Annotated in this window: 178 protein-coding genes, 1 tRNA gene, 2 pseudogenes and 1 riboswitch (1 of these 182 only partly in view); of the genes and pseudogenes, 118 read left to right on the top strand and 63 right to left on the bottom strand. The window is 67.9% G+C overall.

Annotated elements, in window-relative coordinates; all coding sequences use genetic code 11:
* Nucleotides 1-119 precede the first annotated feature (119 nt).
* From ACZ7KI_RS17155 to ACZ7KI_RS17115, 9 genes are all read right to left on the bottom strand, one after another.
* Nucleotides 120-506 carry a PPOX class F420-dependent oxidoreductase gene (locus tag ACZ7KI_RS17155; protein WP_470274077.1) on the bottom strand — a complete coding sequence of 129 codons (387 nt, stop codon included), beginning with the start codon at nt 504-506 and terminating at the stop codon, nt 120-122.
* A 9-nt stretch (nt 507-515) separates the two neighbouring features.
* Nucleotides 516-1,250 (bottom strand): ABC transporter permease, encoded by a 735-nt coding sequence (locus ACZ7KI_RS17150; protein WP_470274076.1) that lies wholly within the window; start codon nt 1,248-1,250, stop codon nt 516-518.
* Entirely contained in the window at nt 1,247-1,981 is a 735-nt protein-coding gene (locus ACZ7KI_RS17145; protein WP_470274075.1) for an ABC transporter ATP-binding protein, read from the bottom strand. Before ACZ7KI_RS17145 ends, ACZ7KI_RS17150 begins: the two co-directional genes overlap by 4 nt.
* 49 nt (nt 1,982-2,030) lie before the next feature.
* A complete protein-coding gene (locus ACZ7KI_RS17140; protein WP_470274074.1) occupies nt 2,031-2,474 on the bottom strand; it encodes a putative glycolipid-binding domain-containing protein in 444 nt (147 codons plus the stop codon).
* Nucleotides 2,471-3,394 (bottom strand): NADP-dependent oxidoreductase, encoded by a 924-nt coding sequence (locus tag ACZ7KI_RS17135; RefSeq protein ID WP_470274073.1) that lies wholly within the window; start codon nt 3,392-3,394, stop codon nt 2,471-2,473. The genes ACZ7KI_RS17140 and ACZ7KI_RS17135 overlap by 4 nt, the downstream gene beginning before the upstream one ends.
* 28 nt (nt 3,395-3,422) lie before the next feature.
* Nucleotides 3,423-4,421 (bottom strand): hypothetical protein, encoded by a 999-nt coding sequence (locus ACZ7KI_RS17130; protein ID WP_470274072.1) that lies wholly within the window; start codon nt 4,419-4,421, stop codon nt 3,423-3,425.
* Nucleotides 4,418-4,927, bottom strand: coding sequence for an RNA polymerase sigma factor (locus ACZ7KI_RS17125; RefSeq protein WP_470274071.1), 510 nt, complete (start codon nt 4,925-4,927; stop codon nt 4,418-4,420). The genes ACZ7KI_RS17130 and ACZ7KI_RS17125 overlap by 4 nt, the downstream gene beginning before the upstream one ends.
* 91 nt (nt 4,928-5,018) lie before the next feature.
* Nucleotides 5,019-6,116 (bottom strand): phytase, encoded by a 1,098-nt coding sequence (locus ACZ7KI_RS17120; RefSeq protein ID WP_470274085.1) that lies wholly within the window; start codon nt 6,114-6,116, stop codon nt 5,019-5,021.
* Nucleotides 6,117-6,149: 33 nt separating this feature from the next.
* Complete coding sequence (locus tag ACZ7KI_RS17115) at nt 6,150-6,752, bottom strand: TetR/AcrR family transcriptional regulator (RefSeq protein WP_470274070.1); 603 nt, start codon at nt 6,750-6,752, stop codon at nt 6,150-6,152.
* 38 nt (nt 6,753-6,790) lie between these two features.
* On the opposite strand from ACZ7KI_RS17115, the gene hisF reads away from it, so the two are divergent.
* From hisF to ACZ7KI_RS17090, 5 genes are all read left to right on the top strand, one after another.
* A complete protein-coding gene (gene hisF / locus ACZ7KI_RS17110) occupies nt 6,791-7,564 on the top strand; it encodes an imidazole glycerol phosphate synthase subunit HisF (protein WP_470274069.1) in 774 nt (257 codons plus the stop codon).
* On the top strand, nt 7,561-7,950 hold the full coding sequence (locus ACZ7KI_RS17105; RefSeq protein WP_470274068.1) for a hypothetical protein: 390 nt from the start codon (nt 7,561-7,563) through the stop codon (nt 7,948-7,950). The genes hisF and ACZ7KI_RS17105 overlap by 4 nt, the downstream gene beginning before the upstream one ends.
* Nucleotides 7,940-8,296, top strand: a complete 357-nt coding sequence (hisI, locus tag ACZ7KI_RS17100) for a phosphoribosyl-AMP cyclohydrolase (protein WP_378368912.1) — start codon at nt 7,940-7,942, stop codon at nt 8,294-8,296. Before ACZ7KI_RS17105 ends, hisI begins: the two co-directional genes overlap by 11 nt.
* 5 nt (nt 8,297-8,301) lie before the next feature.
* Nucleotides 8,302-8,664, top strand: a complete 363-nt coding sequence (locus ACZ7KI_RS17095) for a DUF1304 domain-containing protein (RefSeq protein WP_470274067.1) — start codon at nt 8,302-8,304, stop codon at nt 8,662-8,664.
* A 222-nt stretch (nt 8,665-8,886) separates the two neighbouring features.
* Nucleotides 8,887-9,363: a hypothetical protein gene (locus ACZ7KI_RS17090; RefSeq protein WP_470274066.1), complete on the top strand. Its 477-nt coding sequence runs from the start codon at nt 8,887-8,889 to the stop codon at nt 9,361-9,363.
* Between the two features lie 250 nt (nt 9,364-9,613).
* On the opposite strand, the gene ACZ7KI_RS17085 is transcribed toward ACZ7KI_RS17090, so the two are convergent.
* Nucleotides 9,614-10,219, bottom strand: coding sequence for a TetR/AcrR family transcriptional regulator (locus ACZ7KI_RS17085; RefSeq protein ID WP_470274065.1), 606 nt, complete (start codon nt 10,217-10,219; stop codon nt 9,614-9,616).
* Nucleotides 10,220-10,314: 95 nt separating this feature from the next.
* Here ACZ7KI_RS17085 and ACZ7KI_RS17080 point away from each other — a divergent pair, with 95 nt between their 5' ends.
* The 8 genes from ACZ7KI_RS17080 (at nt 10,315) to lgt (ending at nt 19,274) form a co-directional block, all read left to right on the top strand.
* Entirely contained in the window at nt 10,315-11,877 is a 1,563-nt protein-coding gene (locus ACZ7KI_RS17080) for an anthranilate synthase component I (RefSeq protein ID WP_470274064.1), read from the top strand.
* Nucleotides 11,870-12,445 (top strand): Trp biosynthesis-associated membrane protein, encoded by a 576-nt coding sequence (locus ACZ7KI_RS17075; RefSeq protein ID WP_470274063.1) that lies wholly within the window; start codon nt 11,870-11,872, stop codon nt 12,443-12,445. Before ACZ7KI_RS17080 ends, ACZ7KI_RS17075 begins: the two co-directional genes overlap by 8 nt.
* Before the next feature lie 192 nt (nt 12,446-12,637).
* On the top strand, nt 12,638-13,447 hold the full coding sequence (trpC, locus tag ACZ7KI_RS17070) for an indole-3-glycerol phosphate synthase TrpC (protein ID WP_005155232.1): 810 nt from the start codon (nt 12,638-12,640) through the stop codon (nt 13,445-13,447).
* Nucleotides 13,444-14,673: a tryptophan synthase subunit beta gene (gene trpB / locus ACZ7KI_RS17065; protein WP_470274062.1), complete on the top strand. Its 1,230-nt coding sequence runs from the start codon at nt 13,444-13,446 to the stop codon at nt 14,671-14,673. The genes trpC and trpB overlap by 4 nt, the downstream gene beginning before the upstream one ends.
* Complete coding sequence (gene trpA, locus ACZ7KI_RS17060) at nt 14,670-15,461, top strand: tryptophan synthase subunit alpha (RefSeq protein ID WP_470274061.1); 792 nt, start codon at nt 14,670-14,672, stop codon at nt 15,459-15,461. Before trpB ends, trpA begins: the two co-directional genes overlap by 4 nt.
* A gap of 410 nt (nt 15,462-15,871) precedes the next feature.
* Nucleotides 15,872-17,014 (top strand): amidohydrolase family protein, encoded by a 1,143-nt coding sequence (locus ACZ7KI_RS17055; protein ID WP_470274084.1) that lies wholly within the window; start codon nt 15,872-15,874, stop codon nt 17,012-17,014.
* Nucleotides 17,011-18,180 carry a M20 metallopeptidase family protein gene (locus ACZ7KI_RS17050; protein WP_470274060.1) on the top strand — a complete coding sequence of 390 codons (1,170 nt, stop codon included), beginning with the start codon at nt 17,011-17,013 and terminating at the stop codon, nt 18,178-18,180. Before ACZ7KI_RS17055 ends, ACZ7KI_RS17050 begins: the two co-directional genes overlap by 4 nt.
* 29 nt (nt 18,181-18,209) lie before the next feature.
* Nucleotides 18,210-19,274, top strand: a complete 1,065-nt coding sequence (gene lgt / locus ACZ7KI_RS17045; protein WP_470274059.1) for a prolipoprotein diacylglyceryl transferase — start codon at nt 18,210-18,212, stop codon at nt 19,272-19,274.
* A 419-nt stretch (nt 19,275-19,693) separates the two neighbouring features.
* On the opposite strand, the gene ACZ7KI_RS17040 is transcribed toward lgt, so the two are convergent.
* Both ACZ7KI_RS17040 and ACZ7KI_RS17035 read right to left on the bottom strand, forming a co-directional pair.
* On the bottom strand, nt 19,694-20,758 hold the full coding sequence (locus ACZ7KI_RS17040; RefSeq protein WP_470274058.1) for an NAD(P)H-dependent amine dehydrogenase family protein: 1,065 nt from the start codon (nt 20,756-20,758) through the stop codon (nt 19,694-19,696).
* A 10-nt stretch (nt 20,759-20,768) separates the two neighbouring features.
* A complete protein-coding gene (locus ACZ7KI_RS17035; RefSeq protein WP_470274057.1) occupies nt 20,769-21,554 on the bottom strand; it encodes an SDR family oxidoreductase in 786 nt (261 codons plus the stop codon).
* A 325-nt stretch (nt 21,555-21,879) separates the two neighbouring features.
* Here ACZ7KI_RS17035 and gltB point away from each other — a divergent pair, with 325 nt between their 5' ends.
* From gltB to ACZ7KI_RS17020, 3 genes are all read left to right on the top strand, one after another.
* The gene (gene gltB, locus ACZ7KI_RS17030) at nt 21,880-26,448 is read left to right on the top strand and encodes a glutamate synthase large subunit (RefSeq protein WP_470274056.1); all 4,569 of its coding nucleotides are present in this window, start codon (nt 21,880-21,882) and stop codon (nt 26,446-26,448) included.
* A complete protein-coding gene (locus tag ACZ7KI_RS17025; protein ID WP_470274055.1) occupies nt 26,441-27,949 on the top strand; it encodes a glutamate synthase subunit beta in 1,509 nt (502 codons plus the stop codon). Before gltB ends, ACZ7KI_RS17025 begins: the two co-directional genes overlap by 8 nt.
* A gap of 93 nt (nt 27,950-28,042) precedes the next feature.
* Nucleotides 28,043-29,440: an alpha/beta hydrolase gene (locus ACZ7KI_RS17020; RefSeq protein ID WP_470274054.1), complete on the top strand. Its 1,398-nt coding sequence runs from the start codon at nt 28,043-28,045 to the stop codon at nt 29,438-29,440.
* On the opposite strand, the gene ACZ7KI_RS17015 is transcribed toward ACZ7KI_RS17020, so the two are convergent.
* On the bottom strand, nt 29,441-29,845 hold the full coding sequence (locus ACZ7KI_RS17015; protein WP_470274053.1) for a hypothetical protein: 405 nt from the start codon (nt 29,843-29,845) through the stop codon (nt 29,441-29,443).
* Nucleotides 29,846-30,924: 1,079 nt separating this feature from the next.
* On the opposite strand from ACZ7KI_RS17015, the gene ACZ7KI_RS17010 reads away from it, so the two are divergent.
* Nucleotides 30,925-31,866, top strand: a complete 942-nt coding sequence (locus tag ACZ7KI_RS17010; RefSeq protein WP_470274052.1) for a trypsin-like serine peptidase — start codon at nt 30,925-30,927, stop codon at nt 31,864-31,866.
* A gap of 80 nt (nt 31,867-31,946) precedes the next feature.
* Nucleotides 31,947-33,338, top strand: a complete 1,392-nt coding sequence (locus tag ACZ7KI_RS17005; protein WP_470274051.1) for a class II 3-deoxy-7-phosphoheptulonate synthase — start codon at nt 31,947-31,949, stop codon at nt 33,336-33,338.
* Between the two features lie 72 nt (nt 33,339-33,410).
* Here ACZ7KI_RS17005 and ACZ7KI_RS17000 read toward each other — a convergent pair whose 3' ends face one another.
* Nucleotides 33,411-34,727, bottom strand: a complete 1,317-nt coding sequence (locus ACZ7KI_RS17000; RefSeq protein WP_470274050.1) for a wax ester/triacylglycerol synthase family O-acyltransferase — start codon at nt 34,725-34,727, stop codon at nt 33,411-33,413.
* A gap of 223 nt (nt 34,728-34,950) precedes the next feature.
* On the opposite strand from ACZ7KI_RS17000, the gene ACZ7KI_RS16995 reads away from it, so the two are divergent.
* Complete coding sequence (locus ACZ7KI_RS16995) at nt 34,951-35,460, top strand: DinB family protein (RefSeq protein WP_470274049.1); 510 nt, start codon at nt 34,951-34,953, stop codon at nt 35,458-35,460.
* Here the strand turns inward: ACZ7KI_RS16995 and ACZ7KI_RS16990 are convergent.
* Both ACZ7KI_RS16990 and ACZ7KI_RS16985 read right to left on the bottom strand, forming a co-directional pair.
* On the bottom strand, nt 35,447-36,232 hold the full coding sequence (locus ACZ7KI_RS16990) for a DUF1295 domain-containing protein (protein ID WP_470274048.1): 786 nt from the start codon (nt 36,230-36,232) through the stop codon (nt 35,447-35,449). The two genes, ACZ7KI_RS16995 and ACZ7KI_RS16990, sit on opposite strands and share 14 nt — an antisense overlap.
* Nucleotides 36,232-37,503: a class I SAM-dependent methyltransferase gene (locus ACZ7KI_RS16985; RefSeq protein ID WP_470274047.1), complete on the bottom strand. Its 1,272-nt coding sequence runs from the start codon at nt 37,501-37,503 to the stop codon at nt 36,232-36,234. The genes ACZ7KI_RS16990 and ACZ7KI_RS16985 overlap by 1 nt, the downstream gene beginning before the upstream one ends.
* Before the next feature lie 30 nt (nt 37,504-37,533).
* On the opposite strand from ACZ7KI_RS16985, the gene ACZ7KI_RS16980 reads away from it, so the two are divergent.
* The 11 genes from ACZ7KI_RS16980 (at nt 37,534) to ACZ7KI_RS16930 (ending at nt 46,811) form a co-directional block, all read left to right on the top strand.
* The gene (locus tag ACZ7KI_RS16980) at nt 37,534-38,859 is read left to right on the top strand and encodes an NAD(P)/FAD-dependent oxidoreductase (protein WP_470274046.1); all 1,326 of its coding nucleotides are present in this window, start codon (nt 37,534-37,536) and stop codon (nt 38,857-38,859) included.
* Between the two features lie 5 nt (nt 38,860-38,864).
* Nucleotides 38,865-39,593, top strand: a complete 729-nt coding sequence (locus ACZ7KI_RS16975; RefSeq protein ID WP_470274083.1) for a DUF1365 domain-containing protein — start codon at nt 38,865-38,867, stop codon at nt 39,591-39,593.
* Complete coding sequence (gene sigK / locus ACZ7KI_RS16970) at nt 39,586-40,197, top strand: ECF RNA polymerase sigma factor SigK (protein ID WP_470274045.1); 612 nt, start codon at nt 39,586-39,588, stop codon at nt 40,195-40,197. Before ACZ7KI_RS16975 ends, sigK (ACZ7KI_RS16970) begins: the two co-directional genes overlap by 8 nt.
* Nucleotides 40,194-40,964, top strand: a complete 771-nt coding sequence (locus ACZ7KI_RS16965; RefSeq protein WP_470274044.1) for an anti-sigma factor — start codon at nt 40,194-40,196, stop codon at nt 40,962-40,964. The genes sigK (ACZ7KI_RS16970) and ACZ7KI_RS16965 overlap by 4 nt, the downstream gene beginning before the upstream one ends.
* A gap of 254 nt (nt 40,965-41,218) precedes the next feature.
* Nucleotides 41,219-42,541: a cell division protein FtsZ gene (ftsZ, locus tag ACZ7KI_RS16960; protein WP_470274043.1), complete on the top strand. Its 1,323-nt coding sequence runs from the start codon at nt 41,219-41,221 to the stop codon at nt 42,539-42,541.
* Between the two features lie 173 nt (nt 42,542-42,714).
* A complete protein-coding gene (pgeF, locus tag ACZ7KI_RS16955) occupies nt 42,715-43,422 on the top strand; it encodes a peptidoglycan editing factor PgeF (RefSeq protein WP_470274042.1) in 708 nt (235 codons plus the stop codon).
* Nucleotides 43,419-44,150 carry a YggS family pyridoxal phosphate-dependent enzyme gene (locus tag ACZ7KI_RS16950; protein ID WP_470274041.1) on the top strand — a complete coding sequence of 244 codons (732 nt, stop codon included), beginning with the start codon at nt 43,419-43,421 and terminating at the stop codon, nt 44,148-44,150. Before pgeF ends, ACZ7KI_RS16950 begins: the two co-directional genes overlap by 4 nt.
* A gap of 82 nt (nt 44,151-44,232) precedes the next feature.
* The gene (locus ACZ7KI_RS16945) at nt 44,233-44,847 is read left to right on the top strand and encodes a cell division protein SepF (RefSeq protein WP_470274040.1); all 615 of its coding nucleotides are present in this window, start codon (nt 44,233-44,235) and stop codon (nt 44,845-44,847) included.
* Nucleotides 44,848-44,961: 114 nt separating this feature from the next.
* Nucleotides 44,962-45,237 carry a YggT family protein gene (locus tag ACZ7KI_RS16940; RefSeq protein ID WP_061983245.1) on the top strand — a complete coding sequence of 92 codons (276 nt, stop codon included), beginning with the start codon at nt 44,962-44,964 and terminating at the stop codon, nt 45,235-45,237.
* Between the two features lie 54 nt (nt 45,238-45,291).
* The gene (wag31, locus tag ACZ7KI_RS16935) at nt 45,292-46,155 is read left to right on the top strand and encodes a DivIVA-like cell division protein Wag31 (RefSeq protein WP_470274039.1); all 864 of its coding nucleotides are present in this window, start codon (nt 45,292-45,294) and stop codon (nt 46,153-46,155) included.
* An 86-nt stretch (nt 46,156-46,241) separates the two neighbouring features.
* A complete protein-coding gene (locus ACZ7KI_RS16930; protein WP_470274038.1) occupies nt 46,242-46,811 on the top strand; it encodes a hypothetical protein in 570 nt (189 codons plus the stop codon).
* Here the strand turns inward: ACZ7KI_RS16930 and ACZ7KI_RS16925 are convergent.
* A complete protein-coding gene (locus tag ACZ7KI_RS16925) occupies nt 46,808-48,625 on the bottom strand; it encodes an FUSC family protein (protein WP_470274037.1) in 1,818 nt (605 codons plus the stop codon). The two genes, ACZ7KI_RS16930 and ACZ7KI_RS16925, sit on opposite strands and share 4 nt — an antisense overlap.
* A 355-nt stretch (nt 48,626-48,980) precedes the next feature.
* On the opposite strand from ACZ7KI_RS16925, the gene ACZ7KI_RS16920 reads away from it, so the two are divergent.
* The 11 genes from ACZ7KI_RS16920 to ACZ7KI_RS16870 all read left to right on the top strand — a co-directional run bounded on the left by ACZ7KI_RS16920 (nt 48,981) and on the right by ACZ7KI_RS16870 (nt 63,604).
* Nucleotides 48,981-50,237 (top strand): HNH endonuclease signature motif containing protein, encoded by a 1,257-nt coding sequence (locus ACZ7KI_RS16920; RefSeq protein WP_470274036.1) that lies wholly within the window; start codon nt 48,981-48,983, stop codon nt 50,235-50,237.
* Between the two features lie 632 nt (nt 50,238-50,869).
* Complete coding sequence (locus ACZ7KI_RS16915; RefSeq protein WP_470274035.1) at nt 50,870-51,424, top strand: Imm21 family immunity protein; 555 nt, start codon at nt 50,870-50,872, stop codon at nt 51,422-51,424.
* A gap of 286 nt (nt 51,425-51,710) precedes the next feature.
* A complete protein-coding gene (gene ileS, locus ACZ7KI_RS16910; protein WP_470274034.1) occupies nt 51,711-54,881 on the top strand; it encodes an isoleucine--tRNA ligase in 3,171 nt (1,056 codons plus the stop codon).
* Between the two features lie 208 nt (nt 54,882-55,089).
* Complete coding sequence (locus ACZ7KI_RS16905) at nt 55,090-56,694, top strand: penicillin-binding transpeptidase domain-containing protein (RefSeq protein WP_470274033.1); 1,605 nt, start codon at nt 55,090-55,092, stop codon at nt 56,692-56,694.
* 43 nt (nt 56,695-56,737) lie between these two features.
* A complete protein-coding gene (locus ACZ7KI_RS16900; RefSeq protein ID WP_470274032.1) occupies nt 56,738-57,421 on the top strand; it encodes an ArsR/SmtB family transcription factor in 684 nt (227 codons plus the stop codon).
* Between the two features lie 113 nt (nt 57,422-57,534).
* Nucleotides 57,535-59,013: a potassium/proton antiporter gene (locus tag ACZ7KI_RS16895; RefSeq protein WP_470274031.1), complete on the top strand. Its 1,479-nt coding sequence runs from the start codon at nt 57,535-57,537 to the stop codon at nt 59,011-59,013.
* Nucleotides 59,014-59,155: 142 nt separating this feature from the next.
* Nucleotides 59,156-59,836 (top strand): M23 family metallopeptidase, encoded by a 681-nt coding sequence (locus ACZ7KI_RS16890; RefSeq protein ID WP_470274030.1) that lies wholly within the window; start codon nt 59,156-59,158, stop codon nt 59,834-59,836.
* Nucleotides 59,837-59,941: 105 nt separating this feature from the next.
* Nucleotides 59,942-60,056: riboswitch (SAM riboswitch) on the top strand.
* A 32-nt stretch (nt 60,057-60,088) separates the two neighbouring features.
* Nucleotides 60,089-61,453 carry an aminotransferase class V-fold PLP-dependent enzyme gene (locus ACZ7KI_RS16885; RefSeq protein WP_470274029.1) on the top strand — a complete coding sequence of 455 codons (1,365 nt, stop codon included), beginning with the start codon at nt 60,089-60,091 and terminating at the stop codon, nt 61,451-61,453.
* A 19-nt stretch (nt 61,454-61,472) separates the two neighbouring features.
* Nucleotides 61,473-62,093 (top strand): hypothetical protein, encoded by a 621-nt coding sequence (locus ACZ7KI_RS16880; RefSeq protein ID WP_470274028.1) that lies wholly within the window; start codon nt 61,473-61,475, stop codon nt 62,091-62,093.
* Nucleotides 62,094-62,117: 24 nt separating this feature from the next.
* Nucleotides 62,118-62,681, top strand: coding sequence for a signal peptidase II (gene lspA / locus ACZ7KI_RS16875; RefSeq protein WP_470274027.1), 564 nt, complete (start codon nt 62,118-62,120; stop codon nt 62,679-62,681).
* A complete protein-coding gene (locus ACZ7KI_RS16870) occupies nt 62,678-63,604 on the top strand; it encodes an RluA family pseudouridine synthase (protein WP_470274026.1) in 927 nt (308 codons plus the stop codon). Before lspA ends, ACZ7KI_RS16870 begins: the two co-directional genes overlap by 4 nt.
* Before the next feature lie 40 nt (nt 63,605-63,644).
* Here the strand turns inward: ACZ7KI_RS16870 and ACZ7KI_RS16865 are convergent, their stop codons facing one another.
* Nucleotides 63,645-64,649 carry an AsnC family protein gene (locus ACZ7KI_RS16865; RefSeq protein WP_470274025.1) on the bottom strand — a complete coding sequence of 335 codons (1,005 nt, stop codon included), beginning with the start codon at nt 64,647-64,649 and terminating at the stop codon, nt 63,645-63,647.
* Nucleotides 64,650-64,782: 133 nt separating this feature from the next.
* On the opposite strand from ACZ7KI_RS16865, the gene ACZ7KI_RS16860 reads away from it, so the two are divergent.
* The 4 genes from ACZ7KI_RS16860 to ACZ7KI_RS16845 all read left to right on the top strand — a co-directional run bounded on the left by ACZ7KI_RS16860 (nt 64,783) and on the right by ACZ7KI_RS16845 (nt 70,581).
* Entirely contained in the window at nt 64,783-68,106 is a 3,324-nt protein-coding gene (locus tag ACZ7KI_RS16860) for a DUF885 domain-containing protein (RefSeq protein ID WP_470274024.1), read from the top strand.
* A gap of 36 nt (nt 68,107-68,142) precedes the next feature.
* Nucleotides 68,143-69,183: an LLM class F420-dependent oxidoreductase gene (locus ACZ7KI_RS16855; RefSeq protein WP_470274023.1), complete on the top strand. Its 1,041-nt coding sequence runs from the start codon at nt 68,143-68,145 to the stop codon at nt 69,181-69,183.
* Nucleotides 69,184-69,405: 222 nt separating this feature from the next.
* Nucleotides 69,406-70,362, top strand: a complete 957-nt coding sequence (locus ACZ7KI_RS16850; RefSeq protein WP_465505389.1) for a Ppx/GppA phosphatase family protein — start codon at nt 69,406-69,408, stop codon at nt 70,360-70,362.
* Nucleotides 70,363-70,401: 39 nt separating this feature from the next.
* On the top strand, nt 70,402-70,581 hold the full coding sequence (locus ACZ7KI_RS16845) for a hypothetical protein (RefSeq protein ID WP_470274022.1): 180 nt from the start codon (nt 70,402-70,404) through the stop codon (nt 70,579-70,581).
* 4 nt (nt 70,582-70,585) lie between these two features.
* Here ACZ7KI_RS16845 and ACZ7KI_RS16840 read toward each other — a convergent pair whose 3' ends face one another.
* Genes ACZ7KI_RS16840 through ACZ7KI_RS16830 form a run of 3 tightly spaced genes read right to left on the bottom strand, consistent with a single transcriptional unit; the run spans nt 70,586 to nt 74,289 of the window.
* On the bottom strand, nt 70,586-72,886 hold the full coding sequence (locus tag ACZ7KI_RS16840) for a glycoside hydrolase family 65 protein (RefSeq protein WP_470274082.1): 2,301 nt from the start codon (nt 72,884-72,886) through the stop codon (nt 70,586-70,588).
* A 56-nt stretch (nt 72,887-72,942) separates the two neighbouring features.
* Nucleotides 72,943-73,677, bottom strand: a complete 735-nt coding sequence (locus ACZ7KI_RS16835) for an HAD family hydrolase (RefSeq protein WP_470274021.1) — start codon at nt 73,675-73,677, stop codon at nt 72,943-72,945.
* Nucleotides 73,678-73,719: 42 nt separating this feature from the next.
* Nucleotides 73,720-74,289, bottom strand: coding sequence for a TetR/AcrR family transcriptional regulator (locus ACZ7KI_RS16830; RefSeq protein ID WP_470274020.1), 570 nt, complete (start codon nt 74,287-74,289; stop codon nt 73,720-73,722).
* A gap of 72 nt (nt 74,290-74,361) precedes the next feature.
* On the opposite strand from ACZ7KI_RS16830, the gene ACZ7KI_RS16825 reads away from it, so the two are divergent.
* Nucleotides 74,362-74,868, top strand: coding sequence for a PaaI family thioesterase (locus ACZ7KI_RS16825; RefSeq protein WP_470274019.1), 507 nt, complete (start codon nt 74,362-74,364; stop codon nt 74,866-74,868).
* Here ACZ7KI_RS16825 and ACZ7KI_RS16820 read toward each other — a convergent pair.
* Nucleotides 74,865-75,230: a nuclear transport factor 2 family protein gene (locus tag ACZ7KI_RS16820; RefSeq protein ID WP_470274018.1), complete on the bottom strand. Its 366-nt coding sequence runs from the start codon at nt 75,228-75,230 to the stop codon at nt 74,865-74,867. The genes ACZ7KI_RS16825 and ACZ7KI_RS16820 overlap by 4 nt on opposite strands.
* Nucleotides 75,231-75,284: 54 nt before the next feature.
* On the bottom strand, nt 75,285-75,767 hold the full coding sequence (locus ACZ7KI_RS16815; RefSeq protein WP_470274017.1) for a MarR family winged helix-turn-helix transcriptional regulator: 483 nt from the start codon (nt 75,765-75,767) through the stop codon (nt 75,285-75,287).
* Between ACZ7KI_RS16815 and ACZ7KI_RS16810 the strand changes: the two genes are divergently transcribed.
* Entirely contained in the window at nt 75,766-76,239 is a 474-nt protein-coding gene (locus ACZ7KI_RS16810) for a pyridoxamine 5'-phosphate oxidase family protein (protein WP_470274016.1), read from the top strand. The genes ACZ7KI_RS16815 and ACZ7KI_RS16810 overlap by 2 nt on opposite strands.
* Here the strand turns inward: ACZ7KI_RS16810 and ACZ7KI_RS16805 are convergent.
* Together ACZ7KI_RS16805 and ACZ7KI_RS16800 are read right to left on the bottom strand one after the other, a co-directional pair.
* Nucleotides 76,236-77,438 (bottom strand): ROK family transcriptional regulator, encoded by a 1,203-nt coding sequence (locus ACZ7KI_RS16805; RefSeq protein WP_470274015.1) that lies wholly within the window; start codon nt 77,436-77,438, stop codon nt 76,236-76,238. The two genes, ACZ7KI_RS16810 and ACZ7KI_RS16805, sit on opposite strands and share 4 nt — an antisense overlap.
* 219 nt (nt 77,439-77,657) lie before the next feature.
* Nucleotides 77,658-78,386 (bottom strand): zf-HC2 domain-containing protein, encoded by a 729-nt coding sequence (locus tag ACZ7KI_RS16800; RefSeq protein ID WP_470274014.1) that lies wholly within the window; start codon nt 78,384-78,386, stop codon nt 77,658-77,660.
* Nucleotides 78,387-78,444: 58 nt separating this feature from the next.
* On the opposite strand from ACZ7KI_RS16800, the gene sigC reads away from it, so the two are divergent.
* From sigC to ACZ7KI_RS16775, 5 genes are all read left to right on the top strand, one after another.
* The gene (gene sigC / locus ACZ7KI_RS16795) at nt 78,445-79,014 is read left to right on the top strand and encodes an RNA polymerase sigma factor SigC (protein WP_037321621.1); all 570 of its coding nucleotides are present in this window, start codon (nt 78,445-78,447) and stop codon (nt 79,012-79,014) included.
* A 179-nt stretch (nt 79,015-79,193) separates the two neighbouring features.
* Nucleotides 79,194-81,440, top strand: coding sequence for a xanthine dehydrogenase family protein molybdopterin-binding subunit (locus tag ACZ7KI_RS16790; RefSeq protein WP_470274013.1), 2,247 nt, complete (start codon nt 79,194-79,196; stop codon nt 81,438-81,440).
* Nucleotides 81,441-81,466: 26 nt separating this feature from the next.
* Entirely contained in the window at nt 81,467-81,922 is a 456-nt protein-coding gene (locus ACZ7KI_RS16785) for a (2Fe-2S)-binding protein (RefSeq protein WP_470274012.1), read from the top strand.
* 139 nt (nt 81,923-82,061) lie between these two features.
* Entirely contained in the window at nt 82,062-83,303 is a 1,242-nt protein-coding gene (locus ACZ7KI_RS16780) for a PucR family transcriptional regulator (protein ID WP_470274011.1), read from the top strand.
* A 9-nt stretch (nt 83,304-83,312) separates the two neighbouring features.
* A complete protein-coding gene (locus tag ACZ7KI_RS16775; protein WP_470274010.1) occupies nt 83,313-84,125 on the top strand; it encodes an aldo/keto reductase in 813 nt (270 codons plus the stop codon).
* Here ACZ7KI_RS16775 and ACZ7KI_RS16770 read toward each other — a convergent pair.
* The 4 genes from ACZ7KI_RS16770 to ACZ7KI_RS16755 form a co-directional block, all read right to left on the bottom strand.
* Nucleotides 84,085-85,263, bottom strand: coding sequence for an MFS transporter (locus ACZ7KI_RS16770; protein WP_470274009.1), 1,179 nt, complete (start codon nt 85,261-85,263; stop codon nt 84,085-84,087). The two genes, ACZ7KI_RS16775 and ACZ7KI_RS16770, sit on opposite strands and share 41 nt — an antisense overlap.
* Before the next feature lie 53 nt (nt 85,264-85,316).
* Nucleotides 85,317-86,075, bottom strand: coding sequence for a class I SAM-dependent methyltransferase (locus tag ACZ7KI_RS16765; protein ID WP_470274008.1), 759 nt, complete (start codon nt 86,073-86,075; stop codon nt 85,317-85,319).
* 308 nt (nt 86,076-86,383) lie between these two features.
* Nucleotides 86,384-87,415: an L-glyceraldehyde 3-phosphate reductase gene (gene mgrA, locus ACZ7KI_RS16760; RefSeq protein ID WP_061983279.1), complete on the bottom strand. Its 1,032-nt coding sequence runs from the start codon at nt 87,413-87,415 to the stop codon at nt 86,384-86,386.
* Nucleotides 87,412-88,383 carry a helix-turn-helix transcriptional regulator gene (locus ACZ7KI_RS16755; protein ID WP_470274007.1) on the bottom strand — a complete coding sequence of 324 codons (972 nt, stop codon included), beginning with the start codon at nt 88,381-88,383 and terminating at the stop codon, nt 87,412-87,414. The genes mgrA and ACZ7KI_RS16755 overlap by 4 nt, the downstream gene beginning before the upstream one ends.
* Before the next feature lie 62 nt (nt 88,384-88,445).
* On the opposite strand from ACZ7KI_RS16755, the gene ACZ7KI_RS16750 reads away from it, so the two are divergent.
* The 3 genes from ACZ7KI_RS16750 to ACZ7KI_RS16740 are packed head-to-tail and all read left to right on the top strand — an operon-like array spanning nt 88,446 to nt 92,143.
* Complete coding sequence (locus tag ACZ7KI_RS16750) at nt 88,446-89,891, top strand: MFS transporter (RefSeq protein WP_470274006.1); 1,446 nt, start codon at nt 88,446-88,448, stop codon at nt 89,889-89,891.
* 21 nt (nt 89,892-89,912) lie between these two features.
* Nucleotides 89,913-90,794, top strand: a complete 882-nt coding sequence (locus ACZ7KI_RS16745; protein ID WP_465507261.1) for an AAA family ATPase — start codon at nt 89,913-89,915, stop codon at nt 90,792-90,794.
* Entirely contained in the window at nt 90,791-92,143 is a 1,353-nt protein-coding gene (locus ACZ7KI_RS16740; RefSeq protein WP_470274005.1) for a vWA domain-containing protein, read from the top strand. The genes ACZ7KI_RS16745 and ACZ7KI_RS16740 overlap by 4 nt, the downstream gene beginning before the upstream one ends.
* On the opposite strand, the gene ACZ7KI_RS16735 is transcribed toward ACZ7KI_RS16740, so the two are convergent.
* Nucleotides 92,140-92,961 (bottom strand): lytic transglycosylase domain-containing protein, encoded by an 822-nt coding sequence (locus tag ACZ7KI_RS16735; protein WP_465507263.1) that lies wholly within the window; start codon nt 92,959-92,961, stop codon nt 92,140-92,142. The genes ACZ7KI_RS16740 and ACZ7KI_RS16735 overlap by 4 nt on opposite strands.
* Before the next feature lie 48 nt (nt 92,962-93,009).
* Complete coding sequence (add, locus tag ACZ7KI_RS16730) at nt 93,010-93,984, bottom strand: adenosine deaminase (protein WP_470274004.1); 975 nt, start codon at nt 93,982-93,984, stop codon at nt 93,010-93,012.
* A 163-nt stretch (nt 93,985-94,147) separates the two neighbouring features.
* Between add and ACZ7KI_RS16725 the strand changes: the two genes are divergently transcribed.
* Nucleotides 94,148-94,366 (top strand): antitoxin, encoded by a 219-nt coding sequence (locus ACZ7KI_RS16725; RefSeq protein WP_470274003.1) that lies wholly within the window; start codon nt 94,148-94,150, stop codon nt 94,364-94,366.
* Here ACZ7KI_RS16725 and recQ read toward each other — a convergent pair.
* The 3 genes from recQ to ACZ7KI_RS16710 all read right to left on the bottom strand — a co-directional run bounded on the left by recQ (nt 94,363) and on the right by ACZ7KI_RS16710 (nt 97,598).
* Nucleotides 94,363-96,198: a DNA helicase RecQ gene (gene recQ / locus ACZ7KI_RS16720; RefSeq protein WP_470274002.1), complete on the bottom strand. Its 1,836-nt coding sequence runs from the start codon at nt 96,196-96,198 to the stop codon at nt 94,363-94,365. The genes ACZ7KI_RS16725 and recQ overlap by 4 nt on opposite strands.
* A 48-nt stretch (nt 96,199-96,246) precedes the next feature.
* The gene (locus tag ACZ7KI_RS16715; RefSeq protein WP_470274001.1) at nt 96,247-97,077 is read right to left on the bottom strand and encodes an SMI1/KNR4 family protein; all 831 of its coding nucleotides are present in this window, start codon (nt 97,075-97,077) and stop codon (nt 96,247-96,249) included.
* Between the two features lie 173 nt (nt 97,078-97,250).
* Nucleotides 97,251-97,598, bottom strand: a complete 348-nt coding sequence (locus ACZ7KI_RS16710; protein WP_470274000.1) for an ArsR/SmtB family transcription factor — start codon at nt 97,596-97,598, stop codon at nt 97,251-97,253.
* A 99-nt stretch (nt 97,599-97,697) separates the two neighbouring features.
* Between ACZ7KI_RS16710 and ACZ7KI_RS16705 the strand changes: the two genes are divergently transcribed.
* Entirely contained in the window at nt 97,698-98,210 is a 513-nt protein-coding gene (locus ACZ7KI_RS16705; protein ID WP_470273999.1) for a mycothiol transferase, read from the top strand.
* Between the two features lie 57 nt (nt 98,211-98,267).
* Complete coding sequence (locus ACZ7KI_RS16700; RefSeq protein WP_470273998.1) at nt 98,268-98,834, top strand: hypothetical protein; 567 nt, start codon at nt 98,268-98,270, stop codon at nt 98,832-98,834.
* Between the two features lie 11 nt (nt 98,835-98,845).
* Here the strand turns inward: ACZ7KI_RS16700 and ACZ7KI_RS16695 are convergent, their stop codons facing one another.
* The 3 genes from ACZ7KI_RS16695 to ACZ7KI_RS16685 are packed head-to-tail and all read right to left on the bottom strand — an operon-like array spanning nt 98,846 to nt 101,829.
* A complete protein-coding gene (locus ACZ7KI_RS16695; RefSeq protein ID WP_470273997.1) occupies nt 98,846-99,727 on the bottom strand; it encodes a hypothetical protein in 882 nt (293 codons plus the stop codon).
* Nucleotides 99,728-99,749: 22 nt separating this feature from the next.
* The gene (locus tag ACZ7KI_RS16690; RefSeq protein WP_470273996.1) at nt 99,750-100,346 is read right to left on the bottom strand and encodes a GTP cyclohydrolase II; all 597 of its coding nucleotides are present in this window, start codon (nt 100,344-100,346) and stop codon (nt 99,750-99,752) included.
* Entirely contained in the window at nt 100,339-101,829 is a 1,491-nt protein-coding gene (locus ACZ7KI_RS16685; RefSeq protein WP_470273995.1) for a PfkB family carbohydrate kinase, read from the bottom strand. The genes ACZ7KI_RS16690 and ACZ7KI_RS16685 overlap by 8 nt, the downstream gene beginning before the upstream one ends.
* Nucleotides 101,830-102,120: 291 nt before the next feature.
* On the opposite strand from ACZ7KI_RS16685, the gene ACZ7KI_RS16680 reads away from it, so the two are divergent.
* The 3 genes from ACZ7KI_RS16680 to ACZ7KI_RS16670 all read left to right on the top strand — a co-directional run bounded on the left by ACZ7KI_RS16680 (nt 102,121) and on the right by ACZ7KI_RS16670 (nt 105,343).
* Nucleotides 102,121-103,308: an OmpA family protein gene (locus ACZ7KI_RS16680; protein WP_470273994.1), complete on the top strand. Its 1,188-nt coding sequence runs from the start codon at nt 102,121-102,123 to the stop codon at nt 103,306-103,308.
* Between the two features lie 20 nt (nt 103,309-103,328).
* On the top strand, nt 103,329-104,198 hold the full coding sequence (locus tag ACZ7KI_RS16675) for a hypothetical protein (protein ID WP_470273993.1): 870 nt from the start codon (nt 103,329-103,331) through the stop codon (nt 104,196-104,198).
* A gap of 194 nt (nt 104,199-104,392) precedes the next feature.
* The gene (locus ACZ7KI_RS16670; protein ID WP_470273992.1) at nt 104,393-105,343 is read left to right on the top strand and encodes a hypothetical protein; all 951 of its coding nucleotides are present in this window, start codon (nt 104,393-104,395) and stop codon (nt 105,341-105,343) included.
* Here ACZ7KI_RS16670 and ACZ7KI_RS16665 read toward each other — a convergent pair.
* From ACZ7KI_RS16665 to pdxR, 4 genes are all read right to left on the bottom strand, one after another.
* Entirely contained in the window at nt 105,333-105,959 is a 627-nt protein-coding gene (locus ACZ7KI_RS16665; RefSeq protein WP_470273991.1) for a TetR/AcrR family transcriptional regulator, read from the bottom strand. The genes ACZ7KI_RS16670 and ACZ7KI_RS16665 overlap by 11 nt on opposite strands.
* Nucleotides 105,960-106,051: 92 nt before the next feature.
* Nucleotides 106,052-106,360: a cupin domain-containing protein gene (locus ACZ7KI_RS16660; protein ID WP_470273990.1), complete on the bottom strand. Its 309-nt coding sequence runs from the start codon at nt 106,358-106,360 to the stop codon at nt 106,052-106,054.
* 27 nt (nt 106,361-106,387) lie between these two features.
* Nucleotides 106,388-106,831: a single-stranded DNA-binding protein gene (locus ACZ7KI_RS16655; protein WP_465507276.1), complete on the bottom strand. Its 444-nt coding sequence runs from the start codon at nt 106,829-106,831 to the stop codon at nt 106,388-106,390.
* A gap of 155 nt (nt 106,832-106,986) precedes the next feature.
* Complete coding sequence (gene pdxR, locus ACZ7KI_RS16650) at nt 106,987-108,414, bottom strand: MocR-like pyridoxine biosynthesis transcription factor PdxR (RefSeq protein WP_470273989.1); 1,428 nt, start codon at nt 108,412-108,414, stop codon at nt 106,987-106,989.
* A gap of 80 nt (nt 108,415-108,494) precedes the next feature.
* On the opposite strand from pdxR, the gene ACZ7KI_RS16645 reads away from it, so the two are divergent.
* Nucleotides 108,495-109,703 carry an MFS transporter gene (locus ACZ7KI_RS16645; RefSeq protein ID WP_470273988.1) on the top strand — a complete coding sequence of 403 codons (1,209 nt, stop codon included), beginning with the start codon at nt 108,495-108,497 and terminating at the stop codon, nt 109,701-109,703.
* A 5-nt stretch (nt 109,704-109,708) separates the two neighbouring features.
* Here the strand turns inward: ACZ7KI_RS16645 and ACZ7KI_RS16640 are convergent, their stop codons facing one another.
* The gene (locus ACZ7KI_RS16640) at nt 109,709-110,101 is read right to left on the bottom strand and encodes an NUDIX hydrolase (protein ID WP_470273987.1); all 393 of its coding nucleotides are present in this window, start codon (nt 110,099-110,101) and stop codon (nt 109,709-109,711) included.
* Nucleotides 110,102-110,168: 67 nt separating this feature from the next.
* On the opposite strand from ACZ7KI_RS16640, the gene ACZ7KI_RS16635 reads away from it, so the two are divergent.
* Nucleotides 110,169-111,326, top strand: coding sequence for an epoxide hydrolase family protein (locus ACZ7KI_RS16635; RefSeq protein ID WP_470273986.1), 1,158 nt, complete (start codon nt 110,169-110,171; stop codon nt 111,324-111,326).
* Here ACZ7KI_RS16635 and ACZ7KI_RS16630 read toward each other — a convergent pair.
* Nucleotides 111,319-112,365, bottom strand: coding sequence for a winged helix DNA-binding domain-containing protein (locus ACZ7KI_RS16630; protein WP_470273985.1), 1,047 nt, complete (start codon nt 112,363-112,365; stop codon nt 111,319-111,321). The two genes, ACZ7KI_RS16635 and ACZ7KI_RS16630, sit on opposite strands and share 8 nt — an antisense overlap.
* On the bottom strand, nt 112,362-113,360 hold the full coding sequence (locus tag ACZ7KI_RS16625) for a cation diffusion facilitator family transporter (protein ID WP_470273984.1): 999 nt from the start codon (nt 113,358-113,360) through the stop codon (nt 112,362-112,364). The genes ACZ7KI_RS16630 and ACZ7KI_RS16625 overlap by 4 nt, the downstream gene beginning before the upstream one ends.
* A gap of 75 nt (nt 113,361-113,435) precedes the next feature.
* Between ACZ7KI_RS16625 and ACZ7KI_RS16620 the strand changes: the two genes are divergently transcribed.
* The 5 genes and pseudogenes from ACZ7KI_RS16620 (at nt 113,436) to ACZ7KI_RS16600 (ending at nt 116,675) form a co-directional block, all read left to right on the top strand.
* Entirely contained in the window at nt 113,436-113,807 is a 372-nt protein-coding gene (locus ACZ7KI_RS16620; RefSeq protein WP_465507283.1) for an ArsR/SmtB family transcription factor, read from the top strand.
* Between the two features lie 19 nt (nt 113,808-113,826).
* Entirely contained in the window at nt 113,827-114,213 is a 387-nt protein-coding gene (locus ACZ7KI_RS16615; RefSeq protein WP_470273983.1) for a DUF6153 family protein, read from the top strand.
* A gap of 46 nt (nt 114,214-114,259) precedes the next feature.
* Nucleotides 114,260-114,847: a DUF305 domain-containing protein gene (locus ACZ7KI_RS16610; RefSeq protein ID WP_470273982.1), complete on the top strand. Its 588-nt coding sequence runs from the start codon at nt 114,260-114,262 to the stop codon at nt 114,845-114,847.
* A 330-nt stretch (nt 114,848-115,177) separates the two neighbouring features.
* Nucleotides 115,178-115,591: pseudogene (locus ACZ7KI_RS16605) on the top strand (HNH endonuclease signature motif containing protein); the annotation flags it as partial.
* A 250-nt stretch (nt 115,592-115,841) separates the two neighbouring features.
* Nucleotides 115,842-116,675 (top strand): hypothetical protein, encoded by an 834-nt coding sequence (locus tag ACZ7KI_RS16600; RefSeq protein ID WP_470273981.1) that lies wholly within the window; start codon nt 115,842-115,844, stop codon nt 116,673-116,675.
* A gap of 63 nt (nt 116,676-116,738) precedes the next feature.
* On the opposite strand, the gene ACZ7KI_RS16595 is transcribed toward ACZ7KI_RS16600, so the two are convergent.
* The 3 genes from ACZ7KI_RS16595 to ACZ7KI_RS16585 form a co-directional block, all read right to left on the bottom strand.
* Nucleotides 116,739-117,812, bottom strand: a complete 1,074-nt coding sequence (locus ACZ7KI_RS16595; protein WP_470273980.1) for a SagB/ThcOx family dehydrogenase — start codon at nt 117,810-117,812, stop codon at nt 116,739-116,741.
* 59 nt (nt 117,813-117,871) lie between these two features.
* A complete protein-coding gene (locus tag ACZ7KI_RS16590) occupies nt 117,872-117,994 on the bottom strand; it encodes a hypothetical protein (RefSeq protein ID WP_465462692.1) in 123 nt (40 codons plus the stop codon).
* A gap of 80 nt (nt 117,995-118,074) precedes the next feature.
* Complete coding sequence (locus ACZ7KI_RS16585; RefSeq protein WP_470273979.1) at nt 118,075-121,008, bottom strand: AfsR/SARP family transcriptional regulator; 2,934 nt, start codon at nt 121,006-121,008, stop codon at nt 118,075-118,077.
* Between the two features lie 432 nt (nt 121,009-121,440).
* Here ACZ7KI_RS16585 and ACZ7KI_RS16580 point away from each other — a divergent pair, with 432 nt between their 5' ends.
* Both ACZ7KI_RS16580 and ku read left to right on the top strand, forming a co-directional pair.
* Nucleotides 121,441-121,719 carry a YggT family protein gene (locus tag ACZ7KI_RS16580; RefSeq protein ID WP_470273978.1) on the top strand — a complete coding sequence of 93 codons (279 nt, stop codon included), beginning with the start codon at nt 121,441-121,443 and terminating at the stop codon, nt 121,717-121,719.
* Nucleotides 121,720-121,781: 62 nt separating this feature from the next.
* Complete coding sequence (gene ku / locus ACZ7KI_RS16575; RefSeq protein ID WP_470273977.1) at nt 121,782-122,759, top strand: non-homologous end joining protein Ku; 978 nt, start codon at nt 121,782-121,784, stop codon at nt 122,757-122,759.
* Here the strand turns inward: ku and ACZ7KI_RS16570 are convergent.
* Both ACZ7KI_RS16570 and ACZ7KI_RS16565 read right to left on the bottom strand, forming a co-directional pair.
* A complete protein-coding gene (locus ACZ7KI_RS16570) occupies nt 122,746-123,396 on the bottom strand; it encodes a B3/B4 domain-containing protein (protein ID WP_470273976.1) in 651 nt (216 codons plus the stop codon). The two genes, ku and ACZ7KI_RS16570, sit on opposite strands and share 14 nt — an antisense overlap.
* Nucleotides 123,397-123,407: 11 nt before the next feature.
* Nucleotides 123,408-124,019 (bottom strand): LysE family translocator, encoded by a 612-nt coding sequence (locus ACZ7KI_RS16565; RefSeq protein WP_465507293.1) that lies wholly within the window; start codon nt 124,017-124,019, stop codon nt 123,408-123,410.
* A gap of 184 nt (nt 124,020-124,203) precedes the next feature.
* On the opposite strand from ACZ7KI_RS16565, the gene ACZ7KI_RS16560 reads away from it, so the two are divergent.
* From ACZ7KI_RS16560 to ACZ7KI_RS16545, 4 genes are all read left to right on the top strand, one after another.
* A complete protein-coding gene (locus ACZ7KI_RS16560; protein WP_465507311.1) occupies nt 124,204-124,704 on the top strand; it encodes an ATP-binding protein in 501 nt (166 codons plus the stop codon).
* A gap of 21 nt (nt 124,705-124,725) precedes the next feature.
* Nucleotides 124,726-125,415: an alpha/beta fold hydrolase gene (locus tag ACZ7KI_RS16555; RefSeq protein ID WP_470273975.1), complete on the top strand. Its 690-nt coding sequence runs from the start codon at nt 124,726-124,728 to the stop codon at nt 125,413-125,415.
* 36 nt (nt 125,416-125,451) lie between these two features.
* The gene (locus ACZ7KI_RS16550; RefSeq protein WP_470273974.1) at nt 125,452-125,868 is read left to right on the top strand and encodes a VOC family protein; all 417 of its coding nucleotides are present in this window, start codon (nt 125,452-125,454) and stop codon (nt 125,866-125,868) included.
* Between the two features lie 98 nt (nt 125,869-125,966).
* Complete coding sequence (locus ACZ7KI_RS16545) at nt 125,967-126,173, top strand: CsbD family protein (RefSeq protein ID WP_470273973.1); 207 nt, start codon at nt 125,967-125,969, stop codon at nt 126,171-126,173.
* A 60-nt stretch (nt 126,174-126,233) separates the two neighbouring features.
* Here ACZ7KI_RS16545 and ACZ7KI_RS16540 read toward each other — a convergent pair whose 3' ends face one another.
* On the bottom strand, nt 126,234-127,352 hold the full coding sequence (locus ACZ7KI_RS16540; RefSeq protein ID WP_470273972.1) for a cytochrome P450 family protein: 1,119 nt from the start codon (nt 127,350-127,352) through the stop codon (nt 126,234-126,236).
* Between the two features lie 96 nt (nt 127,353-127,448).
* Between ACZ7KI_RS16540 and ACZ7KI_RS16535 the strand changes: the two genes are divergently transcribed.
* The 3 genes from ACZ7KI_RS16535 to ACZ7KI_RS16525 all read left to right on the top strand — a co-directional run bounded on the left by ACZ7KI_RS16535 (nt 127,449) and on the right by ACZ7KI_RS16525 (nt 129,407).
* Complete coding sequence (locus tag ACZ7KI_RS16535) at nt 127,449-127,916, top strand: MarR family winged helix-turn-helix transcriptional regulator (protein WP_470273971.1); 468 nt, start codon at nt 127,449-127,451, stop codon at nt 127,914-127,916.
* A gap of 172 nt (nt 127,917-128,088) precedes the next feature.
* On the top strand, nt 128,089-128,685 hold the full coding sequence (gene sigK / locus ACZ7KI_RS16530; protein WP_470274081.1) for an ECF RNA polymerase sigma factor SigK: 597 nt from the start codon (nt 128,089-128,091) through the stop codon (nt 128,683-128,685).
* Nucleotides 128,682-129,407 carry an anti-sigma factor gene (locus ACZ7KI_RS16525; protein ID WP_470273970.1) on the top strand — a complete coding sequence of 242 codons (726 nt, stop codon included), beginning with the start codon at nt 128,682-128,684 and terminating at the stop codon, nt 129,405-129,407. The genes sigK (ACZ7KI_RS16530) and ACZ7KI_RS16525 overlap by 4 nt, the downstream gene beginning before the upstream one ends.
* Here ACZ7KI_RS16525 and ACZ7KI_RS16520 read toward each other — a convergent pair.
* From ACZ7KI_RS16520 to ACZ7KI_RS16495, 6 genes are all read right to left on the bottom strand, one after another.
* The gene (locus ACZ7KI_RS16520) at nt 129,404-130,339 is read right to left on the bottom strand and encodes an SDR family NAD(P)-dependent oxidoreductase (protein ID WP_470273969.1); all 936 of its coding nucleotides are present in this window, start codon (nt 130,337-130,339) and stop codon (nt 129,404-129,406) included. The two genes, ACZ7KI_RS16525 and ACZ7KI_RS16520, sit on opposite strands and share 4 nt — an antisense overlap.
* A 69-nt stretch (nt 130,340-130,408) precedes the next feature.
* A complete protein-coding gene (locus ACZ7KI_RS16515; protein ID WP_470273968.1) occupies nt 130,409-130,975 on the bottom strand; it encodes an Asp23/Gls24 family envelope stress response protein in 567 nt (188 codons plus the stop codon).
* Nucleotides 130,972-131,499, bottom strand: coding sequence for a DUF6286 domain-containing protein (locus ACZ7KI_RS16510; protein ID WP_470273967.1), 528 nt, complete (start codon nt 131,497-131,499; stop codon nt 130,972-130,974). Before ACZ7KI_RS16510 ends, ACZ7KI_RS16515 begins: the two co-directional genes overlap by 4 nt.
* Nucleotides 131,496-131,882: an Asp23/Gls24 family envelope stress response protein gene (locus ACZ7KI_RS16505; RefSeq protein ID WP_470273966.1), complete on the bottom strand. Its 387-nt coding sequence runs from the start codon at nt 131,880-131,882 to the stop codon at nt 131,496-131,498. Before ACZ7KI_RS16505 ends, ACZ7KI_RS16510 begins: the two co-directional genes overlap by 4 nt.
* Before the next feature lie 5 nt (nt 131,883-131,887).
* The gene (locus ACZ7KI_RS16500; RefSeq protein WP_465507300.1) at nt 131,888-132,064 is read right to left on the bottom strand and encodes a hypothetical protein; all 177 of its coding nucleotides are present in this window, start codon (nt 132,062-132,064) and stop codon (nt 131,888-131,890) included.
* 41 nt (nt 132,065-132,105) lie between these two features.
* Entirely contained in the window at nt 132,106-132,579 is a 474-nt protein-coding gene (locus tag ACZ7KI_RS16495; RefSeq protein WP_470273965.1) for an Asp23/Gls24 family envelope stress response protein, read from the bottom strand.
* A 239-nt stretch (nt 132,580-132,818) separates the two neighbouring features.
* On the opposite strand from ACZ7KI_RS16495, the gene ACZ7KI_RS16490 reads away from it, so the two are divergent.
* Nucleotides 132,819-134,045, top strand: coding sequence for an alkaline phosphatase (locus ACZ7KI_RS16490; RefSeq protein ID WP_470273964.1), 1,227 nt, complete (start codon nt 132,819-132,821; stop codon nt 134,043-134,045).
* Nucleotides 134,046-134,099: 54 nt separating this feature from the next.
* On the opposite strand, the gene ACZ7KI_RS16485 is transcribed toward ACZ7KI_RS16490, so the two are convergent.
* A complete protein-coding gene (locus ACZ7KI_RS16485) occupies nt 134,100-134,711 on the bottom strand; it encodes an ANTAR domain-containing response regulator (protein ID WP_005157321.1) in 612 nt (203 codons plus the stop codon).
* Nucleotides 134,712-134,882: 171 nt separating this feature from the next.
* On the opposite strand from ACZ7KI_RS16485, the gene ACZ7KI_RS16480 reads away from it, so the two are divergent.
* A tRNA-Leu gene (locus ACZ7KI_RS16480) sits at nt 134,883-134,956 on the top strand.
* Between the two features lie 133 nt (nt 134,957-135,089).
* Nucleotides 135,090-135,434, top strand: a complete 345-nt coding sequence (locus ACZ7KI_RS16475) for a hypothetical protein (protein ID WP_470273963.1) — start codon at nt 135,090-135,092, stop codon at nt 135,432-135,434.
* 408 nt (nt 135,435-135,842) lie between these two features.
* Here ACZ7KI_RS16475 and ACZ7KI_RS16470 read toward each other — a convergent pair.
* Nucleotides 135,843-136,229, bottom strand: a pseudogene (locus tag ACZ7KI_RS16470) (recombinase family protein); the annotation flags it as partial.
* On the opposite strand from ACZ7KI_RS16470, the gene ACZ7KI_RS16465 reads away from it, so the two are divergent.
* The 18 genes from ACZ7KI_RS16465 (at nt 136,167) to ACZ7KI_RS16380 (ending at nt 156,252) form a co-directional block, all read left to right on the top strand.
* Nucleotides 136,167-136,586, top strand: a complete 420-nt coding sequence (locus ACZ7KI_RS16465; protein ID WP_470273962.1) for a hypothetical protein — start codon at nt 136,167-136,169, stop codon at nt 136,584-136,586. The pseudogene ACZ7KI_RS16470 and the gene ACZ7KI_RS16465 sit on opposite strands and share 63 nt — an antisense overlap.
* Before the next feature lie 1,186 nt (nt 136,587-137,772).
* Nucleotides 137,773-138,621: a helix-turn-helix domain-containing protein gene (locus tag ACZ7KI_RS16460; RefSeq protein WP_470273961.1), complete on the top strand. Its 849-nt coding sequence runs from the start codon at nt 137,773-137,775 to the stop codon at nt 138,619-138,621.
* 147 nt (nt 138,622-138,768) lie between these two features.
* Nucleotides 138,769-139,194 carry a DUF4231 domain-containing protein gene (locus tag ACZ7KI_RS16455; RefSeq protein ID WP_470273960.1) on the top strand — a complete coding sequence of 142 codons (426 nt, stop codon included), beginning with the start codon at nt 138,769-138,771 and terminating at the stop codon, nt 139,192-139,194.
* 86 nt (nt 139,195-139,280) lie between these two features.
* Nucleotides 139,281-139,526: a hypothetical protein gene (locus tag ACZ7KI_RS16450; RefSeq protein ID WP_470273959.1), complete on the top strand. Its 246-nt coding sequence runs from the start codon at nt 139,281-139,283 to the stop codon at nt 139,524-139,526.
* Nucleotides 139,526-140,470, top strand: a complete 945-nt coding sequence (locus ACZ7KI_RS16445; RefSeq protein WP_470273958.1) for a conjugal transfer protein — start codon at nt 139,526-139,528, stop codon at nt 140,468-140,470. Before ACZ7KI_RS16450 ends, ACZ7KI_RS16445 begins: the two co-directional genes overlap by 1 nt.
* Nucleotides 140,471-140,478: 8 nt before the next feature.
* Nucleotides 140,479-140,724, top strand: a complete 246-nt coding sequence (locus ACZ7KI_RS16440; RefSeq protein WP_470273957.1) for a hypothetical protein — start codon at nt 140,479-140,481, stop codon at nt 140,722-140,724.
* An 80-nt stretch (nt 140,725-140,804) separates the two neighbouring features.
* The gene (locus tag ACZ7KI_RS16435) at nt 140,805-141,188 is read left to right on the top strand and encodes a hypothetical protein (protein WP_470273956.1); all 384 of its coding nucleotides are present in this window, start codon (nt 140,805-140,807) and stop codon (nt 141,186-141,188) included.
* Nucleotides 141,188-143,752, top strand: a complete 2,565-nt coding sequence (locus ACZ7KI_RS16430; RefSeq protein WP_470273955.1) for an ATP-binding protein — start codon at nt 141,188-141,190, stop codon at nt 143,750-143,752. The genes ACZ7KI_RS16435 and ACZ7KI_RS16430 overlap by 1 nt, the downstream gene beginning before the upstream one ends.
* Before the next feature lie 61 nt (nt 143,753-143,813).
* Nucleotides 143,814-145,841, top strand: coding sequence for a hypothetical protein (locus ACZ7KI_RS16425; protein WP_470273954.1), 2,028 nt, complete (start codon nt 143,814-143,816; stop codon nt 145,839-145,841).
* Nucleotides 145,838-146,986 carry a C40 family peptidase gene (locus tag ACZ7KI_RS16420; RefSeq protein WP_470273953.1) on the top strand — a complete coding sequence of 383 codons (1,149 nt, stop codon included), beginning with the start codon at nt 145,838-145,840 and terminating at the stop codon, nt 146,984-146,986. Before ACZ7KI_RS16425 ends, ACZ7KI_RS16420 begins: the two co-directional genes overlap by 4 nt.
* Nucleotides 146,987-147,011: 25 nt before the next feature.
* Nucleotides 147,012-147,881: a hypothetical protein gene (locus ACZ7KI_RS16415; protein ID WP_470273952.1), complete on the top strand. Its 870-nt coding sequence runs from the start codon at nt 147,012-147,014 to the stop codon at nt 147,879-147,881.
* A gap of 187 nt (nt 147,882-148,068) precedes the next feature.
* Nucleotides 148,069-148,566 carry a hypothetical protein gene (locus tag ACZ7KI_RS16410; protein WP_470273951.1) on the top strand — a complete coding sequence of 166 codons (498 nt, stop codon included), beginning with the start codon at nt 148,069-148,071 and terminating at the stop codon, nt 148,564-148,566.
* A 53-nt stretch (nt 148,567-148,619) separates the two neighbouring features.
* The gene (locus ACZ7KI_RS16405; RefSeq protein WP_470273950.1) at nt 148,620-150,752 is read left to right on the top strand and encodes a type IV secretory system conjugative DNA transfer family protein; all 2,133 of its coding nucleotides are present in this window, start codon (nt 148,620-148,622) and stop codon (nt 150,750-150,752) included.
* A 3-nt stretch (nt 150,753-150,755) separates the two neighbouring features.
* On the top strand, nt 150,756-151,640 hold the full coding sequence (locus tag ACZ7KI_RS16400) for a replication-relaxation family protein (RefSeq protein ID WP_470273949.1): 885 nt from the start codon (nt 150,756-150,758) through the stop codon (nt 151,638-151,640).
* Entirely contained in the window at nt 151,637-152,737 is a 1,101-nt protein-coding gene (locus ACZ7KI_RS16395; RefSeq protein WP_470273948.1) for a ParB/RepB/Spo0J family partition protein, read from the top strand. The genes ACZ7KI_RS16400 and ACZ7KI_RS16395 overlap by 4 nt, the downstream gene beginning before the upstream one ends.
* A 245-nt stretch (nt 152,738-152,982) precedes the next feature.
* Complete coding sequence (locus ACZ7KI_RS16390; protein WP_470273947.1) at nt 152,983-153,849, top strand: DUF4417 domain-containing protein; 867 nt, start codon at nt 152,983-152,985, stop codon at nt 153,847-153,849.
* Nucleotides 153,849-154,172 carry a hypothetical protein gene (locus ACZ7KI_RS16385; RefSeq protein WP_470273946.1) on the top strand — a complete coding sequence of 108 codons (324 nt, stop codon included), beginning with the start codon at nt 153,849-153,851 and terminating at the stop codon, nt 154,170-154,172. Before ACZ7KI_RS16390 ends, ACZ7KI_RS16385 begins: the two co-directional genes overlap by 1 nt.
* Nucleotides 154,173-154,182: 10 nt before the next feature.
* On the top strand, nt 154,183-156,252 hold the full coding sequence (locus tag ACZ7KI_RS16380; protein WP_470273945.1) for a hypothetical protein: 2,070 nt from the start codon (nt 154,183-154,185) through the stop codon (nt 156,250-156,252).
* Here the strand turns inward: ACZ7KI_RS16380 and ACZ7KI_RS16375 are convergent.
* The 3 genes from ACZ7KI_RS16375 to ACZ7KI_RS16365 form a co-directional block, all read right to left on the bottom strand.
* The gene (locus ACZ7KI_RS16375; RefSeq protein ID WP_470273944.1) at nt 156,189-156,605 is read right to left on the bottom strand and encodes a hypothetical protein; all 417 of its coding nucleotides are present in this window, start codon (nt 156,603-156,605) and stop codon (nt 156,189-156,191) included. The two genes, ACZ7KI_RS16380 and ACZ7KI_RS16375, sit on opposite strands and share 64 nt — an antisense overlap.
* Nucleotides 156,606-157,570: 965 nt before the next feature.
* On the bottom strand, nt 157,571-161,545 hold the full coding sequence (locus ACZ7KI_RS16370; protein ID WP_470273943.1) for a hypothetical protein: 3,975 nt from the start codon (nt 161,543-161,545) through the stop codon (nt 157,571-157,573).
* On the bottom strand, nt 161,542-161,853 hold the full coding sequence (locus tag ACZ7KI_RS16365; protein WP_470273942.1) for a hypothetical protein: 312 nt from the start codon (nt 161,851-161,853) through the stop codon (nt 161,542-161,544). The genes ACZ7KI_RS16370 and ACZ7KI_RS16365 overlap by 4 nt, the downstream gene beginning before the upstream one ends.
* 369 nt (nt 161,854-162,222) lie before the next feature.
* On the opposite strand from ACZ7KI_RS16365, the gene ACZ7KI_RS16360 reads away from it, so the two are divergent.
* Both ACZ7KI_RS16360 and ACZ7KI_RS16355 read left to right on the top strand, forming a co-directional pair.
* Nucleotides 162,223-163,050, top strand: a complete 828-nt coding sequence (locus tag ACZ7KI_RS16360; RefSeq protein ID WP_470273941.1) for an IS630 family transposase — start codon at nt 162,223-162,225, stop codon at nt 163,048-163,050.
* Nucleotides 162,954-163,343 carry a transposase gene (locus tag ACZ7KI_RS16355; RefSeq protein WP_470274080.1) on the top strand — a complete coding sequence of 130 codons (390 nt, stop codon included), beginning with the start codon at nt 162,954-162,956 and terminating at the stop codon, nt 163,341-163,343. The genes ACZ7KI_RS16360 and ACZ7KI_RS16355 overlap by 97 nt, the downstream gene beginning before the upstream one ends.
* A gap of 284 nt (nt 163,344-163,627) precedes the next feature.
* Here ACZ7KI_RS16355 and ACZ7KI_RS16350 read toward each other — a convergent pair whose 3' ends face one another.
* On the bottom strand, nt 163,628-164,500 hold the full coding sequence (locus ACZ7KI_RS16350; RefSeq protein WP_470273940.1) for a helix-turn-helix domain-containing protein: 873 nt from the start codon (nt 164,498-164,500) through the stop codon (nt 163,628-163,630).
* A gap of 1,085 nt (nt 164,501-165,585) precedes the next feature.
* Between ACZ7KI_RS16350 and ACZ7KI_RS16345 the strand changes: the two genes are divergently transcribed.
* The 4 genes from ACZ7KI_RS16345 (at nt 165,586) to ACZ7KI_RS16330 (ending at nt 170,649) form a co-directional block, all read left to right on the top strand.
* Nucleotides 165,586-165,927: a helix-turn-helix transcriptional regulator gene (locus tag ACZ7KI_RS16345; protein WP_470273939.1), complete on the top strand. Its 342-nt coding sequence runs from the start codon at nt 165,586-165,588 to the stop codon at nt 165,925-165,927.
* A 42-nt stretch (nt 165,928-165,969) separates the two neighbouring features.
* Complete coding sequence (locus ACZ7KI_RS16340) at nt 165,970-166,944, top strand: hypothetical protein (protein WP_470273938.1); 975 nt, start codon at nt 165,970-165,972, stop codon at nt 166,942-166,944.
* A 17-nt stretch (nt 166,945-166,961) separates the two neighbouring features.
* Nucleotides 166,962-167,759 (top strand): class I SAM-dependent methyltransferase, encoded by a 798-nt coding sequence (locus tag ACZ7KI_RS16335; RefSeq protein WP_470273937.1) that lies wholly within the window; start codon nt 166,962-166,964, stop codon nt 167,757-167,759.
* A gap of 208 nt (nt 167,760-167,967) precedes the next feature.
* Nucleotides 167,968-170,649 (top strand): MFS transporter, encoded by a 2,682-nt coding sequence (locus ACZ7KI_RS16330; RefSeq protein WP_470273936.1) that lies wholly within the window; start codon nt 167,968-167,970, stop codon nt 170,647-170,649.
* Between the two features lie 21 nt (nt 170,650-170,670).
* Here ACZ7KI_RS16330 and ACZ7KI_RS16325 read toward each other — a convergent pair whose 3' ends face one another.
* On the bottom strand, nt 170,671-171,030 hold the full coding sequence (locus tag ACZ7KI_RS16325) for a winged helix-turn-helix transcriptional regulator (RefSeq protein ID WP_470273935.1): 360 nt from the start codon (nt 171,028-171,030) through the stop codon (nt 170,671-170,673).
* 286 nt (nt 171,031-171,316) lie between these two features.
* Here ACZ7KI_RS16325 and ACZ7KI_RS16320 point away from each other — a divergent pair, with 286 nt between their 5' ends.
* The 14 genes from ACZ7KI_RS16320 to ACZ7KI_RS16255 all read left to right on the top strand — a co-directional run.
* Nucleotides 171,317-171,484 (top strand): hypothetical protein, encoded by a 168-nt coding sequence (locus ACZ7KI_RS16320; RefSeq protein ID WP_470273934.1) that lies wholly within the window; start codon nt 171,317-171,319, stop codon nt 171,482-171,484.
* On the top strand, nt 171,481-172,140 hold the full coding sequence (locus ACZ7KI_RS16315; RefSeq protein ID WP_470273933.1) for a hypothetical protein: 660 nt from the start codon (nt 171,481-171,483) through the stop codon (nt 172,138-172,140). Before ACZ7KI_RS16320 ends, ACZ7KI_RS16315 begins: the two co-directional genes overlap by 4 nt.
* Nucleotide 172,141: 1 nt before the next feature.
* Nucleotides 172,142-172,714, top strand: coding sequence for a hypothetical protein (locus tag ACZ7KI_RS16310; RefSeq protein WP_470273932.1), 573 nt, complete (start codon nt 172,142-172,144; stop codon nt 172,712-172,714).
* Between the two features lie 584 nt (nt 172,715-173,298).
* Nucleotides 173,299-173,601, top strand: a complete 303-nt coding sequence (locus ACZ7KI_RS16305) for a hypothetical protein (RefSeq protein WP_470273931.1) — start codon at nt 173,299-173,301, stop codon at nt 173,599-173,601.
* 83 nt (nt 173,602-173,684) lie between these two features.
* Nucleotides 173,685-174,239: an SAF domain-containing protein gene (locus tag ACZ7KI_RS16300; protein WP_470273930.1), complete on the top strand. Its 555-nt coding sequence runs from the start codon at nt 173,685-173,687 to the stop codon at nt 174,237-174,239.
* Nucleotides 174,240-174,246: 7 nt separating this feature from the next.
* Nucleotides 174,247-175,152, top strand: a complete 906-nt coding sequence (locus ACZ7KI_RS16295; RefSeq protein ID WP_470273929.1) for a hypothetical protein — start codon at nt 174,247-174,249, stop codon at nt 175,150-175,152.
* On the top strand, nt 175,142-176,482 hold the full coding sequence (locus tag ACZ7KI_RS16290; protein ID WP_470273928.1) for a CpaF family protein: 1,341 nt from the start codon (nt 175,142-175,144) through the stop codon (nt 176,480-176,482). The genes ACZ7KI_RS16295 and ACZ7KI_RS16290 overlap by 11 nt, the downstream gene beginning before the upstream one ends.
* Entirely contained in the window at nt 176,475-177,338 is an 864-nt protein-coding gene (locus ACZ7KI_RS16285; RefSeq protein ID WP_470273927.1) for a type II secretion system F family protein, read from the top strand. The genes ACZ7KI_RS16290 and ACZ7KI_RS16285 overlap by 8 nt, the downstream gene beginning before the upstream one ends.
* Nucleotides 177,335-178,201 (top strand): type II secretion system protein, encoded by an 867-nt coding sequence (locus ACZ7KI_RS16280; RefSeq protein ID WP_470273926.1) that lies wholly within the window; start codon nt 177,335-177,337, stop codon nt 178,199-178,201. Before ACZ7KI_RS16285 ends, ACZ7KI_RS16280 begins: the two co-directional genes overlap by 4 nt.
* 16 nt (nt 178,202-178,217) lie before the next feature.
* On the top strand, nt 178,218-178,436 hold the full coding sequence (locus tag ACZ7KI_RS16275; RefSeq protein WP_470273925.1) for a hypothetical protein: 219 nt from the start codon (nt 178,218-178,220) through the stop codon (nt 178,434-178,436).
* The gene (locus ACZ7KI_RS16270; protein WP_470273924.1) at nt 178,433-178,828 is read left to right on the top strand and encodes a hypothetical protein; all 396 of its coding nucleotides are present in this window, start codon (nt 178,433-178,435) and stop codon (nt 178,826-178,828) included. Before ACZ7KI_RS16275 ends, ACZ7KI_RS16270 begins: the two co-directional genes overlap by 4 nt.
* 35 nt (nt 178,829-178,863) lie before the next feature.
* Nucleotides 178,864-179,238: a hypothetical protein gene (locus tag ACZ7KI_RS16265; protein ID WP_470273923.1), complete on the top strand. Its 375-nt coding sequence runs from the start codon at nt 178,864-178,866 to the stop codon at nt 179,236-179,238.
* On the top strand, nt 179,235-179,639 hold the full coding sequence (locus tag ACZ7KI_RS16260) for a pilus assembly protein TadG-related protein (RefSeq protein ID WP_470273922.1): 405 nt from the start codon (nt 179,235-179,237) through the stop codon (nt 179,637-179,639). The genes ACZ7KI_RS16265 and ACZ7KI_RS16260 overlap by 4 nt, the downstream gene beginning before the upstream one ends.
* A gap of 10 nt (nt 179,640-179,649) precedes the next feature.
* A protein-coding gene (locus ACZ7KI_RS16255) for a LysM peptidoglycan-binding domain-containing protein (protein ID WP_470273921.1) crosses the window boundary here: on the top strand, nt 179,650-181,540 show its 5' portion. Its footprint extends 932 nt past the window's final position; the window shows 1,891 of its 2,823 coding nt (coding positions 1-1,891); its start codon is at nt 179,650-179,652; its stop codon lies off the right edge, out of view.

Genomic DNA, 181,540 nt, shown 5'->3' with positions numbered 1-181,540 from the left:
CCGCCCGCGCCAACAACAATCCACCCGACATCACAAACTCCCAGCTCACAGAGGGTGTTGCGACGACCGAGTGAATTCGCCTGGCTTTCGCGACATAACCGCTCACGAGGCTGGTGGGTCTACTCCGCCAGCTTGACCGCGATCCCCACCGTCCGGTCCTTCGGGCCCCGCAGCTTGCTGAAGAACATCGTGACCTGCCCGACGATCCCGTACTTCCGCGCGATCACCTTGCGCACGCGTTCGGTTTCGCCGAGGTCCAGCAGCCGGGCCTCGCCCGCGACGACGGCGCCATGGGTCTTGGTGCCGCGGAGGTCGCAGGCCTGGACCTCGACGCGGCCGCTATTGCGGATGCGCTTGATCTTGCCCGCCTTCCGCTCGGACCAGAACACCAGTTCGCCGCCGTCGCCCGCCAGCCAGATCGGCGTCGGCACCGGCGTGCCGTTCTTGCGGAAGGTGGTCAGGACGACATACTTCTCGGCGGCGAGCCGCTCGAACTCCGATCCCATGTGGAGAGTCTAGGGCGTGCGGCGGCGCAGCGTCGCCGCGCCGAGTATCAACGCGACGAGGGCGCTCGCGCCGACGATGATCAGGTTCCGGATCAGCGTCGTGTCCACGGTCCCCGAAGTGGTGACGCGGGTGAGCGCCTCGACGGCGTACGAAAGCGGCATCACGTCCGAAAGCCGGTTCAGCAACCAGCCCATCTGGTCGCGCGGCACGAACAATCCGCACAGCAGGATCTGCGGCAGCACGAACAGCGGCATGAACTGCACCGCCTGGAACTCCGTCCGCGCGAACGCGCTCACGAACAGGCCGAGCGCCATCCCGAGCAGGGCGTCGAGGACGGCGATGAGCAGCAGCATCCCGATCGACCCCGCGATGTCGAGGCCCAGCCAGGCGAGCGAGATCCCGGCCGCGACGCCGACCTGCACGACCGCGATCGAGCCGAACGCGATCGCGTAGCCGAAGAGCAGGTCCAGTCTGCCGATCGGCAGAGTCATCAGGCGTTCCAGCGTCGCCGTGGTGCGTTCGCGCAGCGTGGTGATCGAGGTGATCAGGAACATGATCGTGAACGGGAAGACGCCGAGCAGCGCCGGAGCGACGTGGCTGAAGACCGGTTCGGAGTTGAAGACGAAACGCAGCAGCACCATCAACAGCGACGGGACGGCGATCAGCATCACGACGGTGCGGGGGTCGTGCCGTAGCTGAAGGAGGATGCGACGCGCCGTGGCCAGCGTCAGCGCGGGATTCACGACGGGGTCACCGCCGAATTCGACGTCGCGCGGACCAGGCGCAGGAACGCCTGCTCCAGATCGGTTGTGCCGGTGCGCTCGCGCAGCTGGGCCGGGGTGTCGTCGGCGAGGATCCGGCCCTCGCGCATGAGCAGCAGGCGGTCGCATCGCGCGGCCTCGTCCATGACGTGGCTGGACACGAGCAGTGTCGCCCCGCCGTCGGCGAGGCGGCGGAACAGTGCCCAGAGTTCGTCGCGGAGCACGAGATCGAGACCCACGGTCGGTTCGTCGAGGACGAGCAGTCCGGGTTTCCCGAGCAGCGCGACGGCGAGGTTGGCGCGGCTGTGCTGGCCGCCCGACAGTGCGCCGACCAGTTTGCCCGCATGGTCGGCGAGCCCGACCTCGCCGATCACCCTGTCCACATCGGACACCGGCGCGCGGAGGACGGAAGCGAAGTAGCGCAAGGCTTCCGTGATGGTGAGATCGGCGTAGACGGCCGGGTTCTGGGTGGCGTAGCCGATCAGCCGCCGCAGCGGCGGGCTGCCTGCCGGATGGCCGAGCACGGTGACCTCGCCGCCCGCGACGATCTGCACGCCGACGATCGCGCGCATCAGCGTCGTCTTGCCGCAGCCGCTCGGGCCGAGCAGGCCGGTGATCCGGCCGCGCGGCGTCTCGAATCCGATGTTCCTGATGACCTCGCGCCCGCCGCGGACGACTCGCAGGCCGGTCACGGAGATCGCGGAATTAGTCATGCGTTTAATTCTGCGCCCGTTGAGAACCCCGAGTCAAGAGGGGTGTGGTTCAGGGCAGCCGGACCGCGATACCCGGGTAGTCGACCACCAGCAGCTGCTCGTCGTAGCGCAGGACGCAGGAGAAAGCGAAAACCGGTGCCGTATAAGCGAAATCGTGGTCACCGATCCGCTCGTAGCGCTGCTCCAGCCGCTCCACGGCGAGGTCGCCCGCACGGACGTACGCGGCGGGCGCTTCCGCGGCCGCGCCCACCGCGAGGCCGAGCCGGTGCACCGGCAGGGTGTTCGTCATCGACGACGACTCGAGGTCCACGTCGAAGCAGCCGTCGAGGCGCGGATCGGGCACACCGTCCACGCGCCATCGCCCCTCGCCGTCCTCGACGGCCGTCGTGGCGCCGTTGATCCGCCAGCCGCCGTCGTGCCCGGTGAAGAACGCGACTTCGAGGCCGGTTCTGGAATCCTGATGCCGCCAGCTCGCCGCCGCGGGGAGGCTCACGGCACCAGGACGAGCTTGCCCCGGACGTGGCCCGCTTCGCTCTCGTCCTGGGCCGCGCCCGCTTCGGCGAGCGGGTAGACCCGGGCGATCGGCAGGTCGAGCTTGCCTTCGGCGGCGAGCGCGGCACCTTCGGCCAGTGCGCCGGGGACCTGCTCGGCCGGGCCGCCCGACGTGAAGTGGACGCCGTGGTCGGCCGCGTCCGGCGCGGCGATGGTGACGACGCGCTTCGGACCACCGGTCAGCTCGACCAGGGCGGCCAGCGAGCCCCGGCCGGAGGTGTCGAAGGACGCGTCGATGCCCTGCGGCGCGACAGCGCGTACGCGCTCTTCCAGCCCTTCGCCGTACTTCACCGGGATGGCGCCCAACGACCGCAAGTATTCGTGGTTCGCTTCGCTCGCGGTGCCGACGACGGTGAGCCCGCGCGCGACGGCGAGCTGGACGGCGATCGTCCCGACACCGCCCGCCGCGCCATCGATGAGCAGCGTCTCGCCCTCAGCGAGGTCCAGCAGGTTGAGCGCGCGATAGGCGGTGGTGACGACGACGGGCAACGCGGCGGCCAGCTCCCAGGACAGCGCCTCCGGCTTGCGGGTCAGGCCGGCCGGATCCGCGAGCACGAACTCCGCGTACCCGCCGATCCCCCTGCCGAGGACCTCGTCGCCGACGGCGAACCCGGACACGCCTTCGCCGACGGCGTCCACCACGCCGGCGACGTCCCCACCCGGGACCGCGGGGAAGGTGGTCGGATACACCTCGGCCATCAGCCCGGCCCGGATCTTCCAGTCGATCGGGTTCACGCCCGCGGCGCGGACGGCGATCCTGACCTGGCCGGGGCCGGGCTCGGGAAGCTCCCGCTCGACGACGCGAAGAACGCCGGAGTCGCCGTATTCGGTGAACGCGATGGAGCGGTAGGTGTCCGTCATGCCGTCGACAACCCGTGCCCGCCCGCCGCTATTCCGGCACCTTCCCGAACCAGCCGTAGTCGCCGGGGATCAGCTGAACGCCGTTCGCGATGTCGAGCAGGGTGGCCCGGTCCCGTTTCCCCGACACGATGAGCCACCGCCCGCCTTCCACCTGGACGGCGACCGTTTCGTCCTGGTGCCCGAGCCTGCCTTCCCTCGGCGGCAGGGCGAAACCGTCGAGGCCCCGGACCCTGAGCGGCACGGGCGTGGCGTCGCCGTTGTCCGGCCGTTCGGCTCGGAGCGACGCCGTGACGACCGCCGCCGCCGTGGGCTGCCCGGCACGGGTGGCTTCGAGATCGGTCGCACCCCCGCCGACCGTCATGAACGTGCTGACCCCGGACAACTCCAGGTCGTCGGGCAGCTTGCCGAACCGCAATTCGCCAGACACCCGGGCACGGTCGTCCTTGACCATCTCGTCGGCGACCCGCTGGCCGACCGCGCGCGGGTCCTTGACGTTGAGCAACCTCAAGTTCAACAGGTAGACGTCGTCGGGCGACCAGGTCAGCAGCAGCCCCTGGCCGTAGACCTCCGCCGCCATGCCGACCCGGCCGTGCACGATGATCTGGTTGGGCGCGGGCGCGATCGTCCACGGCCCGCCGCCCTTGGCCAGCGGGGTGCTGGTCAGCTGGATCTGACCCTGTTCGCCGGCGCTCCACTCCCGCGTCTGCGGCGCGGGGTGCGGCTTCGCGGCCCGCAGGGTCTCCTTGAAACCGTCGGGCAGCCACCCCGGCTTATAGGGCAGCACCGCCCAGTCGGCGTTCACCTGCGAAGCCGGGGGGACGGCGGTGTAGGCCCGCAGCCCCAGCGGCACCCCGAGCGCGATGATCGCGACCGCCGCCGCGACCAGTGCCAAGGCCATCTTCGGACGGCTTCGCGAGCGCTGGTTCAGCGCGTCACGGATCTCGGACCCGTCGGGTGCCCGCGTCGCCAGGCGTTCGAGGCTCTCCCGGATGAGGTCCTCGGTGTTTTCTTCACTCAGTCGGGTCATTTGCGCGCTCCCGTGGGCTGAACAGGTGTGGCCGGGCCGGTTTCCCGCAGCGCGGCGAGCGCGCGCGAGATCTGGCTGCGCACGGTCGACGTCGCGCAGCGGAGTACCGCGCCGATCTCCTCGTCGGAGTAGTTCTCGTAGTAGCGGAGCACGATCGCGGCACGTTGTTTGCGCGGGAGCTTCGCGAGCCTGTCCAGCATCGCGTCGCGTTCGTCGTACTCGATGGCGTGATCGGAGACCGGCGGGCTCACCAGATCGAGGACTTCCGGCGAAGACGGCACCACGCGGCGGACCGCGAGGCGCCGACGCCACGACAGGTACTCGTTGGTCACCATCCGGCGGACGTACGTCGGCGGCGAGTCGATCTTCGGCCAGCGTTGCTGAGCCCGCAGCAGTACCTCCTGCACGATGTCCTGCGCCAGATACGGATCGTCGGTCAGGACGGTCGCGTAGCGCAGGAGCCCGTCCAGGCGATCCGCGACGAACTCGTCGAAGGTCGCAGGCACGTGTTCCCCCTCAGCCGGTGGTCTCGACCCTAATGACGCGCGAGACCACCTGGCTGATGCATCGGGAGCGGAACTTTCTCGGTGAACGCGGTCACCGCAGGGCGGTCTCCAGCCGGACGAAGGCGAAACCGGTCGTCGCCAGTTCCTCGCCGGAGGGGCCGGTGGCCGCCGGACGGCGTTCGCCGTCGTGCACCACCAGCAGGCCGTGCGGGAACAGCGGGCCCAGCGGCCGGGTGGTGATCGCGGCACCGTCGGAGTGCTCGACCGAGTCGGTACCGCGCCCGGCGACGATCCGGAAATCGCGGCGCGGGGTGTTGCGGCCGGCGCGGTCGTAGATCACGAACCGCGAGTCGCCCTGGCTCGACGCGAGCAGTTTGCCGTCGGCCAGCGTCAGCCCCTCCGCGTCGGCCGTCAGCCACTTGCCGCCGAAACCGGGATCGGGCCCGTCGGCGACGCATTCCTCGGTGGCTTCGTCGAAGCGCTGCGGCACCCCGAACGAACGGACCTTGTCGATCAGCTCGGGACGGCCGAAACCGTTGCCGCTCACGGGGATCCGCCAGATACCGACGTCCTCCTGCGCGGTGTAGAGCACGCGGTGTTCGACGTCGAGGACCGAACCTTCCAGCTGCGGGCGCTCGTCCGGTTCGCCGCATGGCGACCAGGTCTTCCCGGTCGGCAGCCGGAACTCCGACGGCAGGTCGATCGTGCCGATCGGCGCCGTCCGCTGTTCGTCCACTTCGGACTCCGACGCGGAGAAGACCGGTGCGGCGGAAGGATCCGTGACGTCCCGGAGTACCCGCGATCCGGCCGCCGCGCCGGCGGGGTCGATCCGGTAGACGCGGACGCGGTCCCGGCCGCGGTCGCTCACCACGGCGAGATCGCCGACGACGTCGACGTTGTTGAACCGGCTGGGCGCCGCGTCCTCGGTGGGCGCCTTCGCGACCGGGAGCAGCTGGAGTTGCCTCGCCCTCAGATCGAACGCGGCCAGCCCGCCTTCCTTGAGCGTGCCGAGGACGACGCTCCGCTCCGGATCGGTGGGGTGGACCCAGATCGCCGGGTCGTCGGCGTCGGCGTTCGCCGGGTCCGCGCCCGCGTCGTCGACGAACGCCCTGGTCTGTGCCACCGGCGAAGGGTCGGGACTCGCTTCGGCCGGGGAACCGGCGAGGAGGGAGGCCGCCAGCAGTGGCAAGGGGAGGAGAGCAGCGATGCGCACGCGGGGAAGTTAGCCGCGCCGGGTGTCCGGCCGGTGAACGCCGTCGGTCAGGTAGTACTGCGCGACCGGCGCCAGCATCGCGACGACCTCGTCCTCCGACGCGTTGACCAGTGGCGGGAGCCCGATGACGTAGCGAAGCAGCGCGAACCCGATCATCTGCGCGGCGACTCCGGCCACCCGGACCTTCGGTATCCCGCGCGCCTCGGCGACCTTCGCCAGCACCGCCCGTTCCAGGAACTGCCGCATCATGGTCGCGACCTGGTCGTTGGTGGTCGCGGACCGGATCATCGCCAGGAACGGCGCGCGGCCGTCCGGAGCCTGCCAGAGACCGAGGAACGCGCGGACGAGCCGTTCGCCGATCTCGTCCTCGGGGCCGTCGAGGATGCGGGGGACCAGTTCGCCGGGGTCGACCGGCAGGTTCATCGACGCGGCGAAGAGCCGTTGCTTGGTGCCGAAGAAGTGGTGCAGCAGCGCGGCGTTGACCCCGGCGTCGGCCGCGATGGCGCGGACGGTCGCCCCGTCGTACCCCTGTTCGGCGAACCTGCGCCGCGCCGCGTCGAGGATGACCTCCCGCGTCTCGGTCTGCCCCGGCCGCCGCCCCGCCTGTGCCATTCCGCGAGCTTAGAACGCCCTTGACTACGCTTGTCCCCATGTCTGTCGCAGTCAGGGTCATCCCGTGTCTCGACGTCGACGCGGGCCGAGTGGTGAAGGGCGTCAACTTCGCCGACCTGCGCGACGCCGGCGACCCCGTCGAGCTCGCCCGCCTGTACGACGCCGAGGGCGCCGACGAGCTCACGTTCCTCGACGTCACGGCCTCCTCCGGGGACCGCGAGACCACCTTCGACGTCGTCCGCCGGACCGCCGAGCAGGTGTTCATCCCGCTCACCGTCGGTGGCGGCGTGCGCACGAACGACGACGTCAACCGGCTGCTGCGCACGGGCGCGGACAAGGTGAGCATCAACACCGCGGCCATCGCGCGGCCGGAGTTCCTGCGTGAGGCGTCCCGCCGGTTCGGCGCGCAGTGCGTCGTCCTGTCGGTGGACGCCCGCCGTGTTCCCGAGGGGACCGAGCCGACGCCGTCCGGATTCGACGTGACCACGCACGGCGGTCGCCGCGGCACCGGCATCGACGCCGTCGAATGGGCCGCGCGCGGCGAAGAACTCGGCGTCGGCGAGATCCTGCTCAACTCGATGGACGCCGACGGCACCAAGAACGGCTTCGATCTCGAACTGCTGACCCAGGTGCGCCGGGCGGTCCGCGTCCCGGTGATCGCCAGCGGCGGCGCCGGCGCGCTCGAACACTTCCTGCCCGCCGTCGAGGCAGGCGCGGACGCGGTGCTCGCCGCCAGCGTGTTCCACTTCGGACAGTTGAAGATCGGCGAGGTCAAGGGCGCGCTGCGCGCAGGGGGAGTCGTGGTCCGGTGATCTTGAACAAGTGGAAGGTCGCCACCGAGGTCAAGGTCGTCTGCGCGCTGCTGCTCGGACTGGGCCTGGGGTACGTGGCGATGGCCGGGATCCTCATGTTCGCGCCGTACTCCTCCGCGCGGACGTTCCTGCTGCCGGGGACGGCGCTGCTCCTCGGCGGGCTCGTCGTGGCCGGACTGGTGCTGCGGATGGCGTCGGCGCGGTTCGCCGGTTTCGGCGTCAGTTTCCTGTTCGCGTTGCTGCACGCGCTGTCCATGCTGGCGGCGGAACTCTTCTGGGTGAAAATCGTCTCCGGGATCCTCTTCGCCGGGTACATCTACGCCGCGGTCCTGCTCAACTCGATGCCGGTGAAACGGTACCTGCTCGGAGCCACGAATGACGCTTGATCCCGCCCTCTCGGACCGCTTGAAACGCAACGCCGACGGGCTGATCGCCGCCGTCGTCGTCGAACACTCCACATCGGACGTCCTGATGATGGCGTGGATGAACGACGAGGCGCTGGAGCGCACCCTCACCACGCGGCGCGGGACCTACTATTCGCGCAGCCGCGAGGAACTGTGGGTCAAGGGCGAGACCTCAGGCCACGTCCAGCACGTGCGCGAGGTGCGGATCGACTGCGATGGCGATACCGTCCTGCTGCGCGTCGACCAGACCGGCCCGGCCTGCCACACCGGCACGCACACCTGTTTCGACACCGACGAACGGCTGCTGCTGGCCGACGAGAGCGAGTAGAACCTGTGAACGTCGTCGCCAACGTGCTGGTCGGCATCGTCGCCCTGATCCACCTGTACATCGTCGTGCTCGAGATGTTCCTGTGGACCACGCCGCGCGCCCGCGCTTCCTTCGGCACCACCGAGGAGTTCGCGAAGGAGACTTCGACGCTCGCGGCGAATCAGGGGCTGTACAACGGTTTCCTCGCCGCGGCGCTCATCTGGGGGCTGATCGCGACCGGGAGCACGGCGTGGCAGTTCAAGATCTTCGGTCTCGCCTGCGTGATCGTGGCCGGGCTCTACGGGACGGTGACGGCGAGCAAGAAGATCTTCTTCGTGCAGGTGGTTCCCGGCACGCTGGCGCTGATCGCGGTCCTGATCGCGGGCTGAGGCGCCTGCTCACTTGCACGCTCGCCGGGCGCGTCCGGTTGCCCTGGAGCGAGAGGGAACTCGTTGTCCGGAAAAGCCGCGGTTCCCGATTAACCTCAGCGCATGAAACCGGGAAGAAGATCGGCCGATCGCGACCGTCCGAGACGGCGTCCGCGCGTCGCCGGTCGGCCTCGGTCCGATTCAGGAACCGAAGACTTTGACACGTCGGAGCTACACGATGACGTGGCCATCCCGCTGATCGAAAAACTGTCGCTCTTCGAACAACGGGCAACGGCTTTTGCGGTGTTCTGGACCGCTTACTTCGTTGTGTGTCAAATTGTTTCGGAAGATCGCCGATTCGAGGTGCTGGTCCCGCTGTCTTTGGCGGCCATCTACGGTATTCCGGCGTGCCTGTACGCCGCCTGGCTCTGGAAGAGCCGCCGTCGGTCCGCCGAGAAGACCGGCCTGCGCGAGGCGACGGCGACCGTGCGGCCCGGCTGGTTGTTCCCCAGGGTCGACGTCTATCTCGGGCGCGATTACAAGCTGCTCCAAACACGACGGTCGCTGCGGATCGCTCCTCGTTTCGCGGGGCTCGAGAAAGTTCCCGTTTTCATCGGCGGCGAGGAAACGGACATGATCGTGATCTTCCCGCGCGGCCGTTTCTTCAAGGACCGGCTCCACACCGTTCCCGTCAAAGAAATCGAACCGGACACGGACTGACGATTGCCGAGGTAGGGCTCTCTGTGCGTGACCTGCGTGAAGGTGACGGTTCAGCGGATGCCGGGATCGACGACGGAGGATTGGGGGGCGTTGAGTGTCCCTGTTTCCACACACCCTCTTCGGGTCTGGTCGTCACAGGGACTGTCGTGCGGGACTGTGTGGATTTCGGGTCATCTGTCGCACCAAAATCCACACAGTGAGGGCACACTGTCCGCCGAGGCCCCGGGCTCGCCCAGCGCGCCCGACTGAGTCAGTCGATGTTCCCCGTCAGGTACCGCTGCACGGTCGGCGCGATTGCGGTCACCAGCGGCTCGATCTCGCTCGTCGCCATGGGCTCGAACTTCGCGACGTACCGCACCAGCCCCATCCCGACGAGCTGCGAGGCGCAGAGCGAAGTCCGCAGCTCGACACGGTCCGAGCCGATGCCGCCGATCACCTTCGTGAAGAAGTTCTGGAAGAACCCGCGCAGCACGGCCGCGGCCTGTTCGTGTCCGGCGACGCTGCGGACGAGCGCTTGGAACACGTCACCGCCCGCACCGTCCCATCGGGTGAGGAAGGTGCGTACGATCCGCTCGCCGAACTCCTCGTCCGGCCCGTCTTGCAGGTCCGCGAGCAGTGCGTGCGGGTCGAACGGCAGTTTCAGCACGGCTTGGGCGAACAGCCCTTCCTTGCTGCCGAACCAGTGGTTGACCATCGCCGCGTCGACCCCGGCGCGGGTCGCGATCGCCCGCACGGTCGCGCCGTCGAAGCCGCTCTCGCCGAACACCGCGCGCGCCGCTTCGATCAGCGCGGTGCGGGTGTCCTGTCCGCCCGGCCGCCGTCCCCGACGCCGGACGGTAGTGTCCTCAGCAGCCATGGCGCCATCATGAACGGAGCCGCCGCAAAATTCAACAATACTTGAATTTTGCCCCCGGTCCCGGCGCCGTCCGCCGTTGCAGCACAATGAGCGACATGGTCAGCGCCGCACACGCCAGCCCATCGGGGCTCGGCTCGGTCAGCCCCTCGCGCGACGAGTTCCGCGCGCTCGCCGAGGGCCGTCGCGTCATCCCAGTCGTCCGTCGCGTGCTCGCCGACGGTGAGACCCCCATCGGGGTCTACCGCAAGCTCGCCGCCGACCGGCCGGGAACGTTCCTCTTCGAATCGGCGGAGAACGGCGCTTCCTGGAGCCGATGGTCGTTCATCGGCGTCGACAGCCCCGCCGCGCTGACCGTGCGTGACGGTAAAGCCGTCTGGACGGGCACCCCTCCGGTCGGCCTGCCCGCCGAGGGCGATCCGCTCACCGTGCTGCGCGAGACCGTCGCCGCGCTCCACACCGAGCAGCTGCCCGGCATGCCACCGCTCACCGGCGGGATGGTCGGCTACATCGGCTACGACGCCGTCCGCTGGCTCGAACGGCTCCCCGAACTCGCCGAGCGCGACCTCGACATCCCCGAGCTCACCATGCTCCTGGCGACCGACCTCGCCGCCTTCGATCACCACGAGGGCACGGTCACGCTGATCGCCAACGCGGTCAACTGGGACGACTCGCCCGAGCGGGTCGACGCGGCGTACGACGACGCCGTCGCGCGCCTCAACGCGATGACCAAGCAACTGCACGTCGCCGCCCCGGCCACGGCGGCCGTCTTCGACCGCCCCGCGCCCGAATTCACGCGCCGCCGGTCCAAGCCGGACTTCCACGCGGCCGTCGAAAAGGCCGTCGAGGCGATCAAGGCGGGTGAAGCGTTCCAAATCGTGCCGTCGCAACGGTTCGAGATCGAGACCGAGGCCGACGCGCTCGACGTCTACCGGGTGCTGCGCACGTCCAACCCGAGCCCGTACATGTACCTGCTGCGCCTGGAGGGCTTCGACATCGTCGGCTCCAGCCCGGAGTCGCTGGTCACCGTCCGGGACGGCCGCGCGACCACCCATCCGATCGCGGGCACCCGCTGGCGCGGCGCCGACCCGGAAGAGGACGCGCAGCTGGCCAAGGACCTGCTCGCGGACGAGAAGGAACGCGCCGAGCACCTGATGCTCGTCGACCTCGGCCGCAACGACCTCGGCAAGGTCTGCAAGCCCGGCACCGTGCGCGTCGTCGACTTCTTCGACGTCGAGCGCTACAGCCACGTCATGCACATCGTCTCGACGGTCACCGGCGAACTCCTCGACGACAAGACGGCCTTCGACGCGGTCGCCGCCTGTTTCCCGGCCGGGACGCTCTCTGGCGCGCCGAAGGTCCGCGCGATGCAGCTGATCGAGGAGCTGGAGCCGACCCGCAGGGCGCTCTACGGCGGCGTCGTGGGCTACCTCGACTTCGCCGGGGACGCCGACACCGCGATCGCGATCCGCACCGCACTGATGAAGGACGGTGTCGCGTACGTCCAGGCGGGTGGCGGCGTGGTCGCCGACTCGGTGGCCGACTACGAGGACAACGAGTCGCTCAACAAGGCCCGCACCGTGCTGTCCGCCGTCGCGGCGGCGCAGACGATGATCGCGGCTGACGAACTCGACCCGGAGGGTGACCGCACTCGTGTCTGAGGCCCCGGAAGGCGCCGCACCTCGGGCGAAGCAGGCCAAACGTCCACTGTGGATCGCCGTGGCCGGCCTGCTGCTCGGCGCGGTCGCGCTGTGGGGATCCTCTCGGCTGGTGTGGTTCGCGGAGTTCCGCGACGGCGGCGTGCGCGGCACGGTGCTGTACACCGAAACCGGGTCACAGCGCGCGGTTGCGTTGATTCCGCTCGCCCTGCTGGCGCTGGCGGGTACGGCGGGACTGATCGCCACCGGCGGCTGGCCACGCCGGGTGCTCGGCGTGGTACTCGCGGTGGCGGGCGTGGCGGCGGTGTGGATCGGCGTGGTCGGTGGCGCGTTCACCGGATTCGCCGACGGTCTGCCCGTCGTCCAGATGGTGGGAGCGAGGGGACTGGCGATCCTCGGGGGAATTCTCGTGACCGCCGGCGGGTTGGCAGCCATCAAGGGCGCGGGCCGGATGCCGCGCCTCGGCGCGAAGTATTCGGCGCCGGGGGCGAAGAAGCGGGCCTCGAAGGATCCGGAGACCGAACTGTGGGAGGCGCTGTCCGAAGGCGAAGATCCCACGGCGACCCGGTGACGACAGCGGAATTCGCGGGTTTCGGAGATCTTTCCCGGCAAAGATGACACGGTGGGCATTCGGAGTAACGGACATACCCGGAACCAGGCCGTATTCGTGCGGGGGTTAGCATCGTTTCGGCGGGAAGGGGAAGGTTTTTGTGAGCGACCTTGCGAAGGAATCCGTGAGTACGACAGCCGGTGAGGTCCGCCGGTGAGCGTGCTCGAAGACATCGTCGCCGGCGTCCGTGCCGATCTCGCCGAGCGCGAGGCGGCTCTGCCGTTCGACGAACTGAAGAAGCGCGCGACCCAGGTCGCGCCCCCACGTGACGTGCTCGCGGCCCTGCGGGAGTCCGGCATCGGCGTCATCGCCGAGGTGAAGCGGCGCAGCCCGTCCAAGGGCGATCTGGCCGAGATCCCGGACCCGGCCGCGCTGGCGAAGGACTACGCCGACGGCGGAGCCCGGGTGATCAGCGTGCTGACCGAGCAGCGACGGTTCGGCGGTTCGCTCGCCGACCTCGACGCGGTCCGCGCGGCGGTCGACATCCCGGTGCTGCGCAAGGACTTCATCGTCAGCCCGTACCAGGTCCACGAGGCGCGGCTGCACGGCGCGGACATGGTCCTGCTGATCGTGGCGGCACTGGAGCAGAACGCCCTGATCGCGTTGCTGGACCGGGTCGAATCCCTCGGGATGACCGCGCTGGTCGAGATCCACAACGCCGAAGAGGCCGACAAGGCCCTCGAAGCCGGCGCGAAGGTGATCGGCGTCAACGCCCGCAACCTGCACACCCTCGAGGTCGACAGGGACGTCTTCTCGCGGCTGGCCCCGGGCCTGCCGATGGACGTCTTCAAGATCGCCGAGTCCGGTGTCCGCGGCCCCGGTGACCTGATGTCCTACGCGGGTCACGGCGCCGACGCCGTCCTCGTGGGCGAAGGGCTCGTCGCGTCCGGCGACCCGAAGGGCGCGCTGGTCAAGCTCGTGACCGCCGGTTCGCACCCCGCTTGCCCGAGGCCTTCTCGATGAGCGTGGAGTACACCGAAACGCCGCACGGCGAGCACGACCCGGACGGCCGGGGCTACTACGGCCCGTACGGCGGCCGGTTCATGCCCGAGGCGCTGATCGGAGTCATCGACGAGGTCGCGGCGGAATACGACAAGGCGAGGACCGACCCGGACTTCGTCAACGAGTTCCGGCGCCTGCTGCGTGACTACGCCGGCCGCCCGTCCCTGCTCACCGAGGCCAAGCGCTTCGGTGAGCACGCCGGTGGCGCCCGGGTCTTCCTCAAGCGCGAGGATCTGAACCACACCGGTTCGCACAAGATCAACAACGTGCTCGGCCAGGCGTTGCTCACCAAACGGATGGGCAAGAAGCGGGTCATCGCCGAGACCGGGGCCGGGCAGCACGGTGTGGCCACCGCCACCGCCTGCGCGCTGCTGGACCTGGAATGCCTCGTCTACATGGGCGAGGTCGACACCGAGCGGCAGGCGCTGAACGTCGCCCGTATGAAGCTGCTCGGCGCCGAGGTCGTCCCGGTGAAGACCGGTTCGCGCACGCTCAAGGACGCGATCAACGAGGCGCTGCGGGACTGGGTCGCCAACGCCGACACCACGCACTACCTGTTCGGCACGGCGGCGGGCCCGTACCCGTTCCCGATGATGGTGCGGAACTTCCACAAGATCATCGGCGAGGAGGCCCGCGCCCAGATCCTGGAGCAGGCCGGACGCCTGCCGGACGCCGTCGCGGCCTGCGTCGGCGGCGGATCGAACGCGATCGGCATCTTCCACGGCTTCATCGACGACCCGGAGGTCCGCCTCGTCGGCCTCGAGCCGGGCGGCGAAGGCATCGAGGGCAACCGCCACGGCGCCACGCTGACCAAGGGCACCCCGGGCAGCCTGCACGGCGCGATGACGTACCTGCTGCAGGACGAGGACGGCCAGACCGTCGAGTCGCACTCGATCTCCGCGGGCCTCGACTACCCGGGCGTCGGCCCCGAGCACTCGTGGCTCAAGGACAGCGGCCGCGCCGAGTACCGGCCGGTGACCGACGCCGAGGCGATGGACGCGTTCAAGCTGCTTTCACGCACCGAGGGCATCATCCCGGCGATCGAATCGGCGCACGCGCTGGCCGGTGCGCTGGTGCTGGGTCGCGAACTCGGCCCGGAGGGGCTGATCATCGTGAACCTGTCCGGTCGTGGCGACAAGGACATGGACACCGCCGCGAAGTACTTCGGCCTGGTGGAGAACGCATGAGCGGCTTGAAAGAGCTCTTCGCGGCGACGCGCGCGGAGGGTCGCGGAGCGCTGATCGGGTACCTCCCGGCGGGCTTCCCGACGGTCGACGGGTCGAAGGACCTGCTCGCCGCGGTGATCGACGGCGGCGCCGACCTGGTCGAGGTGGGCGTGCCCTACTCCGACCCGGTGATGGACGGCCCGACCATCCAGGCCGCGTCGGTGAGCGCGCTCTCCAGTGGTTTCAAGCTCAAGCATCTGTTCGAGGTCGTCGAGTCGGTGTCGTCGCGCGGCGGCAAAGCCGTCGTGATGACGTACTGGAACCCGGTGCACCGCTACGGCGTCGACCGCTTCGCGCGGGACCTCGCCGCCGCGGGCGGGCTCGGGATGATCACCCCGGACCTGATCCCGGACGAGGCCGACGAGTGGATGGCCGCCTCCGAGCAGCACGGTCTGGACCGGATCTTCCTGGTCGCGCCGTCTTCCTCGGAGGAGCGGATCGCGAAGACCGTCGAGGCGGCTTCGGGTTTCGTGTACGCCACCGCGGTGATGGGTGTGACCGGCGCCCGTGACCAGGTCGGCGTGCACGCCGAGGACCTGGTCGCGCGGACCCGGGCGCATACGGACCTGCCGATCGGTGTCGGGCTCGGCGTCCGTTCCGGCGAGCAGGCGGCCCAGGTCGCCGGCTTCGCCGACGGCGTCATCGTCGGCTCGGCGCTGGTGACAGCGGCCGCGAGCGGCCTGGACGCGGTTCGGGAGCTTTCGGCCGAACTGTCCGCGGGTGTGCGGAAGACCGTCGCCCCCGCTTGATCTGACGTGAGCCGAAAGGGCCCTTCACCGCATCTCTCGCGATGAAGGGCCCTTTCGCTCTGTCTGGCGACTTCGGTTCAGCACTCGGTGATGGACAGCGGCGACGAGGAGAAGCTGGTGTACCAGGTGAATCCGGCGACGCTGTGGGCGGAGTCGAGGTCCGGTCTGAAATGCACCCAGGCTTCGCGGTGGTCGGGCTCAGCCCGGTCCAGGTGCCGACAGCGGCACTGGCCAGCGGGGCGGTCGAGACCAACCCGGTCAGCACGAGTGCGGCCGTCACGAGGACGGCCTTCAGTTTCTTCATCCGGTCGGTGCCGCGCCTGTTCGTCCAAAGTGGACGGTCACCCTTGCCATGCCGGATTCCATCCCTAGGGTGGGGCGCACTCGTCGATCACGAGAAGGGACGCGTCATGCCGGGACCTGGGATTCTGCCGTTCGTGGCCGAGACGCGGCTGGTGGACCACCACTGCCACGGCGTCGTCACCGGAGACATCGGCCGGATCGAGTTCGAACAGCTGCTCACCGAGGCCGACACCGTCTCCTCGCTGGGCACCACCCTGTTCGACTCGCTGATCGGGCTCGCGGTCCGCGCCCGCTGCGCGCCGGTGCTCGGCCTGCCGCCGCATGTCCCGGCCGATGCCTATCTGGCCCGCCGCGCCGAATTGGGCGCCGCCGAGGTCAACGCGCGGTTCCTGCGCGCCACCGGCACGACGGAGTTCCTGCTCGACGGCGGTTTCCTGCCGGACACGCTGACCACGACCGAGCAGTTCGCGGCGCTGTCCGGGGCGCGTGCGCGCGACATCGTCCGGCTCGAACAGGTCGCCGAAGCCGTCGTGGAGTCCACCACCGCCGCCTCGTTCGCCTCGGTGTTCACCGGGGAACTGGCGAAACGCGCGACGACGGCGGTGGGGTTCAAGTCCATCGCCGCCTACCGGGTCGGCCTGGACCTGGCGGGGGACCGGCCGACGGACACCGAGGTCGCCGACGCGGCGGGCCGCTGGCTCGCCCGGATCGAGGCCGGTGAACCGGTCCGGCTCGCGGACGAGGTACTGCACCGGTTCCTCGTCTGGACCGGGATCGACCTGGCCCTGCCGATCCAGTTCCACGTCGGTTTCGGCGACTCCGACGTGGACCTGCACCGCTGCGATCCGCTGCTGCTCACCGGGCTGTTGCGGGCGACGCGCTCACGCGGGGTGCCGATCATGCTGCTGCACAATTACCCCTTCCACCGGAACGCCGCGTATCTGGCGCAGGTCTTCGAGCACGTGTTCATCGACGTGGGACTCGCGACGCACAACGCCGGTCACCGTGCGCCCGCGATCATCGCGGAGACAATGGAGCTGGTGCCGTTCGGGAAACTGCTGTTCTCCACGGACGCGTTCGGGCTCGCCGAGCTGTACCACCTCGGCACCGGACTGTTCCGGGCAGGACTGTCGGATTTCCTGTACGCGGGCCTCACCTCGGACGTACTGTCCGAAGTGGACGCACGACGGATCACCGCGCTCGTGTGCCACCGCAACGCGGAGCGGGTGTACGGGCTGGAGGGGACATGACGGAACTGGACGAACTGCAGGACCGGTGGGAGTCAGCTGTCGAGGCGGAGCTGCCGTCCGCGATCGAACTGCGGCACCGGGTGCACGCCGATCCCCGCGCGTCGGGGGACGAAGAGGACACCACCAGGGTCCTCGTCGAGGCGCTGGGCGGTGACGAGGGCGTCCGGGTCGCCAAGACCGGCCGCGCCGTGCTGTTCCCCGGCACCGGCGCGGGACCGGCCGTGGCGCTCCGCACCGAACTGGACGCGTTGCCCGTCGTCGAGCGCACCAGGGTCCCATGGGCTTCGGAGACGTCGCTGATGCACGCGTGCGGGCACGACGTGCACATGGCCGCGCTCGTCGCCACCTGCCGTGCCGCGGCCGTCGTGGGCGTGCCACGGCCGCTCGTCGCCCTCCTGCAGCCGCGTGAGGAGACCTCGCCGTCCGGCGCGCTGGACATCGTCGAATCCGGCGTGCTCCACGAGTACGGCGTCGACACGGTGATCGGCGCGCACGTCCAGCCGCGGCTCGCGGCGGGTGTGGTCTCGGCGGTACCGGGGCCGGTCAACGCCTCCACCGACGAGTTCGAAGTGACCGTTCGCGGCCAGGGCGGGCACGCCGGCTACCCGCATTTGCTGCGGGATCCGATCCTCACGCTCAGCCAGATCGTGGTGAGCCTGCAGCAGCTCGCGAGCCGCCGGGTCGATCCGGTGTTCGGGGCGGTCTGCTCGGTGGGCCGGATCGAAGCGGGGAGGACGGCGAACGTCGTGCCGAACGAGGCCCGCCTGTCGGGCTCGTTGCGGCTGATGCGCGCCGAGGACCGCGACCTCGCTCTCGAGGGCCTCGCCGAGGTCGTCCACGGCACCGCGAAGGCGCACGGCTGCCGCGCGGAACTGGAGATCAACCCGTGCGAACCCGTGCTGCACAACGACGCCGGGCTCACCCAGCGCGCGCACCGGCGGCTCGTCCGGGCCGGGTCGGGCGTCGACACCGACTTCCGGTCCTTCGGCGCCGACGATTTCGCGCACTACTGCGGGATGACGCGCGGGCTGATGATGTTCGTCGGCCTCGGTGACACCGCTGGCGCGCCGAGCCTGCACGACGAGGTGTTCCTGCCGCCGGACACCGCCGTCGGGCAGGTCGCGTCCGCGCTGATCGCGGGCTATCTGGCCGCCGTCGAGGGCTGACGCTCCCAAGACACGGCGGAGGCGCTACGGTGGCCGACGTGAATACCGCCTCGGCAGCGTTCCTCGCGACCATCCCCAGTCCCGACCAGGGCGTCTGGCATATCGGGCCGGTCCCGATCCGGGCATACGCGCTGTGCATCATCGCCGGCATCATCGCGGCGATCTGGCTGGGCGAGCGGCGGTGGATCGCCCGAGGCGGCACGAAGGGCACCGTCATCGACGTCGCCGTCTTCGCCGTGCCGTTCGGCCTGATCGGTGGTCGGCTGTACCACGTCATCACCGACAACCAGCTGTACTTCGGACCGGGCAAGAACCCGCTGAACGCGCTGAAGATCTGGGACGGCGGGCTCGGCATCTGGGGCGCCATCGCGCTGGGCGCGGTCGGCGCGCTGATCGCCTGCCGCCGCCGGGGCATCCCGCTGCCCGCGATGGCCGACGCGCTCGCGCCCGGCATCGTGCTGGCGCAGGCCATCGGCCGGGTCGGCAACTACTTCAACCAGGAGCTCTACGGCGCGCACACGGACCTGCCGTGGGGCCTGGAGATCTACCAGCGCTACAACCCGACCAACCCGGACGACTTCCTGAACGGCGTCGCGATCGGGCACGTCCCGCTGCCGGACAGCCCCGTGCATCCGACGTTCCTCTACGAGCTGCTCTGGAACGTCGGGGTGGCGCTGCTGGTCATCTGGGCGGACAAGAAGTTCCGCCTCGGCCACGGCCGCGCGTTCGCGCTGTACGTCGCCGGATACACCGCCGGCCGGTTCTGGATCGAGCTGATGCGCACCGACAGCGCGAACCACATCCTCGGCCTGCGGGTCAACGTGTGGACTGCGATCCTGTTGTTCGTCGCGGCGATCGTCTACTTCGTGCTGGCCGCCAAGCGCGGGCCGCGGGAGGCTCCGGAAACGCTGTGGAGCAAGGACGTGCCGCGGGAGGACGCTTCCGCCTCTGACTCTGACGGCGAGGGCGCCTCTGTGGCCGCTTCGGGGCCCGAGGGCGAGGCGCACGCGGACGTCGCGGCGGCCCCGGACACCGTGCGCGACTCCGCCGCCGACAAGGCGACCGAGGACCCGAAGCCCGAGGCCGAGAAGTAGGCCGCTTCACCCTTCGCGCGCGCTATGAAAGGTCCTTTCTTTGCAAAATTTGCAGGGGCCCGGCAAAGTCGGGATCGTGCAGGTCGGGGACCTCTTGGTCATGGCGCAGGCAGACGTCTATGAAGGAATTGGGACGTTGAGTGTCCCAATTCCTTCATAGACACGGGGTCGTACCCGGTTGCGAAGCTTGGTCAACAGAGGTTCAGGGGGCATGGCCCTGAACCCGGTGTACCTCGAGTGTGGAGGATTTGGGACGTTCACCGTCCCAAATCCTCCACACTCGGACCCCGCGGGCATCAGCGATGCCACATCCGGACCATCGAGAACAGTGCCGACCAGCAGCTATGCGACTTTGCCGGGACCCTTGCAAAATTTGCTATGAAAGGACCTTTCATGGCATCCGGTGGCACCTCCCGTGGTCAGGGAGCGACCAGTCCCCGCCCCGTCACCAACGGTAGGTCCAGCGCCGTCAGCAGCCCAGGCGGAGCCGCCGCCACCGCCGGGATCGCGTTGACCAGCCGCATCGCGGTCGCCTTCAGCCCGGCCGTGTTGTGGTCGCCGTCGGTGCCGAGCAGCCGCAGGTCGAGCACGTATTCGGGTTCGCCGGTCACCTGCACCCGGTAGCAGCCCTGCCCGGACGGCTGCGGCCAGTCCGGGCCGAGGTCGGACCGCAGCCGCGTGACGTGCTCCAGCACGCACACCGGCCGCCCGCCACGCATTCCGCGCACCTCGAACCGCAGCGCCGCCGCCGTGCCCTCCTTGATCGTCCCCGAGGCGATCTCGAATGTCTCAGGCGCGGGTAGCCGTTCGTAGACCTCCTCGACGGTGTCGAGCTCGACGTCCAGCCCCGCCGCGAGCTGCCGCACGACGCTGCCCCAGGCCAGCGACAGGACGCCGGGCTGCAGCAACAGCGGCAGGTCGTCCATCTCGCGGCCGAAGCCCATGATTTCGAACAGGACCTTGCCGTTGTCGTAGGTGGAGTAGTCGAGGATCTCCAGGCAGCGCACCTCGTCGATCCGTTCGCACACGCCGGTGAGCACCAGCGGCAGCCAGTCGTTGGCGAAACCGGGGTCGACGCCGTTGACCCACAGCGACGCGCCGCCTTCGCGGGCCGCCTCGCGGATCGGTTCGATCATCTCCGGCGGGACGACACCTTCGGGGTACTGGAGGAACACCGGGCTGCTCGACACCACGTTGATCCCGGCGCGCAGGAAGCGCTTCAGGTCCTCGACGGCCTCGACGAGCCGGTCATCCGCCATCGCCGTGTAGACGACACAGTCCGGCTTCAGCGCGATGAGCGCGTCCGCGTCGGTCGTCGCGGTGACCCCGAGCGGGCGCCCGAGCCCGGCCAGTTCCCCGGCGTCCACGCCCGCTTTGGCCTCGCTCGAAACCCAGACCCCGGCGAGTTCGAGATCGGGACGGGCGTCGATCCCGGCCAGCGCGTGGCGGCCGACGTTCCCGGTACTCCACTGGACCACGCGCATGCGTTGTCTCCTACAGATCGGGCAGGCCCAGTTCCAGATTCGGGGCCTGCAGTCCACCGTCGACTTCGAGGATCTTGCCGGTGACGTACCGGCCCGCCCGCGACGCCAGGAACACGACCGTGGCCGCGATGTCCTCGGCCTCGCCGATCCGGCGCAGGGGAGTGGCGGCCTCCATCCGGCCGCGCAGTTCGTCGTTGCCCACCACCACTTCGAGCGCCGAGGTCGCGACGGAGCCGACCGAGATCGCGTTCACCCGCACCTTCGGCGCGAGGTCGGCCGCGGCGAGCCGGGTGTAATGCGCCAGCGCGGCTTTCGCCGTCCCGTACGCGGCGAAGCCCCGGCCGCTCACGCGACCCATGACCGACGAGATGTTGACGACCGACCCGCCGGTCTCCAGTAGCGCGGGTGCCGCCGCCGTGGTCAGCGCATGCGCGGTGGAAACGTTGAAGCGGAAGGCTTCTTCGAGAAAATCGGTGGTGGTTTCCAGCAGCGGGCGGGGATAGGTCCCACCGACGTTGTTGACCACCAGGTCCAGCCGCCCGAATTCCGCGGTCGCGATCGCCGCGAGCTCGGCGGCGGCCGCCGGGTCGCTCAGGTCGGCAGGCACCACGCGGGCTCGCCTGTCGGTGGCGGCGACCAGGGCCGCGACGTCGTCGAGCTGGCTTTCGGTACGGGACGAGATCACCACGTCGGCGCCGGCCTCGGCGAGAGCGACGGCCGTCGCCGCGCCGATCCCGCGCCCGGCGCCGGTGACGACGGCGACCTGGTCGGTGAGCCGGAAACGGTCCAGGATCATGCGCGGAACTGTAACACGTTCTAGTAATGCCGCCCCAGGATGCGGAGAACGCGCGAAGTGACTAGGGTCGCCTCACCGCGACTCTTGACTTCCCGGAACAGGACATATACTTAGCGGTACGAACTACCGTGACCACATCAGGAACTGTGTCGTTCCGGTCATCCAGATTGTTACCCATCAGCTAGGTTTCCGGCCCGCTGAATTGGTGCCGACGTGTTTCCTAGGTGTTAAAGTCGCGTCAACGAACGGGCCATCGTCGTCCCGTGCGCATTCCCCCGGCCGGCCTGTCCGGTCGCTGAGCACAGACGACGAAGGAGGTCCCTTCATGATCTTCTCCGCCATTCCCGGCAAACAAGGTCTCTACGACCCCGAAACCGAACAGGATTCCTGCGGTGTGGCCATGGTGGCCGACGTCCGCGGGCGCCGCTCGCACGGCATCGTCACCGACGGCCTGTCCGCGCTGACGAACCTCGACCACCGGGGCGCCGCGGGCGCGGAACCGACCAGTGGTGACGGCGCGGGCATCCTGTTGCAGCTGCCTGACGAGCTGCTGCGTGCGGAAACGGGCTTCACCCTGCCCGAGGCGGACGCCGACGGTCACCAGACCTACGCGACCGGGATCGGTTTCCTGCCCTCGGATCTCGAGGAGCGCGGCAAGGCCGTCGCCCTGATCGAGCGGATCGCCACCGAAGAGGGCCTCGACGTCCTCGGCTGGCGTGAGGTCCCGGTCGACGCCGACCGCGCCGACATCGGCCCGACGGCGCGTTCGGTGATGCCGCATTTCGCGATGCTGTTCGTCGCGGCCCACGAGACCGGCGGACGGCGTCCGAGCGGGCTCGAACTGGACCGGCTGGCCTTCTGCCTGCGCAAGCGCGTCGAGAACGAAAGCGTGACCGCGGGCTGCGGCACCTACTTCCCGTCGCTGTCCTCGCGCACGATCGTCTACAAGGGAATGCTGACCCCCGCGCAGCTCCCGCTCTTCTTCACCGATCTGACCGACACCCGGCTCACCAGCGCCATCGCGCTCGTGCACTCCCGGTTCTCCACCAACACCTTCCCGTCGTGGCCGCTGGCGCACCCGTTCCGGTTCGTCGCGCACAACGGCGAGATCAACACCATCCGCGGCAACCGCAACCGCATGCGCGCCCGTGAGGCGCTGCTCGAATCGGACCTCATCCCCGGCGACCTCACCCGGTTGTACCCGATCTGCTCGGCCGACGCGTCGGACTCCGCCTCCTTCGACGAGGTGCTGGAGCTGCTGCACCTCGGCGGGCGGTCGCTGCCGCACGCGGTGCTGATGATGATCCCCGAGGCGTGGGAGAACCACACCGGGATGAACGCACAGCGTCGTGCGTTCTACCGGTTCCACGCCAGCCTGATGGAGCCGTGGGACGGCCCCGCCTGTGTCACCTTCACCGACGGCACGCTCGTCGGCGCGGTGCTCGACCGCAACGGCCTGCGCCCGGCTCGCTGGTGGCGCACCGCCGACGACCGCGTCGTGCTGGCCAGTGAGGCGGGCGTCCTCGACGTCGCCCCCGAGGACGTCGTGGCCAAGGGCCGCCTCAAGCCCGGCCGCATGTTCCTGGTGGACACCGAGGCGGGCCGGATCGTCGACGACGAAGAGGTCAAGTCGGAGCTGGCCAAGGAACTCCCGTACGAGGGCTGGCTGCACGCCGGTCTCCTGCAGATCGCCGACCTCCCGGACCGCGATCACATCGTGCAGAGCCACGATTCGGTGCTGCGGCGCCAGCTTTCCTTCGGCTACACCGAAGAAGAGCTGAAGATCCTGCTCGCGCCGATGGCGGTCAAGGCGGCCGAGCCGATCGGTTCGATGGGTTCCGATACCCCGCCCGCGGTGCTGTCACAGCGTTCCCGGCTGCTCTACGACTACTTCAAGCAGAACTTCGCGCAGGTCACCAATCCGCCGCTGGACGCGATCCGCGAAGAGCTCGTCACCTCGATGAGCCGGATCATGGGCCCCGAGCGGAACCTGCTCGCTCCCGGACCGGCGTCCTGTCGTCACGTGCAGCTGCCGTATCCGGTGATCGACAACGACGAACTCGCCAAGCTGATCCACATCAACGACGACGGCGACCTGCCCGGCTTCGCCTGCAGTGTCCTTTCCGGACTGTACGAAGTGGACGGTGGGGCCGACGCGCTGGCGTCGGCGATCGAGCGGGTCCGGCGCGAGGCCTCCGAGGCGATCGCCGCGGGCGCGCGCACGCTCGTGCTGTCCGACCGCGACTCCGACCACCGCATGGCGCCGATCCCGTCGCTGCTGCTGGTCTCCTCGGTGCACCACCATCTGGTGCGCACCAAGGAAAGGCTCCGCGTCGCGCTGGTCGTCGAGACCGGGGACGCCCGCGAGGTCCACCACATCGCGCTGCTGCTCGGCTACGGTGCCGCGGCGGTGAACCCGTACCTGGCCTTCGAGACCATCGAAGACATGATCTCGACCGGTGCCATCACCGGGATCGAGCCGGCCAAGGCGATCCGCAACTACGTCAAGGCGCTCGTGAAGGGCGTTCTGAAGATCATGTCCAAGATGGGCATCTCGACCGTCGGCGCCTACACCGCGGCCCAGGTCTTCGAATCCTTCGGTCTCGCACAGGACCTGCTCGACGAGTACTTCACCGGCACGTCGTCGAAGCTCGGCGGTGTCGGCCTGAGCGTGCTCGCCGAAGAGGTCGCCGTACGCCATCGCCGCGCGTACCCGGACAACCCGACCGACCGGGTCCACCGTGGACTCGAGACCGGCGGCGAGTACGCGTACCGCCGTGAGGGCGAACTGCACCTGTTCACCCCGGAGACCGTCTTCCTGTTGCAGCACGCGACGAAGACCGGCCGGGAAGAGGTGTACAAGAAGTACTCCGACGAGGTGCACCGCCTCTACCGCGAGGGCGGCGCGCTGCGCGGGCTGTTCTCCTTCCGCGCGGGTACCCGCGAACCCGTCCCGCTGGACGAGGTCGAGCCCGTCGAGGCGATCTTCAAGCGCTTCAACACCGGCGCGATGTCCTACGGCTCGATTTCGGCCGAGGCACACGAAACCCTCGCCATCGCGATGAACCGCATCGGCGGCCGCTCCAACACCGGTGAGGGCGGGGAGGACCCCGAGCGCCTCTACGACCCGGAGCGGCGCAGCGCGATCAAACAGGTCGCGAGCGGCCGGTTCGGCGTCACCAGTGAGTACCTGGTCAACGCCGACGACATCCAGATCAAGATGGCTCAGGGTGCGAAGCCGGGCGAGGGCGGGCAGCTGCCGCCGAACAAGGTCTACCCGTGGATCGCCCGCACGCGGCATTCGACGCCGGGCGTCGGGCTGATCTCGCCGCCGCCGCACCACGACATCTATTCGATCGAGGATCTCGCCCAGCTGATCCACGACCTCAAGAACGCCAACGAGAACGCCCGCATCCACGTGAAGCTGGTGTCCTCGCTCGGCGTCGGCACGGTCGCGGCCGGCGTGTCCAAGGCACACGCCGACGTCGTGCTGATCTCCGGCCACGACGGCGGCACCGGCGCCTCCCCGATGAACTCGCTGAAGCACGCGGGCACGCCGTGGGAGATCGGCCTCGCCGAGACGCAGCAGACGTTGCTGCTCAACGGTTTGCGTGACCGGATCACCGTGCAGGTCGACGGCGCGATGAAGACCGGCCGCGACGTCGTCATCGCCGCGCTGCTCGGCGCGGAGGAATACGGCTTCGCGACGGCGCCGCTGATCGTCGAAGGCTGCGTCATGATGCGCGTCTGCCACCTCGACACCTGCCCGGTCGGCGTCGCGACGCAGAGCCCGGAGTTGCGCAAGCGGTACACCGGGCAGGCCGACCACGTCGTCAACTACTTCCGGTTCGTCGCCGAAGAGGTCCGGGAAACGTTGGCGGCACTCGGTTTCCGCACCCTCGACGAGGCGATCGGGCACGCCGAGGTGCTCGACACCGACGAGGCGATCGAGCACTGGAAGGCCTCCGGGCTCGACCTCGCGCCGATCTTCGAGATGCCGTCCGAGACCCCGTACGGCGGCGCGAAGCGGCGCACGCGGACGCAGGACCACGGCCTGGACCACGCACTCGACCGGACCCTGATCCAGCTCGCCGAGGCGGCGCTGGAGGACGCGCATCCGGTACGGCTGGAGCTGCCGGTGCGGAACGTGAACCGGACCGTCGGCACGCTGCTCGGTTCCGAGATCACCCGCCGCTACGGCGGCGAGGGCCTGCCCGAAGACACGATCCATGTGCTGCTGACCGGTTCCGCCGGGCAGTCGCTCGGCGCGTTCCTGCCGCGCGGCATCACGCTCGACATGGTCGGCGACGCGAACGACTACGTCGGCAAGGGTCTTTCGGGCGGCCGGATCATCGTGCGCCCGCATCCGGACGCGAAGTTCGCCGCCGAGCGGCAGACCATCGCCGGGAACACGCTCTCCTACGGGGCCACCAGCGGGGAGATGTTCCTGCGCGGCCAGGTCGGCGAACGGTTCTGCGTACGCAACTCCGGTGCGGTGGTCGTCGCCGAGGGCGTCGGTGACCACGCCTTCGAGTACATGACCGGCGGACAGGCCGTCGTGCTCGGCCCGACCGGGCGCAACCTCGCGGCCGGCATGTCCGGCGGCGAGGCCTACGTGCTCGACCTCGACCGCGGCCGGGTCAACGAGGAGATGGTGAACCTCCTGACCCCGACGTCCGAGGACCTCGCCTGGCTCAAGAAGACCGTGCAGAAGCACTACGACCTCACACGTTCGGCCGTGGCCGCGTCGCTGCTCGGCGACTGGCCGCGTCGCTCGGCGGCGTTCACCAAGGTGATGCCCCGCGACTACCAGCGTGTCCTTGACGCGGCGAAGGCGGCGCGTGCCGCGGGCCGCGACGTCGACGAAGCGATCATGGAGGCCGCTCGTGGCTGATCCGACGGGTTTCCTGAAATACGAACGCGAAGAGCCGAAGAAGAAGTCCAAAGAGGAACGTCTCGCCACCTGGGGCGAGGTGTACGCCGACGTGGAAGCGGGCGAGCGCAACGAAAACGTGCGCAAGCAGGCTTCGCGGTGCATGGACTGCGGCATCCCGTTCTGTCACTCCAGTGGTTCCGGCTGCCCGCTGGGCAACCTGATCCCGGAGTGGAACGACCTGGTGCGCCGTGGCGACTGGGCCGCGGCGAGCGACCGGCTCCACGCGACCAACAACTTCCCCGAGTTCACCGGGAAGCTGTGTCCCGCGCCGTGCGAGGCGGGCTGTGTCCTGTCGGTTTCGCCGCTGTCCGGCGGCCCGGTGGCGATCAAACGCGTCGAGCAGACGATCGCCGACCAGTCGTGGGAAGCGGGCTACGTGCAGCCGCAGATCTCGGAGGTCTCCTCGGGCCAGCGGGTCGCGGTCGTCGGTTCCGGTCCGGCCGGGCTCGCCGCGGCGCAGCAGCTGACCCGCGCCGGGCACGAGGTGACCGTCTACGAACGGGACGACCGGCTCGGCGGCCTGCTGCGGTACGGCATCCCCGAGTTCAAGATGGAGAAGAAGGTCCTCGACCGGCGGCTCGCGCAACTCCGCAAGGAGGGCACGAAGTTCGTCACCGGCTGCGAGGTCGGCGTCGACCTGACCGTCGAGGAACTCCGGGCGGGTTACGACGCCGTCGTGCTCGCGGTGGGCGCGCTGCGCGGCCGCGACGACACCACGACGCCGGGGCGCGAGCTGTCCGGGATCCATTTGGCGATGGAGCATCTCGTCCCGGCCAACAAGTACGTCGAAGGCGACGGCCCGTCGGCGGTCGACGCGGCAGGCAAGCACGTCGTGATCATCGGCGGTGGCGACACCGGGGCCGACTCGTACGGCACCGCCACCCGGCAGGGCGCGCTTTCGGTGACCCAGCTGGACCAGTACCCGACACCACCGTCCACAAGGGACGACGAGCGTTCGCCGTGGCCGACCTGGCCGTACATCCTGCGCACCTATCCGGCGCACGAGGAAGCGGGCGAGCGCAAGTTCGCCGTCGCGGTCACCCGGTTCCTCGGTGACGACGACGGCAACGTGCGCGCGGTCGAGCTCCGGCAGGTCCGCGTGGTCAAGGACCCCGAGACCGGCAAGCGCATGGTGACCCCGGTCAACGACGAGGTCGAGGAACTGCCTGCCGACCTGGTGCTGCTCGCGATCGGCTTCGAGGGTGTCGAGCACATGCCGCTGCTGGACGGGCTCGGGTTGTCGCTGACGAAGCGCGGCACGCTCTCGTGCGGTGCGGACTGGCAGACCTCCTCGCCCGGCGTGTTCGTCTGCGGGGACGCGCATCGCGGTGCTTCGCTGGTGGTGTGGGCGATCGCGGAGGGCCGGTCGGTGGCGAGCGCCGTCGACGCGTACCTCACCGGCGCGTCCGACCTCCCGGCCCCGGTGCACCCGACGGCGCTACCGCTCGCGGTGGTCTGACGAACGGCGGTCCCGGCTCCCACCCAAGGTGGAGGGCCGGGACCAGCCTCGGGTACGACGCGGTAGGGCCGTCGCGCACGCGACGATCCCGGCATGAAGAAAGCACTGGCCCTACTGGCCTTCCTCCCGCTCATGGCCGCGGTCCCGGTGACCGCGGAAGCGGCTCCGGCACTGCATTGGACGTCTCCGTGCCCGGATTACGGGATGAGGCCGTCGCCCACCGCCGGGCTCGAATGCGCGAAGCTCGAGGTGCCACTGGACTACGCCGACCCCGGCGGGCGGAGCATCGAACTCACCCTTTCCCGTAAGGCGAGCACCTCGCCGAAGCGGCGTGGCGTGCTGCTGATGAATCCCGGCGGCCCCGGGAGCCCCGGTCTGGCGATGCCCGCGCAACTCGCGCAACGGCAGGGACACAGCGGCCTGCTCGACAGCTACGACGTCATCGGGTTCGACCCGCGCGGGACCACCTACAGCACGCCGGTGACCTGCGACCTGACCGAGGAGCAGCGCTTCATCCTCGTCGGCCCGTACGCGGACGGCCCGCGTGACATCGCCGAGAAGGCGGCGAAATCCCGCGTGGTGGCCAGGCAATGCGCCGAATCGGCGACCGCGGATCTCCTGCCGCAGATGACCACCGCCAACACCGCGCGCGACCTGGACCGGATCCGCGAGGCGCTGGGGGAGCGGAAGATCTCGTTCTACGGCGTCTCGTACGGGAGCTATCTCGGTGCCGCGTACTCGTCGATGTTCCCCGCGCGCACGGATCGGATCGTGCTGGACAGCCTTCTCGGGCCGAAGGGACTGGATGTCCAAGCGCACCAACGGTTCGCGGACGGCTTCGACGATCGCTTCCCCGATTTCGCGGCCTGGGCGGCGGCGCGTGACGACGTCTACCACCTCGGGCGCACACCCGCCCAGGTGACCGCGAAGTTCTTCGAACTGGCCGGGAAACGTGGCTCCGGGTTTCGCGGCGGGACCTGGGACGCCCTCTACGACGACGCGAATTTCCCAGCGCTGGCAAAGGATTGGGCCGGTGCCCCAGCGGCGGCCCAGAGTGGTCCGCTTGACGGCGACAACCACGCGGCACTCCAGCTCCAGGTGCTGTGCAACGACTCCGACTGGCCCGAAAGCGTGCGCTACTATCAAAAAGCGGTCGAACAGGCCCGCGTGACGCACCCGATGTTCGGCCCGGCCGCCGCGAACATCACGCCCTGCGCGTTCTGGCCGGTGGAGCGCCGCGAACCGCCAGTGCGGATCCACGACCGGGGTCCGTCGAACATCTTGCTGGTGCAGAACCTCCGTGATCCGGCGACACCGCTTGTCGGCGCCCGCGAAATGCGGTCGGCGCTGGGCGGCCGGGCGAAGTTCGTCACCGTCGACGCGGGCGGGCACGGCGTCTTCACCAAGGAGAACGCCTGCGGCAACGACGCCGTCGTCCGATACCTGCGGGACGGCGTCCTGCCGGGCGCGGACTCGCACTGCCCGGCTTGATCAGGAGAACAAGAAGAAGATCAAACCGATCCAGCCGAGGCCGCCGACCAGGATCCCAGTCAGGACTCCAGCGGCGGCTTCGGTGAAGGTGTCTTCGCCTAGCCTGACACGCGCCCAGCACAGCCAGGCCACGAGCAGGCCGCCGGCGAGCATCACCGGCCCGATGGTGAACGCCAGCACGGTGATCGCGGCGGATTCAGGCGACGTGTACGGCGAGATCCTGAAGCCGAATCCGTGCTCGGTCACCCAGCCCACGGCCAGAGTCACGAGGGCCGATCCGGCGAGCGTCAGAAGCAAAGGCCAGAGCAGGCCACTGGTATCGCCGAGGAGGACCACGATCGGTGCCAGTAGTGCCCAGGCGGCCGGAGCCACGACGTACGCGCCAATCCGGGCCAAGCCGTTCACGGATATCCCCACCCGGCATCTTAACAAGGGGTGGGCCAAGGATGTCGTGTCCGCGGGGTGGTCGTGAGTGGCGATTCGTGTTCTCTTGAGGGGTAAGGCGAACATGGCGTGCCCCGGCGCGGGACCGGGCTGACTGACGGAAGCCGGGCCGCGCCCCAGCGTCCACAAGGGACACTTTTCTGAAGAAGACTGTCCGACTTGGGCGGTTTGTGCGGTTTCGGGCGGGGGGTCGTGAGTGTTAATGAGGGTTATTTGAGAGGTAACCCAAACGTGGCGTGCCCCGGCGTGGGTCCGGACCGGCTGACGGCAGCGGGGACGGCGCCTGGTCTGTCCACAAAGGACCCTATTTGCACGGGTAAGTGTCCAACTTGGGTGGTATGCGTGGTTTCGCGAGCGGGTCGTGAGTGCGAAGTAGGGTTCTATTGAGGGGTAAGGCAAAGGTGGCGTGGTGGGTGGTAAGTCCGTGAAGGCCTCCTTGAGGGACTCTGGGTCCCTCAAGGAGGCCTTCACGGACTTCAAGACGGGACGTTGATGTCACAGCCGTCCCACTGTCGCCAGGGATCACGCCTGACGGTAGTGAAGGGCTCCTTCACTACCGTCAGCGTAGGCAAGGAAGCCTTCACCACCAGGGAAACGCGTAGGCAGCAGCGACCACAGCCCGCGACACGACACGTTTGACTTACCCCTCAATAACCCTATTTGCCACTCACGACCCCCACGCGGAACCGTGCATAGTGTCATCAATCGGACACCGAGTCCCCGAAAGGTGTCCCTTGTGGACAGTCGTGCGACGCGCCCCGCCTCAGCGGGGAGCTCCTCGCCTGCCGCCAGACAGCGAGCCGATCACGCCAGGTTTGCCTTACCTCTCAATAACCCGAATCGTCACTCACGACGTTTCCGAACACGGCGGCCGAGAATTCATGTTCTCGGCCGCCGCGTTCGTTTTGGTGAGCCGAATGGCTCATCCGCGAGGACGGATGCGGCCGAACGGCCGCTTGTACGCACGGTAGCGGGGCAAATACGTTCAGAAAGTCGTGCAGGTCATACGGCAATTCACCGGTGGCGAAAGGTGGTATGCCATGAAGAGGACGGCTTCCCGGACGGGGATCCTGGCGGCGCTCGTGGGGTTGGCGGTGACAGCGCTGACCGCGGTCGCGAGCCCGGCACAGGCCGCGCCGGTCCAGCACCGGAGCGCGGATACCGCGGCCGAGGCGCGGGCGGTGGCGGCCTATTGGACGCCCGAGCGAATGCGGTCGGCGGTCCCGATCGAACAGCTGGTCAAGGCTCCGGACCTTTCGCTCAAGGACGTCGCGAAGGGGGAGAGCACGATCATCCAGAGCATCCCCAACGGCGGCGGCGCGTGGACCGGGGCGGGCAAGGTCGTGCAGACGGCGGGCCGCGTGTTCTTCACCATGGGCGGGCGGAACGCGTCGTGTTCCGGTGACGCAGTCACCAGCGCGAACGGCAGCGTCGTCATCACGGCCGGGCACTGTGTGAAGTACCAGGGCGCGTGGCACACCAACTGGACCTTCGTCCCCGGCTACAACAACGGCAACGCGCCCTACGGCACCTGGACCGCGAAGAGCACGCTGACCACTCCGCAGTGGGAAGCGAGCGAGGACATGAACTACGACGTCGGCGCGGCCGTGGTCAACCCGCTCAACGGGCAGAAGCTGACCGACGTCGTCGGCGCCCAGGGCATCGCGTTCAACCAGGCGCGCAACCAGTCGATGTACACCTTCGGGTACCCGGCGGCGGCGCCGTACGACGGCACGAAGCTGGTCTACTGCAGCGGGAGCACGTTCACCGACTTCCTGCTGACCAAGGACCACGGCATGAACTGCAACATGACCGGTGGTTCGAGCGGCGGTCCGTGGTTCCTCAACTTCAGTGAGGCGACCGGGGCGGGTGTCCAGGCGTCGGTGAACAGTTTCGGCTACACCTTCCTGCCGGGATACATGTTCGGTCCGTACTTCGGCACGGACGCGCAGAACCTCTACAACAAGGCGCAGGCCGCCTGAGCACGTGGAGCCGCCCGTCCACCTTTTGGGACTTTTGTCCCGGTGGGCGGGCGGCTTCCGGTGCGGCATATCCTGGGCCGGTGAACTGGACAGTGGACGTTCCCGTCGACACGCTCCCCGAACTGCCTCCTCTGCCGCCCGAGCTGCGCACGCGGCTCGACGACGCGCTTTCCCGGCCCGCGGCGCAGCAGCCCGAATGGCCGGACCCCGAGCTGACGAAACGTGTACGCGGTGTGCTGGAGAGCGTGCCGCCGATCACCGTCCCCGCCGAGATCGACCGGCTCTCCGACCGGCTGGCCATGGTCGCCCGCGGTGAGGCGTTCCTGCTGCAGGGCGGTGACTGCGCGGAGACGTTCGAGTCGAACACCGAACCGCATATCCGCGCCAACCTGCGCACCCTGCTGCAGATGGCCGTCGTCCTCACCTACGGCGCGAGCCTGCCGGTGGTGAAGGTCGGCCGGATCGCCGGGCAGTACGCGAAGCCTCGTTCGGCCTCCACCGACGCGCTCGGCCTGCCGGTGTACCGCGGCGACATCATCAACTCGCTCGTCGCCAAGCCCGAACTCCGCGTGCCGGATCCCGGCCGGATGATCCGGGCCTACGCCAACGCGGGCGCCGCGATGAACCTCGTCCGCGCGCTCACCGGCGCCGGTATGGCGGATCTGCACCAGGTGCACGACTGGAACAAGGACTTCGTGAAGTCCTCGCCCGCCAGCGAGCGCTACGAAGCGCTGGCCGCGGAGATCGACCGCGGCCTGCGGTTCATGTCGGCCTGCGGCGTCACCGACACCTCGCTGCAGTCGACCGAGATCTTCGCCAGCCACGAGGCGCTGCTGCTGGACTACGAGCGCTCCATGCTGCGGATGGACCGCGCCGACGCGACGAACCCCAAGCTGTACAACCTGTCCTCGCACTTCCTGTGGGTGGGCGAGCGGACCCGGCAGCTCGACGGTGCGCACATCGCCTTCGCCGAACTCCTCGCCAACCCGATCGGCCTCAAGATCGGCCCGACGACCACGCCCGAGCAGGCCGTGGAGTACGTCCGGCGGCTCGACCCGCGCAACGAACCGGGCAGGCTGACGCTGATCGCCCGGATGGGTAACGGCAAGGTGCGTGAGGTGCTGCCCGCGATCGTCGAGAAGGTCGAGGCGTCCGGGCACAAGGTCATCTGGCAGTGCGACCCGATGCACGGCAACACCCACGAGTCGTCGACCGGGTACAAGACCCGCCACTTCGACCGCATCGTGGACGAGGTCCAGGGCTTCTTCGAGGTGCACCGCAAACTCGGCACCTACCCCGGCGGCATTCACGTCGAACTGACCGGCGAGGACGTCACCGAATGCCTCGGCGGCGCGCAGGACATCTCCGACCTGGACCTGTCGGGCCGGTACGAGACCGCTTGCGACCCCCGTCTGAACACGCAGCAGTCACTGGAACTGGCCTTCCTGGTCGCGGAGATGCTCCGCGGCTGACCGGTCCCGTACGTGCCATGAAAGGTCCTTTCCTTGCAAAATTTGCAAGGAAAGGACCTTTCATGGCACGCGCTAGGCAGTGTCGAGCAACCTCGCGGCCGACTTGAGGACCCCGTCCCGCAACGATCCCACGTCGGAGACCGCGGCCCCGTTCGCCTGCAATCCGATGTGGACGGAGTCGCGATAGGTCGCCACCGCGATCCCGATCGCCTGCCGCGGCGCCAGCGGCACGAACGGGTACACCCCTTCGAGCCGCGTCCCGTCGAGGGAAAGCCGGTTGGGCGGCACCGGCACCGTGGTCACCACGAGGTCGAACAGCATCGGCGCGGCGAGCCCGGCGGCCTTGCTGCCGAGGCGGTGCAGCATCGGTGGCACCCGGTCCGCGAGCAGCGGGAACGCCCCGGCGCCCCGGGCCGGGCCCGCGGCCTTGTTCCGGCTCATCTCGCGCTGGACGGCCAGCAGCCGTGCCACCGGGTCGTCGAGGCCCACCGGCAGGTCACAGAGGTATCCGGACAGTTTGTTGCCGCCCAGTTGCTCGGCGGACCGGCCGCGCACGCTGACCGGGATGAGCGCCCGCAGGGTCCGGTCGTCGGCGCGCTGGCCGCGGTTGATCATCCATTCGCGCAGTGCGCCGGAGAGGACGGCCAGCACGACGTCGTTGGCGGTACCGCCGTGGGATCGGCGGATCCGCCGGATGTCGCCGGTGTCGAGCCGGACCAGGCCGAGCCGTCGCTCGGTCGACGGTGGCGCGCTGATCGGGGACAGCGGGGAGCGGGTCGCGCGGACGACCGACGAGGCGATCCCGGCGGACTCCCCGGCCTGGGCCAGGGTGGAGCCGAGGGCTTCCTTGACCGCGTCCACAGGGGAGCGAGGCGCGGGCGGTTCGGCGCCGCTGTGCGCGCGCCTGACAGGGCGGGGGAGGGCGTCCAGCAGGCCCGCGGCGACGGCGTACGCGCCGGCTCCGTCGGTGAGCGCGTGGTGCAGTTTCAGCAGCAACGCGAACTCACCGTCCGGCAGGCCGGTGACGAGATGCAAGTCCCACAAGGGTTTTCCGGTGTCGAGCGGTTGTCCCATCCAGCGCGACGCGTAGGCGGACAGCGGGTCCGGTTCGTACAGGGAGCTGAGGTGGTGATGTGAAATATGTTCACTGGCAACGAAATCCGGGTCCTCGGCCCAGACGGCGGCGCCGGGCGGGAACAGTGCGGTGCGGGGGCGTTGGCGCAGCTTCGGGATACGCGCGGCCCGCTCGGCGAGCAACGCGGTCAGCTTACGCGCGTGCACCTGCCCGTGCGGGCGGAAGGTGACCACCGCTCCCATGTGCATGGGCGTCGTTTCGCTTTCCAGACAAAGGAAAGCGACATCGAGTGCGCTCAGCTGACGGCCAGCCATCAGTTACCTTTCCGTGGGTGCTCCGGCTATGGACACAACTGCACCAGCCTGACATGACGGGCGGGTGGTCGTCATGTTTCGCGGGCGCTAACTACCGCCGGTTTCACTCGAACGATGGGATCGCGTTCGGACATGGACCACGGCCTTGCGGCAGATGGTGGACAGTGCGTCCCGGGGTAACTCGTTAGCGGATCATCGGAGGAAACCGGCAGACTGCACCACCATGACCGACGAACCGAAGCGTCCCGAACCGCCGCTCACCGGGGACGAGCGCACCCAGCTGAACGGCTTCCTCGACTTCCTTCGCGCCACCGTGGTGTGGAAATGCTCCGGACTCACCGACGAGCAGGCCCGGCGGCCGCTCGTGCCCAGTGAACTCACCACCATCGCGGGTCTGCTCGGGCATCTGACCCTGGTCGAGCAGTACTGGTTCACCGTGGTGCTCGACGGACAGGAGGACGTCTGGAAGGAGGCGCTCGAAGTCGATCCCGACGCCGAGTTCCGCGTCGCCATGCAGACCCCGATCGAGCAGTTGATCGCCGCCTACGAGGCCGAGTGCGAGCGAAGCCGCAAGGTCGTCGCCCGGATGGGGCTCGACGACAAGGTCCCGTTCCGCGGCGACCGCGAGGTCAACCTGCGGTTCGTGGTCACGCACATGATCGAGGAGACCGGCAGGCACGCCGGCCACCTCGACCTGCTTCGCGAACTGACCGACGGACTCACCGGGGAGTGATGCGGCGCGGGGGGAGCGGGAAGAACCCGCTGGTCCGCTCGACGTAGGTCGCGTATCCCGGCCGGGAGCGCCGCAATCCCTTCTCCAGCAAAGGTTTTCCGGTGCCCTTGGCCAGCGTGTACGTCATCGCGAGCGGCGACAGCACGGTGGCCGCCCCCACCCAGCTCGAACACGCCAGCAGGTAGAGGCCCCACCACACGCACGCGTCCCCGAAGTAATTGGGATGCCGGGTGTAGCGCCACAGCCCGCTGTCGAGCACCTTCCCCCGGTTGGCCGGGTCGGCCTTGAACCGGCGCAACTGCTCATCGCCGACGGTCTCGAACCCGAAGCCGATCAGCCACACCGCGACGCCGAGCCACGCCGTCACCCCGAACCCGTCGCCGTACATCGCGAACTGGACCGGCAGCGAGACGAACCAGAGCACCACCGCCTGGACCAGGTACACGCGGACGAACAGCTTCAGCGCCGGGTTCGGCCCCGCCCGCTCGGCCATGCGCACGTAGCGCGGGTCTTCGGGCAGCTTGTGATTGCGCAGGTGGAGGTGCACGCCTAGGCGGACACCCCAGATAGCCGTCAGTGCCGCCGTGACCACGCGCAGGGCCACCGGCCCGTCCCCGAGCGGGGCCGCGACCAGCGCGACGAGCGCGAAGCCCGGCCCCCAGAAGGTGTCGACCGTGTCGTACCGTCCGCGCCTCCGGGCGATGCCGAAGGTGACGACGAAGGCCAGGAGAGTCACCCCCGCCGTGACCGCGAGGGTTCCCCCGAGGGACATCAGGCCCACTCCCGAGTGGCGGGGAGCGCGCTCAAGCCGTGTTCGGACGGCCGGACCGCCAGGATCTGGTCCACGCCCATGCGGTTCTCCTCGAACGCGAGCGCGCCGCCCACCAGGTAGAGCCGCCAGACCCGCGCGCCCGCTTCACCGATCAGCGTCACGACGTCGTCCCAGTTGTTCTCCAGGGTCTTCTCCCACGCTCGGACCGTACGTACATAGTGCTCGCGCAGCGCGTGGACGTCGCGGATCTCGAACCCGGCGGTCTCCAGATGAGCGAGCGTGCGGCTCAGCGGCCGCATCGTCATGTCGGGCGCGATGTAGCGCTCGATGAACGCGCCGCCGCCGGGAGCGACCGCGCCGCGGGACATCTGCTGCAGGACCAGCCGTCCGGTGGGCCGGAGCATCCGGAACAGCGTCCGCGTGTACTCCGGGTAGTTCTGCTCGCCGACGTGCTCACCCATCTCGATGGAAGCGACGGCGTCGAACGGCTCGTCGGTCAGTTCCCGATAGTCCTGGCGGCGGACCTCGACGCGTTCTTCCAGGTCGTGCTGGGCGAGCCGGCCGCGGATGTGCTGCCGCTGTTCCGCCGAAAGCGTGATGCCGACGGCTCGCACCCCGTGATGTTTCGCCGCGTGCACCAGCAGCGAGCCCCAGCCGCAGCCGACGTCGAGCAGCCGCATCCCCGGGCGGAGGCCGAGTTTGCGGCAGATGAGTTCGAGCTTGTCCCATTGGGCCTGTTCGAGGTCGTAACCGTGTTCGTCGGAGGTCCAGTACCCGGACGAGTAAGCCATCGATTCGTCGAGCAACAGCTGGTAGAAGGCGTTGCCGAGGTCGTAGTGATGCGCGATCGCGGATTTGTCCCGGCGCAGGCTGTGCAGTGCCCCGGACAGGCGGGCCTCTTCGGCGGGCGGTTCGGGCGGCGGGCCGACGACGCCGAGGCGGACCGCGATCCGCAGCGCTTCGGCCCATTCGCGAGGGCCGAGTTCGGCGCCGCGGACGGCACCCGATCGGGTCAACGCCCAGATCCGGCGGAATCCGTCGGCGAGGTCGCCTTCGACATCGAGATCACCGGAGACGTAGGCCCTGGCGAGGCCCAATTCGCCGGGGGCGTACAGGAGACGGCGCAAGGCGCGCCGGTTGCGGAGCACCACGGTCGGCGCATCGGGGGGACCGGCGCGGACGCCGTCCCAGGTGCGGAGACCGACCGGAAGGGAGCCACCGAGGAGCCGCTCGACGAACGGGACCAGGCGGGACGCGGGACTGTTCGGCATAGTCGTCATTCGGCCCCCGACCGGAAAAGGATGGGTCGGGCAAGGCCTCGGTCCAATCCGCCCCGGCTCCTGTTCCGAATCCCTTTCGTGCACACCAACGGTCAACGCATCGGAGTCATCGGCAGCGGCGTCGCCGGGCTCACGGCGGCCTATCTGCTGCAACGCCGCTACGAAGTGCTGCTGTTCGAAGCCGACGACAGGCTCGGTGGGCACGCGCACACCCACGACGTCCCGAGTGCGCACGGCGGCACCGTCGGTGTCGACTCCGGGTTCATCGTGCACAACGAGCGCACCTACCCGAACCTGCTCCGCCTGTTCGCCGAACTGGGCGTCGCCACTCGCGACACCGAGATGTCGATGAGCATCCGCTGCGACGGCTGCGGCCTCCAGTACGCCGGCTCCAAAGGCCTCAAGGGCCTGTTCGCCCAGCCGCGTAACGTCACCCGCGGGCGCTACCTGCGGATGCTCGCCGACGTCAAACGCTTCCATCTGCACGCGAAACGCGTTCTCGAATCACCCGAGGCGGGAGACGTCACCCTCGGCGCGTTCCTCGCGATCGGCGGGTACTCGAAGTACTTCGTCGACCACTTCATGCTCCCCGTCGTCTCGACCGTCTGGTCGGCCGACCGGAACGACACACTGTCCTACCCCGCGCGCTACCTGTTCGAGTTCCTGCGCAACCACGGGATGCTGTCGGTCGGCGGGTCACCGGCCTGGCGCACCGTCGAGGGCGGCTCGCGCGAGTACGTCGAACGGGCCGCCAAACAGCTGACCGCCGTGCACCTGTCGACGCCGGTGCGCTCGGTCGAGCGCACCGCGCAGGGGATCGAGGTCCGCGACGACGCCGACACCCGCCACCGGCTCGACAAGGTCGTCCTGGCCACGCACGCGGACCAGGCGCTGAAACTGCTCACGTCGCCGACCGCGGCCGAGCGTGAGGTCCTCGGCTCGTTCCGGTACTCCAGCAACGAGGCGTGGCTGCACACCGACACCGGCGTGCTCCCGACCACCGAATCCGCGCGGGCGGGCTGGAACTACGCGATGCCTGCCTGCGGTGCCGACAACGGCGCGGTCCAGGTGTCCTACGACATGAACCGTCTGATGCGGCTCGACGAGCCGACCGGCTACGTCGTCACGCTCAACCCCGGTACCGCCCCCGACAGCGGTTCGGTAGTGGCCAAGATGACCTACGAACATCCGGTCTACACGCCGGAATCCGTCGCCGCCCAGCGGCGTCTGCCCGAACTCGACGACGACACGGTCGCCTACGCCGGCGCCTACCACGGCTGGGGCTTCCACGAGGACGGCTGCGCGTCCGGTGTCCGCGCGGCCGAGAACTTCGGGGTGCGCTGGTGACCGTCATGGCCGTGCTCTACGACTCCACGGTGGCGCATGTCCGGCGCGCCGACCCGCCGCTCTCGTTCGCCCACCGCGTCTATCTTTGGCTGGTCGACCTCGACGCGCCGCCGAAGCTGCCGTGGTGGCTGCGCCCCTTCGCCCGCTTCGACCCACGAGACCATTTCGCGCCCGACGACACCTCCAGCATCCGGTCCAAAGTGGACCGCTGGCTCGCGGCACGCGACGTCGACCTGAAGGGCGGCCGGGTGCTGATGCTCGCGGGCGCGCGGACGCTCGGCCACAACTTCAACCCGATCAGCCTCTACTGGTGCCACCGGCCCGACGGCGAACTCGAATGCGTCGTCGCGGAGGTCCACAACACCTACGGTGGCAGGCACGCGTACCTCCTGCGCCCCGACGCCCACGGGAACGCCCACGCGGACAAGGAGTTCTACGTCTCGCCGTTCCAGTCGATGGACGGCGAGTACCGGATGGCGGTACCGCGTCCGGGGGCGCTGCTCTCGGTCCAGATCGCCCTCCGGCAGGGCGGGCGGACCCCGCTGACGGCGTCCCTGCGCGGTGTGCGGCGGCCCGCCACCACCAAGCGGCTGGCGCGTCTGCTGCTCACCCGTCCGTTCATGCCGCACCGGGTCTCCGCGCTGATCCGGCGGCACGGGGTCAGACTGTGGCTGAAGAAGGCACCGCTGACCCCTCGTGCACCGCAGACCGCCGGAGGCAGGCTTGATGGATGAATCGGCACGTCCACGCCGGATGGCGCCCGTTCCCGGAACGGGTGACGAACCGGCCGGGCCGACGGCCGAGGACCTGCTCGTCCGGGTCGCGAAGGGGGACGAGCGGGCCTTCGACGCGCTGTACGACCGGCTCGCCGGCCCGATCCTCGGCCTGGTGCGGCGAATCCTCCGCGACTCCGCCCAGTCCGAAGAGGTCACCCAAGAGGTCATGGTCGAGCTGTGGCGCACGGCCACGCGGTATTCGCCGGACCGGGGGAGCGCCTTGAACTGGGCCATGACGCTGGCGCACCGCCGCGCCGTCGACCGCGTCCGTTCGGCACGGGCCAGTTCGGACCGCGAGGTCAAGGCGACCTTCGAGGCCGCCCGCGCGCGACCCTTCGACGAGGTCGCCGAGGCCGTCGCGGCCCGCTGGGAACGGTCGCAGGTCCGCCGCTGCCTGACCAGCCTGACCGAGCTGCAACGGGAATCCGTGCTGCTCGCCTACTACCAGGGATATACCTATCGCGAGGTCGCCGAGGTGCTGCAGACCCCGCACGGGACCATCAAGACTCGACTCCGGGACGGCCTGATCAGGCTCCGGGACTGTTTGGGGGTGATGGCATGACGATGCCCGAAATGCACACGCTCACCGGGGCATACGCCGTCGACGCGTTGTCCGAAATGGAGCGTGCCCAGTTCCAGCGGCACCTCGGCGAGTGCGCCTCGTGCGCCCAAGAGGTCCTCGAACTGCAGATGACCGCGACCCGGCTCGGCGCCGCGCTGGCCGAAGACCCGCCGCCGGAACTCAAGCGCCGTGTGCTCGCACAGGCGATGGCGACCCGGCAGCAGCCGCCGAAGACGCGCTTCGAAACCGGAGAGCGCGTCAAGGGCCGCAGGCGCGCGCCGCGCTGGGCGATCGGGGCGGCCGCCGCGGCGATCGTCGGGCTGGCGGGCACCGCCGTGTTCGGTGGCATCGCCTACGAGAACCACACCCAGCTGACCGCCGCGCGGGAACAAGCGGCGCAGTACGCCCAGCGCTACGAGCCCGTCGCCGAGGTGCTCTCGGCGGCCGATCTCAGGACCGGGCACGCCGAAGCGTCCGGCGGGGGCGGCGGCACCGTGATGATGTCGCGCGCCAAGGACAAGCTCGTCTTCATGGCCGCACAGCTGCCGAAGAACGATCCTGGCCGGATCTACCAGGCGTGGTTCATGTACCCGGGGACCGCGCCGAAGCCCGCCGGGCTCATTTCCGGTGGTCAGGACGGTGCGCTGCTTGTCGCCGACGGGATCGCCGGGGCCGAGAAGTTCGCGCTGAGCGTCGAACAGGCGGGTGGTTCGGCCACCGGTTCACCGTCGAAGGACGTCGTGATGGTCATGTCCATGCCGACCTGATCCGGCGGCCAATACCAGGCCGCCGTCCGGCGCTTCCACGGGGTCTCGGTCTTGCGTTCGCGAACATGTTGTGGCAAAACACTTTTGCGACACACGGCGTGGCTACTGGATTCGAGCCAGCCTGGTGCATACCGTCCTGCTTCAACGTCGGCAGTTGACATAACTCTCAATCTGAACTTCAGCTCGAGGGTTTCGGCTCCAGGCTCAGCGACCGGCGGGCAGCACGAGCACACACGATCAGGAAGGCGGCTCCGATGACGCCCCCGCACAACTACCTTGCGGTGATCAAGGTCGTCGGTATCGGCGGCGGCGGAGTTAACGCCGTGAACCGCATGATCGAGGTCGGCCTCAAAGGTGTCGAGTTCATCGCGGTGAACACCGACGCCCAGGCACTGCTCATGTCCGACGCCGACGTGAAACTCGACATCGGCCGGGAACTGACCCGCGGCCTCGGTGCCGGCGCCGCCCCCGAGGTGGGGCAGAAGGCCGCCGAGGACCACCGCGAAGAGATCGAAGAGGTCATCAAGGGCGCCGACATGGTGTTCGTGACCGCGGGTGAGGGCGGTGGCACCGGCACCGGTGGCGCGCCGGTCGTCGCCCAGATCGCCCGCAAACTCGGCGCGCTGACCATCGGCGTCGTCACCCGCCCGTTCACCTTCGAGGGCAAGCGCCGCAGCAAGCAGGCCGAAGACGGCATCCAGCAGCTGCGCAACGAATGCGACACCCTGATCGTCATCCCGAACGACCGGCTGCTGCAGCTGGGCGACATCGGCGTCTCGCTGATGGACGCCTTCCGCTCGGCGGACGAGGTGCTGCTGTCCGGTGTCCAGGGCATCACCGACCTGATCACCACGCCGGGTCTGATCAACCTGGACTTCGCCGACGTCAAGAGCGTCATGTCCGGCGCGGGCTCCGCGCTCATGGGCATCGGCTCGGCGCGCGGCGAGGGCCGGGCGATCCAGGCGGCGGAGAAGGCGATCAACTCGCCGCTGCTGGAAGCGTCGATGGACGGGGCGCACGGCGCGCTGCTGTCGATCGCGGGCGGATCGGACCTCGGCCTGTTCGAGATCAACGAGGCCGCGTCGCTGGTGCAGGAATCCGCGCACCCCGACGCCAACATCATCTTCGGGACGATCATCGACGACTCGCTCGGCGACGAGGTCCGGGTCACCGTGATCGCGGCCGGTTTCGACGCGGGCACGCCGACCCACAAGAAGCTCGACCCGTCGACCTTCGGCTCCCGGTCGAACTCGACCGCGTCCGCACAGGCTGGCCAGGTCAACGGTGGCGGGGCGACGCCGGTGCAGAGCCCGCCTTCGGGTGCCACGCCGGTTCCGTCGACCGGCTCCAACGGCTACCCGGTCCCGCCGACGCGCCCGCATTCGCAGATGTCGTCCTCCCGGAGCGAGGGCAACGGCTCGATGACCGGCGGGCTCCCGCAGCCCGGCGGTGGCTCGCGCGGCTACTCGCCGATCGGCTCGAACTCGACCCACGGCAGCCTGCCCGGTCGCGCCACCCCGGTGCACGACGACCCGTCGGACGACGAAGTCGACGTGCCGCCCTTCATGCGCCGTTAGTTTTATCGCGCTGCCGCTATCACGCTGCCAGGGCGCCCATTCAGGGAGAAGGTACATTCTCCCTGAGGGGGCGCCCTGCCATCGTGATAGCGGGGCCTGTCGGCCAAAAGGCGCGACTTCAAAAGATCAAAAGACCTTGGTCGCCTCAGCCGAGGTCGCCAGGGAGGCAAGTCTTGCGGGTACGGCGGGTCGTCACGACAAGGGCGGGCGGGGCATCCCGGCCGCCTTACGACACCTTCAACCTCGGTGACCATGTCGGTGACGACGCGGGTGACGTCTTCGCCAACCGCAAACGTCTCGCCACCGAACTCGGCCTCGCCGAGGACAGGCTGGCGTGGATGGAGCAGGTCCACGGCCGCACCGCGACCATCGTCGACGGCTCCGAGACCGCCGCGGCGGAAGCGACCGACGCCCTCGTGACGGCCGAGACCGGTCTCGCGCTCGTGGTGCTCGTCGCCGACTGCGTCCCCATCATGCTGGCCGACGTCGAAGCCGGTGTCGTCGCCGCCGTCCACGCGGGCCGCGTCGGCGCCCGGGTCGGCGTGGTCCCCGCCGCGATCGAAGCGATGCGCTCGCTCGGCGCGGAACCGGGTCGCACCGAAGCCCTGCTCGGCCCCGCGATCTGCGGTGACTGCTACGAAGTCCCCGCCGACATGGCCGCCGACGTCGAGAAACACGTACCGGGCAGCGCCTGCAAAACCCGCAAGGGCACGCCGGGGCTCGACCTGCGCGCCGGGCTCTGGCGGCAGCTCGCCGACCTCGGCCTCGGCAAGATCGGCGTGGATCCGCGCTGTACCAACGAAGACAAGACCCTGTTCAGTTTCCGCCGCGACGGCACCACCGGCCGGATCGCGGGTATCACCTGGCTGGACGCGTCGTGAGTGACACCCGCGAGGAGGAACTCGCGGCCAACCTCGCCGAAGTGGAAGAGCGGATCGCCGCCGCGTGCAAGGCCGCGGGCCGGGAACGCGACGAGGTCCGTTTGCTCGCGGTCACCAAGACCTTCCCGGCGCTCGACGCCGCGCTGCTCGCCGACCTCGGCGCGCTCGACCTCGCCGAGAACCGCGACCAGGAGGCGGGAGCGAAAGCCGAAGAGGTCGCCGCCCTGCGTCCGGAGGCCCGTGTCCGCTGGCACATGGTGGGCAGCCTCCAGCGGAACAAGGCCCGCTCGGTCGTGCGCTGGGCCGACGAGGTCCAGTCCGTCGACTCCGAACGGCTCGCCGACGCGCTCGCGAAGGCGACCAGGTCGGCGCTCGATTCCGGGCAACGTGATCACCCGTTGGACGTCCTCATTCAAGTAAGTCTCGATGACGATCCGAAGCGCGGGGGCACTCGGCTGAACGAACTGGACCGGCTGGCGGAGCGGATAGTCCATGTGGGTGATCTTCGCCTCCGTGGGCTTATGGCGGTGGCCCCGCTGGGTATTGACCCCGCTGAGGCGTTCGAGAAGCTTGCTTTCGCCTCGGAGCGTCTACGGGAAGATCACCCAAATGCCCGTGAACTCTCCGCCGGAATGAGCAATGATCTCGAGCAGGCGATCGCGCACGGCTCGACGTGTGTGCGTGTCGGAACCGCGCTGCTCGGTGGGCGCGGTTTAGCCTCGCCTTAGGGAATACCGTTTCGTCGCTACGGGGAGTGGCGACGAAGGCGGGGGAGCACGGTGCGGGACGCGGCTAAGGCTAGGGAGAGGCATGAGCGCGCTGCAGAAGCTGAAGGCCTACTTCGGGATGGTGCCCGCGGACGAAGACGGCTATGACGACGAGGAAGGCTACCGGCGAGGCTACGCCTCAAAGGACTACGCCGACGACGAGTACGACTACGACGACGAGCCAGTTGCCCGGTCGCGGGGTGGACGCTACCGGGAAGTCGACGACACTTATGACGAGCCCGTCACCCGGACTCGGTCACGCTCCGTGGTCAGCCCGGAGCCGGCGGTCCACGGGGCACTGGCGATCGATCGCCAGCCCGAACCGGTCGCCCGGCTGCGTCCGGTCACCGAACCGGTCCGTCCGGCCGTTCGTGACCCGTTGAGCCGGATCACCACGTTGCACCCGACGAGCTACGCCGAAGCGCGGGCGATCGGGGAGCACTACCGCGAAGGCATCCCGGTGATCATGAACCTCACCGAGATGGAGAACGCGGACGCGAAGCGTCTTGTCGACTTCGCGGCCGGTCTCGCGTTCGCGTTGCGCGGGTCGATGGACAAGGTCACCAACAAGGTGTTCCTTCTCTCACCGCCCGATGTGGACGTCACCGCGGAAGACCGTCGGCGGATTGCCGAAGGCGGATTATTCCTGCGCGGCTGATCACCCGGTGACCGCTGAGCGCAGCCGGATGTGATTTTGTCGACTCATCGGCATCTGCCGCCCGTCAGCTGCGTCTTTTGACGCGGGGCATGGCAGAGTGGTTACGTGAATGCTGTGTTGCTGGTCGTCTGGTACGTGCTGTTCGCTTTCTGGCTCCTGCTGACGGCACGGATCGTCGTCGAGCTCGTGCGTGCTTTCGCTCGCGAGTGGCATCCTGCCGGAGGGGTTGCGGTAACGCTCGAGACCATCTACACAGTGACCGACCCACCGGTTCGTCTGTTCAGACGAATCATCCCGACCGTACGAATCGGCGGCGTCGGACTGGACTTATCGATTATGGTGCTGCTGTTGGTTGTGTTCTTCGCGATGCAGCTGACAACGCCAGGGTGATTTTCGGGGAAGCCCGGGTGGACCTGCAGGCCATGGAGTGCGTGAGGTGATCTGATGTCGTTGACCCCCGCTGACGTGCATAACGTCGCGTTCAGCAAGCCGCCCATTGGCAAAAGGGGCTACAACGAGGACGAGGTGGACGCGTTCCTCGACCTGGTGGAGACCGAGCTTGCCCGGTTGATCGAGGACAACAACGAGCTGCGGCAGCAGGTCGAGCAGCTCGACAACGAGCTCGAGACCACCCGTGGTGAGCTCGAGAACGCCAAGGCCGGTGCCGTCGGGCCGCCGCCACAGGTACGTGACGAACCGTCGCGTCGCCTGGCGCCGGTACCGCCGCCGCAGTCGGCGATGGAGCAGACCCAGGCCCATTCGATGGTGCCGGACAATGGGGAACCCAACGTCCAGGCCGCGAAGGTGCTCGGGCTGGCCCAGGAAATGGCCGACCGGCTCACCGCCGAGGCCAAGACCGAGTCGGACGGCATGCTCGCCGAGGCTCGTACCAAGTCCGAGCAGCTGCTTTCGGACGCGCGATCCAAGTCGGACTCGATGGTGAACGAGGCGCGCACGCGTGCCGAGACCATGCTGAACGACGCGCGAACCCGTGCCGAGACCTTGGAGCGCCAGGCGCGCGACAAGGCGACGACCATGGAGCGCGAAGCTCAGCGCAAGTACACCGAGACCATGAACAACATGAACGCGGAGAAGGGCTCGCTGGGCAAGAAGATCGAGGAGCTGCGCACGATCGAGCGGGAGTACCGCACGAGGCTGCGTGGGTTCCTCGAGTCCCAGCTGCGTGAGCTCGACGACCGCGGTTCGGCCGCTCCCGCTTCGGCGTCCACGTCGAACTCGGGACAGTCGGCATCGTCCTCGGGCGGTGGACAGGGCTACTCGTTCGGTCCCCGCGCCGAAGCGGGCTGACGGCTCTCGGTCAACGCATGGGAACGGCCTCGACACTCTCCGGAGGGTCGGGGCCGTTCCGCTTGTCCGTCATGTTGTAATTCACCGTGCTCTACATCGTCCTGGTACTGGTACTGGCGGCTCTGGGGCTGCTTGTCGCGGCGCTCATCACCGCGAACTCCCTGTGGGCCTGGATCTCCATCGGCCTCTCCGTAGTCGCCGGGTTGCTCCTGGTCTTCGACTGGCTGCGTCGCCGGAAGAAGCGTTCGGCCGAGGACGCCGCTCCCGTCGAAGAGGCGGCGGACGATCCCGCCGACGAAGCGGACGAGCCCGAAGCGGGTGATGAAGAGGAGAAGCCCAAGGACGCCGAGCAGACGGTCTTGATGCCGACCACCGGTGAACTGGGCGACACGGAAGAGGCCGCCGAGCCTCAGCGCAACGGCGATCCCGGTGAAGAGGAGAGCGATCCCACCGATGTGGCGATCGTCTCCGAACTGGAGACCGAGATCGTCGTCGTCGACGAATATCCGCGGTATCACGTGACCACCTGCGCGTGGCTCGAAACCCGGGACACCATTCCGCTCGGCATCGGGGAGGCGCGGCAGCTCGGGTTCACCCCGTGCGCGCTGTGCACGCCCGACGCGGAGATCGCCGGGCAGCACCGCGACAAGACCTAGACGTCCCTGAGCGACTGAGCCGCCTCGCCGACCGCGACGACGTCGGCCGCGATCATGTCGAGCACCAGGCGTTGTTCGTCGTCGGCATTCGACGGCACCGGGATCTCCGCCGCCTCCCCGGTCCCGAGCGCGCGGGCGGCTTCGCCCACGGCGGCCGCGGCTCCTGCCGTTCCGGTGCGCAGCAAGAGTGACGAGGCCGTGACGGAGAGGCCACGCAAGGCTTCGGCGGCGTTCTCCAGCGCGTCGAGCTGTCCGGGCGCGGGTTCCTTCGTGCCCGGTTCCGCGGCGAGCAGACCGTGCTGCGCGACCGCGGCGGCGCGGAACTCGCGGCCGAGCGTCCGCGGGTCGACGTCGTCGCCGCGCAGTTTCCGCCCGACCGAGCCGAGCAGCGTGCGGGTGGCGTCGACCGCGGTGCCGAACCGTTCCGCGGGACCGGGTTTCGGTACCCCCGGGATCGCGGCGAAGCCGAACAGCAACGCGATGGCGCCGGCGAGGACCATCAGAAGCAGGTACTCGACGAGCACGTATCGCGGGTCGAGGTGTTTGGTCGTCGCGTTCATGCCGACGGACATCAGCACCATGCAGCCGTTGAAGATCGTCGGCCGCGTCCGCATGACGGAGAATCCGCCGAGCAGCGCCACGAGCCCGATCGGCAGCAGAAACCCTTGCGGCAGAAGCCAAAGGACGAGCGCGAGGACGACGGCGCCGCCGAGGGAGCCGCCGATGCGCTGCCAGGCCTTGCTGAGGCTGTCGTGCCATTCCGGTTGCATGATGGCGAAAGTGGCGAGCAGGAAGGACACGGTGAGCGGGTCGCCTGGCCGGAAACTCGCGACGACGAGCGCCAGCGCCACCCCGAGCCCGCAGCGGAGCGCGTGCCGCAACTGCGGTGACTGCCAGGAAAACGCGCCGCTCAGCTCGATGCGACGCAGTTCGTTGCGGAGTCCTTTCGGAACGTCCACACGTGACTCGTCGCGTTCGGCCGCCGCCGCCCGGACGGTTTCGAGGGCGTCCCAGAGCGCGGTGACCAGCCTTGCCGTGGCACCGGGTAGTTCGGCGGGTTCCTCACGCCGCATCGGTTCGACTTCGTCCGGTGCTCCCGGATTTCGGATGACGTCGGCGAGCCTGACGGCTTCTTCCCTGGCGGCGTCGAGTGTCCGGGCTATTTCGGGATTGTCGAGGCGTTTCCCGCGGATCTCGAGCAACCCGGTGGCCGCGCGATACCGGAACGTGCCACCGAGGACCCTGCCGGTCCAGCGGCGGGGCCGGTCCGCGAGCCAGAGCCTCGCCGCGCGTTCCTGCGTTTCGGCCGTCCCCGTGGCGAGCGCGTCCGCCAGCGCCTCGCGGGTCGGCTTGGCCGGGTCCTTGGCGCCCATCAGCACCCGCAGCACCAGAATGACCCCCACCGCGAGCGCGGGCGCGCCCAGGATCTGCCCGGCCGACGCCGACCCCGTCAACTGGAAGCCGTAACCGAACAACGACGCCATCCCGAGCCCCAGTCCGACCGTGACGAACCGGGCGCCGAGCACGGGCAGCAGACCGGCGACGACCACGATCACCACCAGCAGCCCGATCGCGGCCCACTGCGAGACCTCGCCCAGCAATCGCGGCACGCCGACCGCGAGGACCAGCGACGGCGCGAACCACGCCAGCAGCCGCAGATCCGCCCAAAGCGGCCCGCCGACCGCCGCGATGAGGCAGAAGAGCGCCGTCAGCGCGGCGAGGATCGCGGCGTTGCCCAGTCCCAGCAGGAAGCCGAGGCCGCTGACGCCGCCGAGGACCACCAGCAGGACGATGAGGAGTCCGGGCCCTTTCATCGGGCCTCGCAGTTCGGCATACCCGTCAACCTAGAGGCGGTGGCGGGGACGGCAACTCGAGGGTGGGCCTTGACGCAATTCAGTACTTGCGACTTCGGTATTTCTGAGGCTTCTTCGTCGACCCCTGTCTTGGATTCAAATGGACGGCGGAGGAAGATGTATGGTCGCCGATGCAGATCGCACGCCGGTTGCGGTTCGAGTATCCGTTGGATCATTCGCACTGGGTGTGGCTCAAACCGATCGAAGCGTGCAGAAACGTGTTGCCAGACTAGAGGCGGCGCACTCGCCGGCTGAAATCACCTGTAGTCTGAATATGCGATAGCACACCTGTTTGAACGCCGGTAACGTTGGGGTCGTGGCCAGCGAAAACAGTCCCCAGGCGGTGCGCTCCGAGTGGTGGCGTGTCGATACGGCGACGCTGCATGCCCGCAAACAGGAAATCGAGGTTCTGAAGCGGCAGTTGGAGGCGGAGCAGTACGCGATCTTGGCGGAAATCAATGCCCGCGGTGTCCGTGGATGCAGTGGTCATTCGACGTTGGCGGCGTTGATTTTCGAGGACTTTCAGGTGACGGACAAGGAAGCCGGAGTTCGTGCTGACCGGGTCCTGGCCCTGTATCCCGGACCGGCTATCGGCGGAGATCCCGAGCCGCCACGGGCACCGCTGACCGCCGAAGCCGCGGCTGAAGGCGCGATCGGCGGCAGTCAGATCGACGCGATCATCCGCACCCTTGCCCGGATCCCCTCCACCGTCCCGGAAGAGGACGTGCGGGGCGGGGAGAAGATCCTCGTCGATCTGGCCCGCCGCGCCGGGCCTCGGCAGATCGCCCGTGCCGGGCGACGGCTCTTGGACAAGCTTGATCCCGATGGGAAAGAGCCGCGGAGTGAGGATCCGAAAGACACGCGGCCGGAGTTGCGGTTCGTGAAGCATCGTGACGGCACTCTCGGGCTGAAGGCCAGGCTGGATCTTGAAACGTATGCGCGGTTGAAGTCCGACCTCGATCCGATGGCGAAACCGCACAAGGCCATCGACGGGGTCCGGGACTCCCGTACCCAGGACGAGCGTTATGGGGATGCGTTCACCGACTATGTGCGGTTGAAGACGACCAGCCGGAATCTGCCCGGCCAGGCCGGGGAGGCCACCCACATCCTCGTCACCATGTCCTACGACGACCTCATGCGGGACCTCGGCGAAGCACACCTGGATCTCGTCGGGCCCATCAGCGCCACCGACGCCCGCATCCTCGCCTGCGACGCCCGCGTGCGACCCGGCGTTTTGGGCACCGCGGGTGAACCGCTGGACATCGGCCGATCCAAACGGACAGTGTCACTGGCCCAGAAGTACGCGTTGACCATCCGCGACGGAGGCTGCGCCTTCCCAGGCTGCGACATGCCCGTACCCCGCTGCACCGCACACCACATCGTCTTCTGGCGACACCACGGCGAAACCAAAATCGACAATCTCGTGCTGCTCTGCACCCGGCATCACCGGCTGATCCACCACAGCGAATGGAAAGTCCAAATCGCCCAAGACGGACTACCCGAATTCACCCCACCCACCTACCTCGGCCCCGCCGGCCAACCCAGACGCAACACGATGCACCTCAGGGCATAGATCGACCGGCCAGGGGTGGACCATGCCTTTAGTCAGCTGCACGCGGGGTCCGTCGCCATTTTGTGGCGACGGCCATGGCGGCACAGCCGTAGCGGGGCCGGCCCGGGGTTGTCCATGAAGGAATCAGGACACTCAACGATGCTGTTGGTTTATTCGGGTTCGGGCGGTTTCGCGTGATCAGACGGAGGACACGCGTGTCTGGACGGACGGCACGCGTGCAGCCGGGTTCCGCCGCGTGTCGTCTGTCTGGACACAGGTGCCCTCCGTCTGATCACGCGTGTCGTCCCTTCAAGCACACGAGATCGCCATCCGATCACGCAGGTCCTCCCTCAGAGCGCGCGACGACCAGGGGATCCTGCGCTCAACACGAATACACCAACAGCATCACTCAACGTCCCAATTCCTTCATGGACGTGGGCACCAAGAACGCTGCCCCCACCACTGAAGTCTCACCAAGGACATCAGTCCCACAAGAAACGGTTCACGTACCAACCCAGCCCACCCCTCGCCGGAAGTCTCAAGCCACGGACACGCCACTCTGGGGTGCCCCTCATTGGACCGATTGTGTATAACGCCCTACACGTCCGGCCGTCGTCGCCGAAACTGTCGGACCCTCAAGACACACTGCGCCCGTGAACTCTGCGCCGGCGAAGACAACCTGGGTCGAGTCCCTCGGCGGCCCGCTCATCATCGTCCCCGTCTCGGCCTTGGCCGACTGGAAGGGGAGTGCGGAAGAAGGTGAAGGCCAGGACGACTACGACCGTGCCTGCGCGGTGAACGCGCTCGCGGGCGCCGTCCCCGTCGGGGAAGCGCTGGGGCTCGTCCTCGGCGACGATCCGGCGACCACCTGCTACCTCCCGGAGCGGCAAGCCTTCCTCCGCTGGCTGGCCGCAGACTCCGAGGCGGACCTGCTCGCCGAAGCCGCCCGGCTCTTCGCCGACCCCGAAACGCCGTGGGAGGACTGCGGCACCTGGGAGGCCGACGGTCCCGCCGTCCTCATGGACTCGGTGACCGCGGGCGCCGAACTGGGGGTCGAGTATCCCGCCGGCGGGATGCCGGAACAGGCCGAGGTCGCGATCGAGCGGGGGCGCTTCCGGGTGCGGGCCGTCCACACGAAGGGCGGGGCCGCCTGGGTCGGCCTGGTCCAGCTCATCCCCGAGTCCCCGAGCGTGAACCGTGAACCGTGAACCGCGCGAGGCCGTACCCCGGACAATCCGGTTGTCCCCGCGCGCTACTCTTGAGACAACTGGCACCGATCCGGCCATCACCGGGGAGCCTCCGGAAGAACAGGGCCAACGCCCCCAGTAGAACCGGACGGGTACGGCCCGTCACAGCCGTCGAATGAGCGGCCCAGCCGGAACACCGCCGGCCGGGCAAGCGGGGTGGTACCGCGGAACGCGCCGGAAACGGCCGTCTCGTCCCCGTGTGGGTGAGAACCCGTACGAGAGAGACGAACCGCGAGGAGCACCGAAGATGTATCCCAAGGCACAGATGGACGGCGAGGCCGGCGTCCCGTCCCAGCCTTCGTTCCCCGAGTCGGAGAAGCGCGTCCTCGCGTATTGGGAATCCGATCGGACCTTCCAGGCCAGCATCGAAGCCCGCGAGGCCGGGCACAACGGCTCGAACGAGTACGTCTTCTACGACGGCCCGCCGTTCGCCAACGGTCTCCCGCACTACGGTCACCTCCTCACCGGGTACGTGAAGGATCTGGTGCCGCGCTACCAGACCATGAAGGGCAAGCGTGTCGACCGCCGTTTCGGCTGGGACACGCACGGTCTGCCCGCCGAACTCGAGGCGATGCGTCAGCTCGGGATCACCGAGAAATCCGAGATCGACGCCATGGGCATCGACGTCTTCAACGACGCGTGCCGTGAGTCCGTGCTGCGCTACACCGGCGAATGGCAGGACTACGTCACCCGGCAGGCCCGCTGGGTCGACTTCGACAACGACTACAAGACGCTCGACATCACCTACATGGAGTCGGTGCTCTGGGCGTTCAAACAGCTGTGGGACAAGGGCCTCGTCTACGAGGGCTACCGCGTCCTCCCGTACTGCTGGCGCGACGAGACGCCGCTGTCCAACCACGAGCTGCGCATGGACGACGAGGTCTATGCGAGCCGCCAGGACCCGGCCGTCACGGTCGGGTTCCGCCTGGAGGGCAACGACAACGAGCTCGACGGCACGTACCTGCTGATCTGGACCACGACGCCGTGGACGCTGCCGTCCAACCTCGCGACCGCGGTGCACCCCGACGTCCGGTACGTCGTCGTGGAGTCGGAGGCACAGGAGGGCAAGCGGTTCCTGCTCGCCGAAGCGCGCGTCGCCGCGTACGCACGCGAGCTCGGCGAAGAGCCGACGATCGTCGGGCACTACACCGGTACCGAACTGCTCGGAACCCGTTACGCCCCACCGTTCCCGTACTTCGCGGGGCATGAGCACGCGCACCGTGTGCTGTCCGCGGACTACGTCACCACCGAGGACGGCACCGGTGTCGTCCACATCGCGCCCGCCTACGGTGAAGAGGACAAGGCCGTCACCGACGCCGTCGGGATCGTGCCGGTCACGCCGGTCGACGCGCAGGGCAAGTTCGACGCCACCGTCCCGGACTACGCGGGACAGCAGGTGTTCGACGCGAACCCGAACATCATCAAGGATCTCAAGAACGGCACCGGTTCCGCCGGTCGCCAGGGCTCCGTGCTGCTGCGCCACGAGACCTACGAGCACCCGTACCCGCACTGCTGGCGGTGCCGGAACCCGTTGATCTACCGCGCCGTTTCGTCGTGGTTCGTCGCGGTGACCGAGTTCAAGGACCGGATGATCGAGCTGAACCAGCAGATCACCTGGTACCCGGACAACGTCAAGGACGGCCAGTTCGGCAAGTGGCTGGAGAACGCCCGCGACTGGTCGATCTCGCGCAACCGGTACTGGGGCACGCCGATCCCGGTGTGGCAGTCGGACGACCCGACGTACCCGCGCACGGACGTCTACGGTTCGCTCGACGAACTCGAGCGTGACTTCGGCGTGCGGCTGGAAAACCTCCACCGGCCCTTCGTCGACGAGCTGACCCGGCCGAACCCGGACGACCCGACCGGGAAGTCCACCATGCGCCGGATCGAGGACGTGTTCGACGTCTGGTTCGACTCGGGTTCGATGCCCTACGCCCAGGTGCACTACCCGTTCGAGAACACCGACTGGTTCGAGCACCACTACCCTGGCGACTTCATCGTCGAGTACATCGGGCAGACCCGCGGCTGGTTCTACCTGCTGCACGTGCTGGCGACCGCGTTGTTCGACAGGCCGGCGTTCCGCACCTGTATCTCGCACGGCATCGTGCTCGGCTCGGACGGCCAGAAGATGTCCAAGTCGCTGCGCAACTACCCGGACGTCAACGAGGTCTTCGACCGCGACGGTTCGGACGCCATGCGCTGGTACCTGATGGCGAGCCCGATCCTGCGCGGCGGGAACCTGATCGTCACCGACAAGGGCATCCGCGACGCCGTCCGCCAGGCCGTGCTGCCGCTGTGGAACTCGTACTACTTCCTCGCCCTGTACGCGAACGCCGAGGGCGTGGAAGGCAAGTGGCGCACGGATTCGAAGCACGTGCTCGACCGGTACGTGCTGGCGAAGACGCACGAGCTGGTGACCGACGTCGAGCACGCGCTCGACACCTACGACGTCGCCGGTGCCTGTTCGACCGTCCGTGACTTCCTCGAGGTGCTGACGAACTGGTACGTGCGCCGTTCGCGCGACCGGTTCTGGGCGGGCGAGCAGGACGCGATCGACACCCTGCACACGGTGCTGGAGGTGACGTCGCGGGTGGTGGCGCCGCTGCTGCCGCTGACCACCGAGGTCGTTTGGCGCGGGCTGACCGGCGGCCGTTCGGTCCACCTGACCGATTGGCCGAACTCGCTCGACCTGCCCGCCGACGCGGCGCTGGTGACGGCGATGGACCGGGTGCGGCAGGTGGCGTCTTCGGCGCTTTCGCTGCGGAAGTCGAACAAGCTGCGGGTCCGGCTGCCGCTGGCCAAGCTGGTCGTCGCCGCGGAGGAGGCCGACTCGCTGCGCGAGTTCACCGACATCCTGCGCGACGAGGTCAACGTCAAATCCGTCGAACTGACCACGGACGTCGCCGCGCACGGCGGCTTCGAGGTCGCGGTCAACGCCCGTGCCGCCGGGCCGCGGCTGGGCAAGGACGTCCAGACGGTGATCAAGGCCGTCAAGGCGGGCGAGTGGACGACGTCCGAAAGCGGCGCCGTCGTGGCGGCCGGGATCGAGCTCGTCGAGGGCGAGTACGAGCGGCGTCTGGTCGCCAAGGGCGGCGGCGCGGCCGCGGAACTGCCCGGCGGGGCGGGGCTGGTGCTGCTCGACACCGAGGTCACCGACGAACTCGCGGCCGAGGGCCTGGCCCGCGACCTGGTCCGGGTCGTGCAGCAGGCCCGCCGGGACGCCGGTCTCGACGTCGCTGACCGGATCTCGCTCACCGTCGACGCGCCGGAAGAGGTCGTCACGGCCGCGAAGACGCACGAGGAGTTCATCGCTTCGGAGACCTTGGCGACTTCGGTGGCCTACGACGCCGTCGCCGACGGCTCGGCCGGAACGGTCGGCGAGGGCACCAAGGTGACCGTGGCGGTCGCCAAGGCCTGACCCACGCGAGTGCCATGAAAGGTCCTTTCCTTGCAAATTTCGCAAGGAAAGGACCTTTCATGGCACTCAGAACAGGTCTCGCTCACTCAGGTCACGAAACGGATTCGGAAACGTCGCTTTCCCGTCCGGGGGCAGCCTTGCCCGGGGGAAATCGGCAGGCTGGCCCGAGGCGCGCGAGGGGTGCGCCGCACTGGGGGAGAGCGAGTCCATGAATCCTGCCCGGAAAAGAGGGATCCTGATCGGCGCCGTGCTGGCGGTCGTCGTCATCGTGGTGACCGCGGTGGTGTTGCTGGTCAAGGAGGATCGGGCGCCCGCCGCCACCGGCGGCCCGGGGGGATCCTCCGAGAGCGCGCAGGAGAGCCCGGCGCAGGTCGCCACCCGCTTTCTGCGGCAGTTCGACACCGGTGACCTGACCGGAGCTCCGGTCGACGACCCGGCGGCGGGCACGGCCGCGCTGTCGGCTGCTCGCGGCGCGCTCGCCGGGGCGTCGGTCAAGACGGTCCTCGGCGAGGTTCCGACGACGCGGGGAGAGGCGACCACGACTTCGGCCACCTTCTACGCTTCGTGGACCTTCGCGGCCAACAGCGTCTGGAAGTACGAGGGCAAGCTGGAGCTGGTCCGCAACGCCGGGAAATGGGTGGTCCGCTGGGCGCCGTCGGTGATCCACCCGAAGCTGGAAGCCGGTCAGCAGCTGTCGCTGACCCCCGTTTCAGCCAAACCGGTCGTGGCCGACCGGGACGGCAAAGCCCTCGTCGGCGGTGACGCGGCGGGCGTCGCGCCGATCCTCCAGGGTGCGCTGTCCAAGGTCGCGTCCGAGCAGAACGGCGGCACCGGGACTCCGGCCACCGTCGCCGTGTCGCGACTCGACGCCTCCGGCAAGCCGGTCGAGACACTCTTCGGGCGGGCCGAGGAGACCGGCCAACCGCTGGTTTCGACCCTGAGTGTGGCGTCCCAGAGCGCCGCGCAGAAGGCCGTCGACGGCTTCCACGGCCCGGCGATCATCGTCGCGATGAAGACCTCGGGCGACATCCTGGCGGTCGCGCAGAACGGCGCGGCCGGGAACCAGCCGAAGGCGCTCAGCGGCCTGTACTCGCCGGGGTCGGCCTTCAAAATCGCCACGGCGACCGCGGCGCTGCAGCAAGGTGGGGTCTCCGCCGACTCGCCGGTGGCCTGCCCCGGCAGTGAGCAGATCGGAACCCGCACGCTCAAGAACGACAACGGGTTCGATCTGGGGACCGTTTCGCTGAAGACGGCGTTCGCCGCGTCGTGCAACACGACCTTCGGGCGGCTCGCCGGTCAGCTGCCCGCGGACGGCCTCGCGAAGGCCGCGAACCAATTCGGCCTCAACGCCGACTTCGAGATCCCGGGACTGGCCACCGAGACCGGGAACGTGGAGCCGTCGAGCAGCGGTGACGAACAGGTCGAGGCCGGGATCGGACAGGGGAAGGTGCAGGTCAGCCCGTTGGGCGCGGCGCTCATGGCCGCCACCGTCGCGGCGGGGAAGCCGGTGGTGCCGAAGCTGTGGCAGGGGCTGGAGACCAAGGTCAACAGCGGTTACCAGGCCCCGGCGGCGGGGGTGCTGAATCAGCTCCGCGCCATGATGCGCGAGGTCTGCACGACGGGGACCGCCAAGTCGTTGAAGAGCAGTGGGGCCGTCTTCGGCAAGACCGGGACGGCGCAGTTCGGCTCCGGTGCCGTCGCCAACGGCTGGTTCGTCGGCTACCGCGGAGACGTCGCGTTCGCGGTCATGCTCGAAGGTTCCAACGACTCCAAACCCGCTGTCCAGCTGGCGGCGAAGTTCCTGGCCGGCTGACGGTTCGGTCCGCGCCGAACCGTCGGTCTTCTACGGTGGGCGCATGGAGACGATCGCCCTGGCCGAGGTCGCGGCCGTGCTCGCCGATCCGAGCCGCGCGTCGATGTGCCTCGCGCTGCTCGACGGCCGCGCCTGGACGGTGACCGAGCTGGCGGGCACGGCCGACGTGGCCGCGTCGACGGCGAGCGAGCACGTGACGAAGCTGGCCGAGGCCGGGTTCATCACGCGCGTCAAGCAGGGACGGCACAGCTACGTCCGGATCGCCGACCCCCGGGTGGCCGAGCTGATCGAGCATCTGGCGCAGCACGCCGCCCACCGTCCGGTGAAGGGGTTGCGTTCGTCGGTCCGGGCGCGGCGGCTCGAGTTCGCGCGGACCTGCTACGACCACCTCGCGGGGAAGGTCGGGGTCGCGATCCGGGACGGGATGCTCGCCACCGGCCTGATCGGCGAGGCGGACGGCCTGACCCTGACCGGACGGGGCCGCGAGGTGCTGGGCGAACTCGGCGTGGAGATCGCGGAGAGCCGCCGCCCGCTGCTGCGCGACTGTCTGGATTGGACGGAGCGGCGTGAACATCTGGCGGGCCGGGTGCCGTCGGCGTTACTGTCTCACGGAGTGAAGGTCGGCTGGTTGTCCCGTGAGGGCAACCGCGCGGTGAAGGTCCTGCCCGCGGCGGAAGAGCCGTTCGCGGCGCTCGGCGTCGACCTGCTAGCTCTGCGGAGTCCTTAAAGGACATTCTGTAACACAGGCCGGCCGACTCGCCGTCAAGCGGTACACGAAGGAGTGACGAGCACCGCCTCACTATTCTGAAGCCCTCACGGCGGCCGGACGGGAGGCGACTCATGGAGCAGCTCCCGCTCGTCCTGGGTACCGGCGGTGCCGTCCTTCTCGTCGCCGTGATCGCCGTCCGGGTGTCGATCCGGGTCGGCCTTCCCTCGCTGCTGCTCTATCTGGGGATGGGGGTCCTGCTCGGCGAAGCCGGGTTCGGCATCCAGTTCGACAACTCCGAGCTCACCCAGTCGCTCGGGCTGGCCGCGCTGGTGATGATCCTGTCCGAAGGTGGCCTCACCACCCGGTGGTCGGCCGTGAAACCCTCGCTGGGCATCGGAATCGCACTGTCCACAGTGGCCGTCGCGGTGAGCATCGCGGTCACCGGCGCCGCCTTGCACTGGTTGCTCGGTCTCGATTGGCGGATGGCGTTGCTGTGGGGCGCGGTGCTCGCTTCGACCGACGCCGCCGCGGTGTTCTCGGTGCTGAGATCGGCGGGGATCGGGAAGCGGCTCGTCGGCGCGCTGGAAATCGAGTCGGGCATCAACGACGCCCCGGCCTACATCGCCGTCGTCGTCCTGGCCGAGGGCGCGACCGTGGACTGGTCGCTGCCGCTGCTGGTGATCTACGAACTCGCCGCCGGCCTGGTGATCGGCCTCGCTTTCGGCTGGGGCGGCGCGCAGGCGCTGCGCCGGGCCGCGCTCCCGGCCACCGGTCTGTACCCGCTGGCCACGATCGCGGTATGCGTCGTGGCGTATTCGAGCGGGCAGCTCGCCCACGCGTCCGGCCTGCTCGCCACCTATGTCGCGGCTTTGGTGCTGGGGAATTCGAAGCTGCCGCACCGCTCGGACACGCTTTCCTTCGCCGAAGGCCTCGGCTGGCTCGCGCAGATCGGGCTGTTCGTGCTGCTGGGCCTGTTCGCCTCGCCGAGCAGGATCTTGGAGAGCCTGGTCCAGGGGCTGGTGGCGGGCGCGGTCGTGTTGTTGCTGGCTCGTCCGCTGTCGGTGGTGCTGTCGGCGCTGCCGTTCAAGATTCCGTGGCGAGAACAGGTGTTCCTGTCCTGGGCCGGACTGCGCGGGGCGGTCCCGATCGTGCTCGCGCTGATCCCGCTGTCGTCCGGGGTGCCCGGCGCGCAGGAACTCGTCGACGCGGTGTTCGTCCTGGTCATCGTGCTGACCCTGCTCCAAGGCGCGACCTTGACCCCGCTCGCCAAGGTGCTCGGGCTGGCACAGCACGCCGAAGCGCACGAGATCGACGTCGACTCCGCGCCACTCGACGAGATGGGTGCCGAGCTGCTGCAGGTCCGCATCCATCCCGGGTCCAAGATGCACGGCGTCTACCTGGCGGAACTGCGGCTTCCGGTGGGGGCGACGATCAGCCTGCTCGTCCGCGACGGCACCGGGTTCACACCCAACAAGAACACCCGGCTCCAGGAACGGGATCAGTTACTCGTAGTCACCACCTCTGAAGCGCGTGACGGCGCCGAACGACGGCTTCGTGCCGTCGACCGGGCCGGTCGCCTCGCCAGGTGGAAGGGCGAATCCGGCCAGTAGGTCACCAACCAGCCCCGGTGGTTCGTCCGAAGATCTCGGAAAGTTCGTCACTGGTTATTCCCTTTTGTACTCCTTTTGGATTACTTTCCCGGCAATCCACTCCATCGAATGGGTGAGTGTCACGGGTTAAGGAGTACGCAAGGTGACGAATCTTCGTGCGCAGTTCGCCAGCCTGGGGGCCGCGGCCGTTCTCGTCGGGGTGATCCTGTCGGCGCCCGCGTCGGCCGCGGGCGCGTTCCCGGCGTTCGGCTTGCCGTTCGACACCGGCCAGTCGGTCTACTCGGCGGGGATCCACTCGGACAACGGAGCCTCCGGCGTGAAGAACGCCATCGACTTCAGCCCGGCGGACAAGACCGTCCGCGTCCCGCTGGCAGGTACCGTCCGGATCCAGCACTGCGACGGCGGCGACTGGGTGACCGTCGACCACGACGGCGGCTGGCGGACCGGGTACTACCACCTGGAAGGCATTGCGGTCACCGACGGCCAGCGCGTCGTCCCGGGTGACGCCCTCGGCCGGACCGGGAACGCGCTGCCCTGTGGTGGCAGCAGCACCGGCGCGCACGTGCACTTCACCCTGTGGACCCTGCCGACGGCAGCCGCCCAGGGCGGAGACTCCCGCGACTTCGGCGTCGGCGCGGGCAACTGGAACGGGATGTCCTACGACGAGGTCTCGACCAAGGTCGCCGAGGCGTACGGCGAACCGGTCGACGGCAAGACCTTCGGCGGCTGGCAGTTCACCGCGGGCGCCGAGCAGTACTCGGGTACCGCCACCGAAGTCGGCTCCCGCTCCGTCGTTTCCCTGCCCGGCCGATTCCGCGTCTGACTCCGGCGTCCGGGGTTCTTCTCGCTTGCGGAGTACGTGAGCGGCGTCTCAACATGCGGGCAAGGGGTGGCTCGATCGCCGGGGCATCCGCTAACTTCGTCCCTAGGTCACGAGTGTCAGCGTCAAGCCCCGGCTAGCTGACCGGCAACCCTCCTTCCGCGGTGGGGTGCCCCGGGTGAGGACCTGGCTCGTCGCGCGGTGCGACGGGCAAGCGCGGGATCCTCGTCGGGTCCCCTGGCCCGGAGGATGACGATGACTCTCGCTCTCGAACGCACCAGCACCCCCGCCACTGTCGCGGAAACCGTTGCGACGCACGAAATCCCGGCGGTCGCCTGCGCCGATCTGCGGGTCCCGCTGGTCACCGGCGGCGACATCGGCTACGCCAACCTCGACCACGCGGCGAGTGCCCCCTGTCTGGACAAGGTGCGTGACGCGGTCGACGAGTTCCTGCCCTGGTACGCCAGCGTGCACCGCGGCGCGGGGTTCGCTTCGCAGATCTCCACCAAACTTTACGAGCGCACGCGCGGAATCCTGCGGAAGTTCGTCGACGCCCGCTCGACCGACACCGTGGTGTTCACCCGTAACACCACCGATTCCTTCAACCTTCTCGCCCGCAGCCTGCCGAAGCACACGTCGGTCGTCGTGTTCGACACCGACCACCACGCCGCCTTGCTGCCGTGGAAGGGTCCGAACGTCCGCCGGATCAAGACGCCGCGTACCCGCCTCGCCGCGGTGTCCGCTGTGGACGAAGCACTCGCGGACTGCCCGCAGGGCCCGCGGCTGGTCGTCGTCACCGGCGCGTCCAACGTGACCGGGGAACTGTTGCCGGTCAAGGAGATCGCCGCGGTGGCGCGACGGCACGGCGCCCGGATCGCCCTCGACGCCGCGCAGCTCGCGCCGCACCGCCGGATCTCCGTGCGCGAGCTGGACGTCGACTACATCGCGCTGTCGGGCCACAAGCTGTACGCGCCCTTCGGTGCCGGTGCGCTGATCGGCCGCGCCGACTGGCTCCGCGCCGCCCAGCCGTACCTCGCCGGTGGCGGTGCGACGAAGCTGGTCACCCGCGACTCCGAGGACCTCGGTGTCGTCTGGAACGCGGGCGCCGAGCGGCACGAAGCCGGTTCCCCCAACACTGTCGGCGTCTACGCGCTCGGCGTCGCCTGCGAGACGTTGGCCGCGAATTGGGACGCGGTCGTCGCCCACGAGGACGAACTGCTGGCCCGGCTGCGGCGTGGTCTCGCCGGTATCCCCGGCTTCGCCGAGCTGCGGTTGTTCGACGCGCCGGTCGACAGGGTCGGCACGCTGAGCTTCGTCGTCGACGGCTTCGAGCCGGGCTGGCTCGCCGCCGTCCTGTCCGCGGAGTACGGCATCGGTGTGCGGGACGGCGCGTTCTGCGCGCATATCGCGACCAAGCGGCTGATCTCCGCCGCCGGTTCGGCCGGTCAGCAGGCCATCCGGGTCAGCCTCGGTCTCGGCAGCACCGCCGAGCACGTGGACCGGCTCGTGCTGGCGCTGCGCCAGATCGTCGCCCGCGGCGCCCGCTGGCAGTACGAAAAGCCGGAGGGCCGCTGGGTGCCGGAGAACGACCCCCGGGAGCTTCCCCCGTTCTGCGCCTGACCCACTACCCTCACCCGGCATGGGGAACGAGCGACCGCGTTACTGGTTTCCGTTGGCACTGCTGGGGTTCGTCCAGCTGATCGTGGTGGCGCTGTCGTTCGGCCCGCCGTGGTCGGAGGGATGGTTCGCCTACGCGCCCGCCACGGGCGGCCAGCAGTTCCTGACGCAGAACCTGTACGGCGTGGAGATGAGCCGCGCGAACGCGGTCGCGTTGGACGCGTCGTTCTCCGGCGTCGGCCGCGACGACGGCTGGCTGTTCGCCGTACTCGTGGTCTACCTCGGCACCGTGCTCTTCTACGCCGTCAAGGCCACGCGGGCGGGGGACGGCCCGCGGTGGTGGAAGGTCCTCGCGCTCGCCGTCGGCGGCCTGGTCGCCATCCTGCTGGCGGATCTGGTCGGCTACTGGGAATTCGACATGGACGGCGACGCGCGGAGCGCGGTACTGCTGACGCTGGGCCTGGTCCTGCTCGCCTGGCTGGACCGCAGTGTGCTGGTGCTGGTCGTGGCCGCGGCGTTCGTGCTCTGCGCGGTCGTGCTCGCCCAAGGACGGCTCGCGCTGGTGTTGTCGTCACTGGTCGTGCTCGCCGGGGCGTTCGCGGCGCTGCTGAGCAGGCCGAAGGCGGCCGCCGGACAGAGCTGAGCACACTCCGTGGAGAATAGGGGAGTGAGTACAGAGCCCGAGACCGCGCCGCCGTCGCCGCCGCTGCCCAAAAAGCGCGTCGCCGTCGTGTTCGCCGTCGCCGCCGTGCTGTGGGGGATCGACCTCCTCACCAAGCAGCTCGCCGTGTCCACGCTGGAGGGCAAACAGCCGGTCGAGTTCCTCGGTGGGCTGGTGTACTTCCAGCTGGTGCGCAACCCCGGTGCCGCCTTCTCGATGGCGACCGGGCTGACCTGGGTGCTCGCGCTGGTCGCGGCCGCGGTCGTGGTCGCCATCGTCTGGCTGGCCCGGCGGCTGCGTTCGGTCGGCTGGGCGATCGGTCTCGGGCTGGTGCTGGCCGGCGCGCTCGGCAACCTGACCGACCGGATCTTCCGCGCGCCGGGCCCGTTGCGGGGGCACGTGGTCGACATGATCTCCGCGTTCGCGCCGAACGGGCAGGGCTGGGCGATCTTCAACGTCGCCGACTCCGCCATCTGCGTCGGCGGCGTGCTCATCGTCATCCTCTCCCTGCTGGGCAAGGACTACGACGGAACATCTACAAAGGACACGAAGAAGGCGGCAACAGAATGAGCGCGCGCATGCTGCCCGTTCCCGACGGGCTCGACGGAATGCGCGTCGACGCGGGACTGGCGAAACTGCTGGGACTTTCCCGCACCGTCGTGGCGGAGCTGGCCGAATCCGGGGAGATCCTGCTCGACGGCAGGCCCGCCGGGAAATCGGACCGGCTGGCCGCGGGCGGACTCCTCGAAGTGACGCTCCCCGATCCGGCGTCGCCGATCGAGGTCGTCGCGGAGCCCGTCGACGGAATGAAGATCCTGCACGACGATGACGACATCGTGGTGATCTCGAAGCCGGTCGGTGTCGCGGTGCACCCGAGCCCCGGCTGGACCGGCCCGACCGTGGTCGGCGGGCTCGCCGCCGGCGGGCTGCGGATTTCGACCTCCGGCGCGGCCGAACGCCAGGGCGTCGTGCACCGGCTGGACGCGGGCACCACCGGCGTGATGGTCGTGGCCAAGAGCGAGCACGCGTACACCGTGCTGAAGCGGGCGTTCAAGGAACGCACCGTCGACAAGGGCTATCACGCGATCGTCCAGGGCCATCCGGATCCGACGCGCGGCACCATCGACGCGCCGATCGACCGGCACCCGCGGCACGACTACAAGTTCGCCGTCGTCCAGGGTGGACGCCCCAGCGTCACGCACTACGAGGTCGTCGAGGCCTTCCGTGCCGCGTCGCTCGCCCAGATCAAGCTGGAGACCGGGCGCACGCACCAGATCCGCGTGCACTTCTCGGCGCTCAAGCACCCGTGTGTCGGTGACCTGACCTACGGCGCCGACCCGGTGCTGGCGCGCAAGCTCGGGCTGTCCCGGCAGTGGCTGCACGCGAAGACACTCGGCTTCGCGCACCCCGCCGACGGGCGTTGGGTCGAGTTCGAGTCGGAGTACCCGGACGACCTCGCCAACGCGCTGCGCATCCTCCAGGACGAGAACTAGGCCCTGATACGCATTTAGTCCTCTGAATGCGGTTTGGGGACTAGTCGTCGATCGACCAGGTGAGGGTGCGTTCGTCCGGTTCCGGGCGGGGTGACCACCGGACGGCGACTACGCGGGTGGTGTCCGGCAGCACGTAGACGGTGTGGCCGCCGAGGGTCTCCCCGGGGCGGACGCCGATCTTGTGCGGCGGACGCGAGGTCAGGGAGACCGGCGCCTTCGCGATCGGCTTGCCGTCCGCGGTGAGCAGTTCGAGGTAGTTGTCCGGGAGCGACACGAATGGGGTGTTCCCGCGGTTGGTGATCTCGGTGTGCACCACGACCGACCGTTCACCGGCCTCCAGCGAGTAGCCCGCCGCGCTGAACAGGTAATCCGCCGGATCCTGGACCTCGAGCAACTGGACGGTGAGCTGCTCGCCTTCCAGCCCTTGGGTCTCCATGACGTCGCCTGTCCGGCCCTTCTTGCCCTCCGGGGCCTGCCGCGGCGCGGCCGGTGGCTCGTCGCCGCGGGCCCAGGACGCGGTCTGCGGGACACCCCAGGTGCTCATCACTGGATCGGGAGGCGGCATCGGGGGCGCGAACTGCTGCGGCGGCGGCGCGGGCGGACGCTGCTGAGGCGGTGCCATCGGCTGTCGCACCGGGGCCGACGGCGGCCCGGGGTAACGGCCCGACGGCGTGCCGTGCACGTTGTACGGCCCCGACGGAGTTCCCTGGACGTTGTACGGACCGGAAGGCGTGCCTTGCACGTTGTACGGGCCGGACGGGGTGCCCTGGACGTTGTGCGGTCCGGAGTGGCCAGGCGGACGCTGTTGCTGTGGTGGCTGCTGCGCCCAGGAAGGGGGCGAGCTCGCGATGGCGGCCCGCAGGCCGTTCGGGTCGCTTTCCACGCCCACGAGCAGCGGCAATCCGCTGCCCGAGAGGGCGACCAGACGGTACGCGACCTCGCGTGGGTCCATGCCGACCTTGGCCGCCAGTTCGTGCACGGCCGCCTTGCCCATGTCCGCGAGGGCGGCGAGCAGTCGGGTATCCACGGGATCGGTCACGGCCACGTCCGGGAACGCTACCGTCTCGCCTCCGGCGCCGTGCGAAGGCCGTCCGCGTGCCGCGAAACCCGGCTTCGGTAGGACGCGCTCTCCATTAGGGTCGGGGATACCGCCTCCACCGATCCCCTGGGGAAGAAACATGAGCGAAGTCTCCGCCCTCGCCGACGAGTTCGTCGAAGCCCTCTTCGACGCCGAGCCGGTCATGCCCGCCTTGCAGGGCTTCCGTCCGGAATCGACCGGCCTCACCGACCTCAGCGAGGCAGCGGGAGACGCGTTCCGCGCGAAGCTGGCCGATCTCGCCGAGCGGGCCGAGGCCCTCGGGGCCGACGGCCTGAGCGCGGAGGAGAAGACCACCCGGGACGTCCTGATCGCGATGGCGCGGGCGAGGATCGCGCTGCTGGATTCGCGGTTCGTCGAGTTCACCGTCAGCGACCTGTTCGTCTCGCCCGCCGCCGAGGTGCTCACCGTGCTGCCGATGATGTCGGTCGGCACCGGCGCGCAGGCGGAAGCTCATCTCGGGCGGATCGCCGCCATCCCGGAGTACCTGCGGCAGGCCGCGCAGCGGCATCGCGACGGCGTGGCCCGCGGCCTGGTCCCGGTCGCCTACCTCGTCGACGCCGCCGTCGCCTACCTCGACCGTCACCTCGCCGAGCCGTCGGCCGATCCGCTGCTGCGCCAGCCCGCGCCCGACGACGACTTCGAAACCCGCCGCGCCGAGCTGCTGCGCGACGTCGTCCGGCCGGCGATCGCCGAGTACCGCGAGGTGCTCGCGAAGGAGATCGCTCCGCATGGCCGTCCCGAGGACAAGCCCGGCGTCTGCTGGCTGCCCGACGGCGAGCGCATCTACGCCCTGCTCGCCGAAATGCACACCACGACCGTCCGCACCCCGCGTGAGCTGCACCAGACCGGGCTCGACGTGATCGCGAACCTCGCCGACGAGTACCGCGAGTACGGCTCCCGTGTCTTCGGCACCACCGACCTCGCCGAGATCTTCACCAAGCTCCGCACCGACCCGGCACTGCGCTGGTCCAGCGCCGACGAACTGCTCGACTCCGCCCGCGCGGCCATCACCAGGGCCGAGGCCGAGGCGCCGAAGTGGTTCGGCCGGATCCCGCCGCAGCCGTGGACGGTCGAGCCGATTCCCGCCGAATCCGCGCCAGGCGCGCCCGCCGCGTACTACATGTGGCCCGCGGTCGACGGCTCCCGGCCGGGGATCTACTTCGCCAACACCCACAAGGCTGAGGAGCGGTTCCGGCACGCGGCCGAGGCCACGGCGTTCCACGAGGCCATTCCGGGTCACCACTTCCAGCTGAGCCTCGCGCAGGGACTGACCGAACTCCCGCTGCTGCGCCGGATCGGGGACTTCACCGCGTACGCCGAGGGCTGGGGGCTCTACACCGAGCGCCTCGCCGACGAGATGGGGCTGTATTCCGACGACGTCGCCAAACTCGGCATGCTGACCATGGATTCGATGCGCGCCGGACGCCTGGTCGTCGACACCGGGCTGCACGCGCTGGGCTGGAGCCGCCGCCAGGCCATCGACTTCCTCACCGAGAACACGCCGATGGCGCCGGTCGAGATCGAGTCCGAAGTGGACCGTTACATCGCCTTCCCGGGGCAGGCGCTGTCGTACATGGTGGGACGGCTGGAGATCCAGCGCATCCGCGAGGAGGCCGAGCGCACGCTGGGCAGCCGATTCGACATCAAGGCGTTCCACGACGTCGTGCTCGGCGGGGGCTCGTTGCCGCTTTCGGTGCTGGACGGCGTGGTCCGTGACTGGGTCGCCGGCCACGGCGACACCCCCAACGGCCTCGCCGAAGAGCTGATGGAGCTCAAGTTCGAACAGCTCCCGCTGTGGAAGTCGCTGCTCGGCCTCCCCGGTGACCACGGCGCGCTGCCCGATCCGAGTGCGGCGGCCGCGGCCACGCAGCGCGAGTCGGCGGCCGCCATCGCCGAGCGAGCCGAAGCCCTTGCCGTGGACGGACTTTCCCCCGTCGAGGCGGTCACTCGCGAGGTCGTGATCCAGCAGGCGAAGGCGGCGGTCGACATGATCGACTCGCGGACCGCCGACATCTCGGTCAGCGACGGACTGGCCTCGCCCGCGTTGTACGTCCTCAACGAGCTCGCGATGCTCACCCTGAACGACGAGGAAAGGGTCCGGGGATATCTGAAGCGGCTGGAAGGTCTGGGTGACTATTTGGACGCCTTGATCGTGCGCCAGCGCGCGGCGGCCGCCGAAGGGCTGGTGCCACCCGGCTTCCTCGTGGAGAGCGGGATCGCTTACGTGGAAAGGTATCTCGGTGACGAGGCGGGTGACCCGCTGGCGCTCACCGCGTCCGTTTCCGTGGAGGGCTACGAATCCGAACGGGACCGGCTGCTCGCCGAGGTGGTCCGGCCCGCGTACCGGCGGTACCGCGACTTCCTCGACGGCGAACTGCGTCCCCTCGCGAAGCCCGAGGAGGAACCGGGGCTGTGCGGTCTGCCGGGCGGGCAGGAGAAGTACGCCGCGCTGATCCGGGCGCACACCTCCACCGAGCGCACCGCGCAGGACCTGCACGACACCGGACTCGACATGATCGCGAAACTGGCCGACCAGTACCGCGAGCTGGGCGAGAAGGTCTTCGGCACCAAGGACCTCGAAGAGATCTTCGAGCGGCTCCGCACCGACCCCGCCTTGCGCTGGCGCGACGGCGACGAACTGCTCGACGCCGCCCGCGCGGCCATCACCCGCGCCGAAGCCGTCGCCCCGCAGTGGTTCTCGACCATTCCCGAGGAAAAGTGCGAGGTCGAGCCGGTGCCGCCCGCGGAGGCGCCCGGCGGCACGCTCGCCTACTACCTGGAGGCCGCGCTCGACGGCTCCCGGCCGGGCACGTACTACGCGAACACATATGAAGCGGACCAGCGCCCCAAGCACACCAGCGAGGCGATCGCCTTCCACGAAGCCGTTCCGGGGCACCACTTTCAGATCTGCGTCGCGCATCACCTCAAGGGGCTGCCGATGCTGCGGAGCCACGCCGATGTCAACGCCTATGTCGAAGGCTGGGGCCTCTACTCCGAGCGGCTCGCCGACGAGATGGGTCTGTACTCCAGCGACCTGACCCGCTTCGGCATGCTCACCCAGGATTCGATGCGGGCCGGGCGGCTGGTCGTCGACACCGGGATGCACGCGCTCGGCTGGAGCCGTCAGCAGGCGGTGGACTACCTGGTCGAGAACACGCCGATGGCGCGTGTGGAGATCGAGGCCGAGATCGACCGGTACGCCGCGTACCCGGCGCAGGCGCTGTCCTACATGGTCGGGCGCCTGGAGATCGAGCGGATCCGGGCCGAGGCCGAGGCCGCGCTCGGCGACCGGTTCGACATCAAGGGCTTCCACGAGGTCGTCCTCGGTAACGGGATCCTGCCGCTGCGCGTGCTGGACAACGTCGTGAAGGAGTGGGTGGCCGCTCAGGACCTCCCGGTCTAAGCTAAGCGAACGCTCAGTAACTTGTGAGGAGTTCGGATGAGGATCGGGACCGCGATCAACTACGCCGGTGGCTTCGCCGAGAGCGTGGCGGACATCGTCGAGCTGGAGAAGGCCGGACTGGACATCGTCTTCGTCCCCGAGGCCTACTCCTTCGACGCGGTCAGCCAGCTCGGTTACGTCGCGGCGAAGACGTCGCGGGTCCAGATCGCCTCCGGCATCTTCCAGATCTACACGCGGACGCCGACGTTGACCGCGATGACCGCCGCCGGGCTCGACTTCGTCTCCGACGGCCGGTTCACCCTCGGCATCGGTGCGTCGGGTCCGCAGGTCATCGAGGGTTTCCACGGCGTGAAGTACGACGCGCCGCTCGGTCGTACCCGCGAGATCATCGACATCTGCCGTCAGGTGTGGCGGCGGGAGAAGGTGGTGCATTCCGGCACGCACTACACGATCCCGCTGCCACCCGAGCAGGGCACGGGGCTCGGCAAGCCGCTGAAGCTGATCAACCACCCGGTGCGGGAGCGGATCCCGATCCTGCTGGCCTCGATCGGCCCGAAGAACGTCGCGCTCACGGCCGAACTCGCCGAGGGCTGGGAGCCGATCTTCTTCCACCCCGAGAAGGCCGCCGAGGTCTGGGGCGCGTCGCTGGCCGAGGGCAAGGCGAAGCGCGACCCGTCGCTGGGCGAGCTGGACACCTTCGTCGGGACGGCGCTCGCGATCGGTGACGATGTCGACGGGCTGCTGGACCACCTGCGCGGCATGCTGGCGCTCTACATCGGCGGGATGGGCGCGCGCGGCAAGAACTTCTACAACAGCCTCGCGCAGCGCTACGGCTACGAGGCCGAAGCGAAGCTCATCCAGGACCTGTACCTGGACGGCAAGAAGGACGAGGCCGCCGCGGCGGTGCCGAAGGAGCTGATCAAGGCGATCTCGCTGATCGGTCCCGAGGGTTACGTCAAGGAGCGGCTGGCCGCGTTCCGAGAGGCCGGCGCGACCACGCTGGTGGTCAACCCGCTGCTCCCCGGCCGCGAAGCCCGCGTGGCCCAGGTGTCGAAGTTGCGCGAACTCGTCGGCTAGCCGGTTCGAAGTTTTCCGACGCTCTGAAGGAGTCGAAGCTCTCACCTGTATCGATACGGTATCCTCGACCTGCGCCGACGTATCCCCGCCGTGGTCAAAAAGCGGCATCGCGGTGAGAAGAGAACGTAAAGCGCGCCTGAACGGCAGGAAAATCGGCCATTATCAGGAGTGAAAGCGAGAGCTCGGGGGAATACGTTCGCGACGAAGGTGAGGTGTCCTCGCGTGCGCAGGAAGATCGGGGAACCGGCCGCCGCCGTCCTGGACGTCGGGTCGTTCAGCGCTCGGCTGGTCGTGCTGGCCAGGGGCGGGACGCCGCTCGATCCGGTGCTGAGCCATCAGACGCGCCTTCGGCTCGACCGGGAATTGGACGACGACGGCAAGCTGACCCGGCGGGGCATCGACGCGGTTTCGTCCGCCGTCGAGGCAGGCATGACCATGGCGGCCAAGCACGGCGTCGAAAACGTGTACCCGCTCGCGACGTCGTCTATCCGTGACGCCACCAACGTGAAGCAGGTCGTCGCCGACGTCGCCAAGGCCACCGGCGTCAAACTGCAGTTCCTCACCGGTCGCCGCGAGGCGGAACTGGCCTACGTCGGCGCGCGCCGGTGGTACGGCGCTTCCGCCGGCGGGTTGCTGGTGCTCGACATCGGCGGTGGGACCGTCGAACTCGCCGCGGGCAACGCGGAGGAGGCCGGGTTCGCACGTTCGCTGCCGCTCGGCGCCCGCTCGCTGACGCGCGACTGGATGTCCACCGAATGCCCCTCGCCCAAGGTCGTCCGTGCCATGCGCGACCACGTCCTCGACGAGGTCCGCGACGCGATGCGGGACGTACTTCCGGAGATCCGCGATCACCGCGCCGTCGGCTGCTCCAAGGTGCTGCGGCAACTCGCCAGGCTCGCGGGCGACCGGCCGTCCCGGTCACGGGAACTGCACCTCGACGACCTCCGCGCGTGGATCCCGAGGCTCGCGAAACTGCCGGCGAAACGCCGCGCCGAACTGCCGGGCATTTCGCGGCAGCGCTCCCACCAGGCGCTGGCAGGCGCGATCGTCGCGGAGGCGTTGCTGACACTCGCCGGTGGCCAGGTCGCCATCTGCCCGTGGTCGACCAGGGACGGCCTGCTGCTCACCATGCTCGACGGCCTGGTCGGTCTCGACGGCAAGCCGGCGAAAGCCGCCTGAAGACTGGCGTATCCGGCCGCGAGCGGGTACCCCGGACACATGAGGGAAAGCAAGAAGAGCTTCGGGCAAGACGAAGAAGAGGACCTCGACGACCTTCGCAAGGTCCAGCCGAAGACCGACGTGCCGAGCGCGCCCAACCGCGACATCGGGCCGCACGGCACCGACGACGTCGACGGCGTTCCGGGCAGCGGAGAGGTGCCGATCGAGCCCCCGGACTGAGCGATCACTCGTGCTTCGGCTGCCGCCGCACCGGAGCGCGGCCCGCGGGCTGCACCGGAGCCGGGCCGGGGTCGATCGGCGGGATCGGCAGCCGTACCGGTTCCGGGGTGACGGTGAACGTCTCGCCGTGATGCACCAGTTCCAGCGGCTCCCCGGTGATCACGTGGTATGTCGCGCCTTCGCCGTCGATCTCCACCTGGAACCGGGTGCCGCGGAAGGTCAGCCGGAACGCGATCCGCTGTAGCTGCGGCGGCAGGCGCGGCGCGAAGGTCAGCCGCCCGCCGTGGTCGCGCAGCCCGCCGAAGCCGGCGACGGTGCCTTGCCACGCACCCGCCAGCGACGCCATGTGCAGGCCATTGCGGACGTTGTTGTGCACGTCGTGCAGATCGGTCAGCGCGGCCTCGGCGAGGTAGTCGTAGGCCAGTTCGAGATGCCCGACCTCGGCCGCCATCACGGCCTGCGTCCCCGCAGACAGGGAGGAATCCCGCACCGTCCGAGCCTCGTAGTAGGCGAAGTCGCGCGCTTTCTCCTCCGGGGTGAAGGAATCCCCGCAGAGGTGCAGCGCGAGCACCAGGTCCGCCTGTTTGACCACCTGCTTGCGGTAGAGGTCGAAGTACGGGAAGTTCAGCAGCAGCGGGTAGAAATCCGAGTCGGTTGCCTCGAAGTCCCACTCGTCGTGCTCCAGGAAGCCTTCGGATTGCGGGTGGACGCCGAGGTCCTCGTCGTAGGGGATCAGCATCGCCTCGGCAGCCTTGCGCCACAACGCGACTTCGTCCGCGTCGACCCCGAACGCCGCGGCCACGTCTTCGTGCTGTCCGCAGATTTCGGCGGCGTAGAACAGGTTCCGTCGCGCCATCAGGTTCGTGTAGACGTTGTTGTCCGCCACCGCGGAGTACTCGTCCGGCCCGGTGACGCCGTCGATCCGGAACCGGCCCTGGCGGTCGAAATGCCCCAGTGACAACCACATCCGCGCGGTTTCGAGGAGCAGCTCCGCGCCCTCGGTCCGCATGAACTCGTCGTCGCCGGTGGCGTTGAGGTAACGCACGACGGCGTCGGAGATGTCCGCGCTGACGTGGAACGCCGCCGTGCCCGCCGGCCAGTAGGCCGAACATTCCGCGCCGTTGATGGACCGCCAGGGGAACGCCGCGCCCCGCAAGCCCAGCTGCGTCGCCCTTTCCCTTGCTTTGTCCAAAGTGGAGTGACGCCAGCGCAGCGCGTCGCGGGCGGCGTCCGGAATGCTGTAGGTGAGGACGGGCAATACGAAGGTTTCGGTGTCCCAAAACGCGTGCCCGTCGTAACCGGGACCGGTCAAACCCTTGCCGGCCAAGGCCCTCGTCTCACCCCTGGCCCCTGCCTGCAAGAGATGGAAGAGCGCGAACCGGACCGCCTGCTGCAGTTCCGGGTCGCCATCGATCTCGATGTCCGACGTTTCCCAGAAGTCGTCGAGGAACGCCTTCTGCTCGGCGAGCAGGCCCTTCCAGCCGGTCTGCCGCGCACCCGCCAGCGCGGCCTCGACCTGCGCGCGCACGGCGGGCAGCGAACGCTGCGCGGACCAGCCGTAGGCCAGGTACTTGGTGATCCTCAGCCGTCCGCCCTTCGGCACGTCGACGGCGACGGTGAGTCGCGCGAGGTCCTCCTCGGCCTGGATGTGCGTGCGGACGCCGTCGGTGACGTCGATCTTGTGGTCCATCGCCGCGGCCATCCGCAGCCCGGACTGGCGGGTCTGGTGCACCAGCACCGCGTGATACGCCTCGGCGTGGTGGAACTCCGCGACCAGCGGGGACTCCAATGCCGCGGCGACCCGCGGATCGCGGGTGTCGGACTCGATCGGCTCGTTGGCCAGCAGATCCGACTGCGCCACCAGCTGGAGCTCGTCGTCGAGCGGTTCGACCTCGTACCGGATCGCGGCGACGGCGCGCTGGGTGAAGGAGACCAGGCGTTCGGTCTTCACCCGCACCCGGCGCCCGGTCGGCGAGGACCACACCGTGTGGCGCGCGAGCGTGCCCTTGCGGAAGTCGAGCACGCGGTCGTGGTCGGTCGCCTGGCCGTATCGCATGTCGAGCGGTTCGTCCTCGACGAGCAGCCGGATGATCTTGCCGTCGGTCACGTTGACGACGGTCTGTCCTTCTTCCGGATAGCCGTAACCGGTTTCCGCGTAGGGAAGATCGTGCTGCTCGTAGAACCCGTTGAGATAGGTGCCCGGCAGACCGCGGGGTTCGGCTTCCTCCAGCGTCCCGCGCAGGCCGATGTGCCCATTGGAAAGCGCGAACGCCGATTCGGTGCGCTGCAAGGCGTCGACGTCCATGCCGCGCCAGCGCAGCTCCCAGGGCGCCACCTCGTAGCCGCGGAAAAGCGGATCGGTCACTTCTCGTCCTCCAGCAGTTCGGCGAGGTCGTCCACCACGACGTCGGCGCCGTGCGCGAGTAGTTCGCCCGCCTGATGCGCGCGATTCACCCCGACCACGTAACCGAATCGGCCTTCCTTACCGGCTTGTACCCCGGCGAGCGCGTCCTCGAACACGGCCGCGTGTTCCGGGGGCACGCCGAAGGCCTCGGCACCGGCGAGGAAGGAATCGGGGGCGGGCTTGCCGCGAAGGCCCTTTTCGGTGATCACGATCCCGTCGATCCGCGCTTCGACGAACCTGGTCAGGTCGGCGGCGTCGAGCACCTTCGCGCCGTTGGCCGACGAGGTGACCACGCCGATGCGCAATCCGGCCGCCTTCGCCGCCTCCAGATACCGCACGGAACCCGGATACGGTGTGACGCCTTCTTCGTCGATGATTTTCAGTACCAGCTGGTTCTTGCGGTTTCCGACGCCGTTGACGGTCGCGGCGTCGATGTCGTCGTCAGGATTCCCTTCCGGCAGCTCGATCCCGCGCGAGGTGAGGAAAGTGCGGACGCCGTCGGCCCTCGGCCTTCCGTCGACGTAGGCCGCGTAATCGGCGTCGGTGAAGGGGGAGAACGCGTCACCGTCGCGGGCGCGCAGGAACGCGTCGAACGTGCGTTTCCACGCTTCGCGGTGCTGGGCCGCGGTTCCGGTCAGCACGCCGTCGAGGTCGAAGAGACAGGCCGTGATGGTGTCGGGCAGACCGATCATGCCTCCGAACGCTACCCGCGCTCGCCGGTGCCCGCTCGGCTCTCAGCCGGCGCGGACCACGAGTGCGACGTGCCGGGCGGCCCGGTCCAGTGCATCGGGCGACCGGCGGACCCGGCTTACCAGCAAGGCGCCTTCGAGGTTGGTCACGATGGCCGTCGCGAGGTCTTCGGCCCGGTCGCCTTCGGCACCGTGGGCGCCGAGCAAGTCGACCAGCAGCGCGTGCCAGGCGGCGAACGCGTCCTCGCACGCCTTGGTGATCGCGGGGGAGGCGTGTGCCATCTCCAGCGTGATCGTGGCGAGCGGGCAGCCGCCGCGGTAGTCGTCGGCGGCCAGCGCCTCGCCCGCCTTGCGGTACCACCAGCTCACGGCGTCCTCGATGGTCTCGTTGCGCTCGAAAGCACGCCGGACCGTCTTCGCCACGACGGCGGTGCCGAGCTCGATCGCGGCGACCGCGAGTTGTTCCTTGCCGCCGGGGAAGTGGTGGTAGGCCGAGCCCCACGGCGTGCCGGCCTGTTCGACCAGCCGCCGCCACGAGGTCGCCTGGTAGCCCTCACGACGGAAGAGCGTCATCGCGGTCGAAATCATCCGCTCACGGGTGGTGGCATCGGACACGTCTCCGAGCATAGTCCTTGACTAGGACGATCGTCATAGGAAACGCTAGGACGATCGTCTTAGGAGGCAGTCATGACCCTCGATGTCACCGGCCAGACCAGGCAGAAGACCGTGACCTGGCAGGATCCGGCGCCCACCGCGCGGCTCGGCCGCGAACTGTCCGGGCTGGACTACCTGACCGGTATCGCCGAGGGCCGTATCCCGCCGCCGCCGATCTCGGCGCATTTCGGGATGCGCTGGGTGAGCGTGGCCCAGGGTGACGTCGTGCTCGCCGCGACGCCGGACGAGTCGCTGTACAACCCCATCGGCACGGTGCACGGCGGGGTCGCGGCGACCCTGCTGGATTCGGCGGTGGCGTGCGCGGTGCATTCGACCCTGCCGGCCGGGGTCGGCTACACGTCGGTCGAGCTGAAGGTGAACTACCTGCGCGCCATTTCCGGCTCGGTGGGGGAGATCCGCGCACACGGCTGGGTCGTGAAGGCCGGTTCGCGGGTGGCCTTCGCCGAGGGTGACATCCGCGACGCGGACGGCAAGGTGCTCGCGACCGCGTCGAGCACCTGCCTGATCATCGCTCCCTAGAACATCCCGTTCGGCACGTCCGCGGCGGGCGGCACGGGCTGCTTGACGTCCCAATGCTCCACGATGAGCCCGTTTTCGACGCGGACGATGTCGACGACGGCCGCGCCGCGTTCGTCGTCTGCCGGTACCACGTGCAGGTGCACGACGGCGGGGTCTTCGTCGGCGATCACGCGTTTGACGGAGACCTTCGCGTCGATCAGCGGCGAGTTCTTCATCGCTTCGACGAAAGCGTCGCGGCCGGAGGGAAGCCCCGGACTGTGGGTGCGGAAATCCGGGTGCACGTTCGCGGCCGCGGCGGCGAAGTCCTTGTGTACGAACAAGTTCTCGAAGCAGTCGAGGACGATCTTCTTGGTCGTTGTCATGCGGACATCGTTTCGCGCGTGCCCGCCGCCGTCGATTACCGCGGAGGTAATGCCTCAAAGCGGCGGGCGGACCCGGCGCCCGCGGATCGCTTCCGGTTCGCCGTAACGATCGAGGATCCTGGCGAGCAATCCCTTCGCGTCCGCGACCCGTTCCTCGCCGAATTCCGCGGTGAGTTCCTCTTCCAGTGCCGCCCGGTGCTTTCGCGCCCCTTCGACGGCGCGCTCGGCCGTTTCGGTCAGATGCAACAGCCGGGTCCGCGCGTCGGCGGGATCGGGTACGCGCCGCAGCAGTCCCCGGCGTTCCAGTTCGGCGACGACCTTCGAGGCCGCCTGCTGGGTCACACCCATCCGTCCGGCCAGCGCGGAGATCGACAACGGTCCGGCGAGCACGTGCTGGAACACCACGCCGTCGTTGAACCGGGTTTCGCCGATCCCATCGGCGGTCAGCCGTCGCTGGATCTCGCCGCTCATCGCCCAGCCCGCGAACAGCGAGACCAGTGACAGGTCGAGGTCTGCGGGCTTAGGATCCACAACCATGGTTGTGGAATCTAGCATCCCACCGCGTGCACTGCTGGAGGAGTTCGTCCGGGTCGCCCATCGGATCGTCTGGTGCACGCTGGCGACGGTCGACCGCCGAGGGCGGCCGAGGTCGAGGGTGGTACACCCGATCTGGGAACAGCGGGACGGCGAACTCGTCGGGCACCTGTTCACCCGGCCGACGCCGCTGAAGAAGGCGCATCTCGCGCGGACGCCGTTCGTCTCGTGTTCGTACTGGGACCCGGCGCACGAGGTCGCCGTCGCCGAATGCGGCGCCGGTTATGCCGACGACGAGGAAACGCGGCGGCATCTTTGGCGGCTCGCCGAGGAAACGCCGGAGCCGCTGGGCTTCGACCCGAGGATCATGGGCGGCGAAGAGCCACTGGATCCGGGCATCACCGTGCTGAGGCTGACGCCGTGGCGGATCAGTGCCGGCGGCAAGGCATGGCGGCGGGCGGATCCGGCCGCTTAGGCCGCGCCGACCTTCCGTTCGAAGACCAGGCCCTCGGCGGCGCGCAGACCGACGCTGATCGCACCGGTCAGCACGCCGTCGTCGCCCAGTTCACCTTGGACGACCGCCGGGACGAGCGGGGTGAACGAGCGCAGCGCGCGGTCGATCGGATCGAGCAGCAGATCGGCCGCGGTGCCGATACCGCCGCCGAGCACGATCAGTTCGGGATCGATCACCGCGGCCACCGACGCGACCGTGTACGCGAGCCTGTCCGCTTCGGCTTCGACGGCGCGCAAGGCGAGTTCGTCGCCGTCGCGGGCGAGACGGAAGACCTCGCGGGCCGATTTCGCCGTGCCGAGGCCGAGTTCGCGTGCGCCGCGGACCACGGACTGCGCCGCTGTCGCCTCTTCGAGATGACCGCGGACAGGGGGTGCGTCATCGCCTTCGCCCGCCGCGTGTGACTGGCCGTAGGGCAGGTAGCCGATTTCGCCCGCCGCGCCCGTCGCGCCGCGGAAGACCTCGCCGTTGACCATCACGCCCATCCCGACACCGGTGCCGATGGTGATGCAGCCGAACACGGACGCGCCGCGCGCGGCGCCGCGTTCCCATTCGCCGACGGCGGTGAGGTTCGCGTCGTTCTCCACCATGAGGTCCGGGCCGAGAACGCCTTCGAGCTCATCGAGCAGGCCGGCCTTGCCCCAGCCGGGCAGGTTCGGCGCGTGCCGGAAGCAGCGTTTGGCCGGATCGGCGACACCGGGTGAACCGAGGACGCGCACGACGATGTCCGCCTGACTGAGTCCGGCTTCGCGCACTGTCGCCGCGGCGAGCGCGCCCACGGCGCTGACGAGCGCGGTGCCGGAACGCGAGGTGTTCCGCTCGTCACGGCGGGCGACGACGGTGTGGCCGAGGTCCGAGACGGCGACACGGAGGTGTTCGCGTCCGATGTCGACACCGAGGACATACCCGGCGGTGGGATCCGCCTCGTAGAGAACGGCGGACCGGCCGGTGCCGGTCGAAGTGTGCCCGGTCGCCCTGGCGAGACCGGCCGCTTCGAGGGCGAGTAACGCTTGGCTCACCGTGGGTTTCGAAAGACCGGTGTCCTTGGCCACTTGCGGCCGGGTGGCGGGGCCGCTGCGGCGCAGGAGGTCCAGCACGGCGCGCTGATTGATCTTCCGCATCCCGGCGGGGGTGCCGACGGGCGGATTTTCTGCGCCAACCACGAGCTTCGCCTCCTGTCGAACCAAAGTGTTCCCACCAAAGTTATCCGGGTCCGGCCCGGAATGGGCAAGAAGGTTTACATTCGGTGGTTCTCGGCGACGATAAACGGCTCCGGGTCGCGAATCGCGCACGCCGCGCGCGAAAACCGGTGATTCACCCGGTGTCCGGACGCGTGCTCCCGATGATCGGTAATGGTCTAGACCAAACGGGGCAGGTTTCGGTCAGGCGACGTGACGGCTCGCCGGTCGCCGGAATCCCTTGTGCTGGCGAGGGCGTTCGGGGGTTTCGCCGGTTTCGTCGCCGGTTTCCGCGGTGAGGGAGCCGGGGTCGCCGGCCGTCGTCGCGGGACTGGGGAGGTTGCGCAGGCGATGCTGACGGTTCACCACGAACAGCAGGACCAGGCCAAGGACGACCAGCCCATGGGTGAGCACCCGCCCGGCGGTGACCTGTCCCGAGACGAGGTCGCCCGCGGACAACGCCAGGAGCAGGGCGACGAACCCGGTCAGCGCCGGCAGCTGCCCGGCCGCGGCCTTCGTGCGGACGGCCGCCCAGCCGAGTCCGACGCCGACGGCGAGGTTCCACGCGCTGCTCTCGTGCGCAAGGTGCCCGACCAGGGATTCCGCGCTGTGGCCGGCGGCGTGGTCCTCGACGCCCAGCAGCTGGGCGAAGGCGAGGCCGAGCTGGGCGATCGCGACCAGGGCGAGCGCGATCCTGGCAGGCCAGCCCTCGCTCGGCGGGGCGGGGGTGCGGTCCATGATGACGGCGGTGAGGTCCGGGACCGGCGGCGCCGGCCGCAGCAGGATCGTCCGGTGCAGCCGCTCCGCGCGGGCGAGCCACGACCGGCAGGCGGCGCAACCGGTCACATGCCGGTCGACCGCCTCGGGCGGGGCGGGTTCGGTTTCGCCGTCGAGCCGGGCCGACAGGGCCTCGCGGCAGGTCTCGCACTTCACGTCTCACTTGTCGGGCGCGGGCCTGCCCCGGTTCCCGGGGCGCTGCTACGTTTCTCGTATGGCAGGGCCGCGCAACCATGACGACGAGCGGGTGACCGCGCTCGCACTCGCCGCCGCCCGCGGTGACCGGCGGGCGCTCGAGGACTGGGTGCGGGCCACCCAGGCCGACGTCTGGCGCTTCGTCGCGCACCTCGCCGACGTCGGCGCCGCCGACGACCTCACCCAGGAGACGTACCTGCGCGCGTTCGGCAGCCTGCGCCGGTTCGCCGGCCGGTCCTCCTCGCGGACCTGGCTGCTGTCGATCGCCCGGCGCGTGGTCGTCGACCGCATCCGGGCGGCTTCGGCGCGCCCGAAGCTCGCCGACGTCGACTGGGAAGCCACCGCCGAGCGCCGCGGCGCGCGTCAGGCGGAGGGTGTCGCGGGGTTCGAGGATCTGGTGGAGCTGCGGATGCTGCTCGACGGACTCGACCCGGAACGGCGTGAGGTCCTCGTCCTCACCCAGGTACTGGGGCTCTCGTACGCCGAAGCCGCCGAGATCTGCGGCTGCCCGGTCGGCACCGTGCGCTCGCGGATCGCCCGCGCCCGCGAAGACCTGCTCGAAGCGGGCCGGGAGCGCGACTCCATCTAGCCTCCGGTGTGGCGCGCCACACATTCGGGGGCCTTCGCTGTCACCTCGTCACACAGATGGGCCGACACGACTACTCCGCGTTGACTAGGCCGAATGCCGCTGCCTAGCGTGTCGCCATCCAACCCCAGGCCGCGCGAGGGTCCCCGCCTTCTCCGCGCGCTCTCGAAGGGATCTTCCCGATGGCCAGTCCCACCACTGGAACCCAAGGCGAGGCTCCGGATTCCGGCGGCCTCGGCCGTCGCCGGTTCCTGAGCTTCCTCGTCGCCGCCCCCACCCTCACGATCGCCACGAAGATCGGTGTCGACGGCTTCGCGCCCGAAGAGGCCGAAGCCGTCATCCCGACCCTGCCCGGTCCGGCCGAGATCCTCGACCTCGGCGACGTCCTGATCCTTTCGAACGCGCCCACCGCCAACCTGCTCGTGCTCGAAGTCCGCGAAGACGGCCGCGTCCGGCTGGAACTGCCGCGGACCGAGGTCGGACAGGGCATCGCGACGGCGAACGCGATGCTGGTCGCCGAAGAGCTGGATCTGCCGCTCGACCGCGTCGACGTCGTGCTCTCCGACGCCCGTTCGGAACTGCTGTTCAACCAGCTGACCGGCGGCTCCAACACGATGCGCTCGCTGTACACGCCGGTGCGCACCGCCGCGGCCGCCGCCAGGGCCCGGCTGGTCGCGACCGCGGCGAGGCAGTGGGGCGTCAACGCCGACCGGCTGTCCACACGGGACGGTTCGGTGATCGCGGCGGACGGCCGCCGGCTGACCTACGGCGCGCTGTCCAAACCCGCCGCCCGCGCGGACCTGGGGAAGCTCACCGCGACCCCGAAGGCGGAGTCCACGCACAAGCTGGTCGGCACCCCGCAGTCCCGCAAGGACGCCCGCGCGATGGTCACCGGGCAGCTCAAGTACACCCTCGACCTGGACATCCCCGGTGCGAAGCCGGTGATGGTCCGCCGCCCGCCGACGATCAACGGCACGGTCAAGAAGGTCAACAACGAGGCCGCCGTGCGCGCGATGCCCGGCATCATCGACATCGCCGTGATCCAGACCGGCGTCGCGGTGCTGGCGGAGACCTTCGGTCAAGCACTCGACGGAAAGAACGCGCTCGACGTCACCTGGAACGGCGGCACCGTCGACGGCGAGAACGACGCGACGATCAAGAAGAAGCTGCAGGCCGCGGCGCTGCCGTTCGTCGTGCCGCCGCTGCTGACCCAGTACGTCGACGGCGAATTCGACTTCGCCTTCGCCAGCCACGCGCCGCTGGAGACCAACTCCGCGGTGGCCGACGTCCGTGAGGACGGCGCGACCATCTGGTCCGGCATGAAGGTCCCGATCCTGGCGAAGCAGAACATCGCGCAGGAGCTGGGACTGCCGGAGAACAAGGTCGTCGTGCACGTCCAGCAGGCGGGCGGGTCGTTCGGGCGCAGGCTCTTCTCCGACGGCGCGATCGAGGCGGCGCGCGCCTCCAAGGCGTTCAAACGACCGGTGCGGCTGATGTGGAGCCGGATCGACGACATGCGCCACGGCCGCGCCCGCGCCGCGAGCCACCACAAGATCCGTGCCACCTTCGCGCTCGGCCAGGTCCTCACCTTCGAGCACCGGGTCGCCAGCGTCGAGACCGACTGGGGACACGGGCTCGGCGAGGTCCTCACGGCCTTCGCCGCGAAGCTGCCGGTCGGCGGGAACCTGAGCTTCGCGCAGACGGTGTTCTTGCTGACGGTGAAGTCGCCGTACAACTTCGGCGTCACCACGCAGCTGCTCAACGAGGTCCCGGTGGACTTCCACACCGGCGCCTGGCGGTCGGTGTACTCCTCGAGCACGCGCGGCGCGGAAGAGATCATGGTCGACGAGATCGCCGCGAAGCTCGGCAAGGACCCGGTGGAGTTCCGGCGCGAGTTCATCAAGAACGAACGGCAGCGCGCCGTGCTGGACAAGGTCGCCGAACTCGGCGAGTGGGGCAAGGCGATGCCCAAGGGTTTCGCGCAGGGCGTCGCCGTGCACGGCGAGTACAAGTCGTACACCGCCTGCCTTGTCGAACTCGACGGCCGCGACCCGAAGAAGCCGCGTGTCACCAAGGCGACCATCGCGGTCGACGTCGGCAAGCCGATCAACCCCCGCGGGCTCGAAGCGCAGATGCTCGGCGGCCTGACCGACGGCATCTCCACGACATTGACCGCCGGGCTGCACATCGACAAGGGCCTGCCGCTGGAGGGCAGCTACTCGCAGTTCCACTACGCGCGGCAGAAGAACTCGCCGATGGACGTCAAGGTGTTCGTGATGCCCGAGACGGGCGAGATCGGCGGGGCGGGCGAACTCGGCGTACCCGCCCCGGTCGGCGCGATCGCGAACGCGTACGCGCGGGCCACCGGCATCAAACCGCGCAGCTTCCCGATCAACTTCCCGGTCGACTTCGAACCCTTCCCCCGCTGACTTTCCTTCCCCGCCAAGGAGTTCCGATGCCCAACTACACCTTCACGGTGAACGGGAAGACCGTCACCGTCGACGCGCCCGCGAATCTGCCCATGTTGTGGGCGCTGCGCGACAAGCTCGGCGTCCGCGGTCCGAAGTACGGCTGCGGGATCAACGTCTGCAAGGCCTGCACCAGCCACCTCGACGGCGAGGCGTTCAACCCGTGCGTGACGCCGGTGTCCGAGTGCTCCGGCCGCGACGTCACCACCATCGAAGGCCTCGCCGACGGCGACGACCTGCACCCGGTGCAGGAGGCCTGGCTGGAGCAGGACGTCGCGCAGTGCGGCTACTGCCAGCCGGGGCAGATCATGGCCGCGGTTGCGTTGCTGAAGAAGACGAAGAACCCGACCGACGCCGAGATCGACGCGATCCAGAACGTTTGCCGGTGCGGCACCTATTTCCGGATCCGCGAGGCCATCAAGAGCGCGGCCGCGAAGATGTGAAACCCGCCGGTGCGGCGAAAAACTCGCGTTTTCGCCGCACCGGCGGATCCTTTCGCCTTCGGCAGGCCACGTCCGGGGAAGTCGTGTTAGATGGCGTGCCCAGGGGCTCGACGAGGAGCCCCTGCCCCGGAGGACGTCCATGCACTATCGAACTGTGCTCCGCGAAGGCTCGGCCGCCGTCGTCGCCGAACTCGCCGTCGAGGTCGAAAAGCAGCTTCCCGGGCTCATCGACGACACCGTCGAGCAGATCCGTGCCGAGATGCCGGTGTACCGCGACGCGCAGTTCGTCTCGCTCGCCGAACTGCGGACGTCGGTGCGGAACAACCTCGAGTTCGTCATGCGGACCCTGCGCGGTACGGAGGAACCCGATCTCGCGCAGGCCAGGGCGACCGGACGCGCGCGGGCGCTGCAGGGCGCGCCGCTGCCGGAACTGCTGCGGGCGTACCGGATCGGGCTCACCGAGGTGTGGAACCGGTTCGTCGAACTGACCGCGTCGGAAGTGCAGCAGGACCTTCGCGGGCTCGTCGCCGCGACCTCGGCGATCTGGGCGCTGATCGACGACTACGCCGAGGCGTTGACGACGACCTACCGCGACACCACCGCCGAAGTCATGCTGGCGCACCAAAGCAGACGGTCGGCGTTGGTCGAAGCACTGTTCGCCGGCGGCGCGGCCACCGAGGGCACGCTGTGGGACATCGCGCGCGTACTCGAACTCTCGCTCGACGGGACCTACGTGGTCGTCGCCGCGGAAACCCCGCGCGTCGGGCACGAACCGTTGCCACAGATCGAAAACCGGCTCCGCGAACGGCATCACGCGTCGGCGTGGCGGCTCACCCCGGACCTCCAGGTCGGCGTCGTGTCGATGCGGGATCCGTCGGCGTCCCAGGTGATCATCGAGCTGTTGCGGGAGAATTCGATCGGCCGGATCGGCGTCAGCCCAGTGTTCACCGGCCTCGGGAACACCTCCCGCGCGCTGCATCTGGCGCGGGTCGCGCTGTCCAGCATGCTGCCGGGGACGACGGGAATGGTGCAGTTCAACGAATCCCCGCTCGCCGGACTGGTCGCCAGCGCGCCGGAGGCGTCGGTGCAGCTCGCGCATCACGTGCTGCGGCCGATCCTGGACCTGCCCGGCGACGACCGGAACGTGCTGCTGCTGACGTTACGGGCGTGGTTCGAATGCCAGGGCTCCACGAAACTGACGTCGGAGCGGATGTTCTGCCACCCCAACACGATCCGGCACCGGCTGAAGCGGATCTCCGAGGAACTGGGCCGTTCCCTGACCGACCCGGCGGATATCGCCGAACTCGGCGCGGCCCTGCGCGCCCTGCACATGTTCCCGGACACTTCGCATCTGCCTTCACCGAGGGATCCGCTGCGCTAGATTTCCCGCATGAACGATTTCGCCATCGGCGGGGATTTGACCGTGCACCGGCTGGGTTTCGGCGCCATGCGCCTGCCGGCCGAAGCAGGCCCCGCGCGTGAGGCGTCCATCGCCTTGGCGCGAAGGGCCGTGGAACTCGGCATCACCCTGATCGACACCGCGCACCTGTACGGCTGGGGAGCCAACGAAGAACTGCTCGCGGAAGCGCTGTACCCGTACCCGGACGATCTGGTGATCACCACCAAGGTCGGCGTCGTCCGGATCGGGGACGACTGGAAGTACGACGCACGGCCGGCGTCGCTGCGGGCGCAGGTCGACGAAGGGCTGCGACGGCTGCGTGTCGAACGGATCGAGTTGCTGCAGCTGCACCGGCTCGACCCGGAGACCCCGCTGACCGATCAGCTCGGCGCGCTGCGGGACCTGCGTGACGAGGGCAAGATCGGCCGGATCGGGCTGTCCGAAGTCACCGTGGACGAACTCGCGCGGGCACGGGAGATCGTGGACATCGCGAGCGTGCAGAACCGCTACAGCCTCCTGGACCGCTCGTACGAAGCGGTGCTGGACGCGTGCGAGGCGGCCGGGATCGCTTTCCTGCCTTGGCGTCCGGTGCTCGGCGCCGCCTCCGAGGCGGGTTCCGAGCTCACGGCCGTCGCTTCGGAACTCGGGGTGACCACGGCGCAGGTCGGGCTCGCGTGGCTGCTCGCGCGGTCGCCGGTGATCCTGCCGATCCCGGGCACGGCGAGTATCGCGCACCTGGAGGAGAACTTCGCCGCGGCGGCGGTCAAGCTGACGGACGAGCATCTGCGGCGGCTGGGAACCTGAGCCGCGCCATGGCGATCACGCCCAGCAGCGGCCCGATCGCCAGGATCGGCGCCGCTGCCCGCCAGCCGACGGTGTCGGCGAGTACCGGCAGGCCCTGGATGGTCAACGCGCTGACCAGGAACCCGATTGCCGTCTGAGCGGTGAGGGCGGTACCGACGTAGCGGGGATCCGCGGCTTCGCTCAACGCGGCGGAGAACTGGCCGGAGTCGGCGATCGCGGCGACACCCCAGACGAACAGCAAGGTGCCCAGCACCGCCGGATGAGCGGCGAAGGCGAACACCGAGACCAGGCAACACGCCCCGCTGACGGCCAGTGCCACGAGCGCGACGTCGATCCTCCCGAACCGGTCCGAGAGCGCGCCGCCGAGCAGACAGCCGATCGCCCCGCCGACACCGATGACGGTGAACGCGAGCAGGCTCACCGAGCCTTGAGACGCGGCCGCGGCGTAGGCGGGGATCCAGGTCCAGAACGCGTAAAGCTCCCACATGTGTCCGAAGTAGCCGAGCGCGATCAGCCGTTGCCGCCGGTCGCGCGCCATCGTGACGAGGTACGCCGGTTCCCAGGGCGGTGAGCGCCGGACGGCGGGGCCGACGCGGACGAAGAACGCGGCCAGCACCGCCGCGCCGAGGGCGAGAAGAGCGGCGACGACGAGCACCGTCCGCCAGTCCGGCAGGTTCCCGGCCAGCAGATGAGGTGACGCCGAGCCGAGCGCGAGCGCGGCCAGCAGCACGCCGAGCGCGAGACCGCGGCTGCCGGGGAACCACGAGACGACGATCTTCATCCCGACCGGGTAGACCCCGGCCAGCGCCATCCCGGTGCCGAACCGCAGCAACACCGCGAGCCAGAACTGGTTACCGCACAACGGCAACATCAGTGTCAGCAGCGCACCAGTCGCGGCGCTCGCGGCGAGTAGCCGTTCGGGCCGCAGCCGGTCCGCGAGGTTGGCGACGGCCGAGACCAGCGCCCCCGCCGCGAAACCGACCTGCACCGAAGCGGTGAGCAGCACGGTGCCCTGCATGGAGAGCGCCCATTCCGCACGCAGGGCGGGGACGACGCTCGACGCGGAGAACCACAGTCCCATGGCGAGGATCTGCGCGGCGGCGGTGAGCGCCAGCTGGCGCGGTGCGGAGCTGGGCACGCCCGCAGGTATCGCACCTGCGGGCGGACCGGCTCAAGACAGGACGACGGCGATCACCCGAAGGTGTGGCCGGACTTGACGGCCTCCACGAGCACTCGCCGCGAATGCGCGACGAACTTCCCGTCGGTTTCGATTCTCCGATGGAGTTCCGCGAGCTTGTCGCGATGACCGTCCACAGTGAACCCCGGCACGATCCAGATCACCTTCCGCAGGAAGTGGACGACGGCGGCGAGATCGAAGAACTCCATCCGCAGTTTCGCCGGTTCCAGCCGCTCCACCCGCAGCCCGACGGCCTCCGCCTCGACACGCAGCACGTCGGGCGTCCAATCGCCATAATCCTGCGGGCCGAGGAAGAACTCCTTCAGTTCCCGGACGGTCCCGGCGCCGATCTGTTGCGAGAGAAAGGTGCCTCCCGGCCTCAGGACGCGCGCGATCTCCCGCCACGGGTTCTCGATCGGATGGCGGCTGCTCACCAGATCGAAAGACTCGTCGGGGAAGGGCAAAGGCGCGTCGTACTCGGCCTCGACCACCTCGCCACCCAGCGGGGCGAGGGTCCGCCGGGCGACCTCGACGTTCGGCGGCCAGCCTTCGGTCGCGGCGAGGACCGGCGGCGGTTTCGGGATGCCCGCGAGCACCTCGCCGCCGCCGGTCTGCAGGTCGAGCCCGGCCGATGCCGCCGCCATCCGCTCGCCGAGCAGCCGCGAGTAACCCCACGGGGGCCGTTCCTCGGTGGCCCGGCCCTCGAACCACGAGAAGTCCCAGCCTTCGACCGGGACGGCCTCCCCTTCGGCGAGCAGCTCTTCGAACGTCATGTCCGCAGTCTCGGCTCTCCGGCAGGGTGGGGCAACACGATTACAGGTGTCCAACTTGAGCAGTTTGCGTGTTTCGGGACGTGGTCGTGAGTGATAAGGAGCGTTCTATTGAGAGGTAACTCAAATGGTGGCGTGTCCTGAGAGCCCCCGTTGGGACGTTGAAGGTCTCAGCGGGGGCCTTCAGGACATCACGCTTCGACGCTGGGGGCAGCGGTGTTCGCGACACGGGCGGCGGGCGCAGACCTCGAGGGAGCACGCACCGCAGAAGTGCCGGCCACGACAACCTTGCCTTACCCCTCAAATAGCGATCACGCGTCGGTGGACCGCTTCCACAGGTTGATGTCGGCTTCGGTGGCGTAGCGGTCGATCTCGGCCAGTTCTTCGTTGGTGAAATGCAGGTTCTTCAGCGCGCCGACGTTGTCCTCCAGCTGCGCGACGCTGCTCGCGCCGATCAGCACCGACGTCATCCGCGGGTCGCGCAGGCCCCACGCGAGCGCGAGCTGCGCCAGCGTCTGCCCGCGTCGCTGAGCGATCTCGTTCAACGCCCGGATCTTCCCGAGGGTGTTCTCGGTGATCGTGTCCGGGTTGAGCGATTTCCCTTGTGCCGCGCGGGAATTCTCCGGAATTCCGTTGAGGTAGCGGCTCGTGAGCATGCCCTGCGCCAGCGGCGAGAACGCGATGCAGCCCGCGCCTTCGGCTTCGAGGGTGTCGAGCAGTTTGTCGCCTTCGAGCCACCGGTTGAACATCGAGTACGACGGCTGGTGGATCAGCAGCGGCGTGCCCAGTTCCCGCAGGAGCCGGGCGGCTTCGGCGGTCTTCTCCGACGAGTACGACGAGATGCCGACGTACAGCGCGCGTCCGGAGCGGACGGCGGTGTCGAGCGCGCCGACGGTCTCTTCGAGCGGGGTCTCCGGGTCGAAGCGGTGTGAGTAAAAGATGTCGACGTAGTCCAGGCCCATCCGGCCGAGCGATTGGTCCAAAGAGGACAGCAGGTACTTGCGCGAGCCCCATTCACCGTACGGGCCGGGCCACATGTCGTAGCCCGCCTTGGTCGAGATGACCAATTCGTCGCGGTACGGCTTGAAGTCCGACGCCAGCAGCCTGCCGAAGTTCTCCTCGGCCGAGCCGTAGGGAGGTCCGTAGTTGTTGGCGAGGTCGAAATGGGTGATGCCCAGGTCGAATGCCCTCCGCGCGATGTCCCGCTGGGTGCCCAGCGGTTTGTCGTGCCCGAAGTTGTGCCACAGGCCCAGCGAGATGGCGGGCAACTTCAGGCCGCTGCGCCCGGTGCGGCGGTACGGGATGCTCTCGTATCGGCCCTCGGCCGCGACATAGGTGCTCACGAGCCCGATGCTAGCTGTCCGGACGCCCTTGAGAAGAGCGCGGCGACCGAGCCAAGGTGCTCTTTGAAGGCCGAAGGCCGCTCGACCTCGAAGGGCGCGCCGATGGCGGCGAGGATCAGCACGGGCCAGTCGAAGGTGTCGACGTTCATCGTGAGGCGGCAGGACTTCTCGTCGATGGCTTCGAGCGCGCCGCCGAGATACCGCACCGCCGCCTCGACCTCGGCTTTCGGCGCGTCGACCCGGACCACCAACGTATGCGTGGTCGGCCTGGCCTTGATCTGCGCTTCGACGAATTTCACCGCGTCCCCGCCGGGGATCTCCCGCGGCCGGTAGCGGGCACCGGTGGTGCGCGGCTCGCTGAGCCTGTCGACGCGGAAGGTGCGCCAGTCGACCCGGTCGAGGTCCCAGGCCACCAGGTACCACCGGCGGCCGAGTGAGACGAGCCGATGCGGCTCGACCAACCGCGCGGACTCCTCGCCACCGCGTGCCGCGTAGTCGAACTTCAGCCGCTCGTCGTCCCGGCAGGCCTGTGCGATCACCGTCAGGCTGGCCGCGTTGACGCGGGGACCCGTGACGGCCGCCGGCGTCGTGTACGCCTGGAGCGCGTCGACGCGTCTGCGCAGCCGGGGCGGCATCACCTGGACGACCTTCGTCAGCGCCCGGACCGACGTCTCCTCGATGCCCTCGACCGAGCCGCTCGCCGCGGTCCGCAGGCCGACCGCGATCGCCACGGCCTCTTCGTCGTCCAGCAGCAGCGGTGGCATGACCGTGCCCGACCTCAGCTGGTAGCCACCCGCGACGCCGCGGCTGGCGTTGACCGGATAGCCCAGCTCACGGAGCCGCTCGACGTCGCGTCTCAGCGTCCGCTCGCTCACTTCGAGCTTGTCGCTCAGTTCGGTTCCCGACCAGAAGCGGTGCGTCTGCAGCAGGGACAGCAGCCGCAGCATCCGCGCACTCGTATTCGCCATGAATCCAGATTCGCCCCGATTCCGGTCAGAAAGTGGCCGGAATAGACTTTAGCGTTGTCCCCATGACGATGACAGTGGACACCCCGAGCGTCGTGACCTCGGAAAACACCCTCGCGGCAACGCCGTATCGCTGGCGCTGGCCCGCGCTGTTCGTGATCCTGACCGGTTCGGTCATGGAGCTGCTCGACATGACGGTCACGAGCATCGCCGGGCCGGTCATGCGGGCTTCGCTCGGCGGCGGGACGGCGATGATCCAGTGGCTCGGCGTCGCCTACACCCTCGCGATGGTGTCCGGCCTGCTCACCGGCGGACGGCTCGGCGACATCTTCGGCCGCAAGCGCATGTTCCTCATCGGCGCGATCGGCTTCGTCGCCGGTTCGCTGTTCTGCGCGATCTCGGTAAGCCCCGAAATGATCATCACCGCTCGAGTGGTGCAGGGCCTGTTCGGCGCCGCGATGGTCCCGCAGGGCCTCGGCATGATGAAGGAGATGTTCTCCGGCAAGGAGCTGCAGTCCGCGTTCGGCATGTTCGGCCCCGTCATGGGGCTCGCCGCGATCGGCGGCCCGATCCTCGCGGGCTGGCTGGTCGACGCCGACTTCTTCGGCACCGGCTGGCGGATGATCTTCCTGATCAACCTGCCGATCGGCGTGCTCGCCGCGCTCGCCGCGCTGAAGTTCCTGCCGGGGTCCCGTTCCGGCGGTTCGCTCACCCTCGACATCCCCGGCGCGCTGCTCGCCACCACCGGTGCGTTGCTGATCGTCTTCCCGCTGGTCCAGGGCCGCGAGTACGGCTGGCCACTGTGGACGTTCGCGATGATGGCGGTCGCGATCGGCGTGTTCGCGATCTTCGCGTGGTTCGAAAAGCGCAAGAGCCGACGCGGCGGTGACCCGCTGGTCGAACCGAGCCTGTTCCGCAAACGCAGCTTCCTCGCCGGGATGGCCACCGGGACGATCTACTTCGCGGCGTTCTCCGGTTTCGGCCTCGTGTTCACGCTGTACCTGCAGCTCGGGCTCGGTTTCTCGCCGCTCAAGGCCGGGCTGACCGGGGTGCCGATGTCGCTCGGGATGATCGTCGGGATGGGCCTGGTGCAGGTGGTGCGCAAACACGGCCGCAAGGTGCTGCACACCGGCGCGCTGATCATGGCCGCGGGCGTGGTCGCGCTGCTGCTGCTCCTCGGCCCGGAAACCGGTCCGTGGCTGATCGCCCCCGCCTTGCTGGTGGTCGGGATCGGCTCCGGGCTGATCATGGGACCGTACTTCGAGATCGCGCTGTCCGGAGTGGAACCGTCGGAGGCCGGATCGGCGTCGGGTGCGCTGACGTCGCTTCAGCAGGTCGGCGGCGCGCTGGGGATGGCGCTGCTCGGCACGGTGTTCTTCGACGCGGGGACCGCCGACCCGACGGACGCGGCGCGGCGGACATTCTGGGTGGTCGCGGTGATGGTGATGCTCACCTTCGCGGTCGGGTTCCTGCTGCCCAAGCGGATCCGCGACGTAGAGTCGGCCGGGTAGGCGATCGAGCTGGGAGGCCGCGTGGCTGGGACCGGGTACTTCACATCCGTCGAAGACGTGACGGCGAAGCTCGCCGACACCGGCTACCTGGCCTCCGCGGCCGTCGCCACCACGGTGTTCCTCGCGGACGCCCTCGGCAAGCCGTTGCTGATCGAGGGCCCCGCCGGGGTCGGCAAGACCGAACTGGCCAAGGCGGTCGCGGAGGCGAGCGGATCCCGGCTGGTGCGGCTTCAGTGCTACGAAGGCGTCGACGAGTCTCGCGCGCTGTACGAGTGGAACCACGCGAAGCAGCTCCTCCGGATCACCGCCGGCAAGGACGAGACGTGGGACGAAGCCCGCAACGACATCTTCGGTGAGGAATTCCTGCTGGCCCGGCCGCTGTTGACGGCGATCAAGGGCGACGAGCCGACCGTCCTGCTCATCGACGAGACCGACAAGGCCGACGTCGAGATCGAGGGTCTGCTGCTGGAGGTCCTCGGCGACTTCCAGATCACCGTCCCGGAACTCGGCACCATCACCGCCGGGCGCAAGCCGTTCGTGGTGCTGACGTCGAACGCGACCCGGGAACTTTCCGAGGCGCTGCGACGACGCTGCCTGTTCCTGCACATCGATTTCCCCGACGCGGCACTGGAACAGCGCATCGTGCGCCTCAAGGTGCCCGGCGTCGACGACGCGCTCGCGGCGTCCGTGATCAAGGTGATCACCGCGCTGCGGGCGATGGAACTGCGGAAGGCGCCGTCGGTCGCGGAAACCATCGACTGGGCCCGGACGCTGCTGGCGCTCGGCGCGGACAGTCTCGGTGAGGACGTCGTCCGCGCGAGCCTCGGTGTCATCCTCAAACACCAGGAAGACGTCGTGAAGGCGGACGCGCGGCTGGAACTCGGCAAGGTCCTCGACTCGTGAGCGGCGTGCCGGGCAGGCTCGTCGAGTTCGTGGAAGCGTTGCGGGAACACGGGATTCCCGCCGGTCCCAGTGAGACGGTCGACGCCGCCGCGGCACTCGAAGTGCTGGGACTGGCCTCACGCGAGCAGATGCGGGAAGGGCTCGCGGCGGCGCTGGTCCGGCGCGGCGGTCAGCGCGCGGTGTTCGACGCGACCTTCGACATCTACTTCCCGCTCGGGATCGGCGCGCCGTCGCAGGATCCCGTCGAGGATCTCGCCGCGTTGCGCGAGCGGCTCGCCTCGGCGCTGGCCGCCGACGACCAGACCGAACTGACGCAATTGGCCGGGCTCGCCGTCGACATGCTGGGGGAGTACGGCAGCGGTACGGCGGGGTCCGGTGGCTGGTCGGCGCACCAGACCCTGGAACGGCTTCAGCCGCAGACGCTCGTGGTGCGGGTGCTCGAAGCGATCCGCGCGGGAGCTTTGACCGATTTCACCGACCGGCTGGACCGCGACGACGTCCGGCGGCGGGTGGAGGGCTTCCGTGGCATGGTGCGGACCGAAGCGCGTCGCAGGGTCGCCGAAGTCCGTGGCCGGGAACGGGTTTCGCGGCACGCCGTCCCGCCGGCCGCAGACCGCGTCGACTTCCTGCTGGCCAGCCGCGCGCAACTCGCCGAACTCCGCCGCGTCGTGCAGCCGTTGTCGCGCAAGCTCGCCACCCGGCTGGCCGCTCGCCGCCGACGGCACGCGCGCGGGCAGATCGACCTGCGCCGGACGCTGCGGCGTTCGCTGTCCACCGGTGGCGTCCCGATGCGGCCGTCGTACCGTCGGCACCGGCCGGGGCGGCCGGAAATCGTGCTGCTGTGCGACATGTCGGGCTCGGTGGCCGGATTCGCCAACTTCACCATGCTGCTCGTTCAGGCTCTGCGGGATCAGTTCAGCAAGGTGCGGGTCTTCGCGTTCATCGACGCGTGCGACGAGATCACCCACCTCGTCGACACCGGCGCCGCCGACCCCGAGGATCTCGGCGCGCGGATCCTCGCCGACGCCGAACTCACCCGATGGGACGGTCACAGCGACTACGGGCACGCGCTGGGGGAGTTCGCCGAGCGGTACTCGGACGCCGTGGGGCCCAAGACGTCCGTACTGATCCTCGGTGACGCCAGGACCAACGGCGGCGACCCGAATCTGGCCGCCGTAAGGGGAATCGCCGCCGCGGCAAGGCATACGTACTGGCTCAATCCCGAGCGGACGGCGCTGTGGTCCACAGGAGACTCCGAAGCGCATGCGTACGCGGAGGTCGTCGAGATGCACGAATGCCGGAACGTGCACCAATTGACCAAGCTGGTCACGCGGCTCTTGCCTGCCTAGGGCTTCAGGGCGGCCTTGCCGTAGGCGTCGGCGTTGCTGAACACTTCCTGCCCGTACTGGGCGGAGTTGTTGTACGTCAGCACCGCGTTCCACCAGCCGGTCGGCTTGCCGAGGTCGCCGCCCTTCGCGCACATGTAGCGCGCTGTCGTCATCGCGGCGTCGTCGATGTTCTGCGGGTCCGGCGCGGCGCCGTCACCGCTCGCGCGGACGCCGTACCGCTTCCAGGTGGCGGGCAGGAACTGCATCGGGCCGACCGCGCGATCCCACTTCGGGTCGCCGTCGAGGGCGCCCTTGTCGGTGTCGACGACGGCCAGTACACCTGGCGAGCCGTCGAGCGGGATGCCGATGATCGGCGGTGTCACGACGCCGTCTTCGCCGGCGCGGGAGCCGTCGTGCCGGGCGTGCTGGGATTCCGTCCGGCCGATCCCGGCGATGGTCGCCCAGGTGATTCCGCAGCGAGGTGTGGTCGACGCGGTCTTCTCGGCCGCGTTCACGTAGGCGCGCAGCACGCGCGAAGGGACGTCCGTGTTCTCCGACACCTTTGCGATCCAGGCGTCCTTCGCGGGCTCCGCCGGCAGCGGTCCGGCGTCACCGGGGATCGCCGAACGCGGCGCGGGCTTGAGGGCGGGGACGACGAACTCGGGTTTGACCGGCACCGGCTCGCGGTCGCTGATGCTGACCACCACCCAGACGGCACCGGCCACGAGGGCGCCCACGACCAGCAGTGCGAGCATCACGCAGCCACGCGGGCCGCGCTTTTTGGGCGCCGGCTGCCACTGGTCCATCAGGTCCAGGGTCGAAGGGGACGAAGCGGTCACCGGTTCCACGGTACGTGACGCTTGTGGAGAAGTTGTGAAGCCCACGCGTCAGGCGAGCCAGGCGTCGATCTCCGCGTGGATCGAGCGCTTCAGGTCGGCGGGCGCGAAGGACGCGTCGACGGAAGCCCGTGCGAGACCCGCGAGCGCGAGGTCGTCGTAGTCGAACGCCTCCCGGGTCCGCAGGAACTCGTCGGTCAGCGTGGTCCCGGTGATCGACGGGACGTCGGTGCTGAGGGTGACCACGAGCCCGGCGTCGACCAGCCGGGGGAGCGGATGTTCCTCGAATGACGGCACGAGCCCGATCGTCACGTTCGACGAAGGGCAGACCTCCAGCGCGATACCGCGTTCCCGCACCTCGGCGACCAGCGCGACGTCCTCCAGTATCCGGATGCCGTGGCCGATCCGTTCGCTGTGCCCGAGGTCGAGCGCTTCGCGGATGCTGTCCGGGCCGGCGTCCTCCCCGGCGTGGTGGATCAGGTGCAGCCCGGCTTCCTCGGCCTCGTCACAGATCCCCGCGAACGGCGCGAGCGGATATTTCTCCTCACCCGCCAGGCCGATCGCGATCACCCCGTCCGGGGCGTACCGGCGGGCGAGGTCGAGGGTGCGCCGGGCGCGTTCGACCGACCGGCGGCGCGAATGGTCCAGGATCACCCGGGTGGTCAGCCCGTGTTCGGCCGCACCGATCGAGAGTCCTTTGAGGACGGAAGCGAGCGGCATGTCCGGCTCGTCGAGCCGTTCGCCGTGTGACGCCGCCGTGAAGGTGACTTCGGCGTAGCGGACGCCGTCCGCGACCTGGTCCTCGCAGAACTCGCGCGCCACCCGTTCGAAGTCCTCCGGCCGCCGCAGACAGGAGCGAATCAGCCCGTTGTAGTCACCGAACGCGCGAAATCCGTCGAACACGGGTTGTTCGGCGGGGACGGCGATACCGTTCGCGTCGCCGAGGTCACGGAGCGTGTCCGGCCGGATGGTGCTTTCGAGATGGACGTGCAGATGTGCCTTGGGCAGCAGCGAAAGATCCCGCATGAGCCTGAACCTACTGGCCGTCCGCCGTGCGCGCGCCCCGTTTTCCGCCGGTCCGGCCGGGCATTTGTATCCGAAATGAGTGATTTGGCGCGCTACGGGGAACCCGATGACCACCACCGGTCGTTGAGCAGGACACCAGACGACCCCGAGGAAAGGGACCACAGTGCCTCTACTGCGGAAGTTGACCGCCCTGGCCGGCACCGCCGGGGCCGTGCGCGCCTACGTGCGGAAGAACCCCGAGAAGGTCTCCAAGGTCGTGAACAAGGCCGCGACCTTCGTCGACCACAAGACGAAGGGCAAGTACCACAACCAGATCGACGGCGCGGTGCGCAAGGTCGACGGGATGACCGGACGGCCGCCCCGTCGCCCCTACGAGCACTAGTTCTCGGCTGAGAGTGTCTCGAGGATCTGCTCGCCGTACTTCGCGAGCTTGTTCTCACCGACGCCGCTGACCGTACCCAGCTCCTGCAGCGTGGCGGGTCGTTTGGTGGCGATCTGGCGCAGGGTCGCGTCGTGGAAGATCACGTACGCGGGCACTCCCTGCTCCTTCGCCGCCGCGGCCCGCCACGAACGCAGCAGTTCGAACACGGGTGCCGCTTCGGCGGGCATCTCGGCGGCCGCGGCCTTCTTCGAGCTGGACCGCGCCGCCGCCTTGGCCGCCCGCTCCGGCTCGCGCCGTAGCTGGACCTTCCGTTGCCCGTTCAGGACCTCGGCGCTGCCCTCGGTGAGCACGAGCGAGCCGTAGTCGCCTTCGACGGCGGCGAGTCCCTGCGCGAGCAGTTGCCGGACGACGGCCCGCCACTCCGGTTCCTTCAGTTCCGTGCCGATCCCGAAGACCTTCAGTGAATCGTGCCGGTGCTGAGTCACCTTCGGTGTCGACTTGCCGAGCAGGATGTCGATGATCTGACCCGCGCCGAACTTCTGCCGCCGCTCGTTCTGCAGCCGGACGATGGTGGAGAGGAGCTTCTGCGCCGGGATCGTGCCGTCCCAGGTCTCCGGCGGCGCCAGGCAGGTGTCACAGTTGCCGCACGGCTCGCTTCGCTGCCCGAAGTAGCTCAGCACCTGCACGCGACGGCATTCGACCGTCTCGCACAAGGCCAGCATCGCGTTGAGGTGGGCGCTCAGCTGCCGCTTGTACGCCTCGGACCCCTCCGACATGTCGATCATCTTGCGCTGCTGCACGACGTCTTGAAGGCCGTACGCCAGCCACGCCGTCGAAGGCAGCCCGTCCCGGCCCGCGCGGCCTGTCTCCTGGTAGTAGCCCTCGACCGACTTCGGCAGGTCCAGATGCGCGACGAACCGCACGTCCGGTTTGTCGATGCCCATCCCGAACGCGATCGTCGCGACGACGATCAGCCCGTCCTCGCGCAGGAACCGCGACTGGTGCTTCGCCCTTGTCCGCGCGTCCAGTCCGGCGTGATAGGGCACCGCCGGAATCCCGTTCTCCACCAGGAAGTCCGCGGTCTTCTCCACCGAGTTCCTGGACAGGCAGTAGACGATCCCCGCGTCACCCTTGTGCTCGGTGCGCAGCAGTTCCAGCAACTGGCGCTGCGGTGAGTTCTTGCCGACGATCCGGTACTGGATGTTCGGCCGGTCGAAGCTCGCGACGAAATGCCGCGCGTTCTCGAGGTTGAGCCGGGACGCGATCTCCGCGTGCGTCGCCTTGGTGGCGGTGGCGGTGAGCGCGATCCTCGGCACGTCCGGCCAGCGTTCGTGTACCGCCGACAGCATCAGGTAGTCGGGCCGGAAGTCGTGGCCCCACTGGGAGACGCAGTGCGCCTCGTCGATCGCGAACAGCGAGATCTTGCCGCGATCGAGCAGCCGCACCGTCGATTCGACCGAGAGCCGTTCCGGTGCCAAATACAGCAGATCGAGTTCGCCGGAGAGGAACGCGGCCTCGACCCGGTTGCGCTCGGCGTAGTCCTGTGTCGAGTTGAGGAAACCCGCGCGCACGCCGAGGTTGCGCAGCGCGTCCACCTGGTCCTGCATCAACGCGATCAGCGGCGACACGACCACGCCGACGCCGGGCCGGACGAGGGCGGGGATCTGGTAGCACAGCGACTTCCCACCGCCGGTGGGCATGAGAACGAGCGCGTCACCGCCTGCGATGACGTGTTCGACGATGGCGTGCTGTTCGCCGCGGAAGCTGTCGTAACCGAAAACCCGGTTCAGCGTTTCGAGGGCTTCCGAGGTACCGATGTCGGGGGCTGCCACCCGGCCGATTCTAGGGGCGGGGTCCGACAGTGACCGCGCCCGCGCTCCTCAGCGCGGGAAATCCCAGTCCAGCGCCCGGTTTCCGGTGACGACCGGCCGATAGCCGTCGAGGACCTTCCCGCCGGTCTCGAGCGCGGTCGCGGTCTGTTCCAGTAGTTCGGTGAGCGTCCCCGGCCATCCGTCGAAGCGCACTGATCCCTCGTGGTTCCATTCACCGAGGCGTCCGGTGCCGGTGCGCTGATCGAGGAACAGGCCGTCACCGCCGCCGTCCACGGCGACGGGCACGAACCGCCCGTGCCACCAGGAGCCGACGCTGTCGTCCGATCCGCTCGAGATCAGCACTTCGCACAGGACCTTTGCCTCGTTCGTGACGGTATCCGTGGCCGCGAGGTGGTGGAACGGGGGCAAAGCGAAGCTCTCGCCGATGCCGGAGACGCCGTCGTGCCGCAGCAGGAAGGCGACGAGTTCGGCGGGGAGGGCGACGCCGGTCTTCCGCTGTGTCTCGGCGATTCGTGCGATCGTCGCGGGCGGACGGAGGGTGGCCGCCGTCGTCGGCGCGTTGTCCTCGAGCCACCGTTCGACGCGGTCCCAGGCGGCGTTCACCCGTCGGGTGGTCGCCCCGGGGACCGGGGCGAGCTCGGACGGGCCTTGTCCCAGCCGACAGCCACTGTCGACGGTCAACGTCGGCCGGGTCGTGGGCGCGGGTGCGGCAGTCGAATAGGACGGCGTGCGCGGCGTGGTCCGCGGGGCCTGCTCGACCGAGAGCCACTGCGCTCCCTCGCCCTGCCCACCGCGCACCGTGACCGCGAAAACGAGTCCCAGCACGATGACGACGCTCGCGACGGCGACCACCACCGCGCGCCCCCACGACTTGCGCATGGGGTGAGCCTAGGCCGTGTCCTGTAAGTCTGTTCGATGGGCTTCGTGATCCAGGTGGTTCCTGACGGTACGGGCGGATCGCCCTCGTACCGGGTTGTACTCGGGCGCATCCGCCCGTGCCGGCAGGGGCCGCCTGGGCGCGAAGACCGCGAACATGACTTACAGGACACGGCCTAGCCGTTGTCTTCGGCGGCCTTCCGGCGTTCGCGGCGGCCGCGGGCGATCTCGGTGGCGAGCGCGTCGAGCGGCCCGGTCCAGAAGCGCCGGTACTGCTCCAGCCAGCCATCGATCTCCTTGAGCGGCCCCGGATCCACCGAGTACAGCCGCCGCGTGCCCTCGGCGCGGACGGTGGTGAAGCCGTTCTCGCGCAGGACGCGCAGATGCTGGGAGACCGCGGGCTGCGAGATCCCGAACTCGGCGCGGACCACCGTGGTCACGTCGCCGGAACTCTGTTCCCCGCCCGCCAGCAGTTCCAGGATCCGGCGGCGCACCGGATCCCCGAGGACGTCGAACGCGTGCATCCGGCAACTATCACGGCCTGGACTTATATAAGTCAAGGTCGTAAGGCAGGGGTCACCTGGCGGTGGCATCGTGGGCGGGAGACGCAGGAAGGGGATTCGATGAAACTGGCCGAAGTGGTGGCCGACGGGTTCGGCCGCGTCCAAGAGGTCGTGCACGCCGCCGTCGAGGGGCTGAACGCCGAGCAGCTGGTCGCGAGCCCGGGCCCGGAGGCGAACACGATCGCCTGGCTGGTCTGGCATCTGGCACGGGTGCAGGACGATCACGTCGCCGATCTCATGGGCACCGAGCAGATCTGGACCTCGCGGGGCTGGCTGGACCGGTTCGGGCTGCCGTTCCCGGCGGCCGACATCGGGTACGGGCATCGCCCCGAGGACGTCGACGCGGTCCGGGTCGACTCCGCCGAGCTGCTGACCGGGTACTACGACGAGGTGCACGAGGCGACGACGGCCTGGGTGGCAGGCCTCGACGAAGCCGCTCTCGACCGTATCGTCGACGAAGCGTGGGATCCGCCGGTCACCCTCGGGGTACGCCTGGTCAGCGTGCTTTCCGACGATCTCCAGCACGCCGGGCAAGCCGCGTACGTCCGGGGACTCATACTCCGCGCTACGTAGGACACGTGCCGCTCCACGACGGACGACGGGGGCTCCGCGCACGGAAACACTGGTCGCATGAGTACTTCCACAGTGCGGCGACCACCGATGACGCTCACCCCGCGGTGGCGGAAACTCGTCCTCGTCGTCCATGTCGTTTCGTCCGTCGGCTGGCTCGGGATCACCCTGGTGAACGCGGTCCTGACCTTCATTTCCGTGTTCACCGACGACCCCCGTCTCCAGCACGCGGCCATCCTCATGATGGATCGGATCGGCGGCTATCTGTTGCTGCCGGTGAGCCTGATCGCCCTGGCCAGCGGGCTCGTGCTCAGCGTCGGCACGAAATGGGGGCTGATCCGGTACAAATGGGTCGCGATCAAACTGGTGCTGACCCTGGTCGCGGTGGGGCTCACCCTGTTCTCGCTGCTGCCGGGCCTGCGGGAACTGGCCGCGCTCACCGAGTCCACTGTGGACGGAGTGTTCGTCGAGACGGGACGGCGGCCGGACGGGTTCTACCCGATCATCGTGTCCACGACGATGTACCTGACGATGACCGTGCTGTCGGTGTACAAGCCGGGCGGGAAGACGCCGTACGGGCGGCGGGTGACCGCCACGCGAGCCCGCTTGTCGCAAGCAGCCGGCTGAACGCGGCGTCTCTAGAACCCTTCGAGAGCCTCATCGATCCGCTTCGCTTCGGAGCGCAGATCGTCCAAAGTGGCCTGGGCGGCGGTGGTCTCGCCGTTCGCCGCCTCTTCCTCGAGTTCGGCGTCGGCGAGCCGCCGCCGGAGATCGTTCGCCTTCTCCGTGCTCTTCTCGGCACGGCGTTCGGCGCGAGCGAGGTCGATTTCCGCTTGCTTGCAGGCTTTCGCGAGATCGGCCGCCTCGCGCCGGAGCCGGTTGAACTCCGCCAGCCGCTTCTGTTCGCGCTCGGCCTCTTCGCGGGCCTTCGCGGTCCGCTCCTCTTCGGCCTTCGACGCGGCGTCGGCGGCGGCCTTTTGCTTCGCCTTACGTCGATCGTCCAAATGCGACACCGTGGCGGGCTTTTCCCGCTCCGTGGCGGGTTCCCGCTTCGGTCGCGGGGTGAACCCGCTCGTCAACCACTGGTCGCCCGCGCTGTCCGCGCCGGTGCTCAGCCGTCCGGCCAAGGCCAGCGCCGCCACTTCCGGGTCGGCCACGACGGCTTCGAGGGTCGCTTCGACTTCGCGGGCGACCGGCTCGCTCATCGAGCGTTCCTCGTGCAGGACCTGGTTCACCAGTTCCTGACGCCGCCGGGTGAGTTTGCGCAGGTCCGCTCCGGCCAGCGCCGAATGCGCCTTCCGTAGCTCTTCGCCCAGCCGGGCCAATTCCGTCAGTTCGGGGGAACCCGCCCGGCGGTTGAGGATCGTGGCCGCGAGCGTGGGCTTCCGCAGCGCGCGGATACGTGCGGCCAAGGCGGCCTCGCCCGCCGCCTTGGCCTCTTTCGCTCGCTGGTTGCGCACCGTGACGAACTCGGCCGGATCGCCGGCGTAGAGCTCGTCCGCGACCTCGTCGAAGTCCATCGTCCTCCGCGGATCCGGTGGCTCAGCTGTCGGTCAGACTCGGGATCAGGTGGCCTTGCTCGCGCTTGGCCTCCAGGTACGCGCGAGCCGTGTCACTCACCGGCACGATCGACGGCTCGCGTTTGACGATGATCCCACGGGACTCCAGTGCCTTCACCTTTTCGGGATTGTTGGTCAGCAGGGTGACCCGGGTCAAGCCCAGGCTTTCCAGCAGCTCGGCGGCGGGCGTGTAGTCGCGGGAGTCGGCGGGAAGGTGCAGCGCGCGGTAGCTGGCGAAGGTGTCGGCCTGGTGCAGCTGGCTGTAGACGTACCCGCGTGCCTTGGCGAGCAGACCGGCTCCTCGCCCCTCCTGGTCGAGGTAGATGATCACGCCGGTACCGGCTTCGGTGATCAGTACCTTCGCCTGGAGCACCTGGTCGTGGCAGTCGCAGTCGACCGAGCCGAGGATCTCGGAGTAGACGCAGCGCGAATGGATCCGGACCAGGCAATCGTCGGCCGGTTCGCCGTAGATCGCGGCCACCGGGGGATTGTCCATTGTCTCGTTGTCGAGGACCCGGACCCGGAAACCGGTGCCACCGGTCCGGCTGAGTGAATGCTCGACGAAGAGTTGCTCAGTCATCGTTCTCGTGCCCCGGAGTCACCTTGAGGACGCGGTCGACCTGCTGCGCCAACGGCATCGAATCCGCGACCCCGCCGAACGACTGGGCGGCGGTCATGGCCGCGGTCGCCCATTCGAGATCGGACTGGTCGATCTTGCGGTCCTTCAGCAGCAAGCGGTGGATCAACGCGGCGCTGAAGGCCTCCCGCGCTCCGGGGGTGTCCCGTAAGGCGGTCGGGAAGCGGGCGATGTCCGCCCGCAGATGTTCCGACCGCACCATGCAGCCGAATTCTTCGGTGACGCAGACGCCGTGCACGCCGAGCATGAGCAGGCTCGCGGCCAGCGACTCCGTCGTGATCTCGTCGCTGGCTCCCGAAAGAAGCTCCCGCAGCTCCCACTGGGTGCCGACCAGGTAGTCGATGTCGGAGAAATGTTCGTACAGGAACTGGGGACTGGCGATCGGCGGGGACGGCCGGACCACGATCAACGGCTTCTTCTTGAGGCTGCTGAGCACTCGCAGCACCTCACGGGTGGCCGCGATGGGCTGTTCGAAGGTGATCACGACGGCGTCCGACGCTTCGAGGACGTTGCGCAGCGAGTGGGTGTGGAAGTCGGCCGGGTCGAGCCGGATCTCGCCTTCGTTCATCCACGGCAGCAGGACCGCGCCGCCGCTGCGGGTCATGAACACGCCGACCACCGGTGTCTTGGCGTTCGGCACCACCTTGACCAGGTTCAGCCGCATGCCTTCGGTGGCCATGTAGTCCAGCAGCGTCTGGCCGGGCTGGTCGTCTCCCACCGCGGTGATCATGTGCACGTCCATCCCCAGGCGGGCGTTGGCCACCGCGTGGTTGAGGCCTTTGCCGCCGGGGTGGGTCTCGTAGGAGATCAGCGGCGTCGACGACCCCGGGGAAGGGATGTGGTCGACGACGTAGATGTGGTCGATCACGGCCGAGCCGATCACGCTCACGGTCGCCGCGCGGGTCGTGGTGTCCTTCGAGGTGCCGGGTTCGGGGAAGGCCACGTCGAGAACGGAACTGCTGACACAGAGTTCGGCCAGCTTGGCGATGGCGGCGCTTTCCAGGGTGGACCGGAGCGCCCGCACGGTCAGATGCCGCTCCGGGACGTTCGCGCCGAGTAACCGGTGGATCGGCTCCCACAGTTCCACCAGACGCTCGCGGCGTTCACCGACGTCGGCCGCGTACAGGGTCTCGATCTGGGGCTCGTCGGGAAACCGCTTCGCGAGCAGGCCGAGAGAGAGTGCCATGTCGACGATCACGAGGTCTTCGGTCGGGAGCTGACCGGCGATCCTCCGCACCGCTTCCAGGGCGGCCTCGGGTTCGGATTTGTCCGTGGTGTTCACGATCTGCCGGACCACCGGGAGATCGAGGATCGGCCGGACCCCGACCTCGGTGGAGCGCAACCTCTCCGCGCTAAGTCCGGTCCGCGTTCGCAGCCGCACGAGGGCACTGCGGACGCCGTCCACGCCGGGCACCGGACCACTCATCGGAATAGATTACTCCGTTCGCATCGGCACTTGCCATGGCTCCGGGGCTGCTATGGCGGCTATTGCCGTCATAGCAGCCTGGTAGTTCTCGGCGGGAGCATACCGCCGCATCCTCGTGGTGCGGTCACGACTCCCTGCAGGGCTTGTTCACTCATTCGAACCAGTGTGACCTGGGGAGGGGTTGGGTATCTCACAAGTTCGTCTCTGCCAACTGCCTACATCGATTGGCAATTGACGCTTGTTACCGGCAACTGCCACACTGGGCTTGCCTTCAAAGTCGGGGAGGTCGTCATGAAGCGTTCGCAAGCCGCACCACCGATCTTTTTGATCCTCACCGCGCTGGTGACGTCGCTGGTCAGCGCCTGCGGAAGCCGGGCTGGGGCGGCCGGGGGCGACGGGGAACGGATCGTCATCCTCGCCTCGGCCAGCTCGAACGAGCCTCGTCCGTCACTGCCCCGGGGGATCGAAAGCCTGCTCGATGAGGCCGCCCACAGCCGGGACGCCACCGACGGGAAGAACGGCAAGGGCAGCCTCGCCATCGTGACCACGGCGGACGGCGACACCGCGCGCACCTTCCCGCTGACGCCGCGCCGGGCCAACGGCGCCGTCGAGCACGGGCTGCAGCGGGAAAGCCTCATCGAGGGCAACGTCCGGCGGGTCGCCGAGGCCGTCGGCGGACTGGCGGCCACGCATTCCGGCGTCGACCTGCTTTCGGGCATCGACAACGCCGTCCGCGGCGCCGGGCACGGGACGCTCGTCGTGATCAGCAGCGGCCTGTCGACCGCGGGCGGATTCGACCTGCGGCGCACCGGATGGCAGCTCGAACCGGCCGCGCTGGCGGCGGAACTGAAGACACGTGGTCTCCTGCCGCGGCTCGACGGCCGTCGGTTCGTGATGACGGGGCTCGGCGCCACCGCGGGCCGTCAGGCGCCGCTCTCCCTGCCGACCAGGGAACGGCTCACCGCGTACTGGCGGGAGATCTGCCGCGCGGCGGGTGCCGCCGAATGCGTCGTCGACGAGGCGAGGCCCGAGGAGGGCCCGCCGAACGGGACCGTCCCGACGCCGGAGGTCCCGGTACCGGGGATCGTCTCGGTCAGCGGGCCGGACGGGACGACCAAGACGACGTTGTCCAACGACGTCCTCGGTTTCGGCGGTGACTCGGCCGCGCTTTCTCCCGCGGCACAAGGGGTTCTGGCGGAACTGGCAGCGAGGATCGTCGCGAAACGGGCCGAGCGGCCGTCGGCGAAGGTCGTCGTCCGCGGGTTCACGGCGGATCCGCCGGGTTCGACCGAACAGGGCAGGGCCGAACTGTCCGCCGCGCGGGCGAACGCGGTGGCGGGCGCGCTGCGGGCGGCCGGAGTGGAAGGTCCGATCGATTCGAGTGGAGGGGGGACCGCGCCAGGGATGACGGCGATGTCCGGCGGTGCCTTCGACGAAGGCGTCGCCGTGAAGATGCGCCGGGTCGACATCACGTACTGAGAAAGAGGGAGGAAACAGTCATGGACGGCTTGGACCGGATCACGCCCCGTCTGCCCCAACCCCGGGCGGCGGTGGAGGAATATCACGACGACTACCAGCGGGCGGCCGCCGGGACGCGGGGGAGGCTGGGCGCGCGGATCACGGAACTGAAGCTCGCCGCCGACCGCGTCCTGCGCACCCCGGTGATCGGGCCACGAGGGCAGTTCATGACCGTGCACGAGGCCAAACACCGCGCGGAGATGCTGACCGAGCAGATCGACACCGACGAACTACGCGGCAGCCTGCGGCACTACCGGGTGTCGCGGTCGGCGAAGGCACTCACCCTCTTCGGGCTGGTGGTGGTCGACTTCCCGGTGATGCTCTGGCTGGCGAGTTCGGTGTTCAATGTCGACTGGACGAACCCGCTCGGTCTGCAGCTGGTGATCAGCTTCGTGATCTCGGTGCTGGCCACCGGTGGCGCGGCGACCGCGCTGTACCACCTCGGGCACAACCAGCGGGAGAACAAGGACGACCGGCGACGGCTCACCTGGCGCACGCTGTCCCGCGGGTCGAAGCTCGGCATGCTGGCCGTGGTGGTGCTGGTGGCGCTGATCGCGGCGGTGATGTTCGTCCGGGTCTACACCGAAGGCGAGCTGAGCGGGCTCGACAGTCTCGCCTTCCTGCTGGCGGTATTGGTCGCCTTCGTGATGCTCATTTCGGCCGCGCTGGTGTTCTGGACGGCGTTCCGCGACGGATCGCTGGAACAGGACGATCTGCGGTGCTACAGCTCGATGATCATGAGCTGCGAATCGCTGCGCCGCGAGTACGAGGTCCGCATCGGCGAGCTGACGGCCCAACTGCAACGGCTCGAAGGAGAGTATCCGTTCCGGACCAAGGTGGACACGACCTAGTACGTCGCGGGGGCCGCCGTAGCGGATCGGCTCGCTCGGTGGCACCCGCCGTACCGGTGAATCAGGATTACCCGGAGCCGGTCGGACCAAACGAAGATCGGCACTTTGGAGGTGGCGCGCCTCCGGTGGTGGAACGACGATGAGCACGAGGGATCCCGGATCCCGGGGGAAGCCATCTGCCGCTGGAGGTCCGCATGTCCGTCACCGAACGCGTTCCCGTTGCCCCACAGGCGAATTTCCTCGGTTCCGGACCGTATCCGGAACACCGGTGGCGAGTGGTGTGCTGGTCCGTCCTCGCCGGCTTCCTGCTGACGGTGCTCTGGTCCGCGCCCTTTGTGGACAGTGTGATCGGCGACAGCGTGGCCAACACCCTGCTGGGACACAACGCCAAAGAGACCCCGATCGGCGGAGTGCTGGCCGGGACGTTCTTCGCTTTCGTCTCGGGACTCGCCGGAACGTTCACCGCCTGCAACATCGCCGCCTTCGGCGCCGTCGCCCCGCTCGTCGGCGGAAAGACCGCCGGGCGGCCGAAGTTCGTCGACACGATGAAGCCGCTGGGCTGGATCGCGGCGGGCATGCTGACCGTTTCCGTGGTGTACGGCGTCATCGTCGCGCTCGTCGGCACCCGGATGCCGCAGTTCTCGACCGCGTCCTCGCCGGGCGGGCTCACACCGCGCAACATCCAGTCGATGATCGTCTACGGCGTGATCGGGATCGTGTTCATCGTGCTGGGCCTGGCTTCGGTCGGCATCGTCCGCAACCCGATCGCCGGTCTCACGCGCCGCTTCCCGCCCGCACCACTCGTCCTGATGGGCGCGCTCATCGGCGGATTCCTGATCGGCCGCCCGTTCCCGCTGTTCCGGATCATGTTCCGCAGCGCGGCCGAAAGCCACAACGTCCTCTACGGCGCCGCCGCCTTCGCGCTGCAGTCGGTCGGCAACATCCTGGTCATGTCGTTGTTGTTCCTCCTGTTGACCCATGGGACGGGAGGGCGGCTGCAGCGGTGGATGCTCGCGAAGCCCGCGAGGATCGCCGTGGTGACCGGTGCCGCGCTACTGGTCGCCGGCACGTTCACCCTGCTGTACTGGGATCTGCGGGTGCTGGGCCGGACCGGCGTCATCTGGTATCCGACCGTCAAGTGGTGAAGATCTTCGCCAGGACCTGCTCGACCGAATCCTGAAGGCACTTCGCCGCGTCTTCCCGGCCGGCGAGGTGCTTCAACAGGCCTTGCTGGAACAGGCCGTCGAAGAGCGCGTACGTCGTGGACGGAGTCAGATCCAGCGGCTTGCCGAGCAGTTCCGCATACCGGGCGACGATCCGCCAGATCATTCCTTCGAGTGTCTCGTCGATGGCCAGGACGTCGGCCCGGAACACCTTTTCGAACAGGCTCTGATTGCGCAGGTCGTACCAGAGCCGATGCAGCCGGGCGTCTTCGCGCAGCGTGGCCACCATCGCGGTGCTGAAGGCCAGCTTCAGTTCTTCGGCCGTTTTCGCGGTCTCGGCTATCCGGTCGTACCGGGTGACGCATTCGGCCTTGTACTGCTTGACGCAGTAGGTGATCAGCTCGACCTTGTTCCGGAAGTAATAGTGCAGTACACCGTGGGAGAACTCGGAGTTCTGCGCGATCTCCCGCAGGCTCGTGCGGGCATAGCCGAGTTCGGACAACGTGACCAGAGCCGACATCGCCAGCTGTGCACGTCGTTGGTCGAATCTGTCCACCTGGCGGGTTGGATCACCGCTACGGTCCGCCACGTCGGTCACAGTTCCCGGTTCCCGTCGCCTCGGGTGCCCGCCGGCCACGAGCACGTCGTCGGAGTCTAGCCCCGGAACGGTTTTCTTGTGTGCGACAGAATTTATTCGAGCCACTCGGTGATGAAATGGTCGCTTTCGTGGATGTGGACGGCTTCGTAGACTTCCGGTCCGATCACGGCGAACTTGTGCGGGGTGTCCGCGGGCACGACGAGGACCTCGCCCGCGCCACCCTCCCGTTCGGCCGCGCCGATGGTGAACCTCGCCCGGCCGCGGAGGATGACGAACGTTTCGCCGTACGGATGCCGGTGCAGCTTCGGTCCGGCACCGTCGACGTCGGTCCGCTCGCGGATGATCGAGATCCCGGAGCCGATGTCGCGGCCTTCGACGTTTTCCAGGGTTTCGGTGCTCATCCGGCCACTTTAACCCCGGCGCGGGGTTCAGAACGGCGGTTCCGGGCTCCCGGCGGTCACCGGCGTTCGCTCCCAGGCGCCGTCCGACGGGGTGCCGCCCGAACTGCGGCCCGCCTTGTTCACCTTCGCCGTGGCGTAGCGCAGTGACGGGCCGATCTCGTCGACGTCGAGTTCCACCACCGTCCGTTTCTCACCTTCCTTCGTTTCGAACGATCGCTGCTTCAGCCTGCCTTGCACGATGACCCTGGTGCCCCGGGTGAGTGATTCGGTCAGGTTCTCCGCGGCCTGCTTCCACAGCGTGCAGCGCAGGAACAGCGGGTCGCCGTCTCGCCATTCCCCGCTCGCGCGATCCAGCACGCGCGGGGTCGACGCGACCGTGAAGTTCGCGACCGCCGCGCCCGACGGGGTGAACCTCAGTTCCGGGTCGGTCGTCAGATTGCCGATCACCGTGAGCACCGTTTCTCCGGCCATGGGACTTCCTCCTCGTTTCCGCGCGCGGGCCCCGGCCGGGGCCCGCTGTCGCCTGGGAAGAGGAGACCACCGGGGTACGACAGTTTCTCCACGCCCCTCGCGCTCGGAGGTCGTGAAAGGGAGGTTCAAGCCGGAAAGTGCCGTGAGGTTCCCTCTCACGACACCCGGGCGGCCGAAACGCACGTGCCGAGCCGGGAAAGTCCTTCATCGATCCGCTCGGCGCCGACCAGTCCGTAACCGATCACCAGACCGCCGCGTGTCCCCCCGTACTTGGACAGGCTTTCGACGGCCACCCCGGCGCGCGCCGCCGCCGTGACGACATCGTCCACAGTGACCGTCGCATGTGGAGCGACCGGTGCGCACAAATGAAGCCCGGCGCTCGAAGGCACGATCTCCAGCTCGTCCCGCAGTTCGTCGCGTACGAAGGCCAGAATCCGTTCGCGCCGCACCGAATATTCCCGAGTCGACTTGCGGACGTGCCGGGCGAGCAGGCCTTCGTCGATGAAACTCGCCATGGCCGATTGGGTGACGAGGTCGCCGTGCCAGTCCGCCAGTTGTTTCGCCTGCCGCAAGGCCGGCCGCAGCGAGGCGGGCGCGACCAGGAAACCGATACGCAGCAAAGGAAGCAGCGTCTTCGAGAAGGATCCGACGTAGAGGACACGGCCGTGGTGGTCCAGGCTTTGGAGCGGTTCGAGGGGCCGGTCTGAGAACCGGTACTCGCTGTCGTAATCGTCCTCGACGATCACCGCGTCGTTCCGCTCCGCCCACGCCAGCAACGCCGTCCTCCTGGCGAGTGACATCGGCGTGCCGAGCGGGAACTGGTGCGAGGGCGTCGTATAGATCAGACGGGTCCCTCGGACGAGTGCCGTGACGTCGAGGCCTTCGGTGTCCACGGGCACCTTCGTGATCCGGGCGCCGAGGGAGGCGAAAAGCCGCTCGGCCGGCGGATAACCGGGGTCTTCGACGGCGACGCGCGTGCCGGGTTCGATCAGGATCCGGCCGATCAGGTCGAGAGCCTGTTGCGCCCCTTGGGTGATCAGGACGTCCTCGCCGCTCGCGCGCACCGACCGGGCGGCGCCGATATGCCGGGCGATCGCGACCCGCAGTGCTTCGAGCCCGGCCGGATCGGCGTATCCCGAGCGCGGGAGCAACGAGGGCCGCAGCGCCTGGCCGACCAGCCGCCGCCAGGTCCTCAGCGGGAACAGGGCCGGATCCGGGGCCCCGACGCGGAAGTCGAAGTCGGGCACGGACCGATCGGCGCCGAGCGGGGCCGGGAGTGCACGCCACCGGGCGGACGGCCGCACTCCGGCGCCCGCCGGGGCGGCGCGGTCCGCCCGCGACACGGGATCCGCGCTGACGAACGTCCCGCGGCCGACGTGCCCGCTGAGGAAACCCTCCGCCGTGAGCCGCTCGTAGGCGACCGCGACGGTGTTGCGTGAGACGTCGAGTTCGCGGGCCAATTCCCTGGTCGGTGGCAGGCGTTCGCCGGGCCGCAGACGTCCGTCGAGGATGCCGTCGCGGAGTTGCCGGTAGATCCGCGCGGCCAGATCGGTGTGGCCGTCGAGGCCGATGTGGAACGGCACCCACCGAGCCTACATTGGCCCAATCAAACCGTGCGAAATTGGAACTGGGATATGGCCAATGCGGCGGCTAGCTTGAGTGCATGGAGTCCACGAAACGACTGGCTTTGGCTCAGCTGATCAGTTCCGTCGGCGACGGCGCCTACTACGTCAGTTCCGCCTTGTACTTCACCCTGATCGTCGGGCTCTCGCCCGAGCAGGTCGGCCTCGGCCTCACCGTCGGCTGGGCGGTCGGCTCGGTCGCCGGGATCGCGCTGGGACAGCTGGCCGACCGGCGGGGGCCGAAGGGGACCGCCGTGTTCCTGGGGCTGGGGACGGCGGCGTCCGTCGCCGCTTTCCTCTTCGTCGGTTCGGTCGTGGCCTTCGTGATCGCGGCCTGCGTTTACGCCTGCTTCCAATGCGGTCTCGGCGCGGCGCGGCAGGCATTGCTCGCCGGGCTGGTCGACCCGGCCGGGCGCACCACGTTCCGTGCCCGGTTGCAGGCGATGTCGAACGCCGGGATCGCGACCGGCGCGGCCCTCGGCGGGATCGCTCTCGCCATCGGTACGCGCGAAGCCTTTCTGACCGTCTTCGTCATCGACGCGCTGAGCTTCGTCGCGGCGGCTTTGGTCCTTCGCAAGGTGCCTTCGGTCGCTCCGGTGCCCGTGCGGACCGGCGAGCCGTCCGTGGCCGTTCTCCGCGACCGCCCGTACGCCCTGCTGGCGTTGCTCAACATGATCATGCTGCTCTACATGCCGCTGTTCAGCCTGGTCCTGCCGCTGTGGATCTCGACGCGGACCGCGGCTCCCGGCTGGCTGGTTTCGGCGATGCTGGTGCTCAACACCGCCAGTGTCGTGGTCTTCCAGGTGCGAGTGGCGCGCGGGGTGACCGGCCTGCGCAGTGCCTCTCGCTACGCCCGGTACGCGGGGGCGCTGCTCTTCTTCTCCTGCTTGGTCTTCTCGGTCTCCGCCATGAGTGGTTCGGCATGGACGGCGGCGCTGGTCCTGCTCGCGGGTGCCGCGTTGCAGGTGGTGGGGGAAATGGCCCAGGCGGCGGGCTCGTGGGAAATCGGCTTCGGTCTCGCGCCCGACGGCAAACAGGGCCAGTACCAAGGGCTCTTCGGTGCCGGAACTGCCATCGCCCGCATGCTCGGCCCGGTGCTGCTTACCGGCCTCATCCTGGTGGGCGGTGCGGCGGGCTGGGTCGTACTGGGCGGGCTGTTCCTGCTGGCGGGCGCGCTCATCGGGCCCGTGGTCCGCTGGGCCGAGCGGACCCGGAGCGCCCAAGCCGCTCCGGCGCTCGCCGGGGTGTGAGCTCCTCAGTCTTCGAGCGACCGCCGGAAATGCGCGGCGAGATCGAGCATCGCCGCCTCTTCCGGGGTGTACCAGGCGAAGGCGTCGTGCTCGTCGGGATTGAGCACGACCTCGCCCGGCTCGTCTTCGGCGAGCGCGTACACCGTGGCGTGGATCCGCATCGGCCTGCCCTCGACGTCGTCCCAGCTGTGGGCGCCGCGTTCGCCGATGATCCGCACGGTCAGCCCGGTCTCCTCGGCGAACTCGCGCACCGCGGTGTCCGACGGCGGCTCGCCCGGCTCGACGGTCCCGCCCGGCAATTCCCAGCGGCCACCGAGAAAGGAGCCCGGCCGCCGCCGGATGAACAGGATCTTCCCGCCGCGGCTGAGCCTGCCGTAGGCCAAGTACTTGTCCGTCACCAGCGCATCTTAGGGACTCGTCGATCGAGGACCGAACCTGTCCGCAATTACTCGTAGCGTGAGCGTCATGGAGAACACGGAGATCCGCCCCTTCCACCTCGACATCCCCCAGGAGCAGCTGGACGAACTGCACGCGAAGCTCGACGCCGCGCGCTGGCCCGCTCCGCTCCCTGGCGACAGCTGGGACACGGGGGTGCCGGTGGCCTGGCTGCGCGGCCTCGCCGAGTACTGGCGCGACGGCTACGACTGGCGTGCCGCGGAACGCGAGATCAACCGTTTTCCGCAGTTCACCACGGAAATCGAAGGGCAGCGGATTCACTTCCTGCACGTCCGCTCGCCCGAGGCCGACGCGACACCGCTGATCCTCACACACGGCTGGCCCGGTTCGGTGGTGGAGTTCCTCGACGTCGTCGGACCGCTCACCGATCCGAAGGCGCACGGTGACGACTCGGCGGAAGCGTTCCACCTCGTCATCCCGTCGTTGCCCGGCTTCGGTTTCTCGGGCCCTGTCTCGGAGTCCGGCTGGACCATGCCGAAGATCGGCCGTGCCTGGGCGGAGCTGATGCGCCGGCTCGGCTACGAACGCTACGGCGTCCAGGGCGGTGACCTCGGCGCTTCCGTGTCTCCGGAGGTGGCCAGGGCGGCGCCGGACAAGGTGATCGGTGTGCACGTCAACGGTGGACTGACGCCGATGCCCCCGATGTCCCTGTCCGAGGAGGAACGCGCGTCGCTGACCGACATCGAACGTGACCGCGTCAACCGGATCGAAGCGTTCATGCGGGAGGAGTTCGGGTACATCGCGATCCAGTCGACGCGGCCGCAGACCCTCGGCTACGGGCTCGTGGACTCCCCGGTCGCGCAGCTGGCCTGGATCATGGACAAGTTCCGCGAGTGGACGCATCCGCGTCCGACGCTGCCGGAAGAGATCATCGAGCGCGACCGGTTGCTGACCAACGTCATGTTCACCTGGCTCACCGGCACGGCGGCATCGTCGGCGTACGTCGGCTACGCACAGGCGGAAACCTGGGGAGCCGTCGAGAAGAACTCAGGCGTACCGACAGCGGCGCTGATCTTCGCGCACGACGTCGGGATCCGGCGCTACTCCGAGGACGCGCACACGATCGTGCGGTGGACCGATGTCGACCGTGGCGGGCACTTCGCCGCCTTGGAGGAGCCCGAGATCCTGATCGCGGACGTACGGGAATTCTTCCGGTCTCTCAAATGACGAGGACGGCCGCTTCGCCGAGGAATCGACCGTAATCGTCCACTTCGGACTCGAGTCCGGCGATGGCTGACCGCGAAAGCGCGGCGAAGGGTTCGATGACGACCTTCGTCAGCTTCGCGGTTCGCTTGACGCGCCAGGTCCCGGCGATCCGGCCGTCCACCAGTACGGTGGGCGCGATCATCCCGCCGCCGGAGTTGACACGTTTCGCGTGTGCCGGGTCGAGGAGCGGCCCGCGGTCCCGGTAGCCCAGCAGGTAGGTGTCGAAAGCGCCGAGCAGACGCGGGGGACAAGGGGGAGCGGAGAGATCGGTCTCCCGGAGCGCGAAGCCGCGGCCGGCGGCCACGAGATCCAGTGCGTCGAAGGCCTTGCGGCAGAGACCGAGCGTGAGCCCGGACCAGGTGCTGAAGTCCTCGGCCGTCGCGATGCCGTACGCGGTCAGGTAGCGGTGGGCGAGTTCCGCGTGCGGGTCGGCCGGATCGTTCCCCTCGGTGCTCCACTCGTCGAGCAGAACGTACGTCGGCTCCGCTCCGTCGTCGTGTCCTCGGCAGATCAAGCCGCGGTTGGCCGCGTACGCCAGCAGGTGGGGTGGCGCCTGTGACGTCGCGTCGAGCACGATCCCGTTGGCCGCCAAGCCCTTCAGGATCTCCTGCCGGGTGAGTGCCTTGCCGGGCAAGAGATTCTGTAGGTGCTTCAGCGCGCGTTCGCAGAGTTCGTCGGAGAGGTCCAGTTGCCTGCGTCGTCCCTGGCCTGCCTGGGCGTTGCGTGGGCCGAAGAGCCGGTTCAGCCAGCGGAGATCGGCTGTCGGGACGAGATGGAGCGTCTTGCGCATCAGCCAGGTGCGGCTCACCTCGCGAGACGTGTCGACGTCCGACGAGGTCAGGCTCCGGCTGCGGGCGCGGACCGCGAGCCTGGCCGCGGGACTCGACTGCGCCTGGATCGCGGCGACCGCCCTGGCCACGGCGAGTACGTCCGCGGCGGGGGCGCTGAGCAGTTGCGCGCGGGCGCGGACCGCGCGGATGTCGTCGTCGGACAGCGTCACCCGTTGACGATCTCATGGGCGTTCGCCGGTTCCGTGTGCACGACCGCTTCCGCGAGCCGCGGCAGGACCTCGCGCAGCCGCTGTTCGACGCGATGGGCGAGGTGATGCGCCTCCGTGACGGTCAGCCCGGCCTCGACCGACACCGCCAATTCCGCGCGCAGGCTGTGCCCGATCCAGCGCATCCGCAGATCCCGCGTGCCGAGTACGCCGGGGACTTCGGCGGCCGCGCGTTCGGCGCGATCGACGTCGGCCGGGTCCACGGCGTCCATCAGGCGGCGGAACACCTCCTTGGCGGCATCGCGCAGGACGAACAGGATCGCGACCGTGATGGCGAGGCCGACGACCGGGTCGGCCGGCGGGAAACCGGCCGCGACCCCCACCGCGCCGAGCACGACCGCGAGCGAGGTGAAACCGTCCGTCCGCGCGTGCAGCCCGTCGGCGACCAGCGCGGCGGACCCGATCTCGCGGCCGACCGTGATCCGGTACCTGGCCACGAGTTCGTTACCCGCGAAGCCGATGACCCCCGCCACCGCGACCACCCACAGATGCTGAACCGGTCGCGGGTCGAGCAGCCGCAGGATCGATTCGTATCCGGCGAGGAAGGCCGAGGCGGCGATGAGCAAGACGACGAGGACCCCGGCGAGGTCTTCGGCACGGCCGAGTCCATAGGTGTAGCGGCGGGTGGTGGCGCGGCGGCCGAGCAGGAAGGCGATGCCGAGCGGGACCGCGGTCAGCGCGTCGGCGAAGTTGTGGATCGTGTCGCCGAGCAGGGCGACCGAGCCGGTGACCAGGACGAGCGCGAGCTGGGCGACGGCGGTGACGAACAGTGCGGCGAACGACCAGATCAGCGTCCGGACGCCGCGTTTGCTGGTCTCGAGCGCGGTGTCGACGCGGTCGGCGCTGTCGTGGCTGTGCGGCGTCAGCAACTGGCGGAGGCGGCTCTTCCCCGGCTCGTGGCCGTGGCTGTGCCCGTGACCATGCCCGTGTCCGGTCATCTCCCACCTCACTGTCATGCTACCTGCGCAGTCATGCAGGTACGCAGACAGAAGGATAACCGGTATCCTCCTGCCATGCACGAGTCGGTTCCGGATTTCGAGATGCCCACCGAGGAACAGGTCCACCTGGCCGCGGAGACCTTCCGGCTGCTCGCCGATCCGACGCGGGTCAAAGTCCTTTGGGCGCTGCTGCAGGGCGAGTCCTCGGTCGCCTGTCTCGCGGACCTGGCGGGCGCGGCGCCGACGGCGGTCAGCCAGCATCTGGCGAAACTGCGGCTCGCCGGAGTGGTCAAGGGGCGTCGTGAGGGGACGTTCGTGTACTACTCGGCGGCCAACGACCATGTCCGCGGGCTGCTCGCGCAAGCGCTGTTCCACGCCGACCACATCGATCGCGACATCCCCGCCCTGCATTCGACGGCGAAACCCCACCGGCCGGCGGCCCCCTGAATCCGGCTACGGTGAAGCGGTGACCCAGTCCTCGTACCCGGCCGCCCTGCGGTGGCTGTTGTTGTGCGTGGTGGCACTGGGTCTGGTCGGCATGCATCACGTCATCGCCGAATCCGGCCACGGCGCGGGACACGAGACCTCCGCCGTCGCGATGGCGGACCCGTGTTGTCCGGACGCTCCTTCGCACGACAACGGTGGCGACGGCGGACACAGTGGTTTGCATCTGTGTCTCGCGGTTCTCGCCGCGGCCGTGCTCCTGATCATCACTTGGCTGCTCGTCCGAAATGGACGGACCGGGGTGACGTGGCGCCCGCGAACGGCGGGTGGTCCGGCCTCAGGGCGTGATCCGCCGCGCTGGAGACCGGTGCCCGAGAGATTGTCCTTCCTTTGCGTGTTGCGGGTGTGACAGGCGGGTTCGTCCCGCCCTATCCGAAACGATCCGAGGAAGAACCATGACCAGCAGGAAACCGGTCGGGGCGGCGCTCGCCACCCTGGCCTCCTTCGCCGTGCTCACCGGATGCGCGAGCTCCGACACCGCTTCCAGCGGGCACGCGATGTCCACGATGAGCGTGCCCGCCCCACAGCAGGCCGGGCACAACCAAGCCGACGTCATGTTCGCGCAAGGGATGATCCCGCACCACGAACAGGCGATCGCGATGGCGAAACTCGTCGACGGCCGCACTCGCAACGCCAAGGTCGTCGATCTCGCCGCGCGGATCCAGAAGGCGCAGGATCCGGAGATCCAGCAGCTGACCGGATTGCTGAAAGGTTGGGGAGTGGCGCCGTCGGGCGAGCACTCCGCGCACGGCCCGATGTCCGGCATGATGACCGAAGAGGATCTCGCGAAACTCGGTCAGGCCAAGGACGCCGCCTTCGACCGGCAGTGGCTGGAGATGATGGTCGAACATCACGAAGGTGCGCTCGAGATGGCGAAGACCGTGCTGCGGCAAGGAAACAACGCCGAGGTGAAGACTTTGGCGCAGAAGGTGATCGACGGTCAGCAGGCCGAGATCACCGAGATGCGGGCACTGCTCGGCTGAGTGGGACGGTGGCGCGGGTCGGTCGGCCCGTGCCACCGCCTCCCGGAAACATGCGTGGGCTGCGGCGCGTGCTCACCGGATGCGGATTTCCTGCAGCTTTCGAAAACTGTCGGTGGCCGGTTGTACGTTCTGTGTGTGGACACTTCTAATGCGACTTTGGCGCTATTGAAGGAAATTACCGAGTCGGATCTCTTGGGGGAGGTCAATGCTTCGCTGAATATGTTGGGGAATAAGGATACTGTGGATGTAGCCGAGGCGGCGTCGGAGGGGATCACGCGGTTGGAGGCGGTCCGGTTCCGCGCTGTCGCGCAGTTGGCTCGGCATCGCGATTCGCTGGCCCGTGAGATCGCTAATGGGCCGGATACGGTGTTGCGTCGGATCATCACTGATCCGTTATCCGGGCAGGTGCTGGATCTGGGGCGGGATCGGTATCGGCCGTCGGCGGGGTTGGGTGAGTTCGTGCGGGTGCGGGATCGTGAGTGCCGAAGACCGGCCTGTCATCGGCCGGCGCAGGCCTGCGATCTGGATCATGCGCTGCCGTGGCAGTTCGGCGGCCACACCAACGCCGACGAGTTGGTCGATCTTTGTCGCCGTGATCACCGGCTCAAAGACGAACCCGGCTGGGTTTACCGGCTTGCCTCGGACGGCACTCTTACGGTGACGACGCCGACGGGGCGGAGTTACGACAGCTCGCCTCCGCCGTTGCATGAGCCGCGTGTGGCCGCGGAACCGCCGCCGTTTTGAGTCGTTGCCGGAAATCGGCGACGGCGTGGCGTGTGCCTCAGCGTGTGTTGTGTGCGCGTGCCGTGGTCTCTTCGTGCTGCGGGGTCTATCGCCCTCTACCAGCACGCCGCCGCCGAGTGCTCCGGCCTCGACTGGTCCACGATCGCCGAGCCGACAGTCATGGAAGCACAAGTTCGCGAGGCTCTTCGCTCATGAGCGCGGGTGACAACCACCCTCACAGGCGGCGGAACCTCTGGCAGACTACTGGCAAGTGGACCTCCTGCTGCTGAAGCTGTTCCTGGCGCCCCTGCTGGTCGTGGTGTCCGCCTTGGCCGGCCGCCGATGGGGACCGGCTGTCGCGGGTGTGCTCGTCGGACTCCCGATCGTGGCCGGGCCGATTCTGTTCATCACCTACCAACAGCATGGCGCGGACTTCGTCACCGGGGCCGCGAAGTCCTCACTGGTCGGGCTCGTATCGCTTGCCGTGTTCGCCGTGGTTTTCTCCCATGTCGCCCGCCGGGCAGGCTGGTTCGTCACCACAGCCACTACCTGGACCGCCGTTCTGGGCGCGGACCTCGCGTTGTCCTTCGTCCACGTCCCGGTGTTCGTCTCCTTCGCGTGCGCACTGGCCGCGACCGCGGTCGCGATGCTGTCCATGCCGAAACCCGAGCCGAAAACCGAGCCGAAAACCGAGCCGGAACACCCAGTTGGGGCGAAGCAGTCCCCGCCACCGCGGTGGGACCTGCCGGGCCGCGCTGTCGCCACGGGCATCCTGGTGCTCACTGTCACCACGGCATCCACCGCACTGGGCCCCGACTGGACCGGTCTGCTGGCGCCCTTCCCCATCGCGACCAGCGTTCTGGCCGGCTTCGTCCATGCGCAACACGGGTCTGTGGTGACCACGCGAGCACTGGCGGGCGTGCTGAGGGGCCTGGTCGGGTTCGCGGCCTTCTGCCTCACGATTGCCGTGTTCGCACGTCCACTCGGCATCGCCGCGTTCGTACTCGCCATCACGGTGACTGTCGCTGTTCAGCTTCTGGGATCGCGCATCCGGAACGCATTACGCAACAAGCGTCACAGCAGACAACCCACGATCCCGTCGTGACACTCCAGCACCGTGTGCTCGCCGGAAAACGGCGACGGCCGAGCCTCCCCGAGAACGAACCGCTCAAACGCGGGTACCGAGCACGGACATGCCGAGCACCAGTTCGTTCGCCGGGTCGCAGCCGAGGAGTTCTTCGACCAGTTCGTCGCGAAGTGCCGCGGTGAACGTGATGTTCAGCCCGAGCGCCGTCGCCAGCAGGTAGACGGTCTGGCTGAGATGACCGACGTCCATCAGCAGCACCCGATATGTCCGGCTTATCGGGTACTTCCACTGATTCCGCTCGATGACGCTGGTGTAGATCAGCAGTACGCCGGCGTTTCGGGTCCACTGCTGATCGCCGGCGAGGGCGACCAGTTCGTCGTCGTCGATCTTGCCGTCCAGTGGCGTGAGCCCGTGCCGGAAGCCGTCGTAGTGGTACACGCCGCGATCCAGGCCCTCGACGTTCCTCGCGTAGACGTAGACCTCGGTCGGATGCCTCGCCCCGCCCGACGGGCTCGTCTTGAAGACGTTGCCGGTGGCCGGGATGTCGGGATGCGTCTCCGGCCTGGTCGGCCGGGCCGCGGTGAGAAGTGCGCTCAAATCGCTTAGCCGCACGGGTTCTTCGCCGAACTCGCGCGTACTCCTGCGCTTGTCGAGCGCTTCGCCGAGGCCGATCGCGTTCAGGGGTTCCGGCGATGGTTCGGGCAGCGGTATCGCGTCGTACTCGCCCGGCGGCCTCACCGGAGAAGGCGGAGGACTGGCCTTCGCCTTCTCCAGCAAGGTTTTCGCGGTTGTTTCGCCGGCCGTGAACTCGGTCTCACGCAAGGAACGGGTACCGAAGTGGAACGCCCGCGCGGACGTCCCCCAAGGGCCCCAATCCCGAAGGATCTCTTCTTCCCGCCGTTGGCGGGAAGACCCTCTGACCACCAGCACGTCGTACCGGATCATCGCTCGCGCGATACGGACGAGCCTTTCCCCTGTCTCGGGATTCTCGTCCGCTTCACGTATCGATTCCGGTTCTCGCCAAGAACTGAACCAGCGCAGGACGCGTTCGGTTCCTTCGGCGAGTTTGAGCTGGCGATGCCCGAGGTGATCGTCCCAGATCACGTCACCATCGGACCAATAGAGCGTTCCGCAAGAGGAAACCCTTACCAGCATCGAATGTCTTGCGCCCCAGTCCCCAGTTAAGTGAATACGTTCCGAATATGCCCGGTCATTCAGTGTCGCGAGCGGAAAGGAGGGCCACCGTGCGGCGGCGGCTCGAACCCGCCCCAAGTGCTCTGTGCCTTGTACTCCGCTTCGAGTTCGAGCAGGAACTCGTCATCGTCTTCGTCGTGCATGCGGCCGATCCTCTCCGTGAACGGTTGGTCCGGTCAAGTGAATTACCGACACCAACAGAGTACCGGAGCAGTACGACAAATTACGCCGAGTGATCGTTCAGGCGCTGTTTGAGTTCACGAACGTCGGCGGAGTCCGCAATGCCCAGATCCGTGTACAACCGCAAAGCGAACCGGCGATGACGGTCCGCTTTCGATCGCTCACCGAGAATGTCGAACGCGCTCGCCATCTCCTTGTGCGCGATGGGCAGCATGCTGCGATTCCCGGTCGAGTCGAGTACTTCCACCGCGGTGGTGAACTGGGTGACCGCGAGTGCGGCATCGCCGAGTTCGCGCGAATTGATACCGAGGGCCAGAAAGCATTCCGCCTCGAGATCGGGTGATTCGTTGTCGTGAGCCAGCCGAAGTGCCTGGTCGAGTTCCTCGGCGGCCTCGAGATAGCGCCTGTTCTCGGTGTGGATCAGCCCGATCCGATGCCTGGCGCGGGCTTCGATGAGCACGCTGCCGTGGGTATGGGCGGTCTCGCGGACCCAGCCGAGGTGCTCGATCGCCTCGTCCGACTCGCCCTTGAGCCAGTGGGTGACCCCCGAGTTGCCCCTGGCCCGGCACTGCATCCGCACGTCGCCGGTGGTCGCCGCCAGTTCGAACACCTCGTTGAACAGCCGGTTCGCCTCGGTGAATTCGTTGAGCCGCCACAGGGTCAACGCGTACATGTGCAAGGCCTGGTACTCGAGGACGACGCTCCCCGTGACCCGCGCGGCGGACAGCGCGAGAGTCTCCAGTTCCCTGGCCTGGCGGTAATAGCCGCGGTTGTCGAAGTAGCGCCAGACCGACGAGCAGAACGGCACGAGGTCCGAATAGTGCTGGTGGTTGTTCATCGCGACGGCCACCGGCAGGACGTTCTGCCAGTGGTCGTCCATCCACTGCGCGGCCTGGTCGTAGTCGGCGAAGGACTGCCCGTACTCGCTCTTCGGGACTTCGGGGCCGCCACCGGACTCCTCTTCGGAATCCGGGTCGATGAATTCCATCGCGGCGGCGACGGTGCAGCGGTAGTAGTCGAACAGCCGTCGCATCATCGCTTCGCGCTGGTGTTCCGGCTCCTCCGTCAGCAGCAGTTCACGGCCGTAACTGCGGAGAAGGTCGTGCATTTCGTACCGGTCCATCGACGGTTGCCGCAAGAGATTCACGTCGACCAGGCGTTCGGCAAGGCGGCGGGCCTCGGCGAGGTCCACTTCCGCCAGCGCCGCCGTCGAATGGAGGTCGAAAGCGGCACCGGGATGATGACTCAAACGTCGGAACACCCGACGTTCGGCTTCGGTCAAGTTCAGATAGGACACTCGGAACGCGCCCGCGACGTCGCGTTCCCCGGCGGTGAGTTCGCCGAACCTGTTCCGTTCGTCGCGCAACTGCCTGGCGACGAAGTCGAGCGTCCAGGAAGCCCGCGCCCGCAGCCTGCTCGCCGTGACGGCGAGCGCGAGCGGGAGATCGCCGCACAGGCTCGCGACCTGGTCGGCCGCGTCGGGGGATTCCCTTCTCAGCCGGGACGGCCCGACAATCCGGCCGAGCAGGTCCACCGCGTCCGCTCGGCTGAACGGTTCCAGGGACAGCAGCTCCGCGCCGTCGAGATCGGCGAGCCGGGTCCGGCTGGTGATCAGCACGCAACAGCTGGCCGAGCCGGGCAGCAGCGGGCTCACCTGCGCCGCGCTGATGGCGTTGTCCAGCACCAGGAGAACGCGCTTGCCTGCCAGGCAGCTGCGGAACAACGCCGCGCGCTGGCCGGTTCCGGCGGGGATGTCCGAACCCTGGATGCCGAGCGAGCGCAGCAGCGCCTCGAGCGCCGCGGCCGGGTCGACCGGGTCGCCGGCGGGCGAAAACCCTTCCAGGTTCACGAAGAGCTGGCCGTCGGGGAACAGCGGCGCGAGCAGATGCGCGGCGTGGACGGCCAGCGCGGTCTTGCCGACACCCGGCATCCCGTCGATCGCGATGAGCCGGGGACCCGCCAGCGAGCCGTCCCGGCCGATTTCGAGGACGGTCCGCAGTTCCGCGGCGCGACCGCCGAACGCGGGGAGGTCCGCGGGCAGCTGCGCGGGCCGGGGGAAAAGCGCCTTCCGCGCGTCCGCGTCCTCGCGCCTGCCGACAGTGTCCGCCCCCGCCCGGAGCCCGCCGACGCCGTACCGGACGAGGGCGGCGTCCTCCATCAGTTCGGGGTCGGTGCGCAGGATCTGCTGGTGGAGCGCGCTCAGTTCGGTACCGGGGTCGACGCCGAGTTCCTCGGCGAGCGCGATCCTGCTCCGATCGAACGTCCGGAGCGCGTCGGCGCCACGGCCCGCCCGGTAGAGCGCCAGCATGGTCAGTCGCTGCAATGTCTCGCGGGTCGGATGCCAGGCGGCGAGGTCGAAGGCCTGGCGGGCCGCCGCGTCGGTCTCGCCGAGCCTGAGCCTGGCGCCGATGAGGAGTTCAGTGGCGGCGAGCCGTTCTTCGTCGAGACGACGGGCTGTCTGCTCGATGGCGTCGCCTTCGAGCCCGTCGAAGGCCGGGCCTCGCCAGAGCGCGAGCGCGTCCGTGAGTTTCGCCGCCGCCTGGGAGATCAGCCCGGCGGCCAGGAGTTCGGCGCCCTGGCGGTAGTCCGCTTCGAAGCGGACCGAGTCGACCGAGGCGCTGCTGGTGACGATGCGATAGGCGGAGCCGGTGGTGACCACGGCCGACCGGGCAACGCCGAGATCGTGCCGCAGCCGCGCGATCGCGTTGCTGACCTGGCGGACCGCTGTCTTCGGCGGCCTGTCCGGCCACATCGTGCCGATCAGGTACGACGCCGGGACGAGCCGGCCGGCGTTGATCAGCAGACAGGCGAGCAGACGTTGTTCACGGCGTCCGCCGAGCCGGACGGACACGCCGTCGACCTGGGCTTCGAGCGGGCCGAGGACGAAGAAGCTGAGCTGAGAAGGATGACCGGTTTGTGCCGGATCGCCGGATGTCCGGGGCGATCCCGCCGATTCAGGTAACGGACCGGCGGTCATATGCCACTATGTCGTCCGAGACCGTGAGCGTGCTCACGCACTACCTCCCAGTCCGCTCGCCGGGTGACCGGCACCCTAACCCACCGCGGTGGCCTCCAGCCAGGTCGGCGCGGGGTACGCCGTGCGGCATTCGGCCTAACGGGCGGGCGTGCGCCTGCCTTGGAACGGCTCTCATTCTACTCCCGGTCCTCCCTGAACTGCGCGGATGCCCGCCGGTGGAGAGCCGATGTAATTCCGATGCAGGGCCTTGGAAAGCTGAAAGGCACAGCTTGACAGGTTCGGCGCGACGGGGCAGCGCGCCGAATCGTATGCAGGGGCTCCGCGGCGGTTGGCCTTCGTACTGGGGGTGGCCAACCGCCCTGGGAGCCCTTTCCCGTCACAGGCTGTTCCCAGCAAGGCACGGCACACTGGAGCAAAGAGGAGTGTGCCGCTATGAGTGCTCTTGGCGATCTGCTGGGCTTCCTGCTCACCCTGTTCCTGATCGTGCTCGTCGCCCGGATGGTGCTGGACTGGGCCGTCAATCTCGCCTCCCGGCTGCCCTCCTGGTCGTTCCGGGCCCGCGGGATCACCCACCGGCTGACCGAACCCGTGCTGGCGCCCGTCCGCCGCGTGGTCCCTCCGGTGCGGGCCGGCGGCGTGGCGTTCGACCTCGCCTTCACCATCGTGTTCATCGCGGTGGTCATCCTGCAGTCGGTCGCGTTCAACCTCTGACCAGGTGTGATCGTCCGCGATTCCGGGTACCAGGGCGAGGAAGGAGAGAGTGAGGAGTGCCCATGCGCCCGGTCTGGAGCGGTTCGCTTTCGCTCGGTCTGGTGACGGTTCCCGTCCGGCTCTACAGCGCGGTCGAGGACCACACGGTGCACTTCCGCCAGTTCCAGCGCGGGACCGAGGACCGCATCCGGTACCGGCGGGTGAACGAACGCACCGGCAAGGAAGTCGACTACGACGACATCGTCAAGGGCTACGAGCTCGACGGCGGCGAGTACGTGGTCGTCGAACCCGAGGAACTCGACGAGATCGCCCCCGGCCGGTCGAAGTCGCTCGACGTCGAGAGCTTCGTCGAACTGGACGCCATCGACCCGATGTTCTTCGACAAGACGTACTGGCTCGCGCCCGCCAAAGCGGAATTCGAGCGGCCGTACGCGTTGCTGCTCGAGGCGATGCGCTCGTCGGGCCGCGCCGGGATCGCGAAATTCGTCATGCGTGGCCGCGAGTACCTGGCACTGGTCCGTTCGGGCGACGGCGTCATGGTGCTCAACACCCTGCATTTCGCCGCCGATCTGCGCGACCCCGCCGAGCAGCTGCCGGAACTGCCCGGCAAGGCGCAGGCACGCGGCAAGGAACTCGACATGGCCCTCAACCTGATCGACGCGATGAGCGACGACTGGCGGCCCGAGGAGTATCACGACACCTACACCGATCGCGTGCGGAAGCTGATCAACGCCAAGAAGAAGGGCGAGACCATCACCCCCGCCACCGAACCCGGTGAGCCGACCAAGGTCGTCGACCTGTTCGAGGCGCTTTCGAAGAGTGTCGAGAGCGGGAAGGCCAAGAAGAAGGGTTCCGGCGGTAAGGCGGGAACGGCCAAGAAATCCCCGGCGAAGAAGCCCCCGGCCAAGAAGGCGTCCGCGCAGAAGGATCTGTCTTCGTTGTCGAAGGCGGATCTGGAGAAGCTGGCGCGCGAGCGGGACATCAAGGGGCGGTCGAAGATGACACGCGCCGGACTGGAGAAGGCGCTCAAGGCCTCGTGACCTGGACGCCCGCCGCGGCCAGCTCGCTCGCGATGGCCTCGATCAGCAGCCGGACGTCTTCCGCCGCCGTGGCGTGCAGTCCTTCCGAAACGATCAGGACGTCGGACGTCGTGGCCGAGACCGCGGAATGCCCGCTCTGCCGGTTCGTCCACCGCCGCGCGTGAGCTTGGCCGTCCTCGTCGGCGAAGATCACCTCACCGGGATTCGGATGCTCGACGGTGCCCGCGAAGGTCACGTATTTCTCGTCGCCCCGTGCGTGACGGACTTCGAGCGAGCCGCTGACCTTCGCGACGTCGAGTACCGCGACCGGGATGGCGTACGCGACCGAAACCGCGTTGCAGAGGTCGATCACCGGGTGGATGCGGGGAAGCGTGCCTTCCTTCCGCAGACGGCGCAGCAGTGATTCCGACGCGCAGCGGTACTGCGTCGGCTTCAGCCCCATCTTGGCGAACGCCCGGCGCCACGCCTGGATCTCGGGAAGCTCCGATTCCGGGCCGTCCGCGAGCCGCCGCGCCGCCCGCGCGAGGAACTTGTCGAGGTCGACCGGTGTGTCAGGGGTGATTCCGCTGGCCGAAAGTGTGCCGACGGCGAGGCCGGGATGCTCGGTGCGGACGTCGGGGTTGTGCTGGAGTCGCATACGAAACCTGTCTACTGGGTGGTGAACGCGAGTTTGGCGCCGAGCGCGGCGAAGGAACCGGCGAAGATCCGCCGCATCCAGGCGAGTACGCGCGGCCGGGAGATGACGTGGTGGCGCACCCCGGCGGCGAGGACGCCGTACACGCTGAACACCACGAACGTCGCCAGCATGAACACCCCACTCAGCAGCAGCATCCGGGGGATGGAGCCGGGTTCGCCCGCCGGGACGAACTGGGGCAGGAACGCGAAGAAGAACAGCGTCAGCTTCGGGTTCAGGACGTTGATCAGCACGCCAGAGGTGATCGTCCGCAGCGCCGACTTCGGTTCGGGATCACCCTCCACGACGATCGCGTCCCGGTCTTTCAACGTCGCCCACGCCATGTAGAGAAGGTAGGCCACGCCGAGGTACTTGATGATTTCGAACGCGACCGCGCTCGCGTGCAGCAGCGCCGCGAGGCCGGTGATCGCGGCGACCATATGCGGGATGATGCCGAGGGTGCAGGCCGTCGCGGCGATGACGCTCGCGCGTCTCCCGCGGGCGAGTCCGGCGGACAGGGTGTAGACCACGCCGGTGCCGGGCGTGGCGACCACGACCAGCGTGGTGATCAGGAAGGCGATGCTCACGCCGTCCACTCTGCGCGTTCTTTGGTCCGATGGACAGAGCCAAAGCTGTGTCACTCCACTGGGCCAAAAGTCTTGTCTGGACCACGGTGCGGGGAAGATCGTCTACGGTGTCGAGGCGGTCGGAGTCCGTCACCGGATGGGGTGGCATGATGCACGCTCGCACGTCGACGAGGAAGGCCAAGGTTTGAGCGCGCGCACCTCGCAGATGGACGACCTCCGGCTGGTGGCACAACCGAACGCCCTGTTGTGCTCCGAGCTCTTCGTCCGTCTCATCCTCTCGGATTGGTCCTTGCGACCGTTGCTCGATCAGGCGAAGACCGCCGCCGCCCGCTTGGTGGGCGTGCTGGTCGACGCGGCCGACCCGAAGGAGCCGCCGTTCTTCACGCTGAGACTGCGGCTGCGGTCGGACGTCCTGGTCATCGAGGTCGACCACGAACTGGACGGTCTTCCCACGCCGACGCCGGCGCCGGGGGAGCGGACCGGGGTGGCGCCGAGCGAGACCGGCGGAGTCACCACGTGGTGTGAGCTGCCGCTGCCCGGTGGCCTGTCCGCCGGGCAGGTGCGCCTGCCGCGCCGGGGCGACCGCCGGACGCTGGTGGACGAGCCCGTCTCCGGTGAGCCCGTCGGCGCGGATCCCGAGGTTCTCGAACGGCTTTTGTCCCGGCTGAGCGGCTGGTCCGGCTGATTCTCGTGAAAGGATCCGAGGATGGGTCCGAAGCGTGCCACGACACCTGTTCTGGAGATCGAGTACGAACACACCGGTGACGCGCACGCGTCGCCGGTGATCCTGCTTCACGGGTTCCCTTACGACGTGCGGGCCTACGACGAGGTCGCGCCGGTCCTCGCCGCGGCTGGGGCCTCGGTGTACGTCCCCTATCTGCGCGGCTTCGGCGGGACGCGGTTCCTCGACGACGCGACGCCCCGCTCCGGGCAACAGGCACCACCCGAGTGGGAACGCACCTACTGGTACCAGTTCTATTTTCATTCCGAGCGAGGCCGCCGCGGGCTCGCGGAGAATCGCGATGAGCTGTGCGCCCTGCTGTGGCGCACCTGGTCGCCGACCTGGGCCGGCGCCGACGCGGCGTTCCCGGCCAGCGCCCCCAGCCTGCACAACCCGGACTTCGTCGACGTCGTCATCCACTCCTATCGCCACCGGTTCGGTCTGGCGGAAGGGGATCCCCGTTATCAGCCGCTCGAAGACCTGATCGCGAAGGAACCGGTCATCACGGTTCCGACGGTCGTGCTGGAAAGCGGGGACGACGGCGTCGGCGGGCCCAGCGCGGTGGGCGACCGCGAGTACTTCACGGGCGCGTACGAGCACCGTGTCCTGCCGGGTGTCGGGCACAACGTTCCGCAGGAGGCCCCGGAGGCGTTCGCCGCCGCCTCCCTGTTCTAGAGCAAGGCTCCATTCCCTCCGGCGAAAGGAAAGTCTGTGACCGATTCCCAGCCCGTGCCCCCCGTTCCGCCGGGGACCTACCTGCTCGAACTGGTCCCGGTGCCGGTCAGCGACATCGACCGGGCCAAGGATTTCTACGCGGAACGGCTCGGTTTCCACGTCGACGTCGACGTGCGACCCGCCGACGGGGTCCGGATCGTCCAGCTCACCCCGCCCGGTTCGGCCTGTTCGATCACCTTGACCACCGGGCTCGCGTCGCTGGACATGCCGGTCGGGACCCTGCGCGGGCTCCATCTCGTGGTCGCCGACATCGAGGAAGCACGCGCCGCGCTCGTCGCCAGGGGGGCCGAAGTCGGTCCGGTCGAGGACATCGGCGGCGTCTACTACGCGGCCTTCAGCGACCCCGACGGCAACACGTGGACGCTGCAGCACATGCCGTGGCGCACGGCGTGAGAGTGATCACCCGTCCGTGTGCGTGACGAATCTTGATCAAGGGTTGTCCTTCCCGTGTACGGCGCACGATCCGGGCGCCACGGACGGAGGAGGACCCGATGTCGTTGGGCGACAAGATCAGCAACAAGGCGGAGGAGTTCGGCGGTAAGGCCAAGGAGGCCGCCGGCGACGCCACGGGCAACGACGACCTGCGCGCGGAGGGCCAGGCCGATCAGGCGAAGGCCGGTCTCAAGGGCGCCGTCGAGAACGTGAAGGACGCCGTCGGTGACGCGGCGGACAAGATCCGCGACACCTTCAAGAAGTAGCCGTCCTTTCCGGGCCGGGGCAGCGGATTTCCGCGCCCCGGCCCGTTTTTCCGGCAGAGTTCAGCCGTGCAGGAGCACCGGCAGGCCGGTGAGCCGGGTGCCTTGGATGCCGCCGAGGAACGTCTGCCGGAGTTGGGCGTAAGGGACGGCCAGCCGGGCTCGCGGGAACTCCGCGCGCAGGATCGTCGCCACCGCCCGCAGTTCGAGCTGCGCGAGCTGAGCGCCGATGCAGAAATGCGGGCCCGCGCCGAAGGCCAGATCCGGGCCGGGGTCGCGGTGGGGATCGGTGTTGATGCCCTGGATGTCGACGAGTACCGGGGAGCGGGCAGGCAACGGGATCCCGGCGAGTTCGAGCTCGGTGGTCGTGAACCGCCAGAGCGTGAACGGTGCGGGCGGATGGTCTCGCAGGGTTTCGCGGACGAGGTCGTCGTCGGCCGCGGTGTCACCGTCGAGCAGCCGCGCGACCAGGAAGCCGATCGACGCGTCGGTGGTCAGCTGTCCGGCGAAGATCAACGCGAACAGGTGATACCTCAGGTCGTCCTCGGTCGTCTCGGGCGGGACCCGGTCGCGTAGTTCCGTCGCGAGCCCATGCCGATCCGGCGTCAGCCCGGCGGTCGCGAGGTTCGCGATCGCGGCGATGGCCTTGCCCTGCGCACCCGGTTCCGGACTGGACATCCGGCGGCAGGCGTCCACGGCGGCGTCGAGCAGGCCGAGCGGGATGTCGAGCAGATCGAGCAGCACGGTGAGCGGGAACCGGGTGGAGAAGCCGTCCATCAGGTCGACGGTTCCCTCGCCGAGATCCGTCAGCAGCTCTCGCGCGATTTCGTGGATCCGGCCGGATCGCGCCTGGATCCGTTTGGCGCTCAGGAGCGGGGCGTGCGCACGTCGCAGCCGGGTGTGGTCCGGTCCGTCCATTGTGGTGAGAGACGGCTGTTCGGCGGCGGTCTGCTCGAGTCCGGCGCGAACGGGATCCCAGCTTTCCGGTGCCATGGCGGGGTCTTTGACGATGGCAGGGTGGGAGAGGACCGCGCGGGCCAGCTTCTCCTCGGTCACGATCCACGCGCTTCCGCCCGCCGGCGCGGCCACTTCGACGAGGGGACCGGCGGCGCGCAGCGCCGGGCGAACGGGATCAGGGTCGGCGATACCGCGGGTCGTCGCGGCGAACGGGTCGGGGAGCAAAGGGACTCCTTCATGAGAAAGTAACTTCATCATGAAGGTATATTCGGGACCGGTAGGTTGTCAAAGCACGTTGGAGAGCCGAGGAGGACACCGTCGATGGAGGATGAGGTCGCGGCACGGAGCGCGTCGCTGCTGGACGACCTCCGGAACTTCGGGGCGAACTACACCGAGTTCACCAGGCGGTTCGCGGACTGGCTCGGCCTGCACGCCACTGACGCCGCCGCGCTGGTGGAGATCCTCTACGCCGAAGACACCGGCTCGCCGCTCTCCCCGGCCCGGCTCGGCCGACGCATCTCGCTGACCTCCGGCGCGACCACGAACCTGGTGAACCGGCTGGAGGGTCTCGGCTACGTGGTGCGGACCCGGGAGAGCACCGACCGGCGAACGGTGACCCTGCGCAGCGGCCCCGACATCCAGGAGCCCGCGCGACAGTTCTTCGGCCCGTTCAGTGCGGGACTCGCGGCGCTGGTGGCGGAGTACCCGGCCGAGGAGATCGAGCGCTTCCAGGCTTTTCTGCGCCACCTGCGATCCACAATGGACGAAGTTCTCGAGGATCAGACCTGACGCTCTCCCCGCGTTTAGTCCTCTGAATGCGGTACTTGCGCGCGCAACTACCGCATTCAGAGGACTAAACGCGTTCCAATCCGGACCAGTCCGCGGCGCCGTCGGCACCGAATCACTCCCAGACGTCATGGCAACCGCGTAGCCGGGCGTCGGGTGAGGTGGAGGCAGCTTGATGGTCGAGGGTGTGCGGACGAGTCTGCGCGAAAGCGGCGGCACCGGAGCGGAGCCTGCCGAGACAAGCCTGATGCAACGGGTCGCGGCGGGTGACGAACAGGCGTTCGCCGACCTGTACGACGTCGTGTCGGGGCCGGTGTGGGGAGTGGTGAACAGGGTCGTCCGCAACGGCACCTTCGCCGAAGAGGTGACCCAGGAGGTCCTGGTGGAGGTGTGGCGGACGGCGGCGCGGTTCAAACCGGGGAAGGGGAGCACCCTGGCCTGGGTGCTCACCATCGCGCACCGGCGGGCCGTGGACCGGGTGCGTTCGCATCAGGCGGCACTCGACCGGGACGACCGGGCGGGCAGACTCGATTTCCGGCGCCCGTTCGACGAGGTCGCCGAATCGACGATCAGCAATCTGGAGCAGCAGCGGGTGCGCCAGTGCCTGTCCGCGCTCACCGACCTGCAACGGGAATCCGTCGTGCTGGCCTATTACAACGGCTACACCTATCCGGAAGTCGCCGAAGTGCTCAAAACCGCGCCGGGCACGGTGAAGACCCGCATCCGGGACGGCCTCATCCGGTTGCGTGACTGCTTGGGGGTCGGGCAATGACGGTCGAACTGCACACACTGACCGGGGCTTACGCGCTGGACGCCGTACCGGAGGAGGAGGCCGCGGCGTTCAAGCGGCACCTCCGAGGCTGTTCCGCGTGCCGCCAGGAGGTTCGGGAACTGCGGGAGACCGCGGCGCGGCTGGGGTCCGCGCTCGCCGCCGTGCCACCGCCGAGGCTGAGGGAAGCGACGCTCACGCAGGCCGCTCAGACCCGCCAATGGCCCCCGCTGGTCGCCGCCGTCCGGCGCGCCGAACCGTCGAAGAAGCCGTCCGTGCGGATCGCCCTGTGGGGTGCCGCCGCGGCCGCCGCCGGGGCGCTGGTGTTCGGATTGGTCACCACGAACACCGAACCGGGAACGGATCCGGCTCAACAGCAACTCGCTTCGGTGAATTCGGTGCTGACCGCTCCCGACGCCTCGACGGTGAAGGGTGCCGAGCGTGACGCGACAACGGTGGTGACCTCGCGGAGTCACGGCAAGGTCGTCGTACTGGCGGGTGACCTGCCGCCACTGGTGCCCGGCAAGGCGTATCAGGTCTGGCTCATCGGAGCGAGCGGCGTGCATTCGGCCGGGCTGCTCGCTTCCGACGGTCCACATCGGACTCGGCCGGTCCTCGCGGATCTGCCTGGCGGGATCGACCGGGTCGGTATCACCGTCGAACCCGCCGGAGGTTCGCGAACGCCGTCCACCCCCGCGGTCGCGATGGTCCCCCTCGGGGCCTAGAGGCCGGTGAGCCGCCCGCAGGCCTGCCAGAGTTCTCGGCGCTGCGCGGCGGTTTCCCTGGTCTTGCCGAGGTAGTGCGTCGGCCGGGGGACGCGGTCGTGCCAGAACATCCCGTTGTACCGTCCCGGTTCTTCGGCCGCCGCGAGCCAGACGAAGGTGTCCGCCCCCTGCTCGGGGTTCCGCAGTATCGGCCGCGTCAGCTTCCGGAACGCCGGCAGGGAGGTCGCGACCCCCGGGGTGTCGGCCCAGCCGGGATGGGCGCTGTGCACGGTGACGCCGGAACCGTCGAATTCGTCCGCCCAGAGTTCCGCCAGCACCACCTGCATCCGTTTGGTGCGCGCGTAGCCGGCGGTGGGCTTGTAGTCGCCATGCAGATACTGGAGGTCGTCGGTGTGCAGCGGCTGGCCGTACATGCCGCCGGAGCCGACCCAGATCACCCGCGCGCCGTCGGCGAACTTCGGCCGGAGCGACGCGGTGAGCAGATGCGGCCCGAGTACGTGCGTGGCCGCCATGACTTCGTTGCCCTCGGCCGTTTCCGTTCGCTCGGCGGGCATCACGCCGGCGTTGTGCACGAGGACGTCGACCTCGCCGTCGAGGTCTTTCACGTAGTCGCGCACGGACGAGGTCAGGCTGACGTCGCAGTGGTCGACGATGATCCGCGAGCCGGGTACGGCGCGCTCGATCTCGGCGCGGGCGGCTTCGCCGTCGCCGCGGACCGCGATCCGGACGGTCGCGCCCAGTTTCGCCAGCCCGATGGCGGTCGCCTTGCCAAGACCGGCTTTCGCGCCGGTGACCACGGCGACCTTGCCCGCGAGCGCGTCCGGTGCCGGATCCTCGGGCCACCACCGCCGACGCAGGTGGTGCCCGAGGCTGCTGTACCCGAGCAGAGTCCGGTCGAGCACGGTGTCGGCTGCCCTGGTCACGGCGGACATGCGGTACTCCTCTGGATCGGGTGGGGGTGCCTGGACCGGCTTCCCGATCCAGGCACCCCGGAAACCTCGCTACTGGATGCGCGGGCCCGCCTTGGCGGAGAAGCGGAACTCAATGGTCATCGGAAGTTCGTCGAGGTCCAGCGCCTGGCGCAGCCGAGGCAGCCCCTCTCCGGCGACGCGCTCGCGGATGGCGGCCAGATCGCCGTCCTGTTCGGCGCTGAGCACCACGGCCAGCACCGGCGCGTCCTGGGTGCCGCCCAGCGTGGCGTGCGCGGCATGGACACCGGGGTAGGCCGCGACCTCCGCCGCGAACGGCTCGACAGCGGTGCTCCCGGCGAGTGTGGTCCGGCCCGTGTCCTGGTCGAAACGCCAGGTGCGGGACTTGGGTTTGCGGACGGGCTGCGCGATGAGCCAGCGCAGCGCCAGCAGCCCGATGACGACCGCGGCTCCGGCGACGATGTACCAGGCCCATCCGGGTGGCATCGCCGTGCCGGGTACGAGCGTGGCGCCGGGTGCGAGCAGGGGAATCCTGCCGAAATGGGTACCGATGGCGAACACGCCGGCGGCGAGCAGCACGAGCCCCGTGAGTACCAGCAAGGTGCGGTTCAGCCGGGCGGGACGGTTGAGGTCGGTCATGACGCGCTCCTGGTGGCCTTGACCCGGACCCGTACGGCCGGGACCGTGGCGGGACCGATCTGGGCGAGGCGGTGCTCGATGGCGGCGCGGACGGCGTCGGCGAGTCCCGCGGTGTTCGTCCGCCCGGTGGTCACCACCGAGACGATCCTGCGCCGGTTGACCTTCAGTTTCGCCGCCGATACGCCGTCCACAGTGGACGCGGCGGTGCGCAGCGTCGACCGGTAGCCGCGCCGGGAGGCGCCGGAGTCCGGGCCGCCTTCGAGCGGCAGCACGGTCGGCTTCCCCGGGACAAGGGCGCTCACGAGCAGGAGCAGGCCGATCAGCGCGACACCGCCACCGACGAGCGCGGGAAGCAGGTCACCCCATCGGGTTCCGTGCAGCGCGGACGCGACGGCGTCGTAGCTGATCCACGGTTTCTCCCCGATGATCGTCTGGACCGCGGCGGCGGCGGCCAGTACACATCCGGCGAGCACCACGAGTGCGACGAGCACGGCCGGGACACTGCGGCGGGGGCGCCGTTTCATCGGACCCTCCTCGTCTCGGGTTCCGCGGAATGCAGGGCCGTGACGGTGATGTCGACCTGCGAGACGGTCAGGCCCGAGAGTTCGCCGACACGGCGGATCAGGTGCTCCCGTGCGGTTTCGGTGGTGGCGCGGACCGAAAGCGGGTACTTCACCGAAAGCCGGACGTCCAAAGTGGCCGTGGTGCCGGTGACATTCGCGCTCACCTTGGCGCCCTGGTCGAGGTCTTCACCGCCGACCGCGATCCCGAGCACCCGGGAGGCCGAGCCGCCGATGCCGTCGAGTTCGGTGATCGCCTGCGCGGCGATCCGTTCGACGGCACCGTCGGCCACGGTGAGCCCGCCGCGCCCGCCCGTTTCCGGCGCGGCGGCGGTCATGGTCGTCATGGCGGTCAGCCCCTGTCGCGGCCGGCCAGGGCCGAAAGGTCGAGCTTGCCGTCGAGGAACCGGCCGACCAGCAGACCGAGGCCGGCGAGGACGAGTACGACGAGGAAGGCGCCGAAGCCGCCGAAGGCGCCTGCCACGCCGAGCACGAGACCGGTCAGCAGGCCGAGATGAGTGGCGTTCATGAACGTTCTCCTAGCGGTAGGGCGCGGTTCGGCGCCGGTGGTCACTGGACTCGGCCGGATTCGGTGTTCTCTTCGCCCTCGTCGTCACCCGGGATGTAGACGTCGGACACGTTGATGTTGACCTCGACGACCTCGAGCCCGGTCATCTGCTCGACGGCGCCGATCACGTTGCGGCGCACCGACTTGGCGAGATCCGCGATCGCGACGCCGTATTCGACGACGATCTGCAGGTCGACCGCGGCCTGGCGCTCGCCGACCTCGACGGAGACACCCTGCCCGGCGGACGCGGTGGCACCCGGGATGCGCTCGCGCAGTGCGTTGAACGCCCGCACGGCGCCGCCGCCGAGCGCGTGGACCCCGGTGATCTCACGGGTCGCGAGGCCAGCGACCTTCTGCACGACGGTGTCGGCGATCGTGGTCACGCCCTGCGTCGAGACGAGCGCGCTGTTCTCGGCGGGAGCGGCGGAGTTGGAGTTGGAGTTCGGCTTGGTGGTGGTGGCCGTGGTGTTCGTCATCGCAGTCTCCTTGATTCGGATTCCGTTGCCTGTGGCGGAAGTTCGCCGGATTTCCCGGTTCGCTTCCACACTCCATAGACCCAGCCGCACGAGGATCGTCACGACCCGATCGTGTGGTCTGGATCTCACCGCGCGTGGGTATCGCTCCGGGATGGTTCTCGCGGCTCGCGTGGCCGCTCAGCCTCTGGCCTTCGTCTCGGTTCTCTGTTAGGAAAGGTTCCTAACTAACGGGAGGCGACATGCGGGGACACGGTCTTGCGGCGGCGACGGTTCTGGTGGTCCTGTGCGGTGGTTCGGCCGCGGTCGCGCAGCCGACCACGGCGGAATCCGGGGCGCGGGTGGCGCGCAACATCATCTACATCCAAGGCGATGGCCTCGGCCTCGGCCAGCGCGATCTGCTTCGGCTGGCGCTCAAGGGCAAACACGGCGACCTGGCGATGGACGGGCTCGCGGTGACCGGTCTCGTGCGGACGTCGTCGGACGACGAGGACGAGATCGTCACCGATTCGGCCGCGGCGGCCACCGCACTGGCGACCGGCCACAAGACGCGCAACGGCGCCGTCGGCATGGACGTCCACGGCCGTCCGGTGGAAACCATCCTCGAACGGGCGAAACGGGCGGGGAAGTCGACCGGCCTGGTCACCACCGCGCAGGTGACCGGCGCCTCGCCCGCCGCCTTCGCGGCGCATGTTCCGAGCCGGGATTCGCAGAGCGACATCGCGAAGCAGTACATCGAGAACAGCCGCCCGGACGTCCTGCTCGGCGGGGGTGAGGACTGGTGGTACCCGAAGGGGAATCCCGGTCTCTGGCCGGACAAGCCGGGAGAGGAGAGCCGCAGCCCCTACGGCGACCTCGTCGAACGCGCGCGGCGAACCGGCTACACCTACGTACGTGACGGCGACGAACTGCGGAACACGCGGGCGAACCGGATCCTCGGCCTGTTCGCGAACGAGGACATGGTCGATTACGGCCCGGACGGCGTCGGGAAGTACGCGCCACGCGTGCCGCTCCAGCAGATGGCGCGCAAGGCGCTGGACACGCTGTCGAAGAATCCGCGCGGTTTCTTCCTGTTCCTGGAAGAAGAAGGAACGGACGGGATGTCGCACGAGAACAACGCGCACGGCGTGATCGACGCGGGCCGGGCACTCGACGCCACGATCGCCGAGGTCATGCGCTTCGTCCGCGCGCATCCCGACACGCTGGTGATCATCGGCGGCGACCACGAGACCGGCGGACTGAACATCGAGAACTACGACAGCTCCGAAACCGGCCCCGGACACGAGAACGAGGACGGCCCGTTCGACGTACCGGACTCGACGCTCCAGTTCACTGTGGACTGGACGACGCACGACCACACCGGGGCCGACACCCCCGTCACCGCCGAAGGCCCCGGCGCCGCCCGATTGGGTGGCACCGTCGAGAACACCGACGTCTACCGAGTGATGCGGGCGGCAAGCGGGCTCTGAGCGAAAAGGCCACCTCCGGGATGGAGGTGGCCTTCGCGGCTTTGACCGGGTCCGTCAGCCGATGCTCTCGACGACGGCCTCGGCCACCGCCTTCATCGTGGTCCGGCGGTCCATCGCGGTGCGCTGTATCCAGCGGAAAGCGTCCGGCTCGGTGAGCCCCTGGCGGCTCATCAGCAGCCCCTTGGCCCGGTCGATGACCTTGCGGGTCTCGAGCCGATCGGTCAGACCCGCGACCTCGGACTCGAGCGCCTGCAGTTCGGCGAACCGGCTCACGGCCAGCTCGATGGCGGGCACCAGGTCGCGCTTGGCGAACGGCTTGACCAGGTACGCCATCGTGCCGGCGTCCCTTGCCCGCTCGACGAGGTCGCGCTGGCTGAACGCGGTCAGGATGACGACCGGCGCGATCCGGTCGCCGGTGATCTTGGATGCGGCCTCGATACCGTCGAGCTTGGGCATCTTGACGTCGAGAATCACCAGGTCGGGCTTCAATTCGGTGGCCAGGTTGATGGCCTGCTCGCCATCCCCCGCCTCACCGACGACCTCGTAGCCCTCTTCGCGGAGCATCTCGACGAGGTCGAGACGGATGAGCGCCTCGTCTTCGGCCACGAGCACCCGCCGCTGGGGTGCGGCGACGGCACCATTGGCCTCGGCAGCCTGCTCGGTCACCGGGGTCCTCCTGAAGGTCGTCGGGCAGTTCGGCTCGCGGTCCGTCCGCGAACCTGAAGCCTACCGGGAACGATCCAGTCGGCGAGATGGCGTTCACCACGTCAGACGGGCGTCACACTCCGGGCCCGGCGAAAGGCGCGCGGCCGTGATCCCGTAAAGTTCACCCCGCACGCCCCCGTAGCCCAACTGGCAGAGGCAACGGATTCAAAACCCGTCCAGTGTGAGTTCGAATCTCACCGGGGGCACAGACAACATCCCCACAAGCTCAGGCGCGTCCGCGCGCTGGAGTTCGTGGGAGGGCGTCACGTCGGTGATCCTTTCCGCTACGTGAGTGATCTCCGGCAGCTGGTCTGCCGGGAGCTTGATCGTGATTGTCGCATGTTCGCCGTCGTCGTGGACCATGATGGCGAGCTGGACGGCTTCGAACAGTGCTTGAAGGTACGGCCTCGGCGCCAACGAGAGGTTCATCGCGAGGTAGGGCAACGCGTCGATCAGAGGCAGTTCGTCTGCCGTCACCCCCTTTGGCGTCGCTGCAAGGTCCGCTTCGTCCAGCTCAGTGATCTTGGCCTGGAGTCGTTTCTCCTCGGCTGCGAGGTTGTTGTAGCTGCCGCGCAGAGCGGTGGTGAAGGGGTCGTCAGGGTCGCCTTGCTGGGCCTGTTTCAGGATCGACGCCTGCTGTTTGGCGATTTCGGCCAGCTTTCGCTGAATACGGTCCCGTTCTGACTCGCGTTCTGCTGTCGTGTGATCGTCGGCGCCTTCGAGGTCGGCTGCCAAGATCGCCCGCCGATCGGGGCCGAAGACTCGGTCGGCGAAGAACTTGGCCACGGCCTCCAGCACAGCGTCCTCGCGAAGGTAGAGGACCTTTTCATGGTCGGCGAACCTGTCGGGACGGCCTCGGTTGTTGTTGCTCGGCCTGCAGAGGTAGTACGCCCGGCCATGGCGTGGATCACCGAACATCCGTCTTCCGCATTCGTGGAACATCCGCCCGCGGAACAGGTAGGTCCTGACTGTGGCCGGATGCTTATTCGTGGTTTCGGTGCCGTCTCGCGAGCCCTGGTTGGTCTTCCAGCCCGCGTTGATCGCGTCGTACATCCACTTCGGGATCAGTGGTTCGTGCACCGGAGCTGGCGACCAGACCCATTTGATCGGGTCGTTGTGCTTGCCTCGGCGTGATCGGGTGGCGCGTCGGTTGAAGACCTGGTAGCCGGTGTACTTCGGGTTGCGCAGGATGTCGTAAACGCTTGATCGTCCCCAAACGCCTCGTGCTCGTCGCTTGCCCGGAGGTTCGGGCGGCGGGTACTTGTCCAGGTCCGCGTTCAGCCGGTCGGCGATCGTGTCGCAGCCGAGGCGTTCGTAGTACCGCCACAACGCGATCTGAGTGACTGTCTCGCCCTTGAGGCCGTCAGGTTCGAGCCGCGACTTCGTGTAGCCCTTGGCGGCCTTCGCGGGGTTGGGGTGTTTGAAGACTTTGGCTTTGTAGCCGTGGCATGGTTTGCCGATGTTCCAGCCCTCGCGCACATGGGTGCAGAGGCCACCCCAGGACTGTTCGAGGGTGTTGAGGACCTCGTACTCGGCCACCGACTGGTTGATCCGGCGCTGCAGAATCCGCTGGGCACGGCTCCCGGAGACCGTGATCGGCTCGTTCGAGGCGAACAGAGGCACATCGTTTCGCTCCAGCTCGCGCTCGACCGACAGACCTTCGAAGGCCCGCCGGGCGACTCGCGCGATGTTCTCGCAGATCACGACGTCGAATCGACGTTTTGGACTGGCGGCCTCGGCCAGGAGGTCGGTGATGCCGCCGTCGCGTGCGATCGGGATGTCGAATCGCTCGTAGTTCTCGCCACGTCCGCGGGATGCGAGGTCCATGCGCCCTGACTCGACGTCGTAGAAGTGCGCGACGATCACCCAGGATTCGGGGATGGCGGCCTTGGAGTTGCCGAGCTGACGCAGGATGGACTGGCGTGGATCCTGCTGGTCCTCAGTGGAGGTTCGCGCGAGGAAGGCAACGCGTACTTCGTCGCGGAGGAGGGCTGTGGGCATACCCAACGGCGACACCGCGTAGTCCGACAGGCCTGACGGGCCGGACACCGGAATCTTCGTCGTGCGGCCATCAGGCATGGACAATAGAGCCGGAGCAGCCGCCGACAACTCATCGGATGAAATCATGTGGGCTTGTCGTCCTCGTGTAATCCGGCACAGGCGCTTTCTTGGGCCCAGCGCAAGAGATCGTTGGTTGCGGCGGCAAGTCGCATTCGGGTCATTTCGGCTTCGGTTCCGTAGACCCGGACAATGTGACCGGAAAAGCTGCGATCGGCGCCGCGCTTGTTCCGTTGAGAGTAGCACCAAACGGATCCGTCAGGACGAGGCGCCGATTCGGTTTCCGTGTCCGCGGATGCTCGCTCCATCGGTCCTCCGAGACTTCGACTCGGCGGTCGGCGCGGGAGCGAGACCTGCGAAAGAGCAGGTCTCGCTCGGTCTCGCATCCGGTCTCGCCGGACTGAAGGGGGTCTCTGAAGACATGTGCCGCTGCACTATCGAATGATTCACACTGGCCAGTGTGCGGACTTTAGGAATACAGAAATCGACGGGATTGATAGAGACAGTGGCGTGTGCTCTCGTTTAGATGCTCAGGACCGAGACTGGCCTTCTCGTCGGCTTGGTTGGAGAGTGCTGCATAGCCCTGCCCAGCCGACTGGGCGTGGTTTCGACAGGCCACCGGTGCGTTTGATCGGGTCTGGTTCAGAGCGCGACGGCGTCGCAAGGTAGCTCGTCGGAGGATCCTGCCCCTCCGAGACCGGGCGAGACCACCTCCCAGTTCCGGCGGAAGAGCCCGGAGACTTCCTCGGCTACCGAAGGTGGCGACCTGAGCAGGTCTCACACGTCGAAGCGCGCCTGGGGTGCCTGGGCCCTCCCGCGCTGAGAAGTGGTCTCGATGGCCCCGCGCCTGATCGGGTGAAGGTCTCCTTGCCCCAGGCTCGGGGCAAGCATGTGAGCCAGGAAAAGAGCGAGGGGCGGATTCGAGTCTCGTGGCGATCTTGTCACCGCTCGAAGGGCCACCACGATGTCCATCCCAGTCGGACCCGCCACCAGTCCGCTCACCGCGCTCCAGCGCCAGCTCAATCACCCGGATTCGCTCTTGAGGTTCGACGCCGCGCTCAGTTCTTGGGCAGCGTGCGATCCTGCGCTGACAGACGCCAGCCTGCACGCGCGGCTATCGGACGTTCTCGTCAGCCGCGATTACGTGCGCCACGACGAAGTTCTGCATGCGCTGTTGCGGCGTGCCGCGCTCGCTGGTGACGACGGTGTCGTCGCTGGGGAAATCGTGCTGAACGCCATGTTGCCCGCTGTCCCGGGCATCGTCGGACGGGTCATCCGTGCCAGCAAGGCCGCGATCGGCACCTTCGGAGCCCGACGTGGTGTAACCGGAGGTGGGGTCTCGGCGAATGAGGCGAATACCGACGTACAAGCTTCGGTAATCGGCCACCTGTGGGAGCAGATCCGCTGCTTTCCACTCCGCCGACGGCACCACGTCGCGGCCAATCTGGTCTGCGACACCCAGAGGGCCGCGCTCCGCACGCTCGGTGTTGACATCACGCAAGCCTCCGCTGAGGTCGTGACTATGGACGACGTGGCACACCGGCCGCCGGCTGAGGTGCCAACTGAGAAGGACGCGTCGGAGCAGTTGCTGGAGTTGCTGTCGTGGGCCGTCGAGCAGCGATGGCTCGACGAACAGGGAGCGGCGATCCTGACTGCTCGATACTTTGGAGAACAGATGGGGCGGGACGGGGTCGCGACCGACCGCCAGCTCGGAGCATTGTTCGGTGTGAGCCAGCCGACCGCGACGCGCAGGCGGAATCGAGCGCTCGACGCGTTAGCGGAAGCTGGTCGCGAATGGCAGTGGCATTTTTAGCGCTCCGGGAAGATGAAGCTTTGTCGTGTCGACGAGCCGAAGGGTTGACCAGTGATCGCGACTCTGCGCCGCCAGGAACTTCCGCGGACCGATGGCCTTGACCATTTCCGGGGCTCATCTCGGAAGGATGGTCAAGAGCTTCCCGCAATGGTCATGAACCGAATCGCCTGGTACCAGGCAGCTGGCCGGCGTAACCGGAAGCGCTATGCACTCACGGAAGTCACTGCGGTCCTCGCCGCGGCTGGGGTTCCTGTGGCGACTACCGTTCGTCTGGACGGGACGGTGGTCGCGGCACTCGGCGCCATCGTGCTGGTGGCCACCGGTATCCGCACCACCTTCCAGATCCACGAGAACTGGATCGAGGACAACCGCATGCGCTACGACATCGAGCGTGAGGCTGCCCTGTTCCTGGTGGACGCTCCGCCCTACCAAGGACCCGACGCCGCCAGGGACCTGGTCGTCCGGATCGAGCTCTTCGCCCACGGGAGCGGACACCGGTGGCTTGCTCGCCGTACGCGGATTCGTGAACAAGAGGAAACCGCCGCAGCGCAGCCTCCCGCGCTCGGACAGTAGGGCTCTGCTCCGGTCGGCGTGAATCAAAGGCTGGTGGGCTGAGCGTGTCTTCGATGCCGCAGCCCGCCAGACCTCAGGGAGCTTCCGTGAACGGACCCCGTGCCGACCTCGCCCCCGGCGAACTTCTCATTGCCCACGCCCGTGTACGCGCGAGGGATCTGGGGCGGCGACTCGAGTCGACGATGGTCGATCGACAGCTGTACGACGAGCTCCAGCGTTTCCTCGACGAGGTCGGATTTCCGGTCTGCGATGGCCTCGACGCGTTTGCCGGTTCTGACGATCGAGAGTTGCGCAAACGCCTGCACCAGGTGCTGGGAATCGAGGCGCGGTGATGAAGCGTCGCGAGAGCCGAATTCCGCAGGCGATCCCTGATGCTCAACTGGAGCCCGCTGTCCATACCGCGGCTCGGCGGATCGGCAGGGTGCTGGGGTGGTGTGTGATCGTCTCAAGCCCGCTAGCCGTGATCGTGGGCCTGGTGGTGCTGCGCCCGAGCGCACCGGCTGAAGCCCTGCGGCCTGAGCGGCTCATCGAGGCCGGCGAGCCGCAGGGCTGGGCGGAGATGTACGTCCGGTCGTGGCTCTCGGCCCACCGTGACGACTCCGCTGGACTGGAGACCTTCTACCCGGAGGGGATGAAGTCGACTCGCGCGGTCGGCACGCAGTTCCCGGTCGACACCAGCACGTTGTCGGTCGTGTCGCCGAGGCCGGGCGCGTGGTCGGTGATGGTCGCGGTCAACATCCTGGTTCAGCAACCCGACGGCAAGCACCGAGGGAGACTGACCTGCGCCCAGGTCAGCCTCGTCGGAAGTGCCGAAGGCTATGTCGCGGCGTCGCTTCCGGCGCCGGTCGCGTGTCCGCGCACGCTCGCCGCGGTCGAACCTGACTACCCGGAGACCGCGGAGCTGAACGGGCCGATCGGTCATTCCGTGCACGGCTTCCTGATCGCCTACCTGGCCGGTCGAGGGGAGCTGAACCGCTACATCGCGCCAGGGACGAACATCGGCGCGATCATCCCGCCGCTGTACGCCGAGGTCCAGCTGCTGGAGCTGCGTACACACGAACTGTTCGAGCCCGGTCAGGCGGCCCGGCCGCTGGACGGAACCGAGGTTCACACAACCGCACGAGCTTGGGGATACGACGTCCTTGGACAGGTCACCACGATCGACTACGCCCTCACCCTCGTCGCGCGGGCAGGTCGCTGGGAAGTCAGTCGAATCGACCCCGCTCCGCTCCTCGCCGGAGCTCCCGCAACACCTCCGACCCCGGCCGGAGAATAGGAGAAGAGATGTCGACCATCGTGCTCGCAGCCGACGTCAAGACCTGGATCGACACCAACCTCGCCTGGGGAGACCAGGCCGTGCGCCGCCTGATTCTGCTCGTGGCCGTCGTGGGCGGCATCGGCTTGCTGATCGGGACCCGAGGCAACTTTACCCGCGCTATCAAGTACGGCGTGATCGCTGCGATCTTCCTCGGCATTTTGCTCAACCTCGACGGTGTGTCGGGCATGTTCGGCGCCTGGTTCACCAAATGACCGTGCAACGTGGGCGCGGTGATGTCCTGATTGGACGGTCGTACACGAGGTCGCGCAGGTTTCCGCGGATGTTCGGGCGGATGCCCGGACGGGACGGCGGATATCTGCCTGGCGGCCCGTACACGCTCACTCAAGGCGTGGTCTTCCTCGTCCTTCTGCTGGTCGTCTGGAAGCTACCGCTCCTGGACTGGCTCGGTCCAGCCCGCTGGGGCGTGCCACTGTCGGCGATCGCGGTCCGTCGCGCGCGGATCGAGTCGCGGACGCCCGCTAGCTGGCTGATCGGCTTGGTGGCACATCTGCTCGCGCCGTCTTCGGGAATGCTGGCAGGTCGGCCTTATCGCCCAGAGCGGCCCGTGTCGTGCGCGCCGCGGTTCCACCTGCACGGTATGGACAAGGCTCAACAGCCTGTGGACAACGTCGCGCCGAAGTCGTCACTGCAGCGGCTGCTCGCCGGAGTCCGGTGATGGAGAACCAGATCCAGGACATCAGCGGCAACCTGGTGTTCTGCGCGGATGGGTCGGTCTGGGCGGTGTGGCGGGCGCACCCGCGCGAAAGTGCTCGCTCGACGGGGAAACAGCTGCACGAGCTGTACAGCCGCACCGTGACGTTCATGAAGTCGCTGCGCGGCGAGGTGATGCTGGCGTCGCTGTGTGAACAGGTCCAGCCGCATGCGATCATCCGGCGTTGCCTTGGCGGTATCGATCTCGATGAGAACCCGCATTGGGCGGAAACGGTGCACAACGCCTGGGACCAGCTCGACGACCTCGACGTGCTCGGCCGCAGCTATTGGATCGCCAAACCCCTCGCCGGCAACGGGTGGCGCGAGGGAGGCCGTGCCCTGCTGCGAGCCGCGGGAGCGGCATTGAGTGCGGGCCTCGGTCTCCCGCCGCGCCCCGCGTCGCCTCAAGCTGTCGCTGAGGCACAGGAACTTGCGCGCGTCATCGAGCGCGAACTCGGCGGTGCGATCCCGCTTCGCCCTGCGACCGAAGCCGAACTGCTGTGGTGGTTGTGCCGCGCTCCGGTCAGGGGCGTTCGCGAGCCGCAGCTCGAACGTGCGTCGACCGTGCACAACACCGGCGCGACCCTGTCACGTGGCCGAAGCCGTGCTCGGCTGGTGACGTTGCGCGGGACCGTGTTCGACGAAGGCGGTCGCAGCGACGAAGGTAAGCGCCTGGGAAATCCGCTGCAGGTCTTGAATAAGCGGTTCCTCAAGTGCGTCACTCCGGACGACGAGGGGCTCATCGGGAGCTACCAGGCCTATCTCGTGCTCGCGGAGATGCCCCGCGCCTTCACCTTTCCCGGGCACGAGATCTTGTCGCGGTTGGCGAACATCGGCTTCGGCGTCGACTACGCCCTGCGCATCGCGGCGAAGACGAACGACGAGGCTCGCGCGGCCAACCGGCGTCGCACCCGCGATCTGATGAGCCAGGACGACGAGCATGGCGGAGATACCGCGGGTGTACCTGCCGATGTTCACTCTGCCCAGGAGGAGATTCAGCACAAGAATGCCCGTCTCGGTGCGAGCACGACCGAAATCGAACTCGAGGTCGGTGTCGTCGCCTGCGTGTGGGGTGCCACCGCCGAGGGGTGCGACGCACGGGCCAAGACGTTGCGGCAGATGTTCTTGGGCGGTGAGTACAAGTGGGAGAGGCCGCTCGGTGGACAGAAGCAGCTCTATCAGGCGCTGCTTCCTGGCTACCGGACGCCGCTCGTTGTCCGGGAATGCAGCCAGAATCTCCTCGCCAGCGACTGCGCGATGCTGCTCCCGATGTCGTCCGCCGAGTTCGGTGACCCGAGTGGCGCCTTGTTCGGCATGGTCTTGGACGGCGGCGCGATCACGCCGTTCCTGCTCGACCCGACCTATGGGCCGACGCACGACTCGTCCGGGGGTGTCGCGGTGATCGGCGAACTCGGCTCCGGGAAATCGGTCGTACTGAAGAACCTTGCCGCCGTCGTCCGGCTGATGCTTGACGGTCGCGTGATCGCCATCGACCGCACACGGAGCCGCGAATGGGCCCCGGTCGCGAAAGCGCTGCCGGGCAACTGCCAAGTGGTCGAGATCATCGATCCCACGCTCGACAGCGAACGTGCCGCGAACACCGAGCTGCGGCACTCTTGCGATCCCTTGCGGGTCTTCCGCGGCAAGACGAAGTCCAGCACCGGCATCGCCGAAATCTTCTTCGCCTCCTGGCTGGACCTGGAATCCAATTCGGCCGAACGCGACGCGCTCGGCCGCGCCCTCGACAAGGTCAGCGGCTCACCGACCGCGTCCAGCAACGCCCTCATCGACGTCCTCACCGACCACGGCGCCGCAGATCCAGCGTCGAGAGGCCTCGCCGACCGACTGCGGCGCCTTCGCCGTGATCCGATCACCCGCCCGATATTCGATCCCGAACTCGAGCCCGTCGACGTGCTCGCCGCAGACATGGTGGTCTTCTGCACCAACGAAGTCCCGCTCCCGAACACCCTGGAGATGAGCAACGAGCGCATGGCCGCCCGTATCCCGCCGAGGAAGCTCTTCGGCCGTGCTTTCCACCTGCTGATCGCGGCGATCGCCAAGGAGATCTGCTTCGGAACCGAGCGGTGGGGCCAATTCATCTGTGACGAGGCCTACAACGTCACTGGTACCCCTGAGGGCCAGCAGATCGCCTTGGAGTTCGTTCGCGATGGGCGCAAGCACGGCGCCGACGCCGCCTTCGGCTCGCACTCCGAAAGCGACCTCGGTGACGAAGTCCTCCGCGGCCTGATCGCTGTCCGGATGCTCGGCCGCCACCGCGACAGCGGTCTCGCCCGACACGGGCTCGCGTGGCTCGGCGTCGACCCCGCCGACACCCGCTACCAGGAGATCGTCACCAAAGACCTCTCGCCGCTCAACCCCGCGGGCGGCGAAGAAGAACGTCGAGCGCGCGCCGGGGAGTTCCTGGTCCGCGATCACGCCGGCCGGGTCGGCAAGGTCAAGATCTTGACCCAGCCCTACCGGACGCTGCCTCAGGCCGTTCTCACCACGCCCACCGTCCGGCGGCCCTGAATCAAACCCGCTGGTACACGCCATGTCTCGGACATCACCGGCGCGACCTCGGGAGACGTTCATGACGCTCAACGCGCGTGCCGCGAAACCTCTCGCGTTCGCCACCATCGTGCTTGTCCTGCTGCTCGGCAACGCCGCGCCCGCCACTGCTCAAGTCGTTCCGCTGCCGCCGAACGAACCGCGGTCGTGTCAGCCGTACCCGCTGTGCCTCGTCGTTCCCGATCCCCGCGCTCCACAGCCGAATCCACCGAGTTTGGACCATCCCGATCCGGATGCTCCGACCCTGCCGTTGCAGGACGACCCAGGGCACGCCGCCCACCTCAAAGGCATGTTCACCATCGATGATGGTTACGGCCGCGACTTGCGCAACTACGACCTTTTCGCCAACCTGCCGTGGCTGGTCAGCAATCCCATGCCGACGATCTGGCTCTGGCTGGCGAACATGGGTTTCGCCGTCGGCAAGTACGCGCTCGGCTTCTCCGTCTGGTTCACCGAATGGTCCATGACCGCCGGCGTCGTCGATTGGATCAAAGCACCTGCGCAGGACCTCGAGAAGATCTGGCAGACCACCGTCATCGGGGGCTTGAAACTTCGAGAGCTGGCTTTGCTCGTCGCGACTTGTTACCTCGGGCTCCTGTTCATGCGCGGCCTCACCACCCGAGCCTGGCGCGAGACCATGTCCACGATCGCGATCAACGTCCTGGCCATCGCGATCATCACCCATCCTGTCGACTTCCTCGTCGGCGACGGGGGAGTGCTCAGCCTCAGCCGAGACCTCGGCGCCGACGTCAGCGCCGTGATCATGGGCAAGCAACCCGGCGGCACCGGCAATCCCGCCGCGCCGATCGGGCAAGCCCTCATCGACAACCTGCTCATCGCGCCCTGGGAGACCCTCAACTACGGAACGCCGGTCTCAGGCAAACAGGGGACGGGAGCCTGCCAGTACTCGATCAAGCAGATCCTTGACCAAGGCCCCTGGTCTGGCAAAGACAGCACCCCGGCCCGTGAGCTGGCCGGGTGTCCTGGCGAGTACGGCAAGTACAACGAGGTCGCCGACGGTGACCGCATGCTCGGAGCGTGGGAGTACGCCGTCGCGATGATTCTGTTCGCGATCCTCACCCTCTGCCTCAACGCGATCCAGATCCTTGCCCCGTACTTCCTCCTCTTCGAAGGCCTCCTGCTCAGCCTCGCCCTGATCGCCGCGTTGATCCCGACACTGCAGCACCAGCTGGCCTACCGCATCAGCTCGATCGCCGGAACCATCGCCAAGCTGCTGATAGGCATGTTCTTCATCGCCGTCATGACCGTGCTCCTGCGGTCGCTCATGCTCGCCGACCTCGGCCCGCAGCTGGTCAAGTTCGCCGTCATCGACCTCGTCGTCTTCTCCGGCTTCCTATTCCGCAAACGGCTCATGGCGAACATTCAGCGGATCCGGTCCAGTGTCAACTCCGGTGTCCAGCGACTCGGCAGACCAAGGACCGGGCCGAAATCCATGCCCTTGCCTATCGCCGAGCCTGGGCCGCACCGGATCAGCCGCACGATCAAGACCGGCGCCGGCGCCTTCACCGAAGCTGTTGCCCCGGCAAACGACCTGAAGAACCGGCTGGTGACCGCGGGCAAATTGGGCGGGAAGGTCGGCAGCAAGGCCGTCTCCTTCACTCTGGGCGCCCCGGTGTCCTGGCCTGCCGCCGCGAACCGCGCGAACACCGCGCTCACCGCACGGGGCACCGCCGCCAAGGCCGCACTTGGGCGCAAGGCGGGCGCAGTGAAGGCCTATGCCTCTACCTACGCCGGAAACATCGGCGCCGCCGCAAGCCCACTGGTGAATGTCGCGACCACCGCGGCGTCGGTTCTCGGCAGTCGCCGTTCATCCAGCGAGTCGCCAGCTGCGCCTCAACCGCCCGCCAGGATTTCGACCACGCCCGAGTTCACCGGAACCGACGTTGCGGCTACCACTGCCGACGGCACAGGACCGAGAAGGCCACGCAGCCAGAGCCCGGACCCGACACCGCTGCCGCCTGGGATGCTGCCGATCACGCCGACGTGGTCGCAACGCTTGCGTACCAGGTTGAACGAGCACCGGCCATGAACCCGCTGCTCGCCCTCCACGTCGCCGAGCACGTCCGCAACGAGGTCCGCGAACACCCGAAACGATGGGGCTGCCTCGCACTCCTTCTCCTTTTCGGGCCTGCCATCGCCTGCGTGCTCGTCGCCGTCTTGATCATCGTCGTCATCGCCGGAGGAGCAGACGGATCAAGCTCTACGCCAGGACACGTGCCCGGCATCCCGGACATCATGCTCACCGCCTACCAACAGGCGGCTCAGCGCATCGACGGCATCAGGCCCGCCTGTGCCGGGATGCGCTGGTCGATCCTCGCAGGCATCGCCGAAGCCGAATCCCGTCACGCGTCCGGCCGGACGATCGCGCCCAACGGGGACATCAGCCCGCCGATCCTCGGGCCTCCTCTCGACGGCAGCGGTGTGGGCGGCAACCGGACGTCAATCCGGAATCCCGACGGGACCCTCGCCCGCGCCGTCGGCCCGTTCCAGTTCCTCACGACCACCTGGGCCAGCGTCGAACAAGACGGCAACGACGACGGCGCCCGCAACCCGCACAACGCCTTCGACGCCGCTCTCGGAGCCGCCGTCTACCTGTGCGGAAACGGTCCCCGAGACCTGAAAGACGACGCCCAGCTCCGCGCTGCGCTCCTCCGGTACAACGCCAGCCAGGACTACGTCGCTCAGGTCCTCGCCAACATCGAGCGCTACGACGCCGTTGAACTCCAGCCTGCGGTCAGCGCTACCGGGGCAGCGAAGATCGTCATCGACGCCGCAATGTCGCAGCTCGGCGTGCCGTACGCCTGGGGCGGTGGCACGGCCACTGGACCGAGCCACGGGATTCGAGACGGCGGTGTCGCAGACCGGCACGGCGACTACAACAAGACCGGCTTCGACTGCAGTGGCCTCGTGCTCTACGCCTACGCCAAGGTCGGTATCACCTTGCCGCACAACAGCAGGGCGCAGTTCGCTGCCGGCACTCGGGTGCCGAAGGAAGCGGGAATCAGCGCCCTGCGGGCGGGCGACCTCGTATTCTACAGCCCTGGCCTTATCCACCACGTGGGTATCTACCTCGGCGACAACAAGATGATCAACGCGCCGTACTCCGGTGCCGAAGTTCGTCTCGATTCCATCGCCTTGGGTGAGTTCGCCGGTGGAACACGTCTGCTGCAGTAGACCGACGAGGTATGCGGAGACGACCGTGCGTCCGCATTTGTCTCGATGTGACAACGACTTCTTCCCCTTGAGCGAACGGTGTATCGGCGAGTTGGCAGGGGACGATCTGCACGCCGTGTGGATCAGACGCGTGCTCATGTGGGTCATGCTGTTCGGGCTCGCGGTGGCGGGGCTGGTGGGGAACATGGCGACCGGCACCGTGCAGATCTCGTCCGCGGCGGCCCCGTGGGTCTGGGTCGGTGTCGGGGTGACGGTCTTGTTGACCATGGTCGCTGGAGCCGCTCAGTTCGACTGGCCGGTGGGCCGGCGTTCCCCTGGTGCGGCCGTGGTTCAAGTACCGCCAACCACCGCGGTCACGGTGCTCGGCGGAGGTCGTACCGGGAGCTGGCTGGGGGCGGCCGGTGTGGTGGGCGCGGCCCTGATGATCGTGAGTTTCCCGATAGCCATAGCGTTCACTCCAGGCACAGGATCCGGGCTGCCGATCTACAAGGCGCCGCCTGATTCTCCATCGCTTTTCGATGCCAACCCGTTGGCTGTGTCGATCGGGCTCGGGTGTATCGGAGCGATGATCCTGGCCTATGCCGTGAGGGTCGGACGGGGAAGCCCTCGTGGCGTACTGGAGATCTCGGACTTGGGGGTCGTCTTTCGCCGTGGTCGGTATCGCTTGGACGTGCCGTGGTCGGAAGTGTCCAGTGCCACCGTTCGAGGGGGCATCCTCACGAAGTACCTCGTCGCGCGTCCGCATGCGACATCGGTGTTGCTGACGACGGACCCGACGATGTCGATTTACCATGCGCGAAGCGGGTTTCTGCGAATCTGTGACCTCACGGCGGCTGGGATTCCGGTCCATGCCGTCCGCGCCGCGCTGCAGCGGCATCTCGCTTCCTCGCCCTGACAATGGTTCTGACCGTCTTGGGTTAGGGCTTGCATCGAAGCACTGTGTGTCGACGCATGTCTGCGCCATGATGCTGTGCACTGGCTTTGCGTTCGACCTGGCGATCCACCCTGCGTATGTCTGGTCGCCCATTTCGTCTGTAGCCGCTGGTCGGACCCTGGGAGCAAGGCGAACCTGGAATGCAGACTTGTTCCCCCATGGCCGTCAGGTCATCCAGGGAACCAGCGCGCCGAAGGCGCTCGATCTTCACCACGTGCTCGCCGAGTCCGCGCTGTGGTGGGTGACCGCGGCGGTGGTCGCGATCTTGATCGCGGTCTTCGTCCTCCACCGACACTTCCGTTCCCACCACCTCCGCTCCAGAGTCAGTTACGACCTCCTCCCGACCGCCACGTTCGACCCGTCCCTTCAGGGCGTTCTGGCGTTTGCGCACCAGCTCGGTCGGGTGCGTCCGGTGCGCGGCTGGGTGCCGAAGTCCGCGGTCGGTGTCCGGGTGCGGTTCAGCACCGACGAGGTGTTCGGGAAGCTGACGATGAGCGTGGAAGGCCGGGAGTCGATCACCGGTGTGATCAACAAGCTGACCTATCCGGAAGTCGAAATCCGCCGCAACGCGGACGACCGAGGAGATTGCTCCCCGGACCACGGACGAGGGCGAAACGACCTCCGTGCGGACGGGGGAGCGCGATGAGCTTCCGGGCACGCCGAAACGGGGAGGCTTCTCCTTCTTCTGAGGAAGCGCAGGTGCATGTGGCACGCGCCGAGCTGGTTCTCGCGCGGCCGGCCCACTTCGCGCTCAAGGCGCTCCCGCTTCGGCCGGACGACCCTCTGCAGGCTCTGGCGAACGCGCTGGGTGACGTCCGGCCAGACCTCGGGGAGAAGGTCGACGTCTGCCTCGACCTGATTCCGCTGACTCCCGCGAGAATCCGCCACCTTGCTCGTCAGACAGCCAAGCCGCAAGGGACGGTAGTCGGAGCACTCGCCGAGGCCGCAGGCGAGATCGTCGGCGAATTCGTGCCGACGGCGCGCGGGGCCCGCCGGCCTGTGCCACGAGCGGTCGCGCCGGTACCGAACAAGTTCGCCACGGACGAGCCGGTCTTCGCGATCCAGCTGCTGATCCGCTGCCGTTCGGACATCCCCGGCCGCGCGGAGGCGCATCTGCGCAGCGTGATCGGCGCCTTCGATGTCTACCGCGGCGACAACTACTGGCGAGCTCGAGGGCCGCGTGTGCTGGGTTGGCATTTCGGCGCGGACACGATCTTGATCCGCAGGTTCTTCGACCGGCGGTTCCACACTGGCTTGGCCAAGCCGCGCAGCCGGTCATACGTCACAGCCAGCGAGATCGCGGCGCTGCTGAAGCCGCCATCCGGGCGTTGTCTGTCGCCGGTGATCGCCCGCAGCCGGGGCTGGGTCATGCCCGCTCCCAGGGAGATCCCGCGTTACAAACCCGGCGCGGGGCTGGTCCGGCTCGGCTATGTGACCGACCTCAACGGCGAGGATCGGATCGTCGGGGTGCCGATTAGGGAGCTGCTGTTCTCGGCGCGGTTCGGGAAGGCCGGCTTCGGTAAGACCGAGGAGGCGCTCGCGCAGGCTATCGAGATCGCTCGGCTCGGCGGTGGGGTCTGGTTCCTCGATCCGCACGCTGATGGCTGGAAGCGGGCGAAACCGTATCTCTCGGATCCTGAGCTACGGAATCGGCTGTGGGAGGTCAATCTCGACGTCCGCGGGCGGGACAAGCGGCTGCCCGGTTGGAACCCGCTCAGCATGCAGGGCTTCTCCGAAGAGGACATCGAGGACCGCGTCGACGCCGTGGTCACCTCGTTCGCCACGGCGCTGGGGTGGGGTGACTCGGCGCCGCGAGCGAAGTCGATCCTGACGAAGGCGTGCGAGGCGCTCTGCTACCTCGCGATGCGGCTGCCGACCGAATGCGCGCCCACGATCTTCCAGATCCCGACACTCCTCGACGACGACACTTGGCGTGACGAGATTCTGCGCTTCCTGAAACCGAGCATCCGCCGCTACTGGACGGACTCCTTCACGAAGCTGGCGCCGGACGCGACCACGGTCGTCACGAACATCATCAACCGGCTACGCACCAGCCCGACCTTGTCCGCCTTCCTCGGCTCGTCGGTCACGACGTACAACGTCCGCCATGCCATGGACACAGGGAAGATCGTCTTCGTCTGCACCACCGGCACCGGCGAGACGAACAAACTGATCACCTCCTTCATGATCTACGACCTGTTCCGCGCCGGCCGGTCGCGTGCGGACACCCCGGTCGATCAGCGCCGCAGGTGCGACGCCTTCGTCGACGAGCTCGCCGCGGTCGATGGAGCGTCGCGCGGGTATCTCGCCGCGATCCTGGAGCAGCTGCGGAAGTACCGCGTCGCGCTGCACGCGATGAATCAGATGCCTGACCGGCTCGCGCCGGAGACCCGCAGGGCGCTGCTGCAGAACCAGTCGCTGCTGATGACCAGCGCCGCGGCGATCGACGGCGCTCGGACCGTGGCCCGCGAGTACGGCGGCCTCGTCCAGCCCGCGACGATCACCGAACTCGAGCAGTTCCACCACGTCGTCACCGTGACGCTCGGCGGCCAGCGCACCACGCCATTCAAGATCCGCGGTCTCCACGTGGACGACGAATTCGCCGAACATTTCCACCCCGAGTGGAACGCCGACGTCGACCGGTGCCTCGATCGGAACCTGACTCGCAGGCCGATCGGCGAGGTCCTCGACGAACTTGAGGACCTCGACGACCGCATCCTCGACGCTTTGCGCGGCAACGAGCGGGCACCTCGTGCACGGCGCGGACGGCCTCCAACCCGCGGGAGCGGCGCAGGCATGGAGCTGCCGGCACCCGAGTCGACGGTGGAGTGATCGATGTCGCGACTCGATCCGTTCAAGCGCGAGGCGCTCGTCGTCCTCTACTGGCACCGCATGGTCTCCACAGAGCAGATGCGGCGGTTGCTCGCACCGGCGGCATCGATCCGCACCGTCCAGCACAAGCTGCTCGCCCTACAGGCGGACGGTCTTGCCGTTGGCTTGCACCGGCACCACGCTCCCCGTACCTGGCACATCACCGAAAGCGGCGTGGAACTGGTCGAGGAGTCCGGGCGAGTGGACGCCCGCTCGTACCGGATCCCGCGGGCGGCTGCGGTGGAGCTGCTGCAGGATCATGCGCTCGACGTGGTCGAAACCGGGCTCGCCTTCACGACGGCGGCTCGACGGCGTGGGGACGAATGCGGGCCACTGTCGTGGACCCCGGAGGTCGCACATCGATTTCGGGACGGCCGTGGGCGACGCCAGGGTGTCGTCATCGCGGACGCGGTCCTCGACTACGTCCTTGACGAAGACGGACGGCGATCGCAGCGCACCTTCTTCATCGAGCTGGACCGCGCGACCATGCCCGTCGCCCGGCTTGCTCAGAAGCTCCGTTCCTACGTCCAGTACCACGACTACATTCCCGGAAAGCCGAACTCGGGTGGGCGACCGGCGTGGCGAAGTCGGTATGCGCGCTTCCCGCGGCTTCTCATCGTCCTATCCGGAGCTGCGGAGCACGTCCTTGGGCGCCGGCTCACGGACCTGCGGGCCTACGCACAAGCGATGCACGGCTTGGCGCTCGCCGGCGATCGCGTGTGCGCGCTGGCCACGACCTTGCGGAGGCTCCAAAACCCCGGACCGACAGCGGACATCGCGCTGCCCTTGCTCGCCGAGAGCGGCGCACCGGTACCCGTTTTCGCCTGGCCGAAGGCCGGTGGATCGTGACGGAGGCGCCAGGCGCCCTCGTTGAGCAGCTCGGGTTTTCGTCCCGGTTGCGCCAGCGCCGGTTCACCTTGCTTCCGTTGCGAGGCGAAGGAACTCCGTTCACGGACTCGCAGGGACGGGCGCCCGGCGACAGCACCGCGCCGGAAGAACTTGCTGACCTGATCTCCTCCATCGCGACCGTCGGCGTCCTTCAGCCAGTTCTGGTCGAGGAGATGGACGCTGGTGACGACAAGGCACCCGCCATGAGGTTGACGGCGGGCGAGCGGCGCCTGAGGGCCTGCCGGTGGGGCGCGGTCCACAAGCCGGAGAACCCGCACTTCACCGCACTCCCGGCGGTCGTGTGCCCGGGACCGCTGTCCGATGAGGAACGCCGCATCTGGCAGCTGGTCGAGAACCTCGCTCGCGAGAACCTGCGGCCCGGCGAGCTAGCGGCCGCGCTCGTCCTCGATCGCTGCGCCGTGCTGCTGGGCAAGCTGATCGCACACGGCTACAAGGTCCCCGCGGACGTCTACGCCATCGATGATCCGATCGCGCGGTTCTCCGCCATGGAGCGGATCCGGGGCACGGACAAGAAATGTGCGGCGCCGTGGTCTCAGGTCCTGTCCCGCCTCGGTCTGCAGCTGACTCCGCGGAAGGCGCGCGAGCTGGTGCGCGCGTTCGCCGAGATGCCCCGCGAGATCGCGGACGAAATGGACGAGGTCAAGATCAGTCTCAACACCCGCATCCGGTTCATCGAGCTCAACCGCGGGCGAGCGCAGGCCGCACAGGACATCTGGGCCGCGGTGAAGAAGACCAACCGGACCCGGCTGTTGAGCTCCGCCTTGACCGCTGCGGCCGACCCGGCGATCACTCCTGACGAAGCTCTTGCCGAAGCCGAGCAACTGCATGAACAAGCGGACAGCGCACGAGCCGACAAGCTCCGCGCAGACTCCGTCGAGACCGCTGGCCCCGCCTCGTTGGTGGAACAACGACTTGTCGACAACGCGCTCGCCAGCCTCCGTCTCCTGGCCGCCGCGCTGGCTCGCGGTGCTCGACTCTCCGCGCACGATCTGGCGTCGCTCCGCCTTCTGACCGATCAGCTCAACGGAACGGAGTGAGTGCCTTGTCCGTCTTCCTCGGCCTGCCCACCGACGCCGCGCCGGCCGCGCGGTGCGACTGCAGGCGCTGCCCCTGGTACGCGGGTACCGATGCCGAGCCGGGTGCGGTGATCGCGCCGTTGTGCTCGGGATGCAACTCGGATTGCAGCTACTGCGGCTGCGCACGCGCAGAGACCGCGCAGACAGCAACCGCATGTTCGAGCTGTCCGATTCGATGCGGTTCCCGAACCGATATCCAGGCGTGGATGGCCGACGTCGGGGAGACCCTCGAATTCGATGACGTCGTCCTCCGCAGCCGCTTGCCCGAAGGCTTGCCCTCCTTCATCCCGCAGGTCGACGGATCCGGCGCCGGTGACCTCGACGCCGCGTTGGGCTGGCCCGCCTACGCCGTCGGGCTTCGTCGCGTGTTCTCTCCACAGACGCACGCCATCTATCCGCGCTGGGATCAAGCCGCGACAGCTTCGGAGGCGTTAGGTCTCCCACCCACGGCGCTTACGGTCCTCTCTGGGTACGGCGAGGACCCGCTGGTCGAAGCGTTCTGGACGGCACGGCACCGCGATCGGCTGCTCGACCGGCTGTCGGCGCTCAAGTTCGATCTCGTCCTGGCTCCCAACTACTCGATCTACGGCAACTGGCCGCGTGCGGAACACCTGATCAACATGCGCAGGTCGCTGCTGCTCGCGGAGGAATTCGCCCATGCCGGTCTGCCGGCCGTCCCGAACATCTACTGGTTCCGGCTCGAAGACCTCCAGCGGTACGCCGCGTGGATCGCCGACACCGCGCCGCCCGCCATCGCGATCAACCTCCAGACCGTGCGCGAGAACAAGAACTGGGAAACCTGGGCATTGCCCGGTCTCAGCTGGCTCGCGGAGAACATCCCGGACAGTCTCCCGGTCATCATCACCGGCCTGTCCCGCCAAGAGCGCATCGCCACCGCCGTCGAGCTGTTCGGCACCAAGCTGATTCTCGTCAGCCAGAACCCGGCGCAGTACGCGCTTCATGGAGCCGTGATGACTCCGGAAGGGCGTAAGGACCTGCAAGCCCGCATCCCGGACGCCTTCGCCAGCTCGGTGCGCTACCTGGCTTCGCTCTTACCCGAAGGAGGCAACTGATGCAGCGGACACTCTGGATTCTGCTCGGCTGGTCGCCCGAGTACGGGGCCGCCACGACCGTCGTCGCGGTGCTCGGTATCGATCACGGAGACGACGGTCGGATCGACCGGCACATCGAATGGGTCCCGCGGGAGTATCAACGCTGCCTCACCTGGCGCGAACGCATCGCTTCAACTCCATCCGGCGACCTTCTCGCTCACATGGAGATCTGGGAGAACTCGCCCACCGCACCCGCCGCACGCGTCGACCTCATCCCCTCGGCGCCCGATCTCGCTGCCGCTGTTCAGTACCAGCTCGACGACCTGCTCGGTAGCACCGGCTGATCGAGTCCCCATGGGAACGAATTCCAAAACCAAGCACGCTGCCTACGCTGTCGGCCCTTCAGCTTCAGAGGGGACGCCACCCGAAGACGGTCCGAAGTGGACTGATGTTGAAATCGCCTTGTCGGTCGTCGAAGGCTTCGTGCTCAACGGAGTCGACCCTGAGAACCCTTTCGAGCCAACGACGCTCGATCTGCCCGATGGCATCGAAGAACGGTACGCGATGCTCGTGGAGGCGGTCCGCGAGGCACAAGAGGAAATCGCGAAACTGAGCGGCGATCCCACCGAGTTCGAGGACGCCTTGCACACACAGTGCGAGCTGTTCCTGAACGGCCTGACCCAGGACGAGCTCAAGGAGCTCGCTGCCGCACAAGGATTCAAGCACCCAGCGCTGGTGGGCCTGTCCGAAACCACGGGAAACCCGTTGGTGCACTGGCTGGATCCGTCCTATCCGGACGATGCGATCACGAAACAGACGATCCAGAGCGTCGCGATCAACAGGTTCGTGGCTTTGAGCTCCGGCGAAACTGTCGGAGGCAAGACTCTTGAACAGTGGCAACAACTCGACGCGAGCCTGGTCGCTACGTCAAGCCACAGTGCGCCTCCGGGCTTCACGTCGTGGACGCCGACCGCTGCCGAAGTGCAGGCAGTACAGGAAACAATCAACTCTGCTGCCGGCGCCGTCGAGACCGCTAAAGCCAACGGCTCGTGGGCTGATCCCGACCTCGTCTCCACTCTGATCGCCGCGGAAAACAAGCTGGCGACCGCCCACAACCCGGCACTGGACGACCTGGAGGCGATACGTTCCGCGGCGAAGCATCAAGTCGACCAAGCCTTCACGGACATCGGTCCACACGAACTCTCTGACGCGATACAGGCCGCGAAGGACCACGATCGGATCGCGCCTTTCCAGGCCAAGGTACTCAACGCCCACCAGGTTCTGAAGCTGCTGCGTGCGTCGACCGAGAAGCAGGAACGGCTCGATCTCCAGCACCTCGCCGTCGAGCGTGCAGCCACGAAAGCGACGTTCGAAGCCAACATCACGGACCTGCACAACGTGCTCGGACACGGTGGGCTTCCCGACCTCGCCGACTCAAACGGCATCGCGACGATGACCAAGTTCCTTGACCATGCGCACCAGGCGGGCGTCACGTACATGGAAATGAGCGCCTGGAAACCGGTCGAGCCGACACTCGCGCACAACGAAACCCTCCAGATCGCACAAACCGAAATCGCGCCGTGGGCAGACCAGCAAGAACTGAAGGACCTGCGAGCTTTCATCGTCTCCGCTGGTCTCCTCACGACCGATCAAGCCGCGGCGGCGACGAAGTCCTTCTGCAAAACGCTGCTGGTACATCAAGCCTATGGGTCCAGCGCGTCGGTCGCGTCACTGAAACACAGCTTACAAGAGAAGGTCGCTCTCAAGAACAGCACGAAGTCGTTACCGCCCAAGACAGGGAAGCCCGCGAAGGCGCCGATCCTGGCGGCGCCGCGAAGCGCGTTCGGTCGCCAGCACGCCGAGATGCTCTCCGCGCTCAAGCAGGCCAAAGCCGCTCTCTCGGCCTTGCCGAAATCAGTCGATCCGTCTGCTGTCGCGGCTTGGGACTTCGGTGCGGGCAAACCCGCACACCTCGGTGGGATACATCCGAAGACACTGCATACCGGGCCAGACGGCAAAACCTGGCTCGCGAAGGGAGAAGGTACTCCACGGGGCGGTGCGGTCATCGAAGCCGAGGCCGCTACTTCGCGAGCGCTCCGACGTGCAGGTCTGCCCGTGGTTCCCGTATTCACCACCAAGATCAACGGGAAACCGGCCTCCGTGCAGCCGATGCTCGTCGGCGCGACCGAGATGTCCAGCAACCCCGCCACCTGGTCGCAAACCGACGTCGACGACATCGTCCGCCTGCATGTCGCCAGCTGGGCTCTGGGAAACCACGATCCGCACGCCGGCAACGTCCTCCGGACCGGAGAGGGTGGTCTCGTCCCGATCGACCACGGGCAGTCGTTCAAGTTCTACGGTCAGGACAAGCTGTCGATGTCGTTCCGGCCGAACACGACTTCCTTGCCGTCTTCTCTGGCGTAGGTCGCCAGTGGTTCGGCGAAGAGCATGAAGCCAGTCAGCGCGGGCAAGTCCTGAGGTTCGATGTCCCAGCGGTCCCGAAGATTCCGGGCGGCATGGTGAACCATGGGCGTGATGTCGCTGGTGACATAGAACAGCCGCGCTTGATGGAGCCGCCGGTACTCGTCCGCCAGCATCAGCTGGGCGCCGATGTCCGGATCGCCGATCGGGCGAAGCGTTCCTCGACCTTCGCGCACCATCGCCGACGTGAACAGGTGAGCGACGGAGGTCGTGAGGTATCCGGCCAGATGCTCGCGCAAGGCGGGAAGCTCCCGCGGCTCGGGCGGGCACCAGGTCGCTTCAGCGTGCTCGGCCATGGCGACGTCCCTCGAACCGCTTCCGAATAGCCGGTGACCTGGTGTTTGAGTTCTGCATAGCGCCTCCCGATGAACCTTGATTACTGAGTGAACAAGGTTCAGGGTAGGCAAACATCGCATACTTAGTCAACAAGGTTTGTTTGAGGCGAGACATGCCGCGTTGCCGCTGATTCAGGCCGGACGTGCAGGTCCCTGTTAGCTTCAGCCTGGTGAGCGGCGAAAACCATCGGGTAGAAGATGGCCGTCCGGCCGGCGAGGGACTGACCCTTCGGTATCTCGGGATGGTCGAGATCGGGGAGTGGTTCGAGGTTTCGCATCGGACGGTCGCCCTGTGGCGGCGGCGCTACGCTGCCGATCACCCGTTCCCGGAGCCGGACGTTGTCATCGGTCGGACACCTGGTTGGTCGCCTGCACGCGAAGTGGAGATCCGGTCGTGGGAAAGAGCACGGCCGGGTCAGGGTGCCGGTGGCGGCCGCCCACGCAAGGCGACGTAGTCGGCGACTCTTGCCGGCTACGGTTCTTCCATAGCCCTCACTGTCAGCCTAAGAGAAGTCGCCATTTTGGCTCGCACGGTATTAGTCGGATGCTGGCGATCCGGCTGTCGGGCGGCGATCCTCGCGGTTGGAGCTCAGGTTGGAGGCAACGTCGCGAGACTGCTCGCCTGACTTGAGTTGTTCCAGTACTCGCGTCGGCGTTCGACGGCCGCGTGTCGAGTAGTGTTCGGTGTCGGCTGATTGTGTCACCTTCATCGGTACGGCAATTCACGGAACCCGCACTGCGCCGAATGGAGTTTACGTTTGATGGCCCAGATCGTGGTCTTCCAGGCTGGCTGTGGGGCGACGGGACTTCGGTGAAGCCAGTCCACGACATCGCCATAATGGTCGAGTACGACGGACAGGACAGACTCACCCGCGTGGCCGTCCGGGCAAATCGAGCAGGTCGCGAAACGGCCCATCTTCAGAATCTTAGGATTGCTGTTGCGAGGACGTGAAGCGCCGCAGGAGTTCCTGTGTCTCGACGTAGCGTTCGTGGCAGAGGAGGTGGAACGAGCCGACGGATCGAGCTCGGACGGACTCGTACATCCGGAGCGCCAGATTCAACCAACTTTTCTCGTGACGCGGGCACAGCGGAAACGGGTCGACCGTCCGCTCCAACGTCGCCGCTACCCGAATCGCTTGCGCTCGGTTGAAGCGGTTCGACGTCTTCTCGTTGCCGTAGTGCGCTTCCAGAACGACGCGTCCGGCATCGAAGCAGTCGTAAGCGCGCTTTGCGGCCCCAATGGCTAACTGCTGGTCATATGCTGGTCTGGGGTTAGCTGCCTGTGTGCTCAACAGCTCCGACTGGCGGAGGTAGAGGTGGCCCAAGCCCGTGATCAACTCGATGTCCGTGAAGTCGTTGTAGAGGAGTTCGGAGAGATCGGACGACTGATCTGTGCGCTCGTCCGACTCGTCGCTCTGCTCACCGGCGTCCTGCAGACGACGACGGTTCAGGTACTTGCTGATGGAGGTGGGGAAGTCGCTGCGGAACAGCTCATCGAAGGTGCTGTTCATGCGGTGCCAGTCGACCGCCTCGCCCGCCTCCAGGGCAATGCGTTCGCGCAGAACAACAACCTTGTCGGGCTTGTAGTTATGGCCGAGCGGTTCGACCAGGTGACCAGCGGCTTGACGCAGAGCCGACTCACGGTCTCCGTACACGGGCTGCTCATAGCGCACCGAGGTCAAGAGGACCTCGGCCGCCGCGATCTGCGCGATGCGCCGCCGGTAGCCGCTGCGAGACGACGTGATCACCTCTTCGAACTGCTCTACCGCCTCCCCGTACTGCCACATGATGCGGAAGACGCCCGCCCTCGCCAGCTTGACGCGTTCGCTGTAGGGCCACAGCTCCGCGGCCCGATCGAGGACCGACCACGTGGCCGAGTTGTCTACCGAACGCTCAACCGCTGCCGACCGACCCTTCGCCGTCGTCACCAGAAGTTGGCGGTATTGGCGTTCTAGGTCGGCACGCGCCAACAACGCCTCCACCGTGGGCCCGTAACGCCCTTCATGGCTTTTCAAGGCACGACTCCGCACCAGGTAGATTCTTTTCAACCGATCAACTTGTGTCTCGTTGTAGGGGCCGGTCGCCTTCTGGGCGCTCGCCATCAGACTTCGCCCGGCTTGGAACCACTCCTCCTCCAGGCACAGGAACGCAAGTCGGGCATGGTTATGACTCCTGGAGGTCTGCCCCTGCAGCCACGCCTTGACCTGGGCGATGGCTTGGCGCCGTTTCGCTGCGGTCGAACTGTCGCCTGAGGGGTTCACATCGCACTCGGTTTGAATCCCAAGGCACTTCAACCAGACGTGGTAAGAGTCGGTACTGGCCGCGCTGGCCACTGCCGCCTCGGCAAGCTGGACCGCGTTCTTCACCTCTTCAAGTGCCTCTCGCGGTCGATCGTTCTGGAGAAGTGCGGTGGCGTTGAACGCCCTGGCCAGTGCCAGTTCCAGCAGCCCGCTGGGATGACCGGCCATCGCCTGCGCCAGGAGAAGATCCTGCACGGGTACAAGGAGAGCCAGTACCGCCGTAGCGCCGTCGAGCAGCAACTTCGGATCGGCCTGCTCCCGGTGGAGGACCCGTTCAAACTTAGCGACCGCGATCCGCAAGGGCAGGTTCCACTGGGATATCGGCCCGCAGTGGACCGCGAGGATGTCGAGGGCGGACTGGACGCTGCGCACCCGGTCCCGATCTTCGCGCAGTTCCAGCGCATGCGCCTTGACGCTGTCCAGGAATCTCTTGGTCCACAGTTGCCGCAGCGGCTCCGATGGGGCACAACTGTCCAACGCCTGCTTGGCCAGGTCGATGACGGTGGCCAAAGCTCCGAGCCGCTTCTCCTCGTTTACGGCCAGTCGAGCCGCTGCCTTCGCCGCGCGCATGTGCAGCGAGATCCATACGGCGGTACCCGTAGAGGTTTTGGGCCGGGGCAGACGCTCGAGCAAGTGGTTCGCGGCCGCTGCGGTCCTTTCCGCCTCGTCCACCTGCTGTTCGTCCAACTGCGCGACGACGGTGTTCAACAGCCAGGATATCGCGCCGGTGAGGCGGCTGACCTGATCTCGAGCCTCCCGCATCGCATCCTCGCGAAGGGCGTCGCCGATCCCAATGCGGATCGAGAGCACTTCCGCTTGGCACCTGAAGTGGCGACCTCCCAAGAACAGGGCACTGTCGATCGATCGCAGCATCTGCGTGGGGACTAGCGGCGCGGCGTCCGCCAGCAACTCAGCGGCTTTCCTGCCGACGGCCACGAACGCAGCGACAGATACGATTGTTACGGGTTCGCGCATCTTCACGTTGAGTTCCGAAACCACCTGATATAGCAGGTGGGCGTCAGACTCCCCTTCTCCGTCCCCCGGCGACAACTCGGTGGGATCTACCGGAAGGCTGATCGTGTTGACGTCCAGAGAGTTCGCAAACCACGCAAGGGTGAGGAACAACTTCGACAGACGTCCGGGGACGTGGTGTTTAAGCCAGCCGACCCCACACTCGACGGCGAAGAGGATGTCCTCCTGTGCGTGGTCGCCCTCATTCGCAGCCCACTGTCGCAATGCGCTGTCGAACAATTCGTGCGCCATATGGGCCAGTGCGCTGTCGAGCAGTGCGGGATCGGACTCCCCAGATCCCAGGGCAGTTCGCTCAGCGGTGCGCAGCCGTTCCTTTCTCGCACCATCCGACGCGGCCAGAAGGAGGTTCCGGAGGGCCACTTGGGTGGCCATGCTTAGCCGCAAATGCTTCCCCGACGAAGCAGACCGTGCCTCCTCGACGAGAACACCCTGATCAGTCAACCGTTCCAGATCATCCCGGCAGATACCCGCTTGTTCGAGAATGTCCGGTGGAAAGGGCATCTGCTCGGTCAACGACCACACGAGGAACAACGCCAGGCTGTCCGGCTCACCGGAACTGCCTAGCAGTCGGTACCCGGCGTTCGCTAACGCGGTGGTGATCGTCAGCCGGCAGGCATCGAGTAGTGCCAACGCGATCCGCTCCGGGTCCTCGTCGCGCGGTTGCCCGTCATAGGTCGCACGGAAGTACTCGTCGATACCGATGAGGACAATCTTCGGCCGTTTGGCGATGTCGTCGTTCGCCTGCCTGACCACTTCATCGGCATCCGTTCTGATGTTGCGCTTCGTCAGCTCGGTGGAGACCAGTTCGACCGCTTCGCCGTGTTCGAGCGGCCCCAGCCTGATGGCCGGCATGTGGCGAAGCTGTTGCTCACCGTCGGCCACAAGGTCGGTGCTGCTCGCGATGAGCACGACCGACCTCTGGAACGCGGGATTGGCCAGGATGTCGTCGAGGTCCGACTCCAGATCGGTGACATCGTCGGTGAAGCGCGTGCAGTCGATCACCGTGACAAGGTCACTGTCGCTCGACATGCCGATGAGTCGTTCGTGTAGTTTGTCTCGGGCTTTTCGCTCCAGGGACGATGCGTCGCCGCTCCCGTCGTCGTCCAGAGCGTCCAGATCCACCTCGAGTTGGGCCGCGAGGACACGCAACACGGGTATCCTACTGCCTGCTCCGGGGAGCCGGACATTCATGACACTCCACTTCCGCTCCCGCGGCAGCGAGCCGGAGAATCGCGGGTCACTCATCAGCTTTGTGATGAATGCGGATCTACCGGTGTGCTCCTGCCCGACAACAGGGATAACGTGTCCAGCGGACACGAACGAAAGTGCTGCCTGTAGCTGCGCCGTTCGCCCCACGAATCCGTCAGGTGGTTTCGTCGGCAGCGGCAGGAGCAGTGCAGAAGACCGCCGGTCTGTGCCTGGAGAGTTGTAGCCGATGATGACGCGCTGGTCGACGTACTGCGTACCGCTGCCCAACACGGCGGCCTGAGCGTTGTCCTCGACGGTCGTAGTCAGCTCGGTGCGCTGGCCCACGCTTGGCTCCGTCTGCTTGCGCTCGGTCCGCCTCATCGGTCGTTCCTTCGTTGGTCTATGTGCTGCACGCCTTGTCCGAGGGCGTTGATCTGTCCCTCTCCCTCGGCATGGATGTGCATCGTCACGTCGTGAAGCGGCGGTTCCCGGTCGGCAGCTCCGATGGCTGACGCCGCCCCCCGCTCCCGGCCCGTATTCGTCCGCAACGCCGAAAGACCGAGTACGACGGCAATCAGACCGGCACCCGCACCGATACCGCTGCTGATCCGGTCACCCCCCTCGGTACCTAGCCACCAGAAGAGTGCGGCGATCCCGATGGCGACCACTCCGACCACCACAAGGCTCATCCACAGAGTTCTACGCTTTGATCGTGACGTTTCCACACGCATGCCCGGTAGTCGCTCTGCTGGCGGCAGGGGTTAGGGCGAGGACGGGCTTGTGATTAACCTGCAACGATCCCGCATCGCGCGGTGGTCGCCTCGCCGGACTCGCGGACGTACACAGTCCGGGCCACCGTGGTCGGCCACGGCGCAGTCGCGCGCCGTTGAATCCCTCGGCGTCCAGAACGGCAACAACAACCCGGACATGACAACCCGAACCGCAGACCTGGCGCTTACGCTCCTTTGCCGACAACGGCGATATCTTCGCCGCCAGGCAGCTAGTGCCTCATCAAGAAACGTTGACGTTGTCATCGTGTCGCGTGGACATCTGGGCTGGTGATCGCGAGGCTGGCGGTGGAGGTGAGGCTGGTGGCGCGTCAGCCGGAGGTGTTCGTGCGGTCGTTGGAGCCGGAGGAAGCGCAGCGGCTGGTCAAGATCACGAGGTCGGCCCGGGATCGGGTGCGGCTGCGGCGGTCCGGGATCGTGCTCGCGTCGGTGCAGGGCCGGTCCGCGGGTGAGATCGCGATGATGTTCGCCGCGACCGAAGGCTATGTGCGGGAGGTGATCCACGCGTTCAACGAGTCGGGGTTCGCGGCGTTGTCCCCAAAATGGAGGGGCGGCCGACCAGCTAAGTTCGGGTCGGCCGCCCGTGATCAGATCTGCCGCATCGCCGCGTGCAAGCCCGCCGAGCTGGGATTGCCGTTCACGACCTGGAGCCTGACCAAACTGGTCGACTACCTCGCCGCACACGCGTGGATCAGAGCGAGCACCGAGACCGTCCGCCAGATCCTGCGCAAGGCGGGCGTGTCCTGGCAAGCGACGAAGACCTGGAAAGCCAGCAAGGATCCCGATTTCGTGGCCAAGAAGAACCGTATCCTCGACCTCTACGATCACCCACCCACCGATGGACGGGTGATCTGTGTCGATGAGTTCGGGCCGCTGAACCTGCAACCCCGCCCCGGCCGCGGCTGGTTTCCCACCGGCCGCCCGGCCCGGCTGCGCGCGACCTACACCCGCACCAAAGGGGTGCGCAGATGTTCGCCGCGCTCGACCTCGCCACCGGGCAGATGTTCTACCGATTCCGTGACCGCAAACGCTGGCCGCAGTTCCTCGACTTCTGCAAACAACTCCGCCGCCGCTTCCCGACCGGGAAGCTCTACCTGATCTGCGACAACTACGGCCCCCACGGCAAAGCCGAGGTCAGGACCTGGTGCGTGGCCAACGACATCGAGCTGGTCTACACGCCCACCAACGCGTCGTGGCTGAACTGGATCGAGTGCGAGTTCACCGCGATCCGCTACTTCACCCTCGACGGCAGCGACTACCCCAGCCACACAGCCCAGGAAGCCGCCATCGCCGGCTACCTACGCTGGCGCAACCGCCACAGCCACCCCAAACGCCACTTCGCAGTCAACTCCAAGATCCGCCGCCCGGATTACCTACCCAACGTTGCTTGATACGGCACTAGCTGAACTTCTGGCCAATCTGGGCTGAAACTCGTCGCAGAAGCCGCTGCCTGAACCGAGGCGGTGCTCTCGCGTTCCGTGCCCCGCAGGCTTCGACGAACGCGCCCACCGAAGCCGGACTATCGTCGGTGACGAGTTATTATAACTCTTGTGTGGAATACGCCCAAAAGGAGATCGCCTCCGCGCGAAGCGCCAAATAGCGGAGCAACACGCGGTCACGCACGGCAGGATCGTGCGGTAGCGGCGAACACCATGGGACGAAGCTACTCGCAACCTCACATCTGCACTACAGAATTGAACTTTACGGTGGATTCCTTCTCGTCCAGTGCGGTCTCGCGGAGTTCGTTCAGCTTCCGCAGATATGGTGCCATGTCTTCAGCTTCTTCCAGTACCAACATCGCGGCGGCGGTGTGGACGGCGAGTACCGAGTTGCCGTCGTAGCCCTCGAAGAAGCCGAACGCCGTTTGAAAGTCTTCGTCGAAACTGTCGGACGGAATGATGTGCACGTGGCAGTGCGGAACTCCTGAGGTGATCGTCAGCTGAAGGAGTTGTTCATCCAGTACGTCGCTCATGGCCGGGTCGTGGAGAGCGACTTCGTCGATGTAGAAGGTGGTATCGAAGCCCTGCTTCACACCCTTGAGGATCTCCTGGCGCGAGAGTCGTGCCTGCACGGCTTCCTTGACGAGTGGGTCCTTGGGGTTCCGGTTGTGCCGCAGCATCACTTCCGCGTACTGCTCGCTCTGCAGCAAGGAAGGGATCCGCCGCGGTTCGTAGAACGTCATGGTCTTGGCGCTCGCGTGCAGGAAGTCGAGAGTCGGAAGCAGGTCGGGCATGTTCTCTGGGTGGCGCTGGAGGTCGTAGCCATTGGCCGGTAACTCGGCCAGCCTCTTTAGACGATCGAACTCGGCCGGTGCGGTACTGGCTCGGGCCAGGTAGGTGACGATGTCCAGCGTGGACCCTTCGCGCTGTCCGCTTTCCAGCCGAGAGACCTTGGGTGCTCCCCAATCGAGCGAGCGGCAGATGTCGGCCTGAGTGAGGTTGCTCTGTTGTCGCGCTCGGCGTAGCGCGGCACCGATCTCCCGGCTCTTGGCTGTGGACTCCTCGACGCGCTTGGGTTGGGCGGGTCGTGTAGGTGCCGATTTGAACACGATCGATCACTTTCTCAGGTCGGACTTGGGCCCGGCCACTGAGGACTTTGTGGCCAGAGTCGGTGGTGGAGTTCGGAAGGGACGAGAGCCGCCAGCGAGAGCCGGGCGGCGAGCACTTCCCCTGCAGCGACGTCAAATCGTTCGCACGGCCACTGTTTGCCGAAGCAGACGGAGCAGAGGAACATCACGTGAGGATCGGGGAGGTGTGCAGTCAGATCGCATACCGAGGAGGCGACCCTGCCCAACGGACTGTCGCTGTCGACGATCACGCAGTTCCACGACCGGATCGACGGTGGTTCTTCCATGACCGGCTCACCCGCCTCGGCTTCGTCACGGGAATGGGTATGTCTTGCTCGGGAAGCCGCCTTGCGCCTGCTTGATCTCGTGTGACGCCGGAAGCAGGGGTTCTAGGTACGGCCGTGGCTGTGGTGGGAGAACGATGACTTCGGTCGGCTCGTCATCCAGACCTTCAAGCTCGGCCGACGGCCACCCTCTTTGCTCATCCGTTCGCTGCCTTCTGACCCTCGCGACGATCGCCAAAGCCGCCCAGTACGGTTGCCCGCGGAACAGGTGAATTCGACGACGCCTTCTCAGCCGGTTGACGCTAAGCCCGATCAGGCAGACGGTGACTGCGGCAGCACTAACGGACCAGAACATCGACATGGTGGCCTCCCGGTCGGCCTCCGCTCAGAAGCCTTCTCGGAGCCGGTAAGCGAGCCGGACGGAAACGCACGGCCAGAATTGTTCACAGCACGAGCATCGGCCATGAAGCGGGTCGGTGTCGGGGAAAGGCGCGTGCGCTGCGAGATACAACGTCAGTAAGCGGTACAACTGGACGGGTTCAGGATCCTGCGCTCGGTCGACTTGGCCTGCTTGCGATTTGGTCAACCAGAACGGCATCCGACGCTTCGAGACGCGGCGCATCGAGTTCTTGCAGACGGTTGTCGTCATCGCTGGCCTCCGGACGTGAGTGGTTTCTTAGGACTGTCACCACTCTGGCGCGACCGGCTATAGTTACGTAACGGGGTAACATCGCTACGTTTGGTATTTACCCTCATTTACCCCCTGGCAGAGCCGGAGACCACATGGCCGACGAGAACGTCACCGGCGAGACGGCGCGCGCCCGTCTCGCGGGGGAGATCAAGCGGCTCAGAGGTGCGGCCGACTTGAGTCAGTCCGGCTTGGGTGAGCGGGTGGGGTATACCCGGAACTACGTTTCCATGGCCGAGCGGACGGGTGGGAATCTTCCGTCGCAGAACCTCGTCGAGGCACTTGATCAGGCCCTTGGTGCTGCAGGACGGCTGTGCGCGCTTTGGCGTGAAGCCAAGGAGGAGCAACAGGTTCGTCGTCGGCTAGGTCGAGCTACGGCCCTGAGCAGTTCTCCGCTGTCGACCGAAGGGGTTGAAGATGCCGAGCTCAGCCGGTAGGCAGTCGCCGAGGATGCGCGCGATGCCGCGCGGACCGCGCGCATGATCGCGTCTTCGGGAACGACGAATGAGGCCGTCGAACAGTTCGACTCCGAGATCCGGCGGATCGCCGCGGCTTACATCTCTCGGCCTCTGGTCGATGTTTTCGGCGAAATTCGGGAACTACGTCAAGAGGTCTTCCGGCTGCTCGACAGCAACCGGATTCCGAACCAGCTTCGTGATCTCTATCTGCACGCGAGCAGGCTCGGTGGCCTGCAGGCACACGTGTCGCTGGACCTCGGCGACTACCGTACAGCCGACATTCACGCCCAGACCGCGTGGCTGTACGCCAAGCTCGCCGGACATCAGGACATGCTCGGCTGGATCAAGGCGCTCCAGAGCCTGATCTCCTACTGGGACGACCGGCTCGAGGACGCTGTCGAACGGGCACGGGAAGGTGCTTTGTTCCGGCCGCGAGGAACGACTGGAGCTCGCTTGGCAAGTCTCGAAGCGCGGGCCTGTGCGGCACGCGGTGACGAACAAGGAACGCTGATCGCACTCGATGCGGCAGAGAGCGCTCGCGCCGACGCGACCATGGACGAGTACTCCGGCGTCTTCACCTTTCCCGCGGCGAAGCAGTCGGTATACGCCGGAACTACGCTGCTGACCTTGAAGAGCAGCCCGGCTTTGGCGAAACAGGCCATCGGAAAATCGCAGTTCGCGCTCGACGTCTACCAGGCGGCGGCCCCTGCCGATCGGTCCGCAGGAGACATCTTCGCTGCCCGCCTCGATCTGGCTGGCGCGCATATGGTCCTGGATGACCTGGATGCCACGCAGTCGTACCTGGTTCCCGTTCTTGCCGCGCCTCAGGTGCGCCGAACGGCCAGCATCGTCAAACGAGCCCGTGACATTGGAGATCGATTGAGTTCCACGAAGTACCTCACAACGGCTCGCGCCAAGGGGATGCGCAGCGAGATCCGAGAGTTCTGCGCGCCGCCGCCCGCGCTTCCGCCGGGATCGGCGGTGGTCGCGAAGTGACGTCGCGACCTGAGGGCGTGGACACGACGAGCCGTGCCAAGCTCGCTGGAAGTGCGTACAAGGACGAGGCTGATCTGGCCGCACGGCAGTCTCTGTACAGCTGGCAGCAGCCGCGCTACGACCTGCCTGGCATCGTGCTCGATCATCTGCCGAATTCGGCTACGAGCGTGCTCGACCTGGGCTGCGGGAACGGGAAGTTCCTCGACCGCATCCGTTGTGAGCGTCCGCAAGCGCTCGTCATCGGAGCTGACATCTCGTCGGGAATCCTGGCGCCGTTGCCGCCGCCGATCGTGGCGGCTGACGCGGCGGCCCTGCCGTTCGCGTCCGGACAGTTCGATGCCGTCTTGGCGCTGCACATGCTGTACCACGTCGCCGAGCTGCCTGCGGCACTCGAAGAGATCCGCCGCGCGCTCGTTCCGGGCGGCCTCGTCTTCGTCTCGACGAACGCTTACAGCGACAAGGTCGAACTTGACGACCTCTGGTCCGCAGCTGCCGGCGATGTCCTTGGGATCGCCAACGGGCCGAGGAGGGTGGCGCTCAGTGAACGGTTCGCGCTCGAAGACGCGCCTCGCCTTCTCGACCCGTACTTCGAGCAGGTCGCCACGGTCGATCTTCCCGGCGTGATCACCGTCCACGAGCCCGAACCTGTACTCGCCCACCTTCGTTCCTATCGAGCCTGGGCCGACGAAGGCGGCGTCCCGTTCGACGCGACAATCGATCGCGCGCACCAGCTGCTTGTCCGGCACATCGACCTGCACGGCGAGTTCACGATCTCCTGCCGAGGCGGCGTCATCGTCGCGCGCAAACCTCTCTGAACAGGCAACTCACAAGTTGATCACCTTGTGTAGTCGGGTACTACAAACGGGCGAAAAGTCGCTGATCGTGGTCGTCTGACGACGCTCCGGGCATACCGTGAGGTTCGGGAGAGGGACGAACGGCCCGGCATGGTCAGTCCGGCGGGAGCGTGACTGCGCGACCGCATGCTGAGTTGTCGCCTGGTAGTTGCGTGTAGGGGGAACGGATATGGCGGAGCGCCGCCGTGCCGGCTTTGCCGTGCCATTGCGGAACCGGGAATTCCGGGCGCTTTGGGTTGCCGAGCTGCTGTCGATCGGCGGCGACCAGATCGCCCGGGTCGCGTTGTCGTTGCTGGTGTTCAAGGAGACCTCGTCCGCGGCCTTGACCGGGTTGACGTACGCCTTGACCTTCATTCCATCTGTGCTCGGTGGTTTCCTGCTGTCCGGTCTCGCCGACCGCTATCCGCGGCGAGCGATCCTGGTTGTCACGGACGTCGTTCGCGCAGTCCTCGCTGCGGCGATGGCGCTGCCGGGGCTTCCGCTGCCAGTGCTGTGGGCGTGCATCGCGGTGCTCAGCGCGGCGGCAGGACCGTTCAAAGCGGCGCAGTCCGCATTGCTGCCGCAGGTTCTCGGTCGGGAGGACTTTCCGGCCGGGCTCGCCCTGCGGCAGTTCACCGGTCAGGTCGCTCAGGTGGTCGCTTTCGGATCCGGCGGGCTCGTGCTGACGCTGATCGAGCCGCATCTGGGAATGCTGGTGAACGCGGGCACCTTCGTGCTGAGCGCCGTGATCATCCTTAAAGGCGTGTCATCGAGGTCGGTCAGTCGAGCCGACACCGTGCAAGGGGAGGCGGTGCGCACGGCAGGCGAGGCGACTCGAACGTGGGTTCTGCTTTACGCCCTGGTTTTGCTGGTAGGTGTCTACGTCGTGCCCGAGGGCTTGGCGGTGCCGTATGGACATGCGTTGGGGGTCTCCGCATTCGGCATAGGCTTGCTGCTCGCTGCCGACCCACTGGGAAGCGCCATCGGCGCCTGGCTCACGACACGGTTTCGCTTGCCCGCTACACCGCTCACCGCGCTGCTGTTCGCGGTGGTGGCCGGCCTGCCTCTCGCCGCCTGCGTCTTCGAGCCGGGAGTGGTCGCTTCGATCGGCCTTTGGGCCGCGTCCGGCGCTGTCTCGACCGCCTTCCTCATCCAGGTGCAGACCGTCGTCGTCGACCTGGTGCCGGATGCCCGTCGCGGGGGAGTGATGGGTCGGATGTCGACGTGCCTGCAGTGTTCGCAGGGCATCGCGATCCTGGGTGGCGGGGTGGCCGCCCAGCAGTTCGGACCGTTCAAGGCCGTTGCCGCGGCGGGTGCCGTCGCGATCGGCGTGGCGGCGGGAATCGGCGTGCTGTGGATACTGACTCGCTCCCGGCGGCGAGCCGGGAGCGAGCGTGGTTCAGCGAATGAGGACGCGCGAGATCACCAGTCCTTGTTAGTCATCGATGACCCCTCCTCCCAGCGAACGGACTGCCTGGACGGCCCACCCGCTGAGAACACCCCGACGACGGCGTCCGCCGGAGGACCGCCTGGGGACGCAAGCGACTCAAGTATGCAGGTCAGAGCCTCCAGTGTGACTAGCGAGGCTTCCGCTGATACGGAACGTATTTGGAACGTCACACGGTGGAAGCTCTGGTCGCTGCCGCGACGGGTGGTCGCCTTCGTGCTGGCAGTCGAGATCGCCGCGGTCGTCCTCACGCTGCTGCTGGACTGGTTCACGCCGGTGAGCCGATCCGATCTCTTCCGATTCGGCGTCCTCGTAGTGCTCGGTCTCCTCGCGGCGGAGGTGACCCGGGCCGTCGAGCAGATGCGGCGCCGGTTTTCCGATACGCCGCACGTCAACATGAGCTCGGTATGGACTCTCGCGGCGGCTCTGCTGGTCACGCCGACCTTGGCGACGGCGACCGCGGTCATCCTCTATGGGCACATGTGGTGGCGTAGCTGGCGTCGAGTGTCCGGCATGTGCCTGTACCGCGTGGTCTTCAGCGCGAGCTCGGTCGTCGTCTCCTGTTGTTCGGCGATCGCGGTAGCCCGCTGGCTCCCCGCCGTCCAGGCCCTCGAAAACATCGACGACGGTGCACTGCTGGGGCTTGCCGTAGTGGTCGTCTGCTACTGGCTGGTGAACTCGGCGTTGGTCGCCGGGGTGATCGCGTTGTCGCCCGGCAAGCGCCCGATCGGGGCGCTGGTCGGCAGCTGGAGCGAGAACAGCCTCGAGTTCGCGACCTTGTGCGTCGGTGTCCTGGTTACGTTGTTGATGGTCTGGCATCCGCTCGCGTTGGTCTTCGTCATGCTGCCGCTGTACGTGCTGACCCGCAGTGTTCTCGTTCGGCAGCTCGAAGCCGCGGCGACGACGGACAGGAAGACCGGCTTGCTCAACGCCGAGACCTGGAAGACTCTCGCGGAGAACGAGGTGGCCAAAGCTCGGCGTCACCAGGCGCCGATTGGCGTGCTGATGATCGATGTTGACAAGTTCAAGTCGGTGAACAACACGTATGGGCACATCGTCGGAGACAGGGTCCTGCGTGAGATCGCGCAGGCGATCGTCGGAAACGTTCGTTCGTACGACATCGCCGCGCGATTCGGAGGAGAAGAGTTCGTCGTTCTCCTGCCGAACGCTGATACGGCGGCCTCGGTCGGCATCGCGGACCGCGTCTGCGAGGCGATCCGCGAGATGAAGTTCGCGGACGAATTGGGTGATTTGCGGCTTAGCGTCTCAATTGGTGTGGCGGCCTATCCAGAAGCGGGCGAAGCCCTCAACGATGTGCTCGTGGCGGCGGACAATGTCTTGTTCGCGGCAAAGGACGCAGGCCGGGACAGGGTCCGTTCGTTGATGCCGGACCCTCGCCGTACGGCATCCGCGAAGGCGGATTAAGCGCCACGGCGGTCGACCTCGTCAGCTTGGGCGGTCCGCTTGGTAGACCTGAGCCCACTCGGCCAGCGGCCGGACGGCGCGGAGCAGCGAGCGGCCAGTCGGGGTGAGTACGTAAGAGACCGTCGCGAAGTTGCCCGATTCGGCGTGCCGCTCGATGAGCCCGTCCTCGCGAGCACGCTGCAGGGTGTCGCTCAGCACTCGGTTCGAAAGCATGCGGTCTCGATCGGTGCGCTTCTCGACGTCGTTGATCGAGGCCAGCAGCTCCTTGAACGGCGTCTCGCCGCGGGCGAGCCCGGCCAAGACGGCGACGGTCCATCTGCCTCTCAAGAGATCCAAGGCGATCTGGACGCTGTGCCGGTACGGAATTTCCCACCCCTCCATACCGACCAGCTAACACGATTCCCTACGGCTTGCGCGCGAGCAATTCTACTCATTTCTACACCCAGATGAGTGACAAAAGCCCTGATGAGCCAAGGCTCACCCGGTGTTGACCTTGCCCTCACCGGGCGGGGAAGCGGTATTCCTGATTTGCCAGGAACGGACTGCCTGGCGCAGGAGAAAGAATCGAAGGCCGGCTGGACAACCTCCCCCGCTCGAGGAACTCGCAAGCGCCTCGGGCAGCTCCAGCCGGCCTTCGCCTTCAGACAGGTTCACGGAGGGAGGCCGGATGTCAGCCGAATACGTTCTCGACTGCGGTGATCGAGCGAAGCTCCCTGCGGGAGAAGACGACGAAGAACTGTTGAGCCGGTACGTCTGGTGCGACGAGTGCCGGATCTGGCGGCGCGTCATCGAGCAAGTGGATCCCGCCGATCTGGATGCCGAGGTCGGAGGATGACCGTCACCGATTTCACCGAACGCTTGAAGAAGGCGCGACAACGCGTCTCTGATCCACAGCCGCCATCGAAAACTTCGCTGCGCTGGCTTAATCTCGCGACGGTGGTCGTCGCGATGGTGTTCGCTCTGCTCATCGTCCATCTTGTCGCGGTCCTCAGGGACAGGACGGTGCCCGCGCTAGTGCTGACCAGGGACGTCGGCGCGACTCAGCCGTTCACTGAATCAGACCTGGCCACTGTCGACCTAGTCCTTGACCACGACGTCCGCTTCTTCCGAGCGTCCGAGCGAGCCGCTGTCATCGGCCGCGCGCCCGCCGTCGCGCTTCAGAAGGGGACGCTCCTCGCGGCGGCAAGCCTCATGCCGGAGGGCGTGCCGGGAGCCGGGTTTCAGCTGGTCGGCCTGCGAGTGGAAGCAGGCCACCGCCCGAGTCAGCCTCTTTGGCCGCATGCGCGGGTCTGTGTGTCGTCTCTGCCGCAAGCGCTGCCCTGTGACTCGTTCCCGCCAGTGGGAAACGCGTTCGTTGCCCGAGTCGCCGGAGTCGGATCACCTGACTCTGACGGGACGGTAGTAGTCGACGTGATCGTCGATCCCGAACTCATCGGTCCGGCTCTGACCGCTGCAAGCGGGTCCGTGATCATCAGCCTCAGGGGAGCGTGAAATGAAGTCCAAGCTCTTGATCGCCTTGTTCATCGCGGCTACCACGGCCGCGTGCAGCGAGAGCGGAAATACGCCCTCGACCGTGCCAGCCGTACCTCCGGTATCCCCGACATCAAGCCAAGTCCCGACAGCTGAGGACGTAGCGAAGCAGAAAGCGCTCGAGGCTTACGAGGGCTACTGGCGTGTCAGCACCGCTGCGGAGAAGGCGCCGCGGGCGAAAAACTGGCGCTCAGCGCTGGGCGAGTACCTCGTCGACCCTGAGCTGACGCGTCACCTCGCGGAAATCCAGAACCTGGCCTCCGTGCCGTCGCATATGGAAGGTGACTACCGGCGTTCCCCTGCGGTGACCGCGGTGTCGCTCGACGATCGCGACCCGCGGATCAAGATCACCGACTGCCTCGATCGGACTGGGCTCCACCTGGTCAGCGACAAGCCGGGCGAGCAAGGGCGGGTTCTCGACAACCCGGACCAGCCGCGGCGGTACAAGTTCCGTGTCGAGGTCGTCCTATACGCCAGCCTGAACGACCGGTGGCTCGTCCAGGTCGTCGAAGCCACCTTGGACAAGCCATGCTGACGAAGACGATCGGCTCGGCTCTGCTGGTGACCGCGATGGTCAGCCCGGCGACGGCGTGGGCAGCCCCAGTGCCAGGCCCAGGTGGTTGCCAGTCATCGGGGGTGCGCGGGACCTGCTGGGTCGGTGCGACGGATCCCGGTCGGCCGGGTCGCGAAGGTGGCCAGCCGGGGACAGGACCAGCAAGCCAGGCAAAGCGTGCCGGACCTGCTCCGCAGTGCCTTCCAATGGAAATCCCTCAGCCGGCGAGCGGTGACCCGATGTGGGCGGGAAAGGACGCATCGAAGGGGCGGTTGGTCGTGATGATCTGCGGCGTCGGCGGGCCCGGCGGTGGGAATCTCGGCGAAGCTCATGTGGCTTACGTGCCGAATGGGACCGGGGCTCCCGTCGTACCGCAGGTTTCACCGGCTGAACTCGCTCGGCACGCGATCGACCAAATGGGACTCTCCGCGCCGGACATCAGGCTGGCGCCGCCCGCCGATTCACCGCACGGAGCCACGATCGGCTTTCCGGTGTGGATGTGGAGCGCACGAAGCGAGGCCACTGCCGGCCCGGTCACTCGGACGGCTACCGCTGGGGTCGTCAGCGTGACGGCTACCGCCAAGCTGGCTCGCGTCACCTGGTCCATGGGCGACGGAGCAACGAAAGTTTGCGCTGGACCGGGCACGCCGTTCACCGAAGACAGGGCTGGCCTCGCGTCTCCTGATTGCGGGCACGTCTACCTGACGAAGGCCTCGTCCGGTGCCTTCTCCATCGCGGCGACCGGTCACTGGGAGATCAGCTGGTCCGGCGGCGGGATGTCCGATTCCGAGGCGATGGATCTCACCGCGAATGCTCGGCTGCCCGTCCGCGAAATCCGCACGCTGAACTCCGGGGGAGGGCGGCCATGAACGACCCGACTCAGCCTGAAAGGCCTCCACTCGTGCCAGAGGTCCGGCCGCTTCGGCGGCGACCGTCAAAGCTCCTGGTCCTCATGGGCCTTGTGCTGGCGGCGCTGTGCACGACCGGGACAGTGTTCATCTACCGGAACGTCGACACGACGATCGCCGCGGTCGGTGTCGCCGCTCCTGTCCGATATGGGCAGGTCGTGCTCGACAGCTCCGTGCGCGAGGTCCAGGTCCGACCTGATCCCGGCGTCACCCCAGTGCTGTGGAAGGACCGTTCGCAGCTCATCGGGCGGAAGGCCACCACGAATCTCTGGCCTGGGAGCGTCTTGACCGCGCAGGCGGTCGGAGGAGATCTCCCGCCAAGGCCTGGGGAGCAACTGCTGGGTATCGCCGTCAAGCCGGCTCAGCTCCCGGCGACTCCGCTGGAGCCGTTGAAGCCTGTTCTCCTCGTTCCTTCCGGTCAGGGCGGCACCGTGGTCGAAACCTGGGAACCGGTGCAAGGGACGGTGATCCGCGTAGGGGAGCGAGATCAGACCGGGCTCCGCGTTGTCGATGTCGTCGTGGCTGAGCATCAGGGCCCGAAGCTCGCGACCAAGGGATCCGTGGGCACGGTCGCGATCGTTTTGCTGCCGGGGAGTTGAGCGAACCATGCTGATCACTTTTGCTTCTCTGCGCGGAAGTCCGGGAACGTCGGCCGCGACGCTGGCCTTGACGTGGGCTTGGCCGCGCCACGCCGTCGCTGCCGAATGTGATCCGTCCGGCGGCCAGGCGCTCGCGGTGTTCGACCCGAGCGGTTCCCTCGGACACCGAGGAATGTTCGAGGCGATGCTGGCCGCGCGGACGATGCCGCTGCCGCAGGCGTTGTGGCAACAGGCGATCACGCTGCCGGACGGAACTGGACGACACTTTCTCCTCCCTGGGCCGCAAACGACTCGGATCGCGGAAAGCCTGCAATGGCAGCGACTTGCGCTGGCGTTCCGGACCTGGGAGTCGGTCGACGTCCTGGCGGATTGTGGTCGGCTTCGTTCCCGCGGTATGCCACATGCAGTTCTGGGAAATGCCGACCTGACGGTGCTGGTCGTACGCAACGACCGGCATTCGCTCCGAGCACTGTCGTCCTCTGTGGACGTGGTTCGCGAGGAGATCGGCCTGCTCGGTACCGCGGACGACGGCTTGGTGGTCGTTGTGGCGTCTACTCCCGCTGGGGCCCAACGCTTTCCGGTCAAGGAGGTCGAGAGGCAGTTCGCGAAGCTCGGTCTGCCGGTTATCGGTGAGATACCGTGGGATCCCTCCGCTGCCACGCAGTTCACGGACACGTTCAAGCCGGGCAAACGCTTCGAGACCTCACCGATGCTTGAGGCCTCCCGGAAGCTCGGGTTCGAGATCGGCAGGCGAGCCTTCACCCGGTCGCGAAGGCTTCGAGGGCGGGCGATTCCTGAGCAGGCCCCCGCCAGGCAAGAGAGGCCACGACGCGAGCTCGTGAGGAGACCGCCACCGCCTTCGATTCCGCGGCCTGCCGCGTCTGCTGGGGGAGGGGAGCGCCATGGTGGTTGAGCAGGACTTCGAAGGGACGGACGAACTTGTCGATCGTGTCCAACAGGCTCTCGCGAAGCAGGTCGAAGAAGAGATGGCACGCCATAGCGAGCCGGAATTGGGAAGTTTCGAGCGTGCGCTGGCTGGAAAGCTGATCGACGATGTCCTCTCGGCTGCGATCAAGGAGTGGGCTGGCCGGGGCAGGCCGTTCCTTGACCCTGGCAAGGAGTGGTTCGTCAAGCAGGCCGTGATGGCTGAGATGTTCGGTTTGGGACGGTTGGAACCGTTGCTGGCGGACGATGGTGTCGAGAACATCGACATCATCGGCAACGAGCCCGTCTGGCTGTCCTATGCGGACGGCACGGTTATGCGCGCACCCCGGATCGCACCGACCGATGAAGCCTTACTTCGCTGGCTGCAACGCCTGGCCGCCCGCCACGGTCGGACCGAGCGCTCCATCAACAGCACGTCACCACTGCTGAACATGGAACTACCGGGAGGCGAGCGCCTGGCCGCGACCATCGAGGTCAGCGATCGCCCGCACGTCTCCATCCGACGGCATCGCCTGTCCAAGACCGGACTGGCAGACCTCCGCAAGCGGAGGATGATCTCGACGGCGCAACTCGCGCTCTTGCGCGCGGCAGTGCGCGCGGAGAAGAACATCGTCGTCTGCGGCAGGCAACGGGCGGGGAAGACGACGCTCCTGCGGGCCCTCTGCTGGGAGATCCCTCCGGACGAACGGTTCGCGACACTGGAGACCGAGTTCGAGCTCGGCTTGCACCGGCATCGTGATCGCTTTCCTGCCGTGGTCGCGTTCGAGGAACGGGTCGGCAATTCGGAGCGGTCTGGCAGCACCGTCGCGGATCTGTCGCACTTGGTCTGGCAGTCGCTGCGCATGCACACCACGCGCACGATCGTCGGCGAGGTCCGCGGCCGCGAGATCATCCCGATGCTCGATGCGCTGTCGACGGGCGGTTCAGGCTCGCTCTCCACACTGCACGCGCGCAACGCGGGGGACGCCATCAATCGGATGGCCCGCCTATGCCTTGATGGGAACTCCGCGTGGACCCCCGAGCTGGCGCACGAAACCGTGGCGCACGCCATTGATCTCATCGTGCACGTCGACCTCGTCGCCGACGGAAGCAGTCTCGATCGCTACGTTGCCGAGGTCGTCTCCGTCGAGGCCGGTGAGTACGGGCGGCCCGCGCGGACTTACCTCTTCCAACGTGCTGCAGGCCGTCGTTCTGTACCTACCGGGAATCTGCCGACCGACATCGAGGATTACGAGCGTGCCGGGTTCGACCGGAACTGGCTGACCTGTGGCAGCGACGGGGAGTGGGCCCATGTCTGAACTCGTCCTTGCTCTGCTCGGCGCCGGTCTCGTCGGCGGCTTGGCCCTCATCGTCGTCGGAGCCTTCGGTGTCGGCCGACGGCGAAGGCTCGTCTTCCAGCCGAAGGCACTTCGGCGGCATCGTGAGGATCGTGGCCTGCGCTGGCGAGGACCTCTCGCAGTGTCAGCCGGCGCCCTGGTCTGGCTTGTCTCCGGCTGGCCGATCGCCGGAGTGGCCATCACGGCCTTCATCGTCTTCCTGCCGTGGCTTTTCTCAGCCGGGGTGATCGCCAAGCAGCGCATCGAGCGACTGGAAGCCCTGGAAACCTGGCTGCGACGTCTCAGCGACGTCATGGCAGCGGGCAACACCGGGTTCGTCAGCGCCATACAGAGTTCCACCCGCGAAGCGCCTGCCTGCCTCGCCCGCGAGCTGACCACGCTGGCGCATCGCCTGAGAACCTGGGACGTGCAGCAAGCCCTGCTCGAGTTCGCCGACGACATCGACGACCAGATCGGGGATGCCGCGGTGGCAGGCCTCTGCGTCGCGCACCGCCAAGGGTCTGGTGTCGCCGGCCTGCTGCGTACGCTCGCTCGCCAGGTTGCCGAGGACATCGTCGCTCGCCGGACTGCGGAATCCGAACGGGCCCGAAGGAGGTCTACCGCGCGGGTCCTGCTCGGCATCTGGTCGGCGATGTTCTTGGGAATCGCGCTCTTCGGCAGCTCGATGTACACCTCGGCCTACGCCACACCGACCGGTCAACTGGTCCTGGCTGTGGTGCTCGGGTTGGTCGGGGCCTCCGCGGTATGGCTGCGCCAGTTAGGCCTCGAGCCGCCTGCCGCCAGGTTCCTCTCCGCGCGGGTCCGGCGGCGGACATGAGCACGCTCGGCCAACTCATCCTGCTGGCGCTAGGGATCGCCGGCGGAACGACACTGATCGTCGCGGCCTACGTGCCCGGACGTCTCCGGCTCAGCGATGTCCTGAACGGTCCGCGTGTCGTCTCGGGCAGCTCGTCGCTGAATCCCGCGTTGCGATCGGTGATCCGGTTCGCCGACCGGTGTGGAGCGAGGGCGCCGACCACAGACCTCGACCTTGTCGGCCAGACACGCGAATCCTTCATGCTGAACCGCATCGTCTGCGCGGCCGCCGGAGCCCTGGCGGTTCCGCTGACGGATGTCGCACTTGTCATCCTCGGCGCTGGGACACCGGTATTCCTGACGGGAGCGATGTCGCTGTGCGCGGCAGTATTCGGTTGGGCGCTTCCGCGACTCCTGCTGCGCGCCAAGGCGCAGAAAGCTCGTGCCGCGTTCCGAGGTGCCCTGGTTGCCTACGCGCACCTCGTCGCTCTCGGGCGCCTCGGTGACCGCGGTCCGGTCGAAGCGATGCGCTACCCGGCCTCGTTGGGTGAAGGCTGGGCGTTTCACCGGATCCGGCTGGCGATGAACGAAGCGTCCCTGCGCGGCCGGATGCCGTGGGAAGGCCTTGAGCGCCTCGCCGATGAGCTGGGTGTTCGCGAACTCAGGGATCTCGGGCACATCATCACCAGCGCAAGCGAGGGCGGAGCGAGCATCGCAGACACCCTGCGCTCGAAAGCAGCATCGATCGCCCAGCAAGCCCTGGCGGATCAGAAGACCGGCTCGTCGATCCGTTCGGATCGGATGGACATGCCGATCGCCGTGATGGGCCTGGCGTTCATCGTCTTTCTCGCCTTCCCCGGCATCTTCACGATGCTCGGCACCTGAAACAGAGGAGAAGCCCATGATCAAAACAGCGGTCGCCCGCCTGCAGCTTGCCGTCCTCACGATCGGATGCGTCCTGCAGAAGCGCGGAGCGCAGTTCGTGCGCGAGGGAGAACGCGGCGACGAAAACATCACCAAAGCCATCTACGCCGTACTCGGTCTCGTGCTGGCCACCGCGATTGCCGGTGCGGTCACGGCGTTCGTGAACGGCAAGCTGCCGCTGATCGGAGGACAATGAACCTCCGGCGCCGCGCCGCCCGGCTGACCGGCGAGCGCGGTGACGAGAACGTGTCGGCAATCGTCGGCCTGAGCGCACTTCTCCTGATCACCTGGGTCGTCTTGCAAGCCGTTGTGCTCTTCCTGGGGCGGAACGTGGCCCTGGAAGCGGCGCGGGATGGTGTCAACGCCGCGCGCCTGCCTCCCGTCGACGTGGCGGCCGCTGAGCAGCACGCCCAGAGCTACGTCAGCCGGGTGACTGGCAGCTGGCTGTCCAATGTGAACGCCGAAGCTACCAGCGACGGTCGGAACGTCACCGTCGTCGTCACTGCCGAGGCCGCCTCGCTCGTACCGTTCGCGCGGTTCTCGGTGAGCCAACGTGCGTCCGGGCCGATCGAGCAGCTGACGCCATGAAGCGCGGGGATCGCGGCGATGTGAACGTCGAAGTCGTGATCGGCGTCTCGGCGCTGATCGTCCTTTTCGGACTCGCACTGGTCGGGATGCGGGTCATCACTGCGGACTCCGCGGTGGACGAGGCAGCCCGCTCCGCCGCACGCGTGGCTTCCATCGCCCGTGACGGCCATGCCGCGGCGTTGGTAGCCGAGGCACGGGCGCGAGCTGTAATCACTCAGCAGGGCTTGAACTGCGCCGAACTCAACATCGCCGTCGATGCTCGTGACTTCGCCAAGCCGCTCGGTGAGACCGGCTACGTGATCACCACTGTCAGCTGTCAGATCACGTTCGGCGATCTCATGTTCCCGGGTACGCGACTCGCTGCTTCCGAGTTCCGATCACCGATCGATCGCTATGGAGCCCGTCGATGATCCGCTTGCGTGGTGAACGCGGCTCCGTCTCGGTGTGGTTGGTCGGGCTGAGCCTTGCCCTGATCATCGCGATCGGGTGGGCGGTCGACGGCAGTCGCAAGGCCCAAGCCCATTCGGAGGCGACGTCGGTCGCCGAAGAGGCCGCGCGGGCAGCCGGGCAGACGCTCCGCGTACAGGCTCTTGCCGCTGGTCAGGTCGCTGACGTCAACCCGCAGCAAGCCGTCGCTGAAGCAGAGCGCTATCTCGCGGTGACAGGCACTGCCGGAACCGTGGCCGTCCAGGGCAACCGGATCGTCGTTGACACCACGATCACCAAGAACACGATCTTCCTTGGCATCGTTGGTGTTTCGGAGTTCTCCGTGCGCGGCCATGGTGCCGCCGAGCTGGTTTCCGACGGATAGGAGAGCTGCGATGAGAAGGTTCGCACGAATCCTCCTCGGCGTCTTGGGTCTGGTTCTGCTCGTCGTCGGGCCGCCGCTCTTCCTGTGGGCGTGCAGGTCGGTGTTCCTGCCGGACCACGTGCCGACCATCCACGAGGTCGTCGGCTGGATCACCGAGCGAGACAGCGGTCAGGTGTTCCTTTTCCTGGTGGCGATCGCCGGGATGATCGCCTGGTTGCAACTCGTTGTCGCCGTCGTACTCGAATGCGTCGCACTCGCGCGTGGAATGGTCGCGCCGCGACTGCCCGGCTTCCGCTGGGCTCAACGCCTCGTGGCCGGTGTCCTCTTCGGACTGCTGGTCGGTGCGACCGCCGCGGAGGCCTCGCAGTCTGCCGCCCCGCCTTCCATCGTCGCCCCGCAGGTCTCCGGACAAAGCAGCTACCAGACCTCGGATCAGGCAGAGCCTTCGCCTGTCGGCGGGTACACAGTCGTTCCAGGCGACTCACTGATGACCATCGCGGCCGAGCAGCTCGGCGACGAGAGCCGATACCAGGAGATCTTCGATCTGAACCAGGGCCGACGTCAGGCTGACGGCGAGGCTCTCCGCAGCATCGGCCTGATCAAGCCCGGTTGGCACCTCGCGCTGCCTGCCGGACCACTGTGCGTCGAGGTCGTCGTCGACGAAGGTGACACGCTGACTCAGATCGCTCGGAAGCACCTTGGCTCGGCCGCTCGGTACGTCGAGATCTTCGAACTCAACCGAGGTCGGCCGCTGCCTGGAGGCCGGATCTTGGACGACCCGGATCTGATCCATCCCGGCGACGTTCTTCGACTTCCCGGAGCGGCAACGCCTGACGCGGGTGGTGGATCAGCTTCCGCGGGTTCGGCCACAACTCCACCAGGCTGCGCACCCGAGGCGAATGCTGCGCCGGCGCCGCCAGTTCAGCCTGCGGAACCGAGCCCATCTCCGAGGGAACAGGCACCTGAGCCCGCCCCTGTCCAGGTACCTGTCGAGGTGGATGCCGACGCCGAAGGAAGCATCGCACCATTGCTTGCCGCCGGGTTTGGAGGTCTTCTGGCTGCAGGGGTACTCGCGATGCTCGCGCGACGGCGGATGCTGGCGCAACGACGTCGGCGACCAGGACACCGCTTCCGGCGGCGCCGATCCTCCGGCGAACTGGAAACCGCGCTACGGAAGGCTGAAGAACCGGCCACGGTCGAGATGCTCGATGCTTCCTTGCGCACCCTTGCCAGCCGCGTCCGCGAGGCAGGACACGATCTTCCGGCGATCCGTTCCGTAATCGTCGGCTCTCGAGGTGTCATTCTTCATCTGCGGCATCCGGGGAAGGCGCCCAAACCTTTTGTGACGGTCTCCGAAAACGTCTGGCGCCTGGACTCCTCCGCCGAACTAGTCGACGTTGAAGGAGCCGCGCCCTATCCGACGCTTGTCTCGCTAGGCCACGATATTCGTCGTGACCTGGTGCTGGTGAATCTCCACGAGGTCGGTGCGATCAGCTTCGCCGGTGCAGCCGAAGACGTCGAGGCTGTTCTGCTCGCGATGGCTTGGGAGCTGTCGGCGTCAGCCTGGGCCGACAGCCTCGTCGTCACGCTCGTTGGCTTCGGACAATCCACAGCCACGTACAACCCGGACCGGCTGCGGTACTTCGACACCGTCGACGAGGTACTGCAACTCTTCGAACGTCGCGCCGCACCTAGCTCGATGGCCGAGATCATTTTGTCCGCGTGCCCGTTCGACGCCGAGCAGCAGGAACGCATCGCCAGCCTGATGTCAGCGTCCAGTCTTGCCGCCGTCGTTTCGGCCGCATCACCGCAAGGCAAGCCGCCAGGCACATGGGAACTCGACGTCTCCATCAGACCTTCTCCTGTCGCAGCGTTGGGTCTCGACATCGATCTCCAGCGAC

The sequence above is a fragment of the Amycolatopsis sp. NPDC039088 genome, assembly GCF_055598845.1.
Note: the sequence above shows the minus strand (reverse complement) of the source record. Positions and strands in the feature narration are given on the sequence as shown.

Bases quoted from the DNA above. Each gene is read 5' to 3' on its own strand.
- ACZ7KI_RS16695 (WP_470273997.1), bottom strand. From the start codon at position 99,727: ATGGACTTCGACGAGGTCGCGGACGAGCTCTACGCCGGCGATCCGGCC.
- trpB (WP_470274062.1), top strand. From the start codon at position 13,444: ATGAGCGTGGAGTACACCGAAACGCCGCACGGCGAGCACGACCCGGAC.
- ACZ7KI_RS16765 (WP_470274008.1), bottom strand. From the start codon at position 86,075: ATGACGTTCGAAGAGCTGCTCGCCGAAGGGGAGGCCGTCCCGGTCGAA.
- sigC (WP_037321621.1), top strand. From the start codon at position 78,445: ATGGCAGGGCCGCGCAACCATGACGACGAGCGGGTGACCGCGCTCGCA.
- ACZ7KI_RS16435 (WP_470273956.1), top strand. From the start codon at position 140,805: ATGCCCGGACGGGACGGCGGATATCTGCCTGGCGGCCCGTACACGCTC.
- ACZ7KI_RS16985 (WP_470274047.1), bottom strand. From the start codon at position 37,503: ATGCCGAACAGTCCCGCGTCCCGCCTGGTCCCGTTCGTCGAGCGGCTC.
- gltB (WP_470274056.1), top strand. From the start codon at position 21,880: ATGATCTTCTCCGCCATTCCCGGCAAACAAGGTCTCTACGACCCCGAA.
- ACZ7KI_RS16635 (WP_470273986.1), top strand. From the start codon at position 110,169: ATGGAGAACACGGAGATCCGCCCCTTCCACCTCGACATCCCCCAGGAG.
- ACZ7KI_RS17020 (WP_470274054.1), top strand. From the start codon at position 28,043: ATGAAGAAAGCACTGGCCCTACTGGCCTTCCTCCCGCTCATGGCCGCG.
- ACZ7KI_RS16680 (WP_470273994.1), top strand. From the start codon at position 102,121: ATGAAGCGTTCGCAAGCCGCACCACCGATCTTTTTGATCCTCACCGCG.
- ACZ7KI_RS16345 (WP_470273939.1), top strand. From the start codon at position 165,586: ATGGCCGACGAGAACGTCACCGGCGAGACGGCGCGCGCCCGTCTCGCG.
- ACZ7KI_RS16710 (WP_470274000.1), bottom strand. From the start codon at position 97,598: ATGCACGCGTTCGACGTCCTCGGGGATCCGGTGCGCCGCCGGATCCTG.
- ACZ7KI_RS16855 (WP_470274023.1), top strand. From the start codon at position 68,143: ATGAGGATCGGGACCGCGATCAACTACGCCGGTGGCTTCGCCGAGAGC.
- ACZ7KI_RS16785 (WP_470274012.1), top strand. From the start codon at position 81,467: ATGCCCAACTACACCTTCACGGTGAACGGGAAGACCGTCACCGTCGAC.
- ACZ7KI_RS16965 (WP_470274044.1), top strand. From the start codon at position 40,194: ATGACGATGCCCGAAATGCACACGCTCACCGGGGCATACGCCGTCGAC.
- ACZ7KI_RS16755 (WP_470274007.1), bottom strand. From the start codon at position 88,383: ATGGCGAATACGAGTGCGCGGATGCTGCGGCTGCTGTCCCTGCTGCAG.
- ACZ7KI_RS16860 (WP_470274024.1), top strand. From the start codon at position 64,783: ATGAGCGAAGTCTCCGCCCTCGCCGACGAGTTCGTCGAAGCCCTCTTC.
- ileS (WP_470274034.1), top strand. From the start codon at position 51,711: ATGTATCCCAAGGCACAGATGGACGGCGAGGCCGGCGTCCCGTCCCAG.
- ACZ7KI_RS16900 (WP_470274032.1), top strand. From the start codon at position 56,738: ATGGAGACGATCGCCCTGGCCGAGGTCGCGGCCGTGCTCGCCGATCCG.
- ACZ7KI_RS16330 (WP_470273936.1), top strand. From the start codon at position 167,968: ATGGCGGAGCGCCGCCGTGCCGGCTTTGCCGTGCCATTGCGGAACCGG.
- ACZ7KI_RS16995 (WP_470274049.1), top strand. From the start codon at position 34,951: ATGACCGACGAACCGAAGCGTCCCGAACCGCCGCTCACCGGGGACGAG.
- ACZ7KI_RS16880 (WP_470274028.1), top strand. From the start codon at position 61,473: ATGGGGAACGAGCGACCGCGTTACTGGTTTCCGTTGGCACTGCTGGGG.
- ACZ7KI_RS16430 (WP_470273955.1), top strand. From the start codon at position 141,188: ATGGAGAACCAGATCCAGGACATCAGCGGCAACCTGGTGTTCTGCGCG.
- ACZ7KI_RS16385 (WP_470273946.1), top strand. From the start codon at position 153,849: ATGCAGCGGACACTCTGGATTCTGCTCGGCTGGTCGCCCGAGTACGGG.
- ACZ7KI_RS16310 (WP_470273932.1), top strand. From the start codon at position 172,142: ATGAAGTCCAAGCTCTTGATCGCCTTGTTCATCGCGGCTACCACGGCC.
- ACZ7KI_RS16835 (WP_470274021.1), bottom strand. From the start codon at position 73,677: ATGATCGGTCTGCCCGACACCATCACGGCCTGTCTCTTCGACCTCGAC.
- ACZ7KI_RS16320 (WP_470273934.1), top strand. From the start codon at position 171,317: ATGTCAGCCGAATACGTTCTCGACTGCGGTGATCGAGCGAAGCTCCCT.
- ACZ7KI_RS16420 (WP_470273953.1), top strand. From the start codon at position 145,838: ATGAACCCGCTGCTCGCCCTCCACGTCGCCGAGCACGTCCGCAACGAG.
- ACZ7KI_RS16510 (WP_470273967.1), bottom strand. From the start codon at position 131,499: ATGAAACGGCGCCCCCGCCGCAGTGTCCCGGCCGTGCTCGTCGCACTC.
- ACZ7KI_RS16990 (WP_470274048.1), bottom strand. From the start codon at position 36,232: ATGTCCCTCGGGGGAACCCTCGCGGTCACGGCGGGGGTGACTCTCCTG.
- ACZ7KI_RS16975 (WP_470274083.1), top strand. From the start codon at position 38,865: ATGGCCGTGCTCTACGACTCCACGGTGGCGCATGTCCGGCGCGCCGAC.
- ACZ7KI_RS17035 (WP_470274057.1), bottom strand. From the start codon at position 21,554: ATGATCCTGGACCGTTTCCGGCTCACCGACCAGGTCGCCGTCGTCACC.
- ACZ7KI_RS16520 (WP_470273969.1), bottom strand. From the start codon at position 130,339: ATGTCCGCCGTGACCAGGGCAGCCGACACCGTGCTCGACCGGACTCTG.
- ACZ7KI_RS16810 (WP_470274016.1), top strand. From the start codon at position 75,766: ATGGTTGTGGAATCTAGCATCCCACCGCGTGCACTGCTGGAGGAGTTC.
- ACZ7KI_RS16440 (WP_470273957.1), top strand. From the start codon at position 140,479: ATGTCGACCATCGTGCTCGCAGCCGACGTCAAGACCTGGATCGACACC.
- ACZ7KI_RS16585 (WP_470273979.1), bottom strand. From the start codon at position 121,008: ATGACCGCCGGTCCGTTACCTGAATCGGCGGGATCGCCCCGGACATCC.
- ACZ7KI_RS16825 (WP_470274019.1), top strand. From the start codon at position 74,362: ATGACCCTCGATGTCACCGGCCAGACCAGGCAGAAGACCGTGACCTGG.
- ACZ7KI_RS17055 (WP_470274084.1), top strand. From the start codon at position 15,872: ATGCCGGGACCTGGGATTCTGCCGTTCGTGGCCGAGACGCGGCTGGTG.
- ACZ7KI_RS16815 (WP_470274017.1), bottom strand. From the start codon at position 75,767: ATGGTTGTGGATCCTAAGCCCGCAGACCTCGACCTGTCACTGGTCTCG.
- ACZ7KI_RS16570 (WP_470273976.1), bottom strand. From the start codon at position 123,396: ATGCGACTCCAGCACAACCCCGACGTCCGCACCGAGCATCCCGGCCTC.
- wag31 (WP_470274039.1), top strand. From the start codon at position 45,292: ATGTCGTTGACCCCCGCTGACGTGCATAACGTCGCGTTCAGCAAGCCG.
- hisF (WP_470274069.1), top strand. From the start codon at position 6,791: ATGTCTGTCGCAGTCAGGGTCATCCCGTGTCTCGACGTCGACGCGGGC.
- ACZ7KI_RS16260 (WP_470273922.1), top strand. From the start codon at position 179,235: ATGATCCGCTTGCGTGGTGAACGCGGCTCCGTCTCGGTGTGGTTGGTC.
- ACZ7KI_RS16365 (WP_470273942.1), bottom strand. From the start codon at position 161,853: ATGAGCCTTGTGGTGGTCGGAGTGGTCGCCATCGGGATCGCCGCACTC.
- ACZ7KI_RS17010 (WP_470274052.1), top strand. From the start codon at position 30,925: ATGAAGAGGACGGCTTCCCGGACGGGGATCCTGGCGGCGCTCGTGGGG.
- ACZ7KI_RS17135 (WP_470274073.1), bottom strand. From the start codon at position 3,394: ATGACGGACACCTACCGCTCCATCGCGTTCACCGAATACGGCGACTCC.
- ACZ7KI_RS17050 (WP_470274060.1), top strand. From the start codon at position 17,011: ATGACGGAACTGGACGAACTGCAGGACCGGTGGGAGTCAGCTGTCGAG.
- ACZ7KI_RS17040 (WP_470274058.1), bottom strand. From the start codon at position 20,758: ATGCGCGTGGTCCAGTGGAGTACCGGGAACGTCGGCCGCCACGCGCTG.
- ACZ7KI_RS16840 (WP_470274082.1), bottom strand. From the start codon at position 72,886: ATGGACGTCGACGCCTTGCAGCGCACCGAATCGGCGTTCGCGCTTTCC.
- ACZ7KI_RS17115 (WP_470274070.1), bottom strand. From the start codon at position 6,752: ATGGCACAGGCGGGGCGGCGGCCGGGGCAGACCGAGACGCGGGAGGTC.
- ACZ7KI_RS16775 (WP_470274010.1), top strand. From the start codon at position 83,313: ATGAACGATTTCGCCATCGGCGGGGATTTGACCGTGCACCGGCTGGGT.
- ACZ7KI_RS16545 (WP_470273973.1), top strand. From the start codon at position 125,967: ATGTCGTTGGGCGACAAGATCAGCAACAAGGCGGAGGAGTTCGGCGGT.
- ACZ7KI_RS16495 (WP_470273965.1), bottom strand. From the start codon at position 132,579: ATGACGAACACCACGGCCACCACCACCAAGCCGAACTCCAACTCCAAC.
- ACZ7KI_RS17000 (WP_470274050.1), bottom strand. From the start codon at position 34,727: ATGGCTGGCCGTCAGCTGAGCGCACTCGATGTCGCTTTCCTTTGTCTG.
- ACZ7KI_RS16750 (WP_470274006.1), top strand. From the start codon at position 88,446: ATGACGATGACAGTGGACACCCCGAGCGTCGTGACCTCGGAAAACACC.
- sigK (WP_470274045.1), top strand. From the start codon at position 39,586: ATGGATGAATCGGCACGTCCACGCCGGATGGCGCCCGTTCCCGGAACG.
- ACZ7KI_RS16400 (WP_470273949.1), top strand. From the start codon at position 150,756: ATGTCGCGACTCGATCCGTTCAAGCGCGAGGCGCTCGTCGTCCTCTAC.
- ACZ7KI_RS16790 (WP_470274013.1), top strand. From the start codon at position 79,194: ATGGCCAGTCCCACCACTGGAACCCAAGGCGAGGCTCCGGATTCCGGC.
- ACZ7KI_RS16525 (WP_470273970.1), top strand. From the start codon at position 128,682: ATGACGGTCGAACTGCACACACTGACCGGGGCTTACGCGCTGGACGCC.
- ACZ7KI_RS16285 (WP_470273927.1), top strand. From the start codon at position 176,475: ATGTCTGAACTCGTCCTTGCTCTGCTCGGCGCCGGTCTCGTCGGCGGC.
- ACZ7KI_RS17080 (WP_470274064.1), top strand. From the start codon at position 10,315: ATGGTCAGCGCCGCACACGCCAGCCCATCGGGGCTCGGCTCGGTCAGC.
- ACZ7KI_RS16355 (WP_470274080.1), top strand. From the start codon at position 162,954: ATGTTCTACCGATTCCGTGACCGCAAACGCTGGCCGCAGTTCCTCGAC.
- ACZ7KI_RS16325 (WP_470273935.1), bottom strand. From the start codon at position 171,030: ATGGAGGGGTGGGAAATTCCGTACCGGCACAGCGTCCAGATCGCCTTG.
- trpA (WP_470274061.1), top strand. From the start codon at position 14,670: ATGAGCGGCTTGAAAGAGCTCTTCGCGGCGACGCGCGCGGAGGGTCGC.
- ACZ7KI_RS16340 (WP_470273938.1), top strand. From the start codon at position 165,970: ATGATCGCGTCTTCGGGAACGACGAATGAGGCCGTCGAACAGTTCGAC.
- ACZ7KI_RS16515 (WP_470273968.1), bottom strand. From the start codon at position 130,975: ATGACCGACCTCAACCGTCCCGCCCGGCTGAACCGCACCTTGCTGGTA.
- hisI (WP_378368912.1), top strand. From the start codon at position 7,940: ATGACGCTTGATCCCGCCCTCTCGGACCGCTTGAAACGCAACGCCGAC.
- ACZ7KI_RS16290 (WP_470273928.1), top strand. From the start codon at position 175,142: ATGGTGGTTGAGCAGGACTTCGAAGGGACGGACGAACTTGTCGATCGT.
- ACZ7KI_RS16660 (WP_470273990.1), bottom strand. From the start codon at position 106,360: ATGAGCACCGAAACCCTGGAAAACGTCGAAGGCCGCGACATCGGCTCC.
- ACZ7KI_RS16455 (WP_470273960.1), top strand. From the start codon at position 138,769: ATGGTCATGAACCGAATCGCCTGGTACCAGGCAGCTGGCCGGCGTAAC.
- ACZ7KI_RS16445 (WP_470273958.1), top strand. From the start codon at position 139,526: ATGAAGCGTCGCGAGAGCCGAATTCCGCAGGCGATCCCTGATGCTCAA.
- ACZ7KI_RS16895 (WP_470274031.1), top strand. From the start codon at position 57,535: ATGGAGCAGCTCCCGCTCGTCCTGGGTACCGGCGGTGCCGTCCTTCTC.
- ACZ7KI_RS16590 (WP_465462692.1), bottom strand. From the start codon at position 117,994: ATGCACGACGAAGACGATGACGAGTTCCTGCTCGAACTCGAAGCGGAG.
- ACZ7KI_RS16670 (WP_470273992.1), top strand. From the start codon at position 104,393: ATGTCCGTCACCGAACGCGTTCCCGTTGCCCCACAGGCGAATTTCCTC.
- ACZ7KI_RS16315 (WP_470273933.1), top strand. From the start codon at position 171,481: ATGACCGTCACCGATTTCACCGAACGCTTGAAGAAGGCGCGACAACGC.
- ACZ7KI_RS16925 (WP_470274037.1), bottom strand. From the start codon at position 48,625: ATGAAAGGGCCCGGACTCCTCATCGTCCTGCTGGTGGTCCTCGGCGGC.
- ACZ7KI_RS16380 (WP_470273945.1), top strand. From the start codon at position 154,183: ATGGGAACGAATTCCAAAACCAAGCACGCTGCCTACGCTGTCGGCCCT.
- ACZ7KI_RS16715 (WP_470274001.1), bottom strand. From the start codon at position 97,077: ATGCGCAAGTCGTGGGGGCGCGCGGTGGTGGTCGCCGTCGCGAGCGTC.
- ACZ7KI_RS16555 (WP_470273975.1), top strand. From the start codon at position 124,726: ATGGGTCCGAAGCGTGCCACGACACCTGTTCTGGAGATCGAGTACGAA.
- ACZ7KI_RS16270 (WP_470273924.1), top strand. From the start codon at position 178,433: ATGAACCTCCGGCGCCGCGCCGCCCGGCTGACCGGCGAGCGCGGTGAC.
- ACZ7KI_RS16945 (WP_470274040.1), top strand. From the start codon at position 44,233: ATGAGCGCGCTGCAGAAGCTGAAGGCCTACTTCGGGATGGTGCCCGCG.
- ACZ7KI_RS16625 (WP_470273984.1), bottom strand. From the start codon at position 113,360: ATGACCGGACACGGGCATGGTCACGGGCACAGCCACGGCCACGAGCCG.
- ACZ7KI_RS16595 (WP_470273980.1), bottom strand. From the start codon at position 117,812: ATGCTGGTAAGGGTTTCCTCTTGCGGAACGCTCTATTGGTCCGATGGT.
- ACZ7KI_RS16295 (WP_470273929.1), top strand. From the start codon at position 174,247: ATGCTGATCACTTTTGCTTCTCTGCGCGGAAGTCCGGGAACGTCGGCC.
- ACZ7KI_RS16300 (WP_470273930.1), top strand. From the start codon at position 173,685: ATGGGCCTTGTGCTGGCGGCGCTGTGCACGACCGGGACAGTGTTCATC.
- add (WP_470274004.1), bottom strand. From the start codon at position 93,984: ATGCGGGATCTTTCGCTGCTGCCCAAGGCACATCTGCACGTCCATCTC.
- ACZ7KI_RS16980 (WP_470274046.1), top strand. From the start codon at position 37,534: ATGGGTCGGGCAAGGCCTCGGTCCAATCCGCCCCGGCTCCTGTTCCGA.
- ACZ7KI_RS16820 (WP_470274018.1), bottom strand. From the start codon at position 75,230: ATGACAACGACCAAGAAGATCGTCCTCGACTGCTTCGAGAACTTGTTC.
- ACZ7KI_RS16535 (WP_470273971.1), top strand. From the start codon at position 127,449: ATGGAGGATGAGGTCGCGGCACGGAGCGCGTCGCTGCTGGACGACCTC.
- ACZ7KI_RS16580 (WP_470273978.1), top strand. From the start codon at position 121,441: ATGAGTGCTCTTGGCGATCTGCTGGGCTTCCTGCTCACCCTGTTCCTG.
- ACZ7KI_RS16475 (WP_470273963.1), top strand. From the start codon at position 135,090: ATGTTCGCCGTCGTCGTGGACCATGATGGCGAGCTGGACGGCTTCGAA.
- ACZ7KI_RS16460 (WP_470273961.1), top strand. From the start codon at position 137,773: ATGTCCATCCCAGTCGGACCCGCCACCAGTCCGCTCACCGCGCTCCAG.
- ACZ7KI_RS16500 (WP_465507300.1), bottom strand. From the start codon at position 132,064: ATGAACGCCACTCATCTCGGCCTGCTGACCGGTCTCGTGCTCGGCGTG.
- ACZ7KI_RS17155 (WP_470274077.1), bottom strand. From the start codon at position 506: ATGGGATCGGAGTTCGAGCGGCTCGCCGCCGAGAAGTATGTCGTCCTG.
- ACZ7KI_RS16645 (WP_470273988.1), top strand. From the start codon at position 108,495: ATGGAGTCCACGAAACGACTGGCTTTGGCTCAGCTGATCAGTTCCGTC.
- ACZ7KI_RS16705 (WP_470273999.1), top strand. From the start codon at position 97,698: ATGAAACTGGCCGAAGTGGTGGCCGACGGGTTCGGCCGCGTCCAAGAG.
- ACZ7KI_RS16700 (WP_470273998.1), top strand. From the start codon at position 98,268: ATGAGTACTTCCACAGTGCGGCGACCACCGATGACGCTCACCCCGCGG.
- ACZ7KI_RS16375 (WP_470273944.1), bottom strand. From the start codon at position 156,605: ATGGCCGAGCACGCTGAAGCGACCTGGTGCCCGCCCGAGCCGCGGGAG.
- ACZ7KI_RS17130 (WP_470274072.1), bottom strand. From the start codon at position 4,421: ATGACCCGACTGAGTGAAGAAAACACCGAGGACCTCATCCGGGAGAGC.
- ACZ7KI_RS16505 (WP_470273966.1), bottom strand. From the start codon at position 131,882: ATGACGACCATGACCGCCGCCGCGCCGGAAACGGGCGGGCGCGGCGGG.
- ACZ7KI_RS16280 (WP_470273926.1), top strand. From the start codon at position 177,335: ATGAGCACGCTCGGCCAACTCATCCTGCTGGCGCTAGGGATCGCCGGC.
- ACZ7KI_RS16905 (WP_470274033.1), top strand. From the start codon at position 55,090: ATGAATCCTGCCCGGAAAAGAGGGATCCTGATCGGCGCCGTGCTGGCG.
- ACZ7KI_RS16870 (WP_470274026.1), top strand. From the start codon at position 62,678: ATGAGCGCGCGCATGCTGCCCGTTCCCGACGGGCTCGACGGAATGCGC.
- ACZ7KI_RS16780 (WP_470274011.1), top strand. From the start codon at position 82,062: ATGCACTATCGAACTGTGCTCCGCGAAGGCTCGGCCGCCGTCGTCGCC.
- ACZ7KI_RS17085 (WP_470274065.1), bottom strand. From the start codon at position 10,219: ATGGCTGCTGAGGACACTACCGTCCGGCGTCGGGGACGGCGGCCGGGC.
- ACZ7KI_RS16275 (WP_470273925.1), top strand. From the start codon at position 178,218: ATGATCAAAACAGCGGTCGCCCGCCTGCAGCTTGCCGTCCTCACGATC.
- ku (WP_470273977.1), top strand. From the start codon at position 121,782: ATGCGCCCGGTCTGGAGCGGTTCGCTTTCGCTCGGTCTGGTGACGGTT.
- ACZ7KI_RS16675 (WP_470273993.1), top strand. From the start codon at position 103,329: ATGGACGGCTTGGACCGGATCACGCCCCGTCTGCCCCAACCCCGGGCG.
- ACZ7KI_RS16845 (WP_470274022.1), top strand. From the start codon at position 70,402: ATGAGGGAAAGCAAGAAGAGCTTCGGGCAAGACGAAGAAGAGGACCTC.
- ACZ7KI_RS16610 (WP_470273982.1), top strand. From the start codon at position 114,260: ATGACCAGCAGGAAACCGGTCGGGGCGGCGCTCGCCACCCTGGCCTCC.
- sigK (WP_470274081.1), top strand. From the start codon at position 128,089: ATGGTCGAGGGTGTGCGGACGAGTCTGCGCGAAAGCGGCGGCACCGGA.
- ACZ7KI_RS16390 (WP_470273947.1), top strand. From the start codon at position 152,983: ATGGCCGACGTCGGGGAGACCCTCGAATTCGATGACGTCGTCCTCCGC.
- ACZ7KI_RS16690 (WP_470273996.1), bottom strand. From the start codon at position 100,346: ATGACTGAGCAACTCTTCGTCGAGCATTCACTCAGCCGGACCGGTGGC.
- ACZ7KI_RS16370 (WP_470273943.1), bottom strand. From the start codon at position 161,545: ATGAGGCGGACCGAGCGCAAGCAGACGGAGCCAAGCGTGGGCCAGCGC.
- ACZ7KI_RS17145 (WP_470274075.1), bottom strand. From the start codon at position 1,981: ATGACTAATTCCGCGATCTCCGTGACCGGCCTGCGAGTCGTCCGCGGC.
- ACZ7KI_RS16885 (WP_470274029.1), top strand. From the start codon at position 60,089: ATGACTCTCGCTCTCGAACGCACCAGCACCCCCGCCACTGTCGCGGAA.
- ACZ7KI_RS16490 (WP_470273964.1), top strand. From the start codon at position 132,819: ATGCGGGGACACGGTCTTGCGGCGGCGACGGTTCTGGTGGTCCTGTGC.
- ftsZ (WP_470274043.1), top strand. From the start codon at position 41,219: ATGACGCCCCCGCACAACTACCTTGCGGTGATCAAGGTCGTCGGTATC.
- ACZ7KI_RS16655 (WP_465507276.1), bottom strand. From the start codon at position 106,831: ATGGCCGGAGAAACGGTGCTCACGGTGATCGGCAATCTGACGACCGAC.
- ACZ7KI_RS16620 (WP_465507283.1), top strand. From the start codon at position 113,436: ATGCACGAGTCGGTTCCGGATTTCGAGATGCCCACCGAGGAACAGGTC.
- ACZ7KI_RS16685 (WP_470273995.1), bottom strand. From the start codon at position 101,829: ATGAGTGGTCCGGTGCCCGGCGTGGACGGCGTCCGCAGTGCCCTCGTG.
- ACZ7KI_RS16425 (WP_470273954.1), top strand. From the start codon at position 143,814: ATGACGCTCAACGCGCGTGCCGCGAAACCTCTCGCGTTCGCCACCATC.